The organism is Afifella aestuarii (assembly GCF_004023665.1).
GTDB lineage: Bacteria > Pseudomonadota > Alphaproteobacteria > Rhizobiales > Afifellaceae > Afifella > Afifella aestuarii.
This window is the reverse complement of sequence record NZ_SAUF01000005.1, coordinates 576071-806756: the sequence shown is the minus strand read 5'-3', so window position 1 is coordinate 806756 and position 230686 is coordinate 576071. Positions and strand designations below refer to the sequence as shown.

General features: G+C 62.0%; 207 protein-coding genes, 6 tRNA genes, 1 pseudogene and 1 riboswitch (1 of these 215 only partly in view). Of the genes and pseudogenes, 130 read left to right on the top strand and 84 right to left on the bottom strand.

What is annotated here, in order from left to right; genetic code table 11:
* The first annotated feature begins 60 nt into the window (after positions 1–60).
* Positions 61–366, top strand: a complete 306-nt coding sequence (locus EO094_RS17890; RefSeq protein ID WP_128294203.1) for an ETC complex I subunit — start codon at positions 61–63, stop codon at positions 364–366.
* Between the two features lie 19 nt (positions 367–385).
* A tRNA-Arg gene (locus tag EO094_RS17885) sits at positions 386–461 on the top strand.
* Between the two features lie 73 nt (positions 462–534).
* Here the strand turns inward: EO094_RS17885 and EO094_RS17880 are convergent.
* A complete protein-coding gene (locus tag EO094_RS17880; RefSeq protein ID WP_246008592.1) occupies positions 535–1764 on the bottom strand; it encodes a glycerate kinase type-2 family protein in 1230 nt (409 codons plus the stop codon).
* A 156-nt stretch (positions 1765–1920) separates the two neighbouring features.
* Between EO094_RS17880 and EO094_RS17875 the strand changes: the two genes are divergently transcribed.
* Genes EO094_RS17875 through EO094_RS17860 form a run of 4 tightly spaced genes read left to right on the top strand, consistent with a single transcriptional unit; the run spans position 1921 to position 5516 of the window.
* Positions 1921–3645, top strand: a complete 1725-nt coding sequence (locus EO094_RS17875) for an ArnT family glycosyltransferase (RefSeq protein ID WP_128294201.1) — start codon at positions 1921–1923, stop codon at positions 3643–3645.
* A complete protein-coding gene (locus tag EO094_RS17870; protein ID WP_128294200.1) occupies positions 3642–4463 on the top strand; it encodes a phosphatase PAP2 family protein in 822 nt (273 codons plus the stop codon). The genes EO094_RS17875 and EO094_RS17870 overlap by 4 nt, the downstream gene beginning before the upstream one ends.
* The gene (locus EO094_RS17865) at positions 4460–5203 is read left to right on the top strand and encodes a glycosyltransferase family 2 protein (protein WP_128294199.1); all 744 of its coding nucleotides are present in this window, start codon (positions 4460–4462) and stop codon (positions 5201–5203) included. Before EO094_RS17870 ends, EO094_RS17865 begins: the two co-directional genes overlap by 4 nt.
* Positions 5196–5516 carry a lipid-A-disaccharide synthase N-terminal domain-containing protein gene (locus tag EO094_RS17860; RefSeq protein ID WP_128294198.1) on the top strand — a complete coding sequence of 107 codons (321 nt, stop codon included), beginning with the start codon at positions 5196–5198 and terminating at the stop codon, positions 5514–5516. The genes EO094_RS17865 and EO094_RS17860 overlap by 8 nt, the downstream gene beginning before the upstream one ends.
* 45 nt (positions 5517–5561) lie before the next feature.
* On the opposite strand, the gene metC is transcribed toward EO094_RS17860, so the two are convergent.
* Positions 5562–6749 (bottom strand): cystathionine beta-lyase, encoded by a 1188-nt coding sequence (gene metC / locus EO094_RS17855; protein WP_128294197.1) that lies wholly within the window; start codon positions 6747–6749, stop codon positions 5562–5564.
* A 228-nt stretch (positions 6750–6977) separates the two neighbouring features.
* Here metC and EO094_RS17850 point away from each other — a divergent pair, with 228 nt between their 5' ends.
* The 5 genes from EO094_RS17850 to EO094_RS17830 all read left to right on the top strand — a co-directional run bounded on the left by EO094_RS17850 (position 6978) and on the right by EO094_RS17830 (position 12944).
* Positions 6978–7994, top strand: a complete 1017-nt coding sequence (locus EO094_RS17850; RefSeq protein WP_128294196.1) for an amino acid ABC transporter substrate-binding protein — start codon at positions 6978–6980, stop codon at positions 7992–7994.
* 99 nt (positions 7995–8093) lie between these two features.
* Positions 8094–9305, top strand: coding sequence for an amino acid ABC transporter permease (locus EO094_RS17845; RefSeq protein ID WP_128294195.1), 1212 nt, complete (start codon positions 8094–8096; stop codon positions 9303–9305).
* Positions 9306–9308: 3 nt separating this feature from the next.
* The gene (locus tag EO094_RS17840; RefSeq protein WP_128294194.1) at positions 9309–10694 is read left to right on the top strand and encodes an amino acid ABC transporter permease; all 1386 of its coding nucleotides are present in this window, start codon (positions 9309–9311) and stop codon (positions 10692–10694) included.
* Between the two features lie 69 nt (positions 10695–10763).
* Entirely contained in the window at positions 10764–11513 is a 750-nt protein-coding gene (locus EO094_RS17835; RefSeq protein WP_128294346.1) for an amino acid ABC transporter ATP-binding protein, read from the top strand.
* 243 nt (positions 11514–11756) lie between these two features.
* Positions 11757–12944: an AI-2E family transporter gene (locus tag EO094_RS17830; RefSeq protein WP_128294193.1), complete on the top strand. Its 1188-nt coding sequence runs from the start codon at positions 11757–11759 to the stop codon at positions 12942–12944.
* A gap of 3 nt (positions 12945–12947) precedes the next feature.
* Here the strand turns inward: EO094_RS17830 and EO094_RS17825 are convergent, their stop codons facing one another.
* On the bottom strand, positions 12948–13460 hold the full coding sequence (locus EO094_RS17825) for a MarR family winged helix-turn-helix transcriptional regulator (RefSeq protein WP_164879718.1): 513 nt from the start codon (positions 13458–13460) through the stop codon (positions 12948–12950).
* Between the two features lie 135 nt (positions 13461–13595).
* Here EO094_RS17825 and EO094_RS17820 point away from each other — a divergent pair, with 135 nt between their 5' ends.
* Positions 13596–14027: an MFS transporter gene (locus tag EO094_RS17820; protein WP_128294191.1), complete on the top strand. Its 432-nt coding sequence runs from the start codon at positions 13596–13598 to the stop codon at positions 14025–14027.
* Between the two features lie 169 nt (positions 14028–14196).
* Here the strand turns inward: EO094_RS17820 and EO094_RS17815 are convergent, their stop codons facing one another.
* The 4 genes from EO094_RS17815 to EO094_RS17800 are packed head-to-tail and all read right to left on the bottom strand — an operon-like array spanning position 14197 to position 17382.
* On the bottom strand, positions 14197–14757 hold the full coding sequence (locus EO094_RS17815; protein WP_128294190.1) for a GNAT family N-acetyltransferase: 561 nt from the start codon (positions 14755–14757) through the stop codon (positions 14197–14199).
* Positions 14754–15602: a 3-mercaptopyruvate sulfurtransferase gene (sseA, locus tag EO094_RS17810; protein ID WP_128294189.1), complete on the bottom strand. Its 849-nt coding sequence runs from the start codon at positions 15600–15602 to the stop codon at positions 14754–14756. Before sseA ends, EO094_RS17815 begins: the two co-directional genes overlap by 4 nt.
* Positions 15603–15604: 2 nt before the next feature.
* Complete coding sequence (locus EO094_RS17805) at positions 15605–16336, bottom strand: alanyl-tRNA editing protein (RefSeq protein ID WP_128294188.1); 732 nt, start codon at positions 16334–16336, stop codon at positions 15605–15607.
* Positions 16333–17382 (bottom strand): cysteine synthase A, encoded by a 1050-nt coding sequence (locus EO094_RS17800; RefSeq protein ID WP_128294187.1) that lies wholly within the window; start codon positions 17380–17382, stop codon positions 16333–16335. The genes EO094_RS17805 and EO094_RS17800 overlap by 4 nt, the downstream gene beginning before the upstream one ends.
* A 318-nt stretch (positions 17383–17700) precedes the next feature.
* On the opposite strand from EO094_RS17800, the gene EO094_RS17795 reads away from it, so the two are divergent.
* The 16 genes from EO094_RS17795 to EO094_RS17720 all read left to right on the top strand — a co-directional run bounded on the left by EO094_RS17795 (position 17701) and on the right by EO094_RS17720 (position 31916).
* Entirely contained in the window at positions 17701–18117 is a 417-nt protein-coding gene (locus EO094_RS17795; RefSeq protein WP_092816060.1) for a HutP family protein, read from the top strand.
* A gap of 1127 nt (positions 18118–19244) precedes the next feature.
* The gene (gene mdcB, locus EO094_RS17790; RefSeq protein ID WP_128294186.1) at positions 19245–20234 is read left to right on the top strand and encodes a triphosphoribosyl-dephospho-CoA synthase MdcB; all 990 of its coding nucleotides are present in this window, start codon (positions 19245–19247) and stop codon (positions 20232–20234) included.
* Positions 20235–20356: 122 nt separating this feature from the next.
* Positions 20357–21565 (top strand): Na+-transporting malonate decarboxylase, carboxybiotin decarboxylase subunit, encoded by a 1209-nt coding sequence (gene madB, locus EO094_RS17785; protein WP_128294185.1) that lies wholly within the window; start codon positions 20357–20359, stop codon positions 21563–21565.
* An 11-nt stretch (positions 21566–21576) separates the two neighbouring features.
* Positions 21577–22494, top strand: coding sequence for a biotin--[acetyl-CoA-carboxylase] ligase (locus tag EO094_RS17780; protein ID WP_205649960.1), 918 nt, complete (start codon positions 21577–21579; stop codon positions 22492–22494).
* A 23-nt stretch (positions 22495–22517) separates the two neighbouring features.
* Positions 22518–24191: a malonate decarboxylase subunit alpha gene (gene mdcA / locus EO094_RS17775; RefSeq protein ID WP_128294184.1), complete on the top strand. Its 1674-nt coding sequence runs from the start codon at positions 22518–22520 to the stop codon at positions 24189–24191.
* A 17-nt stretch (positions 24192–24208) separates the two neighbouring features.
* Positions 24209–24526: a malonate decarboxylase acyl carrier protein gene (gene mdcC / locus EO094_RS17770; RefSeq protein ID WP_128294183.1), complete on the top strand. Its 318-nt coding sequence runs from the start codon at positions 24209–24211 to the stop codon at positions 24524–24526.
* Between the two features lie 11 nt (positions 24527–24537).
* Positions 24538–25494: a biotin-independent malonate decarboxylase subunit beta gene (locus EO094_RS17765; protein ID WP_128294182.1), complete on the top strand. Its 957-nt coding sequence runs from the start codon at positions 24538–24540 to the stop codon at positions 25492–25494.
* A 34-nt stretch (positions 25495–25528) separates the two neighbouring features.
* The gene (gene mdcE / locus EO094_RS17760; protein ID WP_128294181.1) at positions 25529–26422 is read left to right on the top strand and encodes a biotin-independent malonate decarboxylase subunit gamma; all 894 of its coding nucleotides are present in this window, start codon (positions 25529–25531) and stop codon (positions 26420–26422) included.
* Positions 26423–26444: 22 nt separating this feature from the next.
* A complete protein-coding gene (locus tag EO094_RS17755; protein WP_128294180.1) occupies positions 26445–27545 on the top strand; it encodes an acyl carrier protein in 1101 nt (366 codons plus the stop codon).
* A 2-nt stretch (positions 27546–27547) separates the two neighbouring features.
* Positions 27548–28324, top strand: coding sequence for a malonate decarboxylase holo-[acyl-carrier-protein] synthase (gene mdcG / locus EO094_RS17750; RefSeq protein ID WP_128294179.1), 777 nt, complete (start codon positions 27548–27550; stop codon positions 28322–28324).
* Positions 28324–28533 carry a biotin/lipoyl-containing protein gene (locus EO094_RS17745; RefSeq protein ID WP_128294178.1) on the top strand — a complete coding sequence of 70 codons (210 nt, stop codon included), beginning with the start codon at positions 28324–28326 and terminating at the stop codon, positions 28531–28533. Before mdcG ends, EO094_RS17745 begins: the two co-directional genes overlap by 1 nt.
* 70 nt (positions 28534–28603) lie before the next feature.
* Positions 28604–29044 (top strand): malonate transporter subunit MadL, encoded by a 441-nt coding sequence (gene madL, locus EO094_RS17740; RefSeq protein WP_092816082.1) that lies wholly within the window; start codon positions 28604–28606, stop codon positions 29042–29044.
* Entirely contained in the window at positions 29044–29805 is a 762-nt protein-coding gene (gene madM, locus EO094_RS17735; protein ID WP_128294177.1) for a malonate transporter subunit MadM, read from the top strand. Before madL ends, madM begins: the two co-directional genes overlap by 1 nt.
* Positions 29806–30010: 205 nt before the next feature.
* On the top strand, positions 30011–30691 hold the full coding sequence (locus EO094_RS17730; RefSeq protein ID WP_128294176.1) for an energy-coupling factor ABC transporter ATP-binding protein: 681 nt from the start codon (positions 30011–30013) through the stop codon (positions 30689–30691).
* The gene (locus EO094_RS17725; RefSeq protein WP_128294175.1) at positions 30688–31386 is read left to right on the top strand and encodes an energy-coupling factor transporter transmembrane component T family protein; all 699 of its coding nucleotides are present in this window, start codon (positions 30688–30690) and stop codon (positions 31384–31386) included. Before EO094_RS17730 ends, EO094_RS17725 begins: the two co-directional genes overlap by 4 nt.
* Before the next feature lie 26 nt (positions 31387–31412).
* Positions 31413–31916: a biotin transporter BioY gene (locus EO094_RS17720; protein ID WP_246008590.1), complete on the top strand. Its 504-nt coding sequence runs from the start codon at positions 31413–31415 to the stop codon at positions 31914–31916.
* A gap of 26 nt (positions 31917–31942) precedes the next feature.
* Here the strand turns inward: EO094_RS17720 and EO094_RS17715 are convergent, their stop codons facing one another.
* From EO094_RS17715 to EO094_RS17705, 3 genes are all read right to left on the bottom strand, one after another.
* Positions 31943–32293, bottom strand: coding sequence for an AzlD domain-containing protein (locus EO094_RS17715; RefSeq protein ID WP_128294173.1), 351 nt, complete (start codon positions 32291–32293; stop codon positions 31943–31945).
* Entirely contained in the window at positions 32286–33029 is a 744-nt protein-coding gene (locus EO094_RS17710; protein WP_164879716.1) for an AzlC family ABC transporter permease, read from the bottom strand. The genes EO094_RS17715 and EO094_RS17710 overlap by 8 nt, the downstream gene beginning before the upstream one ends.
* A gap of 466 nt (positions 33030–33495) precedes the next feature.
* A tRNA-Asn gene (locus EO094_RS17705) sits at positions 33496–33571 on the bottom strand.
* Between the two features lie 90 nt (positions 33572–33661).
* Between EO094_RS17705 and EO094_RS18980 the strand changes: the two genes are divergently transcribed.
* The 6 genes from EO094_RS18980 to EO094_RS17675 all read left to right on the top strand — a co-directional run bounded on the left by EO094_RS18980 (position 33662) and on the right by EO094_RS17675 (position 42222).
* Positions 33662–34081 (top strand): hypothetical protein, encoded by a 420-nt coding sequence (locus EO094_RS18980; RefSeq protein WP_425455918.1) that lies wholly within the window; start codon positions 33662–33664, stop codon positions 34079–34081.
* A riboswitch (cobalamin riboswitch) is annotated at positions 34080–34292 on the top strand. It overlaps the preceding gene by 2 nt.
* Before the next feature lie 337 nt (positions 34293–34629).
* Positions 34630–35160, top strand: a complete 531-nt coding sequence (cobU, locus tag EO094_RS17695) for a bifunctional adenosylcobinamide kinase/adenosylcobinamide-phosphate guanylyltransferase (RefSeq protein ID WP_128294172.1) — start codon at positions 34630–34632, stop codon at positions 35158–35160.
* Entirely contained in the window at positions 35157–36191 is a 1035-nt protein-coding gene (cobW, locus tag EO094_RS17690; RefSeq protein ID WP_128294171.1) for a cobalamin biosynthesis protein CobW, read from the top strand. Before cobU ends, cobW begins: the two co-directional genes overlap by 4 nt.
* Position 36192: 1 nt before the next feature.
* Positions 36193–40077, top strand: a complete 3885-nt coding sequence (gene cobN / locus EO094_RS17685) for a cobaltochelatase subunit CobN (protein WP_164879715.1) — start codon at positions 36193–36195, stop codon at positions 40075–40077.
* On the top strand, positions 40074–40697 hold the full coding sequence (gene cobO, locus EO094_RS17680) for a cob(I)yrinic acid a,c-diamide adenosyltransferase (protein ID WP_128294169.1): 624 nt from the start codon (positions 40074–40076) through the stop codon (positions 40695–40697). Before cobN ends, cobO begins: the two co-directional genes overlap by 4 nt.
* A gap of 49 nt (positions 40698–40746) precedes the next feature.
* The gene (locus EO094_RS17675) at positions 40747–42222 is read left to right on the top strand and encodes a cobyric acid synthase (protein WP_128294343.1); all 1476 of its coding nucleotides are present in this window, start codon (positions 40747–40749) and stop codon (positions 42220–42222) included.
* A gap of 72 nt (positions 42223–42294) precedes the next feature.
* Here EO094_RS17675 and cbiB read toward each other — a convergent pair whose 3' ends face one another.
* Together cbiB and EO094_RS17665 are read right to left on the bottom strand one after the other, a co-directional pair.
* Positions 42295–43263, bottom strand: a complete 969-nt coding sequence (gene cbiB / locus EO094_RS17670; RefSeq protein WP_425455922.1) for an adenosylcobinamide-phosphate synthase CbiB — start codon at positions 43261–43263, stop codon at positions 42295–42297.
* Positions 43257–44246, bottom strand: a complete 990-nt coding sequence (locus EO094_RS17665) for a threonine-phosphate decarboxylase (protein WP_128294167.1) — start codon at positions 44244–44246, stop codon at positions 43257–43259. Before EO094_RS17665 ends, cbiB begins: the two co-directional genes overlap by 7 nt.
* Before the next feature lie 160 nt (positions 44247–44406).
* On the opposite strand from EO094_RS17665, the gene EO094_RS17660 reads away from it, so the two are divergent.
* From EO094_RS17660 to EO094_RS17615, 10 genes are all read left to right on the top strand, one after another.
* Positions 44407–44480 (top strand) — tRNA-Cys (locus EO094_RS17660).
* Positions 44481–44676: 196 nt separating this feature from the next.
* A complete protein-coding gene (locus tag EO094_RS17655) occupies positions 44677–45333 on the top strand; it encodes a protein-L-isoaspartate O-methyltransferase family protein (protein WP_128294166.1) in 657 nt (218 codons plus the stop codon).
* A 149-nt stretch (positions 45334–45482) separates the two neighbouring features.
* On the top strand, positions 45483–46865 hold the full coding sequence (locus EO094_RS17650) for a TolC family outer membrane protein (protein WP_128294165.1): 1383 nt from the start codon (positions 45483–45485) through the stop codon (positions 46863–46865).
* A 332-nt stretch (positions 46866–47197) separates the two neighbouring features.
* Positions 47198–47947, top strand: a complete 750-nt coding sequence (locus tag EO094_RS17645) for a PopZ family protein (RefSeq protein WP_128294164.1) — start codon at positions 47198–47200, stop codon at positions 47945–47947.
* Positions 47948–48098: 151 nt separating this feature from the next.
* The gene (locus EO094_RS17640) at positions 48099–50804 is read left to right on the top strand and encodes a valine--tRNA ligase (protein ID WP_128294163.1); all 2706 of its coding nucleotides are present in this window, start codon (positions 48099–48101) and stop codon (positions 50802–50804) included.
* Positions 50805–51098: 294 nt separating this feature from the next.
* Complete coding sequence (gene ilvD, locus EO094_RS17635; protein ID WP_128294162.1) at positions 51099–52823, top strand: dihydroxy-acid dehydratase; 1725 nt, start codon at positions 51099–51101, stop codon at positions 52821–52823.
* Positions 52810–53583, top strand: a complete 774-nt coding sequence (locus tag EO094_RS17630; protein WP_128294161.1) for a tetratricopeptide repeat protein — start codon at positions 52810–52812, stop codon at positions 53581–53583. Before ilvD ends, EO094_RS17630 begins: the two co-directional genes overlap by 14 nt.
* 239 nt (positions 53584–53822) lie before the next feature.
* On the top strand, positions 53823–54197 hold the full coding sequence (locus tag EO094_RS17625) for a hypothetical protein (RefSeq protein WP_128294160.1): 375 nt from the start codon (positions 53823–53825) through the stop codon (positions 54195–54197).
* Positions 54198–54255: 58 nt separating this feature from the next.
* Entirely contained in the window at positions 54256–54777 is a 522-nt protein-coding gene (locus tag EO094_RS17620; RefSeq protein WP_128294159.1) for a copper chaperone PCu(A)C, read from the top strand.
* Positions 54778–54782: 5 nt separating this feature from the next.
* Entirely contained in the window at positions 54783–55379 is a 597-nt protein-coding gene (locus tag EO094_RS17615) for an SCO family protein (protein ID WP_342772748.1), read from the top strand.
* 14 nt (positions 55380–55393) lie between these two features.
* Here EO094_RS17615 and xth read toward each other — a convergent pair whose 3' ends face one another.
* A complete protein-coding gene (gene xth, locus EO094_RS17610) occupies positions 55394–56176 on the bottom strand; it encodes an exodeoxyribonuclease III (protein ID WP_246008589.1) in 783 nt (260 codons plus the stop codon).
* A 49-nt stretch (positions 56177–56225) separates the two neighbouring features.
* The gene (gene erpA / locus EO094_RS17605) at positions 56226–56603 is read right to left on the bottom strand and encodes an iron-sulfur cluster insertion protein ErpA (protein ID WP_128294342.1); all 378 of its coding nucleotides are present in this window, start codon (positions 56601–56603) and stop codon (positions 56226–56228) included.
* Between the two features lie 72 nt (positions 56604–56675).
* Here erpA and EO094_RS17600 point away from each other — a divergent pair, with 72 nt between their 5' ends.
* From EO094_RS17600 to EO094_RS17540, 13 genes are all read left to right on the top strand, one after another.
* The gene (locus EO094_RS17600) at positions 56676–57875 is read left to right on the top strand and encodes a deoxyguanosinetriphosphate triphosphohydrolase (protein WP_128294156.1); all 1200 of its coding nucleotides are present in this window, start codon (positions 56676–56678) and stop codon (positions 57873–57875) included.
* Positions 57876–57926: 51 nt separating this feature from the next.
* Positions 57927–59693, top strand: a complete 1767-nt coding sequence (gene argS / locus EO094_RS17595; RefSeq protein WP_128294155.1) for an arginine--tRNA ligase — start codon at positions 57927–57929, stop codon at positions 59691–59693.
* Positions 59694–59914: 221 nt separating this feature from the next.
* Entirely contained in the window at positions 59915–61807 is a 1893-nt protein-coding gene (locus EO094_RS17590; RefSeq protein ID WP_164879714.1) for an SPOR domain-containing protein, read from the top strand.
* Positions 61808–61832: 25 nt separating this feature from the next.
* Positions 61833–62861 carry a beta-N-acetylhexosaminidase gene (nagZ, locus tag EO094_RS17585; RefSeq protein WP_128294153.1) on the top strand — a complete coding sequence of 343 codons (1029 nt, stop codon included), beginning with the start codon at positions 61833–61835 and terminating at the stop codon, positions 62859–62861.
* On the top strand, positions 62858–63655 hold the full coding sequence (locus EO094_RS17580) for a segregation and condensation protein A (RefSeq protein ID WP_128294152.1): 798 nt from the start codon (positions 62858–62860) through the stop codon (positions 63653–63655). Before nagZ ends, EO094_RS17580 begins: the two co-directional genes overlap by 4 nt.
* Positions 63648–64301, top strand: coding sequence for an SMC-Scp complex subunit ScpB (gene scpB / locus EO094_RS17575; protein WP_246008588.1), 654 nt, complete (start codon positions 63648–63650; stop codon positions 64299–64301). The genes EO094_RS17580 and scpB overlap by 8 nt, the downstream gene beginning before the upstream one ends.
* A gap of 367 nt (positions 64302–64668) precedes the next feature.
* Entirely contained in the window at positions 64669–64899 is a 231-nt protein-coding gene (locus tag EO094_RS17570; protein WP_128294151.1) for a twin-arginine translocase TatA/TatE family subunit, read from the top strand.
* 48 nt (positions 64900–64947) lie between these two features.
* Complete coding sequence (gene tatB / locus EO094_RS17565) at positions 64948–65469, top strand: Sec-independent protein translocase protein TatB (protein ID WP_128294150.1); 522 nt, start codon at positions 64948–64950, stop codon at positions 65467–65469.
* On the top strand, positions 65466–66251 hold the full coding sequence (tatC, locus tag EO094_RS17560) for a twin-arginine translocase subunit TatC (protein ID WP_092816139.1): 786 nt from the start codon (positions 65466–65468) through the stop codon (positions 66249–66251). The genes tatB and tatC overlap by 4 nt, the downstream gene beginning before the upstream one ends.
* Positions 66252–66404: 153 nt before the next feature.
* Entirely contained in the window at positions 66405–67706 is a 1302-nt protein-coding gene (gene serS / locus EO094_RS17555; protein WP_128294149.1) for a serine--tRNA ligase, read from the top strand.
* Complete coding sequence (gene surE, locus EO094_RS17550) at positions 67703–68491, top strand: 5'/3'-nucleotidase SurE (RefSeq protein ID WP_128294148.1); 789 nt, start codon at positions 67703–67705, stop codon at positions 68489–68491. The genes serS and surE overlap by 4 nt, the downstream gene beginning before the upstream one ends.
* A complete protein-coding gene (locus EO094_RS17545; protein ID WP_205649959.1) occupies positions 68488–69159 on the top strand; it encodes a protein-L-isoaspartate(D-aspartate) O-methyltransferase in 672 nt (223 codons plus the stop codon). The genes surE and EO094_RS17545 overlap by 4 nt, the downstream gene beginning before the upstream one ends.
* 95 nt (positions 69160–69254) lie before the next feature.
* Complete coding sequence (locus EO094_RS17540; RefSeq protein ID WP_128294147.1) at positions 69255–70457, top strand: M23 family metallopeptidase; 1203 nt, start codon at positions 69255–69257, stop codon at positions 70455–70457.
* A gap of 34 nt (positions 70458–70491) precedes the next feature.
* Here EO094_RS17540 and EO094_RS17535 read toward each other — a convergent pair whose 3' ends face one another.
* Positions 70492–71358, bottom strand: coding sequence for an ATP-binding protein (locus EO094_RS17535; protein WP_128294146.1), 867 nt, complete (start codon positions 71356–71358; stop codon positions 70492–70494).
* A 155-nt stretch (positions 71359–71513) separates the two neighbouring features.
* On the opposite strand from EO094_RS17535, the gene yajC reads away from it, so the two are divergent.
* Genes yajC through EO094_RS17510 form a run of 5 tightly spaced genes read left to right on the top strand, consistent with a single transcriptional unit; the run spans position 71514 to position 75694 of the window.
* On the top strand, positions 71514–71852 hold the full coding sequence (gene yajC, locus EO094_RS17530; RefSeq protein WP_128294145.1) for a preprotein translocase subunit YajC: 339 nt from the start codon (positions 71514–71516) through the stop codon (positions 71850–71852).
* A 19-nt stretch (positions 71853–71871) separates the two neighbouring features.
* Positions 71872–73476 (top strand): protein translocase subunit SecD, encoded by a 1605-nt coding sequence (secD, locus tag EO094_RS18825; RefSeq protein ID WP_128294144.1) that lies wholly within the window; start codon positions 71872–71874, stop codon positions 73474–73476.
* Positions 73477–73484: 8 nt separating this feature from the next.
* Complete coding sequence (gene secF, locus EO094_RS18820) at positions 73485–74423, top strand: protein translocase subunit SecF (protein WP_128294143.1); 939 nt, start codon at positions 73485–73487, stop codon at positions 74421–74423.
* Positions 74423–74836 (top strand): Mth938-like domain-containing protein, encoded by a 414-nt coding sequence (locus tag EO094_RS17515; protein ID WP_128294142.1) that lies wholly within the window; start codon positions 74423–74425, stop codon positions 74834–74836. Before secF ends, EO094_RS17515 begins: the two co-directional genes overlap by 1 nt.
* A gap of 18 nt (positions 74837–74854) precedes the next feature.
* On the top strand, positions 74855–75694 hold the full coding sequence (locus EO094_RS17510; RefSeq protein WP_128294141.1) for a phytoene/squalene synthase family protein: 840 nt from the start codon (positions 74855–74857) through the stop codon (positions 75692–75694).
* A 33-nt stretch (positions 75695–75727) separates the two neighbouring features.
* On the opposite strand, the gene trmFO is transcribed toward EO094_RS17510, so the two are convergent.
* Positions 75728–77128: a methylenetetrahydrofolate--tRNA-(uracil(54)-C(5))-methyltransferase (FADH(2)-oxidizing) TrmFO gene (trmFO, locus tag EO094_RS17505; protein ID WP_128294140.1), complete on the bottom strand. Its 1401-nt coding sequence runs from the start codon at positions 77126–77128 to the stop codon at positions 75728–75730.
* A 192-nt stretch (positions 77129–77320) separates the two neighbouring features.
* Here trmFO and EO094_RS17500 point away from each other — a divergent pair, with 192 nt between their 5' ends.
* Together EO094_RS17500 and EO094_RS17495 are read left to right on the top strand one after the other, a co-directional pair.
* Positions 77321–78280, top strand: a complete 960-nt coding sequence (locus tag EO094_RS17500) for a cation diffusion facilitator family transporter (RefSeq protein WP_128294139.1) — start codon at positions 77321–77323, stop codon at positions 78278–78280.
* A 224-nt stretch (positions 78281–78504) separates the two neighbouring features.
* Complete coding sequence (locus EO094_RS17495) at positions 78505–79569, top strand: cytochrome-c peroxidase (protein ID WP_128294138.1); 1065 nt, start codon at positions 78505–78507, stop codon at positions 79567–79569.
* 97 nt (positions 79570–79666) lie between these two features.
* Here EO094_RS17495 and EO094_RS17490 read toward each other — a convergent pair whose 3' ends face one another.
* Positions 79667–80152: a single-stranded DNA-binding protein gene (locus EO094_RS17490; RefSeq protein ID WP_128294137.1), complete on the bottom strand. Its 486-nt coding sequence runs from the start codon at positions 80150–80152 to the stop codon at positions 79667–79669.
* Positions 80153–80322: 170 nt separating this feature from the next.
* Here EO094_RS17490 and EO094_RS17485 point away from each other — a divergent pair, with 170 nt between their 5' ends.
* The 5 genes and pseudogenes from EO094_RS17485 to EO094_RS17465 all read left to right on the top strand — a co-directional run bounded on the left by EO094_RS17485 (position 80323) and on the right by EO094_RS17465 (position 85585).
* A complete protein-coding gene (locus tag EO094_RS17485; protein WP_128294136.1) occupies positions 80323–80748 on the top strand; it encodes a VOC family protein in 426 nt (141 codons plus the stop codon).
* A 117-nt stretch (positions 80749–80865) separates the two neighbouring features.
* On the top strand, positions 80866–83748 hold the full coding sequence (uvrA, locus tag EO094_RS17480; RefSeq protein ID WP_128294135.1) for an excinuclease ABC subunit UvrA: 2883 nt from the start codon (positions 80866–80868) through the stop codon (positions 83746–83748).
* 47 nt (positions 83749–83795) lie between these two features.
* Positions 83796–84223: pseudogene (locus EO094_RS17475) on the top strand (NUDIX hydrolase).
* Between the two features lie 273 nt (positions 84224–84496).
* Positions 84497–85249 (top strand): potassium channel family protein, encoded by a 753-nt coding sequence (locus tag EO094_RS17470; RefSeq protein WP_409976936.1) that lies wholly within the window; start codon positions 84497–84499, stop codon positions 85247–85249.
* A 177-nt stretch (positions 85250–85426) separates the two neighbouring features.
* Positions 85427–85585, top strand: coding sequence for a DUF1127 domain-containing protein (locus tag EO094_RS17465; protein ID WP_092816670.1), 159 nt, complete (start codon positions 85427–85429; stop codon positions 85583–85585).
* 103 nt (positions 85586–85688) lie between these two features.
* On the opposite strand, the gene EO094_RS17460 is transcribed toward EO094_RS17465, so the two are convergent.
* Positions 85689–86297 carry a hypothetical protein gene (locus EO094_RS17460; protein WP_205649957.1) on the bottom strand — a complete coding sequence of 203 codons (609 nt, stop codon included), beginning with the start codon at positions 86295–86297 and terminating at the stop codon, positions 85689–85691.
* A 115-nt stretch (positions 86298–86412) separates the two neighbouring features.
* On the opposite strand from EO094_RS17460, the gene EO094_RS17455 reads away from it, so the two are divergent.
* Positions 86413–86976 (top strand): type 1 glutamine amidotransferase domain-containing protein, encoded by a 564-nt coding sequence (locus EO094_RS17455; protein WP_128294134.1) that lies wholly within the window; start codon positions 86413–86415, stop codon positions 86974–86976.
* 74 nt (positions 86977–87050) lie between these two features.
* On the opposite strand, the gene EO094_RS17450 is transcribed toward EO094_RS17455, so the two are convergent.
* Positions 87051–87686, bottom strand: coding sequence for a MarC family protein (locus EO094_RS17450; protein ID WP_128294133.1), 636 nt, complete (start codon positions 87684–87686; stop codon positions 87051–87053).
* 265 nt (positions 87687–87951) lie between these two features.
* On the opposite strand from EO094_RS17450, the gene gyrA reads away from it, so the two are divergent.
* The 7 genes from gyrA (at position 87952) to tgt (ending at position 95294) form a co-directional block, all read left to right on the top strand.
* A complete protein-coding gene (gyrA, locus tag EO094_RS17445) occupies positions 87952–90756 on the top strand; it encodes a DNA gyrase subunit A (RefSeq protein ID WP_342772747.1) in 2805 nt (934 codons plus the stop codon).
* Positions 90757–90772: 16 nt separating this feature from the next.
* Entirely contained in the window at positions 90773–91384 is a 612-nt protein-coding gene (locus EO094_RS17440) for a LysE family translocator (protein ID WP_128294132.1), read from the top strand.
* A 61-nt stretch (positions 91385–91445) separates the two neighbouring features.
* Complete coding sequence (coaD, locus tag EO094_RS17435) at positions 91446–91946, top strand: pantetheine-phosphate adenylyltransferase (protein ID WP_128294131.1); 501 nt, start codon at positions 91446–91448, stop codon at positions 91944–91946.
* Between the two features lie 45 nt (positions 91947–91991).
* On the top strand, positions 91992–92540 hold the full coding sequence (locus EO094_RS17430; protein WP_092812158.1) for a peptidylprolyl isomerase: 549 nt from the start codon (positions 91992–91994) through the stop codon (positions 92538–92540).
* Positions 92541–92577: 37 nt separating this feature from the next.
* Positions 92578–93042 carry a peptidylprolyl isomerase gene (locus EO094_RS17425; RefSeq protein ID WP_092812160.1) on the top strand — a complete coding sequence of 155 codons (465 nt, stop codon included), beginning with the start codon at positions 92578–92580 and terminating at the stop codon, positions 93040–93042.
* A 36-nt stretch (positions 93043–93078) separates the two neighbouring features.
* Positions 93079–94179 carry a tRNA preQ1(34) S-adenosylmethionine ribosyltransferase-isomerase QueA gene (queA, locus tag EO094_RS17420; protein WP_128294130.1) on the top strand — a complete coding sequence of 367 codons (1101 nt, stop codon included), beginning with the start codon at positions 93079–93081 and terminating at the stop codon, positions 94177–94179.
* Positions 94176–95294, top strand: coding sequence for a tRNA guanosine(34) transglycosylase Tgt (gene tgt / locus EO094_RS17415; RefSeq protein ID WP_128294129.1), 1119 nt, complete (start codon positions 94176–94178; stop codon positions 95292–95294). Before queA ends, tgt begins: the two co-directional genes overlap by 4 nt.
* A 94-nt stretch (positions 95295–95388) precedes the next feature.
* Here the strand turns inward: tgt and EO094_RS18920 are convergent, their stop codons facing one another.
* Together EO094_RS18920 and EO094_RS17410 are read right to left on the bottom strand one after the other, a co-directional pair.
* Entirely contained in the window at positions 95389–95517 is a 129-nt protein-coding gene (locus EO094_RS18920; RefSeq protein ID WP_255701279.1) for a hypothetical protein, read from the bottom strand.
* Positions 95517–96059 carry a DUF4864 domain-containing protein gene (locus tag EO094_RS17410; RefSeq protein ID WP_128294128.1) on the bottom strand — a complete coding sequence of 181 codons (543 nt, stop codon included), beginning with the start codon at positions 96057–96059 and terminating at the stop codon, positions 95517–95519. The genes EO094_RS18920 and EO094_RS17410 overlap by 1 nt, the downstream gene beginning before the upstream one ends.
* 314 nt (positions 96060–96373) lie before the next feature.
* Between EO094_RS17410 and EO094_RS17405 the strand changes: the two genes are divergently transcribed.
* On the top strand, positions 96374–96595 hold the full coding sequence (locus EO094_RS17405) for a hypothetical protein (protein ID WP_128294127.1): 222 nt from the start codon (positions 96374–96376) through the stop codon (positions 96593–96595).
* 78 nt (positions 96596–96673) lie between these two features.
* Here the strand turns inward: EO094_RS17405 and EO094_RS17400 are convergent, their stop codons facing one another.
* From EO094_RS17400 to EO094_RS17385, 4 genes are all read right to left on the bottom strand, one after another.
* Entirely contained in the window at positions 96674–99829 is a 3156-nt protein-coding gene (locus EO094_RS17400) for an efflux RND transporter permease subunit (RefSeq protein ID WP_128294126.1), read from the bottom strand.
* A gap of 35 nt (positions 99830–99864) precedes the next feature.
* On the bottom strand, positions 99865–101043 hold the full coding sequence (locus tag EO094_RS17395; protein WP_128294125.1) for an efflux RND transporter periplasmic adaptor subunit: 1179 nt from the start codon (positions 101041–101043) through the stop codon (positions 99865–99867).
* A 299-nt stretch (positions 101044–101342) separates the two neighbouring features.
* A tRNA-Lys gene (locus tag EO094_RS17390) sits at positions 101343–101418 on the bottom strand.
* Positions 101419–101471: 53 nt separating this feature from the next.
* Positions 101472–102431, bottom strand: a complete 960-nt coding sequence (locus EO094_RS17385; protein ID WP_128294124.1) for a DMT family transporter — start codon at positions 102429–102431, stop codon at positions 101472–101474.
* Between the two features lie 103 nt (positions 102432–102534).
* Here EO094_RS17385 and glmU point away from each other — a divergent pair, with 103 nt between their 5' ends.
* From glmU to EO094_RS17370, 3 genes are all read left to right on the top strand, one after another.
* Positions 102535–103869 (top strand): bifunctional UDP-N-acetylglucosamine diphosphorylase/glucosamine-1-phosphate N-acetyltransferase GlmU, encoded by a 1335-nt coding sequence (gene glmU / locus EO094_RS17380; protein WP_128294123.1) that lies wholly within the window; start codon positions 102535–102537, stop codon positions 103867–103869.
* 113 nt (positions 103870–103982) lie between these two features.
* Positions 103983–105809, top strand: a complete 1827-nt coding sequence (gene glmS, locus EO094_RS17375) for a glutamine--fructose-6-phosphate transaminase (isomerizing) (protein WP_128294122.1) — start codon at positions 103983–103985, stop codon at positions 105807–105809.
* Between the two features lie 81 nt (positions 105810–105890).
* A complete protein-coding gene (locus tag EO094_RS17370; protein ID WP_128294121.1) occupies positions 105891–106628 on the top strand; it encodes a DUF502 domain-containing protein in 738 nt (245 codons plus the stop codon).
* 39 nt (positions 106629–106667) lie between these two features.
* Here EO094_RS17370 and recG read toward each other — a convergent pair whose 3' ends face one another.
* Positions 106668–108761, bottom strand: a complete 2094-nt coding sequence (gene recG, locus EO094_RS17365; protein ID WP_128294120.1) for an ATP-dependent DNA helicase RecG — start codon at positions 108759–108761, stop codon at positions 106668–106670.
* A 117-nt stretch (positions 108762–108878) separates the two neighbouring features.
* On the opposite strand from recG, the gene EO094_RS17360 reads away from it, so the two are divergent.
* Together EO094_RS17360 and mfd are read left to right on the top strand one after the other, a co-directional pair.
* A complete protein-coding gene (locus EO094_RS17360; RefSeq protein WP_128294119.1) occupies positions 108879–109175 on the top strand; it encodes an FAD assembly factor SdhE in 297 nt (98 codons plus the stop codon).
* Positions 109153–112662: a transcription-repair coupling factor gene (gene mfd / locus EO094_RS17355; protein ID WP_128294118.1), complete on the top strand. Its 3510-nt coding sequence runs from the start codon at positions 109153–109155 to the stop codon at positions 112660–112662. The genes EO094_RS17360 and mfd overlap by 23 nt, the downstream gene beginning before the upstream one ends.
* Here mfd and EO094_RS17350 read toward each other — a convergent pair.
* A complete protein-coding gene (locus tag EO094_RS17350; protein ID WP_128294336.1) occupies positions 112659–113060 on the bottom strand; it encodes a MerR family transcriptional regulator in 402 nt (133 codons plus the stop codon). The genes mfd and EO094_RS17350 overlap by 4 nt on opposite strands.
* 78 nt (positions 113061–113138) lie before the next feature.
* Between EO094_RS17350 and EO094_RS17345 the strand changes: the two genes are divergently transcribed.
* The gene (locus tag EO094_RS17345; protein WP_128294117.1) at positions 113139–113780 is read left to right on the top strand and encodes a cation efflux transmembrane domain-containing protein; all 642 of its coding nucleotides are present in this window, start codon (positions 113139–113141) and stop codon (positions 113778–113780) included.
* A 38-nt stretch (positions 113781–113818) separates the two neighbouring features.
* On the opposite strand, the gene EO094_RS17340 is transcribed toward EO094_RS17345, so the two are convergent.
* Positions 113819–114502, bottom strand: coding sequence for a DsbA family oxidoreductase (locus tag EO094_RS17340; RefSeq protein WP_128294116.1), 684 nt, complete (start codon positions 114500–114502; stop codon positions 113819–113821).
* A gap of 37 nt (positions 114503–114539) precedes the next feature.
* Positions 114540–116369 carry an extracellular solute-binding protein gene (locus EO094_RS17335; protein ID WP_128294115.1) on the bottom strand — a complete coding sequence of 610 codons (1830 nt, stop codon included), beginning with the start codon at positions 116367–116369 and terminating at the stop codon, positions 114540–114542.
* A gap of 194 nt (positions 116370–116563) precedes the next feature.
* On the opposite strand from EO094_RS17335, the gene EO094_RS17330 reads away from it, so the two are divergent.
* Both EO094_RS17330 and EO094_RS17325 read left to right on the top strand, forming a co-directional pair.
* On the top strand, positions 116564–117205 hold the full coding sequence (locus EO094_RS17330; RefSeq protein WP_092812194.1) for an invasion associated locus B family protein: 642 nt from the start codon (positions 116564–116566) through the stop codon (positions 117203–117205).
* A gap of 186 nt (positions 117206–117391) precedes the next feature.
* Positions 117392–118702 (top strand): Nramp family divalent metal transporter, encoded by a 1311-nt coding sequence (locus EO094_RS17325; protein ID WP_128294114.1) that lies wholly within the window; start codon positions 117392–117394, stop codon positions 118700–118702.
* A gap of 24 nt (positions 118703–118726) precedes the next feature.
* On the opposite strand, the gene hspQ is transcribed toward EO094_RS17325, so the two are convergent.
* Both hspQ and EO094_RS17315 read right to left on the bottom strand, forming a co-directional pair.
* Positions 118727–119047, bottom strand: a complete 321-nt coding sequence (hspQ, locus tag EO094_RS17320) for a heat shock protein HspQ (protein WP_128294113.1) — start codon at positions 119045–119047, stop codon at positions 118727–118729.
* Positions 119048–119122: 75 nt separating this feature from the next.
* The gene (locus EO094_RS17315) at positions 119123–120076 is read right to left on the bottom strand and encodes an LpxL/LpxP family acyltransferase (protein WP_128294112.1); all 954 of its coding nucleotides are present in this window, start codon (positions 120074–120076) and stop codon (positions 119123–119125) included.
* Positions 120077–120180: 104 nt separating this feature from the next.
* Here EO094_RS17315 and EO094_RS17310 point away from each other — a divergent pair, with 104 nt between their 5' ends.
* On the top strand, positions 120181–121146 hold the full coding sequence (locus tag EO094_RS17310; RefSeq protein WP_128294111.1) for an AEC family transporter: 966 nt from the start codon (positions 120181–120183) through the stop codon (positions 121144–121146).
* A gap of 3 nt (positions 121147–121149) precedes the next feature.
* Here EO094_RS17310 and EO094_RS17305 read toward each other — a convergent pair whose 3' ends face one another.
* The gene (locus tag EO094_RS17305) at positions 121150–122322 is read right to left on the bottom strand and encodes an FAD-dependent monooxygenase (protein WP_164879713.1); all 1173 of its coding nucleotides are present in this window, start codon (positions 122320–122322) and stop codon (positions 121150–121152) included.
* Between the two features lie 260 nt (positions 122323–122582).
* On the opposite strand from EO094_RS17305, the gene EO094_RS17300 reads away from it, so the two are divergent.
* Genes EO094_RS17300 through EO094_RS17290 form a run of 3 tightly spaced genes read left to right on the top strand, consistent with a single transcriptional unit; the run spans position 122583 to position 125041 of the window.
* Positions 122583–123320 carry a CDP-alcohol phosphatidyltransferase family protein gene (locus tag EO094_RS17300; protein WP_111328846.1) on the top strand — a complete coding sequence of 246 codons (738 nt, stop codon included), beginning with the start codon at positions 122583–122585 and terminating at the stop codon, positions 123318–123320.
* Positions 123321–123338: 18 nt separating this feature from the next.
* A complete protein-coding gene (locus EO094_RS17295; protein ID WP_128294109.1) occupies positions 123339–124067 on the top strand; it encodes a TerC family protein in 729 nt (242 codons plus the stop codon).
* Positions 124064–125041: a quinone oxidoreductase family protein gene (locus EO094_RS17290; protein ID WP_128294108.1), complete on the top strand. Its 978-nt coding sequence runs from the start codon at positions 124064–124066 to the stop codon at positions 125039–125041. Before EO094_RS17295 ends, EO094_RS17290 begins: the two co-directional genes overlap by 4 nt.
* Positions 125042–125248: 207 nt before the next feature.
* Here EO094_RS17290 and doeB read toward each other — a convergent pair whose 3' ends face one another.
* On the bottom strand, positions 125249–126259 hold the full coding sequence (doeB, locus tag EO094_RS17285; RefSeq protein ID WP_128294107.1) for a N(2)-acetyl-L-2,4-diaminobutanoate deacetylase DoeB: 1011 nt from the start codon (positions 126257–126259) through the stop codon (positions 125249–125251).
* Between the two features lie 374 nt (positions 126260–126633).
* On the opposite strand from doeB, the gene EO094_RS17280 reads away from it, so the two are divergent.
* The 6 genes from EO094_RS17280 (at position 126634) to EO094_RS17255 (ending at position 134133) form a co-directional block, all read left to right on the top strand.
* On the top strand, positions 126634–128019 hold the full coding sequence (locus EO094_RS17280; RefSeq protein WP_128294106.1) for an aminotransferase: 1386 nt from the start codon (positions 126634–126636) through the stop codon (positions 128017–128019).
* 133 nt (positions 128020–128152) lie between these two features.
* Entirely contained in the window at positions 128153–129349 is a 1197-nt protein-coding gene (locus EO094_RS17275; RefSeq protein ID WP_128294105.1) for a M24 family metallopeptidase, read from the top strand.
* Between the two features lie 258 nt (positions 129350–129607).
* Positions 129608–130723: an ABC transporter ATP-binding protein gene (locus tag EO094_RS17270; protein ID WP_128294104.1), complete on the top strand. Its 1116-nt coding sequence runs from the start codon at positions 129608–129610 to the stop codon at positions 130721–130723.
* A gap of 100 nt (positions 130724–130823) precedes the next feature.
* Entirely contained in the window at positions 130824–131918 is a 1095-nt protein-coding gene (locus EO094_RS17265) for an extracellular solute-binding protein (protein WP_092812216.1), read from the top strand.
* A 68-nt stretch (positions 131919–131986) separates the two neighbouring features.
* Entirely contained in the window at positions 131987–133273 is a 1287-nt protein-coding gene (locus tag EO094_RS17260; RefSeq protein ID WP_128294103.1) for an ABC transporter permease, read from the top strand.
* 8 nt (positions 133274–133281) lie between these two features.
* Positions 133282–134133, top strand: coding sequence for an ABC transporter permease (locus EO094_RS17255; protein ID WP_128294102.1), 852 nt, complete (start codon positions 133282–133284; stop codon positions 134131–134133).
* Between the two features lie 96 nt (positions 134134–134229).
* On the opposite strand, the gene EO094_RS17250 is transcribed toward EO094_RS17255, so the two are convergent.
* Positions 134230–134727, bottom strand: coding sequence for an Hsp20/alpha crystallin family protein (locus EO094_RS17250; RefSeq protein ID WP_128294101.1), 498 nt, complete (start codon positions 134725–134727; stop codon positions 134230–134232).
* Positions 134728–135150: 423 nt separating this feature from the next.
* Between EO094_RS17250 and EO094_RS17245 the strand changes: the two genes are divergently transcribed.
* The 7 genes from EO094_RS17245 to EO094_RS17210 all read left to right on the top strand — a co-directional run bounded on the left by EO094_RS17245 (position 135151) and on the right by EO094_RS17210 (position 145103).
* On the top strand, positions 135151–136230 hold the full coding sequence (locus EO094_RS17245; RefSeq protein ID WP_205649956.1) for an HlyD family secretion protein: 1080 nt from the start codon (positions 135151–135153) through the stop codon (positions 136228–136230).
* Positions 136227–137798: a DHA2 family efflux MFS transporter permease subunit gene (locus EO094_RS17240; protein WP_246008586.1), complete on the top strand. Its 1572-nt coding sequence runs from the start codon at positions 136227–136229 to the stop codon at positions 137796–137798. Before EO094_RS17245 ends, EO094_RS17240 begins: the two co-directional genes overlap by 4 nt.
* A gap of 9 nt (positions 137799–137807) precedes the next feature.
* Complete coding sequence (locus EO094_RS17235) at positions 137808–139334, top strand: efflux transporter outer membrane subunit (protein ID WP_128294098.1); 1527 nt, start codon at positions 137808–137810, stop codon at positions 139332–139334.
* Positions 139335–139354: 20 nt separating this feature from the next.
* Positions 139355–140086: a TetR/AcrR family transcriptional regulator gene (locus EO094_RS17230; protein WP_164879712.1), complete on the top strand. Its 732-nt coding sequence runs from the start codon at positions 139355–139357 to the stop codon at positions 140084–140086.
* A 126-nt stretch (positions 140087–140212) separates the two neighbouring features.
* On the top strand, positions 140213–141388 hold the full coding sequence (locus tag EO094_RS17225) for an alpha/beta hydrolase (RefSeq protein WP_128294096.1): 1176 nt from the start codon (positions 140213–140215) through the stop codon (positions 141386–141388).
* Between the two features lie 104 nt (positions 141389–141492).
* Entirely contained in the window at positions 141493–144102 is a 2610-nt protein-coding gene (locus EO094_RS18940; RefSeq protein WP_205649955.1) for a betaine/proline/choline family ABC transporter ATP-binding protein, read from the top strand.
* Positions 144103–144155: 53 nt separating this feature from the next.
* Positions 144156–145103 (top strand): ABC transporter substrate-binding protein, encoded by a 948-nt coding sequence (locus EO094_RS17210; protein ID WP_164879711.1) that lies wholly within the window; start codon positions 144156–144158, stop codon positions 145101–145103.
* A gap of 65 nt (positions 145104–145168) precedes the next feature.
* On the opposite strand, the gene EO094_RS17205 is transcribed toward EO094_RS17210, so the two are convergent.
* Positions 145169–146860 (bottom strand): HAD-IIB family hydrolase, encoded by a 1692-nt coding sequence (locus EO094_RS17205; RefSeq protein WP_128294094.1) that lies wholly within the window; start codon positions 146858–146860, stop codon positions 145169–145171.
* A 277-nt stretch (positions 146861–147137) separates the two neighbouring features.
* Here EO094_RS17205 and EO094_RS17200 point away from each other — a divergent pair, with 277 nt between their 5' ends.
* A complete protein-coding gene (locus EO094_RS17200; protein ID WP_128294093.1) occupies positions 147138–148109 on the top strand; it encodes an NAD-dependent epimerase/dehydratase family protein in 972 nt (323 codons plus the stop codon).
* Here EO094_RS17200 and EO094_RS17195 read toward each other — a convergent pair.
* Positions 148084–149304: a sensor histidine kinase gene (locus EO094_RS17195; RefSeq protein WP_128294092.1), complete on the bottom strand. Its 1221-nt coding sequence runs from the start codon at positions 149302–149304 to the stop codon at positions 148084–148086. The genes EO094_RS17200 and EO094_RS17195 overlap by 26 nt on opposite strands.
* 379 nt (positions 149305–149683) lie before the next feature.
* Between EO094_RS17195 and EO094_RS17190 the strand changes: the two genes are divergently transcribed.
* Both EO094_RS17190 and EO094_RS17185 read left to right on the top strand, forming a co-directional pair.
* Positions 149684–151000: an alanine/glycine:cation symporter family protein gene (locus EO094_RS17190; protein WP_246008585.1), complete on the top strand. Its 1317-nt coding sequence runs from the start codon at positions 149684–149686 to the stop codon at positions 150998–151000.
* A 148-nt stretch (positions 151001–151148) separates the two neighbouring features.
* The gene (locus EO094_RS17185) at positions 151149–151709 is read left to right on the top strand and encodes a DUF2269 family protein (RefSeq protein ID WP_128294090.1); all 561 of its coding nucleotides are present in this window, start codon (positions 151149–151151) and stop codon (positions 151707–151709) included.
* A 117-nt stretch (positions 151710–151826) separates the two neighbouring features.
* On the opposite strand, the gene EO094_RS17180 is transcribed toward EO094_RS17185, so the two are convergent.
* A tRNA-Ser gene (locus tag EO094_RS17180) sits at positions 151827–151916 on the bottom strand.
* A 381-nt stretch (positions 151917–152297) separates the two neighbouring features.
* Here EO094_RS17180 and EO094_RS18915 point away from each other — a divergent pair.
* From EO094_RS18915 to mazG, 10 genes are all read left to right on the top strand, one after another.
* Positions 152298–153302, top strand: a complete 1005-nt coding sequence (locus EO094_RS18915; protein ID WP_128294089.1) for a septal ring lytic transglycosylase RlpA family protein — start codon at positions 152298–152300, stop codon at positions 153300–153302.
* A 56-nt stretch (positions 153303–153358) separates the two neighbouring features.
* On the top strand, positions 153359–154534 hold the full coding sequence (locus EO094_RS17170; protein WP_128294088.1) for a D-alanyl-D-alanine carboxypeptidase family protein: 1176 nt from the start codon (positions 153359–153361) through the stop codon (positions 154532–154534).
* Positions 154525–155175: a dTMP kinase gene (gene tmk, locus EO094_RS17165; protein ID WP_128294087.1), complete on the top strand. Its 651-nt coding sequence runs from the start codon at positions 154525–154527 to the stop codon at positions 155173–155175. Before EO094_RS17170 ends, tmk begins: the two co-directional genes overlap by 10 nt.
* A 1-nt stretch (position 155176) precedes the next feature.
* Positions 155177–156268, top strand: coding sequence for a DNA polymerase III subunit delta' (locus EO094_RS17160; protein WP_164879710.1), 1092 nt, complete (start codon positions 155177–155179; stop codon positions 156266–156268).
* A 15-nt stretch (positions 156269–156283) separates the two neighbouring features.
* Entirely contained in the window at positions 156284–157846 is a 1563-nt protein-coding gene (metG, locus tag EO094_RS17155; RefSeq protein ID WP_128294085.1) for a methionine--tRNA ligase, read from the top strand.
* The gene (locus EO094_RS17150; RefSeq protein ID WP_128294084.1) at positions 157846–158625 is read left to right on the top strand and encodes a TatD family hydrolase; all 780 of its coding nucleotides are present in this window, start codon (positions 157846–157848) and stop codon (positions 158623–158625) included. Before metG ends, EO094_RS17150 begins: the two co-directional genes overlap by 1 nt.
* A gap of 2 nt (positions 158626–158627) precedes the next feature.
* The gene (locus EO094_RS17145; RefSeq protein WP_128294083.1) at positions 158628–159464 is read left to right on the top strand and encodes an MBL fold metallo-hydrolase; all 837 of its coding nucleotides are present in this window, start codon (positions 158628–158630) and stop codon (positions 159462–159464) included.
* 112 nt (positions 159465–159576) lie between these two features.
* Positions 159577–160251 carry a potassium channel family protein gene (locus EO094_RS17140; RefSeq protein WP_128294082.1) on the top strand — a complete coding sequence of 225 codons (675 nt, stop codon included), beginning with the start codon at positions 159577–159579 and terminating at the stop codon, positions 160249–160251.
* Positions 160251–161600 (top strand): TrkH family potassium uptake protein, encoded by a 1350-nt coding sequence (locus EO094_RS17135; protein WP_128294081.1) that lies wholly within the window; start codon positions 160251–160253, stop codon positions 161598–161600. Before EO094_RS17140 ends, EO094_RS17135 begins: the two co-directional genes overlap by 1 nt.
* A gap of 222 nt (positions 161601–161822) precedes the next feature.
* The gene (mazG, locus tag EO094_RS17130; protein WP_128294080.1) at positions 161823–162656 is read left to right on the top strand and encodes a nucleoside triphosphate pyrophosphohydrolase; all 834 of its coding nucleotides are present in this window, start codon (positions 161823–161825) and stop codon (positions 162654–162656) included.
* Here the strand turns inward: mazG and hflX are convergent.
* From hflX to dusB, 9 genes are all read right to left on the bottom strand, one after another.
* A complete protein-coding gene (gene hflX / locus EO094_RS17125; RefSeq protein ID WP_128294334.1) occupies positions 162653–163978 on the bottom strand; it encodes a GTPase HflX in 1326 nt (441 codons plus the stop codon). The genes mazG and hflX overlap by 4 nt on opposite strands.
* Positions 163979–164043: 65 nt before the next feature.
* Positions 164044–164286, bottom strand: coding sequence for an RNA chaperone Hfq (hfq, locus tag EO094_RS17120; protein WP_092812272.1), 243 nt, complete (start codon positions 164284–164286; stop codon positions 164044–164046).
* Between the two features lie 103 nt (positions 164287–164389).
* Positions 164390–165253 carry a D-amino-acid transaminase gene (locus EO094_RS17115; protein WP_128294079.1) on the bottom strand — a complete coding sequence of 288 codons (864 nt, stop codon included), beginning with the start codon at positions 165251–165253 and terminating at the stop codon, positions 164390–164392.
* 121 nt (positions 165254–165374) lie between these two features.
* Positions 165375–166751 carry a Trk system potassium transporter TrkA gene (gene trkA / locus EO094_RS17110; protein ID WP_092812276.1) on the bottom strand — a complete coding sequence of 459 codons (1377 nt, stop codon included), beginning with the start codon at positions 166749–166751 and terminating at the stop codon, positions 165375–165377.
* A 40-nt stretch (positions 166752–166791) separates the two neighbouring features.
* Positions 166792–168153: a nitrogen assimilation response regulator NtrX gene (gene ntrX / locus EO094_RS17105; RefSeq protein WP_128294078.1), complete on the bottom strand. Its 1362-nt coding sequence runs from the start codon at positions 168151–168153 to the stop codon at positions 166792–166794.
* A complete protein-coding gene (locus EO094_RS17100) occupies positions 168153–170432 on the bottom strand; it encodes a sensor histidine kinase NtrY-like (RefSeq protein WP_128294077.1) in 2280 nt (759 codons plus the stop codon). The genes ntrX and EO094_RS17100 overlap by 1 nt, the downstream gene beginning before the upstream one ends.
* A gap of 96 nt (positions 170433–170528) precedes the next feature.
* Positions 170529–171968, bottom strand: a complete 1440-nt coding sequence (gene ntrC / locus EO094_RS17095) for a nitrogen regulation protein NR(I) (protein WP_128294076.1) — start codon at positions 171966–171968, stop codon at positions 170529–170531.
* Positions 171965–173092 carry a two-component system sensor histidine kinase NtrB gene (locus tag EO094_RS17090; protein ID WP_128294075.1) on the bottom strand — a complete coding sequence of 376 codons (1128 nt, stop codon included), beginning with the start codon at positions 173090–173092 and terminating at the stop codon, positions 171965–171967. Before EO094_RS17090 ends, ntrC begins: the two co-directional genes overlap by 4 nt.
* Entirely contained in the window at positions 173092–174045 is a 954-nt protein-coding gene (gene dusB, locus EO094_RS17085; protein WP_128294333.1) for a tRNA dihydrouridine synthase DusB, read from the bottom strand. Before dusB ends, EO094_RS17090 begins: the two co-directional genes overlap by 1 nt.
* A 166-nt stretch (positions 174046–174211) precedes the next feature.
* Here dusB and EO094_RS17080 point away from each other — a divergent pair, with 166 nt between their 5' ends.
* Both EO094_RS17080 and EO094_RS17075 read left to right on the top strand, forming a co-directional pair.
* A complete protein-coding gene (locus EO094_RS17080) occupies positions 174212–175423 on the top strand; it encodes a bifunctional 2-C-methyl-D-erythritol 4-phosphate cytidylyltransferase/2-C-methyl-D-erythritol 2,4-cyclodiphosphate synthase (RefSeq protein WP_128294074.1) in 1212 nt (403 codons plus the stop codon).
* The gene (locus tag EO094_RS17075; RefSeq protein WP_128294073.1) at positions 175416–175928 is read left to right on the top strand and encodes a CinA family protein; all 513 of its coding nucleotides are present in this window, start codon (positions 175416–175418) and stop codon (positions 175926–175928) included. Before EO094_RS17080 ends, EO094_RS17075 begins: the two co-directional genes overlap by 8 nt.
* Before the next feature lie 8 nt (positions 175929–175936).
* Here EO094_RS17075 and EO094_RS17070 read toward each other — a convergent pair whose 3' ends face one another.
* The 12 genes from EO094_RS17070 to EO094_RS17020 all read right to left on the bottom strand — a co-directional run bounded on the left by EO094_RS17070 (position 175937) and on the right by EO094_RS17020 (position 188304).
* Positions 175937–176407 (bottom strand): type II toxin-antitoxin system RatA family toxin, encoded by a 471-nt coding sequence (locus EO094_RS17070; RefSeq protein WP_128294072.1) that lies wholly within the window; start codon positions 176405–176407, stop codon positions 175937–175939.
* 4 nt (positions 176408–176411) lie between these two features.
* Entirely contained in the window at positions 176412–177392 is a 981-nt protein-coding gene (gene lipA, locus EO094_RS17065; RefSeq protein WP_128294071.1) for a lipoyl synthase, read from the bottom strand.
* 9 nt (positions 177393–177401) lie between these two features.
* Positions 177402–177722, bottom strand: a complete 321-nt coding sequence (locus EO094_RS17060) for a GlsB/YeaQ/YmgE family stress response membrane protein (RefSeq protein ID WP_409976970.1) — start codon at positions 177720–177722, stop codon at positions 177402–177404.
* Positions 177700–179121, bottom strand: a complete 1422-nt coding sequence (gene lpdA / locus EO094_RS17055; RefSeq protein ID WP_128294070.1) for a dihydrolipoyl dehydrogenase — start codon at positions 179119–179121, stop codon at positions 177700–177702. The genes EO094_RS17060 and lpdA overlap by 23 nt, the downstream gene beginning before the upstream one ends.
* Positions 179122–179275: 154 nt before the next feature.
* Positions 179276–181636: a glucose/quinate/shikimate family membrane-bound PQQ-dependent dehydrogenase gene (locus tag EO094_RS17050; protein ID WP_128294069.1), complete on the bottom strand. Its 2361-nt coding sequence runs from the start codon at positions 181634–181636 to the stop codon at positions 179276–179278.
* Between the two features lie 128 nt (positions 181637–181764).
* Positions 181765–182190 carry a rhodanese-like domain-containing protein gene (locus EO094_RS17045; protein WP_128294068.1) on the bottom strand — a complete coding sequence of 142 codons (426 nt, stop codon included), beginning with the start codon at positions 182188–182190 and terminating at the stop codon, positions 181765–181767.
* A 152-nt stretch (positions 182191–182342) separates the two neighbouring features.
* Positions 182343–182468, bottom strand: coding sequence for a hypothetical protein (locus EO094_RS18910; RefSeq protein WP_261211581.1), 126 nt, complete (start codon positions 182466–182468; stop codon positions 182343–182345).
* 465 nt (positions 182469–182933) lie between these two features.
* Entirely contained in the window at positions 182934–184268 is a 1335-nt protein-coding gene (locus EO094_RS17040) for a mechanosensitive ion channel family protein (RefSeq protein WP_128294331.1), read from the bottom strand.
* A gap of 159 nt (positions 184269–184427) precedes the next feature.
* A complete protein-coding gene (locus EO094_RS17035; protein ID WP_128294067.1) occupies positions 184428–185225 on the bottom strand; it encodes a YdcF family protein in 798 nt (265 codons plus the stop codon).
* Positions 185226–185322: 97 nt separating this feature from the next.
* Entirely contained in the window at positions 185323–186156 is an 834-nt protein-coding gene (locus EO094_RS17030) for an aldo/keto reductase (protein WP_128294066.1), read from the bottom strand.
* Between the two features lie 76 nt (positions 186157–186232).
* Entirely contained in the window at positions 186233–187537 is a 1305-nt protein-coding gene (locus tag EO094_RS17025; protein WP_164879709.1) for a DUF2254 domain-containing protein, read from the bottom strand.
* A 107-nt stretch (positions 187538–187644) separates the two neighbouring features.
* Positions 187645–188304: a glutathione S-transferase family protein gene (locus EO094_RS17020; protein WP_246008582.1), complete on the bottom strand. Its 660-nt coding sequence runs from the start codon at positions 188302–188304 to the stop codon at positions 187645–187647.
* Between the two features lie 215 nt (positions 188305–188519).
* Between EO094_RS17020 and EO094_RS17015 the strand changes: the two genes are divergently transcribed.
* Positions 188520–188999 (top strand): methyltransferase family protein, encoded by a 480-nt coding sequence (locus EO094_RS17015; RefSeq protein ID WP_128294064.1) that lies wholly within the window; start codon positions 188520–188522, stop codon positions 188997–188999.
* Between the two features lie 31 nt (positions 189000–189030).
* Here the strand turns inward: EO094_RS17015 and EO094_RS17010 are convergent, their stop codons facing one another.
* From EO094_RS17010 to EO094_RS16990, 5 genes are all read right to left on the bottom strand, one after another.
* Positions 189031–189474 (bottom strand): VOC family protein, encoded by a 444-nt coding sequence (locus EO094_RS17010; RefSeq protein WP_128294063.1) that lies wholly within the window; start codon positions 189472–189474, stop codon positions 189031–189033.
* Positions 189455–189892 carry a GNAT family N-acetyltransferase gene (locus EO094_RS17005; protein WP_128294062.1) on the bottom strand — a complete coding sequence of 146 codons (438 nt, stop codon included), beginning with the start codon at positions 189890–189892 and terminating at the stop codon, positions 189455–189457. The genes EO094_RS17010 and EO094_RS17005 overlap by 20 nt, the downstream gene beginning before the upstream one ends.
* Before the next feature lie 4 nt (positions 189893–189896).
* Positions 189897–190670, bottom strand: a complete 774-nt coding sequence (locus EO094_RS17000; protein WP_246008581.1) for a glycoside hydrolase family 25 protein — start codon at positions 190668–190670, stop codon at positions 189897–189899.
* A gap of 115 nt (positions 190671–190785) precedes the next feature.
* Positions 190786–192195 (bottom strand): magnesium transporter, encoded by a 1410-nt coding sequence (gene mgtE / locus EO094_RS16995; RefSeq protein WP_128294060.1) that lies wholly within the window; start codon positions 192193–192195, stop codon positions 190786–190788.
* Between the two features lie 102 nt (positions 192196–192297).
* A tRNA-Leu gene (locus EO094_RS16990) sits at positions 192298–192382 on the bottom strand.
* Positions 192383–192614: 232 nt separating this feature from the next.
* Between EO094_RS16990 and lipB the strand changes: the two genes are divergently transcribed.
* Positions 192615–193376 carry a lipoyl(octanoyl) transferase LipB gene (gene lipB, locus EO094_RS16985; protein ID WP_128294059.1) on the top strand — a complete coding sequence of 254 codons (762 nt, stop codon included), beginning with the start codon at positions 192615–192617 and terminating at the stop codon, positions 193374–193376.
* 19 nt (positions 193377–193395) lie between these two features.
* Here lipB and EO094_RS16980 read toward each other — a convergent pair whose 3' ends face one another.
* From EO094_RS16980 to EO094_RS16965, 4 genes are all read right to left on the bottom strand, one after another.
* Positions 193396–193710, bottom strand: a complete 315-nt coding sequence (locus EO094_RS16980) for a hypothetical protein (protein WP_128294058.1) — start codon at positions 193708–193710, stop codon at positions 193396–193398.
* Between the two features lie 192 nt (positions 193711–193902).
* Entirely contained in the window at positions 193903–194187 is a 285-nt protein-coding gene (locus tag EO094_RS16975) for an acylphosphatase (protein WP_342772746.1), read from the bottom strand.
* A 19-nt stretch (positions 194188–194206) separates the two neighbouring features.
* Entirely contained in the window at positions 194207–195454 is a 1248-nt protein-coding gene (locus tag EO094_RS16970) for an SAM-dependent methyltransferase (protein WP_128294056.1), read from the bottom strand.
* Positions 195455–195545: 91 nt separating this feature from the next.
* Complete coding sequence (locus EO094_RS16965; protein WP_128294055.1) at positions 195546–197570, bottom strand: acetyl-CoA carboxylase biotin carboxylase subunit; 2025 nt, start codon at positions 197568–197570, stop codon at positions 195546–195548.
* Positions 197571–197767: 197 nt separating this feature from the next.
* Here EO094_RS16965 and EO094_RS16960 point away from each other — a divergent pair, with 197 nt between their 5' ends.
* The gene (locus EO094_RS16960; RefSeq protein ID WP_128294054.1) at positions 197768–198895 is read left to right on the top strand and encodes an S-(hydroxymethyl)glutathione dehydrogenase/class III alcohol dehydrogenase; all 1128 of its coding nucleotides are present in this window, start codon (positions 197768–197770) and stop codon (positions 198893–198895) included.
* A gap of 32 nt (positions 198896–198927) precedes the next feature.
* Positions 198928–199761, top strand: coding sequence for an S-formylglutathione hydrolase (fghA, locus tag EO094_RS16955; RefSeq protein WP_128294053.1), 834 nt, complete (start codon positions 198928–198930; stop codon positions 199759–199761).
* A 42-nt stretch (positions 199762–199803) separates the two neighbouring features.
* On the opposite strand, the gene EO094_RS16950 is transcribed toward fghA, so the two are convergent.
* From EO094_RS16950 to EO094_RS16925, 6 genes are all read right to left on the bottom strand, one after another.
* A complete protein-coding gene (locus EO094_RS16950) occupies positions 199804–200127 on the bottom strand; it encodes a YARHG domain-containing protein (RefSeq protein WP_164879708.1) in 324 nt (107 codons plus the stop codon).
* Positions 200128–200284: 157 nt separating this feature from the next.
* A complete protein-coding gene (recJ, locus tag EO094_RS16945) occupies positions 200285–202102 on the bottom strand; it encodes a single-stranded-DNA-specific exonuclease RecJ (protein ID WP_128294051.1) in 1818 nt (605 codons plus the stop codon).
* 126 nt (positions 202103–202228) lie between these two features.
* Complete coding sequence (gene glpX / locus EO094_RS16940) at positions 202229–203218, bottom strand: class II fructose-bisphosphatase (protein WP_128294050.1); 990 nt, start codon at positions 203216–203218, stop codon at positions 202229–202231.
* Positions 203219–203244: 26 nt separating this feature from the next.
* Positions 203245–204561 (bottom strand): homoserine dehydrogenase, encoded by a 1317-nt coding sequence (locus tag EO094_RS16935; RefSeq protein WP_128294049.1) that lies wholly within the window; start codon positions 204559–204561, stop codon positions 203245–203247.
* 30 nt (positions 204562–204591) lie between these two features.
* Positions 204592–205809, bottom strand: a complete 1218-nt coding sequence (locus EO094_RS16930; protein ID WP_092812338.1) for an LL-diaminopimelate aminotransferase — start codon at positions 205807–205809, stop codon at positions 204592–204594.
* Positions 205810–205870: 61 nt separating this feature from the next.
* Positions 205871–206347, bottom strand: coding sequence for a hypothetical protein (locus EO094_RS16925; RefSeq protein WP_128294048.1), 477 nt, complete (start codon positions 206345–206347; stop codon positions 205871–205873).
* Between the two features lie 96 nt (positions 206348–206443).
* Here EO094_RS16925 and EO094_RS16920 point away from each other — a divergent pair, with 96 nt between their 5' ends.
* The 3 genes from EO094_RS16920 to EO094_RS16910 all read left to right on the top strand — a co-directional run bounded on the left by EO094_RS16920 (position 206444) and on the right by EO094_RS16910 (position 211609).
* Positions 206444–208294, top strand: coding sequence for a PHA/PHB synthase family protein (locus tag EO094_RS16920; protein ID WP_128294047.1), 1851 nt, complete (start codon positions 206444–206446; stop codon positions 208292–208294).
* 103 nt (positions 208295–208397) lie between these two features.
* The gene (locus tag EO094_RS16915; RefSeq protein ID WP_128294046.1) at positions 208398–209531 is read left to right on the top strand and encodes a hypothetical protein; all 1134 of its coding nucleotides are present in this window, start codon (positions 208398–208400) and stop codon (positions 209529–209531) included.
* A 32-nt stretch (positions 209532–209563) separates the two neighbouring features.
* Positions 209564–211609, top strand: coding sequence for a hypothetical protein (locus EO094_RS16910; RefSeq protein WP_128294045.1), 2046 nt, complete (start codon positions 209564–209566; stop codon positions 211607–211609).
* 122 nt (positions 211610–211731) lie between these two features.
* On the opposite strand, the gene aspS is transcribed toward EO094_RS16910, so the two are convergent.
* Positions 211732–213516, bottom strand: a complete 1785-nt coding sequence (gene aspS, locus EO094_RS16905; protein ID WP_128294044.1) for an aspartate--tRNA ligase — start codon at positions 213514–213516, stop codon at positions 211732–211734.
* 236 nt (positions 213517–213752) lie between these two features.
* Here aspS and rnd point away from each other — a divergent pair, with 236 nt between their 5' ends.
* The gene (gene rnd / locus EO094_RS16900) at positions 213753–214943 is read left to right on the top strand and encodes a ribonuclease D (protein WP_128294043.1); all 1191 of its coding nucleotides are present in this window, start codon (positions 213753–213755) and stop codon (positions 214941–214943) included.
* Between the two features lie 5 nt (positions 214944–214948).
* Here the strand turns inward: rnd and EO094_RS16895 are convergent, their stop codons facing one another.
* The 5 genes from EO094_RS16895 to EO094_RS16875 form a co-directional block, all read right to left on the bottom strand.
* A complete protein-coding gene (locus tag EO094_RS16895; protein ID WP_281275270.1) occupies positions 214949–216460 on the bottom strand; it encodes a Ppx/GppA phosphatase family protein in 1512 nt (503 codons plus the stop codon).
* Positions 216456–218654: an RNA degradosome polyphosphate kinase gene (locus EO094_RS16890; RefSeq protein WP_128294041.1), complete on the bottom strand. Its 2199-nt coding sequence runs from the start codon at positions 218652–218654 to the stop codon at positions 216456–216458. The genes EO094_RS16895 and EO094_RS16890 overlap by 5 nt, the downstream gene beginning before the upstream one ends.
* 95 nt (positions 218655–218749) lie before the next feature.
* On the bottom strand, positions 218750–219421 hold the full coding sequence (locus EO094_RS16885) for an HdaA/DnaA family protein (RefSeq protein WP_128294329.1): 672 nt from the start codon (positions 219419–219421) through the stop codon (positions 218750–218752).
* 5 nt (positions 219422–219426) lie between these two features.
* Positions 219427–220512 (bottom strand): AI-2E family transporter, encoded by a 1086-nt coding sequence (locus tag EO094_RS16880; protein WP_128294040.1) that lies wholly within the window; start codon positions 220510–220512, stop codon positions 219427–219429.
* Positions 220512–221066 carry a CDP-alcohol phosphatidyltransferase family protein gene (locus EO094_RS16875; protein WP_128294039.1) on the bottom strand — a complete coding sequence of 185 codons (555 nt, stop codon included), beginning with the start codon at positions 221064–221066 and terminating at the stop codon, positions 220512–220514. The genes EO094_RS16880 and EO094_RS16875 overlap by 1 nt, the downstream gene beginning before the upstream one ends.
* A gap of 89 nt (positions 221067–221155) precedes the next feature.
* Here EO094_RS16875 and purM point away from each other — a divergent pair, with 89 nt between their 5' ends.
* Positions 221156–222232: a phosphoribosylformylglycinamidine cyclo-ligase gene (gene purM, locus EO094_RS16870; protein WP_128294328.1), complete on the top strand. Its 1077-nt coding sequence runs from the start codon at positions 221156–221158 to the stop codon at positions 222230–222232.
* Positions 222229–222888, top strand: coding sequence for a phosphoribosylglycinamide formyltransferase (gene purN / locus EO094_RS16865; protein ID WP_205649954.1), 660 nt, complete (start codon positions 222229–222231; stop codon positions 222886–222888). The genes purM and purN overlap by 4 nt, the downstream gene beginning before the upstream one ends.
* A 12-nt stretch (positions 222889–222900) precedes the next feature.
* Here the strand turns inward: purN and EO094_RS16860 are convergent, their stop codons facing one another.
* The 3 genes from EO094_RS16860 to EO094_RS16850 are packed head-to-tail and all read right to left on the bottom strand — an operon-like array spanning position 222901 to position 226523.
* Positions 222901–223224 carry a hypothetical protein gene (locus EO094_RS16860; RefSeq protein WP_128294038.1) on the bottom strand — a complete coding sequence of 108 codons (324 nt, stop codon included), beginning with the start codon at positions 223222–223224 and terminating at the stop codon, positions 222901–222903.
* Positions 223225–223269: 45 nt separating this feature from the next.
* Positions 223270–225390 carry a molybdopterin oxidoreductase family protein gene (locus tag EO094_RS16855; protein ID WP_128294037.1) on the bottom strand — a complete coding sequence of 707 codons (2121 nt, stop codon included), beginning with the start codon at positions 225388–225390 and terminating at the stop codon, positions 223270–223272.
* Positions 225391–225443: 53 nt separating this feature from the next.
* Positions 225444–226523, bottom strand: a complete 1080-nt coding sequence (locus EO094_RS16850; RefSeq protein ID WP_246008580.1) for a COX15/CtaA family protein — start codon at positions 226521–226523, stop codon at positions 225444–225446.
* Positions 226524–226628: 105 nt separating this feature from the next.
* Between EO094_RS16850 and EO094_RS16845 the strand changes: the two genes are divergently transcribed.
* A complete protein-coding gene (locus tag EO094_RS16845) occupies positions 226629–226838 on the top strand; it encodes a DUF2842 domain-containing protein (protein WP_128294036.1) in 210 nt (69 codons plus the stop codon).
* On the opposite strand, the gene EO094_RS16840 is transcribed toward EO094_RS16845, so the two are convergent.
* Both EO094_RS16840 and EO094_RS16835 read right to left on the bottom strand, forming a co-directional pair.
* Positions 226804–227883 (bottom strand): polysaccharide deacetylase family protein, encoded by a 1080-nt coding sequence (locus EO094_RS16840; protein WP_128294035.1) that lies wholly within the window; start codon positions 227881–227883, stop codon positions 226804–226806. The two genes, EO094_RS16845 and EO094_RS16840, sit on opposite strands and share 35 nt — an antisense overlap.
* Before the next feature lie 38 nt (positions 227884–227921).
* Positions 227922–230003: a GumC family protein gene (locus EO094_RS16835; protein ID WP_164879707.1), complete on the bottom strand. Its 2082-nt coding sequence runs from the start codon at positions 230001–230003 to the stop codon at positions 227922–227924.
* A 152-nt stretch (positions 230004–230155) separates the two neighbouring features.
* Between EO094_RS16835 and EO094_RS16830 the strand changes: the two genes are divergently transcribed.
* On the top strand, positions 230156–230686 hold the 5' portion of the coding sequence (locus EO094_RS16830) for a polysaccharide biosynthesis/export family protein (protein WP_128294033.1). Its footprint extends 30 nt past the window's final position; only the first 531 of its 561 coding nucleotides appear in the window; the start codon lies at positions 230156–230158; the stop codon falls past the right edge of the window.

The following is a 230686-nucleotide window of genomic DNA, read 5'->3' as shown; positions in this document are numbered from 1 at the left end:
TTGAAGCAAGGCTGGAATCGCTGCGAAAGGTTTCGGCAAGGCAAAGGACGGCAGAGACGTATGCAGGCGCGCATCTACAAACCGGCTCGCACGGCGATGAGCTCGGGCCAGGCCAAGACGCATGAATGGGTATTGGAATTCGAGCCGGAAACACCGCGCTCGATCGAGCCCTTGATGGGCTATACGGCTTCAAGCGATATGCGCTCGCAGGTGCGTCTGCGCTTCCCCTCGAAGGAGGAGGCCGTGGCCTACGCGCAGCGCAACAAGATCGCCTATCGCGTCTATGAGCCGAAGGAAAAGAAGCGGGCGACGATTTCTTACTCCGACAATTTCAAGTTCAATCGGCAGGTGCCGTGGACCCATTAGGCGCGCCTTTGCGCCTTCCGGCCCCGTAGCTCAGTGGATAGAGCACCGGCCTTCTAAGCCGATGGTCGCAGGTTCGAATCCTGCCGGGGTCGCCATTGATCTTTTGAATCGAGAAATGTCTCTAACTTCCTGATCCAGAATGTTGTTTGAGGCGCGTTAGTGCGCCCCTCAAAGAGCCAGGATCGCGCGAAAGTCATTGACGTTCGTCAGCGTCGGACCGCTGATGACGAGATCGCCGAGAGCTTCGAAGAAACTGTAGGCATCGTTGCGCGCCAGAGAGTCGTGCGCGTCGAGACCGAGGTCTTTGGCACGTGCGAGCGTGTCGGGTGCACAAAGCGCGCCGGCATTGTCTTCGGAGCCGTCGATCCCATCCGTGTCGCAGGAGAGCGCATAAATCCCCTCTGCGGAATCGAGCGCGATCGCGAGTGCCAGAAGATACTCCGCGTTGCGGCCGCCGCGCCCGTTACCGCGCAAGGTGACGGTGGTTTCTCCCCCGGACAGAAGCACGAAGGGCCGCGCCAGCTCGCCCCGGGCAAGCTTGGTGCGGGCCATACGGCCATGCTCTGCCCCCAGCTGCCGTGCTTCGCCTTCGAGGTCGTCACCGAGAATGAGCGGAGCAACGCCACAATCGCGGGCGATCTTGGCCGCATCTTCCAAAGAACGGTGCGGGGCCGCGATGAGGCGGAAGGTGCTGCGGGACAGGCGCAAGGCACCCGGCTTCGGCGTTTCGGCCTCAGGGCTCGCAAGCCATGCCTCGGCCGCGGCGGGGAGCTCAATGCGGAAACGCGCAAGGACATTGCGTGCGTCGGCGAGCGATGTCGGATCGGCGACCGTCGGTCCAGAAGCGATCGCCGCGGGGTCGTCGCCTGGAACATCGGAGATGGCGAGGGTCAAAACCGGAGCTGGCCAGGCCGCGGCGGCCAGGCGACCGCCTTTGACGGCGGAGAGATGCTTGCGCACGCAGTTCATGGCGCCGATCGGTGCACCGGAGGCGAGGAGTGCCCGATTGATCTCCTGCTTGTCGGCAAGGGTCAGGCCATCGGCCGGAGCACTCAAAAGGGCCGAACCGCCTCCCGAGATCAGCGCGATGACGAGATCGTCCTCGGTGAGATCGCGGAGAAGATCGAGCATGCGCCGCGCCGCCTTTTCACCTGCCACGTCCGGGACCGGATGGGCGGCTTCCACGATCTCGATCGATCGGCACGGCACCGCGTGGCCGTAACGTGTGACGATCAGGCCTTCGAGAGGTCCCTCCCACTTGTCTTCCAGGGTTTTGGCCATCGCCGCTGAAGCCTTGCCTGCCCCGATGACGATGGTGCGGCCGGCGGGCGGCGAGGGCAGGTGGGGCGGCAGGCAGGTCGCCGGGTCGGCAGCGCGAACTGCCGCGGCAAAAAGCATTCGCAGGAAAGCCTTTGGCTGGGAAAGGTTGGGAGCGCTCAACATCGAGATCGCATCGTCGCTGGCCCTTGTCGTTAGCACTGCCGCGCGCGGCGCTTGCGTGCCGGCCCTTGCCGGCTTAGCACCAGCCGCGAATGTTCAAAAGGCGAGACTTCGATGTCTGAGGCTCCGTTGGATGCGCGACGCTCGCGGCTTATCGGCTGGCCAAGCCGCTTTGCGCCCCTTGCGGGACTGATCACGATCCTCGTCGCGATCATCCTGTTTCTGCCCGGTCTGACGGCGCTGCCACCGATCGATCGCGACGAGGCGCGTTTCGTCCAGGCGACGAAGCAGATGCATGAGAGCGGCGATTTCATCGACATCCATTTCCAATCCGAAACGCGCTACAAGAAGCCCGTCGGCATCTACTGGCTGCAGGCGGCTGCGACCGCGCCTTTCGGTGGAGCAGAAGCTCCGATCTGGGCCTACAGGATCCCGTCGGCGGTTGGCGCCGTGCTCGCCGTCCTTGCCACCTATCTCGCCGGGCTGTCGCTTTTCGGCCGGCGCGCGGCCTTCATCGGCTCGCTGCTCATGTCCGCCACGATCCTTCTCGGGGTCGAAGCGCGGCTTGCCAAGACCGATGCGGTGCTGCTGGCGCTCACCGTTTTTGCGCAGGCGATCATGGCGCGCGCCTGGATGAGCGGGCGGGGCGAGGCAGAAGAGAGCGCCGGACTGACAGCGCCGCCTTCGCGCGAGCCACTTTCCTGGCCGCTCGCACTCGCGTTCTGGATTGCGCTTGGTGCCGGGATCCTGGTCAAGGGCCCGGTCATCGTCATGGTCTGCGGCCTGACGCTGATTTCTCTGATGATCGGCTCGCGCTCGTTTGTCCCGCTCTTGCGTCTCCGGCCATTGCCCGGGCTCGTCGCGATGCTCATCGTGACACTACCCTGGTTCGTGGCGATTACGCTTCTCTCCAACGGCGCCTTTTTCGGGGACTCGCTGGGTCATGATTTGATGGCCAAGGTGGCAAGCGGGCAGGAGAGCCACGGCGCGCCTCCGGGCACCTATCTTGGACTTTTCTTCGCGACGGCCTGGCCGCTCACGCCCTTCGCTCTCCTCGCTCTGCCGATGATGATCCGGCAGTGGCGTCATCCTGACATCTTCTTCTGTCTGGTCTGGATCGTGCCCGCCTGGCTCGTCTTCGAAGCCGTGCCGACCAAGCTTCCCCATTACGTCTTGCCGCTTTATCCCGCTTTCGCGCTCCTCGCCGGCGTGGCGATGGTCCGCGGGGCGGTGCTTACCCGGGCCTCGCTGCGGATCATCATCGGGCTCTTGGCCGCGGCCGTTCCAGTCTTCGTCGCCATCGGCATCGTGGTCCTGCCGCTCTATCTGGAGAAGCGTCTTCCCGCAGGCGCGGATGTGGCGGCAGTGGCCGCCGCAGTCATGGGACTTCTCGCCGCCCGAGCGTTGACGAGGGGACACGACGAGAGGGCCGTCGCCGCCTCGGTCCTTTCCGCGGCGCTCCTTTATGTCGGTGCCTTCCAGCTGGCCTTCCCGGGTCTCGATGCGATTCGCGTCTCGCAACGAGCGGTCGCTGAAGCCGAGAAGGTGTCGTCGTGCCCCAATCCGGAGTTGGCGGCGACCGGCTACACCGAGCCGAGCCTCGTCTTCTTCGGGGGCACGGATGTGGTTCTCGGATCCTCCGAGGACGTCGCGAAATTCCTGGAAGAGCCCGGATGCCGCGTCGGTCTGGTCGAGGCGCGGCGTGACGCTGAGTTCCACGCATCGGTCGCCGCCGACGGGCTGACGGTCGTGCGCCGGGGCGAGGTTTCTGGATACAATTATTCGCGCGGGCGGCCCGCAACGGTCGGCATCTACGAAACGGCTCCGGCTGCCCAATGAGTGATTTCAAGGACCGCTGGAGCCTGACCGCGCGGCAGCATCTCGTGCGGGGACGCGAGCGGGCGCTCGCTTTTTCGCGTCTTTTGAACGAGAGGCAGCGCGATCGTCGTCATCCGCCCTATCGTCCGACCCCGATCGGCTTTCTCAATGGCGTCGTGTTGATCGGGAGCGTGCTCGTCGTTCTTTTCATTCTGGCGGATCCCTATCTGACGCTGTTTCAGGCCACGATGCAGCCGGAGGTGCGCGACTTCCTCGAATTCGTCACTGATATCGGCAAGTCCGACTGGATGCTGATCGCCACCGGCGGTTTTCTGATCTACCAGATTTTTCGGGATATCTCGGTGCACGGCATCAGGCGGCGCGCCGCTGTCGTGCGGGCCTCAGCGACGGCGACCTACCTGTTCGTCTCCGTGCTGGCGGCCGGTCTCATCGTCGTCGTCCTGAAATACGTGATCGGGCGGGCGCGCCCGAAGCTCTTCGACACGGAAGGTCTGGCCGCCTTCCATCCGTTTTCGTTCGATCCGAGTTGGGCGAGTTTCCCTTCGGGCCATGCGACGAATGTCGCCGCACTCGGGGTGGCGCTGGCATTGCTGTTTCCGCGGGCGCGAATCGTCATCCTGACCGGGGCCTTCTGGATCGCCGTCAGCCGTCTTGCGACGCGCTCGCATTATCCGACCGACGTGGTTGCCGGTTTTCTTCTCGGTGGGGCCGTGGCCTGGCTCACCGCACGCATATTCGCAGAACGCCGTCTCGTCTTTCGCCTGGACGCGGCTGGCCGCATTGAAAGGCGCCATGTGCACCAGAAAGGCACGTCATGACTTCGCCCCTCTCGCCGGAAGTCTCCGTCATCGTCCCGTGCAAGGACGAGGCCGGCAATATCGGGTTCCTGATCGACGAAATCGCAACGGCGCTTTCCGGGCGGTCCTTCGAAATCCTCGTCGTCGATGATGGATCCCGTGATGGGACCGGTGAAACCGTCCGCGCAAGCGCGCGCCAGCACCCGCAGGTGCGACTGTTACGGCATGAGACGAGCGCCGGCCAAAGCGCTGCGATTCGCAGTGCTCTCGAAGCGGCCAAGGGCGATGCCATCGTCACCATCGACGGAGACGGGCAGAACGACCCAGCCTATATTCCAGCACTTCTCGATGCACTCTCCGCTGGTGGCGATCAGGTCGGCCTGGCAGCCGGGCAGCGGGTCGGGCGCAAGGCGAGCTTTGCCAAGCGCTACGGGTCGCGTATCGCCAACCGGGTGCGGCGGGCACTCCTCGATGACCAGGTGCGAGACACCGGTTGCGGCCTCAAGGCCGTCCGCCGCACGTTGTTCTTGCGCCTGCCTTATTTTGATGGTTGGCACCGCTTTCTGCCCGCGCTGGTGAGGCGGGAAGGCTACGAGATCGCACTCGTCGACGTGGCGGACCGGGAACGGCGGCACGGCACCTCGAAGTATGGCATCTTCGATCGCCTTTGGGTTGGCATTGCCGATCTTTTCGGGGTGTGGTGGTTGGCCAGCCGGCGCAAGGTGCGTCCGCAGCTGAGCGAGGAGAATCTGGATGAGTGACGTGTGGAACTGGATCCACGAGGTCTTTGTCGAGCAGTTCAGTCTGTGGATTGCGCTCGGCTTCGTCGCCCAGTTCATGTTCATGATGCGCTTCGTCATCCAATGGCTGGCGAGCGAAAGGGCAGGGAGGTCCGTCGTTCCTGTGGCCTTCTGGTTCTTCTCGGTCTTTGGCGGGTTCCTGCTCTTTATCTATGCGCTGCATCGGCAAGACCCCGTCTTCATCCTCGGCCAGGGTCTCGGCCTGTTCATTTATTTCCGCAACTTGTGGCTGATTTTTCGCGAAGAAAAATCACCGATGAAAAGCGCCGGCTGAGAGACTCTCAGCCGGCCTGCCATTCATTCGGCGGCCTGATGTCGATCAGACTGCGACCGCCGCAAGAGCCTGCTCAAGGTCTGCGATCTGGTCTTCGATAGCCTCCAGGCCGATCTGAAGACGGATCACCGGACCTGCCTGCCATGTCGTGACGCTTCGCGTTTCCCGCAGCTCTGCCAGCGTGGCCAGGCTTTCGAAACCGCCCCAGGAAAAGCCGAGGCCGAAGAGGCGCAGAGCGTTCAGGAAGGTCGCTGCGTCGTCTTCTGTGCCGGCGAGCTCAAAGGCGAAGAGCCCGCTCGAGCGACCGAAATAGCGCTTCCAATTGTCATGCCCTGGGCAGCTTTCCATCGCCGGGTGGAGAAGCCTTGCGACTTTCGGCTGGTTCGCCAGCCATTTCGCCACCTCAAGGGCCTGACCTTCGTGCTGATCCATGCGCAGCTTCATGGTGCGCAGGCCACGCATGGCGAGGTAGATCTCGTCGGGGCCCGCCTGGATGCCGAGATTGGCGTGCGTTGCGGAGAGTTTTGGCCACATTCTCTCATTGGCGCTGATCGAGCCGATGAGCACGTCGGCATGACCGCCGACATATTTGGTGCCCGCCTGAATGGAGAGGTCGAAACCTTCGGCGATCGGCTTGTAGAGAAGCGGCGTCGCCCATGTGTTGTCGATCATCGTGATCGCACCGGCGGCCTTGGCGAGTTCGAGTGTCGCTCCGATATCGGGAACTTCGAAGGTGAGAGAGCCGGGGGCTTCGACGAAGACCGCGCTTGCACCGCCATCGAGGGCTGATTTCAAAGCCTCGAGATCCATCGGATCGTAATAGCTCGTCCTCATTCCCCAGCGCTTCAATGTCTGATTGCAGAAGCGCCGCGTTGGCCCATAGACGTTGTCGGGCACGAGAATCTCTTCTCCGGCCGAGAGCGCCGACAAGATCGCGACCGTGACCGCGGCAAGGCCCGAAGGGACGAGAACCGTTCCGGAGGCTTCTTCAAGCTCGGTCCAGACCTCGTTGAAGGCCTCGATGGTCGGCGTGTTCATTAGACCATAGGCGTAGCGGCTCTCGCGTCGCCCTTTCATCTCGTCCACATCATTGAAGAGAACGGTTGATGCCCGGACCAGAGGCGGATTGATGAAACCGTGAAATTCCTTCGGGTGGCGCCCGCCGTGGGTGACGAGAGTGGCCGCTTTGCGGCGGGTGTTGGACATGCTTGTTCCGTCCTTGTTTTTACTCATGCGGGTCTCCGCGTCATTTGATCGCTTCTCGAGATTGCCTCTGTTTGCCTCAGACGACCTCAGGGCCGCAGGCTTGACCGGGGCCAGTAGATAGCTTTCGATGGCCGCATGGACGGGGTTGCGTCAAGCGGCGTCTGGCAGGGAAGAGCGAGGCGGGGCTGCTTCGCTTTGGGCGCATGACTGCAAATCATCGTTCTAAGAACCAAACCGGTGAACAGGAATCGTCATATGAAGAAATCCATCGTACCGCTCGTAGCCGGAGCGGCCCTCGCTGTGACGGCCGTCTCCGCGTCTGCGGCGACGCTTGACGACGTGAAGGCCAAGGGCTCCGTGCAATGCGGCGTGAGCCAGGGCTTGCCCGGATTCTCGAACCCTGATTCTCAGGGCAACTGGACCGGCCTCGACGTGGACACGTGCAAGGCGATCGCCGCCGCCATTTTCGGCAATGGTGATGCCGCGAAGTTCACACCTCTTTCGGCGAAGGAGCGCTTTACCGCGCTGCAGTCGGGCGAAGTCGACGTTCTCACGCGCAACACCACCTGGACGATGTCGCGCGACACCGATCTCGGGCTGAACTTCACGGGCGTGAACTATTACGACGGCCAGGGCTTCATGGTGCCGAAGGATCTCGGCGTCTCATCGGCTCTGGAGCTTTCGGGCGCCAGCGTTTGCACGAACACCGGCACCACGACCGAGCTCAATGTCGCGGATTATTTCCGCAGCCACGACATGGATTACGAAGTGGTCGCCTTTGAGAAGGCCGACGAGGTTGTGGCCGCCTATGATGCCGGCCGCTGCGATGTCTACACGACCGATCAGTCGGGCCTTTACGCCCAGAAGCTGAAGCTCACCAATCCCGACGACCATGTCATCCTGCCGGAGATCATCTCCAAGGAGCCGCTCGGCCCGGCCGTTCGCCAGGGTGACGATCAGTGGTTCAACGTCGTCAAGTGGACGCTGTTTGCGCTCATCAACGCCGAAGAGCTCGGCGTCACGCAGGACAATGTCGACGAGATGAAGAACTCCGACAACCCCTCGATCAAGCGCCTTCTCGGGACGGAAGGCTCGTTCGGCGAGTCGATTGGTCTCGACAAAGATTGGGCGGTGAACGCGATCAAGGCCGTCGGCAATTACGGCGAGATGTTCAACCGCAATGTCGGCCCGGATACGGAGCTTGGCATTGAGCGAGGGCTGAACAAGCTGTGGAGCGACGGCGGTCTGCAATACGCGCCGCCGGTCCGCTAAGAATAAACATGGGCCCGGCCGAGCGATCGGCCGGGCCCCTTGCCATCAAACCGGGCGCTCACGATCCGGGATGGCATGGAACCTGCTAGCCGAGGGGACATGGCTGTTCAGGACGTATTGCCGAGCCGAAAAGGCTCGAGTGGATTTTCTGCACTCAACGACCAGCGAGTACGTGGCGTGATCTTTCAGGTTCTCCTGATCGTCGCCATCGTCAGTTTCGCCTGGTGGATCATTCACAACACCGCCGCCAATTTGCGGGCACAAGGCATCGGTTTCGGCTTCGGCATTCTGCGGGATTCGGCCGGTTTCCAGATCAATCAGACATTGATCGACTACCAGGAAACCTCGTCCTACGTCCGCGTCTACTTCGTCGGGCTGCTCAACACGCTGCTTGTCTCTTTCATTGGCGTGATCCTCGCCACGATCATCGGTTTTATCGTCGGGATCTCCAGGCTTTCCAAGAACTGGGTCGTGGCGAAGGCTGCCTATGTCTACATCGAGGTTCTGCGGAACATCCCGCTGCTTTTGCAGATCTTCATCTGGTATTTTGCGGTTCTGCGGCTCCTCCCGGCCAAGCGCGATGCGATCGATCTCGGACCGTTCGGGCTTCTCAACATCGCCGGCTGGTACGCACCCAATCCGGTTCTCGGGCGAGGCTTTGCGCTCGTGGCGGCTGCCTTCATAATAGGCATCGTCGCAACTTTTGTTCTTCGCGCTTGGGCGAGACGGCGACAGATGGCCACTGGTCAGATCTTTCCGCTCTTCCGCGTGGCCCTCGCGCTCATCATCGGGCTGCCGCTCGTTGCCTATTTCGTCGCCGGCTTCGCGTTCGCCAATCCACCATTCTCTCTAGAATACCCGACCCCGGGCAATTTCGGTCCGCGCGGTGGTCTGCGTGTCTTCCCTGAATTCATCGGGCTTTTGATGGCGCTCAGCTTCTACACGGCCTCCTTTATTGCGGAGATCGTGCGGGCGGGGATTCTTGCGGTGCCGAATGGCCAGACGGAGGCATCTTACTCCCTCGGATTGCGGCCCGGTCACACTTTGCGGCTTGTGGTTATCCCGCAAGCCATGCGCGTGATCATACCCCCGCTCACAAGCCAGTATCTCAATCTGACGAAGAACTCCTCGCTTGCCGTCGCGATTGCCTATCCCGACCTCGTTTCGGTTTTCGCGGGGACCGCGCTCAACCAGACGGGACGCGCGGTGGAGTTCATCCTCATCACCATGGCCACCTATCTGACGATCTCGCTTGTCACCTCGCTCTTCATGAACTGGTACAACCGCAGCGTCGCGCTGGTGGAGCGCTGAGCCATGTCCGATATCCAATCCGAAACCGATCTCGTTTATGTCCGCGACGAGATGCTGTCTCAGTCTCCGCCGCCGCACCGCGAAAGCGGACCCCTGGGCTGGCTGCGCAAGAATCTCTTTTCGAGCTGGTCGAACGCGCTTCTGACGCTGATCGCGCTTTATGTGATCTGGATCGTCGTGCCGCCTCTCATCGATTTCGCTTTGGTGCAGGCCGTGTGGTCCGGCGATAGCCGCGACGTCTGCACTACGATCAACCAGGGCGGCATCCAGCCGAATGGATGGTTCGGGGCCTGCTGGCCTTACGTGAAAGACTATTTTGCCCAGTTCATCTATGGGCGCTATCCGGTCGAGGAGCGTTGGCGCGTCAACATCGTCTTCGCTCTCTTCGTTCTCGGCGTCGTGCCGCTCCTCATCCCGGCGGCGCCCTTCAAGAGCATGAACCTGATCTATATGGCGATCGTCTTTCCAGTCGCGGCACTCCTGCTTTTGACCGGCGGCCACATGGAATTCGAGAGCATGATCGGGATCGGGCGGGAGCTCGCACCGCTCGGCAGCGGCCTCGATTTCTGGATCGAATATGCGCTTTTGACCCTGGTCGTGCTCGGGATCGGCTATGCGTGGGCGAGGGGAACTGGAGCCCCGGCCGGCGGACTTCTGAAGCTCGTCCTGACGGTGATGCTCGCGCTGGCCGCGGTCATCTTCGTGCTCAGCCTCGATCTCGGACTTGAATTCGTTCCGACGTCGATCTGGGGTGGGCTGCTTGTCACCCTGGTCATTGCCATCACCGGCATTGCCGCGTCTTTGCCGCTTGGCGTCGTGCTCGCTCTCGGGCGTCGCTCAGACATGCCGATCGTGCGCTTCGTCTGCGTCGTCTTTATCGAATTCTGGCGCGGCGTGCCCTTGATCACCGTCCTTTTCATGTCCTCGGTGATGCTGCCGCTGTTTTTGCCGGAAGGTGTTTCCTTCGACAAACTCCTGCGTGCGCTGATCGGCGTTGCCTTGTTCTCCGCCGCCTATATGGCCGAGGTCATCCGCGGGGGGCTGCAGGCGATCCCGAAGGGGCAATACGAGGGAGCGGACGCGGTTGGCCTTGCTTATTGGCAAAAAATGCGGCTCATCATTCTGCCGCAGGCGCTGACCCTCGTGATCCCGGGCATCGTCAACACCTTCATCGGCCTGTTCAAGGACACGACGCTCGTTTTGATCATCGGCCTGTTCGATTTTCTCGGCCAGATCCAGTCGAGCTTTACCGACCCCAGCTGGTCGACGCCGGTTCAGGCGACGACCGCCTACTTCTTTGCGGCCTGCGTCTACTGGATTTTCTGTTTTTCCATGTCGCGGTATTCGATCTTCACCGAAAACCGTCTTCGCACCGGCCATGCGCGTTAGGAGCCCCCTTTGATGAGTGAAACCGAGACCAGTGCCCCCGTCTCCACGGAAGAGAACGGTGCGGCCGACATGATGGATACGAACGCCGGTCCTGCCGTGGAGATGCGCGGCGTCAACAAATGGTTCGGCGAGTTCCATGTGTTGCGCGACATCAATCTGAATGTGCGTCGCGGCGAGCGTATCGTGGTGTGCGGGCCGTCGGGCTCGGGCAAGTCGACGATGATCCGCTGCATCAATCGGCTCGAAGAGCATCAGAAGGGCGACATCATCGTCGATGGGATCGAGCTCACCAACGACCTGAAGAAGATTGACGAGATTCGTCGCGAGGTCGGCATGGTGTTCCAGCACTTCAATCTCTTCCCGCATCTCACGATCCTGGAGAATTGCACGCTGGCGCCGATCTGGGTGCGCAAGATGCCCAAGCGCGAGGCCGAAGAGGCGGCGATGCATTACCTGGAGCGGGTGAAAATCCCCGAGCAGGCCAACAAATATCCGGGACAGCTTTCGGGTGGCCAGCAGCAGCGTGTGGCGATCGCCCGCGCTTTGTGCATGAACCCGCGCATCATGCTCTTCGACGAGCCGACCTCCGCGCTCGATCCGGAGATGATCAAAGAGGTGCTCGACGTGATGGTCGATCTCGCCAAATCCGGCATGACCATGCTCGTCGTCACGCACGAGATGGGCTTTGCGCGGCAGGTGGCGAACCGGGTCATCTTTATGGATGCCGGTCAGATCGTGGAGCAGAACGAACCCGAGCAGTTCTTCACGAACCCGCAGCACGACCGCACCAAGCTCTTCCTCTCGCAGATTCTGCATTGATCGACGGGCAGGCTGGGTTTTCAGGCAGGCCGGCAGCGGCTCGATCACGTCGAAGCCTTCGGTGGCTGAGCCGCTGCCGGCTGTCTTCAGCCTGCCGCTTGTGCGGGTTGGAAGCGCAGAGGGCGGGGAGTTGCTTCGTCAGGCGCTGAGACCGGTAGGAAGCTATTCAAACTGCTTGCGATTATGGCGGAACTGCGGACTTCGCAGGGCGTTTGAAGCGGGTAGCAGACACCCGCCAGGCCCATGACTTCAACCGATTCCGAAGCTGACGACCGTCCCTCGGAGGCGACCTCTCAGCAAGCCGACACGCCGCTTGAGCCGCAGCGCCAACGCGCGTCCTGGCCCCTTACGGGTCTGTTTTTGATCGCTCTAATCGGCTCGCTCTATCTGGCGAAGGGGTTCTTCCTGCCGGTCGTGCTGGCGTTCCTGTTTGCGCTCGTCTTGAGCCCCGTGGTGCGTTTCTTTTCGCGGCGGGGAATCGCGGAATGGGTGACGGGGGCGCTTCTCGTCTCCTCAACCTTCATCATGCTCGTCGGCGGCTCCTACATCCTGAGCGATCCGATCGGCGAGTGGGTCGATCGCGCGCCCAGCATTGCGCGGGAGATGGAGCGAAAAGTCGGCTATCTGCGTGGTTCCGTCGAGCAGCTGCAGCGCGCATCCAAAGAGGTGGATAAGTTCACCACCGGCAAAGGGGGGCCAGCGCCCGGAGCGGCACAGGAGGTGGTGCTGCGGGAGCCGGGGCTCTTGTCGGATGTCGCGACCAGCACACCCGATATCCTGGCGCGCGTTCTCCTTTGCCTCGTACTGCTCTTTTTCCTGCTTGCGTATTCGGAGCTCTTCTACGTCAAGCTCGTGCGTTCGATGCCGTCGCTCAGTGACAAGAAGCGAGCCTTGCGGATTGCGCACGACATTGAGCGCGAGCTTTCTCGCTATCTTTTCACTGTCACCTTCATCAACACGATGCTGGGCATCGCGATCGGCTCGGGCATGTGGGTCATCGGCATGCCCAATCCCGTGCTTTGGGGCATCCTGGCGACGTTGCTGAATTTCATCCCCTATGTCGGGTCGATGATGGGCATCGCGCTTTCGGCCGTGGTCGGCATCGTCACGTTTCCGACCCTCGGCGAGGCTTTCTATCCGCCGCTCGTCTATCTCTTCTTCACCGCCATGGAAGGCAATTTCATCACGCCGATGGTGGTCGGACGGCGGCTTGAAATGAACCCTGTGGCGGTTTTCCTGTCGATCGCCTTCTGGGGCTGGCTGTGGGGTTTCGTCGGCATGTTCATGGCCGTGCCGCTTCTCGTGGCGATCAAGATCTTCGCGACGAATATCCCGAGTCTCGGGGCCGTGGCCGAGTTTCTCTCCGGCGATCCCCGGCGAACCGTCGAGGAGCCGGATGACGCCGATGAAGCGAGCTCTCCGAGTGGGTGATAGTCACTTTTTCTGAGGCTTCGACTTTGGTTGCCGCGCCGACTTGGGACGTGCCGGCCTGGGTTGCTGCGGGGACGGGGAGGGAAGTTCTTCCGTCAGCTCCTTGAGCGAGTCCGATAGGGCAAGATTCACCTGCGCGAGCATCTGCGCGAACTTGTCTCGATCGGCCTGCTTCCAGGCGCCAAACAGCGTCTCGATGCGTCCAAGCCTTGCCAGGCGCATCGTCTCGGCGCTCTCGGCGCCGAGACGCGTGCGCTCGATCAGGGTGCTGCGTCCGTCGGCCGGATTTTTGACGCGGCGGATCAGGCGCCGCCGCTGCATGGCGGCGATCTGCCTCGTGACGGTTGAATCGTCGAGGTCGAGGTGGTGGGCGAGGTCGGTGACGCTGGCGGGGCCTTCGCGCAATTGCAGCAGCAGAAGATAGTGGGCACGCTCAAGGGGATAGCCGCGTTTGCGGTGGACCGCCTCCAGCCTTCGCGCAAAGAACGCCAGTTCGCGTTCCAGCTTTTCGATCACCGCCGTCGTGTCCGTCATGCCGGCCTCCCGCTCGTGCGCGGCCTTATCAAAATACCTGTATTATACAGCTTATTCTTGGGTGCGGGCCGAGCATATGCCTGTATCATACACCTGTTTTTGACGTTCAGGATCCGCATGTCCGCCACTTCCGCATCTCCCCATTTTATGGATCAGCCAAAAGCCGTTTGGGCGACCGCTTTCGCCTGTGTCGTTGGCTTCATGTCGATCGGTCTGGTCGATCCGATCCTCACCTCGATCGCAGCGGGGCTCAACGCATCCCCCAGTCAGGTATCGCTACTGTTTACCAGCTACTTTTTCGTCACCTCGGTGATGATGCTGGTCACAGGTTTCGTTTCCAGCCGGTTGGACCGTCGCAAGACGTTGATGGTGGGGGCACTTCTCATCGTCGGGTTCTCCGCGCTTGCCGGAACCTCGCAGTCGGTCGGCGAACTGGTCGCGTTCCGAGCCGGGTGGGGTCTCGGCAACGCGACGATATCGGAAATCTCGTCCATGGAAGCGTTGCCGACGCGATGGAACGTCAGACCGGACGGGGGCCGCGCCTCGTGACCGTGTCTTCGTCGGAGACCGGGTCCGCTGCGAGCGCCTACGGAAGATGGGTCGCAAAGAAAATGGGCCCGCGATGGCGGACCCATTCGTTTCTGCCGTTCGGTCACAAAGAGTGGCGAGTTACCGGCTCGTGCTTCGCCTAAATCCGCCGACGGCGAATTGTTCCCTCTTACGGTGAATTCGCGGGCGGGACGTGACTCGGCAGGCTGAAGCCTTCCGGGACCGGAAGCTGATGCTCCCGCCGGCCCACGGCCTCAAATCCGAGGCGCTGGTAAAGCGGTAAGGCTGCCGGGTGATCCATCGTGCAGGTATTCACAGTCACCGCTTCCGCGCCGCGCGAAAAAGCTTCGTTGACGGCGGTGCCGAGGAGCCAGGGCCCGATGCGGCGCCCCTTCCAGTCGGGCATGAGACCGAAATAGACGAGGTCGACAGTCGTGGGGTCGGCGAAGTTGAGCTCGAAAAAGCCGGCCGGTGCACCATTCCCGTAAAGAACCCAGACTTCGATACCGTCGCCGTGGATGCGCTCGGCCAAGGTCGCATCGTCGAGCCCGTGCCGTTCGACCCAGAGATAGCTCCGACCAATCGTGGCGTAGAGATATCGGTAGAAATGCAGGGGGCAGTTTTCAGCACGCATCAGCGCAAGGCGAATGCCGGCCGGGGGCGGGGGAAGGTGTCGCGGAGGCGCACTCATCCGCAGATCCGTGATGGTCGTCGGCACCAGACGCGTCATTCGCTTCCCCGTTCGATGGGCGTATCGGTTCTCCCGCCCCATTCCGCCCATGAACCATCGTAAAGGGCCACATCCCGCTTGCCCGCAGTGGCCAGCGCGAAGCTCAAGACGGCGGCCGTGACGCCCGAGCCGCAGGATGTGATGATGGGTCTGTGCCAGTCGACGCCGGCTTGCTCGAAAAGTCGACGGATGGTGCCTGGTTCGGCCAGGCTTTTGCCGTCTTCCGCGAAAAGCGCGCCGAAAGGCAGATTGAAAGAGCCTGGCATGTGGCCGCTCTTGAGACCGGGGCGCGGTTCGGCCGCTTCGCCGCTGAAACGCGGCGCGGGGCGTGCATCGACCACCTGCGCATTCTTGTTGGCGATCGCATTTCGCACCCGCTCGAGATCGGCAACCGCGTCACGGTCGAACCGGACGTTAAAGGTTGTTTCGGGAGGCGAGGGTGTTTCCGTCTCCAGCGGCAGTCCCGCCGCGCGCCAGGCCGGCAGGCCGCCCTCGAGGAGCCGCACATCGGCGGCGCCGAAGATTTTGAGCGTCCACCACACGCGCGGCGCGGAGAAGCAGCCCATCCCGTCGTAGACGATGATCGTATCTTTATCCGACAGTCCGAGCTTTCCTGCCGCTTCTGCGAAAGCTTCGCGGCTCGGCAGCATGTGCGGCAGGTCGGTGTCGGGATCGGCGATCCGGTCGATATCGAAATAGACCGCACCGGGTATATGTCCGGCCCCGTACTCCGCCTTGGCATCGCGCGCATGGGCGGGGAGGTACCAGGAGGCGTCGATTACTTTCACCTTTTCGTCCGCAAGGTGCTCGTTGAGCCACTTGGGACTGACCAGCATGGTGCCCATCGTCAGCTCGCCAGCTGCAAACGGATTCGGCGGTTCTGGCGGCCCTTCTTCTCGATCTTGCCAATCTTGAGCGCGCCGATCTCTCCGGTGGAGCGCACATGGGTGCCGCCACAGGGCTGAAGATCGACCGAACCATCGGCGCCAATCGCTACGAGCCGGACCTTGCCGGAGCCGGTCGGCGGCTTCACGCTCATGGTCCGAACGAGGTCCGGGTTGTCGGCGAGTTCTTCGTCCGTAATCCAGCGTGTTGTCACGGTGTGGTCAGCTTTCACGAGTTCGTTGAGCGCATCGGTCAGCGCGTCTTTGTCGATGGCATCCGCCTCGGCGATATCGAAATCGAGCCGGCTTTCCGCCGCGCCGATCGATCCTCCGGTCACAGGGAAGGCGATCAGCGAGCAGAGGAGATGCAGGGCGGTGTGCATGCGCATATGCGCGTGACGTCGGTCCCAGTCGACGAGGAGTTTCACATGCTCGCCCACTGAAGGGAGCTTTGTCTCGCCAGCCGGCACATGCACGATCTCAGATTTGTCTTCGCCATAGACGGTGGCGCCGATCGCGACCTCTCCGTCGGCGAAGAGAAGGCGTCCGGTGTCGCCCGGTTGGCCACCACCGGTGGCGTAGAAAACGGTCTTATCCAGGATGACGCCGCCACGATCGTTGATGGCGACGACCTCCGCCTCGCATTCCTTCAGATAGGCATCGCTGCGAAAGAGAAGTTCAGTCGGCCCACTCACTCGGGCACCTCCTCGAATGGAATATCGATCGCCGGCGGCTGCGACAGCCAGGTCGGCACAGGCAGGTTCTTAGCGCGCAGGAAGTCGGGATTGAACAATTTCGTGGCGTAACGTGCGCCATGGTCGCACAGAATGGTCACGATACGGTGGCCCGGACCCAGCTCGCGGGCCATGCGGATGGCTCCCGCGACATTGATCCCCGACGAACCACCCAGGCACAACCCTTCCTTCTCGACGAGGTCGAAGAGGACGCTCATCGCTTCCGAATCGGGAATGTTGAACGGCATGTCGACGGCAGCACCTTCGAGGTTGGCCGTGATCCGCCCCTGGCCGATGCCCTCCGTGATGGATGAGCCGGAGGATTTGAGCTCGCCATGGGCATAGTAATTGAACAAGGCTGCGCCGTCGGGATCGGCGAGCCCGATCTTGATCGAACGGTCCCGTTCTTTCAGCGCCATGCCGCATCCGGCGAGTGTGCCACCCGTGCCGACGGCACAGATAAAGCCGTCGAGCTTGCCATCCGTCTGCCGCCAGATTTCCGGACCCGTCGTCTCGATATGGGCGTTGCGGTTTGCGGTGTTGTCGAACTGATTGGCCCAAATCGCTCCGTTGGGTTCCTCTGCGGCGAGCCTCTCGGCAAGTCGCCCCGACACTTTAATGTAGTTGTTGGGGTTGCGGTAAGGCACGGCAGGGACCTCGAGCAGGCGCGCGCCATGCAGACGAAGGGCCTGCTTTTTCTCCTCAGACTGCGTTTGCGGGATGACAATGACGGCCCGGTAGCCAAGCGCTTTCGCAACGAGAGCGAGCCCGATGCCCGTATTGCCGGCTGTCCCTTCGACAATGGTCCCGCCCGGCTGCAACAATCCACGCTTTTCCGCATCGCGGATGATGCCAAGGGCGGCGCGGTCTTTGACCGACTGGCCTGGGTTGAGAAACTCGGCTTTGGCAAGGATTTCGCAGCCGGTCATCTCCGATGCGTGTCGCAGCCGCAAAAGGGGTGTGTTGCCGATCGTTTCCAGCACGGACGGTGTGATGGCAGCGGGCATAGATTCTCCTCGCGTCTTGCACTCTCGGCGGAACAGGGGGCGGCGCCGCAGAGTTATGGGGGTAGCGCAGGCAAATGCGCCTTCCCCCCGGGGTGTCTGTGCTCACATTTATGCCCCGCGCACCCGTCGTAAAGGACAATCTCGCTTGCAAGCCTGGAGCGATCTTTAGGGTTTACTGGAACCAAGTGACGCCCTATCGAGATGCCTCCCGGCACCTGCCCGACTGCACGCCTTGGGGGGCAGCATAGCGGAAGGGTTTCACGGGATAACCTTGGGTTATCGCGGGCCGGACATGTTCTCGCACAAGGAACTCCCCCAATGGACATCAATCCTGACCGTCTGGGTAAGGTCGCGATCATTGCTGCGATCAGCTCGCGCGAGGAGGAAGAGGTCTTCAAGCAGTATATCGCTGCGAGCACGCGCTTGAAGCTCGGCATCACCTTTGTCAGCGGTATCCGCACGGATGTGACGAAGACATTCGTGAAGTCGCTTGTCGCCTGCGCGCTTCAGAGCCACATCATTCACCACCATCACAACGAAATCCACGCCGTCATCCACGCGGGTCTCGAATGCCTGAAGGGCGTCAGCTCGGACGTCGCGGCAGAATCAAGCCTGAAGCTCAAGGTGGCTATCGTTTCCGACGGAAGATGGCTTGCCATCGCCGCGCACGGCGAATCGGCGTTCCACCCCGAAACGAACCATGAGCGCATGGGCTTTGGGGTGATGCATCTCTAGAGGCGGAGCCTGACGGTTTCCGGATTCGCGTGGCGCGGGCGGGGGAGGCCGCGCTCTGCATAGTCCGCTTCACGGTCCCAGTTTGGAAATCCCTCCGTCTTCAGCGGCCTCGTTTCGCTGGAGATCCCGTACCGACGCGTGACTGACTTGATCGTCGGTTGAACTCGCCTCCGTCCATCTCGATGGGAAGAGGTATTCTCTCGGCCCACCTTTTGTGGGCGGACGTGCGCCGGCTCGGAGCGGATGCTGCTTCGATAAGGTGCGGGCCATTTGCTGCGCCACCCCGGTCCATTGCGTAGATTGAGCCGCTTCGTTCTGTCGAAGCGAGACGCCCGTCGGCATGCGGGCGCGAGGGAGCGCGGCGTTTTCTGTTCACGTAATTGTACGTGCAAAATTATAAACGACGATCTCAATCATGTTCAATTTGGGGCTGACGAGCCGCGAAAACGTCGCGTTTTCAAACTCTTAGTGTACGTCTTGGAAGTCGAATTTTGTTGCCTGCGCAACCTGGCCGAAGTGCGGAGAATCCGCCGAGAATTTTTGTCGAGGCAACTTAATTATCTGAAAAGACGAAACAATCCGACTTTGTACGTCTCGCTTATAATGATGCCATTTTGCCGCAACCGTTGGCCAGACAGAGGTCTGGACTCTTCGGCTCCATAGTGAGATATACGACTTAAGTCGGGGGTACCGATACGGGAACTCGACGGGCCCTCGGGCCATGTGATGCTCCGCTTGGCGGAGATGTACTGCTCTTTCGAGAGCTAGTGATACAGTGATCAGGGGTGACGCCAACCGCTTTGCGGAGGTGAGCACCTATCTTCAGAGCCCCTCTGGGGCGTGTGATCTCGTGACTGGAGCAGCTTGGGCGCCCCTTCGGGGAGTTCGTTCCATCCTTTGCTCAAACCCATTCCTCACCAGTGACTCAGTGTTCTCCGTGCCGGTGAACTCTTGAATCTCCTTGCGGCTTTCGGCGCTTACGGGCGCTTGGGGTCAACGGGGAATTGCGCCCTCGCGCCGCCCGCTACGAGCGACGTTCGGACGCGGCGAACTCGCCGATGCAGGCTTTGCGCACGCTACGACCGTCATCGAAGCGCAGCCTGGGGAGGCGAAATGAGTACGAGATTATGCAAGCCCCTCAGCAAGTTACAGCGAACAATCCGGAGCAGACGCCCGCTTTCGAAGCCGGAGTGAGCGCCGTTGCCTGGCGCATCGGTTCGGCATTCCTCGCCGGCGCATTGCTCGAAGTCGCGACGCATCCGAAGCCGGGCCTCGTAACGGCCCGCTCCAACGGCGCGCACCGGGACATGGACATCTCGACCTTCATGGTGTCCTCGGCCGCGATCGCTCCCTGCTTCTTCCAATGTGCCGATGCAGGCCAACGTCATGAAGGGCAGGTGGTCAGCCTTCTGCCGGTCGTGCGCGCCATCGGTTCACATTATGAAGGCCTGCTTCTTGCCGCGACAGGCGGCATCAACACACAACGCGGTTTTCTCTTCTCCGCTGGTATCTTGAGCGCTGCGGCTGGTCTGCTGGCGCGCGAGCCGGCGGCCATGAGCGCCGATGCTCTCTTCGCGACTGCCGCTTTGATGGTCGATGGGCTTTGCGCCCGCGAACTCTGCAGTCTTGCCGATCGCGAACCGGCGACTGCCGGCGAGTGGCTTTATCAGCGCTACGGCGTCCAAGGCATCCGCGGCGAAGTTGAAGCAGGCTTTCCGACTGTCGCCGAGGCTGGGCTGCCGGCTTTCCAGGCGGCGCGCGAAAAGGGAGCGTCGGTCCAAACGGCTCTCATTCACACCCTCATTTCTTTGATGGCTGTCGCCGAAGACACGACGCTTCTGTGGCGCGGCGGCTTTGCGGCGCTCGACTTCGTCCGTGCGGAAGCCCGCGAGGTGCTTCGTCTCGGTGGGGCGCTGAGCGAGGCCGGCATGGCCGCGATCCGCCGTCTCGATGCGGCATGCATCACCCGAAATATCAGCCCCGGAGGTTCGGCCGATCTTCTCGCCATCACCTTCGGCGTCGATGCGCTCTTGAGCGGCCATCCTGCCCCCGGAGCCGCTTTCACCGACCAGCCCCTCACGGCGGGTCATTCCCCCAAACCCCCGAGGATCTCATGAACATCATTGTCTATGCCGGGATGGCCTACCTCCTCACTGCCGTCATCGCTTTTGGCGTGATCGGCGTCATCGTCGGCATCTCCAAATTCCTCTCCCAGCCTTCCGAATGAACCGGCAAAACCATGTTACATCAACTTCTTAGCATTTTCCCGGGTATCGGGACGCTCTTTATCCAGGACCCGGTTATCGCGTTTTCGCGCATCGGCCTGATCATCCTCGGCTTCACGCTCGCCTATCTCGGTTTCAAGCGCACGCTCGAGCCGCTCATCATGGTTCCGATGGGCATCGGCATGATGGCGGTCAACGCCGGCGTGATGTTCCTCGAGGCCGGCAAGATCGGTACGCTCATCATCGCGCCGATGGTCTCCGATACGGGACCGCTGGTCGACATCATGCAGATCAACTTTCTGCAGCCGATCTACAACTTCACCTTCGTGAACTCGCTTGTCGCCTGCCTGCTCTTCATGGGCATCGGCACAATGGCCGACATCTCCTTCATCCTGGCGCGGCCCTGGGCTTCGATCACGGTTGCGATCTGCGCCGAGCTCGGCACGTTCGTCACGCTGGTGATCGGCTACTACTTCGGCTTGACCCCGGGGCAGGCGGCCGCGGTCGGCTCGATCGGTGGTGCTGATGGCCCGATGGTTCTTTTCGCCTCTCTGATCATGGCGAAGGACCTGTTCGTCCCGATCTCCATCATCGCCTATCTCTACCTGTCGCTGTGCTATGCTGGCTATCCGTACCTCGTGCGCTGGCTCGTGCCTGAGAAGTATCGCGGCCTCGAGGTCGAGATCGACTTCCCGGATGTGTCTCCGCAGGCGAAGTTCGTCTTCACCGTGGTTGCCGCGGGCCTTCTCTGCCTGCTTCTGCCGGTCGCCGCTCCGCTGATCCTGTCCTTCTTCATGGGCGTTGCGATCAAGGAAGCCGAGATCGAGCCGTATCAGAAGCTTCTTGAGAACACGATCACCTACGGGTCGACCTTGTTCCTCGGCCTTGTGCTCGGCGTGCTTTGCGAGGCTTCGACCCTGCTTGATCCGCGGGTGGCCATCCTGCTCGTCCTCGGCATCACGGCGCTCGCCGTCTCCGCCCTCGGCGGCATCGGTGGCGGCTGGCTGGTCTGGCTCGTGAGCAAGGGCAAGTACAACCCGGCCACAGGTATCGCAGGTGTCTCCTGCATGCCGTCCACAGCCAAAATCGCCCAACGCTGCGCCTTCGAAGCAAGCCCCTACGCCATGATTATGCCTCTGGCCATGGGCGCTTCGATCTGCGGCGTCATCGTCTCCGCCATCGCCGTCGGCGTCTTCGCTTCGACGATCGGCCTGGTCGGATGACGGAGCGTCCGGTGTCTGCGCGCCCCCCAACCCTGCAGACACCGGACGCCACCTTTCAAAGCATCGAAACCCTTACTCCGGACGAAACCATGTCCACCTTCTTCGCCCTCGCTGCCACGCCCGCCGACCTCGCAAGTCATTGCGGTGTCGAGCGTCGGAGCGGCGAGATCGACCCTGTCTACCGGATCTCTGCCGTCGATTCGACGAACCGGCTTATCCGGGATCTCGCTGCCGAAGGGGTGGCGCCAGGTCTCGCGGTGGTGGCGGCGCATCAGACGGCGGGCCGGGGGAAGGGCAAGCGTTTCTGGTTTTCAGAGCCGGGCAAGGGTTTCGCTCTGTCACTGCTGTTGCGGCCGACACGGCCGGTTGAAGAAGTCTCCCAGCTGACCCTCGTGCTGGGTGTGGCCGTCGCTGAGGCCATCGTGCAGGCGACCGGTGTCGCGGCCGAGCTCAAATGGCCCAACGATATCCTCGTCGACGGTCGCAAGCTTTGCGGCATCCTGTGCGAACTCGTCCTGACCCCGGAAGGGGACATGGCTCACGTGATTGCCGGTATCGGCCTCAACGTGAACATCGCGGCCTCCGACTTCCCGCCGGTCCTTGAAAATATCGCCACATCTCTCGCGATCGAAGCCGGTCGGACGATCGATTCCGAAGCGGTGCTCTCGGCGGTTCTCGCCTCGGTCGAGCGCTGGATGAAGCGCTGGGAAGACGAGGGCTTCGACCCCATTCGCCGCGCCTGGATCGCACGCTCCTGCACCATCGGGCGGGAGATCTCCTTCGACGCTGGCGATGCGCGCTGCCGAGGCGTCGCAACCGACCTCGGCGCTGACGGCAGCTTAAGTATTCGAGACGGAAGCGGCTCTCTACACCGCTTCTACTACGGAGAAGCGTGTCATTCGCCCGCTATTGCGAGCATTTCACGCTAATAAAAGGAAACAGAGGTTGTTCCATGTCCACTAACTCTACAGAAAAGAAGTGGGACCGCCGCTCTGCAGATACTGCAGAGAGGTTGGAGGCTGCCTCCCGGTACATTGGTCCGGGAAAGCAGTTCAAGCCGGAGGATACGGTCGCGCTGCTTGAAGCGGTGATCCGCGCCGGCGACCGCGTCAACATCGAAGGCAACAATCAGAAGCAGGCCGACTTCCTGGCCGAATGCCTCAACAAGGTGGACAAATCGAGGATCCACGATCTGCACATGGTGCAGTCGGCCGTGCCGCTCCCGGTCCATCTCGACCTGTTTGAGAACGGCATCGCCAAGAAGCTCGACTTCGCATTCGGTGGACCGCAGGCCGGCCGCGTCGCCAAGTTCATCAGCGAAGGCAAGCTCGAGCTTGGTGCCATCCATACGTATCTCGAGCTCTTCGGCCGCTACTTCCTCGACCTGACGCCGAAAGTGTCTCTGATCTGCGCCTACAAGGCGGACCGGCAGGGCAACCTCTACACCGGCTTCAACACCGAAGACACGCCGACCATCGTCGAGGCGACGAAGTTCCGTCAGGGCATCGTGATCGCCCAGGTGAACGAAATCGTCGATACGCTGCCGCGCGTCGACATCCCGGCCGACTGGATCGACGGCGTCGTGCAGTCGCCGAAGCCGTTCTTCATCGAACCGTTGTTCACCCGTGATCCGGCTCTCGTCACGGAAAGCCAGATCCTCCTCGCGATGCTGTGCCTCAAAGGCATCTACGCCGAATACGAGGTCAAGCGGATCAACCATGGCATCGGCTTCCTGACGTCGGCCATCGAACTGCTTCTGCCGACTTACGGCGAAGAGCTCGGCCTCAAGGGCAAAGCCTGCACGCATATGATCCTCAACCCGCATCCGACGATGATCCCGGCGATCGAATCGGGCTGGGTCGATACGATCCACTGCTTCGGCGGTGAGCTCGGCATGGAGAAATACGTTGCGGCGCGGCCGGATGTCTTCTTCACGGGTCCGGACGGCACGCTGCGCTCCAACCGCGCTTACGCACAGACCGCCGGCCACTACGCCCTCGATATGTTCATCGGCGGCACGCTGCAGATCGACAAATACGGCAATTCCTCCACGGCGACCGCGTCGCGTGTGGCGGGCTTCGGTGGCGCGCCGAACATGGGTTGCGATGCCAAGGGCCGTCGTCACGTGACCGACAGCTGGCTGAAGGTTGGCAAGGAAATGCCGACGCTCGATCGTCAGATCGGCAACATGCCGCGCGGCAAGCGCCTGGTGGTGCAGGGTGTCGAAACGTTCGGCGAGGGCAGGGCGCCTGTGTTCGTGGAAGAGCTCGACGCCTGGAAGCTGGCTGAGAACGCCAAGCTCGATCTGCCGCCGGTGATGATCTACGGCGACGACCTGACCCATGTCGTGACCGAGGAAGGCATCGCCTACCTCAACCGCTGCGCGGACATCGAAGCGCGCATGGCCGCCATCCGCGCGGTCGCCGGCTACACCGAGATCGGCCTCAAGGCCAATCCGGACGAAACCCGGCAGCTGCGTGAAGCCGGCATCGTCAAGACGCCGGAAGACCTGGGTGTCGATCGCTCCCGTGCCAACCGCTCGCTGCTCGCAGCCCGCAACATCCGCGACCTCGTGAGCTGGTCGGGCGGCCTCTACAACCCGCCGGCCCGGTTCCGCAACTGGTGACGAAGGACCTTTGAATCATGGCTTTGAATACCTTGGAATTCGACCTCAAGCTCGATGAGGTGACGCATTCGATCGACACGCCGATCCATCTCGGCGTCGTCGGTTCGGGCGACATGGAAGTCCTGATGGAGCCCAAGGATCTGAAGGGCGCCGTCTCGGTCCGCATCGTCACCCCCGTCGCTGGCTTCGACGACCTGTGGAAGCGCGTGGTGGAGAAGTTCGTCTCCGAAACGCTCCTCGGCGATGTCCACCTCGAGATCAACGACAACAACGCCACGCCTGCCGTGGTCCTGCTGCGCCTGCGCCAGGGCTTTGCGGAAGCGACCGGCGAGTAAGGAGAGATCTGATGCCGAAATGGAATGATCTTCAGGAGCAGAGCTTCCTGGAATCTGATGCGCGCGCCCGGGCCGTCGGCCTGGTCGACGAGGGCACCTACACAGAACTCGCGGGTCCGTTCGACAGGTTCTACAGCCCGCACCTGGAAGTCTTGGGCGAAGCCGTCGAATTCGACGACGGGATCGTCACCGCTGTTGGCAAGATCGGCAAGACCCCGGTTTTCGTCATCTCGCAGGAAGGCCGCTTCATCGGCGGTTCCGTCGGCGAGGTCGGTGGCGCGAAGATGGTCAACACCATCCGTCTCGCCATCGAATTCCACGACAAGCTGGTGGCGGACTATCCGAACATCTCCGACGAGGAGAAGCCGGTCGTCGTCATCTCTTTCGAAACTGGCGGCGTGCGCCTGCATGAATCGAATGCGGGCCTTCTCGCCCATGCCGAGGTGATGGACCAGTTGCAGAAGGCACGCCACAAGGTGCCGGTCATCACGCTCATCGGCTCGAAGGTCGGCTGCTTCGGTGGCATGGGCTTTGTCGCGGCTGCGACGGACGCCATCGTAATGAGCGAGTTCGGACGCCTTGGCCTGACCGGTCCTGAGGTCATCGAACAGGAGATGGGCAAGGAAGAATTCGATTCTTCCGATCGTGCGCTCGTCTTCCGCACCACGGGCGGTCGCCACAAATACATCATGGGCGATTGCAACGTCCTCGTGCAGAACATGATCGGCGCCTTCCGCGATGCGGTTGCCAAGCTCGCCGTTCTTCCGGTTTCGGAATTTGAGAAGATGCGCCGCATCGGCTCGCCCGAGGCCGTCGAACGCCAGCTGCGTGCCGTCGCGCTCGCTGCCGAGATGCAGCCGCAGGATGCCCGTGACGTCTGGGCGAAAGCCGGCAATCCCGATCCCGTCGCTCTCACCGACATTCCGCTCGACGAGTTTCTCGCCGACGTGAAGCGGCTGTCGGTCTGAGCCCGGTCACAAATCCCTTAATCAGGAGACAATCATGGAAGCCACTGAGACCATGATGGGAAGAGGTCGGGACGCGATCGACATGATCGTCGACGCCGACAGCTTCAACGAGGGCACCATCGGTGCCAAAACCTTCGACGATCCCGAATTCGGTCCGGGTGCCGTTGTCGGAACAGCAGCCCTCAACGGCGAGGCGGTGACGATCATCGCCTCAGACGCCAACGCCTTCAACGAGAAGTTCCCTGTCGTCTATGCCGGCATCATCGGCATGGAGGAGGGCTACAAGATGGCGCAGGCCGTCTATGCCTCCCTCGAAGCCGACAAGGCCAAGTCGGTCGCCGAGAAGCGTCCGCTCGTCCTCATCGTCGACACCCCAGGAAACGGTCCGGGCAAGGTCGAAGAGATCTTCGGCATGAACAAGGCGACCGGCGCCTATCAGCTGGCGCTCGCCGAGGCTCGGCTCGCGGGTCATCCGATCGTTGCCATGGTCATCGGCCGGGCGATCTCGGGCGCCTTCCTGTGCCACGGCCTGCAGGCGGACCACATCGTGTCGCTCGATGCCAATTTCGGCACGATGATCCACGTGATGCCGCTCACCTCGGTGTCGCGCATCATCCGCAAGGACCTCGAGACGCTGCAGGAATTGTCGAAGGGCAATCCCGTCTTCGCCGCCGGCCCGCGCTTCTTCTACGCCCTTGGTGGCGTCGAGGAACTGGTCGGAACAATCGACGGCATGCGTCCGACGATCATCGAGCACATCAAGGCAATCCGTGCCGCCAAGGCGGCCGGTGAAGCCGACAAGCTCGGCCCGTGGGGCCGGGGACAGCTCGGTGCAGAGCGTGAAGGCCGCAAAGTCCGGCCCGAAGTGATCAAGCTGATGAACCAAGAGTTCGCAGCAGTCGCCGAGAAATACGCTCCATCTCGCTGACGACCCAAAAGGGACGACGACCATGTCTGACGATTTGACGGTTCTCGAAGCAGCCCTGGACGCTTTCGGCACAGCTCCGACTTTGGAGGAGATGCCGCGGCGGACATTGGCGGACAAGGGTATCGACGGTCCTACCGCCGCCCATGTCATCGAGGAGGTGCATACGCCTTTCAATCTGGCGTATCTCACCTTCACGACAGGCTCTTCGGCGTTCCAGAATATCGTCGGCGTGGTCCATGGCGAGATTTCCGGCCGCTGCGCGGTGGCCCGGACCCTGTTCGAAAGACTTGGGTCCGGGCCTGGAGCGCGGATGCTCGTCAGCTATCCGCCCCTCGTCAATGTCTTCTCCGCAGAGGCGCTGCGCCAATGCGGGGTGGAATGGAGTTTCCTGAAGCGCTCGAGCCGCGACGCCTTTCTTGTTGCGGCCTGCCGGGAAAAGCCTTCGATTATCCTTGGAGAATCTTCTTTCCTGCGGGCAAGCCTGGAACAGGCCGGTCCGCTTGGACTGAAGGACGAATTGCCCGAGGGGGCTGTCCTCCTCACGGCCGGCACACCGCTCGACGAAGGCCTGCTGCCGGTTGCGGAACGTTTCGGTTACACCGTCCACGACCTTTATGGCTGCCAGGAATTCGGCTGGCTGACCCTCGACGGGGTGCCGCTGCGCGATGACATCAGTCTCGTCGCATCGCCCCGTGGGCCTTCGTACCGCGAACTCGTCGTCGGCGGTCTGCCGATGGGCGACAGCTTCATCGTCTCGCAGTCCGGGCATGTGTGCGATCGCGCGGGTGAAATCATCACCTATCGCCGCGAACGCACCTATCCGGAATATGAAGTCATCGTCACCCACACGACGGCGATGGCTGCCGAGACCGTCGAGAAGGCGGCGCGCACGATTTTGCGGATCAAAGGCCGCGTCGTGAAAGTGGCGCCGGACGTCGTGGTCGGCGCTCCTGCGACCCGCCTCAAGCTCATCCCCGGTCTTCCGCTCGGCGATGCTGCCACACAGGCCGGCGTCGAGATCGTCGGACCCGAGAAGACGCGCCTCTTCGACGTACTGGTTGAGGCCCAGGCCAATTTGCAGAAGACCGCGAAAGCGGATCCTGCCTGGATCAAGAGGCGCTGATCATGCTGAACCGGCGCCATTTCCTCGCTTATCTCCATCCTGATGCCCGTCAGGTGCTCGCGCCCGCCATTGTGGAAGGTCTGCCGCACACGATGCGCGATCACACCACCGAAGCGGCGGTCCTGCATGGGTTCCTGACGGATCGGGTTCCCGGCATCGTCTGCCGTCCGACCAGGGCTTGCACGGACGGGCAGGGTCAGCTCGGCTTCTCTTTCCCGCTGCGCATCGGCGAAGAACGGGTTAGGAGCTCGGTCCTGGTCGAGCCAGAACAGGTCGCGTCTTTCCTGTCACCCTACGAGGTGATGGAGCGAGCGGCTCTGCGTTTTCCTCCGCCGCACGCGGCTTTGCGCGTCGCGCTGTCGCTCGCCCGCCGCTTCGAGATCCGGCTCGGTCTCATCGGATCGGCAGCGCTCGCTGCGATGACGGGCCTTCCATATGTGCGGCCTCAATCGGATCTCGATCTCCTCATCGATGCCGATCACGGGGGGGATTTCCAAGCTTTTCACGCGTCTCTTGCGGCAATCTCGCGGGAGATCGGGGTCAAGGTCGATGTCGAATTGGAATTTAATCGTTCCATCGGCGTCAAGCTTTCCGAATATATTTCAGGAAGAGAAGTTCTTCTTGCGAAAACGATTAATGATGTGGAGCTCATAGATCGAATTGAATTGCAGAGTTGCTCGTCTGATGAGGTGAATATTAGCGCCTCTGTTGCCGGGCGTTCCGGGGAAAATTGCAAGGTCCCCGCAACCGAAACCATCGAAAACCAATGGAGTGAATGATGGATATCAAAGTGAAAATGCCGTCGACCGTCGTGTCGATCGAGGTCGCCGTCGGAGACACGGTGACGAAGGGTCAGAGCCTCGCAGTGGTTGAGGCGATGAAGATGAAAAACAACACGCCTTCGCCGGTCGACGGCACGGTCAAGTCGATTTCGGCTGCCGTCGGCGAGCGCCTGAAGCCGGGCGCCGTTCTGATGGTCGTCGAGTGATTGAGTGACGTGGGGCGGCGCGTCGCGCCGCCCTCTCAAACGAAGGCTCCGATACTCTGGAGTAAGTGAAATGGTGATTTACGGACTAGCCCTGATGGGCGGGTGCATGATCGTAGGTACCGGCCTCGGTTACCTGATCGGTCATCTTGTTGGCATTGACGCGAATGTGGGCGGCGTCGGCATTGCGATGCTGTTGCTCGTCATCATCTCGCGCCAGCTTATGGACAAAGAACAGCTCTCCAAGCTGGCCCAGGACGGCATCATGTTCTGGAGTGCAATGTACATCCCGATCGTGGTCGCGATGTGCGCCCGCCAGAACGTCGTCGCGGCTTTCGACGCCGGCGCTCTCGCCTTTGTCGCCGGACTTGGCGCGGTGTTCGCCGGCTTCCTGCTGATCCGGCCGATCGCGGCTCTCAGCCCGAAGAGTGATCCACTTCCGCCCCTCGACGCGGACAATGCTGCTCCCGCCGCCACCGTCGCGGTGCCTGAATCCGCGAAGGAGGTCAAATAATCATGGACATCCTGGTACAAGCAGTCTCCAAATATCCTCTGGTTACTGCCTTCGTCGTCGTCGGCCTCATCATGTGGGTGTCGACCTATATCGGCAAAATCTTCAACAACCGCATCCATGCTTCGGCGATCGCGATCGTCATCGGTCTGATCCTGGCGTTCGTCGGCGGCAAATACACCGGCGGCAAGCACGGCATCTCCGATGTCGGCCTGTTCGCAGGTATCGGCCTGATGGGCGGCAGCGTCTTCCGTGACTTCGCCATCGTTGCCACGGCCTTTGGCGTGAAGCTTGAAGAGCTGAAGAAGGCCGGCGTGCCTGGCGTCGTCGCTCTTGTCGTCTCGATGATCCTGTCGACGGCGATCGGTGCGGCTACGGCTTACGCGTTCGGCTACACGAACCCGGTCGACATGGCCACGATCGGCGGCGGCGCGGCGACCTTCATCGTCGGTCCGGTGACCGGTGCGGCTCTCGGCGCATCTTCGGAAGTGATCGCCCTGTCGGTTGCCGCCGGCGTGGTGAAGTCGATCTCCGTGATGATCCTGACCCCGTTCCTTGCCAAGATGGCAGGCCTCAACAACCCGGCCGCAGCGGCTGTGTATGGTGGTCTCATGGGAACGACCAGCGGAACAGCCGCCGGATTGGCTGCTACCGATCCGCGGCTGGTTCCTTATGGTGCGATGACGGCGACGTTCTACACGGGCTTTGGCTGCCTGGTCGTCCCCTCACTCGGTTACGCGGCGATCGTCGCCCTGGTTGGTTGAACCTTTTGCCGAAGGACCAGTCAGGGTTTCATCCTGCGCAACACACCTGAGAATGAAACACCTGAGACAGTGTTTCAAGCGATGGTGCTACGAATAGGGTTCCGGAGCACGAACATGTGAACGACGTTCGCGTTCCGAACCTGCAGCCGCCGGCTCGTCTCCTTCACAGAGATGCCGGCGGCGCCAACGCTCCAAGGGGCAGATTATGACGACGATCGAGATCCGCGCGGTTCATCAGCGCTTCGAGACCTTCGAGGCCTTGAAGGGCATCGACCTGACGCTGGACGAGAAGCGTATCGGTATCGTCGGCTCCAATGGTTCGGGCAAGAGCACGTTCGCCCGGCTCTTGAACGGACTTCTCATCCCCACCTCCGGACAGGTTCTCGTCGACGGCCTCGATACGGCCAAGTCGGGTAAGGCGGTTCGTCGCAAGGTGGGTTTTGTCTTCCAAAATCCAGACAATCAGATCGTCTTCCCGATCGTGGAAGAAGATGTCGCCTTCGGCCTTAAGGGGCTGAAGCTTCCCGCAGCCCAGCGTGGCGCCCTCGTCGAAGAGGTGCTCGACCGCTACGGGCTCGGACCTTTTCGTTCGCATCCCTCGCATACGCTGTCCGGCGGACAGAAGCAGCTTCTGGCCCTGGCGGGCGTCCTCATCACGCGGCCTGATTGCGTCGTTTTTGATGAGCCGACGACGCTCCTCGATTTGCGCAACGCCAGGCGGGTTGCGAAGGTCATCGACGAGATGGAAGAGACCGTCATCGTCGTCACGCACGACTTGCCGCTACTGGAATCATTCGACCGCGTCATCGTCTTCGACCAGGGCAGGGTGATTGCCGACGACGCGCCGAATTCCGCCCTCGCGCGCTATGTGGAGCGTATGCAATGAGGTCTCGCGGAGAGATATCCTCGTTCCTCCATGAGCTGCCGGCGGCTGCCAAGCTCCTGGTTCTGGCGGCGGCCGGCACAGGGCTCGTCCTCGTCGGCAGTCTTCCGGTTCTCGCCGGCGCATTTCTCGCGACGCTCCTGCTTTATTGGCTTGCAGGCATTTCGCAGCGGCAGGCGTTCCAGCAATTGCGCCCTCTGTTATGGCTGCTGGTAATCCTCTTCATCGTCCAGGGCGTCTGGCAGTCATGGGAGGTCGCCGCTCTCGTTGTCTTGCGGATCTCGACGCTCATCCTTCTGGCCGCGTTCGTGACCCTGACGACGCGCACCGATGCGCTGATCGCGGCTGTCGAAAAGGCGCTGACGCCGTTTCGGCGTTTCGGCGTCAATCCCGCCAAGGTCGGGCTCGCGTTTTCTCTGGCGCTCCGGTTCATCCCGGTCATCGCGCAGCAGGCGAACGATATTCGCGACGCGCAGCGGGCGAGGGGGCTTGGAGCCAATCCCCTCGCGCTCGCCTTGCCGCTTATTGTCCGAACCCTTCGAATGGCCAGCGATGTTGCCGATGCGATCGATGCGCGCTCGCCCTACAGTGATCACTCCGGCGACGAAGGCGAGCTGCCGCCGCGCTTCGTCCTTGAGCCGAATACGTCCAATGCGAGGATGTCATGCAACGACGCGGAACCACAACTAAAGACATAGTCTATATCGCTCTTTTCGCGGCCTTTATGGCTGCGCTCGGGATTTTCCCGCCGGTGATGCTGCCGCTGATCGGCGTGCCTCTCACGGCTCAGTCGATGGGGCCGATGTTGGCTGGTGCCATCCTCGGGGCGCGTCGGGGAGCGCTGTCGATCCTGCTCTTCCTCGCGCTTGTAGCCGTCGGATTGCCGCTCCTTGCCGCCGGTCGCGGCGGTCTCGGCGTCTTCTTCGGTCCGACCGCCGGTTACCTTTTCGGGTGGGTCGCGGCCGCCTTCGCCGTCGGCGTTTTGCACGAATGGGGCTGGAACCGACTCAATGTCGTCACGTCGTTCGTCTTTTGCGCGCTCGGCGGCATCGTGGTTCTTTATGCGATCGGTATCCCGTGGACCGCGGTCAATGTCGGCCTGCCGCTGACGAAGACTGCGATCGCCTCGGCGGCCTTCATTCCGGGTGACCTCGTCAAAGCTGGTCTCGCCGCCATTATCGCGGTGTCCGTGAAGCGGTCTTATCCGATCATTCAGCGGACGGCATAGACGGCGGGTTTGCGCGAACGGGGCGGTCAGCCGAGATAGAGGAGGCCGGCCGCCACGAAACCCGCAAGGCCGATGAGGGTCGGCACGATCGTGCCGCCCTTCCACACGGCGATCGTGAAGGCGATGACCACGCAGACGATTGCGACCACCGACCCGACGAGGGGTGCGCCGTGAAACAGGCCCTGGCCTGAGCGCAAAGCCGATGTCGCGACGATGCCGCCCAGAATGCCGTAGCCTGCCCGGTCGAAGAATTCGCGGATGCGTTCGCCACCGATCGCCTCTCGGGCAAACAGCGGCACGAGTCGCAACAGCAGCGTCCCAAGGCCGGCGCCGGCCGCCACCGCCCAAAGCTGCCATTGAGAGAGAACGTCAGGCATTTCCTTGTTTTCCTTGATCGACCAGCATGCTGAGGCCTGCCACGATGAGAGGCAGGACGAGGAGCGCGGATGCGCCCATGAAGGGCACGCCGAGCGGCACGAGAAGTGCGCCGAAGAGAGCGTTCACCATCAAAGGGCGCAGCTTCTTCTGGCGGGCGATCAGCGTGGCGAAATAGATCGGGATCATGGCGCCCAAAGTCGCGCCGACGATGACCGGCACGGAGGCTGCGAGCTGATGGCCGGCCACGGCGCCGATGACGGCGGAGAGCGAGCACATGCCTCCGACCATGCCGCAATAGAGAATCGGCCGTGGAGGCGGCTCTTCCATGAGGCGGGGGAGGATGACGGCGAAGGAGCTTGCCGAAATCAGCCCGACGCCGCCCAAAGCGCGCCAGAATGTCGTCTCCGGCAAGCGCGCCAGGACCGAGGCGACCATGACGATGAAGCGGAGATTGACGATGATGACGGCGACAACGGCCGCGGCCCAGGCCCCGGCGGTTGCGCCCTCGCTCGTCAGGATCTGCATGGCGGCAGCCTGAGCGGGCGCGGCGACCGTGAGGCTGGTCATCAATGCGGTCTGCACGGCGTTAAGGCCAGCTTCAGCGCTGAGCTGGCCGACGCCCATGAACATCACGAGGAAAGTGAGAATCACGACGAGAGCGTCACCGACGGCGATACGGAAAACGTGTCCTGCGGACGCCTCTTCGTCGCTGGAGAGGTCTGGGGAGTCTGTCATTGCATCGGGGGAGGGCGTATCTCAATGTAGAATATCAGCCACCCCTTTATTCCAGCTTATATATTGTGTCCAGAAAAACTAATCGAAATGAAGATACTTCATCTCGGCATGATATCGTGCGCCGATACATATGATAACAATCAAGTTGCTTTCGACTCAATATCGAGGGCGGGTGAGAGGTCGTCGCGAATATTTCTGCGTTCGATCATGTTCTGCACATCCGCTGCGGCGTGGAGACGCCTGATTCTGCGCGGAGCTGGGCGCGCTGCGAATCTCTTCGTGAACCCCGCCTTCGAGGTCGAACGGCGATCGTTTTCGATTCTGTTCGTGTCGATAGAAGCGGGAGCGGCGTGTGAATGGCCAGGCGACGTTGCCCTGGCCAGACCGTTCCGGGTGCTCACAGTTTTTGGCACCCACCGTGAAGACACGGTTTCGACGGGATCGTGGGATGAGAAGAGAAGGAAGGTGGCTCCCCGGGCCGGACTCGAACCAGCGACCCAGCGGTTAACAGCCGCTTGCTCTACCAACTGAGCTACCGGGGAATTGGGGCGCGATATACCAAACTCATCGGGCATTGCAAGCATCCTTTCGCAGCCCATTTTTGACGCATGCAAAACAGGCAGGAAGCTGAAGTGGTAAAGAACGACAGGAAGCGGCGCTCGCGCCTCCATCTTTTTGGCCGGCAGATGCCTCTGCCGCACAGCCCGCTTCTGCGTGTCGGTATAGGGATTCTGCTGGTTCTCGGCGGTCTCTTCGCCTTCCTGCCGGTGCTCGGCCTGTGGATGCTGCCGCTCGGGCTGATCGTGTTGTCGATCGATATTCCCGCGGTGCGGCGTTGGCGGCGGCGGTTCACCGTGTGGATCTACACGCGCTATCCGAGCGTGGCGCGGCGATTCGACGTGGCCGCGCCCGCAGGAAATGGCCGCGGGAAGGGACCCGTTGCCGGAAAAATCGATTCGCAAACACCGTTCGTTTCGCCGGGCGAGACCCGCTTGAGCGAAACGGAGCGATCGGCGGAATCGCGCTTGCGACAGTCTTCCGATTCCGTTTAGTCTTTGAAATGGTTCCGGTTCCCGAATGGTGCACAGCACCTGGGGATCAAAAGGGAATGCGGCAGGGATGACCCAGATCGGGATCCCTCATCCGCAGCTGCCCCCGCAACTGTACGCGGCGAGCCCCCCTGCATAAGCCACCGGCAACGGGAAGGCGCAGATGGGGCGGAGACCCGCAAGCCAGGAGACCTGCCGGACCAGGGCAACTCGAACGCCGTCGGAGGGACGGCAAAGGGGATAGCATGCAAAGTTCCGGAACATTTCCGTCGGCGATTCCATCCAGGGCTCGAGCCGGGTGCGCCGCATTGATCGCCAACGATCTGCGCACCGTGCAAAGCGGTTTCGCTTCCATACGCGGGCGGTGTCTGCCGCCTGATCTTTCAGAAAACGCATCTTTGCCGCGCTGCCATTGAGGCAGTCATGTTTCCTCACGTTCAAGGCATGGCCGTGGGTCATGCGGCCTTTGTTGCGACCGGCTGGACGGTAAGCATCCGACCGCTCGCGTCGTCTGCCTTGCCCCTGGCGCGGAAACGCTCCGCGAAATCCTCATGATAACCACGGCACTCGTTTTGGGCGGCGCCCGCTCGGGAAAAAGCGCCTATGCGGAACGCCTCGTGGAGGAAAGCGGGCTCAACCCCGTCTACGTCGCGACGTGTCCTCCCGCGGACAACGATGCGGAGATGGGTGAGCGTATCGCCGCACATCAGGCCCGGCGCGGACCGGCATGGCGCACCGTCGAGGAGCCGGTCGCGCTTGCGGACGTCCTCGCCCGGGAGGCCGCGCCGGAGCGCGCCCTGCTCGTCGACTGCCTCACACTCTGGCTTTCCAACATTTTGTTCGCCGAAGAGGACATTGCCGTGCGTACGCGCGACCTCTGCGCAGCCCTTGCCGCGGCGAAAGGCCCCGTCGTCCTCGTCTCCAACGAGCTCGGCCTCGGCATAGTCCCCGACAACGCCCTGGCTCGTCGCTTCCGCGATGCGCAGGGCCGTCTCAACCAGGAAATCGCCCGCTCGGCGGAGCTGGTCGTCTTCATGGCGGCCGGACTGCCTCTGGCACTGAAAGGACAGCTTCCTTTATGACAAACCCTTCGGAACGCATTCCCGCGACGATCATCACCGGCTTCCTTGGAGCCGGAAAGACGACGATCATCCGCCACATCCTCGAAAACGCGAACGGCAGAAAAATTGCCCTCATCGTCAACGAGTTCGGCGATACGGGCTTCGATGGCGGGCTTCTATCCGATTGCGGCAGCCCCGCCTGCGGTGAGGAGGATATCGTCGAGCTCTCCAACGGCTGCATCTGCTGCACGGTGGCGGACGACTTTTTGCCGGCGATGGAGGGGCTCCTCGCACGCGGCCAGGCGCTCGATCACATCGTCATCGAGACCTCGGGGCTCGCTCTTCCGCAGCCGCTCGTCAAAGCCTTCGCCTGGCCTGCGGTCCGCGACCGGGTGACCGTTGACGGGGTGGTGACCGTCGTCGATGCCGAGGCCGTCGCGGCCGGGCGTATGGCGAGCGACGAAGCGAAGCTCGTCGCGCAACGCGAAGCCGACCAGTCGCTCGACCATGACGATCCGATCGAGGAATTGTTCGAGGATCAGCTGCGCTGTGCCGATCTCATCATCCTGTCAAAGAGCGATCTCGTTGATGAAGCGGGCATGCTGCGCGTGGAAAAGCGCGTCGGAGAGGACAAGCGCGTCGCTGCGTCGCTCATCCGTGCCACACACGGCATCGTGCCGCCGGAGGTCCTCCTGGGTGTTGGGGCCGGGGCGGAGGACGACAGCGAGACCCGGCTTTCGCACCATGAGATGGAAGGCGAGGAGCACGAGCACGACGATTTCGATTCCTTCAGCATCGCCGTGACCGCGTCGGACAAGGCCGAGGCCGAAGCACGCATCACCAAGGCGCTCGCCATGCCTGGCGTTCTGCGCATCAAGGGTCGCCTTGCGATCGACGGCAAAAAGGTGCCGCTGGTCGTCCAGGCCGTGGGTCAGAGGCTGGAGAGCTGGTTCGACCGCGGCAACGGTGAATCGTCGGGCGAGCCGAAGCTCGTGGTGATCGGCCTGTCCGATGTCGATCGGGCAGCCGTCACGGAGGCCCTCGGAGGCTGAATTGCATATCTTCAAGGGCCAGATTCGGGGGCTCGACGCGGCCTCCGAAGCGGTTGATCTCGATCAGAGCCCGGGCGACATCGTCATCCTTTCCGCAGCCGACACCGAGATTGCCGGGTTGGCAGCGGCGGCGAGCCGACTGCCGGATGATTTTCCGGCCATTCGACTCGCCAATTGGATGTCGCTCGCGCATCCCTATTCGGTCGATCTCTATGTCGAGAAAGTGCTGGCCGAGGCGAAGCTGATCGTCGTTCGGCTTCTCGGCGGCGTCGGCTATTGGCGCTACGGCGTCGAGGAGACGCTGCGGATCGCGCGCGGCTCAGGCGCCAAAGTGGCGCTGATGCCGGGCGATACCAAATGGGACGGCGACCTTGCGGCCGAGGGCACGCTCGGCGCCGACGAAACGCGGCTTCTCTGGTCCTATCTGGTCGAGGGAGGGGCGGAGAATTTCGAAAACGCGTTGCGGTTCTCGGGCCATCTTCTCGGGTATGACGAGGCGCCTTCGCCACCGAAGAACGTGCCGGCTTTCGGCGTCTACGAGGGCGGACGGAAGCTTGAGGGCGAGGGGCCGACTGCGGCAATCGTCTTCTACCGCGCCCTCGTGCAATCGGGTCAGACGGCGCCGGTGGAAGCGCTTTCTGCGGCTCTTGCCGAACGGGGGCTGCGGCCGCTTCCGGTTTTCGTCTCAAGCCTCAAGGCGGCGGCGGACAAAGAGTTCGTAACGGGGCTGTTTCAGGAACACGATCCTGCGCTCATCCTGAACGCCACCGCCTTCGCACTCGGCAAGACCGGCGATCCGTCTGCCGAGACCGTTCTCGATGGCGGAAGGCGGCCGGTTCTTCAGGTGACGTTCGCAGGTGTGTCCGAGGCGATCTGGCGTGAACATCCGCGCGGTCTCTCACCCTCCGATCTTACCATGAACGTGGTGCTGCCGGAGGTCGACGGACGTCTCATCGCCCGTGCCATTTCGTTCAAGGAAGAAGGGGCTTTCGAGCCGCGCACGCAGTGCCGGCCGATGGCGCATCGCCCGCTTGCCGACCGCGTCGCCTTCGTTGCCGATCTCGCGGCGGCCTGGGCGCAGCTTTCGACGAAGCCGAACGCGTCGAAACATATCGGCATCGTTCTGTCGAACTATCCGAACAAGGATGGCCGGCTCGCAAACGGTGTCGGTCTCGATGCACCCGAATCGACGGTGCGGCTCCTGACGGCGATGGCCGAGGCTGGCTATGACACCGAGGGCGCGCCCGAGACGGGCGAGGCCTTGATGCAGACGATCCTCGCCGGGCCCACGAACGCGATCGACGGACGGGTCGAGCGCACGGGCGGCGAACGGCTTTCGCTCAAGGATTATCGAGAATTCTTCCGCGCGCTGCCGGAGAACGTGCAGAGCGAGGTCGAGGCGGCCTGGGGTCGGGCTGAAGACGATCCTTTCTTCGATCCTGGCGAAGGTGCCTTTGCGCTCGCGCTGCATCGCTTCGGTCATGTCGTCATCGGCGTGCAGCCGGCGCGCGGCTACAACGTCGATCCGAAGACGAGCTATCATGACCCGGCGCTCGTGCCGCCGCATGGCTATTTCGCCTTTTATGCCTTCCTGCGGCGCTCATTCGCGGCCGATGCGCTCGTTCATATGGGCAAGCACGGCAACCAGGAATGGCTGCCGGGCAAGGCGCTTGCGCTGTCACAGGATTGCTTTCCCGAGGCCACCCTCGGGCCCGTGCCGCTCGTCTATCCTTTCATCGTCAACGATCCAGGCGAAGGGGCGCAGGCGAAGCGGCGCGCGGCCGCGGTCGTCATCGACCATCTGATGCCGCCGATGACACGCGCCGAAAGCCACGGCGCGGCGGCCGAGCTTGAATATCTGATCGACGAATATGCGGCCGCCGACCTCGTCGATCCGCGGCGCTCGAAAAAGGTCGCCGAAGCGATCGTGGAGCGAGCGGAAAGCGAAGGTTTTCTGGCCGATCTCGGGATCGCGTCGGGCAAGGAATCGCGCGAGGAAATCATTCTCAAGCTCGACGAGCAGATCTGCGATCTGAAAGAGCTGCAGATTCGCGACGGGTTGCACATTCTGGGTCAGTCTCCGGCCAGGCGGCTGAGGACCGATACGCTCGCCGCACTCGCCCGTGTGCCCCGCGGCGGAGGCGAGGCCGGGGATGCCTCGCTTTTGCGCGCACTCGCCGATGATTTCGAATTGCGCTTCGACCCGCTCGATTGCGTGCTCCATGAGCGCTGGGAAGGAAAACGGCCAAAGCTCCTGGCGGATCTCACTGACGCAGCCTGGCGTACCAACGGCGACACGGTGGAGCGGCTGGAGATCTTTGCGGCGGCGCTCGTGGAGGCGGCCGTTCCCGAAGCTGAGGCGGGCGGGCCTTCAGCGGAACCTGAAAAGGTGCTGGAAGTGGTCGACGGAGGTCCTGCGGTAACACCCGTGGCCGGCGCGCTGACGTCCGATGACACGCTCCATGTTCCGCTTTCGGGCGACGGAGCCAACCTGTCTCTGCCTCGCGATGCACCGGGCCCAAAAACCGAGGCGGTGTTGGCCCGACTGCGCGAGGCGATCGCGCCGACGCTCGATGGGTCCGGCCGGGCCGAGATCGCCGCGACGCTTGCTGCGCTGTCGGGCCGTTTCGTGGCGCCCGGGCCTTCCGGCGCGCCGACGCGCGGACGCGCCGATTGCCTGCCGACGGGACGCAATTTCTATTCCGTCGATGTCCGGGGCGTGCCGTCGCGCGCCGCCTTCGATCTCGGCTGGCGTTCGGCGCAGCTGCTGGCAGAGCGCTATTTCTCCGACGAGGGCGAATGGCCGACCGCGATGGCGCTCACCGTTTGGGGCACGTCGAACATGCGCACGGGCGGCGACGACATTGCCCAGGCGCTCGCGCTTCTTGGCACGCGCCCGGTATGGGAGCAGGCCTCGGGGCGTGTGACGGGCATCGACGTCGTGCCGCTCTCGGAGCTCGGTCGCCCGCGCATCGATGTGACGTTGCGTATCTCCGGCCTCTTCCGTGACGCCTTTCCGCATCAGATCGATCTCTTCCATCAGGCGGTGCTTGCCGTTTCGGAGCGCGAGGAACCGGAAGACGCCAATCCGATCGCCGCGCGTATCCGCCAGGACAGCGCCCGTTTGGGTGAGGCGGGGATGGGGGAGGACGATGCGCGCCGGGCAGCCTCCTTCCGGGTCTTCGGTTCCAAGCCCGGGGCCTATGGTGCCGGCCTTCAGGCGCTGATCGACGAAGGCATCTGGCAGGAGCGGGGAGATCTCGCCACAGCGTTCCTTGAATGGTCGTCCTATGCTTATGGCGGCGGTTCGGAGGGTGAAGGTGGCGAGCGCACACGAAAGCTCTTTGAGCGGCGTCTTAAGACGACCGACGCCATCGTGCAGAACCAGGACAACCGCGAGCACGATCTTCTCGATTCCGACGATTATTATCAGTTCGAGGGTGGTCTCTCGTCTGCCGTCGAAACGCTGAAAGGGTCGGCCCCGAGAGCCTATCACAACGATCATTCGCGTCCGGAGCGGCCGGTGATCCGTGGTCTCGATGAAGAACTCGCGCGCGTCGTGCGTGGGCGTGCCGCCAATCCGAAATGGATCGAGGGCGTCATGCGCCACGGTTACAAGGGCGCCTTCGAAATCGCGGCGACGGTCGATTATCTCTTCGCCTTCGCGGCCACGACGCCAGCGGTCAAACACCACCATTTCGACCAGCTCTATGCCGCCTACCTCGAAGACGAGGATGTGCGCGCCTTTCTGGCCGACAACAATGCGCCGGCGTTGAAAGAGATCGCGGCGCGTTTCAACGAAGCGATCGAGCGCGGCCTGTGGGCGCCGCGGCGCAACTCGATCCACAACGAACTTCACGAGCTCGCGAACGGAGGAAGTTTATGAGCAAGGCAGAGCTGAGCGAGGACGAGCTCAACCAGAAGCACGCCGAAAAGATGCGCCGGAAGAAAGAGGCGCGCGACAAGATCATCGCCACCAAGACGATCGAGAAGGGGCTTCTCGTCGTTCACACGGGCAAGGGCAAGGGCAAGACGACGGCGGGCTTCGGTCTCGTTTTTCGTGCGCTCGGCAATGGGATGAAAGTCGGTATCGCGCAGTTCGTGAAGGGCAAGCGCGAAACGGGCGAACGCCACGCTCTGGAGAAGTTCTCCGATCAGATCACCGTGGTCTCGACGGGCGAGGGCTTCACGTGGGAGACGCAGGATCGCGAGCATGACATCGCCGCTGCGCGCGAGGTCTGGGAAAAGGCCAAGGCGATGATCGAAGATGGAGAACACGATCTCGTTCTCCTCGACGAGCTCAACATCGTCCTGCGTTACGATTATCTGCCGCTTGAGGAAGTGCTCGAGGTGATCGAGGCGCGTCCGACGATGAAGCATGTCGTCGTGACAGGCCGCAACGCCAAGGACGAGCTCATCGAGGCCGCCGACCTCGTCACCGAGATGACGCAGATAAAGCACCCGTTCCGGTCCGGCGTGAAGGCGCAGGTCGGGATCGAATTCTAGGCTCTTTCGCCAACCCTTCGGAGTTACCGTGTCTCGTACCCCCGCCATTATGATCCAGGGCACCGGCTCGCATGTCGGCAAGTCGCTTCTGGTTGCCGGCCTCTGCCGGGCTTTCAGCAATCGGGGTCTCAAGGTGAGACCCTTCAAGCCGCAGAACATGTCGAACAATGCCGGCGTGACGGCGGACGGTGGCGAGATCGGACGAGCCCAGATGACGCAGGCGCTGGCCGCCCGCGTCCCGCCGTCCGTGCATATGAACCCGGTTCTGCTGAAGCCTGAAAGCGATATCGGCGCACAGGTGATCGTGCAGGGACGGCGCGTAGCGACGCTGAAGGCGCGTGATTACACGGTGCGCAAGCCGGAGTTCCTGTCCGCCGTGATGGACAGCTTCAACCGGCAGCTCGAGGCTGCCGATATCGTTGTCGTCGAGGGGGCTGGCTCTCCGGCAGAGGTCAATCTGCGTGAGGGCGATATCGCCAATATGGGCTTTGCGTTGGCGGCAGATGTGCCGGTCATTCTCGCCGGAGATATCGAACGCGGCGGTGTGATCGCGAGCCTCGTCGGCTCCCATGCGATCCTTGATGAGGCTGATCGCTCTCTAATTAAAGCATTTATCGTCAATCTCTTCCGTGGCGATGTTACACTTTTTGACGAAGGTATGCGGATCATCGAAGAGCGCACCGGATGGGCCGGCCTCGGCGTCGTGCCGCATTTTCCGGGCGCCGCGAAGCTGCCGGCAGAGGATGTGCTCGGGCTCGAAGAACCCGCGGAGACACCGAAAAAAGGTGCTGCCATCGTGAAGGTGGTGGTGCCGCGTCTCGGCCGCATCGCCAATTTCGACGACCTCGACCCGTTGCGGCAGGAGCCGTCCGTCGAACTCGTCATCCTCGAGCCGGGCGAGGCGCTGCCGGGCGACACCGATCTCGTGCTTCTTCCGGGTTCGAAGTCGACGATCGCCGATCTGGCGGCGCTGCGCGAGGCCGGCTGGGATATCGATATCGCCGCGCATGTGCGCCGGGGGGGCCACGTTCTCGGGATCTGCGGAGGGTTTCAGATGCTCGGCCGCCTGATCGCGGACAAGGACGGCATCGAAGGCGCCCCTCAGAATGTGCGTGGTCTCGGGCTTCTCGACGTCACCACGAACCTCACCGCCGACAAGACGACGGTGCCAGTGCGGGGCGTGCATGTGGCCACGGGCGCGGAGTTCTCGGGCTACGAGATCCATGTCGGCGAGACCGTGGGGCCCGGCCGCTCCGAACCGTTCGCAATGCTCGAAGGGCACCCGGATGGGGCTGTCGCCTATGATGGGCGCGTCATGGGCACCTATGCGCACGGCCTCTTCGGCTCCGACGCTTTCAGAGGGGCTTTCCTCGCCAATCTCGGTGCGACAAGCAGCACGCGCTACGACGAGGGCGTCGAAGAGGTCCTCGATGCCCTGGCGCAGCATCTCGAAGAACATCTGTCGCTCGACCGGATTTTTGAGATCGCGGCCTCTCGCGGTTCGGACGAGCGCAAGAGCGCCTGAGCTCACGCCAGCCCCGAGCGGCGAAGACTTCACTCCTGTGACGCTTCGCCGAGGGTGCAGGAAGCGCTCCTGTTATCCCCAGATCAGGAGCGCGCTGATGGCCACCAGCGCCAGGCCAAGCAGCCATGTCGCGTCGGCGAGCCTCAATCCGCGGCGGAGATCCTTGAGCGTCGCCTCGTGGCGGCCTTCTGCGTTCAGCCAGGCGCCTTCGACGGCGTCGTTCCCGTATCTTCGTGGTCCTCCGAAAGCGAGGCCAAGCGCCCCCGCGAGTGCCGCCTCGGGCCAGCCGGCATTCGGCGAGCGATGCAGCGGCGCGTCGCGCCGCGCGGCCTTCAGGGCCTGTCTCGGGGAGGCTTCGGCGAACGCCGCGGCAGCCGCGATGAGGAGCGCGGAAAGCCGAGCGGGGACATAATTTGCAAGATCGTCGAGACGCGCCGCGGCGTAGCCGAAATCCTGATAGCGCTCGTTCTTATGTCCGATCATGGAATCGGCCGTGTTGAGCGCCTTGTAGGCGAGGAGACCGGGGATTCCGCCGACGAGATACCAGAAAGCCGGCGCCACCAGCCCATCAGAAAAGTTCTCCGCCAGCGATTCGAGGGCTGCGCGGTTGACGCCGGCTTCGTCGAGTTGGGTGACGTCGCGGCCGACGATCCAGGAGAGGGCTTTCCGCGCCGGGCCGATGCCGCCCTCTGCCATGGCGTCGCCGACGGCCTGGACATGCTCCAAAAGGCTCTTCTGAGCGAGGAAGACTGAGACGAGCAGCGCTTCAACGATCAGAGAGAGGGGCAGTGCTGCTGCGATCCGGTTCAGCACGACACCCGCGAAGACCGCGAGCCCGAGAAGGACGGCGACGGCGAGCATGCCACGCTTGCGGCGTTCGTCACCGGTTTTTCGTTCATCGTTGAGGCCTTGATCGAGACCCTCGATCAAGCGTCCGATCCAGGCGACCGGATGGCCGATCTTCTTCCACAATTCGTCCGGGTCTCCGACGAGGCGGTCGATCAGAAGGCCGAGGGCAAGAACGACAAGACGGCTCATGATGGCAAAATCTCGTTGAAAGCGACCTCGAGCCGACGAAGTTCGCTCTCGTCGCCCGGAAGCCCGAGGCGGAGCGAGTCGGGTCGGTCGGTGAAGATGCGGGTCCAAATGCCTTGCGCGGCAAGACCGCGGTGCATCTCGCCCACGCGGTCGTCGCGAATGAGGGTCAGAAGTGGAGACTGGCTTTCGAATTGCAGGCCATGGGAGGCCAGGAGCGCCCGGAGTTCTCGTGCCCGCGTGTCGAGGTTGAGGCGCGTGTTTTCCCGCCATTCTCTGTCGGCGAGCGCCTCACGGCCGATGGTGATCGCCAGCTGCGAGATGGGCCAGTCTCCGAGGCGCTCGCGCAGCGGCGCAAGGAGCTGCGGGTGCGCGATGATGAAGCCGAGGCGCAGTCCGGGCAGGCCGTAGAATTTTCCGAACGAACGTAGCACGACGAGATTCTGCATCCGGCTCATGAACGGGATCACCGACGTGCGTTCAGTCAGCGCGTCCTCATAAGCTTCGTCCACCACGACGAGATCAGCGTCCTGCCGGCTCTCTGCGAGCGACAGAATCGTCTCCGGCGACAGAACTCTCCCGTCGGGATTGTTGGGATTGACCAGAATGACGCTTGTGCGCGCCGGAATCTCGCTCGGCGCCCTGATGACAGGGATCAGGTTATCGAAAGCCGTGCGATAGGACGCATACGAGGTGTCGAGAAGAACCGCCTTCCTCATGAGAGAGGGGAGTTGGCGTATGACCGGCTCGATGCCGGCCACGGGCAGGATCTCGGCGTCTTCCGGAACCCGGTAAGCGTCTCTTGCTGCGGCCATCACTGAGTCGAGATCACCCCGGGACGGCAGTCGCTCCAGGGCGACCTCGTCGAGATTGATGCGTTCCCGCCATGGCCATGCATGGGGATTGATTCCCGTCGACAAATCGAGCCAGTCGTCGCGGAAAATGCCGTAGAGAGCCCCCGCCGCCGCCGGGTCGCCGCCGTGATACATTTCGTTTTCCTTTGCCCGCGGGCCTCATAGCGCAACTCAAGCCCCTGCGACGAGGCCTGGGCTTCCCAAAAAGCGGGATGCAGCCCCCCGCAGCATCTTTTTGCCGCGGGGGCTGCTTGTGCTTGTCGGACCGGCAAAGCTTTGCTACGGGAGCGCCTCTGGCCTCGTGGCGGAGTGGTGACGCAGCGGACTGCAAATCCGTATACCCCGGTTCGATTCCGGGCGAGGCCTCCAGAGCTCTCCCATCCTCGCAGAGACGACTCCCACCTCCGAAGATGAAGTTCGCGTCCTCCTGTTGAGATTGTCCTAGACGGTCTTGAGCTACGATCTGCAGCTCTTTCTGCGGGCTTTTCCATGTTTGCCGGCGGCCTTGCTTGTCGCACCGCTCGACCCCCGCTAGGAAAGACGACGCAACGGTCAGGAACGAGCCATGACAGACAATGAAACCCTGCGTCAGCGGATGGTCGACAACCAGATCCGCACCCGGGACGTCACCGATCGTGAACTCATTCAGGCATTTCTGAATGTGCCCCGCGAGCGCTTCGTGTCCGGAGTGCAGCAACCTTTCGCTTATTCCGACCTGGACTTGCCGCTCGAATCGCCGGGACGCGTGCTTCTCAGTCCCGCACTTCTCGGCCGGATCATCCAGGCGATGGAGATTACACCTAAGGAGGTGGTGCTCGATCTCGGTTGCGGGCGGGGCTACGCCTCGGCACTCATGGCGCGTCTTGCCGAAGCGGTCGTCGCTGTCGAGCCGGACGAGGAGCTGCGTCACGCCGCAGAGGCCAATATGGTCTCTTTGAAAATCGATAACGTTGCGATCGTCGAAGGGTCTCTGACCGAGGGGTATCCCTCAGAGGGGCCGTACGATGCGATTCTCATTGCAGGGGGAATCCAGGTGATTCCGCCGGCGATTTTCGAGCAGCTGAGCGAATACGGCCGGCTTGCCACGATCGAGATGAACGGTGAGGCGGGGCGTGTGATGCTCTATTCGCGCGTCGGTACCCATACCAGCGGCAGGCCGGTTCTCGATGCGACGGCACCAGTCATTCCGGGCTTCGAGCGCAAGCGCGAGTTCGTTTTTTGAGGCTTTTGACACCGGATTGCCGGGTGTTGCAGAAGGGCCGCAGCCGATAATAGAAATGCCGGAGGTCGTAGCAAAGGCGGCGAGTTTCGTGCATCTGATGTTAAAACCCATATGACCGCGAGCGGCGGTCGCAGCTTCCGGTAGACGTCGTGCTCCTGACCCCATGTAGATACTCCCTGGGCGTTGTTCTCGCCGCTACGCTTCTGGCTTCCCCCGCCGGAGCAGAGAGCATCACCGAGGCGCTCGCCTCAGCCTATTGGAACAACCCGACGATCAATTCTCAGCGTGCCGAAACGCGCGCTGTCGACGAGAACGTGCCGATCGCCAAGGCCGGAAACCGGCCTCAGGTATCCGCTTACGGTGAAATCGACGGTACGCATACTGGCGGCTATGCACGTTCTGGGCGCGTAGGAGCCGATTTCAGCCGTAACACCTCGGACCTCGCAGTCGGTGTTCAGGTTCAGCAGAACCTGTTCAACGGGTTTCAGACCCGCAACGCGGTGAGCGGCGCGACCTCCAACGTCTATGCCAGTCGCTTCGCGCTGGAAAGCACGGTTCAGGACGTCCTTCTCGATGCAGCCCAAGCCTATATGGATGTGCTGCGTGACGAGGCGCTGTTGCGGTTGCGACGCCAGAATATCGACTTTCTCGATGAGCAATTGCGAGCCGCGCAAGACCGCTTCGACGTTGGCGAGAATACCCGCACGGACGTTGCGCAGACGCGCGCCGAGTTGAGCCTTGCGCAGTCGAACCTCAGCCTGGCTGAAGCTAATCTCGTTGCCAGCAAGGCGATCTACCGCCAGGTCGTCGGTCACGAGGCCAACAATCTTCAGCTGACGTTCCCGTTCCGGAACAAATTGCCGAGCTCGCTTCAGCAGGCGCTTTCGCTCAGTCTCGACCGGCATCCGTCCATCATTGCGGCGCAATACGCCATGGATGCGGCTGCCTATGATGCGAAGCGGATCGAGGGCGAGCTTTTGCCGACCGTCAGCGTCACTGGCAATCTGCAGAAAGAGATCGGCGTCGGGCGGCCTGACAACACCGAGACGGCGCAGATCATCGGCCGCGTCTCGATCCCGATCTATCAGGGTGGCTCGGTTTCGGCCCGGGTGCGGCAGGCGAAGGAGCTTCTTGGCCAGCGGCGTATCGAGGTGGATGTGGCGCGCGAGCAGGTGCGTGCCTCGACCGTTGCGGCCTGGGGCACTCTCGAGGCGACCAACGCCTCGATTCTCGCTGCCACGGCGCAGGTCGCCGCTTCGGATATCGCCCTGCAGGGCGTGATCGAGGAGCAGCGGGTCGGTCAGCGCACACAGCTCGACGTCTTGGACGCCCGCAGCACGCTTCTCGACGCCAACGTCAATCGCGTGGTGAGCCAGCGTGACCGCATCGTGGCGGCTTTCTCGCTGCTCGCTGCGGTGGGCCGACTAAATGCAGATGCTCTGAACCTCCCGGTGGAGCGCTATCATGCTGAAGCCCATTACGAGGCCGTGAAGGACAAGTGGTTCGGTCTGAGAACGCCGGACGGTCGCTGAGGCGAACGAAACGGTTTCTTTTGTTTCGACCGTTCCCCTCGGCATCAGAAGCACTGGGGGAGCTCGCGGATAGCTCCATTTCCGCCAGTGCCGCGTGCTCTTGCGCTTTTTATCGATGCCGGTGCCGCCCAGCGCACAGGCGTCCCGTCCCACGCGCCGCAGCCATTCCGCAGACGGTTGCTTCCTCAGACGGTGCACGCATCTCGCGTGCCCGGCCTGGGGATTATGCGTTTAAGCCCCTGGTGATGGGCTTTCTTTAACCTTCAAATGCGCATGTACAACCAAAGCGATTCGATGTGTGGAGGCTGAGGCCTCTGCCCAGGGAGCATTTTATGGCTAATCCGAGCGCGGCACAGGAACCGACCATGGAGGAGATCCTGGCGTCGATCCGCCAGATCATTTCCGAGGACGGCGACAAGTCGGAGGCGCGTGCTTCGAGGTCTCTCCGCGTCGCCATCGAGGATGACGAAGCCGAACCGACGGTGTCTTCCGCCCGGCCTGATGCCGTTCAGTCTGATGCTCCTCAGTCTGTTGCCGCTCAACATGTGACCCCTCAGCCTGTCGATGAGCCTGCTGCTCCGGCTCAGGAAGCCGTCGCAGAGCCGTCTGTCGCCGAGGACATGGCCGACGACGAGGAGGATGATTTTCCGGATTTCTCCGCCCCGTTTGAGACTGCCGTCGGCGTTGAGGCTCCGTCGCCGGAGCCTGAGCCGGTTGAGGAAGCAAAGGCTGCCGAGACGGCGGTACCGGAGGCCGTGCAGCCTTCCTTTGGCCATCGCGCAGGGCCAGAGACGGTCGAGCCGGCGAGGTCGGCGGCGAAGGAGCCCAGCTCTATGACGACTTATGAAGCGCATGCGCGCTCCGAGGACCGGCTCTTGTCCGATGATGCGGATGAGGCGGTATCCGGCGCTTTCAATTCTTTGGCGCATACCATTCTGTCTCAGAATGCCCGCACCTTGGAGGATCTCGTCTCCGAGATGCTGCGGCCGATGCTGAAAGAATGGCTCGACGACAATCTGCCCCCGCTTGTGGAGCGGCTCGTCAGAGAAGAGATCGAGCGCGTTTCCCGCGGACGTCGCTGATCAAGCCCGTCGCGGCCCTCGGTCGCGGCGACCCCTTTCTTCGCAGCCGTTCAGGCTGCTGATCCAGACCGCTTGTTGACAGGCGGCGGGCGCACCAGTTTAACCGCGGCGGTTTCAGCGCCCGCTTCCGGGCCCATGGTGCGTTTCCCTCATGCTAGAAAAGACCTTCGACGCAAAGAACGTCGAACCCCGTATTTCCCAGAAATGGCTTGATGCCGATGCCTTCCGTGCCGGTGCCGGTGCGGAACCCGGCGCAGACACGTTCGCAGTGGTCATCCCGCCGCCGAACGTGACCGGCTCCTTGCATATGGGGCACGCACTCAACAACACGCTGCAAGATGTGCTCGTGCGCTACAACCGCATGCAGGGCAGGGACGTCCTGTGGCAGCCGGGCATGGACCATGCCGGCATCGCCACGCAGATGGTCGTCGAGCGGCAGATGATGCAGCGTCAGGAGCCGGGGCGCCGCGATATCGGCCGCGAGGCCTTCGTGGAGAAGGTCTGGACCTGGAAGGCCGAGTCGGGCGGCATGATCCTCAATCAGCTGAAACGCCTCGGGGCTTCCTGCGACTGGTCGCGTGAGCGCTTCACCATGGATGAGGGGCTGTCGGCGGCCGTCATCAAGGTGTTCGTGCAGCTCTACAAGGAAGGGCTGATCTACAAGGACAAGCGGCTCGTCAACTGGGATCCGAAGCTCCTGACGGCGATTTCCGACCTCGAAGTGCAACAGGTCGAGATGAAGGGGCATCTGTGGCACTTCAAATACCCGATCGAGGGAGAGGAAGGCCGCTACATCACCGTCGCTACCACCCGCCCCGAGACCATGCTGGGCGATACGGGCGTGGCCGTGCATCCGGAAGACGAGCGCTACCGCGATCTCATCGGCAAGAACGTGATCCTGCCGCTCGTCGGCCGCCGTATTCCGATCGTGGCCGATGAGTATGCCGATCCCGAAGCCGGCTCGGGCGCTGTGAAGATCACCCCGGCCCACGACTTCAACGATTTTGAAGTCGGGCGACGGAATGATCTCGCCATGGTCAACGTCATGGACGTGGAGGCCAATCTCGTCCTCGACGGCAACGAAGATTTTCTGCGCGATGTGCCGGAGAGTGCGGAACTTGCCGAAACCGTCTCGGCCCTTCATGGGCAAGACCGCTTCACGGCGCGCGACAAGGTCGTCGCGATGATGGATGAGCGAGGTCTTCTGGAGAAGATCGAAGAGCACGTCCATGTCGTGCCGCACGGCGATCGCGGCGGCGTGCCGATTGAGCCGTTCCTGACGGACCAGTGGTACGTGGACGCCGTCACCCTGGCAAAGCCTGCGATCGCTTCCGTTCGCGAGGGGCGCACGACTTTCGTCCCGAAGAATTGGGAAAAGACCTATTTCGAGTGGATGGAGAACATCCAGCCCTGGTGCATTTCACGCCAGCTGTGGTGGGGACATCGGATTCCGGCCTGGTACGGGCCGGATGGCGAGGTCTTTGTGGAGGCCTCCGAGGAAGAGGCGGAAGCCGCCGCTTACCGCCATTACGGCAGCCGGGTGAAACTCGACCGCGACGAGGATGTGCTCGACACTTGGTTCTCCTCGGCGCTCTGGCCGTTTTCCACGCTCGGCTGGCCCGACGAGACGGCGGAGCTCGCCCGTTATTATCCGACGAACGTGCTCGTGACGGGCTTCGACATCATCTTCTTCTGGGTCGCCCGGATGATGATGTTCGGACTGCATTTCATGAAGCAGGAGCCCTTTGCGGACGTCTACATCCACGCCCTCGTGCGCGACGAGCACGGCGCGAAGATGTCGAAGTCGAAGGGTAACGTCATCGATCCGCTGGAACTCATCGAGGAGTTCGGCGCGGACGCGCTGCGTTTCACGCTGGCTGCCATGGCGGCGCAGGGGCGCGACATTAAGCTGTCTCCGCAACGTGTTGCCGGATATCGCAATTTCGGAACCAAACTGTGGAATGCCGCGCGCTTCTGTCAGATGAAGGGCTGCCGGCTGGATACGACTTTCGATCCGGCCGAGGCGAAACTGCCGGTCAATCGCTGGATCCTGACGGAAGCTGCCCGCACGGTTGCCGCAGTCACCGAAGGCATCACGGCGTACCGTTTTAACGAAGCCGCCGATGCCATCTATCACTTCGTCTGGGACACGTTCTGCGATTGGTATTTGGAGCTCATCAAGCCGGTGCTCGACGGAGACGACGAAGCGGCTGCGGTCGAGACACGGGCGGTTGCCGGCCGGGCTCTCGTCGATATCCTGAAGCTTCTGCATCCCTTCAGCCCGTTCATCACCGAGGCGCTTTGGGATGAACTCGGCGGAAAGGAGGCCGGGCTTCTGGCACTCGCGTCCTGGCCGGAAAGTGCGTTTGGTGACGAAGCTTCAGCGGACGATATCAACTGGCTGGTTCTGCTCGTCTCGTCGATCCGATCGGTTCGTGCGGAGATGAACGTGCCGGCCGGTGCCCGTACGCCGCTCGTGGTTTGCGCAGCCTCCGAGCTGACGCAGGAGCGGCTTGCCCGCCATCAGGCGGCGATCGAACGGCTCGCGCGGGTGGACGCCATCTCGACCGCCCCGGATGTGCCGAAGAACGCGGCACAGTTTCTCGTGGGCGAGGCGACCTGTGCCTTGCCGCTTGAGGGCGTGATCGACTTCGATGCCGAACGCTCGCGCCTTGAGAAAGAGATCGGCAAGGTCGACGGCGAGATCTCACGCCTCGACAAAAAGCTCAGCAACGAGAAATTCGTGGCCCGGGCGCCTGAAGAGGTCGTTGCGGCAGAACGTGAGAAACGCGCGGAATACGTCGCCGATCGCGAACGTTTGGCCGCCGCGCTCGGACGGCTGAGCGATACGCACTGATCGGAGCATTTGACGGGGCCATAACTATGGCCCCGTTGCGCGCCTATTCCTACGCAGGGTGCTTCGGCCGAAGCATCGCCTTGCAGAAGCGTCGCCTCACATTTGTCGCGTTTTGTCGTGTGAAACGGCTCCGTGCGGAGAGTCGCTGTGGCCATTGCGCAACAGCCGCTTAGCGCGAGAAGCTCACCCCCTTAGACCCATTAACAAGCGCCACGTTTCAGTCATAAACGAAGCGCAGGCGGAGCTTTATGGCGAAGGCTCCACCTGGGGCAAGAGTTCATGGGGCTTAGGGGCATGGACGCGAAAAGTTTTGATAAGTCACGTCTGCCAAGCCGCCATGTGACAGAGGGGCCGTCGCGTGCACCGCATCGCTCCTATTACTATGCGATGGGTCTCGGGACTGAGGAAATCCATCAGCCGTTCGTGGGGGTGGCAACCTGCTGGAACGAGGCTGCGCCGTGCAACATTGCGCTGTCGCGACAGGCGCAGGTCGTCAAGAAGGGCGTTGCAGCGGCCAAAGGTACGCCGCGTGAATTCACCACCATTACCGTGACCGATGGGATCGCTATGGGTCACGCCGGGATGAAGGCCTCGCTCGCGTCGCGCGAGGTGATCGCCGATTCCGTCGAGCTGACCATGCGGGGCCATTGCTACGACGCTCTGATCGGTCTTGCCGGCTGCGACAAATCCCTGCCCGGAATGATGATGGCGATGGTGCGCCTCAACGTGCCGTCGATCTTCATCTATGGCGGGACGATCCTTCCCGGCAGTTTTCGCGGTAAGGAGGTCACCGTCCTCGACGTCTTCGAAGGCGTCGGGAAGCATCTGAGCGGCGAGTTCACCGACGAGGATCTTGCCGAGCTGGAAGCGGTTGCCTGTCCTTCAGCCGGCGCGTGCGGGGCGCAGTTCACGGCCAACACCATGGCGACGGTTTCTGAGGCGATCGGGCTCGCTCTGCCGTATTCGGCCGGCGCGCCGGCGCCCTATGAGTTCCGTGACCGTTTCTGCTATGCGGCCGGCGAGCAGATCATGGAGCTTCTCGCGCAGCAGATCCGTCCGCGAGATATCGTGACGCGCAAGGCGTTGGAGAACGCCGCAACGGTGGTTGCAGCCTCGGGTGGATCCACGAATGCCGGGCTGCATCTGCCGGCGATCGCGCATGAATGCGGCATCGACTTCGATCTCTTCGAAGTTGCGAAAATTTTTAAACGTACGCCCTACATTGCCGACCTCAAGCCAGGCGGAAAGTATATCGCCAAGGATATGTTCGAGGCAGGCGGCATCCCGTTGTTGATGAAAACGCTTCTCGATAACGGATTCTTGCACGGAGACTGCATGACAGTCACCGGCCGCACAATTGCCGAAAATCTGGAACATGTTCAGTGGAACGATGAGCAGGACGTGGTTCATCCCGCGAACAAACCGATTAGCCCGACAGGCGGCGTGGTCGGTCTTTCAGGAAATCTCGCCCCTGATGGCGCGATCGTGAAAGTCGCGGGCATGACCAATCTGCGTTTCAAAGGTCCGGCGCGCTGCTTCGATACGGAAGAGGAATGTTTTGAGGCCGTGCGGAGCCGCCAGTACCAGGAGGGAGACGTTCTGGTGATCCGCTATGAAGGCCCGAAAGGTGGGCCTGGCATGCGCGAAATGCTGTCCACGACCTCCTCTCTCTATGGGCAGGGCATGGGCAGCAAAGTGGCGTTGATCACGGATGGACGCTTCTCCGGCGCGACGCGCGGGTTCTGCATCGGCCATGTCGGGCCGGAAGCGGCCGTGGGCGGACCGATCGCTCTCCTTCAGGATGGCGACATCATCGAGATCGATGCTGAGGCCGGGACGATCTCGGTCGAGCTCGACGACACGGAATTGGATCGTCGGCGTCAAAGATGGACGTCGCGCGAGACGGATTATCGCTCCGGCGCTTTGTGGAAATACGCGCAGACCGTCGGAGCGGCGCGAAAAGGTGCCGTGACGCATCCGGGCGGCGCGGCGGAAACGGTGTGCTATGCGGATCAGTAGTGTTCTGCCGGTCGCGTGTCTGGCGGTGGCGATGGCGACGCCTGCCTTCGCCTTCGATCCCGATACGTCGGCCCGCGAGGCGTTTCGTGAAGGATATATCGCCTACAAACAGGGCCACACGGCCGAGGCTCTGGAAGCGCTTTCCTATGCCGCGGACAAGGGGCACACTGCCGCGTTGTGGAAGCTCGGGCGCATCTATGCCACCGGCGACGGTGTCAGCGAGGATGACGCGCACGCCTTTCGGATCTTCGCCAAGATCGCCAACGACTATGCCGACGGCAACCCGCGCGGCTCGGATGCACGCTTTGTCTCCGATGCCTTCGTCGCGCTTGCGGGCTATTTTCGTGACGGGATCGCGGGAACGGTCGTCGCCGATGAGGGGAAGGCCCGGCGGTTTTATTCCTATGCCGCGTCCTACTTCGCAGATCCGGAGGCCCAGTTTCAGCTCGGCATGATGTATCTGAACGGCCGCGGCGGCGAAAAGAACGATCGTCAGGCGGCGCGCTGGCTGAAACTCGCGGCCGACAAGGGCCATGCGCAGGCCCAGGCGGAATTTGGGCGGCTCCTGTTCGACGGCATCGGCATCCGGCGCAATGCGGTGAAAGGGCTGATGTGGCTCTCAATCGCGCGCAATTCCTACCGTGGCGACGACGCCATCCAATCGCTCCATGAGGAGGCCTTTGCGGCTGCGAGCGAGAACGATCGCCGCACGGCTATGGCTCTGGCGGAGGATTACCTCGCCAAGAGCAAGACGAAATAGCTTTCGTCTCTCCTCCGCCTGCGGGCTTCATCTCCTCGCAATCGCTTATCGACGAAGGCTGCCGTCATCCGGTGGATCGCTGTCGTCCAAGCCGTCTCGTGTAGCTAGCGTTCTTCAGACCGAGCCATCCGGGCCGGCATTGCTGCGCGACGCTAATTCCTTCCACTGAGTTTCCGCTTTTTGCCATTGGCTTCCGCCCGGCGATCGGGCATGACTTCGTCATGCGCTTTATGAGGCACGTGCTAGGTGACAGATTCGTCGGTGGCCTGATCGCCATCGTCGTCGCCTATATGCTTCTTTTGCAGGGCGTTTCAGGCGCTTATGCCATCGGCTTCATGGCCGGGGGCAACTCGACCGCCCTGTGCAATCCGCTCGCAACGCCTGACCACAAGGGGGAAGGCAAGAACCACGACAACGGGGTATGTCCCTGTTGTTCTGGGCTCTGTCATTCCTCGAGCCTCATGCTGCCTGCGGTGCCGCAAGATGGCGCTATTCTCCTTTCGGGTTACGGGCCATTTCTTGTGGTTGGCCGCGACGTTAGGGGCAGTGCCTCGCATCCGTCCGAGCTGCGTCTTGCAGCCGAAGCCCGAGCGCCACCCGTTCTCTCCAGCTGACGCCTTTTCCCGTCCGGCCTCTGCCGGTGGTTCTCTTTATGCGCAGATGGAGAAATCGATGCGCCTTGTTGCACACCTCATTGCGGCTGCTCTCGTTTTTGTCGCCATACCCGCTCTCGCTCACGGATACAAGCTCGGCAATCTCGAGATCGGGCATCCCTGGACACGAGCGACGCCGCCTTCGGCCACCGCCGGCGGCGGGTTTTTGAAGATCACGAATACCGGCGATGAGGACGACCGTCTCATCTCCGCGTCATCGTCGATTTCCAGCCGGGTGGAACTTCACACCATGGATATGTCGGGTGGCGTGATGAAGATGCGCCAGCTCGAAGATGGCATCCCGGTTCCGGCCGGAGCGACGGTCGAACTGAAGCCCGGCAGCCTGCATGTCATGTTCATCGATCTGACAGCTCCCATCGAAGAAGGGGCGATCGTCCCGGTCACGCTCACTTTCGAGAGGGCTGGCTCGGTCGACGTGGAAATGCCCGCTTCGGCTGTGGGGGCTCCTGGCCCGAACGGCGATGCGATGAAGATGGACGGGCACACGATGGATAGGCCGGAAAACGGCAAAGCTCAGTGATGTCGATGCGCAAAATTTGGCTGTTCGTTGCGGGAGCGGTAGCGATTCTCGCAGTTTCGGCGGTCTTCGCCGGTCTGCTGACGCCTCCTGAACGGTTGCAGCAAAGCGTTGGGGTGGCCGCCATTGGCGGCCCCTTCACGCTCGTCGATGAGGACGGCAGGACCGTCAGCGAGGAGGATTTCCGCGGCAAGCCGACGGTGATCTATTTCGGTTTCACCTTCTGCCCCGATGTCTGCCCGACGACGCTTTACGAGCTCTCGGGTCTGATCAAGCGGCTGGGGGACGATGCCGAGAAGCTCAATTTCCTCTTCGTCTCGGTCGACTGGGAGCGCGATGGGCCGGAGAAGATGAAGGATTACGTCTCCGCCTTCGATCCGCATATCCGCGGGCTCTCCGGCAACGAAGCGCAGATCGAGGAAATCGCGAAGGCCTATAAGATCTATTACAAGAAGGTCCCGACCGATGATGGCGACTACACGATCGATCACACGGCGTCCGTCTATCTGATGGATCAGGACGGAAAATTCGTCGGAACCCTAAATTACGGTGAGGACAGCGATTCGATGTTCGCAAAGCTGAAGCGGCTTGCCGAAAACGCCTGACCTTCACGTCGGCCTCAGCTGAGTGCGATCCACACCGGGACATGATCTGAGGGCTTTTCCCAGGCACGCACATGCTTGTCGATGCCCACGCCTGCGAGACGGTCGGCGGCTTCGGGCGACAGGAGAAGATGGTCGATGCGGATGCCGTTGTTCTTCTGCCAGGCGCCGGCCTGGTAGTCCCAGAACGTGTAGATGTCGCCCGCATCGGTCACCGCACGCAGGGCGTCTGTCAGGCCCCGTGCGGTAAGCTTCCTGTAGGCATTGCGCGTTTCGGGCTGGAAGAGGGCATCGTCCGTCCACCTTTCCGGGTGACGGGCATCGATCGGCTCCGGGATGATGTTGAAATCGCCGGCCAGAACGAAGGGCTCTTCGAGCGCCAGCCGCTCGTCCACCCAGGTCTCCAGGCGTCCCATCCAGGCGAGCTTGTAGGAGAATTTCTCCGTCCCGATCGGATTGCCATTCGGCATGTACGCGGAGACGACACGGACGATACCGCCGTTGTCGTCCGGCACGATCGCCTCCAGGAAGCGGGCCTGGACGTCGTCTTCGTCGCCGGAAAGACGCGGCGTCACGTCTTCCAGCGGTCGTTTCGACAGGATCGCGACGCCGTTGAAGCCTTTCTGGCCATGCGTGGCGACATTGTAGCCGAGCGCTTCGATCGGTTCGCGCGGGAATGCTTCGTCGACCGATTTGATTTCCTGCAGGCAGACGACGTCGGGGCTCGCTTCTCCGAGCCAGGTGACGAGGCCATCAAGGCGCGCTTTCACGCCGTTGATGTTCCAGGTGGCAATCTTCAACGGCCTGTCCGATCTCTGCGCGCCTTTGTCGGTCGGCGCGTTCTGTGTGTCAGATTGAGAAGCTGGTGCCGCAGCCGCACGAGGCGGTGGCATGCGGGTTTTTGATCTGGAAGGACTGACCCATCAAATCGTCGACGAAGTCGATCACAGCGCCCTCCATAAAGGGAAGCGACATGGAATCGATCAGCACCGTCGCCCCGTCGCGCGCGAGCACGAGATCGTCGTCGTCATGCGGGTCCTGGACGAGATCGTAACGGTACTGAAAGCCGGAACAGCCGCCGCCTTCGACGGAAATCCGCAGCGCCGTCTCCTCAGGCTCGCCGGAGAGAATTTTGGCGATGCGCTTTGCCGCACGATCCGTCAAAACAACCGCCGTCTCCGGGGCTTGTTCGGTCGTCGGGGCGCTGATCGTCGAGGCCTCGGTCATGGTGGCCACCTTGCTCATCTCAATGCATCGTAGCTAAGAAGCACCGCCCCGCAAGTCAATCGTAGCCAGATCATGAGTGCGAGCCTTCCTCGTCATCTCCTCAAGCACGGCGCCCGCTGGAAAGCGCCTTACGCCACAGGCCCGGAAGAGGGGGGTGCCCGTGTGCATGAGGAGACGGAGGATCCTCTGCGTTCGCCGTTCCAGCGTGACCGAGACCGGATCGTGCATTGCACTGCGTTCCGGAGACTGAAGCACAAGACGCAGGTCTTCATCCGGCCGGAAGGTGATCATTTCCGAACGCGGCTGACGCATTCCCTGGAGGTTGCGCAGGTTGCGCGCTCGATTGCGCGTCCCTTGGGTCTCGACGAAGATTTGACGGAGGCGATCGCGCTTGCACACGATCTCGGGCACACGCCGTTCGGCCATGCCGGCGAACGGGCTTTGAGTGCCGCTCTCGGCGAATATGGCGGCTTTGATCATAACGTTCAGAGCCTGCGCGTCGTTACGCGACTGGAGCGGCGCTATGCGCGCTATGACGGTCTCAATCTGTCGCGCGCCTCTTTGGAAGGCCTCGTCAAACACAACGGACCGCTAAAAGGAAAGGTGTCGGCTCTCTCTCCGGTGGTGATGGAGCTCAATGAGGCGCTCGACCTCGATTTGGAAAATTATGCAGGCGCGGAAGCCCAGATCGCTGCGATTTCCGACGACATCGCCTATGATGCGCACGACATCGACGACGGGTTGCGCTCCGGCCTCCTGCATCCCGAAGACCTTGTCGAGGTTCCGCTGACGGCGCGCATCATCGGCGCACTCGATCGAACCTTTCCCGCGCTGGAGCGCTCGCGTTTTGCGGCCGAGCTCACGCGGCGGTTGATTACCGTGATGATCATCGATGTGCTTGTCGAGACGGCCGGGCGGCTTGAGGGTGCGGCGTCGATGCGTGCGGTCACCCATGCCGGCGAGCCGACGGTCGGTTTCTCGCAGAACATGGCGCGCGAGGAGAAGGAGCTGAAAGGCTTCCTCTTTTCGCGGCTTTATCGCCATGAGAGCGTCATGCTAGCGGCCCATGCCGGTGAGGCGATCGTGACGGATCTCTTCGAGCGCCTGCATTCGGAGCCTGAGTTCCTGCCCGACGAGTGGCAGGCAGAGCTCGATATGAGCGATAAACGGAGGCGGGCCCGCCGTGCGGCCGATTATATCGCCGGGATGAGCGACGGCTTTGCAGTTGCCGAGCATCGGCGCCTGTTTGACCACACCCCCGATCTCGGCTAGGGGCCAAGCCTATCAACGGTATGCCGCGTAGATGGCAACGGATATTCCAGCATGAACCTTTTTGATGATTTTGCGGAGCGGGTCCGGGCCGCTATCGCCCGGGTCGTAACGGAAAGCGAGATCGCGCCGGAGCTTCTTGCGCGCGTGGTGGTCGAGCCGCCGCGCGATGCCGCGCACGGCGACCTTGCCACCAACGCTGCGCTGGTGCTCGCAAAACCCCTGGCGATGAAGCCGCGTGATCTCGCGACCAGGCTCGGTGCCGAGCTCTCGCGCCACGACGATGTGGACGCGGTGGAGATTGCCGGCCCTGGCTTCCTCAATTTGCGTCTGGCCCAATCCTTCTGGGCGCGGGAACTCGCGGCCATCCTGAAAGCCGGCGACCGCTATGGCTACGTGCCGGCGGGGCAGGGTGCGGCCGTCAACATCGAATACGTCTCGGCCAACCCCACCGGACCGTTGCATGTCGGCCATTGCCGCGGTGCCGTCGTCGGTGATGCGATCGCAAACCTTTTGGCGGCCTCCGGTCAGGCGGTGACGCGGGAATATTACATCAACGATGCCGGCTCGCAGGTCGATCAGCTCGCGCGCTCCGTCCATCTGCGCTACCGCGAAGCGCTTGGCGAGACGGTCGGCGAGATCCCGAAGGGGCTCTATCCGGGCGATTATCTCGTTCCCGTCGGCACGGCGCTGGCTGATAAATATGGTGATGCGCTCAAGGGCCAGGATGAAGCCGATTGGCTGCCTCTGGTGCGCGACTTCGCGATCGCTGCGATGATGGAGAATATCCGCAACGATCTCGCCAGCCTCAATATCCGTCACGACGTGTTCTTCTCCGAGCGTTCGCTGATGGGGAACGGCCGTGATCGGGTGGCGGAACTCATCGCGTGGCTTGAAGAGCGCGATCTCGTCTATTGGGGAACTCTGCCTCCGCCCAAGGGGCAGGAGAACGAGGACGAAGACTGGGACGAGCGCGAGCAGCTTCTCTTTCGGGCGACGTCGTTCGGTGACGATGTCGACCGGCCGCTGAAGAAAGCGGACGGCAGCTACACCTACTTCGCCTCCGACATCGCCTATCACTTCGACAAGTTCGAGCGCGGCTTCGCTCATATGATCGATGTCTGGGGCGCCGATCACGGCGGCTACGTCAAGCGTATGACGGCCGCGGTTAAAGCCATTTCTGAAGGCAAGGGCGAGCTCGAAGTGCAGCTGTCACAGCTCGTTCGGCTCTTCCGGGCAGGGGAGCCCGTCAGAATGTCGAAGCGGGCGGGCGATCTCGTGACGCTCGCCGACGTTGTCGACGAGGTGGGCCGCGACGCGGTTCGCTTCATGATGCTGACCCGCAAGGCGGATGCGCCGCTCGACTTCGATTTTCAGACCGTGACCGAGCAGTCGAAGGACAATCCGGTTTTCTACGTGCAGTATGCGCATGCGCGCACAGCCTCCGTGCGACGGCAATTTGCGCAGGAAATGCCGGAGGTTGACGAGACACCTGCAGAGCTCGCCTCAGCCGAGCGGCTTATCCGTCTCGAAGACGCTGGCGAGCTCCAGCTCATCAAGCAGCTCTGCGACTGGCCGCGTATCGTGCAGCTTGCCGCCCAGAGCAGAGAGCCGCATCGGATTGCGTATTATCTCTACGATCTAGCGAATTCCTTTCATGTTCACTGGAACAGAGGCAAGGAGTCGCCGCAATTACGCTTCATTAAGCCTGATGATATAGAGATATCAAAAGCGAGGCTTGGCTTGGTGGATGCTGTTGGCATGGTGATCCGAGCGGGCTTGTCGGTGCTCGGGGTCGAGGCGCCCAAGGAGATGCGCTGAGTCTCAGGAGCGCCCGGCGTTACCGGAACAACGCGTAAGGTTTCCCGATGGCGGATGAACGTCCGAAAACCTCCTACTTGCATCATGGCCCCGGCGGCGGACCTGCCGGCCCCGAGGAGGAGGATCCGCTCGTCGAGCTGGCGCGTATCGTCAGTGAAGACAGCTCATATTATCGTCCGTCGCCACGTAGCGAGGCTGCCCCAGCGAGGCGGGAGCCCGACGTGGACGCGTTCTCATCCGAACTCGAGGCCGAGCTGATGCGCGAGTTCGAGCAATCGAACCGTGCGCGCCAGCCCGAAACCTACGCGCCTGAGCCCTACACACCCAAGACCTACACGCGTGCGGAACCCCGGTTCGTGCCCGAGCCTCCGCAACGGCCGGAAGAGCCGGCACATTGGCAGAGCCACGAGCCGCGTGCCGAGCACCCTCTTGCATCTCTGGTGACACGGTTTCCGAGCGGTCCTGCCGCCGAGGAATTTGACGACGAGAGATCTGCCTCCGAGGACCGTTATCCGGCCTCTGAGCCATATGGCGCGTATGAGGATTCGCGTCAGTCTCCCGGTTATGAAGAGGCGGCGCAGGAGCCTTATGATGCTCCGGAAGGTCCGTACGCCCAATCCCATCATGATGCGGCTCGAGATTTTGCGCATTGGATGGAGCATGAACTCCCGGGCGAGCTCGCGGCCCAGTCGGAGAGGAAGGAGCCGTCATGGTCGGAGCCGCAGCATGGCGGCGCCGATTATGGACAATCGGATTATGGGGAATCGGACCGGTCCGATCTTACCGAGGATGAGCGTGTCTCGGAGGTGCGCGAGCCGCGCGCACCCTATGTCCCGCACGTCCAGGCCGGCGCCCCGCGCACGGAGCGCGACTGGCCCGCAAGCGATGATCTCGCCGACACCCCCGAGCCGAGCCACGAAGAATTTCCGTTCCTTGTCGACAGTGATCCACTCGTCAGTCGCGCCGACGGCGATCCCGATGGTCAGATCCGTATGGATGATGAGGGCGATGGACGCAAAGGACGCCGCAAAGGCCTGATGGCGCTTGCCGCCGTGTTGGGCGTCGTTGTTGTCGGTGGCGGCGTCATTGCCATGCTTGGCGGAGGTGAGGGCGATTCAGATGGGACCGTTCCCGTCATCACCGCCGATGGCAGCGACGTGAAAGTGGCCGTCGAAAGCCCGGGAGACAACAAAGACGACGAGGTCGGCCAAGCCGTGTTCGACCGCGTCTCTGGCCGCAACCCCGAGACCGACGAAAAGCTCGTCGACCGGAACGAAGAGCCGCGGGAAATCGCTCGCATCGTGTTGCCGAACGCACAAGAGGGTGAGGCCGCCGATGATGGAGCCGCCGCGGTAGACGATGACGGCAAGATCTCCGCGCGCATTTCGGACGATACGGCTCAGCCGCAGGTCGGGCCACAGGTCACACCGATTGGGCCCAAGAAGGTTCGCACTTTGACGGTCCGTCCGGATGGCACGATCGTGGAAAACGCTCCCGATAGTCAGGCAGCTACCCCTCAGGAGCCGAGGGAACTCGCCGGGCCCGCGCCAGCGACAGACCCGGAGCCCGTCCAGGTGCAGAGCGTGCGCGTGCAGCCAGAAGACGGCGGTATGCCTGCTGACGAAAGCGGAAGTAACGCGCAAGCGGGAGCGGAGCCGAATGGGCTCGGCGAAACGCCGACTGCCGCCGAAACGCCGAGCTTCGACATTGCGAACCTGCCGCAGGCGCGACCGACTGTGCCGGATCTCGTCGCACCGTCCCCCAGTTCGGCGCAAACCGCGCCGCAGCCGGCGGCGTCGGCCTCTTCCTTGACCGCCTCGGCGCCGACTTCGAATGCGTCAGAGCCGCAGGTCGCCTCCACGGCGCCGGCCGGATGGGCGGTTCAGGTCAGCTCCCAGCGTTCAGAAGAGCAGGCCCGGTCGTCCTACAGCAATCTGCAGCGTCGTTTTCCGCAGCTTCTCGGAGGCCAGGAGGCCATGATCCTTCAGGCCGATCTCGGCGACAAAGGCATCTATTACCGTGTCCGCGTCGGCCCGATGGCTTCGCGCGAGGCGGCGATCTCGTTGTGCGAGAATCTGCAGAGCGCCGGCGGCAGTTGCTTCGTAACGCAGTAGAACTCCACGCAGGATATCGATCTGAATGATGGCGAAGGCCTTCGCTTGCGGCCTCGCCGGGCTCACGCTCGGCGAGGAAGAACGCGCTTTCTTGCGCGATGAAAAACCCTGGGGCGTGATTCTCTTTGCCCGCAACATCCAAGATGCGGGCCAGATCCGGCGCCTGACCGACAGTGTCCGCGAGACGCTCGACCGTCCCGACGTTCCGATCTTGATCGACCAGGAAGGCGGCCGCGTCCAACGTATTCGTCCGCCGGTGGTGCGCTCCTATCCTCCGGCGAAGCGTTTCGGTGACATCTACAAGGCCGATCCGATTTCCGGCATCGAGGCGGCACAGCTTGCCGCCAAGCTGATGGCGCTCGACCTCGTCGAACTCGGCATCAACGTGGATTGCCTGCCGGTTCTCGATGTGCCGGGGCCGGGCAGCCACGATATCATCGGCGATCGCGCCTATGGGGACACGGTCGACATGGTGGTGACGCTCGGTGGTGCTGTCATGACCGGACTGAGGGCCGGTGGAGTGACGCCGGTGATCAAGCATCTGCCTGGGCATGGTCGCGCGGCTTCCGACAGCCATGAGGAGCTTCCCGTCGTCGATGCGGATCTGGCGGCACTCGAGGCCGTCGATTTCGCGCCGTTTCGGATGTTGGCCACGCGGGCATCCCTCGGCATCGTGGCGCATGTCGTCTATTCCGCGGTGGACGACGCCCAGCCGGCCACGCATTCCGCGGCAATCATCGCTAACATCATCCGTGAGCGAATCGGTTTTGATGGTCTGCTGATGACTGACGACATCTCCATGAAGGCGCTGAGCGGCAGTCCGGCCGAACGCTCCAGGCGTGCGATCGCCGCAGGCTGCGACATCGTCCTTCACTGCAATGGCGAGATGGAGGAGATGCGCGAGGTGGCGAATTCCGTTCCGGAGCTTTCCGGCAATGCGCTTGAGCGCGCCGAGACGTCCCTTGTTGCAAGGGTTGCCGACGAGGTCGGAGACCGGGCGTTCTTGCACGAGCGGTTGTCGCAGTTGCTGGGATCAGACAGGGTTCTTGGATGAGTGCTGCGGCGGATGCTTTCGAGGAAGATACGCCCGTCGACGACGCCGACGTGCTGCTTGTCGACGTCGACGGTTTCGAAGGCCCGCTCGACCTGCTTCTTGCTCTCGCCCGCAGTCAGAAGGTCGATCTGACAAAAATTTCCGTGTTGGCTTTGGCCGAGCAGTATCTCGTTTTCATCGATCATGCACGGAAGCTGCATCTGCAGATCGCTGCCGACTACCTCGTGATGGCGGCGTGGCTCGCCTATCTCAAGTCGCGGCTTCTTCTGCCCGATCCCGAACCGATGGAAGAACCGTCTGGCGAGGAAATGGCGGCGCGGCTCGCTTTCCGCCTGAAGCGCCTTCAGGCCATGCGCGACGCGGCCGAGAGGCTGTCAGACCGGGACAAGCTCGGGTCCGGCTTTTTTGAGCGCGGTATGCCGGAAGCCATCGCCAGCGACCGCACGATGCGATGGGGCGCGGAGCTTTACGATCTCTTGCAGTCTTATTCGGCATTGCGTGCGCGCCAGTTTGCGAGCTTCGTGAAGGTGAAGAAGCGCAAGGTCATCGGGCTGCAGGAAGCGCGCGATCGCCTCATGCGCCTGATCGGCGAAGATGCGACCTGGATGCCGATGGACACCTATCTGACCGAGTTTCTGGCCAAGCCGGAATTGCGGGCGACAGCCCGAGCGAGTGCGCTTTCGGCAAGCCTCGAACTGGTGCGGGAGGGCAAGCTGGAACTGACGCAGTCCTCCAATTTTGCGCCTCTCTACGTGCGGCGGAGGTCTGCTTCGCTGGAGGCGAAGCGTGCCTGATCTTTTCGCCAGCGGCAGCAACGTCACCAGCCTATCGCCGGAGGATCGCCGGCTGCATTTGCGGATGCTCGAAGCGATGTTGTTCGCCTCGGCGAAGCCCATGAGCGAGGCGGAGCTGGCCGCCAAGATGCCCGAGGGCGTGACGGTCGATGTGCTCTTGCACGAATTGCAGACCGCTTATGCGAGCCGGGGCGTCAATCTGAGGCGCATCGGCGATCGTTGGGCATTTCGCACTGCGAGCGATCTCGGCTTTCTGTTGCAGGAGCACAAGGTCGAGGAGCGCAAGCTCTCTCGGGCCGCGATGGAGACGCTCGCCATCATCGCCTACCACCAGCCGGTCACGCGTGCGGAGATCGAAGAGGTGAGGGGCGTTTCGACCTCCAAGGGTACGCTGGATGTTCTTCTGGAGACAGGTTGGGTGCGGCCGCGGGGGCGTCGGCGTTCGCCTGGGCGCCCGCTGACTTTCGGGACGACGAACGAATTTCTCGATCATTTCGGACTTGCAGCGATCGGCGATCTGCCGGGTCTCCTCGACCTGAAGGCAGCAGGCCTTCTGAACGCCAATATTCCGCCGGGCTTCGAAGCGCCTCCTGCCTTTGGGAGCGAGGCGCTGCGGGACGACGAAGAGCCTTTGGATGGCGACTGAGGAATTGATAGGGCGCCTCAACGATTGTCAGAAATCGGCACATTTTTACCCTTGCCGATCTGCGGCAAAACGCCGGCTATTTCAGCCTCAATCTCACCGCTCTTGTGGATGAGCGTCGCTTGCCGAGGCGGACCTTGCGGAAGGTTTCGTCTCTTTCGGACTGCGCAGAATTCGATGTGGCTTTGAAGGATCGGGCCACTTATATCACTCCGAGACTTTGTGGAGGAAACGCTGGTCCACCGGATCTCAATGTCGACCGTAACTCCGTGATGCGGCAGGGGATCGGAGAAGAGGACGAGTTGATGCGAATCCGGCGATTTGCAATAGTCCCGCGACCGGCCGTGGCGAGTTTTGAAAGGTTTATCCTATGTCGATAGGCTTCTGGCAGATCGTTATCATCGCGATCATCATCGTGCTCCTGTTCGGGCGCGGAAAGATCTCTGACCTGATGGGTGATGTCGCCAAAGGCATCAAGAGCTTCAAGACGGGCCTGCAGGACGACGACGACACCACCACGTCGACGAACCAGTCCCGGACCATCGAGCACAACGACCCCGCCAGCGTGGAGCCGGCGGAGAAGAAGAACAAGGTCGGCTAACGGCATCGGCCACGGCGAACCCAGCACAATCTATGTTTGAGCTCGGCCATGTTTGATATCGGCTGGACTGAACTGGTGGTGATCGCCGGTGTGGCGATTATCGTCGTCGGGCCGAAAGATCTGCCGGGGATGCTGCGCACGTTCGGCAAGACGATGGGCCAGATCCGTCGCACCGCGAACGATTTCAAACGTCAGCTCGACGATGCTCTGAAAGAGGCTGAGCGGCAGGCCGGGCTGGACGAAACCCGGCAGTCTCTGCAATCGATTTCCAAGATGGACCCGCTCGCTGGCGTCAAGAAGGACGTCGAGGCCGCCGCCAATCGGAGCGGCCAGAAGTCGGCGACAGAGACGGTGCCATCCGCTCTGGCGCCCACAGAGGAGACGCCTTCCGCATCGACCGAACCCGCGTCGGCCGAACCTGAAACGGCGGAGCCTGCGACGGGTGTGGACGAGGGCGCGGCACCGGCGGAAGAAAAGGTGCAGGACGTGGCGTCGAGCAAGGATGACGGGGTGGCCGAAGAAGCTCCCGACAGCAGAGGCGGAAGCCCGCGCACGAGCGACGCAGCATGAGCGACGACGATATCGAAGCCTCACGGGCGCCGTTGATCGAACATCTGATCGAACTGCGTCAGCGTCTTCTGCGCGCCTTGATCGCAATCGCGATCGCCTTCGTGGTCTGCTTCTATTTTGCGGACCAGATCTTCAATCTGCTGATCATTCCCTATGAGCGCGCAGCCGGTGCGGACCGCAGCATCCGTCTGATTTTTACCGCTCCGCAGGAGTATTTTTTCACGCAGATGAAGCTCGCCTTCTTTGGCGCGCTCTTCCTGGCCTTCCCGGTCATTGCCAATCAGATCTACAAATTCGTGGCGCCGGGGCTCTACAAGCATGAACGTCAGGCTTTCTATCCCTACCTGATCGCCACGCCGATCCTCTTCATCATCGGCGCGGCGCTCGTTTATTTCGCGGTGATGCCGCTTGCGCTCGCCTTCTTCCTGTCGATGGAACAGACAGGTGGGGCCGGGCGCGCATCGATCGAGCTTCTGCCGAAGGTGAACGAGTATCTCAGCCTCATCATGACGCTGATTTTTGCCTTTGGCCTCGTGTTCCAGCTTCCGGTCGTCCTGACGCTTCTCGGCCGCGTCGGGATCGTCGATGCGGCGATCCTCAAGGCCAAGCGCAAATACGCCATCATGATCGCCTTCATCCTGGCGGCGATCCTTACGCCGCCTGATCCGATCAGCCAGATCGGTCTCGCTTTGCCGACAATTCTTCTCTACGAAATCTCCATCTACGCCGTTCGGCGGGTGGAACTGAAGAATGCTGCAAGGGACGAGGAAGCTGCGACATAGTCGGGTGAACCTGGTCTTGGACGGCTGAAGTCATCCAGATCGACGGATCTTCCTCAACGCGAGACTTGACCGCTGCCGTCGTTGCGTTACGCCCTGCGGCCATAGACAAGCACGCGGAGTCGCCGCAAGGCGTCCAGCAGAGGTTCGCGAAAGATGCTCGACATCACATGGATTCGCCAAGATCCGCAGGCGCTCGACCGCGCTCTTGCTGATCGAGGGGCGGAGCCGGCCGCTCAACGCCTGATCGATATCGACGATGAGCGACGCGCTCATATCCGTCAATTGCAGGAAGCGCAGAACGCGCGCAATCAGGCTTCGAAACAGATCGGCAAGGCGAAGGCGTCCGGCGATGAAGCCGCGGCCCAAAACCTCATCGACGAGGTTGCCAAGCTGAAGAGTGCCATCCAGGAGGGCGAAGCTCAGGAGCGGGCGCTCGAGGAAGCGCTGCGAACGGCGCTCGCCGAAATCCCGAACGTTCCCTTGCCCGACGTGCCCGTGGGCCCCGACGAAACGGCCAATGTCGAGCTGCGCCTCTTCGGCGATCCAATGTTGAGCGATAGCGCGCCGGAGCATTACGAGATCGGTGAGGCTCTCGGCCTGATGGACTTTGAAAGCGCGGCAAAACTCTCCGGCTCGCGCTTCGTGGTGCTCAAGGGCCAGCTCGCGCGTCTGGAGCGGGCACTCGGCCAGTTCATGCTCGATCTTCATACGAGCGAGCATGGCTACACGGAGGTCGCGCCGCCGACCCTGGTGCGGGATGATGCGCTTTTTGGCACTGCGCAGCTGCCGAAGTTTGCCGAAGATCTCTATGCGACCGCAGCCGTCGATGACGATGAAGCCGCGGCCGCGCGTCTCTGGCTCATTCCGACGGCGGAAGTGCCGCTCACCAATCTCGTTCGTGAGACGATCCTCGAAGAAGCGGAGCTGCCGCTCCGCTTCACGGCGTTGACGCCTTGTTTCAGGTCGGAAGCGGGTTCGGCCGGGCGCGATACGCGCGGCATGCTGCGGCAGCATCAGTTCAACAAGGTCGAGCTCGTCTCCATCACCAGCCAGCAGGCGAGCCTCGAAGAGCATGAGCGCATGACGGCGTGTGCCGAAACGGTGCTCAAAAAGCTCGGATTGCCATACCGCGTCATGGTTCTCTCGACGGGTGACATGGGATTTTCCGCGCGGCGCACTTACGACATCGAAGTCTGGCTGCCAGGGCAGGGCGCCTACCGGGAAATCTCGTCGTGTTCCGTGTGCGGCGACTTCCAGGCGCGTCGGATGAACGCCCGCTACCGGGCCGAAGGCGAAAAGCAGCCGAAGTTCGTGCATACGTTGAACGGTTCCGGCGTGGCGGTCGGGCGTGCCCTGATCGCCGTCATGGAGAATTACCGCAATGACGATGGCTCGATCACGGTGCCGGAGGTGCTGCGGCGTTATATGGGTGGCATGGAGCGGATCGGCGCATGAAGATTCTCGTCACCAACGATGATGGAATCCATGCTCCGGGCCTGAAGGTCGCGGAGGAGATCGCGCGCGCGCTTTCCGACGATGTGTGGGTGGTCGCGCCTGAGACGGATCAATCCGGTGTGGCGCATGCCTTGACCCTGAGTGATCCTCTGCGCTTGCGAGAGGTGGACGAACGCCATTTCGCCGTGCGCGGAACGCCGACGGATTGCGTGATCATGGCCTCGAAGGTCGTCATCGGCGAAAAGCCGGATCTGGTGATCTCTGGCGTCAATCGGGGACAGAACATCGCCGACGATGTGAGCTATTCCGGTACGGTTGCGGGTGCGATCGAAGGGACGATCCTCGGGATTCGCTCCTTCGCTCTGTCGCAGGCGTTCGGGGCGGACACGATCGACGATCCGAGATGGGATTGCGCGAGAGCGCATGCCCCTGGGATCATCGAGCGCGTGCTCGGTTTGCAGCTGGCGCCAGGCGTTCTCATCAACGTCAACTTTCCCAATCGAACAGCTGACGATGTTTCGGGCGTTCTTCTCACGCGCCAGGGAAAGCGCGCCGCCGACTGGATGCATATCGACGAACGTCGCGACGGGCGCGGGCGGCCGTATTTCTGGATCGCCTTCAAGCACTCGAAGATGGAGCCGCCCCCGGAGACCGATCTGGCGGCGCTCGCGCAGGGCTATATTTCCGTCACGCCCTTGTCTCTGGACATGACCGATGAGCCTGCCCGCCAGGAGCTCACACGCCATTTCACGGCTCCAAGCGGGGCAAAACGGGCATCTTCGTGAACGACGATCCTGCAATCGAGCCAGATCCGGAGGCGCGAGTTCGGCTGGCCAGCCTCATTTTGAGGCTGCGTGAACTCGGTATTTCCGACCGAAAGGTGCTCGGGGCGATCGAGACGGTGCCGCGCGAGGCTTTCGTCCCAGATCTCTATCGAGACGATGCCTATCTCGATCGCGCCTTGCCGATCGAATGCGGGCAGACCATCAGTGCGCCTTCCGTGGTTGCAATGATGACGGCGGCGCTTGAGCTCGAACCGCGTCACCATGTTCTGGAGATCGGTACCGGGTCCGGCTATCAGGCCGCCATTCTCGCCAGGCTTTCGCGCCGGGTCACGACGCTCGAGCGCTATCGGACGCTGTTGGAGCTGGCGCAGACGCGCTGGGATCTTCTCGGCATCACAAATATCGCCGGCATTGTCGCCGACGGGTCGAAGGGATGGCCGACACAGGCGCCCTTCGATCGGATCCTGGTCACGGCTGCGGCGGCCGTTGCGCCCGCCAAACTCGTCGCACAGCTGGTCGATGGCGGCATTCTCGTTGCGCCGGTCGGACCTGTCGATGCCGTGCAGCGGCTGACGCTTTTCCGTAAAGAGGGGACACGGGTGGACACCCGCGATCTCGGCGCCGTCCGTTTCGTGCCGCTGATCGAAGGAATTGCCCGCAATCTTTGATTTTCGGTTCGTTTTGCCGGCGTCCCTTAACGCCTTTTCAATGTTAATGCTTTTACATCACGTCAGCATCCCCAATGCCTGCGTGAGTTTGTTCGATGAGGTCATACCGTCAGTCTGCCAGCTTCTGGTTCACCCGCATTAGCGCGCTCGCCCTGATTACCGGGCTCGGTGCCGGGTGCAGCGCCGATGCCATACGTCTGACTGAGCCCATCTACACCGGCTCAACGGCGAATCAGCAGCAGACAATTACAGCCCAGGCGACTGCCTATCAGGCACCGCAACAGTTCGCGGCGCCATCGCCCGCGGTCCAGTCGCGGCAATTGCCGCCGCCATCCGGCGGTTATCAGACCGCCTACAATTATCCGGGTTCCGCTGGGGCGCAGCAGAGTTACTCGCGCGCGCCGACGAGCTCCCCGCAACAGCAGGCAGCCGCTCCGAAGCCCTATACGCCGCCGGAGCCTTATGCACCGAGCGGTATGCCGAAGCCTCTCGGCAAGCTGAACGTCGATTCGCAGGGCACGCCTCAGCCCCGCCGGGCGGAGCCTGCGGTTGCGCGGACCGAGGCCCCGCAGCCGCGCCAGCAAAACAACGTGGCCTCAAGCGGGGGCTATACAGTTCGCTCCGGTGATTCGCTTTGGAGTATCGCCCATGCGCATGGCGTCACGACGAGCGAGCTCGCCTCGGCCAACAACATTGAAGGCGGCAATATTCGCCCCGGTCAGACGCTGACGATTCCGTCCGGCGGCGGAACGCAGGTTGCGCGTGTCGATCCAAAAGACGGAACGATGTCGGATGCACAGCCGGAAGCCACGCCTGAGGTGCGGCCCGAAAAGACGCCTGTGAGCTACACGCCGCCGTCCGCTGAGCCCAAGGCTGAAAGCGCGGCGCCTGCAGCCGACACCACGGCCAAGTCTGGAGGCGCAGGCTTCCGCTGGCCGGTGCACGGGCGCATCATCGCGGAGTTTGGCAGCAAGCCGAACGGTGAACGCAATGACGGCATCAATCTCGCCGTGCCGGAGGGTACAGCCGTCAAGGCTGCCGAAGACGGCACCGTCATCTATGCGGGCAATGAGCTGAAGAGCTACGGCAATCTGATCCTCGTGCGGCACGAGGGCGGCTGGGTTTCGGCCTATGCCCACAACAGCGAGCTGCTGGTGAAGCGTGGTGAGAAGATCCGGCGCGGTCAGATCATCGCGAAGTCCGGAATGAGCGGCAACGTCACCTCGCCGCAGGTGCATTTCGAGCTCCGCAAGGGAGCGACCCCGGTCAATCCGGTCGGACATATGGCGTCCGCTTAAGCGGGCGCCTTCCGGATTTTCGGGCAGGGGTCAGTCAGCCGAGCGACTGACCCGTCCGCCCTGCGAGATCCTGAATGAACTGCCAGGCGACGCGGCCGGAGCGACTTCCCCGCGTCGTTGCCCATTCCAGGGCCTGAGGACGCCATTCCTCTTCCGGCATCGCGATGCCGAAGTGCTCCACGTAGGCGCGCACCATCGCGAGATACTGTGTCTGATCACAGTGATGAAAGCCGAGCCACAGGCCGAAGCGGTCTGACAGCGACACCTTTTCCTGCACCGCCTCCGACGGATTGATCGCTGTCGAATGCTCGTTCTCGATCATGTCGCGGGGGAGCAGGTGGCGGCGGTTGGAGGTCGCGTAGAAGATCACGTTGCGCGGCCGCCCTTCGACACCGCCTTCGAGTGCGGCTTTCAGCGATTTGTAGGACGTGTCATCCGCGTCGAAGGACAAGTCGTCGCAGAAAAAGATGAATCGCTCCGGCCGATCGCGGATGGTGTTCATCAAATCGGGCAGTGTGTTGATATCCTCGCGATGGATTTCGACGAGCTTGAGAGGCGTCTCAGGGGCTTCGGCTGAGACCTGTGCGTGAACCGATTTCACCAGCGAGGATTTTCCCATCCCGCGGGCGCCCCAAAGCAAAGCGTTGTTGGCCGCATAGCCTTTGGCGAAGTGCCGCGTGTTCTCAAGCAGCGTGTCGCGGGACCGGTCTATGCCCTGCAAAAGCTCGATTTCGAGCCGGTTCACGTTCTTCACCGGGATGAGACGAGGCGGCTGCGGATCCCACACATAGGCATCTGCCGAGAGATCGAGCGGCGGTGCCACGGGCGGAGCAAGCCGCTCCAAAGCACCGGCAATCCGTTCCAGGAGCGGAATGAGGTTTTGCGTTTGGTCTTGAGTCACTTGGGTTCACGTCCTACAGGCGGGGCGTCTCGGTAACATAAGGATTGAGGGGTCGACAGACCGCTCGTGCCGGGACCGGTTGCAAAGGGGCGCGCCACAGCTATAGTCCGCGCCGGTTTGGACCGACGGGTCCGCAAGCAAATTCCGAGGCCTTTATGTTCGTGACTCCGGCCTATGCGCAAGGCGCAGGCGCAGGTGGCGGCGGTGAGATGTTGATTTCGCTTCTGCCTTTCATCCTGATCTTCGTGATCATGTATTTTCTCATCATCCGTCCGCAGCGCCAGCAGGCGAAGAAGCGGGAAGAGATGCTGAAGGCGATCCGTCGTGGCGACACGGTGGTGACCGGTGGCGGGCTCATCGGCAAGGTCACCAAGGTGATCGACGACAACGAGCTCGAAGTGCAAATTGCCGAAGGCGTGAAGGTGCGGGCGCAAAGAGGCCTCATTTATGAGGTTCGAGCAAAGGCCGAGCCGGTGAGCGGCTCCGTCGCCTGAGTCCAGGACCCGCCTTTTCATGCTCTATTTCGCTCGTTGGAAGATCGTCCTCATCATCCTCGTCCTCGTGGCGGGGGTGATCGTGACACTTCCCAATCTTTTTTCCGCCGCGACGGTTCAGGCCTGGCCGTCTTTCATGCCCAAGCGCCAGATCGTCCTCGGCCTCGATCTGAGAGGCGGCGCCCATCTGCTTTTGCAGGTGGAGCGCGATTCGCTGGTCAAAGACCGGCTTCAGACACTGGTCGGCGATGTTCGGCAGACTTTGCGTGACGAACGCATCGGCTACCGCAATCTGCGCAGCCGCGGAGAAAGCGTGACGTTTACGTTGCGCGAGCCGAGCGAAGCAGATCGTGTGATGCAGCTGCTGCGTCCGCTGACCAATCCCGTGCAATCGGGGCTCTTCGGACAGGGGTCTGTGAGCGAGGTAGAAGTCGCTCGCGACGGGGCGCAGGTGACGCTGAACCTGACCGAGGCGGGACTTGAAGAGCGCACCCGCTCTGCGGTCGAGCAGAGCCTGTCCGTTCTCGGACGTCGTATCAATGCGCTCGGGACGACCGAGCCGACGATCCAGCGCGAGGGCGACGATCGCATTCTCGTCCAGGTTCCGGGCCTTGAGGATACGAGCCGACTGAAGGAAATCCTCGGCCAGACGGCGAAGATGACGTTCCATCTGGAATGCCCGGAGGGCGATGTCGTCTCCGCACAGCAGGGGCGTCCCCCCGCCGGATGTGAGATCGTCGAGCCGGCCGATCCCGATGATGGCCCGGTTCTGGTCGAATCGCGGGCCCGGCTTTCGGGCGATGATCTCGTCGACGCTCAGCCGGCATTTGATCAGCAGACGAATACGCCGATCGTCACCTTCCGCTTCAATTCCCGCGGCGGGTCGATTTTCGGGCAGCTGACGCAGCAGAATGTCGGGCGTCGCTTCGCGGTCGTCCTCGACAACAAATACATCACGGCCCCGGTCATCCGCTCCCCCATCCTCGGTGGTTCGGGACAGATTGAAGGCAATTTCACGGTCGAAAGCGCGCAGAACCTCGCCGTTCTGCTGCGGGCCGGCGCCCTTCCTGCCGACCTTACGATCGTCGAGGAACGGACTGTCGGACCCAGCCTCGGAAGGGATTCGATCGCAGCCGGTGAGATCGCCGCGTTGATCGGCACCGCCGGTGTCGTCGTGTTTATGGTGCTCGTCTACGGCCTCTTGGGCGTCTTCGCGAATGTCGCCTTGATCTGCAACATCGTGCTCCTGCTTGCGCTCTTGACGCTGTTGCAGGCCACGCTGACGCTTCCAGGCATTGCCGGCATCGTGCTGACGGTCGGTATGGCGGTCGACGCGAACGTGCTGATCTTTGAGCGAATACGCGAGGAATCGAAGCTGGGGCGGTCCGCGATCAATGCGATCGAGGCTGGTTTCAGCCGTGCGCTTGGTACGATCCTTGATGCCAACATTACGACCCTGATCGCGGCCTTTGCGCTTTTCGCCCTGGGTTCCGGTCCGATCCGTGGTTTTGCGGTCACTCTTGCTCTCGGCATTCTGACGACCGTCTTCACCGCCTTTGTTCTGACCCGCTTCATCGTCGCCGTTTGGGTTCGCTCGCAGCGTCCCAAGACAGTGCCGATCTGAGTATCGCTATGCCATTTCGCATCGTTCCCGACGAAACCACGATCCCGTTCATGCGCTTTGCGCGCTGGGGCTTCCCTGCCTCAGTGGTCGCTATGGTGGTGTCGCTCGTCTTGTTTTTTGTCGTCGGTCTTAATCTCGGCATCGACTTCAAGGGCGGCACGCTGATTGAGGTGCAAAGCCAGAGCGGAGCCGTCGATATCGGCGCTGTTCGGCAAACTCTGCAGCCGCTCGAACTCGGTGATTTCGAGGTCCAGGGCTTCGGCTCCGGCAACGAAGCCATCATCCGGATCGCAACGCAGCCAGGCGGCGACGAGGCGCAGCAGGCGGCCGTCCAGAAAGTGCAGAATGCGCTTGGCTTCGACGCTTACAATTATCGCCGCGTCGAAGTCGTCGGGCCGCGTGTCTCCGGAGAGCTTGCGGAGACCGGGACGATCGCCGTCCTCGTGACGCTCGTCGGCGTGCTGCTTTATATCTGGTTCCGGTTCGAATGGCAGTTCGCCATCGGTGCCATCGCATCGCTTCTTCACGACGTCGTCTTGACCATCGGGTTTTTCACGATCACGCAGATCGAGTTCAATCTGTCTTCGATCGCTGCGATTTTGACGATCGTCGGCTATTCGCTGAACGACACCGTGGTGATCTTCGACCGCGTGCGTGAAATGCTGCGGAAGTTCAAGCAGACGCCGATCCGGGGCATCATCGATCTATCGGTCAATCAGACCCTGTCTCGGACGCTGTTGACGTCTTTGACTACGCTAATCGCGCTTGCCGCTTTGTTCTTCTTTGGCGGAGCGGTCATCCGTTCATTCACGGCGGCGATGATCTGGGGCGTTTTCATCGGCACGTACTCCACGGTCTTCATTGCCGCGCCGATGCTGATCTTCTTCAATCTGCGGCCTGAGAAGGTGGCCCCGCCGGAAACCGCAAAGAAGCCCGCGACAAGCTGATGCCAGCGGGCGAAGACAGACAATCTGGGCCGCCCGAGGGCGGCCGTTTCCCGGGACGTGCACCTGTCGACGCGTATGGGAACGGCGGTTTCCGTTTTGCCGGCATGTCGCACCGCGGGTCGATCCTGATGCTGCCTTCGGCGATCCTCGGCTGGCATGTCACCAGGCCGGAGGAAATCAGCCTCGAGGCGCTTCAACCGGCACTTGCCGAAGTCTCTTCGATCGAAGTCCTTCTGATCGGGACGGGGCGCAATCTTGTTCCCCTAGATCCGAAGGTGAAATCGGATCTCGAAGCTGCCGGTCTGTGGCCGGAAGTGATGGCGACGGGCGCGGCCTCGCGAACCTACAACATCCTGCTTGCGGAAGAGCGGGCGGTCGCTGCGGCGCTGATTGCTGTCGACGATCCGGAATGAAGCCCTAGCTCCGGCTCCATGGCCGAGCCCGACCCCACCCTTGTTGAGCCTGTGCGCGAGCGCGATCTTCCGCGCTACTACTCGGTGTTGTTCGCGCCGCAGAATGTGCGTGAGGAGCTTTTTTCGCTCTACGCCTTCGCAGTCGAGGCGGAAAAGGTCGCCGATATCGTGCAAGAGGCGACGCTCGGTGAGCTCCGTCTGACGTGGTGGCGCGATTCTCTCGATCTCGCGGTGGCCGGGCAGGCGAGCGGCTCGCCGATCGTCGACCGTCTGGCGTTGGCGCTGCGCGAGAAGGGGCTCTCCGCCGACGGCCTTGCGGCACTTACGGAAGCGCGGCACGGCGACCTTTATGCCGATCCTCCCGCGACACTTGCCGATCTCGAGGGACGAATGGGCGAGACGCAGTCGAGCCTGTTTCAGCTTGGTGGATTGTTTCTTGGTGGAGAGGCCAGTGAGCTTGCCGAGGCGGCGGGGCATGCGGGAATTGCTTATGGCGTCGCCATGAGCCTGTGGGACAGCGCACGCGCGCGGGCGAGGGGGCGTCTCGTCATTCCCGCCGAGCTTCTCCAGAGGGTGGGGCTCTCTCCGGAGGAGGTCTATTCCGCCGAAGTGAAACAGCTTGTCGCTCCAATCGACGAACTCGTCGCCTTCGGGCGTATGCACCGAAGCCTTGCAGGCGCAGCGCTCAAGCAGGTTCGCGGAGAGGCCAGATCGGCTTTCCTGCCATTGAAAGCCGCGGATGTCCTGCTTGCCCGAATCGGGCGGGATCCGGCGAGATTCGTCACGTCTCCTCAGCGGATGCCGGCACTCAGCGTCCTGAGCCGGATGGTGTTTGCCGGTTTCGGCAAGGGCCGCTGATCTACCTGAGTTTCACAGAAGACGCTTCGCCTCTCAGGCGGCCTTCCGCAACTCGTTGGCCGCAAGCCATCTCGTAAAATCGGCGAGCGCGCGGGCAGCGAGCGTGCGCTTGCGGGCCACGCCGCGTTCCTTGCCCTTCATCCTGCGTCCGTCCGCGTCTTGTGTAGGCGCCTCGATGTCCGGGAAAAGGCCGAAATTGACGTTCATCGGCTGAAAGTCGCCGTTCTCCTTATCCACGAGATTGCGACCGGTAATGTGGGCGAGGAGCGCTCCGTGGGCCGTCGTATCCGGCGGCAGAGCCGGCTGATCGCCAAGTGCCTCCGCGGCCGCGAATCGTCCGGCGAGAAGCCCGATGGAGGCCGATTCGACATAGCCTTCGCAGCCGGTGATCTGGCCGGCAAAACGGATATGGGGTTGCACCTTCAAGCGCATCGTCTCGTCGAGGATTTTCGGTGAACGCAGAAACGTGTTGCGGTGAATGCCGCCGAGACGCGCGAATTCGGCATTCTCTAAAGCCGGAATCATTCGGAAAGTACGGGTCTGCTCGCCGTATTTCATTTTGGTCTGGAAGCCGACCATGTTGAACAACGTGCCCTGCTTGTTGTCCTGGCGGAGCTGCACGACAGCCCAGGGCTTCTCCTCCGGCTTGTGCCGATTGGTGAGGCCGACCGGCTTCATCGGGCCCCATCGCAGGGTTTCAGCTCCGCGCGCCGCCATCACCTCGATCGGAAGACAGCCTTCGAAATAGGCCGTATCCTTTTCCCATTCGCGGAAATCGGCGGTCTCCGCTTGAAGCAGCGCTTCGATGAAAGCCTCGTACTGCGCGCGGTCCATCGGGCAATTCAGGTAGGCGGCCGTGTCACCGCCAGGTCCGGGTTTGTCGTAGCGGGACTGCATCCAGGCAATATCCATGTTGATGCTGTCTCGATGGATGATCGGCGCGATGGCGTCGAAAAAGGCAAGCTGGTCTTCGCCCGTCGCTTCGCGGATTGCGGTCGCGAGCGCGCCGCTTGTCAAAGGGCCGGTGGCGATGATGGTCGGCTGGTCGGGATTGGGCAGGCTGGAGATCTCGCCGCGTTCAATCCGGATCAAGGGATGATCGGCAATGGCCTGCGTCACAGCTTCGGAGAAACCGTCGCGATCGACAGCAAGCGCCGAGCCGGCAGGCAATTGATGGCGGTCGGCCGCGCGCATGATGAGCGAACCCGCGGCTCGCATCTCCGCATGCAGGACACCGACGGCGTTGCTCGTGGAATCGTCGGAGCGGAACGAATTCGAACAGACGAGCTCGGCGAGACCGTCGCTCTTGTGGGCCGGCGTCTCGACCTCGGGCCGCATTTCGTGCAGCACGACGGCGATGCCGGCTTCGGCGATCTGCCAGGCGGCTTCGCAGCCGGCGAGGCCGCCGCCGATAACATGGATGGGTCTCGTCATTTCGTGTCTCTCAGCTTCTGCTGCTTCGTTCGTCGCTGGGGGAAATATGTCGAATGCAACGCTTCACGCCTGTGCATGTTGACGCTTGCCAACGAGATCGCAAGGGGAGAGGCAGGGTGCCTGCGCGAATCCATATGATGCTTGTCAGGCAGTGCAACAATAGCCGTCCAAGGCGACAAAACGGGGATTGAGATGGCGGGAAGCTCGAAAAAGGCGATTTATGCGGCGCTTGTCGGAAACCTGGCGATTGCGATAACGAAGTTCGGCGCCGCCGCCTATACAGGGTCCTCGGCGATGTTGTCGGAAGGCATCCATTCGGTTGTCGATACCGGCAATCAAGGGCTTCTGTTGTACGGGATGAAACGGGCATCTCGTCCAGCGGACCGCGCGCATCCCTTCGGCTACAGCGCGGAGATCTATTTCTGGGCCTTTGTGGTGGCGATCCTGATCTTTGCGGTCGGCGCTGGCGTTTCCGTCTATGAGGGCGTGCACAAGATAACCGACGCCAACGAGATTACGTCTCCATTCGTCAATTACATCGTTCTGACGCTGGCGATCGTGTTCGAAGGCGCGTCATGGACCGTTGCCTACCGCGAGTTTCGTCGCCAGAGGAACGAAGGGCACAATTTCTTCGAGGCCGTTCGCCATTCCAAGGACCCCACCGTCTTCACGGTGCTTTACGAAGATACTGCGGCGCTCCTTGGTCTCGTCGTTGCGTTGATCGGCGTGTTTCTCGCCAGTTATCTCGGCCTTCCGTGGCTTGATGGTGCCGCCTCGATCGGGATCGGTATTATTCTTGGGACGACGGCCGTGCTTCTCGCGATCGAAACCAAAGGCCTGTTGATCGGCGAGTCGGCGGCACCGGAAACGGTCGCTGCGGTGCGTGAGATCGTTGAGCGGGAGGAAGGTGTTCGTGAAATGAACGAACTCAGGACATTGCACCGCGGACCCAACGACATCCTGCTGGCGCTCTCGGTCGACTTTGAGGACGATATGCCGGCCGGGCGCGTCGAAGCCACCATCACGCGTCTGGAAAAGGCCATCAAGGCACGCATCCCGACAATCCGGCGTCTCTTCATCGAGGTGCAATCTGCGGGTGATCACAAAATTGCCGTCGAGGAAGAACGGCGGAGCAGTGCTGCGTCCCACTGAGGCGAGGAGCGGCCAGATGCGGCAGAATGGCGAGCTTACCTTAGAATTGATCTAAGTCAAAAGTAGCCGATCCCCTGCTGCTAGAGTTGGCCCGCGACCTGAGGCAGCGATCTGGGTCGCGGGCCTTGAACGCCAAAAGCCACGAGCCGACCCGACGGTCGCCGGTCGTGCTCGCCTTGACGTCTCATATCCCGTGGCTCTCTCGCAAATGAATGGAGAGCGCGATGACACGTTTGCTGGTCTCGCTCCTACTTTCGGCCGGGCTAGGCACTGCGGCCTATGCTGCGGACGACCAGAAATTGATGGAAGACGCCAACGGCTTCTTCGATCCGATTCCGACGATGGTGCAGGCCCCCGAAAACAACGCCATCACCCGCGAGAAGGTCGAACTCGGCAAGATGCTGTATTTCGATCCGCGGCTGTCTTCTTCTCACCTTCTGAGCTGCAACACCTGCCACAATCTTGGCCTGGCCGGAACGGATCTGCAGCCGACTTCTGTCGGACATGGCTGGCAGCGCGGGCCCCGCAATGCGCCGACGGTTCTCAATTCCGTCTTCAACATCGCCCAGTTCTGGGACGGACGGGCGGAAGATCTGAAAGCGCAAGCCGTCGGGCCGATGCAGGCGGCGGTGGAGATGAACTCCACCCCTGATGAGGTGGTCGCGGTTCTGAACAGCATGCCTGAGTACAAGGATCGCTTCGACGTCGTGTTTTCGGGCGACGAGGATCCGATCACACTCGACAATGTCGCAAAGGCGATCGAGGCCTTTGAGGTGACGCTGGTGACGCCGGCTTCCCGCTTCGACCAATTCCTCGACGGCAACGCGAATGCCCTGAACGACAAGGAGAAGCACGGTCTCTCCTTGTTCATGGATAAGGGCTGCGTCTCCTGCCATTCCGGCGTGAATGTCGGCGGTCAGGATTATTTCCCGTTCGGCGTCGTGGAAAAGCCGGGTGCGGACATCCTTCCGCCGGACGATAAGGGCCGCTTCGCGGTGACGCATACGGCAACGGATGAATATGTCTTCCGTGCCGGCACATTGCGGAATATCGCGCTGACCGCGCCTTATTTCCACAGTGGGCAGGTCTGGAGCCTGCGTCAGGCGGTGCAGGTGATGGCGACGGCCCAGCTTGGCACGGAGCTCACCGAGGATGAAGTCGATTCCATGGTGGCGTTCCTGCACACGCTGACGGGCGAGCAGCCGCAGGTCGATTATCCGATCTTGCCGGCGAGCACGGACGAGACCCCGCGTCCGGTGCTGACCGTTCCGGGACAGGAGAACAACTGAGCCAAAGGTTTTCCGAAAGGCCCAACCCCGGGCATATGAGCGAAGGGCCGCGTGAGCGGCCCTTCATTTTGTCTGCAGTTTCTGTGCCGACCCGAGCTCAGAACGGGATTTCGTCGTCGAGGTCGTCCTTGAAGGAGCCGCGGCCACCTTCCATCGGACCCGAAGAGCCGAAATCCGAACGTCCGCCCCGGTCGGAGGAGGGGGCGTCATAGCTGCCACCGCCGCCGCCGCCGCGCGTGTCGAGCATGGTGAGGGCCGAATTGAAGCCCTGCAACACGACCTCGGTCGAGAAGCGTTTCTGACCCGACTGGTCTTCCCATTCGCGCGTCTGCAGCTGACCTTCGAGATAGACCTTCGAGCCCTTCCGCAGATATTGCTCGGCGATCTTTGCCAGCCCTTCGTTGAAGATGACGACGCGGTGCCATTCGGTGCGCTCGCGCCGTTCTCCGGAATTGCGGTCGCGCCAGCTCTCAGACGTCGCGATCCGCAGATTGACCACCGGACGGCCATCGTTCAGGCGCCGGATTTCGGGATCGGCCCCGAGATTGCCGATCAAGATGACTTTGTTGACGCTGCCGGCCATGAAATTCTCCCTGGTTTCTGGAGCCGCCGAGAGCGGCCAAAGGTTGCCCCTTTTCACTCAAGCGAAGCCGAACTGTAAACGGGCCCCTGCAAAGACGCTTGTCGCTGGATGCCGTTCACTGTATGTTCCCTAGCGACATCACGCAAGATCATCGGACGAGGGGCGGGCCTATGGAACAGAGATTGAGTGTCATGACGCTGGGCGTTGGCGACCTGTCACGCGCGCGGCAGTTTTATGAAGATGGCCTCGGCTGGCAACGTGCGAACGCCCACGAAGAAGTGGTGTTCTATGATTTGAACGGTTTCGTTCTGGCGCTCTATCCGCGGACGTCGCTGGCGGCCGATGCCAAAGTCGACCCGGACGGATCCGGATTTTCGGGCATCACGCTGGCCTTCAATGCGAGAAGTCGCGAAGAGGTCGACGTCGTCTTGAAGGAGGCGGAGGCGGCGGGAGCCGAGGTCGTCAAAACGGCCGAGGAAGTCTTCTGGGGCGGATATTCGGGCTATTTTGCCGATCCCGACGGACATTTGTGGGAGGTTGCGCACAACCCGTTTTGGGCAATCGACGCAGATGGGCGTGTCCTTCTTGGCGAATGATCGGCGTCCGAGAGCGCACATATCGCGAAGCGGGAAGGACGGGGTTTTTCCATCACTCCGGCTGCACTAAATAAGCATCGGGCGAGCCAGCCCGCATCACCATCCTCCGGAACGGCCATGACGGATCCGCAAAAGACGCTCTCCGTGCGGGGCGCGCGCGAACACAATCTCAAAAACGTCGATCTCGATCTGCCACGAGACAGTCTGATCGTGATGACGGGCCTTTCTGGCTCGGGCAAATCCTCGCTCGCCTTCGATACCATCTATGCCGAAGGACAGCGGCGTTACGTCGAATCGCTGTCGGCTTATGCGCGCCAGTTTCTGGAGATGATGCAAAAGCCGGACGTCGACCAGATCGACGGCCTGTCACCGGCAATTTCGATCGAGCAGAAGACGACGTCGCGCAATCCCCGTTCCACCGTCGGCACGGTGACGGAAATCTACGATTATATGCGGCTCTTGTTTGCGCGCGTCGGTGTTCCTTATTCGCCGGCGACGGGTTTGCCGATCGAAAGCCAGACGGTCAGCCAGATGGTCGATCGCATTCTGGCTCTCCCTGAGGGAACGCGGCTTTATCTGCTCGCGCCGGTGGTGCGTGGCCGTAAGGGCGAGTTCCGAAAGGATCTCGCCGAATATATGAAGCGTGGTTTTCAGCGCGCGCGGATCGACGGAACGTTCTATGAGATCGCCGAGGCGCCGGCGCTCGACAAGAAGCTGAAGCACGACGTCGATATCGTCGTCGATCGTGTCGTCGTGCGAGCGGATGCCGGGAGCCGGCTTGCCGATTCTCTGGAGACGGCCCTTCGGCTTGCCGATGGCATTGCCGTCGCCGAGTTCGCGGATCTGGGCGAAGGCGGCAAGCCGCCGGCACCGATCGTGTTTTCGGAAAAGTTCGCCTGTCCCGTCTCCGGCTTCACGATCCCCGAGATCGAACCGCGGCTGTTTTCGTTCAACAATCCTTTCGGCGCCTGTCCGACCTGCGACGGGCTCGGATCCGAACTGCGCATCGATCCCGATCTCGTGGTTCCCGATCCGCGCTTGAGCCTGCGCAAGGGGGCGATCCACCCTTGGGCGAAATCGAGCTCGCCTTATTATCTGCAGACGCTCGAGGGGCTCGCCCAGCATTACGGCTTCAGCCTGACGGTTCCGTTCGAGGAGCTGCCGGAAAATGCCCGCCAGGCCATCCTGTATGGCACCGGCAAGGAGAAGGTCGCTCTCGTCTACGACGACGGGCTCAGAAAATATCAGGCGAAGAAGACCTTCGAGGGCATTATCCCGAACCTGGAGCGGCGCTGGAAGGAAACCGACTCCGCCTGGATGCGCGAGGAGATCGGCAAGTACATGTCTTCGACGCCATGCGCGTCCTGCAACGGCCTGCGGCTGAAGCCGGAAGCGCTCGCGGTGAAGATCGCAAGCCTCAACATCGGCGAGGTGTCACATTTTTCCATCCGCGAGGCGAACCGCTGGTTCACGGAATTGCCGGAAAAGCTGAGCGGAAAGCAGAATGAGATCGCGCTGCGCATTCTCAAGGAAATTCGCGAGCGGCTTCGCTTTCTCGACGATGTCGGGCTCGATTATCTGACCTTGTCGCGTAATTCCGGGTCGTTGTCGGGCGGCGAGAGCCAGCGCATCCGGCTCGCCTCCCAGATCGGCTCGGGCCTGACCGGCGTTCTCTATGTGCTGGACGAGCCCTCGATCGGCCTGCATCAGCGCGACAATGCCCGGCTCCTGGAGACCCTCAAGCATCTGCGTGACCTCGGCAATACCGTCATCGTCGTCGAGCACGACGAGGATGCGATCATGGCGGCCGATCATGTCGTCGATGTGGGGCCCGGCGCGGGCATCCATGGCGGCGAGGTGGTGGCGGAGGGCACGCCCGGCGATATCATGGCAAGTCCGGCCTCGCTTACGGGCCAGTACCTATCCGGCGCGCGGGCGATCGAGGTTCCGGAGACGCGCCGCAAGGCTGTCAAGAAGCGCTGGCTGAAGCTCGTCGGCGCGACGGGCAACAATCTCAAGGATGTTACGGCGAAAATTCCGCTCGGCACCTTCACCTGCGTGACCGGTGTCTCGGGCGGTGGCAAGTCGACGCTCCTCATCGATACGCTCTACAAGGCGGTCGCGCGACGCCTCAACGGTGCGCGCGAACAGGCCGCGCCGCATGCGGAGCTTGCCGGGCTCGAGCATCTCGACAAGGTGATCGACATCGATCAATCGCCGATCGGGCGCACGCCGCGTTCCAATCCCGCGACTTATACGGGGGCGTTCACCCCGATCCGCGAATGGTTTGCGGGGCTGCCGGAGGCGAAGGCGCGCGGCTATCAGCCGGGCCGTTTTTCGTTCAACGTCAAAGGTGGACGCTGCGAGGCCTGCCAGGGCGACGGTGTCGTCAAGATCGAGATGCACTTCCTGCCGGACGTCTATGTCACCTGCGACGTCTGCCACGGCAAACGCTACAATCGCGAGACTTTGGAGGTCACATTCAAGGAGAAGTCTATCGCGGACGTCCTCGACATGACGGTCGAGGAAGGCGTCGGCTTCTTCCAGGCGATCCCCGCCGTGCGCGACAAACTGAAGACGCTGGCGCGTGTGGGGCTTGGCTATGTGCGCATTGGCCAGCAGGCGACGACGCTTTCCGGCGGCGAAGCGCAGCGCGTGAAGCTTGCCAAGGAATTGTCGAAGCGTGCGACCGGGCGCACCCTCTACATCCTGGATGAGCCGACCACGGGTCTGCATTTCCACGATGTGGCGAAGCTTCTGGAAGTGTTGCACGAGCTGGTCGAGCAGGGCAATACGGTGGCGGTGATCGAGCACAATCTCGATGTCATCAAGACGGCCGACTACATCATCGATCTCGGGCCCGAGGGGGGCGATGGCGGCGGTGAGATCGTGGTGGCAGGCACGCCGGAAGAGGTCGTGGCAGAGCCGCGGAGCTACACAGGTCAGTTTCTGAAGCCGATTCTGGAACGTGGCATGCGGCGCTCGGAAGCCGCGGAATAGCGCGTCCGGCGACGAGGCGCACGATTCTCCGCTCCGCAGGCATTCTGATGTTCCGCCGGGGACCTTCCGGCCCCGAAGTGCTGCTCGTTCATCCAGGTGGCCCGTTCTGGGCGAAGAAGAATGACGGCGCGTGGTCGGTCCCCAAGGGGCTACGAGAAGACGGGGAGGCTGCGGAGGTGGCCGCCCGACGCGAGTTCGCCGAAGAAACAGGATGCGTGCCGACGGGCGTGCTCCTTTGGCTCGGCGAGTTCAGGCAGGCGGGCGGCAAGCGCGTTGAGGTTTTTGCGCTTGAGGGGATTTCGACCTCGGCGCGTTCAAGAGCAACGTTTTTGAAATGGAATGGCCGCCGCACTCCGGCGAGCGGCGGGCCTTTCCCGAAGCCGATCGCGCCGGGTGGTTTTCCATGGAGGAGGCGCGAAGCAAGATCCTCAAAAGCCAGCAGCCAATCCTCATTGCCTTGGAAGACGTGATGTGAGCGGCTTGCACGCGTGGCTGGCCGGTGTGTGTAGCTCTCTTTACGTTTCAACCATCGCGGTGCTCTTGTTGTGCACCCACGGCCTTTTTTGCTGCAAAGGCCTCGCGAACGCCTTGGCGTGTTGCGTGGCCATGGCGGCGAACCCATGATGATAAGCGCGTTGGCCGCAGGGCGTTGAGGGAAATCGCTTTGGAAGAAAGACGAGATCGGCGATTGCCCGACAAGCGACCGCGAGGCGCATCCTCAGGGCGTAACCCGCCGGGGCTGCACAGTTTGCTGACACGGCTTTACGAGGGTGATAGCCGGCGCGCCCATTATTTTCGCTTAGGGCTCCTGATCTTCGACTGCGCGACGCTCGCGTTCGTCGTCGTCACGTCTTTCGTGCCGTATTCGCGCCCGCTCATGTGGTTCGATTTCGGACTGGGCCTCGTCATCCTGGCGGACTTTCTGGCCAGGCTTTTCATCAGCCGGCGTCGCCTTTCCTATCTAGCGCATCCCACGACCTGGGCAGATGTCGCCGCGATCGTCTCGTTTTTGCTACCGCTTGCCGATGAAGGTGCAGGTTTCCTGAGGGTCCTCAGAACCCTGCGGCTTTTGCGCACGTATCACGTGCTCGTCCGCTTCCGAAAACGCAGCCGCTTCTTCCGGCAAAATGAGGAAGCGATCATCGCGCTCGCCAATCTGGCCGTGTTTCTCTTCATCATGACGGGCATCGTCTACGAGACGCAGTACCGGCAGAATCCGGAAATCGGCAACTATGTCGATGCCCTCTATTTCACCGTCACCGCATTGACGACCACGGGTTTTGGCGACATCACGCTGGGCGGCACGAGCGGGCGGCTGGTTGCTGTCGTGATCATGATTTTTGGTGTCACGCTGTTCCTGCGCCTCGTGCAGGTCCTCCTGCGCCCCCGCAAGATCCGCTTCACGTGCCCTAGCTGCGGTCTGCAACGCCACGAGGTCGATGCGGTTCACTGCAAGGCCTGCGGCGAGCTCCTCAACATCCCGGATGAGGGCCGTTTCTGAGCCCAAAAATACCCGCGAACGGAAACTGCCTCTTACGCAGGCGGATAAGGTTACAAAATTGCGGCAACTGCCTCCCTTTTCGGCATCCCAGCCATGCGATTTGTGCACTGCAAAAGCGGAGCGGGTATCGCTATATCCGCCTCGTCAAACACTAGATAAAACATTCCGAGGTTCATTATGGGCACGTCCTCCAAGGGCCTGCTTGGTCGCTTCCGCCGCTGGCGCCGCTATCAGCGCACTCTGAAGGAGTTGCAGGGGCTCTCCGTTCGTGAGCTGCACGATATCGGCATCACGCCGGGCGAAATCCGCCGCGTGGCGCGCGAAGCCACGTTCTGATTTCCGGCCTCTGAGGCCAGGTTTTGGGTTGAAGACCGCCGGCGAGAATTCGCCGGCGGTTTTCGTTTGTGCGCTTCGTTTGTGGAGAGGTGTTCGACCTGCCTTACCGCTCGGCGAACCAATCCTTGAGCGGCATGATCACGGGTGGCTCGGCATTGGCATTGGGCCAGGAATCGATCGACCAGCGTTGCTTCGACCGGATGTCGGTCACGACGGCGGTTGCGTGGGGATAGCGGCCGTCGAGGAAGAAGCCCCTCGCAACCGGCTCGGCGACCGTGTGATATTTGAGCACCCCATGCTCCTGCAGGAAGACGAGCAGGCTCGTCGTGTTTGTCGCCTCGTCGATGCAGTCCATTTGGGTCGGATCTCCGCCGCCGACTTTCTCAAAGCCGCCCAGATCGGATGAGGTGCCGATTTTCCGTCCGACGTTGTCCTCGAAAATCTGCACGGCTTTGGAGATGGCGCGGCGTTCTTCCTGCGCATTGGCGACGCCGCGGAAAGGCCGGGAGAGCACGTTGATCTCTTTCGGCGAAAACCGCACCGGTGTCGTCAAGAGACAGCTGAAGGCGTGGCAGACATAGACCTTGTCGCCCTTTGGCGGCTGGGCCTTGCGGGCCTCGTACCATCGCATCCGCATGGTCTCGGAATCGCTCGTGCAGCCGGCAAGGGTGAGGCCGGCGAGCGCAAGAAACAGGATTGTCCATCGCCACATCGCCGGCAGCCTACGTGAGCCGCTGCGGTCGGAAAAGGTCGGAACTCGCATCCGGGTATGTCGTTGAATCATCGAAGAGACGGGCAAGCCGTCGAGATATTCAAGGAGTTGAGACATGCACGATATTACCGGAAAAAAAGTAGCTATTCTCGCAACGAACGGCTTTGAACAGTCTGAGCTTGAGGTGCCGCTGAAGCAGCTGCGCGAGGCGGGTGCCGAAGTCCATGTGGTTTCTCCGCAGCAAGGCGCGATCAAGGGTTGGGATAAGGACAATTGGGGCAGAGAAGTCCCGGTCGACCGGAAGCTCGACGAGGTCAACGCCAACGATTACGACGCGCTGGTTCTTCCGGGCGGTCAGATCAATCCCGACCTCCTGCGCGTGGAAGAGAAGGCCCTGTCCCTCATCCGCGCGTTCTATGAGCAGAAGAAGCCAATCGGTGCCATCTGCCATGCGCCGTGGCTTCTTGTTGAGACAGGTGTCGCCAAGGGTCGCGACATGACGAGTTACAAGTCGATCAAGACCGATGTGATGAATGCCGGCGCCAACTGGCACGACAAGGAAGTCGTCGTCGATCAGGGCATCGTCACCAGCCGCAACCCGGGCGACCTCGATGCCTTCTGTGCGAAAGTGGCGGAGGAAATCGCCGAGGGCCGGCATACGCAGCGTCAGGCCGCGTAAGAGCAGTTCTCGACGAGATGCTCGCGTCAGGAGTTCGGGGAAGGCCGGCATTACGCCGGCCTTTTCTTTTGGGGTCAAAGCGGGCTCTGGTGAGCATCCAGGAATGCGAGCACGCCGTCGGCCACATATTGGACGGCGAGCGCCGCCAGTATGACGCCGAGAAGCCGCGTGATCACGATGCGCCCGGTCTCGCCGATCAGTTTCTCGATGCGTTCTGCGAGCGCTAGGACGAAGAAGGTGAGCCCCAGAATGGCGAAGATCACCAGGATGAGCTCGGCCATGCCGACAAATCCCGGATTCTTGCTGGCAACGAGGATCGTCGCGGAGATGGCGCCGGGGCCGGCTATGAGCGGAATCGCCAGGGGGAAGACGGCGATGTGGCCGATATCTTCCGAGGTGAGGACGCGCGTCGCGCTGCGCTCGTGGCGTTCCTGGCGTTTTTCGAAGATCATCTCGAAGGCGATGACGAAGAGAAGAATGCCGCCTGCGATGCGGAAGGCTGGCAGCGTGATGCCGAAGACCGTCAGGATTGCCGATCCGGCGAGCGCAAAGATCACCAGAATCGGAAGTGCGATCAACGTCGCCCGCAGCGCCACTTGCTGACGCTGGTCACGGTTCATGCCCGCCGTCAGCGCCAGGAAGAGAGGCGCCAATCCGGCGGGATCAATGGTGACGAAGAGCGTGACGAAAGCGGTAACGAGCTGTTCCATGCGCGAGCTCCTATCACTCCCGCGATAAGGGAGAAATGCCTGCGGCGGAGATCCCCCGAAAAGCCGCGGCTTCGCGCCCGTCCTCGCCGTTTCAGGCGGCTTTTGCGGACGGAATCGCGCCTTCGTCGGGCTCTGACGCAACGAAACTGTCAGACACCTTTATAAGCCGTTGATTTATCTAATGTATTACACTTGCTCTCGACTTGGCTTATCGGCCGATTCCGGCTAGAAAGAGGGCCACACATCACAGCACTCGATTCTTTCCTTGACTGACGCCAAGACTCCTTCCGACGGACGCCGCGGCGGCGACATCCGTTCCATCTCCATCACAGATGAGATGCGCACCTCGTATCTCGATTACGCCATGAGCGTGATCGTGAGCCGTGCGCTGCCTGACGTTCGCGACGGCCTGAAGCCCGTTCACCGCCGCATTCTCCATTCGATGAACGAAATGGGGATCGCCTCGAACCGAGCGTACCGCAAATGCGCGGGTGTCGTCGGTGAGGTGATGGGTAACTATCACCCGCATGGCGACCAGGCGATCTACGATGCGCTCGTGCGCATGGCGCAGGATTTTTCGATGCGCCTGCCGCTCGTCGACGGGCAGGGCAATTTCGGTTCGCTCGATGGCGATCCTGCCGCGGCGATGCGGTACACGGAATGCCGCCTGGCGAAGCCGGCGGAATCGATGCTGCAGGACATCGACAAGAACACCGTCGATTTCCAGGAAAACTACGATGGGCGCAAGCAGGAGCCCGTCGTTCTCCCTGCGCGCTTCCCCAACATCCTCGTCAATGGCGCTGGCGGCATCGCCGTCGGTATGGCGACGAATATTCCGCCGCACAATCTCGGCGAAGTGATCGACGGCTGCGTCGCTCTTATCGATGACCCCACGGTCTCTGATCTCGATCTCATGGATCTCATCCCTGGTCCGGACTTTCCGACAGGTGGTGTCATCCTGGGGCGGGCGGGCATTCGCTCTGCCTACGAAACCGGCCGTGGCTCGATCGTCATGCGCGGCAAGGTGGCGATCGAAACGGGGGCTCGCGATCGCGAAGCGATCATCATCTCCGAAGTGCCTTATCAGGTGAATAAGGCGGCGATGATCGAGAAGATCGCCGAGCTCGTGCGAGAGAAACGGCTCGAGGGCATCTCGGACATTCGCGACGAATCCGATCGGCAGGGTGTGCGCGTCGTCATCGAGGTGAAGCGCGACGCCGTCGCCGATGTTGTGCTCAATCAGCTTTATCGCTTCACGCCCCTTCAGACGACGTTTGGGGCGAATTTCGTGGCGCTCAACGGCGGACGTCCCGAGCAGCTCGGCCTGAGAGACATCCTGACGAGCTTCATCTCGTTCCGCGAGGAAGTGGTCGGTCGCCGTACGAAATTCCTGCTCGGCAAGGCCCGTGATCGCGCGCATGTCCTCGTCGGTCTGGCCATCGCGGTGGCGAATATCGATGAGGTGATTGCTCTGATCCGGGCGGCGCCGGATCCTCAGACGGCGCGTGAGCAATTGATGGCAAAGGCCTGGCCTGCCAAGGATGTTGCGCCTCTCGTGCGGTTGATCGCCGATCCGCGGCATATGGTTCTGGAAGACGGGACCGTGCGCCTTTCGGAAGAGCAGGCGCGCGCCATCCTGGATCTGCGTCTGCAGCGCCTGACGGCTCTCGGCCGAGACGAGATCGCCGACGAATTGAACAAGCTCGCGGTCGAGATCAAAGAGTACCTCGAAATCCTGGCTTCGCGGGCGCGGATCCTCGGCATCGTCAAAGACGAGCTGTCGGCGGTGAAGGCGGAATTCGCAACGCCCCGTCGCACGGTGATCGAAGAGGGCGGCGGCGACCTCGAGGACGAGGATCTGATCCAGCGCGAAGACATGGTCGTCACCGTGTCCCACGCCGGCTACATCAAGCGCGTCCCGCTTGCGACCTATCGGGCTCAGCGTCGCGGCGGCAAGGGACGGTCGGGCATGTCCTTCCGCGAGGAGGATTTCGTCAACCGCCTCTTCGTCGCCAACACGCATACGGCCGTGCTGTTCTTCTCCTCGCGCGGCATCGTCTACAAGCTCAAGGTCTGGCGTCTGCCGCTGGCTGCGCCGCAGGCGCGCGGCAAGGCGCTCGTCAATATCCTGCCGCTGGAGGAAGGCGAGACGATCACGACGATCCTGCCGCTTCCCGATGACGACAAAGAGTTCGAGCGGCTCGATTTGATGTTCGCCACGACGGGCGGAACGGTGCGGCGAAATTCGCTTGCCGACTTCGTCAACATCAATCGCAATGGCAAGATTGCGATGAAGCTCGACGATGGCGATGCGATCGCGGGCGTCTGGACGTGCTCCGCAGACGACGACGTCATGCTGACCACCGCTTTCGGGCAATCGGTCCGCTTCCCGGTTACGGATGTGCGTGTCTTTGCCGGACGCTCGTCCGTCGGCGTGCGCGGAATTCGTCTCGGAAAGGGTGACCGCGTCATCTCCATGTCGATCCTCCGGCATTTCGAGGCAACTCCGGAGGAGCGCAGCGCCTATCTGAAGATGCGGCGTGCTGTCGCCGGTGAGGCCGATAACGGCGATGCCGGAGACGTCATCGAGGAGAGCGACGAGGTCGAGGCGGAAGCCGGCGCATTGTCGTCGGAGCGCTACGCCGAGATGAGCGCTGCGGAAGAGTTCATCCTCACCGTTTCCGAACACGGTTACGGCAAGCAGACGTCGTCGCACGAATACCGGATCTCCGGACGCGGTGGCAAAGGCATCATCGGCATGGTGGTGAACGAGCGGAACGGGCCGCTGGTGGCGTCCTTCCCGGTGGAGGAAGGCGACCAGATCATGCTCGTCACCGATCGTGGTCAGCTCATCCGCGTGCCGGTCGCCGGCATTCGCATCACTGGGCGCGCGGCGCAGGGCGTTATTGTCTTTTCCACCGCGAAAGACGAAAAAGTAGTGTCCGTCGAGCGGATCACGGAGGCGAGCGCGCAGGACGAGCTCAACGGAAACGGAGAGGGGGACGAAGAGAATGCCCCCGAATCCGATCCGCAGAACGGCGGAGACGCGGGAGAACCGCCAACGGAGTAAAGCTCGAGGGGGGGCTATGATCGATCTTGCAAGCTGGCTGACATATCTTGCGGCGTGCATCGCCGTCGTGATCGTCCCTGGACCGACGGTGACGGTCATCATCGCCAACTCCATGCGCCACGGTGCACGGGCCGGTTTGATGAACGTCGCCGGCACGCAGGCAGGCATCGCGATAATGGTCGCGATCCTCGCCTTCGGGTTTTCGGCGGTCGTCGCGCTCCTGGGTGAGGCGTTCTTCTGGCTGAAGCTTGTCGGCGCCGCCTACCTCATCTGGCTTGGGATCAAGCTCTGGCGTGCCGACGGTACGCTCGGGAATGCCGATGCCGCCAAGGCCACGCGCAACTGGTTCTGGCAGGGCTTCATCGTCATCTGGTCGAATCCGAAGGCTTTGTTCTTTTTCGGCGCTCTCATTCCGCAGTTCATCGATCCGACGGGCTCGGCGGTGATGCAGACGCTTCTGCTCGGCGGCACCTTCATGGTGGTGGCGACATGCCTCGATAGCATGTACGCGCTTGCTGCAGGACGGACGGGTCTGCTTCTGTCGAGGCGCAACGTGCGGCTCGTGGAGATCTTCGGCGGGACATGTCTCGTCGGAGGCGGCCTTTGGATGGCGCTGAGCCGCCGGTGACGTGTTTCGAACCGACATCCCACACATTGCGGTTCGCCGCAGGTGACGCTAAGCGGACCCCATGATTCGCACCGCACTCTACCCGGGCTCATTCGACCCGCTGACGAACGGGCATATCGATATCCTCCAGGCGGCCTTTGGGCTGGTCGATCGGGTTATCGTGGCCGTCGGGCGCCATCCGACGAAGTCGGGTCTGCTCGACATCGACAAGCGTATCGCCCTCATCGAGGAAGTCGCGGGTCCACTGGCGGAAAGCAGTGAAGTGACGCTCGAGGTTCTGAGCTTCGACAATCTCGTCGTCGACCTCGCGCAGGAGGTTGGCGCGACCATTCTGATCCGCGGGCTGCGCGATGGGACGGATCTCGATTACGAGATGCAGATGGTCGGCATGAACCGCACTATGGCCCATTGGCTGCAGACGGTTTTCGTGCCGGCGAGCCCGCATCATCGTCACATCACGGCCACGCTCGTGCGTCAGATCGCAGCCATGGGCGGTGACATCGGGCCCTTCGTGCCGGCTTCAGCGGCGGACGCCGTACGTGTGGCGCTCGCCAGCCGCTGAACGATTGCTCCGCCCGCGGGTTCAGATCTCAAGGAAGGATATTTCATGCTGAAATGGCTGGCCACGGTCGCCTTTGCCGTCACCTGCACGCTGTCACAGCCCGTGCTGGCGCAATCTGCGGACGCCGAAAACACGCTTCTGATGCAGCTGAAGGACGGCACTGTCAGCATTCACCTGCGCCCGGATCTTGCGCCGAACCATGCGGAACGCCTGAAGACGTTGACACGCCAGGGTTTCTACGACGGTGTGCCGTTTCATCGCGTGATCGACGGCTTCATGGCGCAGACCGGCGATCCGACCGGCACCGGCATGGGGGGATCGGATCTGCCGGACCTCAAGGCGGAGTTTTCCGATGAGCCTTTCGTGCGCGGCGTCGTCGGCATGGCGCGCTCGAGCAATCCTGACAGCGCCAACTCGCAATTCTTCATCATGTTCGCCCCGGCTCCGAGCCTTGACGGCAAGTACACCGTCGTGGGCGAAGTCACCGACGGCATGGACCTCGTCGACAATATCAAAAAGGGAAGTTCCAGTGCCAATGGCAAAGTGGACAACCCCGATAAGATCATCAGCATGAAGGTTGCCGCAGACCAATAGGCACCTTACCCGAGACCTCCAACTCAGGGAGATTCGAATGGCCGCCCAGCCCGAAGACACACTCATCATGGAAACCAGCAAGGGGCAGGTGACCATCGCCATGCGCCCGGACCTCGCGCCCAACCATGTGGCGCGGATCAAGGAGCTCGTGCGCGACGGCTTCTATGACGGTGTGAAGTTCCACCGCGTGATCGACGGTTTCATGGCCCAGACCGGCTGCCCCCAGGGCAACGGCACGGGCGGATCCGGCAAGAAGCTCAAAGCGGAATTCTCGTCGGAGAAGCACACGCGTGGTACCGTTTCGATGGCGCGCGCCATGGATCCCAATTCCGGCGACAGCCAGTTCTTCATCTGCTTTGCCGAGGCCCCGTGGCTCGATCGCCAGTACACCGTCTGGGGCGAAGTGGTTGACGGCATGGATGTCGTCGATCAGATCAACAAGGGCGAGCCGCCGCGGCAGCCTGACACCGTCCAGTCGATCAAGGTCGCCGCAGACGCCTGATAATTTGGCGGCGGCCTCTCGCCGCTGCCTTTTCCCATGCGTATCGATGCTTTCGATTTCGAGTTGCCGGAAGAGCGGATCGCGCTTCGTCCGGAGCGGCCGCGCGATTCCGCGCGGCTCCTCGTCGTGCCCTCTGAAGGGCCTTTCCGCGATCTCCGGGTCTTCGATCTTCCCGCACTTTTGGAGCCCGGTGATCTCCTCGTCTTGAACGACACGGCCGTCATTCCGGCGCGGCTCGCCGGACGCCGTCTCCCGCGCACGCCGGACGGTCAGGCGATCCGCGTGGAAGCGACCCTCATCGAGCGGCTGGATCAATCCCATTGGATGGCACTCGCCAAGCCGGGCCGCAAACTGAAGCCCGGCGATATGCTTCGTTTCGGTGGGGAGGACGAGACCTGTCTTGCCGGAACGCTCGACGCGCGCGTTGTCGAGAAAGGCGAGGCCGGTACCATCACACTCGGCTTTTCCCTTGCTGGGCCCGTGCTCGACGAAGCCATCCACGGCCAGGGGGCTATGCCGCTTCCGCCTTATATCGCCTCGCGCCGACAGGCCGATGCGGCCGATCTGGAAGATTATCAGACGGTCTATGCGGCGAAGGAGGGCGCTGTCGCTGCGCCGACGGCAGGGCTGCATTTCACGGACAATCTTTTGGCCGCTCTCGCTGACAAGGGCATCGAGCGCCGTCTGGTGACGCTGCATGTGGGGGCCGGTACGTTTCTGCCGGTGAAAAGCGAAGAGACGGACGACCACGTCATGCACGAAGAGTGGGGCGAGGTGAGCGAGGAGACGGCGGAAGCCGTCAACCAGACACGCCGGCGTGGCGGGCGCGTTGTCGCGATCGGGACAACGGCCTTGCGTATCCTGGAAAGCGCCGGCGACGAAAATGGTCTCCTGCACCCATTCTCCGGCAAGACCGGGATCTTTATCACGCCCGGCTATCGCTTCCGCATCATCGACCGGCTTTTCACGAATTTTCACCTGCCTCGCTCGACGCTGTTCATGCTCGTGTCGGCGTTTTCGGGCCTCGACCGTATGAAGGCCGCTTATGCCCATGCGATCGAGGAAAAATATCGCTTCTATTCCTACGGCGATGCCTCGCTTCTCGAACCGGCGACGCCCTCCATCAGGCCCAAATGACCGAATTCTCGTTCACTCTTCAGGCGCGCGACGGGAATGCCCGTCGCGGTACGATCTCCATGCCGCGCGGCCTCATCCGCACACCCGCCTTCATGCCGGTCGGGACGCAGGCCACCGTGAAAGCCATGTATCCCGAGCAGGTGAGGGAGCTTGGCGCCGATATCGTCCTCGGCAACACCTATCACCTGATGCTGCGGCCGGGCGCGGAGCGCGTGGCACGATTGGGCGGGCTGCATTCCTTCATGCGGTGGCCGCATCCGATCCTGACGGATTCCGGCGGCTTTCAGGTCATGTCGCTCGCCCAGCTGACGAAGCTCGACGAGGATGGCGTCACGTTCAAATCGCATGTCGACGGATCGACACACCGTCTGACGCCCGAGCGCTCCGTGGAGATTCAGGGGCTCCTCGGCGCCGATATCACCATGCAGCTCGACGAATGCCTGAAATTGCCGGCGGACTATTCCGAGGTCGAGCGGGCGATGGAATTGTCGCTGCGTTGGGGTGAGCGCTCGAAGGCGGCGTTTGGTGGCGAACCCGGCAGGGCGCTTTTTGGGATCGTGCAGGGCGGAGACCAGGCCGATTTGCGATTGCGATCAGCCGAGGGGCTGCGCCAGATCGGTTTTCATGGCTATGCAGTCGGGGGCCTCGCCGTCGGCGAACCGCAGGCGGTCATGCTGGAAATTCTCCAGGAGACGGTGCCCGCACTGCCAGACGAGGCGCCTCGCTACCTGATGGGCGTCGGGACACCTGAGGATATTCTGCTGTCGATCGCGCGCGGCATCGATATGTTCGATTGCGTGATGCCGACCCGCGCCGGACGGCACGGCCAGGCGTTTACGCGCTACGGACGCCTCAATATGCGCAATGCCAAGCACGCGGAGGATTTAAGTCCGCTCGACCCTTCGAGCGATTGCCCCGCGGCGCGCGATTATTCCCGCGCCTATCTTCATCATCTCTTCCGTACGCAGGAGACGCTCGGGGCGATGCTGCTGACCTGGTCGAACCTCGCCTATTACCAAACACTCATGAAAGAAGCCCGGCAGGCGATCAGCGAAGGACGCTATACGGATTATGTGGCGGAGGTGCGGGAGAATTGGGAGAGGGGAGCGCCGTAACGGCCAGCTCCATTCACTCGCGTGCGCGGCAGAGCCGATTGCACGGCCGATATGAAAAAGCCCCGGCGATACCGGGGCTTCGACGTTCCAGAACTTAGCGGCTGATGGCGGCGGCGAGAGCGATTGCCGCTACAGCGCCCAAAGAGCTCCACCAGAAGAGCTGCGCGCTTCGGGCCTCCTTGTCGGCCTGAACGGCGATGGCTTTTGCACGTGCTTTCGGCATCAGATCAATTCTCCCGGAGCCGGCCTCAGTTGGCAGTCAACGATTTTCCAGTCGCCTGCGTCATCTTGCAGGAGAGCAAAATCGGCGGACCATTGCAAGCCAATGCGGTCTCGCACATAGGTCTTCACCATGGTTGCCTCGCCATCCTGGGTGACACTGTCCACTGTCAGCCGCTTCGCATAGACAAGCGGCGGGTGGATCTTCGAAAAGAACGTATAAGCCGCTTCCTCGGTTCCAAAGCGATCCTGCTCGTACTCCGTCGCAAAGCGCCAGACGGCTTTGGGCTGCTTGTTTGAAAGACCCCAGACAAAGGTTTCGACTGCGCCGCGCACGGCATCTTCCTGGCCCTTGGTGAGCGAACGCGGCTCGGGGTGGTAGGCGACCAGATCCAATCGATCGGCTTTCGGCGCTGCCTGAGGAAGGGCTTTTGGAAGAGGTGCGTTCAACGAGTTCACTTGGACCGTGCCGATCAGCACCGTCGCCATAATACCTGTTGCAACAACTGCCAGGTTTCGCCCCCAGCCTGCTTTCAGACTGACCATGGGATTGCACCTCTTCAAGAACTTCGACAGGACAATTCGTTAACCCGCCGTTCAGTTCCGTGAAGAAGTGGTTGTCGTTAAGAAGTCGAATTCTCGCCGCTCTCCGAAAGCCTGCGACGCCCCGGGCTTGGCTGCGTTGCGACGACCTTCAGCTTGCGTCTGAGCGCCTCTTCACTTCCGCGTGAATCGGAAGGATGGCTGTAGCCGCAGGTAGCCGCTCGGGGCGGATACGATCTTGACGCCGACTCAGCTATCTTGGGGTCAGTCAGTTGCGTTGTTCTGCGTTCCCACGACATAGCGGAGGCCTTGGCGCAATGACCGAAACGTCCCTCTACCAGACAATCCTGCTCGAACTCTACGCGCACACGCCTCGGAGCGCGCTCCCCAACTGGGTGATGGACGGACTGGTCGAGGAAGGTCTCGCGCATCGCGACGACGCGAAGGGTCTGGTGCTCAACGGCCCGTTTCAGACCTTCCAGATCCGCAAGAGAGAGGTTCGGCCGGCCGAATTGCAGGCCGCCGACGCCGCCGGTTAGCGTGAGGCCTCAGCCTCGTCTTGATAAGCGACGTGTTTCGAAAATTGAGATCGCGGGCTGAAGGAGCCCGCGATCTTCTTATTCGGCAGGCGCCGTGCTTTCTTCGCCCCGTTCGGACGCCGGGGGATGATGCGGCTTCCATCCGGTCTTTTCGCGCATCCACTGGAAGACGCCGAAGAGGAGCGGGATGAGGAAGATGCCGATCGTCGCGGCGCCGATCATGCCGGCGAAGACCGGAATACCCACTGCATGCATGGATCCCGCACCTGGACCGGTGGCCCGGACCAGCGGGACGAGGCCAGCGATAAAGGCGAAACTCGTCATCATCACCGGGCGGAAACGCAACCGGGCGCCTTCGACGGCGGCGTCGTGCAGATCCATGCCGAACTCGCGTTGTTCGAGCGCAAATGCGTTGATCAGGATGGCGTTCTTCGCTGACAGCGCAATCAGAACGACGACACCGATCTGCGCATAGAGGCTGAAGTTCGCGCCAACCCACCAGATCGCAAATATGGCACCGAACATGGCGCTGACGGTTGATAGCAACACCGGGATCGGCACGTTCCAGCTCTCGTAAAGAGCGACCAGAAACAAGAAGGCAAAGACGACCGCCGCGCCAAGAACGATCGGTGTCTGTCCTGCCGATTGCTTCTGTTCGAGCGCCTGGCCCGTCCATTCATAGCCGTAGCCACTCGGAAGGGATTTCGCCACCTGTTCCATGGCGTCGGTCGCGTCACCGTCGCCAAAGCCTGGGGCGGGGGAGCCCTGGATGGAGACCGAGCGATAGTTGTTGTAGCGCGTCAGGCTGCGTGGGCCGACGGTCAGCTCGGCGCGTGCGAAGGTGGAAAGCGGCACCATCTCGCCGGAATTGTTGCGCACTTCGATGTCGTAGATGTCATCGATCGACGTGCGGTATTCCTTCTCCGCCTGCATGCGGACCGTCCAGGTGCGGCCGAACAGGTTGAAATCGTTGATATAGTACCCGCCGAAGGTGGATTGCAGGGCGGCGAAGATCTCGTTGATCGGCACGCCGAGCGTCTGCGCCTTCGTGCGATCGATATCCAACCGAATCTGTGGCGTTTCGGCTTCAAAGTTCGCGTAGACCCGGGTCAGTTGCGGCTGCTGGTTGGCCTGGACCAGGAGGCCGCGCATCACGGCTGCAAGCTCGGAGGGTTCCTGCCCCTGCAGAGCTTCGAGCACAAACTCGAACCCGCCGAACGAGCCGACGCCCGAAATTGCCGGCGGTTGCAGGGGAATGAACTGGGCGTCCGGAATGGTCGACAGACCACCATAGAGCCGGCCAATGACGGAGCCGATTGCAAGGTCGGGGGTCGTACGTTCGTCGTATGGCTTCAACCGCAGGAACATGAGGCCGGCATTCGAGGCCGCGCCGCCGCCCAAAAGGTCGAAGCCCAGGACGGTGCCGATGCTCTCCACGCCCGGATCCTGACGGATGATGGCTTCTGCCTTTTTCGCTGCGATATCCGTGCGGTTCAGCGATGCTCCCGGCGGCAGGTTCATGATGACAATGACGAAGCCCTTGTCTTCATTCGGGAGAAAGCCAGCCGGCGTGCGCAGGAACATGTAGCCCGTGGCCGCGCCGAGAACGGCGAGGATAACGAGCGACACCACGGAAACCCGCATCAGCTTGCTGATGATCCAGGCATAGCCATGTCCGACCTTGTCGACGGCATGGGTGATGCCGCGCATGATCCGGATTGGTTCGCCCGTCCGAAGGAAGAGTGCGCACAGCGCAGGCGACAAGGTCAGCGCGTTGATGGCCGAAATCACCATGGCCGCGGAGATCGCGACGGCAAACTGGCGAAAGAGAGCGCCTGAGGAGCCCGGCAGGAAGGCGACCGGAACGAACACCGACAACAACACCAGAGTGATGGCGACGATCGGCCCGACGATTTCGCTCATCGCCTTATGAGTGGCCTCATTCGGCGAGAGATGCGGGTCCTCCTCCATCACGCGTTCGACGTTCTCAACGACGATGATGGCGTCGTCGACGACGATGCCGATGGCGAGCACGAGAGCGAGAAGTGAGATCGTGTTCGCGCTGTAGCCGAAGGCATACATGATCGCCAGCGCGCCGATGATGGCAACCGGCACGGCGATCATCGGAATGAGGGTCGCCCGGAAACGTCCGATGAAGATAAACACGACGATCGCAACGAGAACGAAGGCCTCGATCAGGGTCGAGACAACCTTCTCGATCATCGCTCCGACGAAGTCGGACGCATTGTAGATGTATTGGTACTCGAGCCCCTCGGGGAAGCGCTCTGACAGCTCTTCGAGCCGCTTCGTGACGTTTGTCGCGACCGTCACCGCATTGGCGCCAGGGGAGAGATAGGTGGCGACGGCGGCCATCGGCTTGCCGTTGTAACGGGCAATGACACCATAACTCTCAGACGCAAGCTCGACCCGGGCAACATCACCCAGACGTACGACGGAGCCGTCTGGATTGGAGCGGAGGATGATGTTGCGAAATTCTTCTGCGTCGCTCAGGCGCCCCTTGGTATTGATCGTCAGCTCGAGCCGCTGCGCGTCCACGAGCGGGGCGGCACCGATCTTGCCAGCGGCCGCCTGGACGTTCTGCGATTCCACCGCAGCCGCAATATCGGCCGGCGTCAGTTCCAGATTGCTGAGCTTCTGCGGATCAAGCCAGATCCGCATGGCGTAATCGCGTTCGCCAAAGACCTGCACGTTGCCGACGCCGTTGACGCGTTTCAGCTCGTCGATGACGTTGAGGCCGACGAAGTTCGCGATGAACAATTCGTCGAAGCGATCATCCGGCGAATAGAACAGAAAGACTTGGAGTTGGTCGCGCGAGGCACGCGCCACGTTGATGCCGACCGAACGCACTTCCGCCGGCAGCTGGCTTTCGACCTGAGCCACGCGGTTTTGCACGTTGATGGCGGCAACGTCAGGGTCGGTGCCAAGTTCGAAAGTGACGTTCAGCTCGTAGGAACCGTCCGAGCTCGACGTCGATTTCATGTAGCGCATGTCCTCGACGCCGTTGATGGCACTTTCGAGTGGCTGCGCGATGGCCTGTTCGACGGTTTCGGCACTTGCGCCGATATACTGCGTAGACACGCTGATCGTCGGAGGCGCGATGTCGGGATATTGGGCGACCGGAATCACCGCGATCGAGATGAGCCCGACCAGCGTGATCAGAATCGAGATGACGAAGGCCAGTCGCGGCCGGCGGATGAAGACGTCAAAAATCATGCCGTGTGGGCCTTCAAAGTGTCACGCGCTGCGGCTTACTGGTTCGTCGAGGGAGCTGAGGTCGACGCCTGCTCCTTCGGGGTAACGTCCTGCGGTTCGACCTGCATGCCCGGTTGAGCTTTTTGCTGACCTGCGACGATCACCCTGTCCCCGGCCTCCAGGCCTTCGGTGACGACCACCGCCGGACCGCGCTGCTCGCCCGTTTCGATACGACGCTGCTCGACCTTGTTCTCATCGTTGACGACGAGGGTGTAGGTGCCCTGCTGATCGATGAGCATAGCCGATTGCGGCATCAGGAGCTTTTCTTCGGGCTTGCGTGCGGCGACGATCACATCGACGAGCTGCTTGTCGTACAAAACTCGGTCCGGATTGGGGACGCGAGCCCGCACCATCACTGAATCCGTACCCTCGTTCGCTTCGATGTTGGTGAAGAGAATCTCGCCCTCTTGGTCGTAGATGCTGCCGTCGGCAAGACGCAGCTTGATGACGACCTCATCCCTTTGTTTCTCGGTCTGACCGATATTGATCAAACGTCGCTGCGGCACCGGGAAGGCCACGCGCATCGGATCTTGCTGCACGATGCGTGCAAGGGCGCCGCTGTCGGGACCGATGAACGCGCCTTCGGAAAAAGCCGCGACGCCGATGCGCCCGCTGATCGGGGCCGTGATTTTCGTGTACCCAAGATCGAGCTGCGCCAGTTTGAGGGCTGCTTCGTTCTGACGAAGGGTTGCCTCCGCCTGATCTCGGTTGGCGCGAGCTTCGTCGAGTGCGGCCTGCGAGCCGGTATTGCGCTCGCGCAGTGTCTGCTGCCGTTCGTAGCTCAGATTGTTGAGCTCGAGGGCGGCATGCGCATTCTGGACGGCCGCCTCGGCCTGAGAAACCGCTGCTTCATAAGGTGCTGCATCGATAGTGAAGAGCACCTGGCCTTTTTCGACCTCGGCGCCTTCTTCAAATTGACGCTCTCCGAGATATCCTTGCACGCGCGCCCGGATTTCGACGCTTTCCGCAGCTTCGATCCGGCCGGTGAAGACCTGCTGCTCGGTCACGTCACCGAGGCGAACCTGCTCGATGTTAACGGCCGGCGGGCCGCCAGCTCCCGGCGCTCCCTGAGCCAAGACCGTGGCAGGTGCGAGCGCCAGCGCCAATGCGAGTGCGGCGCGCATAGGAAAGGTACGACGCCCCGTTGCCGGGGAGGGAAGGCGAAGATCGATCATCTAGGAGCTACCAGTTCGAATGCAGGCGCCAAGTCGGTGCGCTCACTTCCGGCGATGACATAATTCCTGCCATCAGAAAAGCAAACAGTCGAGTACCGATTCCAGTGTAGGGGTTACCAAATAGGCCTACGGTGACCTTGGAGGCCGTGGCCTGACGCATCTACACAAGTATGTGATCCGACGGCGGCGACGCTCTCGTGGCTCTCAGCTCGCAGGAGACGAGAAGGTCGAGATTCCTCACCCATGCATGTCTCGGGTGCGATCTCTTACCCATGCCGCCGCATCGGACAGATAGGTAATGGTGAGCCCTGTGGGACTCGAACCCACGACCTACTGATTAAAAGTCAGTTGCTCTACCGGCTGAGCTAAGGGCTCTCAGCGCGGGCGGACCCTATGGAAGCCGTTGGTGCGGGTCAAGCCGTTTTGGTTCAGGATAGCCCCGTATGCCGGGCTTTTGCCCATCGCCGGATGCCGTGCCACGGCCGGGGCCATGTGGACGGCAGGGTCGCGAGCATCAAGCCCGGCAGAACCAGGGCCAGCCCGAGCGCGTGATAGGTGTGAAATTCCTCTCCAAGGAAGATCATCGCGAGCAGGACGCCATAGGGTGGCAGCAGGTAGAGGAACATGCCGGTGACACCCGGTCCAAACACTGTGACGCCGTGCTGGTAGGCGAGAAAGGCGAGGACCGAGGAGATGAAGGCGAGGCCCGCAATCGAGAGCCATGCGGCCAAGGTTGAAGGAAAGGCCTCGCGCACGACCGCTTCCACCGCAAAGAACGGCAGCAAAACGACCGCGCCGGCGGCGACGATGGCTGTGAACAGCGGCAGGGTCGGGACGGTGTGAAGGGAGCCGCGACGCAACAGGACCGAATAGACGGCCCAGGAGAAGGCGCACAGCGCAATCAACAGATCACCGGCATTCAATTCGAGTGCGATGAGCCGGCCGAGATCTCCCCGCAGCACGATGACGGCAACGCCGATGAATGCGAGGGCCACGCCGAGCGCCTGGCGCAGCGCAATACGCTTGCCGCGAAACAGCCATTCCAGCACCAGGATCATCACGCCGGACGAGGTATAGATCAATGTGGCGTTGGTGGCGTTGGTCTGGCGGAGAGCGAGATAGACGATCGCCCCGCACACACCCATGCCGAGAAAGCCAAGAACAAGAAGCAGACGCCAGTTTTCCAGGAGGGTCTTGCGGTGTTGTCTCAATCCCGCGGCGGCGAGCGGGAGGAGCAGAAGAAGGGCCACCGTCCAGCGCAAGAAGGCGAGGGTGAACGGCTCGACCGTGCTCACCGCTGCGCGTCCGATCACGAGATTTGACGAGAAGAACAACGGCATGAGCGCCAGAAGAGTGATGTCCCGCAGGCGGTTTGAGGAAGCTTGCATTGGTTCGGAGGGGCTTTCGGCTTCGACACACCTGCGCTAACGGGCTGGCAGAATTTGCGCAAGCTGCGGCTCCGCAAGCGGTGCTGCATCAGGAAAGGGACATATGTCTCAGCTTACGACCATCATTCTGGCTGCGGGTGAGGGCACCCGCATGCGCTCGGCCTATCCAAAAGTTCTACACCCGATCGGCGGGCTTCCCATGCTGGCTTTTGCGATGCGCGCGGCCCAGGCGGCCGGGGCGGCGCATCTCGGCGTCGTCGTCGGTCCGGGACACGATTCTGTGCGGGCCCTGGTCACCCAAGAAATGCCGCAGGCTGAAGTTTTCGTGCAGGAGGAGAGACGCGGCACGGGGCATGCCGTCATGCAGGCGCGTCCGCTTCTGGAGCGCGCCGAAGGCGTGGTGCTGGTTCTTTTCGGAGACACGCCTTTCGTAACGGCTGAGACGATTTCGTGCCTCGCCGGTCTCATTGACGAGGGTGCCGCGCTCGCCGTTGCAGGCATGCGTCCGCCGTCCCCTGTAGGTTACGGCAGGCTCATCACCGAAGAGGGCCGCCTTCTCGCGATCCGCGAAGACAAGGATGCCTCACCAGAAGAGAAGAAGATCGAGCTCTGCAATGCGGGCCTGATGGCGTTCCGTGCGGGCGACATGCTCTCCCTGCTCGAGGCGATCGATAGCAACAACGCACAGGGCGAGTTCTATCTGACGGATGCGGTTGCGATCGCCAATCAGAGAGGTCTCTCGGTCAAAGCCGCTGAGATCGCCTTCGACGAGGTCTTCGGCGTCAATGATAGGGCGCAGCTTGCGGAGGCTGAAGCGCGCTTTCAAAACGCCCGCCGCCGACAGGCGATGGTGGAGGGCGTCAGCCTCGTTGCGCCGGAGACCGTCTTCTTTTCGCACGATACCGTGCTCGGTCGCGACGTGACCGTCGAGCCGAACGTCTTCTTCGGTCCCGGGGTTCGCGTTGAAGACGGGGTCAGGATCCATGGCTTTTCGCATCTTGAAGGCTGTGTCGTGAAAGCCGGGGCAGAGATCGGGCCGTTTGCCCGCCTGCGGCCGGGAGCCGATGTCGGCGCGAGAGCGAAGGTCGGGAATTTCTGCGAGGTGAAGGCAACCACGCTGGGCGATGGCGCGAAGGTCAACCATCTGACCTATCTCGGGGATGCTTCCGTCGGCGCCGGAACCAATATCGGCGCCGGCACCATCACCTGCAATTACGACGGCTTCAGCAAATCTCGCACGCAGATCGGAGAGGGGGCCTTTATCGGTTCCAACTCATCTCTGGTCGCGCCGGTCTCTATCGGAGACGGCGCTTATGTCGGTTCCGGCAGCGTCATTACCGATGACGTCGCGCCGGACGCGCTCGCAATTGGGCGCGGCCGACAGGTGCAGAAGCCGGATTGGGCTAAATCTTTTCGAGCGCGCCACGTGAAAAAGTGAACCCGAGCACCGAAGTGCAGGGCGTTTTCGTCACACTGTGTCACGGCAATTGATTTTCTCGGTGCGGTCTGTTTCGGCATGATCGCGCCGCTGGAAGGGGAGTATTTCTGAATATGTGTGGCATTGTCGGAATCGTCGGAACGACCCCGGTCGCCCCGCGGCTGTTGGATGCGCTCAAGCGGCTTGAATACCGAGGATACGATTCGGCAGGTGTCGCGACGCTGGAGAACAAGGAGCTCACGCGCGAGCGCGCCAAGGGAAAGCTCGTCAATCTCGAGAACCGCCTGCACGAGCATCCGCTTTCCGGTTTGATCGGCATCGGCCATACGCGCTGGGCGACGCATGGGGCGCCGACGGAAGTCAACGCGCATCCGCATGCAACGGAAAGCGTTGCCGTCGTCCACAACGGCATCATCGAGAATTTTCAGGAATTGCGGGCCGAGATCCGGGCCGCCGGACGGGCGCTTCAGACCGACACCGACACGGAAGTCGTCGCGCATCTCATCACTCTGGCGCTCGCCCGCGGGCTCGATCCCGTGGCGGCCGCTGCGGAGACGCTGGCAAAACTCGAAGGTGCCTTCGCTCTCGCCATCCTTTTTGCGCATGAGGACGACCTTCTCATTGCGGCACGCCGGGGCAGTCCGCTCGCCATCGGCTATGGCGACGGCGAGATGTATCTCGGCTCCGACGCCATCGCGCTTGCTCCGTTCACCAACCAGATCACCTATCTGGAAGACGGCGATTGGGCGGTCGTACGGCGTAAGAGCGTCGCCATCTATGATGAGAACGGCGCCGAGGTGCGGCGACCGGTCCAGCATTTCGTCGCCTCGAACTTGATGGTCGACAAGGGCAATCATCGGCACTTCATGCTCAAGGAGATTTACGAGCAGCCCGAGGTCGTGGCGCATACTCTCGGCCATTACGTGGATTTCGCTGAACGCCGCGTGGCGCTGCCGGAGGGGGCCGAGATCGATTTTGCGGGGCTCGACCGTCTCGCCATGTCGGCCTGCGGAACGGCGTTTTACGCGGCACTTGTGGGCCAATATTGGTTTGAGCAGTTGGCTCGCCTGCCAGTCGATCTCGATATCGCTTCGGAGTTTCGCTATCGGGAGGTTCCCCTCGGCGATAAGGGGCTGTCGCTCTTCATCTCGCAATCGGGTGAGACGGCCGACACGCTCGCCTCGCTCCGCTACTGCCGGGAGCATGGGCAGAAGATCGGTGCGATCGTCAACGTGCCGACATCCTCGATCGCGCGTGAGGCCGATTACATTCTGCCGACACTCGCCGGACCCGAGATCGGCGTCGCCTCGACGAAAGCGTTCACCTGCCAGCTCACGACACTCCTCGCGCTTGCAATCGGCGCCGGACGTCAACGCGGACATCTCTCGCGCGACGACGAGGAACAGCTCGTTCAGGCTGCAATCGAGATGCCGCGGCATCTTTCGCAAGCTCTCAAGCTCGAGGACGAGATCGAGGGGCTGGCGAAAGAGCTGTCGCGCGTCAAACACGTGCTCTATCTCGGTCGTGGCAAGAGCTTTCCTCTGGCGCTCGAAGGCGCTCTGAAGCTCAAGGAAATCTCCTATATTCATGCCGAGGGCTATGCGGCGGGCGAACTGAAGCATGGGCCGATCGCGCTCATCGATGAGACGATGCCGGTCATCGTGGTGGCGCCTTACGACAAGGTCTTCGACAAGACCGTCTCCAATATGCAGGAAGTCGCGGCGCGCGGCGGGCGAATCATTCTGCTGACGGACGAAGAGGGCGCGCGGAGCGCTGCTGTCGACACGATGAAGACTCTGATCCTGCCGAGCATGCCGGCCGCGATCGCGCCCATCGTATATGCCGTGCCGGTGCAGCTTTTGGCCTACCATACCGCGGTTTTTATGGGCACAGACGTCGACCAGCCCCGCAATCTCGCCAAGTCCGTGACGGTCGAATAGAGCCCAAAATTTTCGCGCGCGGTCCGGCGCGACGGGCGTTATGATGGGTGACCTGGCACCTTCGCCAGTGGGGTTTTGTGGATGGAAACCGAGGACGCAGAGCGGGGGGCAAAGCCGCAGCGGCGGCACTCGAAAGCGGGGCTCAGGCTTCGCAACTATTTCCTGACCGGTATCGTCGTTGCCGCGCCGATCGGCATCACGTTTTATCTCACCTGGGCTTTCGTGGCCTGGGTGGACGGATGGGTGAAGCCGCTCATCCCCCACGCTTACAATCCCGACAATTATCTGCCCTTCTCGGTTCCGGGTTTCGGGCTCATCGTCGCCATCTTCCTTCTGACGATGCTGGGCTTCCTGACGGCCAACCTGGTCGGGCGCACGATTGTCGCGTACGGGGAGCTCCTCCTCGATCGTATGCCGCTCGTGCGGAACCTTTACCGGGCGCTGAAGCAGATCTTCGAGACCGCCCTTTCACAATCGAGCCGCTCGTTTCAGCAGGTCGGGCTGATCGAATATCCGCGGCGCGGGCTGTGGGCGCTGGTCTTCATCGCGACCGACACGAAGGGGGAGATCGCCGAGCGTCTCCAGGAAAGCGATACGGATACGATGGCCGTCTTTCTGCCGACGACGCCAAATCCGACCTCAGGCTTTCTGCTCATTGTGCCGCGCCAGGATGTCATTCTGCTCGATATGACCGTCGAGGAGGGGGCCAAGCTCGTCATTTCTGCAGGCCTTGTCGCCCCGGAATATCATCGCAAGACCAAGGCTCTCGCCCGCGAGGCCAAGGAAGCGGCAGATGATGAGAGAGAGGCGGCGGAATAGACGAGAGGGCATTCCCGCACGTTTCCTGCGCTTATGCGCTCACCCCGAACGCATAAGCCGGATCGCTTCGTCTCTCCCGAAAAGATAGAGAAGACATCGAACGGCCTCGCGCCCCACATATCCGCCCTTTTCTTCACGGGCGAGGATGAGCTTTGCCTCGTCTCTCGCGAGCGCCAGGAGATCACCATGGAATTCCGGCCGGGCGAGCCGGAAACCGGGCATGCCGGACTGCCGCGTGCCGAGAAGATCGCCTTCGCCGCGAAGCTTCAGATCCGCTTCGGCGATGACGAAGCCGTCATTCGTTTCCCGCATCACCTTGAGCCGTTCGCGGGCCGTCTCGCTCAAGGGCGGCTTGTAGAGCAGCAGGCAACTCGAGGGCTTGTCGCCGCGTCCAACCCGGCCGCGCAGCTGATGTAGCTGGGCGAGGCCGAAACGTTCGGCATGTTCGATGACGATGATGGAGGCATCCGGGACATCGACGCCGACCTCGATCACGGTGGTCGCCACGAGAACGGCGCCGCCCGGCTCCCGGAAATGTTGCATCGCTGCGGCCTTTTCGGCACCCTTCATCCGTCCGTGGAGGAGCAGGGCCCGCGATCCGAACATCTTTTCGAGGTCGCGAAAGCGCTCTTCCGCCGCCGCCACATCGAGCGATTCCGATTCTTCGACGAGCGGGCAGACCCAATAGACCTTTTCCCCTTTGTCGACGGCGGAACGGATTCGCTCTTTCACTTCTAAGAGCCGTTCGGAGGAGGCGACACGCGTGTCTATGGGACGCCGTCCTGCCGGCTTTTCACGCAGCTCGGAAATCTCCATGTCGCCGAAATAGGTGAGGACGAGCGTGCGCGGGATCGGGGTTGCCGTCATGACGAGCAGGTCCGGCGCGCTCCCTTTGGCCGATAAGAGCATGCGCTGGTGGACGCCGAAGCGATGCTGCTCGTCGACGATGACGAGACCGAGATCTTTGAAAGCCACGCTCTCCTGAAAGAGGGCGTGTGTGCCGATTGCGATATCGATGTCACCGGCTGCGAGCGCTGCAAGCTTCTCGCCGCGGCCGGCGATGTCCTTGCCGGTGAAAAGGGCCGTCGTCAGCCCGATCGATTCGGCAAGCGGTGCGATCGTCGCAAAATGCTGCCGTGCCAGGATCTCGGTCGGTGCCATCAAGGCGGCTTGTCCGCCATCTTCGCTGACATCGAGCATCGCGGTGAGTGCGACCAGCGTCTTGCCGGAACCGACGTCGCCTTGGAGGAGACGCAGCATCCGCTCTGGTGAACGCAGATCCTTGCGGATGTGGGCGACGGCATCCTGCTGGGCTTGCGTGAGCGCAAAAGGCAAGAGCTCGTGCAGCTTTGCGGTGCGTTCGCCAGAGAATTGGCGCGCTTTGCCGGCAGTCTTGCGAGCGTTTCGGCGCACCAGCCCGAGAGCGAGCTGGCTTGCCAGCAATTCGTCGAAGGCGAGGCGCCGCCAGGCAGGCGCTTCGGGCAGGAGGGCTGCGGCCTCCTGCGGCCGGTGCATCGTCGCGAGAGCCTCGGTGAGCGAGGGCCATTTCTCTCGCGCCATCAGGTCTGACGTAATCCATTCCGGCAATGTCGGCGCCCTTTCGAGCGCCGCCCGTATGATTTTGCCGAGGACCCGGGAGGACAGACCCTCCGTCAGCGGGTAGATCGGCTCGACCATCTGGATCTTGTCGGCCGCGCCTGGCTCCATCACCTCCGGATGCACGATCTGGGCGCGATAATCGAACCAGTCGAGGCGTCCCGAAACCGTGCGGGTCGCGCCGAGAGGCAGGATTTTTTCGATCCACTGGCTGCGAATGTTGAAAAAGATGAGCTCCACGGTGCCGCGGCCGTCATCGAGAATGACGCGATAAGGCGCGCGCGAATGCCGGCGTGGCGCTTCATGATGCTCCACTTTGCCGGTTACGACGACATGGCCTTGCTGTGGAAGCTCGTCCAGGCTAGCGATCTGCTGTCGCGCTATCGCTGAAACCGGCAGATGGAAGAGCAGGTCGCGCACAAGAGGTGGCCCCTCGGCCACACCGGTCACCCGTGCGAGGAGCTTCTCCACTTTCGGTCCCACCCCAGGCAGCGAGGCGGCCTCTGCAAAAAGCGGATCGAGAAGGGCGGGGCGCATACCTCTTCCTGCCTTGCGCTGCGCGCGGCGGCAAGATGCATCTCTTGCCCGCTTGGTCTGAGTGGATAAATCTTGGTGGGGCATGAGCTCCCGCCCATAAGGAATGTGACACCCGATATGGCAGACGAAAAATTTGAAGAGCGGCGCCGACGCGCCCATTTTCGTGCCTGGCGCCGCGGTACGCGCGAGCTGGACCTTCTCGTCGGGCGCTTCGGCGACAGTGTTTTGCCATCTGCCGACGAGCAGCAACTTGCGGAATTCGAGCGGCTTCTCGAACTGCCGGATCTCGCTCTCTACAGCTGGATCGTCGGGCGCGAAGAGGTGCCGGCCGAGCATCAGAGCGCGATGATTTCAGGATTGATTGCCTTCCACAAAAGAGAACGAAATTCGGATGTCGAAATCCTCCAGCGCTGATCGGCTGAGCGATCTTCTGGCGGAAAACCGCCATCTCACCCTGTCCGGTGTCCCGGACGGGTTGGAGGGGCGCGTCCTTGCCGATCTCGTGCGTTTGCGCCGCCTGCCGGTCACGTTCGTTGCGCGGGACGCGCGTCATCTGGAGATGGCGAAAGAGAGCCTGCGTTTCTTTGCGCCAGATATCCGGCGACTGACATTTCCGGCCTGGGACTGCCTGCCGTACGATCGTGTCTCGCCCAACGCCGACGTCGTGGCGCGCCGGATGGCGACACTGAAGGCGCTCGTCGATGCAGGTCCGCAGGCGCCGCTTATCCTTCTGACGACGGCCAATGCGATCATTCAACGGGTGCCGCCGCATGAGTGGGTGGCGCGGCATGTGTGGAGTGCCGGCGCTGGTGACGTGACGCCCATGGAAGGGTTGGTCGCGCGTCTGGCGGCCGATGGTTTTGAACGTGTACCGACGGTTCGGGCCGTTGGCGAATATGCCGTGCGTGGCGGTATCGTCGACCTTTTCGCTCCAGGGGATACGGGGGCAATCCGCTGCGACTTCTTCGGCGACACGCTGGAGACGATCCGTCCCTTCGATCCGGAGAACCAACGCACGACCGGACAGGTCTCGCGGCTCGACCTCCTGCCTGCGAGCGAAATCATCCTCGATGACGAGGTCGTCGCGCGTTTTCGCCAGAACTATCGCGAAGCCTTCGGCGCCGTGACGAGCGACGATCCGCTTTACGAGGCGGTGAGCGCCGGGCGACGCTTTGCGGGCATGGAGCACTGGCTCGCCTTCTTCCATGAACGGCTGGAGACGGTTCTCGATTACGCCGGCGACACGCTGGTGGCGGTCGATCATCTGGCAGCAGATACGCTCAAGGATCGCTGGGAGCAGATCGGCGACCATTACGAAGCGCGCAAGGAAAACGCCGATCAGAAGCTCGCCGGCGCGGCGCCCTATAAGCCAGCGGCTCCCGATAGCCTCTATCTGACGCCCGAGGAATGGCAGGCCAAAGTGGACGATCATGCGTCCGCCCGGCTGACGCCTTTCGCATCACCGGGCGATGCGGGCTCCGTCTACGATGTCGAGGGCAGGGCGGGCCGCACCTTTGCCGCCGAACGGGCAGCCGGTGACGTCAATGTCTTCGATGCGCTCGTCGCGCATGTCGCCGATCGCCGCAAGGCCGGCAAACGTATCGTGCTTGCGACCTGGAGCGTGGGCGCGCGAGACCGTCTCATTCAGGTCCTGAGCGACCACGGCATGGAGCGTCTGCAGCCGGTCGAAACCTGGGCTGAGACGGAGGCGCTTGCCAAAGGCATCACCGGCATGGCCGTGATGCCGCTCGAAACCGGTTTCGAGACGCCCGACAGCGTCTTCATTGGCGATCAGGATGTGCTCGGCGACCGCCTCGTGCGCCCGGCACGCAAGCGCAAACGCGCAGCCGATGCTCTGACCGAGGCTGCGAGCCTCTCGGAAGGTGATCTCGTCGTCCATGTCGATCACGGCATCGGGCGTTTCGACGGTCTCGTCACGATCGAGGCCGCGGGTGCGCCGCACGACTGCCTCCAGCTCGTCTATGCGGGTGGCGACAAACTTTTCCTGCCGGTCGAAAATATCGATCTTCTGACGCGTTATGGCGCGGAAGGTTCAGAGACCGCGCTCGACAAGCTCGGCGGCGTCGCCTGGCAGAACCGCAAGGCGCGTCTCAAGAAGCGCATCCGTGAAATCGCCGATGCTCTCATTAAGACGGCAGCGGCGCGGCTTCTCCGTCACGGCGAGAAGCTCGTCGCACCGGAGGGCCTCTACGGTGAATTCGCGGCCCGTTTTCCCTATGAGGAAACGGATGACCAGGATGCCGCGATCGAGGCCGCGATTGGCGATCTCGGCTCGGGCATGCCGATGGACCGGCTGGTCTGCGGCGATGTCGGTTTCGGCAAGACCGAAGTGGCGCTCAGGGCGGCGTTCGTCGCGGCGATCAGCGGCAAGCAGGTGGCCGTGGTCGTGCCGACGACCTTGCTCGCCCGCCAGCACTACAAAACCTTCGTCGAGCGTTTTCGCGGATTGCCGCTGCAGATTGGCGGGCTTTCCAGACTTGTCGGCACGGCGGAGAAAGCGCGGGTCAAGGCGGGACTCGCAGACGGCACCATCGATATCGTCGTCGGCACGCACGCGCTTCTCGCGAAATCTGTCAATTTCCGCGATCTCGGCCTCGTCATCGTCGACGAGGAGCAGCATTTCGGCGTCAAGCACAAGGAACGCCTGAAGGAGTTGCGCTCGGCGGTGCACGTCCTGACGCTGACGGCGACGCCGATCCCGCGCACCCTGCAGCTCGCGCTCACCGGCGTGCGCGATCTCTCCATCATCGCGACGCCGCCTGTCGACCGTTTGGCGGTGCGCACCTTCATCTCGCCCTTCGATCCGCTGATCGTTCGCGAGGCGCTCTTGCGGGAGAGACTTCGCGGCGGGCAATCCTTCTATGTCGTGCCGCGGATTTCCGATCTCGCCGAAGTGAAGGAGTTTTTGGAGCAAAATCTGCCGGAGGCGCGGGTTGCCGTCGCGCATGGCCAAATGGCGGCAAGCGAGCTCGATCAGGTGATGAACGCCTTCTACGACGGCCAGTACGACGTTCTGCTGTCGACGACGATCGTGGAATCGGGCCTCGACATTCCGACCGCGAACACGCTCATCATCCATCGCGCCGACATGTTCGGTCTCGCTCAGCTCTATCAGCTGCGCGGACGCATCGGCCGGTCCAAGAACCGCGCCTACGCCTACTTCACCGTGCCGGCGAAGAAGACGATGACGACGACAGCCGAGCGGCGCCTCAAGGTCCTGCAGTCCCTCGATTCGCTCGGCGCTGGCTTCCAGCTCGCCAGCCACGATCTCGATATCCGCGGTGCCGGTAATCTTCTCGGCGAAGAGCAGTCCGGCCATATCAAGGAGGTCGGTTTCGAGCTTTACCAGCAAATGCTCGAAGAGGCGGTGGCAAGTCTCAAGGCCGGCGACGAGGAGCTTGCCGAGGGCAAGTGGTCTCCGCAAATCACGATCGGCATGGCCGTCATGATTCCAGAGGCTTACGTCCCAGACCTGACGCTTCGCATGAGCCTTTATCGACGTCTTGCAGACCTCGAAGACGCTGGCGACATCGACGCTTTTGGGGCGGAGATGATCGATCGTTTCGGACCGTTGCCGGACGAGGTCGACCATCTCTTGAAGGTCGTCTACGTGAAGTCGCTCTGCCGCAGAGCCAATGTGGAAAAGGTCGATGCCGGGCCGAAGGGCGTGGTGATCGCCTTCCGCAACAACGAGTTCGCAAATCCCGGTGGCCTCGTGCGCTATATCGGCGAGCAGGGCTCGATGGCGAAAATCCGCCCCGACCAGCGTATCGTTCTGTCCCGCGATTGGCCGCGGCCTGAAGACCGCCTGAAAGGCACGGCGTCCCTACTGACGCGTCTTGCCAAGATTGCCGAGGAAGGGGCGCAGAAAGCCGCTTAAGGCATGGCTGATTGCGAAGAGAGCGCTTCGATGATGCGGCAGTCGTCGATCGTGCCGCCCCGGCAGCTCTCCTTCATCCTTCGGAGCTCGCTCGCGAGGCGCTGAAGGTCTGCGATTTTGTCCTCCACCTCGACAAGGTGCGAGGTGACCAGCCGGTCGACGGCGGCGCAGTCGCGCTCGGTATCTGCTGATAGCTCGAGGAGTTCCCGGATCTCGTCGAGGGTGAAGCCGAGAGCGCGGGAGCGCCTGATAAAGCTCAGCCGCTCCTGATGCATATTTGAATAGGCGCGATAATTCCCGCCCGTGCGTGGCGGAGCGGGCAGAAGCCCGATTTTCTCGTAATAGCGGATGGTGACGATCTTCGTGCCTGTTGCGGCAGCAAGATCGCCAATTCGCAGAAGCGACGGCTCGGTCACACTCTTGACCCTATAGTGGGGTGCAACCTAGCAGCTCGTTGGATCGGATGTGAGGCCGAGATGAGCGGTTGCTGCGAGGACGAATGCTGTGGGAGTGCGATCCGTGGTGATGACGGACGTTTTGCCCGACTTCTCTGGATCGCGCTTGTTGTGAACGCCGGGATGTTCGTCGTGGAGGCAGGAGCGGGATTTGCCGCCGGGTCGCTGTCGCTGCAGGCCGATTCGCTCGATTTCCTTGGTGACGCGGGAAATTATGCCGTCAGTCTGATGGTTGTCGCTTCGGCACCGGCCGTGCGAGCCAAGGCCGCGCTTTTGAAAGGCGCCACAATGGGCCTTTTTGGTCTCTGGATCGTGGCTGCAACCATCTGGCGCGCCTTCAATGCGGTGCCGCCGGATCCCCTGACGATGTCCTGGGTCGGGCTCCTCGCGCTCATCGCCAATCTCGGTGTAGCCGCGCTTCTGTGGGCCTATCGCGGGGGCGATGCCAATATGCGCTCCGTCTGGCTTTGTTCGCGCAATGACGCGATCGGCAATCTCGTCGTGCTCGTTGCTGCTGCCGGTGTCTTCGGAACGCAGACGGCCTGGCCGGATCTCATCGTCGCAGCCATCATGGCTTCGCTCGCGCTCCAGGCTGCGACGATGATCGTGCGCCACGCGCTTCTCGAACTTCAGGACGAAGCCCGCGAGCAGAAGCCCGCCTAGAAGATAGCTGGAGCTGAGTGAGCCGTAAGCTGGCCCTCTTAGGCCGGTCCGTTGTCGTTGGCGTTGTGTGACGCCGCCAAAGCCGCGTTGAAAGCCTCGACGAGGACCTCAGGCGCCTGTGCGCCAACGACGACATAGCGGTTGCCGACGACAAAGGTCGGCACGCCGCTCACGCCCATCTGACGGGCGAGGGCGATTTCCTCCTCGACCAGATCGCGGTCGGCACCACTGGCCAGGAGCTCAGCAATGACGTCGGGATCCATCCCAGCTTTGGCGGCGATCTCCGTCAGCGTCTCCGGCTCGTTGAGACGCCGGCCCTCGATGAAATAGGCATTGAACAGCGCCTCGACGATCACGTCCTGCACGCCGGCGCTTGCCGACCAGCGGATGAGGCGGTGAGCGTCGAGCGTGTTGGGTGAGACCTCGATTGCATCAAAATCGAAGGGAATCGCTTCCTGCGCTCCGGCGGCGCGCACGTCGACGTAGAGAGAGCGCGCTCTTTCAGCCGAGCCGAATTTTTCCGCAAGATAGAGGCTGCGGTCCTTGCCTTCCGGCGGCAAGGTCGGGTCGAGCTGATAGGGACGCCAGCGGATGTCGAGGGGAATCTGGCTCTGGCTCGCGGCCTTTTCCAGGCGCCTTTTCCCGATGAAGCACCACGGGCACATGACGTCTGAGATGACATCTACGGAAAGGCGGTCGGTCGCTGGGAGTTCATCGCTCATACGGGGAACTTAGCGCGGGGCCGGCGCCTGGCCAGCGTCAATGCTGCGAGGCCTCGGCCGACCACCAGGTGGTCGGCTCCGGTCCATAAAGCGACCCGTGCGAGGGATGGGAAAGCCTGTTCCAATAGGCGACCCACTCGGCGGGGGCATGAAAGAGTGGCACGACGTAAAAGCCGGAAATGAGGACCCGATCGAGCGCGCGGACCGCGGCGACGAAGGTCTCCCGGTCTCTGACGGACAAAAGGCTTTGGATCATCGCGTCGATGGCGGGATCGGAGGCGCCGGAGAAATTGAAGCTTCCCGGGCTTTCTGCGGCCGCGGACGACCAGCGGAAGGATTGCTCACTCCCGGGAGAGAGAGAAGCGAAGGCCAGATTGTACCTGATCATATCGAAGTCGAACGATTTCAGCCGCTCCCAATACTGGCTCGCATCGACCTGCCGGACATTTGCGCTGATGCCGACGAGCGCCAGCGCGTTCTGGTACGCGAGAGCCAGCCGCTCGTCCTCGCGCGTCATCACCAGAATTTCGAAGGCGAAGGGCTCACCCGTCTTCTCGTTGACGATCTTGCCGCCCTGGCGGACCCAGCCGGCCTCTTTCAGCAAGGCGAGGCCCTTGCGGAAATTGTCGCGGTCGCGGCCGCTGCCGTCGCCTTCGGGCGGACGATAGCTGCCGTCCATCACAGATGGGAGAACCGCATCGGGGTAGGGCGCGAGGAGCTTCTTTTCTTCTTCGGAGGCGGGGCGACCGATTGCCGAGAGTTCAGAGCCCTCGAAATAGCTGGCGGTGCGGTCGTAGGCGCCGAGGAAGAGGTTTTCGTTGAGCCATTTGAAGTCGAGAAAATAGCCGAGCGCCTGACGCACGCGCTTGTCGGCGAAAACCAGCTTCCGGGTGTTCATGAAGAAGCCGTTCATCCCCTTGGGGATGCCCGTATCGAACTTTTCGAGTTTGACCAGGCCCTGTTCCACAGCCGGGAAGCGATAGCCGGTCTGCCAGCGGCTCGGATCTTTTTCCCGATGATAGTCGAAGAGGCCCTTCTTGAAGGCTTCAAAATAGGTGTTGGTGTCGCGGAAATACTCCAACCGAATCTCGTCGAAATTGTCGAAGCCGCGCTTCACCGGCAGATCCTTGCCCCAATAATCATTCCGCTTTTTCAGGATGATAGAGGTGCCAGGGCGGGTTTCGGCGACCTCGTAGGGGCCGGAGCCCATAAGCGGCGTGAGACTGCTTCTCGAAAACTCGTCTTCCGACACGGCGTGTTTGGGAAAGATCGGCTGCAGCGCGACGAGAAGCGGCAATTCGCGGCTGGCGCCGTCATCGAAGGTGAAGCGCACCGTGCGTTCGCCCTCGGCCGTAACGTCGGCCACCCTGGCATACCAGCCTTTCGGGCGCCCATGGTCTTTCAGGAGGTTGAAAGAATAGACGACGTCCTCCGCCGTGACCGGCTCACCGTCGGCCCATTTCGCTTCCGGACGTATGGAAAACGAGATCCATGAGCGGTCGTCGGGGACGGTGACGCTCTCAGCGAGCAGCCCATAGAGCGAAAACGGCTCGTCACGGTTTCGTACCATCAGGCTTTCCCAGAGATTGTTGCCCCATTCGTCGTCCCACAGAGCCCGCGGCGCCGTTCCCTTGAGGATGAAGGGATTGAGGCTGTCGAAACTGCCCACCATCGCGTAGGCGATGCGCCCTCCCTGCGGAGCCTCCGGATTGGCATAGGGGAGGTGATCGAAGTCCGCCGGCAGCTCCGGATCGCCATGCATGGCAATCGCGTGCTGGGGTTCTTGAGCGCTGGCTGGGAGGATCGACGCGACAAACCCCAAGAGCAGCGCCGCGAGCGCGCTCGTGAGGCGAGGGCAAGGCACCATTTGGGATGGCTCTCCAGTTATCGTCTATCGTTTAAGGGCGAGAATCGGACCTTGCGCCAATCTGGCATAGCGTGCAATTGCGGACTATGGAGTTGGCCGCGGGGCTCCGACATGGTGTCGCCGCATTCTGAGGTCTTCCAACCCGGACAGAATGAAAGGGCGCCACGCGCGCCGAGTCAGTGCGAGGATCATCCATGCAATTTCTTCAGGCCGCGATGCGGCGGTCGCGTTCCATTGCGCAGGTCGCGGCGCCCTTGCTCCTGGTTCTTGCAGTCTCGCCCGCCTGGGCGCAGGACCAGCAGCCGAACCAGGATCAGCAGCAGCAGCCGGAATGGGTCAAGCTGTGCAGCGAAAACCCGCAGAACAAAAAGCAGGTCTGCGTGGTCACACGCGAACGTCGCGCCGCCACGGGGCAGCTGCTTGCAGCGGTCTCGTTGCGCGAGACCGAAGGCAAGAAGTTCCTGGTTTCGGCCGTGCCGCCGGGAATGCTTTTGCGGCCGGGGCTGCAGGTTCAGATCGACGGCGGCAAGCCCACCAAGGTGCAGTACTCGATCTGCTTCCCGAATCTCTGCTTCGCCGAAGCGGAAGTGAATGATGATTTCCTCGCTTCCATGAAGCGCGGCAGCAAGCTCGTCATCACCACGCTCAACCAGCAGGCCAAGCCGATCAATTTCGACGTGAGCCTGTCTGGCTTCACGGCCTCGTATGAGGGCGAAGCGATCGACCCGAAAGAGCTGCAAGCCGAGCAGCAGAAGCTGCAGGACGAGTTGAAGCGCAAGGCCGAGCAGGCCCGCAAGCAGCTCATCGAGAAGCAGCAGCAGAGCTCCGGCCAGTAAGGCCGGCTCTCCATAAAACGTTTCATGGCCCCGGCATTGCCGGGGCCTTTTTTGTTTCGGCGGGGTCTTCTGTCTTTCTGGAGGACGTCGCTTGCTTCAAAAGATCGAAATGCGTTTGGTGGCCAGCAGTTGACAACGATTTAGCCGGGGCTACATTTCTCGCCATACAGCAAAAGAAGCCCCCGCGTGACCGCGTCCCCTCGCTCTTCTTCTTTATCCGACCGCACCACCACGGCCATCCGCGAGACCCTCGCGGGCAGGCGCCGCGGGCCTTTCTCCGGAATGGTCTTTGCCGGGCCGGCAGTGATCGCCTCGATCGCCTATATGGACCCGGGCAATTTCGCCACGAACATCCAGGCGGGCGCGAAGTACGGCTATACGCTCCTGTGGGTCGTCTTGATGGCGAACCTGATCGCCATGTTGTTTCAGGCCCTGTCTGCGCGGCTCGGCATCGTCACCGGGCGCAATCTCGCGGAGCTCTGCCGAGACAGGTTCCCGCTGCCAGTCGTTCTCGTGATGTGGGTGGTGAGCGAGATTGCCGCGATGGCGACCGACCTTGCCGAGTTCCTCGGCGGAGCGATCGGGCTCGCGCTCCTCTTCGACATGCCGCTCCTTGTCGGCATGGGGATTACCGCCGTCGTAACGCTCGCGATCCTGCTGTTCGAGCGGGGCGGTTTCCGGCCGATGGAGCTCATCATCGGCGCACTCGTCGGCCTTATCGGGCTTTGTTACCTGATCGAGATGTTTATCGCACCCGTGGATTGGGCGGCGGCCGGTCTGCATGTCTTTGTGCCGGAGATGCCGGACGGCGAGGCGCTGCTGATTTCCGTCGGCATCATCGGCGCGACCGTCATGCCGCATGCCGTCTATCTGCATTCGGGGCTGACACAGAACCGCGCACCGGCAAGCAACGATCAAGATCGACGCAAGCTCGTTCGATTCTCCAACCGCGAAGTGGTTCTGGCCCTGGCGGTGGCGGGGCTCGTGAACATGGCCATGGTGATCATGGCCTCGAGCGCTTTTCACGCGGGTCACAGCGAGGTCGCGGAGATCGAGACGGCCTATCACACGCTGACGCCGCTTCTCGGCGTGGCGGCGGCCGAAGTGTTCCTGATTTCCCTGATCGCGTCCGGCGTATCGAGCTCCGTCGTCGGAACGATGGCCGGACAGATGATCATGCAGGGATTCGTCGGCTTCAGTATTCCGATATGGGTCCGGCGGCTCGTCACCATGCTGCCGGCCTTCGTAGTCGTCGCGCTCGGCATCAACGCCACAAAGGCGCTCGTCATCAGCCAGGTGATTCTGTCGATCGCACTGCCTGTGCCGATGATCGCACTCGTCTACTTCAGCGCCAGCCGCGAGATCATGGGGCAGTTCGTTGCGCGGCGCTTGATCAGCGTCATCGCCGTGACGGGAACGGTCGTCGTTCTGGCGCTCAATATGGTGCTTTTGCTCGACATATTCGGCATCGACATACCCGGTCTGCCGCCTCTCTAACTGGGAGACCGAGACCGCGAAGTCCTAGTTGATGGCCTCGCGCATTTGGTATTGGCCGTTCTCAAACGAGGCGAACAGCTCGGTCACCTGCGGATGACGGACGGGTTCGCCCGAATCATCCGGGACGAGGTTCTGTTCGGAGACGTAGGCCACGTATTCGGTCTCCGCGTTCTCCGCCAGCAAATGATAGAATGGTTGGTCCTTCGACGGCCGGATCTCGGCCGGGATGGCATCGTACCATTCGTCCGTGTTGTCGAAGACAGGATCGACGTCGAAAATCACGCCGCGGAATGGCAGGACGCGATGTTTGACGACGTCACCGATATTGAATTTGGCTGATCGCATGTTGTCCATAAGTTCAACCTAACAGCTCGAAGATCGGGCATCGTGAGGGAAAGTCAAGGCGCGGCTGCGGGCTCCTCAACTGCGCGCTCGGGCTGATTTCCAGCGGTCGTGAACCCACATCCACTCTCCCGGCCTCTCTCGGATCCAGGCTTCGAATTGTGTCTGGATCGTCTGAGTAAATACGGCCACGTCCTCCATCTGGTTTCCAGTTTGGGGGCATTCGAGCACCTTCGCCTGAACGATGAAGCGTGCACCTTTGCCTCGAAGGACGCGGCCAGCAACCACAGGATTATGCAAACGACGTGCCACCATCGCAGGAAAGGGATTGGCGGTCGTCTCCTTGCCGAAGACCACGACCTTGATGCCTTTCGCTTCACGCTGATCGCCGAGCAGCGCGACGGCACCGCCGGCACGGACATGGGCCATCACGCGCTTCGGTGTGGACTTGGCTTTCGCGATGAGACCACCCGGAAACACGTTTGACCGCAAGCTCGTGACGTAGGCGTCCGAGTAGGGGTTTTTGAGCCTTTGATAGAGGCCGATCCCGTTGAGCTCTTTCGGGATGGCGATCGACGCGATCTCCCAATTGGCCGAATGGAGGCCGACGACCAGCAGGCCTGCACCGCGGTCAACGAAACTTTGACGCAGCTTCGGGTCGATGTCGATCGTCACGCGGTCGCTCGCCAAGATGAGGTCGATGAGAAAGCTCTCGGCGAAGGTCCGCCCCAAATTGTCCCATTGCTGGCGGGCGATCTCCTGGCGCTCCGATTCGCTCTTTTCGGGAAAGGCGATGGCGAGATTTTGCATCACCCTTGGATGCCGATGCGTTCGAGGTCCGACCAAACTCCAGGCGCGGCCCATTATGTTCGACGCAACATCGATTGGTAATGATCGCAGGAGTACCGCGACGAGACGCATGAGAGCGTACTCGGCGAAGTAGCGTGCACGGCGTGTCGTTGACAATGATCGGCCGGAGGTCATGGCTTGCCCGCGGAAGCCTGCGTCAATTGACGAGATGGGTCCAACCATCTAGCCCGCAGGGTCGGCGGACCGCTTAGCGAAGCTCGCTCGTGGATGCAACACGAGCCGACCCGTCGCCCGGAAGCCATGAAGAAGGAAAGCGCCGGTTCAGGATGAGTGATATCGTGGGCCTTGCCCTGCCATTCTTTGGTCTGATCCTTCTCGGTTTCGTCGCCGGCCGCATCTGGCACGAGGATGAGAAGGCGCTCGCTTGGCTGAACCTCTACGTGATCTATTTCGCGCTTCCGGCGCTCTTCTTCGAGGTGCTCTCGAAGACGCCGATCGAAGAGCTGACGAACGGCAGCTTCATTTTCGCGACCACTTTTGCGACCTATACCGCGTTTGCTTTCGCCTTCGCGTTTGCGGTGCTCAAGAACGACGGTCGCATTCCGGAGGCGACCGTTCAGGGGCTCGTCGGGGGCTACGGCAATGTCGGCTATATGGGTGCGCCGCTGGCGATCGTCGCGCTTGGGCCGCAGGCGGCCGCACCGGCGGCGCTGATCTTCAGCTTCGACGTGACCCTCGTCTTCACGCTGGCGCCCCTCATGATGGCGATGAGCGGGGCAAGTCATCAGCCGATCGGCTCAATCTTGAAGTCGATTCCCCGCAAAGTGCTCCTGCATCCTTTTATCCTAGCGACGCTCGCGGGTGTTCTCGCCGCTTTCATCGGTGTTGGCCTTCCTGCGCCGCTCGAGCGGTTCCTGTCGCTTCTTGGGGGGTCTGCCGCGCCCTGCGCGCTTTTTGCTCTCGGCGTCACGGTTGGCCTGCGACCGCTGCGGCGGGTGCCGGGCGAACTGCCGTTTCTGATCGCGATCAAGCTCCTCGTGCACCCGCTGATCGCTTATCTTCTTCTCACCTGGATCGGAGGGTTCGACCCGGTCTGGATCCAGACCGGGGTCTTGATGGCGGCACTGCCGCCTGCCGCCACGATCTATGTGATCGCGACGCAGTATCGCACCTATGTGCTGGAAGGCTCGTCGGGGATCCTACTCGGAACCGCGGCGTCCGTGGTCACTGTCAGCCTCGTTCTTTATCTCGTCACCACGGGCCTTTTGCCGCTCGATCCGTTTGGATCCTAACTCTCAGAGGCCCCGGAACGTCTTCGCCAGACCCTGCTGCATCAGAAACCGTCGAAAGGGCGCAAAGCCGCCGGCTGCCGAGAGCGCGACCGCGCGCAACGCCTGGACCGGCAGAAGCCCGGTCAGCAGCGATCGGTTCAGGAGATCGACTGCAAGCGTACGGCTGCGAACATCGGCCTGGCGAAGGCGATGAAATTCTGTGGCCGTGCCTTCGTCGAGCCGGTTGCGATTGAGTGACAGGACCGTTTTGAGGGCTTCGACGTCGCGCAGGCCGAGATTGAGGCCCTGAGCTCCGATCGGGGGAAAAATATGCGCGGCCTCGCCGATCAGAAGCGCGCGCCCCGAGGCGAAACGGTCGGCGAGACCTGCCGAAAGAGGATAGCTTGCGCGCGGCGAGGTGACCTGCATGGCCCCCAGGAGCGAATGCGCGGAGCGTTCTGCGCGCCGCGCGAATTCTTCTTCGGGGATCTCGCAGAGGAGCGCAGCTTCGCGCGGGCGTTCGACCCAGACCAGGCTGACATTGTTGCCCTGCATCGGTACGAGGGTGAACGGGCCACGATCTGTGTGGAACTCCGTCGACACAGAATGGTGGGGATGAGTGACGGACAAGGTCGTCACCAACGCCGATTGGGCATAGCGCCAACGTCTGACCGCTATGCCGGTTTTGGCTCGAACGAGAGAGCGCGCGCCGTCGGCGCCCACCACGAGGTCACTCTTCAGGTAGGCACCGTGGCCGGTGGTGATGTGGACGCAGTCGCTGTGGAAGCTCAGTTCGCTGGCGGTATCCTCGAAAATTGTGATGTAGCGGCTGTTGCGCGCGCGTTCGGACAGCGCTTCGACGAGGCGGCGATTGGGGATGTTGTAGCCAAAAGCGTTCAAGCCGACCTCGCCGGCGTAGAACGTCACCTCGGGTGCGCGAATTAGCCGTCCGGTGTCGTCGATGAGCCGCATCGCTTGCAAAGGTGCGGCGGCCGAGACGAGATCGGGCATGGCACCGAACTGTTCCAGAAGCTCGATCGAGCCAGCAAAAAGCGCAGCGGTGCGTCCGATGGGGAAGTTCGCAGGTGGAGCGATGATGGCAGTGGTGCGCCCGGCTTCTGCCGCCGCGAGCGCTGCGGCCCAGCCGGTGGCACCGCCTCCGACGATGCAGATTTCGAAATCGTCGCGTGGCTTCATTCTTAATCCTGCCATATCTTCACTCGAACCAGATTGTCTGCCGAGCATTTATTGCCCTATGGGTTGCGTTTCCAGGCATATGGCCTCTTGCCAGAGCGCAAGCAAAGACCACAACGAGGAAAAGAATCTCTCCGTGACGCAAAAAGCTTGCATCGTTTGCCGCAACCGGGCCAATGCCTCGCCGGCAGACAGCCGGTGGATCTTTTTGCCCTTGCCGGAGGGCTGGCGTTTTGACGCCAAAAGCGGCATGAGGAGCCACTATGTTGACGGGGTCTAGGGATTTGCAGCTCGGGCAGCAACTGGAGCATTTACGCGCCGCCGCGTCGCTCTTCGCCATCCATCTATTGACGGCGAGCGGGGCAGCGCTGGCGCTGCTCGCGACGCTTGCGGCCGCGCGCGGCGAATGGCGCGCCGCATTCGTGTGGCTTGGGATCGCGCTCATCGTCGATGCGCTCGACGGGCCGATCGCGCGCCGCTACCAGGTGGGCTCCCGCCTGCCGCGTTGGGATGGCAGCGCGCTCGATTTCGTCATCGATTACACGACCTATGTCTTCGTGCCGGCCATTATCCTGGCGAGCGGCTGCGGGCTGGGAACCTTTTTCGGCATTCTCGCCGCGATGATCGTGGCGATCACCGGCGCGCTCTATTTCGCCGACACGCGGATGAAGGAGCCGGACAATTCGTTCAGAGGGTTCCCGGCCGCCTGGAATCTCGCCGTCTTCGTCCTCTTCGCTTTGCAGCCGCATCCTTTCGTGACCTTCATGGTGACGGTGCTCCTCGCTGTCGGCACGTTTCTTCCGGTCAATTTCGTGCATCCCGTGCGCGTTACCAAATGGCGCTGGCTCACGCTGTTGATGATGGTGCTTTGGATGATCTGTGCCGGCATTTTGATCGCGACCGGTTTCGATCAAAATTCGACGGTCGAGATGCTGCTGCTCGTTACGAGCTTCTATCTTCTCGGTGTTGCTGGCGTGCAGCAGCTTCTGGCACGCTTTTAGCCTTGGCCAGCTGAGGCCATGGAGTTTCTGTCGGATCCACAGGTCTGGGCGAGTTTCCTGACGCTCTGCGTCATGGAGATCGTGCTTGGCATCGACAACATCGTCTTCATTTCGGTCGTCGTCAGCCGGCTTCCCGAGGAGCAGGCAAAAAAAGCACGCCAGATCGGGCTTCTTCTGGCGCTCGTCTTCCGCATCCTGCTTCTGCTTGTCCTGTCGTGGCTGATTGGGCTCACGGCGCCGGTCTTCACCACGTTCGGGCAGGACGTCTCGTGGCGCGATCTCATCTTGATCGGTGGCGGGCTTTTCCTGATCTACAAGGCGACGCATGAGATCCATGCCGAGATCGAGCATGAGACGGCGACGCTTGCGGAGGCCAAGACCGCGTCCTTCGGCGGGATCATCGCCCAAGTGCTGATCATCGATATGGTTTTTTCCGTCGATTCCATCATCACGGCGATCGGGATGGCCGAACATGTCGAGGTGATGATCGCCGCCGTCATTGTGGCGATTGCGGTCATGTATGCCGCGTCGGGACCGATCGCCGAGTTCATCAAGCACAATCCGACCACCAAAATGTTGGCGCTCGCCTTTCTGCTTCTGATCGGCGTGGCGCTCATCGCCGATGGTTTGGGTTTCCATATCCCGCGCGGCTATATCTACTTTTCAATGGCATTTGCGGCGGTGGTCGAGGTGTTCAACGTCCTTGCGCGGCGCCGCCGACAGAAGATTGCAGGAGGCGGAGAGTGACGAGTGTCGTTCGAGTTCACGCGCATGGCGGGCCAGAGGTGCTGCAGGTCGAAGACGAAGAGGTCGGCGCGCCGGGGGAGGGCGAAGTCAAGATCCGGCATGAGGCGATCGGGCTCAACTACCTCGATACCTACTACCGCACGGGCCTCTACAACGCGCCGAACGGCTTGCCGCTCACGCCCGGCAACGAAGGGGCAGGAACCGTCGTCTCCGTCGGGGCTGGGGTTTCGCGTTTTCGGCCGGGTGATCGGGTCGCCTATGTCGGCGGACTTGGCGCCTATGCAGCCGAGCGACTGATTTCTGCCGATAGTCTGGTGCGGCTTCCCGACGAGATCGACTTCAAGACCGGCGCGGCGATGATGCTGAAGGGGCTGACGGCCCAGTATCTCCTGCGCCAGACGTTTCGGGTCGAACGCGGGCAGACGGTCCTCTTTCATGCGGCTGCCGGCGGGGTCGGGTTGATCGCCTGCCAATGGGCGAAACATCTCGGAGCGACCGTCATCGGGACCGTCGGATCGCCCGATAAGGCGGAACTCGCGAAAGCGCACGGCTGCACGCACACCGTCAATTATCGCGAAGAGGACTTCGTCGCTCGCGTCAGGGACATCACAGATGGTCGGCTGTGCGACGTCGTCTATGATTCGGTCGGCCAGAGCACCTATCCCGGGTCGCTCGATTGCCTGAAGCCACGGGGTATGTGGGTGTCCTTCGGCCAATCTTCTGGGCCGATCAAGGACTTCAACCTCGCATTGCTGGCCCAGAAGGGGTCGCTTTACGCCTGCCGGCCCACCCTTTTCAGCTACATCGCCAAGCGCGAAAGCCTGCAGGCGATGGCAGACGATCTCTTTCACGTCGTGGCGAGTGGTTTCGTGAAGATCGAAGTCAACCAGGAATTCGCGTTGAAGGATGTGGCAGACGCCCATCGTGCGCTTGAAAGCCGGGCGACGACGGGAGCGACCGTCCTTGTTCCGTGAGGTCGTGACTGCGCCGTGATCTAAGTTCGTCTGTCACGATCGCACGGTGAGCCGCACCATTCCGGTGGCTATGTCCCCCTCAACAAAGAAGCCGGGCTCATGGCCCGGCAGGATTTGGAGTGAGAAGGCCTTGGCCTTAACAGGCGAAGGCTTGCGGGCTCCTATGGCGATCCGCCGCATCATAGGCAGGAGCTGGGCCCGCTCAAGCTACCCTTCGGCCGGCTTATCAGGCTCCGTGGTTGCGACGACCGCGAGACAGTCACCAAGACCGACGAGCCCGGGAAAATGACGCGCGGCGAGGATACCGTCGAGACCTGCTCGATACTCTTGAGGCCTTCCGCCCAAACGCTCGATCGGGTGCACTGAGAGGAGGAGATCCCCCTTTCTGACCTGCGCCCCAAGATCGACCGCGGGCTCGATGAAGCCTTCGGACTGGCTGAAGGAAAAACATTCCGGTCCGGGCATATCCAGAAATATGGATGGCTGGTGCTCGAGCGGGCCTGCCAGAATGCCCGCATGTTTGAGGACGTTTGCGAGGCCGCGTCGGGCGATCGCCAATGTCCGCGCAGTGGAGGTTCCACCCCCGCCGATTTCCGTCGTGACGAAGGCTTTGCCGAGGGATTCTGCGGCCGTGTCGAGCATGCCGACGGCGTCGATTTCCAGCATGGTCATCGAATAGGGCGCGCAGAACGCATCTCGGGCTTCCCGGCAACGCGCCTCCTGCGCCTTGTTTTCGAGCACGTGACAGGCCGCAAAAGGCAGGAAATCGAGTGTCTTTCCGCCGGAATGGAAGTCGAGCACCAGATCCGCCATGGGCAGCAGAACGCGCTGAATGTAGTCGGCGATCTTCTCCGTCACACTGCCGTCCGCGCGTCCTGGGAAGGTGCGGTTGAGATTGAACGTGTCGATGGGCGAAAGGCGGGTTCCTGCACGAAACGCCGGGTAGTTCATGAAGGGAACGAGGATGATGCGCCCTGTGATGTCATCGAGCGTGACCTTCCGGGCAAAATCGGCGAGTGCGACGGGTCCCTCATATTCGTCGCCGTGGCTGCCGCCGGTGACGAGGGCGGTCGGGCCGGGGCCGTTGCTCACGACCGTGATCGGGATCATGAGATTGCCCCATGCGCTGTCGTCGCGGCTCCATGGCAGTCTCAGATAACCGTGCTGGATGCCTTCGTGCTCAAAATCGACGGTCGGAACGATGGGGCTGTCAATCATCGCGGGCTCGTTCGGGCTTCCATGCTTTCTGGTCGAAAGCATAGGATCGGAGATCCTCGCAAGCTTCAACGCATCTATTGGGCGAATTGCTTTCCGGAACTCCACGCTGACTGAGTCATGTCGGCGCGCGCTTGCCCCTTATGGTTTCAACGCCTAGGCTTCCTTTGTCCGTCTTCAATTGGTCCATGCTAGGCGTCGCGCCGCCTGCCGGACCGCCCGTTGCGGAAAAGGAATGGCTCGCGCGCGTCTGGGACATGACGATGGTCGACCGTCGGCAGACATTCTCTCTGCCGGGGGGGCGCTAATCCCGCCGGCCCAGCCTTGCCCAGTCAGCCCCTGCATCGTCTCTTCCCGCCAATCAAAAGGACCCCGTCATGGACGAACACGTCACCGCCAATGACCTGGAAACACTCGACCGGGCGCATGTCTTCCACCCGTCGACGCATCTTGCGCAATTTGCGCGTGGCGAGGCGCCGTCGCGGATCGTGACCGGGGGCAAAGGCTGCACCATCGTCGATCGGGACGGGCGCAAAAGCCTCGATGCCTTTGCGGGCCTTTATTGTGTGAACGTCGGATACGGGCGGCAGGAGATCGCAGACGCGATCTACGCCCAGGCGAAGGAGCTTGCCTATTTCCACGCCTATGCGGGCCATTCCAACGAGCAGGTGATCCGGCTGTCGAGCCGGATCGTCGACAAGGTCGGCCTCGGGATGCAGCGCATCTATTGGGGGCTCTCCGGATCGGATGCCAACGAGACCAACATCAAGCTCGTCTGGTACTACAACAACGTGATGGGGCGGCCGGAAAAGAAAAAGATCATCTCCAGGCAGCGCGGCTATCACGGCTCGGGCATCATGACGGGAAGCCTGACGGGTCTTGCGCTTTTCCACAATGCATTCGATCTCCCACGCTCGCCGATCCTGCACACGTCGTGCCCGCATTACTGGCGCTACGGCCGGGAAGGGGAAAGCGAGGCGGATTTTTCCAAACGCATGGCTGCAGAGCTCGAGGAACTGATCCTTGCCGAGGGACCGGAGACGGTCGCGGCCTTCATCGGTGAGCCCGTTATGGGAACCGGCGGGATCATTCCGCCGCCTGAGGGATACTGGCAGGAAATTCAGGCGATCCTGAAAAAGTACGACATTCTCCTGATTGCCGATGAGGTCGTCACGGGATTTGGGCGCACCGGCGAATATTTCGGTTCGCACACCTACGGCATCGAGCCGGATCTCATCACCATCGCCAAAGGCGTGACGTCAGCCTATCTGCCTTTGTCGGGCGTTATCGTCGGCGAAAAAGTCTGGCAGGGGCTCGAAAAGGGGACCGACGATCTCGGCGTCATCGGTCATGGCTGGACCTATTCCGCGCATCCGACCTGTGCGGCCGCGGCGAACGCCAACCTCGATATCATCGACCGCGAAGATCTCACGGCAAATGCTCGTGACACCGGCGGCTATCTTCTCAAATCCCTGCAGGAGGCGGTCGGCGATCACCGGCTTGTCGGCGAGGTCCGTGGTGTTGGCCTGATGGCGGCGGTCGAATTCGTCGGAGACAAGGATACGAAGGCGGCGCCGGACCCGTCCTTGAAAGTCGGCATGAAAATGTCGGCCGCGCTCCTGGAAGAGGGCGTGATCGCCCGGGCGATGCCGCACAGCGAATGTCTTGGCTTCTCGCCTCCGCTCGTGATCACCCGTGACGAGGTCGACCAGGTTGTCTCGGCAACGAAACGGGTCATCGAACGCATCTCCGAAAGCCTTTGAGGCCGCGTTTTTGAGGCCGCGTTGATGCATTCGCCCAGCCTGGACGGATAAAGCCAGAGGCTTGGCCCGGAAACTGCACGGCGGTCGAAGACCGCCATCGGCGGAGATTTCGGGCCGCGGAGGGAGAGCCGGTATGGAGTTTGGCAAGAACAACACTCCGTTCAGCGAGGACGAGTTTGCCCAGAGGCTTGTCAACACGAAACGTGCGATGGACGCGGCCGGCCTGGATGTTCTCATCGTCTGTGATCCGGCGAACATGAACTATCTGACCGGCTATGATGGCTGGTCGTTTTATGTGCATCAGGCTGTCATTGTCGCGCAGGCCCTCGAACAGCCTTTGTGGGTGGGTCGCAACCAGGACGTGAACGGCGCGCATCTGACGACGATTCTCCCGGAAGAAAACGTCATCGGCTATGCCGACGAATATGTGCAGTCGCTGACGCGGCATCCGATGCAGGTGGTGGCCAGCACCATCGCCGAAAGGGGCCTCGGCTCGGGCAGGATCGGGGTCGAGGCCGATTCCTATTATTTCACGGCACGGGCTCAGGCGGTACTCGCAGATGAGCTGCCCGATGCGGTCTTCTCCGATGCCGGTGTTTTGGTGAACTGGTTGCGTTGCGTGAAGTCGGACGCCGAAACTACGCTGATTCGGCAGGCGGCTCGCATCACCGAGCGCATCATGCAGCGGGCCGTCGACCTGATCGACGTTGGTGTTCCGCAAAGCGAGGTGGCGGCCGCCATTCTCGAGACGGGGGTCCGTGGCATACCGGGCGAGGGGGGATATGGCGGCGATTATCCCGCCATCATGCCGTTGATGCCGAGCGGGGTTGGCACATCCTGCCCCCACATCACCTGGCGGGACGAGCCGTTTCTCGCCCAGACCGGGACGACGGTCGAAATCGCTGGCGTCCGGCATCGCTACCATGCCCCGATGAGCCGAACCGTCTATCTCGGAACGCCGCCGCAGAAGATGCTCGATGCGGCAAAAATCGTCGACGAAGGCATCGAGGCGGCGCTTGAGGCCGCGCGGCCGGGTGCAACGGCGCATGATGTTTATGCCGCGTGGAGCGGCGTCATTGCGCGCCACGGTATCTTCAAGGAATCCCGGTGTGGCTACTCGTTTGGTCTGAACTATCCGCCGGACTGGGGCGAGCGGACGTTGTCGTTGCGGGCGGGGGACGAAACAGTGCTTCAACCCAATATGACGATTCACTTCATGCCGGGGCTCTGGCTCGACGATTGGGGTATCGAGATTTCCGAACCCATCCGGATCACCCAATCGGGTGTGGAGCAGTTCTGCAGTTTTTCGCGCGAGCTAGTCGTCAAGTAGTTCAAGGGTTTGGCGCCCTTTATGGCGCTCGTCGAGCATGGCAATTATCCCAAAGTCGCGGCGGTTCTGTGCGCTGCGGCTTGCTTTTGGCGCCATTTCTTGGAAAAGTGACGAAATAGAGACGAATTCCTTCGCCAGCGGCGACGCTCGGTGGTGGATCAAAGACGGCTTAAGCCGTCCAAAAAAGACAATGGGTTGAACAGCAGCAGCGTCGGGGCTTCGCTCGGGAGCCATCGACAGTGTGGCAGAAAGGCATTCATGCAGGACGAGAACGGCGTCGCGGAAGGCGCCGAAGATCGCGCCTATGTGCGCTTCGAGGACGTTCAGAAGAGCTATGATGGCGAAACGCTGGTCATCAAAAATCTGAACCTCGAAATTGAGCGCGGCGAATTCCTGACCATGCTTGGGCCGTCCGGCTCCGGGAAAACCACCTGCCTCATGATGCTGGCAGGTTTCGAATCCACCACCCACGGCGCGATCTATCTGCACGATCAGCGCATCGACAACGTGCCGCCGCACAAACGCGGCATTGGGATGGTGTTCCAGAATTACGCGCTCTTTCCACACATGACCGTGTCGGAGAATCTGGCATTTCCGTTGAAGGTCCGCGGCTTGTCGAAGAGCGACACGGAAGAACGTGTGAAGCGGGCGCTGGAAATGGTCGAGCTGCCGCAATTCGGCGACAGACGGCCAGCGCAGCTTTCGGGTGGACAGCAGCAGCGTGTGGCCGTGGCGCGTGCGCTCGTGTTCGAGCCAGATCTCGTCCTGATGGACGAGCCGCTCGGCGCTCTCGACAAGCAGCTGCGCGAGCAGATGCAGTTCGAGATCAAGCACATCCACGACAATCTCGGGGTGACCGTCGTCTATGTGACGCATGATCAGACGGAAGCGCTGACCATGTCTGACCGCGTTGCCGTCTTCAACGACGGCATCATCCAGCAATTGTCGACGCCTGAAGTTCTCTACGAGGCGCCCGACAACGCCTTCGTCGCTCAGTTCATCGGCGAGAACAATCGCTTTTCAGGGCGTATCGTCGAACGCGTGAGCGATCAGGAAGTGCGGGTGAAGCTCGATACGGGCGAAGACGTGCGCGCACTTCCGGTCAATCTCAATGGCGGGGACCGCACGACCCTGTCTTTGCGGCCCGAGCGCGTGCTCATCAATCCGGACGAGGGGGCCACTCCCAATGTCCTGGAAGGCACTGTGCAGGAAGTGATCTATCTCGGTGATCACATCCGCACCCGGCTTGCCGTGGCAGGCCATGATGATTTCATCGTCAAGATCCCGAATGCGGCCGGGCATCCGAGCCTTCAGCGCGGCCAGGCCGCGCGTCTCGGCTGGACGATTGAAGATTGTCGGGCACTCGACGCCTGACAACGCGCCCATACTGGCGCCCATTTCCCGACCGGCAGGACATGAATAATGCCGGCAAAAGCTCCCAAACGGGGACCAACAGCAACGGAGGTCAGTCCGAATGAAGCGAACCCTATCCCTTATGGCCGCAGTGGCGATTGTGCCGAGCATGGCCTTGGCCGCAGAAGGTGACAGCCTGACGATCGTATCCTGGGGCGGCGCCTATACGATGTCGCAGGAAAAGGCCTATCACGAACCCTACAGCGAGAAGACCGGCACGCAGATCCTGCGTGAGGATAAATCGGCAAATGCGCTTGCGGGCATCCGCTCGCAGGTCGAGGCCGGGAACGTCACTTGGGACGTCGTGGATATGCTGCAGGCGGATGCGCAGCGCGCCTGCGACGAGGGTCTCATCATGGAGATCCCGCACGACGAGTGGCTCGCTCCGGGCCCGGATGGAGCTAAACCCACAGAGGATTTCATCGACGGCACGCTCGGCGATTGCTTCATTCCGCAGATCCTTTACGCGACCATGTTTGCGTATAACGAGGAAGCGTTTCCAGATGGCGGTCCCAAGACGGTAGCAGATGTCTGGGATCTCGAAAAATTCCCGGGAACTAGGTCCTTACAGAAAATTCCTCAGAAAAACCTTGAATGGGCTCTCATCGCCGACGGTGTGCCTGCGGACGAGGTTTACGAGGTGCTCGCGACGCGCGAAGGGCAGGATCGCGCCTTCGCCAAGCTCGACGAGATCAAGGATAACGTGATCTGGTGGTCGGAAGGCGCGCAGCCGCCGCAGATGCTCGCCGACCAGGAAGCTGTCATCGCCACTGCCTATAACGGCCGTATTTTCAATGCGCAGGTGAACGAGGACCAGCCCTTCAAGATCATGTGGGACCACCAGATGTTCGAGGTCGACGGCTGGGTCGTTCCCGTGGATCAGAGCGAAGACGATCTGAAGCTGATCAAGGACTATCTCTATTTCGCCACCGATACGCAGCGGCTTGCCGACCAGGCGAAATACATCGCCTACGCGCCGGCGCGGAAGTCGTCTGTGCCTCTCGTCGGGAAGATGGAGGGCACCGACATCGACATGAAGCCGCATATGCCGACGACGCCCGAGAACTTCGAGACGGCGGTGCAGTTCGACACCTCCTTCTGGGCCGATTACGGCGACCAGCTCGAAGAGCGCTTCAACGCCTGGCTCGCTCAGTAAGCGGACCTGGTCGGAAAAGACGCCCGGCGCGGTTCTCCCGCGCCGGGCATGAACGTGGAGCGGAGGATATGGCGGATATAGCGGCAGACGGCTACGTGCCGGAGCGAGACGAAAGCGGAGCGTTGACGACCGTCGACGGGACGCCGCTCAAAGTTTCGTTGCGAAAGTCGCAAAGACGGGCCAAGCGGCGAGCCTTCTATCTGGTCGTTCCGCTCCTTGCCTTCCTCTTCATCACCTTCACGATCCCGATCGTCGGGATGATCGTGCGCTCAGTCTACAACCCCGAAGTGGCCAATTATCTGCCCGAAACCTCCGCGGCAATCGGTGACTGGGACGGGGAAGAGCTGCCGCCCGAAAAGGTTTTCGCGGCCATGGCCGCCGATATGGAAGTTGGTCTGGAAAACCGCACGATCGGACGCGCCGCAGGGCGAATCAATCGCGAAATTCCGGGTGCTCGCAGCCTGGTAATGGGGACGGCGCGTCACGTCGACGAGATGCAGCCACCCTACCGCGAGGCTTTCCTGGAGGAAGATGAGGACTGGTCCGATCTCGAACTCTGGCGCCTCCTCAAGCGTGAGACGCGCCTCATCACGCCGGCCTATTATCTTCTGGCGCTCGATTTCGAATACACGCCGCGCGGCGACATCGTGGAGCGGCCTGAGATCTATCAGGTTTACCGTCTGCTCTTCATCCGCACTGCCTGGATGAGCATCGTCATCACCGGCGCCTGCCTGCTTCTCGGCTATCCCGTCGCGCATCTTCTGGCGACACTGCCGCTCAGAACGTCGAACCTGTTGATGATCCTGGTGCTGTTGCCGTTCTGGACATCGCTTCTCGTGCGGACTTCGGCTTGGATGGTTCTCCTGCAGCAGGAGGGGGTGGTCAACGACCTGCTCGTATGGGCCGGAATCATCAATGACAACGGTCGTATCCGCATGATCTACAACCAGCTGGGTACGATCATCGCGATGACGCACATCCTGCTGCCGTTCATGATCTTACCGCTCTATTCGGTGATGAAGACGATCCCGCCGTCCTACATGCGGGCGGCGCGCTCGCTTGGCGCCAATCAGTTTACAGCCTTCGTGAAGGTCTACATGCCGCTCACCATTCCCGGGCTTGCGGCGGGTGTTCTCCTCGTCTTCATCCTGGCGATCGGCTACTACATCACCCCGGCGCTCGTCGGCGGCGAAAGCGGTATCTTCATCTCGAATTTGATCGCCTCCAACATGCAGGGAACGAGCGCGCAGCTGAAACTTGCTTCGGCGCTCGCGACGATCCTCCTCGTGCTGGTTCTCTTCTTCTACTGGCTCTTCAACAAGCTTGTCGGTGTCGACCGGCTGAAGTTCGGGTGAGGTAAGCCATGCCCCTTCCTACCTATGCCGGACCGCTTGAGCGCACCTGGTACTACAGCTACCGCTTCATCTGTGCGGCGATCTTCATCTTTCTGATCGTGCCGATCCTGGTGATCGTGCCACTGTCGTTCAACGCTCAGCCTTATTTCACTTTCACCAAGGAGATGCTCTCCTTCGATCCGGACGGCTATTCGCTGCGCTGGTACGAAGAGCTTCTCTCCAGCCGTGAGTGGATGCGCGCCATCGGCAATTCCTTCTTCATCGCAATATCGGCGACTATCATCTCGACAACGCTCGGCACGCTTGCCGCGCTCGGCCTTTCGCGCCCCAATATGCCGGCCAAGGGCTTCATCACGGCCGTTTTGATTTCTCCGATGATCGTGCCGCTGATCATCACGGCAGCGGCGCTGTTTTCCTTCTATGCCCGGCTCGATCTCGCCAATTCGTATTTCTCGATCATCATGGCGCATGTGGTCCTGGGCACCCCCTTCGTCGTGATCACGGTGACCGCGTCTCTCTCGGGCTTCGATCAGCAGCTCATCCGAGCGGCACAGAGCCTTGGCGCCAACCAGGTCACCACCTTCTTCAAGGTCATTCTGCCGCTGCTTCTCCCGGGCGTCGTCGCCGGCGCGCTCTTCGCCTTCATCACCTCACTGGACGAGGTCGTCGTGGTCCTGTTCCTCGCCGGGCCGGAGCAGGTGACGATGACGGTGCGAATGTTTTCGGGGCTCAGAGAAGAGATTTCGCCAACGATCCTGGCGCTGGCGACGATCCTGGTCGCGATCTCGATCCTGCTTCTCTCGTCGATGGAATTGCTGCGCCGGCGCTCCGAACGTCAGCGTGGCATGAGCCCGGGCTAGCCGGCCGTCCGAACCGGTCGCAAAAAAGGAGGCGCCGAAGCGCCTCCGCAGATGTGTGCCGTAAGCAATCGTTCTTCTGCTGCCGGGCAAACTCGCTCAGTGTCCGTTGACCGTGATCTTGCGTCCCTTGGCCTCCAGCTCCCTGGCGCGGGGGACCGTCACCTTGAGAACGCCTTTGTCGAAGCTCGCCGTCACTTCGTCGGCTTTCGGCTCAAACGGAAGAGCGAAACGGCGCATGAACGTACCGTAGGAGCGCTCGACGAGATGATACTGTTTCTTTTCGTCATTTTCCTCTCGCTCGACCTTGTTTTCCGCCTTCAGCGTCAGCACGCCCTCGGTGAGGTCGAGTTCGATATCCTTCTCGTCGATACCCGGTAGTTCGGCGGTAAGCTCAAGGCCCGTCTCGGTTTCGGCTACATCCACCTTTGGCGACAGAAAGCGGCCCGAAGCCGAATTGGCCGGAGCGCTCCAGTCGCGCGTGAAGTCGTCGAAGAGGCGGTCCATTTCGCGCCGCATTGCGAGGAAAGGGTCGGTCTCAGGCCCGCGTGTCAGCGCGGTCTGGCGACCAAATGGAATCATCGATCTGAAATCCATGACGTCACCTCCTGATAAAAAAGGCCGACGCCGGACAACTGGGTGACCAGTGTCGGCCACGTCATCACACCCTTTATGTGGAGTTGCGAATCCTGCCGTTCAAGGCTCCGCGCGAGCTTCGTTGACACCTGTGCATCGGGCGGTTGCCGGGTTTCCGCACACGCGAACTTGGTCTCGTTGCTCTCATCGACTTGATCTTTCGGGTAAGGGGCGGAGAGCGGGCTTGTCTCCCACTACACGCACAGATAAATGCACCGGAAGGTACCTTTCTTTTTCGGTGTGTTGATGAGCGAACAAGCGTCTGACGCTGACGACGGCGAACGGTCTGGAGCGGATCCTGAAGACAGCGGAGAGAAGGGGCGAGCGGAAACTTCGCAATCACCGAGTGAAGACACCAAGCGATCTCCGCTGAAGAAGCCTTGGGTGCGGGTTTTCCTGGTGGTTGCCGGCGTTGCGCTGGTTGTCGGCGGCGGCTGGTGGCTGTGGCATTACTGGACGGTCGGCCGCTTCATCGAGAGCACGAACGACGCTTATTTGCAGGCCGATCAGGTCACGATCGCGCCGAAGGTCGGTGGCTATGTCGAGGACGTCATGGTCCAGGCCAATGCCAGCGTCGAGGCTGGCGATGTGCTCGTGAAGATCAATGACGAGGATTATCGTGCCGGCGTGGCACGTGCCAGTGCCGGCCTGCAGGCCGCTCGCGCGGATCTTGCGAAGGCGAAAGCCGAGGCTGGACGATCCAGGGTCGCTGTCCAGCAGGCGGAAGCCCAGCTCGCTCAGGCGAAGGTGAACGAGGCTTTTGCGCAAAGCCAGGTGGAGCGCTATGCACCTCTGGTGAAGACTGGGGCGCAGCCGGAAGAACGGTTGTCGCAGCTCATCAACCAGCGCGACCAGGCCGAAGCGCAGGTGAAGGTCGCTTCCGCATCTCTTGCCTCTGCGCATGAGGCGACGAATACGGCCGACGCTCAGATTCTCCAGGCGCGGGCCGCCGTGCACCAGGCTCAGGCTCAGCTGACGGATGCCAACAATCAGCTTGCGAATACGCTGATCAAGAGCCCGATCTCGGGACGGGTCGGCGACAAGACTGTGAATGTCGGGCAGCTCGTCCAGCCCGGAACGCGGCTTATGACGATCGTGCCGGTCGATCAGCTTTATTTGGAAGCGAATTTCAAAGAGACTCAGATTGAGCTGATGCGGGTCGGCCAGCCCGCGACGGTGAAGGTCGATGCACTGACCGCCGAAGAGTTGCGCGGCCATGTGGAGAGTTTTTCGCCGGCAACCGGCGCACAATTCGCGCTGATCCCACCTGAGAACGCCACCGGCAATTTCACCAAGATCGTGCAGCGTGTGCCGGTTCGCATCGCGGTCGATCCAGGACCTGCCGCGAGTAAGGTTCTCGTTCCCGGCCTCTCGGTCACGGTCGAAGTCGATACGCGCGGTGCTCGCGACGAATACGAAGAGATGCAGGAAGAGGGGCGGCGCTCGGAAGAGGCGGCACAGTGAGCTCGGCCGAGGCCACAGCGGACGCTGGCGCACCCGCCTCAAGCGAGCCGCGAGCCGATGCTGCGGCCTGGCTGGCCGTTGCTGCCGGCACGATCGGTGCGTTGATGGCGACGCTCGATATTTCCATCGTCAACGCGGCATTGCCGGTGATCCAGGGTGAGATCGGTGCGAGCGGCACCGAAGGCACCTGGATCTCCACTGCCTATCTCGTCGCCGAGATCGTCATGATCCCGCTGACGGGCTGGTTCGTGCGTGTCCTGACGCTGCGCACGTTTCTCCTGCTCATGACGATCTTTTTCGTCGTTTTCTCGGTCCTTTGTGGTCTCTCTTCCTCGCTGACGATGATGATCATCGGCCGCGTGGGGCAGGGATTTACCGGCGGCGCGATGATACCGACGGCGCTCACCATCGTTTCGACGCGGCTGCCATCGGACAAGCAACCGATCGGGATTGCGCTCTTTGGTCTGACGATTGTGCTCGGGCCGATCCTCGGGCCGCTCATTGGCGGCTATCTGACGGAGCATGTCAGTTGGCACTATGCCTTTTTCCTCAACCTGCCGGTGGGGCTCGGGCTCGTCCTTCTGCTTGTCGTCGGCATGCCGCCGGCGAAGGCGCGTCTTCGAGCGTTCTTCAAGGCCGACTGGTTCGGTATTCTAGGGCTGGCGCTCTTTCTTGGGTGTCTGACCACGGTTTTGGAGGAGGGGCAGCGCGAGCTTTGGTTCCAGTCGGAGCTGATCGTGGGCCTCAGCTTCGCTTCGTTCGTCGGGCTCGTCCTTCTTATCCTCGGGCAGAGGAGAGCGGCCGAACCCGTGATCGATCTGTCGATCCTGTTTGAGCGGAGCTTCGGCAGCGTCTTTCTGATGAGCCTCGTCACGGGTGCCGCGCTTTACGGTATCCTCTATCTCATCCCACAGTTTTTGGCCCAGATCCCGGACTATAACGCCTATCAGTCCGGTCTCATCGTGCTCATCAGCGGCATTCCAACCCTGATGATCATGCCGTTCTTTCCTTTTCTTGTGCGTACGCTCGACCTCCGTCTGGCGATCGCGATCGGGCTTTTCATCTTTGCGCTAAGCTGTTTCGCCGACACAGCGATGACGGCCCAGTCCGACGGCGGCGATTTCTACTTCTCCCAGCTGCTTCGCGGCGTCGGTCAGGGATTTGCGCTGCTCTTTCTAAATCAGGCGGCGACGAGTTCGGTGGTGCGCGAAAAGGCAGACGACGCGTCAGGGCTCTTCAATGCGGCACGAAACCTGGGCGGCTCTTTCGGGCTTGCTCTGATTTCCACGCTTCAGGACCGACGCGTCACGTTCCACGTCGAGCGGATCAGCGAGACCGTCAATGCCAATTCGGTTCAGGTCCAAGAGCGTCTGCAGGAACTCGGCGGCAATGACGCCTATCAGCGGCTGCAGGCCTTGAAGATGCTCTTCGGGACGATCCGCCAGCAGGCCGTCGTGATGATCTATAACGACCTGTTTTTTGTCTTCGGTATCATCCTTCTCGTTTCCATCCCGCTCGTTCTGCTCCTGCGGCCTTTGCCGCGCGGGCAGGGCGTGGCGATGCACTAAGAGCTCGTCATGTCGCACCTGCGCCTGTTCGCACCTTTGGCCTGCACGCTGGCTTTCTCCGGCTGCATGGTCGGCTCGGATTATCAGGGACCGCCGGATGCGGCCCCGCTTGCGCGTCTGGCTGGCTCATTCCGCCATGCGGACCGGACGACGCCGGCCTATTATCCCGCGGCCGCCTGGTGGGAGAGTTTGTCGGACAAACAGCTCGACGCGTTGATCGTGCTCGCTTTGTCGAAGAGCCCGAACGTGGACCTTGCGATCGCGCGGCTGAAGCAGGAGCGGGCGGGCGTGGCCGGTGCCCGCGCTGATCTGATGCCCACAGCCGCTGGTCTTGGAGCAGCAAGCGGGGCTCGATTGGGGCTCGGCGACACCGACGGTCTCAACAACAAGCTCGCCGCAGCAGCCGCGGCTCTTGGCCCGGAGGCCGCGGCCGCAGCGCCAGCTATTCCCGAACATGTGAGCACGGGGCTCTACAACGCGGCTTTCGATGCGTCCTGGGAGATCGATATTTTCGGTGGCCGGAGGCGCGCCGTAGAGCGCTCGACGGCCAGAGCCCAGGCGGCGGAAGCTGCGCTTGCAGACGCTTATGTTCAGCTGTCGGCGGAGGTGGCGCGCGCCTATGTCGGTCTTCGAGCCGCGCAGAGACAGCTCGGCATCGTGCGCCATTCGGTCTCGTTGCAGCAAAAGACGTTCGACCTGACCAAGCAGCAGGTGGAACAGGGAACGTCTGCCAAGCTCGATCTGGCACGTCTCGAAACGCAGCTCACCAGCACGCAGGCCGATATTCCCCTGCTTGAAGCGCAGGTAGAGGTGGCGCTCGGCCAGCTTGCGGTCCTGTGCGGACTGGAGCCGGGTGCGCTCGATGCAAGGCTGTCGAAGCCCAGGCCGATTCCATCTCCGCCGAAGTCTGTGCCCGTCGGCAATCCGGAATCCATGCTCCGAAGAAGGCCCGATGTTCGGCAGGCGGAGCGACAGCTCGCCTCGGCCAATGCTGCGATCGGCGAGGCCGTGGCGCAGTATTTCCCGCGAATCAAACTCATCGGACTTGCCGTCGCAGGGGGAACTCAGCCTGGTGATCTCGCTGATACCGCCTCCCTCAGTCTCCTTGGCGGGCCCACGCTTCAGTGGAATCTCCTGAGTTTCGGACGGATCGACGCCAAGGTCCAACAATCCGAAGCTGCGACAGAGGCCGCGCTCGCGCAATACCGGCAAAGCGTGCTTGCAGCTCTCCAGGATGCGGAATCCTCGCTCACACAATTCCGCAAGCGGAAGGAGAACGTTGCCTATCTGGCGCGGGCGAGCGCGTCGGCGGCGCGGGCGGCGGCTCTCACCCGCGATATGAACGAGGCAGGCGCGCTCAGCCTGATCGATACGCTCGATATCGAGCGCCAGCGCTTGCAGACCGAACAGAGCCTCGCTCAGGCCGAGGCGGAACTAACGAATGCGTTCATTGCGTTAGAGAAGAGCTTGGGGCTTGGATGGAAACCGGCGGAATCGCGGCAACCGGCAGCAACCACTGTCGCCAAGGCCAATTGAAACAACATGCAGAACCGATCATGACGCCGAAGCAAGATCAGTCCGAGGATGGCAGGCGCAGTTGCTGCGTCGTCGATGGCTGTGGCGAGAGCGCACTTGCGGAGGCTGGCGCTGTTGCCCGCCGAGGTCGGCCGCGCAAGGGCACGAGCGGCCTCGTCACCGAGCGGATTGTGGCGGTCGCAACCGAGCTATTCCTCGAACGTGGCTTCGCCGAAACAAATATGGATGCTGTCGCCGCGCGCGCGGGCAGTTCCAAAAGGACGCTGTATGCACGCTTCGCCTCCAAGGACGCTTTGTTTGAGGCCGTCATCCTGAAGTTCTTGCGCGAGCGGCTGACGGAAATGCAGTTGACGATCCGGCGCGATGACGGGCTCGAAGAAACGCTGATCAGCGCTGGCGAACGGCTCCTGGAAGGTGCGATGACGCCGGAGGTCATCCGTCTTCATCGCCTGATGGCCTGCGAAGGCGAGAACTTCCCGGAACTGGCACGAACGGTCAACGAGCAGGCCTGGACGCAGTTTCGCCTTTTCGTGGCCGATGTGCTGCAGCAGGCGAGCGTTCGCTACAATGAGCCGTTTGAAGATTGCGAGTGGCTGGCGACCCGGTTTTTCGGGATGATGGTGGAGCCGTATTTCCGCCGCGCGACGCTCGGCCTTCAGCCCGCCGAGGTGACAGACGAGATGCGCACGGACGTGCACCGGTCGGTGCAGCTCTTCCTGAAAGGAAGCAGGGGTCTTTCCGTATCTGTGTAAAATCGCGCTTTTCTGTATAATATTGGCGCAAGGTCGCATCGCCAGAGTGTTGCCTTCACGTCATAGCGGAAGCTGGGATCAGACGCTAAAAGCACCCGGCCCGTTTCATTTATTTCGGAAAAGAGCATGCGGCATCGGGGCAGCGGGGACGAGGGGGGGCGTAGCGTCCTGCTCACACCCGTAGGATTATCGGCGTTTCTGGTCTTCTGCGTGGTCTCCCTATTGGGCGGGTGCGCCGGGCTACCCGACGAAGCGGCTCTGACACCCGTTCAGGCGACGGTGCCGGGCGCACAGCTCGTGACCATTTATGCGGCCACGACGCGGGAGCGTAAGGGACCGCAGAGCGTCCTCTACACCTCCGAGCCGGCTGCTGAACTCAATTTCGCCCGTTACACGGTCTCGGTTCCCCCGGGCCATAAGCCGACGGAAATCGAGTGGCCGGACGGCAAGGCGGATCCGAAGCGGAGCTTTGCAACCGTCAAGGAAGAGCGGCTGACCGAAGCCGAGTTCTATCATCAAATCGCTGCGCGGAACGGAAAGGGCGAACTGTCGCCCGGGCGAGACGATGTCGGCGTTTTCGTCCACGGCTACAACACGAGCTTTGCCGAATCGCTGTTTCGTCTGGCTCAGATCACGGTCGATTCCGATCCCAATGACGTCCCGGTCCTGTTTGCCTGGCCCTCGGAAGCTGCTGTGACCGGGTATGTCGCAGACAAGGACGCTGTGACCTATTCGCGCGATTATCTGGCCGGTGTTTTGACGCATCTCGCTAGAGATCGGAAGGTCGGAGATATCACCCTCTTCGGTCACAGTATGGGCGGCTGGCTCGTGATGGAGGTGCTGAGGCAATTGCGCCTTTCTGGGCATGGTGACGTGATCTCCGGGATCGAGGAGGTGATCCTTGCGTCTCCGGATATCGATATCGACGTTTTCAGAACCCAGATCGCGGTCATCGGCCGCAAGCATCCCCCGATGACGATCCTCGTCTCGAAGCAGGACCGGGCACTCGCGATTTCCAGGCGGGTTGGCGGCGGACGGCCGCGGCTCGGCGGCGTGGACGTCGATGACCCCGAGATCCAGCAGCTGGCGGTGCAGTACGATCTGCGGATCATCGATATCTCGCAGCTCCCGAAGACGGACTTTCTCGGACACGATCAATTCGTGACGCTTGCTGCCCGGCTGGGTTCGACCGGGCGGCGAGGTTTCGGTCAGCTGGGCGAAGCCGGCGCCTTCGTCTTCGACGCCGTCGGCAACACCGTGGCGAGCCCATTCAGGATTGCGAGCGACGTGCTTTCCCAATAAGGGCAGCGACCATCTTGTGGCTGCCTTCGTGTTCCGGCACGCGCTTACGTTGACATCCGGGCTTCGATCATGAGGATGGCGCCACACCAAACAAAGGAGCGCCCATGTCAATGCCGGGGGGCACGACCGACCCTGCGATCGTCTTGTCGAATGTCTGGAAGATTTTTGGCGAACGCTCGGAAGAGGCTCTTGAGGCAATTGAAAAGGAGCAGCTCGACAAAGCCGAGGTCCAATCTCGCTTCAACTGCATCGTCGGCGTCGCCGATGCGAGCATAGAGGTCGCGCGCGGCGAGATCTTCTGCGTGATGGGATTGTCTGGCTCAGGCAAGTCCACTCTCGTGCGCCACATCAACCGCCTCCTCGAACCGACGTCGGGTCGAATCGAGGTCGAGGGCGAGGATGTGATGGCCATGGGCGACGACGCACTGCGCCGTCTGCGAGCCCAGACGATCGGCATGGTATTCCAGAATTTCGGTCTCCTGCCGCACCGCACCGTGCGCGACAATGTCGGGCTGCCGCTCGAGGTTCAGAGTGTTCCCAAGCTCGACCGTTTCGATCAGGCCGAACGTTGCCTCGACCTCGTGGATCTCGGCGATTGGGGCGACAGTTTCGCCCATGAGCTTTCTGGCGGCATGCAGCAGCGTGTCGGTCTGGCGCGCGCTCTTGCTGCCGATCCCGACATCCTTCTCATGGACGAGCCGTTTTCGGCGCTCGACCCTTTGATCCGCCGGCAGCTGCAGGCAGAGTTCATGGCTCTATCGAAAGAGCTGAACAAGACGACGGTCTTCATCACGCACGATCTCGACGAGGCGATCCGCATCGGCGATCGCATCGCCATCATGAAAGATGGCCGTATCGTGCAAACCGGGACGCCCGAGGAGATCGTGACCGATCCGGCCGATGATTATGTGGCCGATTTCGTCTCCGGCATTTCACGGCTCAAGCTGGTCCATGCGGCGAAGATCATGCGGCCGTTGCCGGCGCCGGACGAGACGGGCATGGACTTGACGTCTGCGCCGCGCGCTCCCGTCGGTGCCGATCTCGACAGCCTTGTCGATCTCGTGCTGTCACAAAAAGAAGACATCGTCATCGTCGACGAAAACGGCGCGGAGGTCGGCCTCGTCACGCAGACGGATCTCCTGCGCGGCGTCCAGGGCGGTAAAGAGCAACCGGTCGAGATCGAAACCCAATCGGCCGCTGCCTTCGAGGTCGGGGCAGGAACCTCCCGCAAGGAACAGAACGCGCTCATCGCTGAGTTCGTCGGTCGCGGGGCCGGCCATTACATCCCCGCATTCCGCCGGATCGGGGAGGGACGTTGGAACGTCTTCAATTTAGGTGCTGTCGTGTTCGGTCCGATATGGGCTGGCGCTCGATCGCTCTGGTCCGTCTTTTGGGCGTTTGTCATCCTTGAACTGATCGGCCTTGTCCAAATTGGCCGAGGCTTTCTCGGAGATTTGGGCAGTGAGGCAGCGGCGCGCGCGGCCTCGCTTCTTGCGCGTGCCGATGCACGGGCGGAACGCGCTGCGGAGGCGGCCGCTTCCGGCGCGGACAATGCCGCCCGCCTTGCCGCCAGTGCGGACCGGCTGCGTGATATTGCAGCCTCGGCGCAGACGGAAGCGGATGCGCTCTCGGCGCAGTCCACCCAGGTCGCGTTGATCGGGCTCGGCATCTTTGTCGTCGTCAAACTCATTGAGGGTCTGACGGCAGATCGCGCGCTCGAATGGCGCTTCACCCATTGGCGTTCGGACCGGTCAATCCGCTCCGGCCTCTCCTGGGTGGGCGCAGCGATCGCGACCTTGCTCGTCGCCTTTATCTATCCCGTCACGATCTATCGTTTCTCGGCCGCCGAACCGCCGACATGGCTGACGACCTTTCCCGCCGACAATGCGATCCGCGCGAGCGCGGCACGTTGGATCGATCACGCTTTCGACTGGCTCGCGATCGCCGGGGAAGGGTTTTTTGATTCCGTCACGGCGGTCGTGCGTGCGCTCCTCGACACTCTCGAGCTGATGCTGGTGGCGACGCCTTGGCCCGTGGTCATGGTGGCGATTTGCGCCATCGCCTGGCTTCTCGCCGGCGCGCGGGTGGCGATTTTTACCGCGGCTGCTCTGGCCTATCTCGCACTCTTCGGTTTCTGGGAAAAATCCATGGCGACCGTGGCGCTGCTCGGGGCTGCCGCGGTCATCTGCGTCGTCATTGGTGTGCCGCTCGGCATTTGGTTTGCAAAGTCGGACCGCGCCTACACGGCCGCCAGACCGGTGCTCGATTTCATGCAGACCATGCCGGCCTTCGTCTATCTGATCCCGGTCATCGCCTTCTTCGGAACCGGTAAGCCTCCCGGCATTCTGGCGACACTCGTCTTCGGCATGCCACCTGTCATCCGGCTGACCGCGCTCGGCATGAAAGGTGTGCCCTATGATGTGACCGAGGCGGCGTCCGCTTTCGGCGCGACGCGGACCTTCAGGCTTTGGAAGGTCGAGCTGCCGCTCGCCATGCCATCCATCAAGACGGGCATCAACCAGACCATTCTGATGTGTCTGTCGATGGTGGTCATCGCCTCGCTCATTGGCGCGAAGGGTCTCGGGGAGGACGTTCTCGAAGCCCTGCAATATGCGGCTGAAGGACAGGGGATGCTCGCGGGTCTCGCCATCCTTTTCTGTGCGATGGCGCTTGACCGGATCGTCGCCGGACGCGCGCCCGCAAAATCGGCCTGAGGGCCGGCTGCGCTACGGCGCAGCCCAAAAACGAACCTATGAGAGGACACAGTATGAGACCGCTTATCTATTCCGCTGCTGCCGCAGCCTTGCTGATCGGCAGCAGCGCGCAGGCCGCTGATATCACCATCGGTGTGCCGAGCTGGCCGTCGGCCAAGGCCGGCGCCGCAATCCTGAAAAACCTCGCGGAGCGGGAATTCGGTGCCAGTGTCACGCTGACACCCGGCACGAACCCCGTCATCTTCGCAGCCATGGCGTCTGGCAAGGGCGATATGGACGTGCATCCGGAAGTCTGGCTGCCGAACATTCAGGGCATCGTCGATGAGTACCAGGACAACGTCGTCCTCGGCAAAACGATGTTCCAAGGCGAGCAGGGCGATTGCGTGACGAAGGCGACCGCCGACAAGCTCGGCATTTCGTCCATCACCGACCTTGCGGACCCGGAGATCGCAAAACAGTTCGATTCCGATGGGGACGGGAAGGGTGAATTCTGGGTGGGTGCGACCGGTTGGGCCTCCGCAAACACCGAAAAGGTCAAGATGCGCGGCTATGGGCTGGCCGAGCTCTACGAGCCTGAGACCATTGATGAAGCACTCGCCTATGCGCGGATCGGGGAGAAGGAGAAGAAGGGCGAGCCTTACGTCTTCTACTGCTACACGCCGCACCACATTTTCGCGCAGTACGACCTCGTGATGCTCGACGAGCCGGCGCACGACGACGCGAAATGGAACATGATCCAGCCGGACGAAGATCCGCAGTGGTACGAGAAATCGAGCGTGTCGACGGCCTGGAAGCCTGCCGAGATCCATCTCGCCTACTCGAAGTCGCTCGAAGAACGCGCCCCCGAGCTGATCACGCTCTTCGACAATTACAGCCCCACGAGTGACATGGTCGCCGACTGGACATACCAGATCGCGGTGAAGGGCCGGGATGAGAACGAACTCGCCCAGGAATGGATCGCCGACCATCCGGATGTCGTGGACAAGTGGCTGGGCCTGTAGAGGGCTCGATCTGAATGAAGGACTGCCGCGCTTTCGAGCGCGGCAGTCTTTGCTGCGCGCTCGACCTAGATGGTGGCGACGTAGCGCTGTCTGACCACTTCACGAATGCGCTGGCGGCTCTCGCGGGGCGTGAGCGCGCGCTCGAATGAAATGGCCTCGCATTCTCTCGCCAAGGCCTCGTCTTTGATGACATGGCGAAACCAGGCCGAATAATCGCCTGCCCGCAAATGATATTCCCAGGTCTCGTCGTCGACCTGGCCTGCAAGCTCCAAGAAGCTCGATAGGTTGTGGGCGCGCAGGAAGACGCTGCCCTTCGGTCCACGAAAATAGAAACTGTGTTCCGGGCCGACATCGCCGACCGCGTATTTTCCGGAATGGCGGTGATGGAGTTGTCGCGGCAGATCGATTTTTACCCGCCGTGGCGTTGGCTCTCCGACGAACCAACAAAGCGCTTCGTTTTCGCTGCAGGCGCCGGGAGGGGAGACGTCGTGGCCCTGGATGGAGGCGGTGACCTCGATCACTTCGGGAGCGGTCTTGCCGAAAGCGAGGATCGTTTCCGCCGTCGCCACCGCCTGACGCGCGAGCGAACGCGGACTGACCGTGATCATCACGACGGCCGGGGTATTCCCTGGAAGCTCGTGCACATTCTCATGGCCCGCCGGCAGAATGTGATGAGCCTCGTCGATGATCAACCAATGCGGACGTCCTGTCCGACGGCGCAGCTCCGTGATCGACGGCAGCAAATCGGCAAAAAGCTGCCTGCGTTCGGCAAGAGACAGAGCGACGGCGTTGACGACGACGTTGAGGTCGGCAGCGTGCAAGAGGCGCAGTGCTTCTCCAGGCACAGGCGGTTCTGTGAGGCTGCCGATCTGGACGGCATGGGCCAGATCCTCATAATCCCCCTCAGGATCGATGACGCAAAACTCCAGGCCTCTGTCGACCATCCTTTCGGTCAGGAGTTTCGCAAAGCGTGACTTCCCGATACCGGAATCGCCGCCGATCAAAACCCGCGTGTCGGGTTCAAGGTAGATGTCGTTGCCATCCTCGTCATTGCCAATTTTGAGGCCGCGCCGGGCGGGTGGCAGGATCCGTGCATCCTCGCGAAGGATTGCGTCGATGAGTTCAACCACTCCTGCGCCGTGATCTCGCCTCAGGCAAATATCGGCCGCGTTCCGAAGCGCAGGCAAAGCGTTCGCAACGGCGGCCGAACAGCCGCAGGCACCAAGAAAGGCATGATCGTTTTCCGCATCGCCCACCGCGACCACGTTTGGTGCTGAGATGTCGAGATGTCGGAGGGCGGCCCTGAGCCCCGAAGCCTTGTTCACGCCGGGCGGCAAAACCATCACCGCACCCTTGTTGAACGTGATCTGGAGCTCCAGCCCCAGCTCGTGGATGGCTGCAAGAACCTCTCGTTCGTGTGGCTCCCAGGTCGCAAGGACCGCACGGCCGATGGAAAGCGGTCCGACCTGGCGGTCGAGCAGCCTTTCAACGAGAGCGTGCGGGGGCGGCGCTGCCAGCGTCGTCTCCGTTCCATCGCCGGGATCGTAGAGAACGGCGCCGTTTTCGGCGACGATCAGGTCGAAGAGTGCGAATTCGGCAAACGCGGCTTTGAGCGGCACCAGCTCGCGCCCCGTCACGAGGATGAGGCGGCGGCCGCTCTCCTTCAGCCGCCGAAGCGCCTCGCACGTCTCGGGAGCGACGAAGCCGTCATGGGCAAGCGTGCCGTCATAGTCGGTCGCAAGGGCCAGGAAGTGCATGCACCGTCTCCCTGCCTGTCGGCGCTTGGCCCAACGAACCAACGCCCATTGTGTATCATAAGGCCGGGAGCGGATTTCGCCATACCGCGAATTGTCTCGGAGAAGTCCACCACGGACCATTTCTGTTCGGCGCGGCTTTGATCCGGGATGGGCTTTCTTCTGCCCGCCTCCTTCGTGCTATGGCCGTTTCAGTCGAACCCTTCGCCCGCTGGGTTGTCCGCGATCTCAAGATAAGGGCGCTACAGGGGTGTCACGAGGGCGTTGAGGAGGGACAGAGATGGAAGCTCCGCTTATAGCTTTGACGGGAGCCTCCGGCTTTGTCGGCCGTCACCTTCTCGAGGATCTTCGTGCGCATGGCTTTCGTGTGCGCGTGCTCCTGCGTCGTCCCATCGATCAGATGCTGACGGCCGATTCCGCCTTGATCGGCGACCTTGCGCAGCCCTCAAACCTGTCGCGCGCACTCGAAGGCGTCGATGCGATCGTTCACTCGGCCGGTATCGCGCATGCCGCGTCCGGATTGCCGGAGGTGGATTATCGCACCATCAACACGGACGCGACCTTGAGGTTGGCGGAAGCCGGAGCGCGGGCAGGGGCGAAACGGTTCGTGTTTCTGTCATCGGTGCGAGCTCAGAGCGGTCCATCGGCGGAAGGCGTTCTCGATGAAAGCCGGCCGCCCGAACCGACGGATGCTTATGGCCGCTCCAAGCTTGCGGCCGAAGAAGGACTTGCGGGGCTCGGTATCGACTGCGTCAGCCTCCGCCCGGTCCTGGTCTATGGCCCCGGGGTGAAGGGAAATATGGCCGCTCTCTTGCGTCTGGCGAGTAGCCCTTATCCTTTGCCGTTTGCGGGCCTCAAGGCGCGACGCTCGTTGCTGGCGGTCGAGAATTTGGCAGAGGCCGTGCGCTGGAGCCTCTCCCATCCGATGCGTCTCTCGGGCGCCTATCTCGTCGCCGACGACACGCCGTTGACGCTTCCCGAGATGCTCCGGGCGATGCGCTTCGGTCTCGGCCGGCCGCCAAGGCTTTGGCGGGTTCCTGAATTCCTTTTCGGGGCCGGGGCGCGGCTTGCCGGACGGACAGAGATCCTAGAGCGGCTTGCCGGGAATCTGGTGGTCGATTGCCGTGCGCTCAAGCGTCTCGGTTGGCGTCCCCGGGTTGCTAGCGTCGAGGGGCTCGCCAGCCTTGCGCGTTCAAGCGGTGAGACCGATCGCACCGATAACGACGCTATTGCGCCGGAAACGTCAGCGTGAAGCGCTTCGGCTCCGTCTCGACGCTCATGCTTCCTCCGATCTGATTGGCAAGCTGATCCAGTAAGTTCAAACCGGCACCGCCATCCTTCTGGTCCGGGTCTCGGTCGAGCGGCGCGCCATCGTCCGAAACGGAAAGCCGCAGGCAGTTGTCGCCTGCCTCTTTCAGTCGAACCGCGATCGTGCCTGTCTTACGCCGGGCGAGGCCGTGCTTCAGTGCGTTGATCACCAACTCGCTGACGACGAGGGCAGCGGTTGCGGCCCGCTGCGGCCTTATGACGGTGGGATCGAGATCCAGATCCAGCTGAAACCGCGGGTCCGGATCGACGAGAGTGCGGCAGACGGAGGCAACGACGGTATCGAGCCTGTCGGAAGTGCCGTCCTTCTCCAGTCCATGCAGATTGCCCAGGGCGGCCACGCGTGCGCTTGCTGTCTCGATGGCTTCTTGCGCTGCCGGTTCGTTCATTTCCCTCATCTGATGGCGCAGGAGACCAACCGTGATCGCGAGGATGTTCTTGGTGCGATGCTCGAGCTCACGGTAGTTCAATTCGAGTTCCTGACGCTCAGCGTCTGCCTGACGCGTGCCCTTTTGAAGATGCAGCGTTGTGGCGGTAAAGATCGCGACGCGCTCGAGGATTTTCGCATGTTCTGCGGTGAAGCGCGTTTCTCCGTCATGAGCTATCGCCCAGATTGCGCCCTCAAGCGCCTTTCTGCCATATCCGAAGGGGACGATCAGCGTTTCACAGAAGGGCACTGTGGTTGTGAGGTCCGGAAAGACCCGGTGAGGCTGGCGCAACAGAACGGGCTGGCGATCTTCCACGCAGCTCTTGCACGGGGAGACTGCACGCGGCAGGTCGGGGGGAGGGGATTCGGCGAGTTTTCCGGCAAGCCCCACCCAGGAGCATGTCGGTGCTTCGTCGTCGGCTTTGCAGAGAGTGATGCCGCTGCTGCCGGCGTCGCAGAGATCTCGCACCACCTCAGCACAAACTCGAAACACCTCTTCGGGAGCCGCTCCCACGATATCGGCAATCCGGCGCATCGCCGTGGTCTCGTCGAGGTTACTCGCCCCGGGCTCGCTGCGCCGCCATAGTTCAGACGTGATCGTGATATCCGAAAGCGTCGGCTGCTGCGCCGATGGGCCGCCGTCTGCCCGCATCTTCTGCGCCTCCCACAGGACGAAATACCTAAAGGTTACCATAAGCGGCGTTCATTCCCTGAGGTCAACCCACGGGCCCGCAACGCGTTTGACTATTTGATAAGGGAGCAAATAATGTGAAGAGGGCTCATCCAAACCGGTTCTTCCATGAGCGGAGCACTCCATGACTGAGCGGCGACAGAAAGAGCATGTCCTCGTCTGCCTGTAACCTTGCCTGCGACAATTTCGCCGGAAGGCTTGCCCCCACCCTGCAGCCCTGACCTATACCGACGCTGGGAGATCATCCTTTGCGAGCTCAAAGAGCAACTGTCCGAACGAAAGCTGTCTGACGTTTCGGGCCTCGCAGGATGGTTGAGGAGACATCTGCAAGTCAGCGGGATAAACAGAAACGATGGAAGATTTGTCGTCTTTTTTGGCGAGTGTGAGCTCTTTTGTCTGGGGCCCGGTCATGCTCGTCCTGCTTTTGGGAACGGGCCTTTACCTCACGCTTGGCCTCGGCTTTCTGCCGCAAAGAAAGCTCGGTTACGGCTTCCGGCTCGCGCTTGGCGGGCGCAAGGCTCAACATGGTGACGAAGGCGAGATCACGCCGTTTCAGGCGCTGACAACGGCTCTCTCCGCCACAATCGGTACAGGGAATATCGCAGGTGTTGCGACCGCCATCTTCCTCGGCGGTCCGGGCGCTGTCTTCTGGATGTGGCTGACGGCCCTCGTCGGCATGGCGACCAAATATGCCGAGGCGGTGCTGGCCGTCCGCTATCGCGAGAGCGACGAGAATGGCCGCTATGTCGGCGGACCGATGTACTACATCCGCAACGGGCTCGGGCCGCGCTTCGCCTGGCTCGGCTGGCTCTTCGCGCTTTTTGCGACGATTGCCGCCTTTGGTATCGGCAATACGGTGCAGTCGAATTCCGTCGCGCGCGCGCTGGAGAGCACGATCGGCGTGCCATACCTCGCGACAGGTCTCGTCCTTGCCGTTCTGACGTTCCTCGTCATCATCGGCGGCGTGAAGCGTATCGGCAGCGTGGCGGAGCATCTCGTGCCACTGATGGCGGTCCTTTATGTCGGCGGCGCGCTCGTCATTCTGGCACTCAACATCGCCGATGTGCCGGCGGCTCTTGCAACGATCTTCTCTGATGCGTTCAGCGGTACGGCGGCCGCAGGCGGTTTTGCCGGGGCAGGGGTGCTCGCCGCGATCCGTTTCGGCGTTGCGCGTGGCGTCTTCTCCAACGAGGCGGGTCTTGGTAGCGCGCCGATCGCGCACGCAGCGGCGAAGACGAGCGATCCGGTGCGTCAGGGCAGCATCGCGATGCTCGGCACGTTCATCGACACGATTGTGGTCTGCACCATGACGGCTCTCGTCATCATCACGACGGGTGCATGGACGAGCGGCGAGACGGGCGCCGAACTCTCTGCGCTTGCCTTCGACACGGGAATGCCCGGCGGCAGCTGGATCGTCACCTTCGGGCTCGTGGTCTTCGCCTTCACCACCATTCTCGGCTGGAGCTACTATGGCGAAAGGGCCGCAGAGTTCATCTTCGGATCGAAGATCATTCTGCCGTTCCGTCTTCTCTGGGTGGCTGCGCTCATCGTCGGAGCGGTCGCCGACCTCGGTCTCATCTGGACGGTGGCCGATATCATGAATGCGTTGATGGCAATCCCGAACCTCGTCGCGCTGATCGCGCTCAGCGGCACGGTCTTCGCCATCAGCAGGGCCTACTTCAAGAACGGGCAAAGCTGAGCGCCAGCGGCGCTCTGGGGTTTTCCAAGCGGAAGGCCGGCTGCAGGTTCTGCGGCCGGCCTTTTCGTTTGGAGACCTTCGCGTCCTCGCGTGTCGGGGCGACGACCTGTGGTTGCCATCCCGGACGCGGGCCATATAGAATTCGCCCATGCGCAAATTCCTCAAAGTCCTGCACACCCTGGCTTCTTGCGGTCTGATCGGCGGGATCGCCTGCTACATGATCCTTCTCATCTTTGCGCCCCAGGAAACGCCGGCCAATTACGCCGACATGCGCCAGGCAATCGCAGCCATCGCCGATTATGTCCTCATTCCCTCGATGGGTGTCGCCATCGTGTCCGGCCTTCTCTCAATGGCGGTCCATCGGCCTTACCAGGACAAAGGCTGGGCCTTGCTCAAGCTCGCCATGGGCATCCTGATGTTCAAAGGCGTTCTGACCGTGGTGGGGGGCAAGGCGGATTATGTGGCTGCGGTCTCACGCCGGGTGGCGAACGGTGAACCTGCGGCCGATGTCCTGCAGCAGGCGATCGGGCATGAATGGGGCGCACTCATCGTGATCATGGCGTTGTCGGTCGCGAACGTCATTCTCGGTATCTGGCGTCCAAAACATCTCCGCCCGAAATGGGCCAGGCCGGGAGAGAGGCCGCAGGTGACGAGACCTGTTGGCAAAGATGCTGTGGCCGAGAGCGAGCATAGCCTGCCGGCGGCATAGTCTTGCTGAGGACCGCCCTGCGTTTGATGGCGAAAACCGGGTGCGGGGACTAACCTCGTACGCGCCAGCCGCGAGGGGAGCGGGCGCACGCCTTGTTGCCGGACATTTTCGAGTTGATGGCGGATGGGGTGGGATTCGAACCCACGGTACGCTCTCGCGCACGCCGGTTTTCAAGACCGGTGCCTTCAACCGCTCGGCCACCCATCCATGATGCGAGACATGGCAGAACCTTACGAAAAATGCCAGCCCCAGAAGGGCGGTCATAGGCTGCGGCAAAGATGGCGAAAGCGTGTGGCGCCGAAGCCGCAATCGCTGGAAATCGCCCGAAATGCACAATTGCGGTGATACGTCCCGGATCAGCAGATTTTGGGGAGTTTTCGCAAGAACATCCGCCAAGGTGTCGCACGCCTCAGATTCGGTGTCGAAGATCTGCCCCAGCTTCGTCACAATTGCTCGCCAGGAGGTCCCCGAGGTAAGGGGTTAAGTGCTTCGCCGAGACGGTCGCGTATAAGGCCGCAGGCGGAGGAACGAGGCGTTCGAACGTGCCGGTGAGTTGCGCCGGGCTTCGGAATATCGGGGAAGAACAGGGTGCAGGCAAAAACCCGCCGGCCGCATTTCGTCATCCATTTTGCCTTCGCAGCATCCTGCGCCGTCCTTGCAGGATGTGTGTCCTCCACTCAGGATGGGGCAGGTCTCGCCGACAGCGCCACCAAGACGGCGCAGGTTCAAGGCAGCGAGACCGATGGCGAATCAACCGACAATTCGCTGCGGGCCAATGCCCGACGTCATCTCGGAAAAGTCTACGAAGTCGCTGGCCGTCTCTATAAGCCCAAGCACGACGAAGAGTATGAGCGTGTCGGCAAGGCATCCTGGTACGGTGACGCCTTCAACGGCCGGATGACGGCCAATGGTGAAGTCTTCGATATGAACGCGCTCTCCGCGGCGCATCCGACCTTGCCGCTGCCGAGCTATGTCCGCGTCACCAATCTCGACAACGATCGTTCGCTGCTCGTGCGGGTCAATGATCGCGGACCATTCTCGTCCGACCGCGTGATCGACGTCTCGAAGCACGCAGCTGAAATGCTCGGCTTCAAACATATCGGCACCGCGAATGTGAAAGTGGAATATGTCGATGCGGCGCCTCTGAAAGAGGACGATTCGAAGTTCCTGCTGGCCTCTTACGTGGGGCCGGACGTTCCGTCCGGGCCTGATCCGGCCGACGCGGCCGCGAATATCATGGTGGCCTATGCGGCCGAAGCGCCGACAACGAGCCCGGCCGAAGACGAGACCGCGGATGTGGGCGTTGCCGTGGATATGAAAGACGTCGCCGCCGGCACGCCATTCGATCCCTATTCGGCTCTCACCGCAGCCACCAAGATGGCGGAAGCCGATACGTCCTTGCCTCAGGAGGCGAGTTTCGAGCTGCCGCAGGCGCGTCCGGCCGAGGCTGAAATGCGCAATTCGTTCTGGCCGACCGAGGCGGCTGATCAGCGCGTGGATGAGGCCTTTTCGGCTTTCGACGAGGTTCTCTCAGGCGCCGAGACCACGCGTTTTACCAGGACAGCTGACGCTTCCGGGCTTGCGACCCGTTGATTCCCCGCTTTAAGCGCGCTTTATGGCGTGGAGGGGCTAAAACGACGTAAGCGAGTATGAAGAGCATCACCTTTCAGGTTCGCCGCATCCGTCTGCTCGCCTTATTCCTGGGCAGTCTGTTGGCGCTGACGCCGCAGCTTGGCTCGGCGCAGACCTTCGATACCCAGGCGCCGTTCGCCATCTTGATGGATTACGACAGCGGCACGGTTCTTCTCGACAAGAACGCGGATGAGCCGATGGCACCGGCTTCCATGGCGAAGCTGATGACGGTCGAGTACATCTTCCACGAGATCAAGGAAGGCCGTCTTTCTCTCGACGACGAATTCGTCATCTCCGAGCATGCCTGGCGCAAAGGCGGTGCATCCTCTGGCGGGTCGACGATGTTCGCCAAGCTCGGTTCGAGGGTGCGGCTGGAAGATCTTCTGCGTGGCATCATCATCCAGTCGGGCAACGACGCGGCCATGGCGGTCGCGGAAGGCATCGCCGGCTCGGAGATCGCTTTCTCGGACCTTCTGAACAAGCGGGCGCTCGAGATCGGCATGAAGAACTCGACGTTCCGTGATGCGACCGGACTGCCCGACCCCGACATGCGGGTGACGGCACGCGATCTCGCGATTCTCGCCCGCCAGATCATCTCGGAATATCCCGAGCTCTACAAAATTTTCGCCGAGCCGGAATTCACCTGGAACAACATCACCCAGCGCAACCGCAACCCGCTTCTGCGCGAAGGGATTGGGGCCGATGGGCTCAAGACCGGCCACACACAGGAATCGGGCTACGGCCTCGTCGGGTCGGCTGTCGCCAATACCCAGCGTCTCATCGTCGTCGTCAACGGGCTGAAGACCTCGCGTGAGCGCGCGAGCGAGGCGCGCAAGCTGCTGGAATGGGGCTTCCGCTCATTCCGCCAGGTGACCGCGTTTCAGACCGGCGAGACGGTTGCCGAGGCGAGCGTCTTCGGTGGCGTAAAAGGCCATGTCGAGCTCAAGGCCAAAGGCCCTGTGCGGATCCTGGTCGCACGTGCTTCGGATGAACCGTTGAAGGCGCGCGTCGTCTATCAAGGTCCGCTCGAAGCGCCTGTTCAGGCGGATATGCGCGTCGGCAGCCTGAAGGTCTGGCAGGGTGATCGCCTGATCCAGGAGACCCCGCTTTATACGGCGGAGGCGGTCGGCCGCGGTACGCTGCATCAGCGTGCCTTCGATGCTCTTGGCGAGCTTCTTCTCGGATGGCTGTAGATCCGCAGCAAGGCTTCTTCATCACGCTGGAAGGCGGTGAAGGCTCAGGCAAGTCCACCCAGGCACGTCATCTCAACGCCTTCCTGCGTCGCAAGGGCTGGGATGTCGTTCTGACCCGGGAACCGGGAGGGACAGCGCATGGCGAGGCAATTCGCGAGATGCTGCTTTCCGGCCTTATCCGGCCTTTCGGCAGCGAAGCGGAGGCGCTGTTTTTCGCCGTCGCGCGGCGTGAACATGTCTTGCATCTCATTCGTCCGTCGCTCGAGCACGGCCAAGTCGTCATCTGCGACCGGTTCGCCGATTCCACCCGCGCCTATCAGGGCGTTGCTGGTGTCGCGCAGGACACGATCCTGCGGCTGGAAGAGGCGGCGCTCTGCGGCACCCATCCCGATCTGACGCTCATTCTCGATATTGATCCGTCGGTGGGCCTGGCGCGTGCCGCCGGTCGCAGTGCGGCCGACCGGTTTGAGGGTGATGAACTCGAACTTCACGAAGCGCGACGGCGGGCATTTCTCGATATCGCCAAGGCCGAACCTCAACGTTGTGTCGTCATCGACGCCGGGCTGAGCATGGATGCGATCGCAGCTCAGATTGAGGCGACGGTCGCCGCGCGTCTGCCCCGTCCCGCCGGAGCCAGCTGACATGGCGCGCAAGCCAGCCGAGGAGGTGCCGAGCCTCAGCGCGCTCGAAGGCGTGCCGCTGCCGCAGGAGAATCCGCATCTCTTCGGACAGGAGCACGCAGAGGAACAGATTCTGACGGCCTATCGGGGCAACCGCCTGCCGCACGGGCTGCTTCTGTCCGGACCGGTCGGCGTTGGCAAGGCAACGCTCGCGTTCCGACTTGCGAAGTTTCTCTTGGCTGAGCCCGATCCTTCCGCGAACAGCGTCCAGAAGGCCGCCTCGCTCGGGATTGCTCCAGACCATCCGATCCAGAGGCGGGTCGGGGAGGGGGCGCATCCCAACGTCCTCCATCTGCAGCGCCCCTGGGATGAGAAGCGCAAGACCTTTCGCACCGTCATTTCGGTCGAAACGATAAGGCGGATCGTACCTTTCGTCGGCACCACGGCGGGTGAAGGCCTGTGGCGCATCGTCATCGTGGACGGTGCCGAGGAAATGAACCGAAGCGCCGCGAATGCTCTCCTCAAGGCGCTCGAAGAACCGCCTGCGCGAACGATCTTCGTGCTGGTGACGGCGCGGCCAGGCCAGCTTTTGCCGACGATTCGCTCCCGCTGCCGCAGCTTCCATTTCGGTCTTCTGAGCCCCGAGGCGATCGCTCATGTGTTTGAAGCGCTCGAAGTGCCACAGCCGCCGGAGAAGGATCTTCAAACAATCTTGTCGCTCTCGTCGGGAAGTGCGCGGCGGGCGATCGAACTGGCACGCGGCGATGGATTGAGCCTCTACCGGGCCATCAACCGTGCGTTCGCGAGTGACGATCATGCGGTTCTGACCGCCGTCGCCAATCAGGCAGCTGCGGCCCGCGGCGCAGCATGGGCGGAATTCTTCGATCTCGTCGGTGGCTATCTCGACCGACGCATCCGCGCATTGCCGGAGCCCGAAAAGGGCGTTTCGCCGCCTGAACTCCCGCTTGCCAGGTGGGCGGAGCTATGGGAAAAGATCCACCGACGCTCGGCGGAGGTGGAAACCTTCAATCTCGACCGCAGGCAGTACGTGCTCAACGTCTTCGAGGCGGTCGCGGACGCCGTGCGCCATCCCCACCGCCCTATTTTCATGTGACCGCGGGCACCACCCATGACCGGTAAGCCGACCTTTTACATCACCACGCCTATCTTCTACCCGAACGGTGTGCCGCATATCGGCCACGCCTATACGGCGCTCGCGACCGACACGCTGGCGCGCTTTCAGCGCCTCGACGGCAAGGATGTCTTCTTCCTGACCGGCACCGACGAGCACGGGCTGAAGATGCAGCAGACGGCAGCGAAGGAGGGGATTACCCCCGCCGAGCTCGCCGACCGCAATTCGCAGCGCTTCCGCGACATGATGGAAGTTCTCAACACGTCGCACGACGATTTCATCCGCACCACCGAGGAGCGGCATCACCGCTCCTGCGAGGCGATCTGGGAGCGGATGAAGGCGGCGGGAGACATTTATCTCGACAAATATTCGGGCTGGTACTCCGTCCGGCAGGAAGCCTTCTTCGACGAAAAGGAAACCACCGTCGGTGAGGACGGGGTTCGGCGCGAGCCGCTCGGCTCACCCGTCGAGTGGGTGGAGGAGGAAAGCTACTTCTTCCGTCTCTCCGCCTATCAGGAGAAGCTTCTCGCTCATTACGAAGCGCATCCGGATTTCATCGGTCCGCAGGAGCGGCGCAACGAAGTCATCAGCTTCGTGAAGTCGGGCTTGAAGGATCTTTCCATTTCCCGCACGACCTTCGATTGGGGCGTGAAGGTGCCGGGCGATCCGCGCCATGTGATGTATGTCTGGGTGGACGCCTTGACGAATTACATCACCGCCGCCGGTTTCCCGGACGAAGAGGCTCCGCGCTGGCGCTACTGGCCGGCCAATATCCATCTGATCGGCAAGGATATCGTGCGTTTTCACGCCGTCTACTGGCCGGCCTTTCTGATGTCGGCCGGCGTGCCGCTTCCCAAGCGCGTCTTTGCGCATGGCTTCCTGTTCAACAAGGGAGAGAAGATGTCGAAGTCGGTCGGCAACGTCGTCGATCCCTTCGCCATCGTCGAGCATTACGGCCTCGATGCCGTCCGCTATTTCTTCCTGCGCGAAGTCTCCTTCGGTCAGGACGGCTCCTACAGCCATGACGCGATCGCGGGTCGCATCAACGCCGATCTCGCCAACGATCTTGGCAATCTCGCCCAGCGCTCGCTTTCGATGGTCGGCAAGCATTGCGGCGCCAGCGTGCCTGAGCCCGGCACTTTTTCGGACGCCGACAACGAGATGCTGCAGGCCGCCGACGCGCTCCTGGAGCGCTGTCGCGAGGCCATGAACGAGCAGGCGATCCATCAGGCTCTCACCGCCATCTGGCAGGTGGTCGGCGATGCAAACCGTTATTTTGCCGGCCAGGAGCCGTGGGCGCTGCGCAAGAGCGATCCCGCACGCATGGCAACCGTTCTCTACGTGACCGCGGAAGTGGTCCGTCAGGTCGGAATCCTGATCCAGCCGGTCATGCCGGGTTCGGCCGGCAAGCTGCTCGACCTTCTGGGCGTGGCGGAAGAAAACCGCACATTCGAATTCCTCGGCAAATCGGGGCGTCTCGTTCCGGGAACGGCGCTGCCTCCGCCCTCGGGGGTCTTCCCGCGCTATGTCGAGAGCGAGGCTCCGGCGGGGGCTGCCTGATGCTTGTCGACAGCCACTGCCATTTGGATTTTCCCGATTTTGAACCGGAACGCGACGCTGTCGTGGAACGGGCGCGGGCGGCCGGCATCGTCCGTATGGTGACGATCTCGACGCGGGTCTCTGAGTTCGACAAGATCCGCGGGATCGCCGAAACCTACGACGACATCTATTGCTCGGTCGGCACGCATCCGCACAACGCCGACGAAGAGCCGGACGTGACGACCGAGGATCTCGTCGCCCTGGCGGAGCATCCCAAAGTCGTCGGCATCGGCGAAGCCGGGCTCGACTATTTCTACGACAACGCCTCGCGCGAGGGCCAGGCCGCGGGCCTTCGCCGACACATCGGTGCTGCGCGTGAAACCGGTCTGCCGCTCATCATCCATTCGCGGGATGCCGACGACGATATGGCGGCGATTTTGAAGGACGAGATGGGGAAGGGGGCTTTCCCGGCCCTCCTCCATTGCTTTTCATCGGGGCGGGCTTTGGCGGAAACGGGCATCGAGCTCGGCCTTTATGTCTCTTTCTCGGGTATTCTGACTTTCAAGAAGTCGACGGAACTTCGCGAAATCGCGCGCGATTTGCCTGCCGACCGTCTGCTTGTCGAAACCGATTCTCCGTATCTCGCGCCGATGCCTTATCGCGGCAAACGCAACGAGCCGTCCTTCGTCGCCCACACAGCCTCGGTACTGGCGGAATGTCGTGGGGTGTCGGTCGAGGAAATCGGTGGGCTCACGAGCGACAACTTCTTTCGTCTTTTCGGCAAAGTGCCGCGGCCCTGACAGTGCCGGACGTTCTGCGTATCACCATTCTGGGCTGTGGCTCGTCGCCCGGCGTTCCGCGCATTGGCGGCGATTGGGGCGCGTGCGATCCGAGCGAGCCGAAGAATCGCAGGCGTCGTTGTTCGGTTCTCGTGGAGCGCATCACCGCGTCGGGCAAGAAAACGCAGGTCTTGATCGACACGTCGCCGGATCTCCGCGAACAGGCGCTCTCGGCTGATCTCAAGCGGATCGACGGCGTGCTCTACACGCATCCTCACGCCGACCACATCCACGGGATCGATGATCTCCGCGGCTTCGTGATGATGATGAAGGCGCGCGTCGACATCTACGCCGATCGGCCGACTATGGACCGTCTGGAGGAAGGCTTCGGCTATTGCCTGAAGACACCCGAGGGGAGCGACTATCCGCCGATCGTCAATCCGCATCTGATCGAGCCCGGAACGCCTGTCACGATCGACGGTGCGGGCGGACCGATCCATGCGCTGCCTTTCCGTCAGCAGCACGGTTCAATTCCCTCGCTCGGCTATCGCATCGGGAACTTCGCGTACTCACCTGATGTGAATCGGCTGACGCCCGAAGCTATGGCCGCCATCGATGGCACCGAGCTGTGGATCGTGGATGCGTTGCGCTACAAGCCGCATCCGTCGCATTTCTCCGTCGAAGAGGCGCTCCATTGCATTGAGACGCTGCGACCACGACGCGCGCTGCTGACACACATGCATGTCGACCTCGACTACAACGCCTTGCGCGAAAGGCTGCCCGAAGGCGTCGAGCCTGCCTTTGACGGATTGGTCGTAGAATTGCCCTGGGTCGAACTCTCGTCGCGCCCTTCGAGCTGAAACTCACGCCGTGTTTCGTGCGGGCGAGCGGACCTCGGCGGCGCCCGGCAAAGGCTGGATTGAACTCGCCGCTGGGGTAAGTTCCGGCAAACAACACACATAGAAGGCTGTTATGAGCAGGCGTAAAGACAGGAGTTTTGCCGTCATCGGCCTCGGCACATTCGGCAGCACCGTCGCATCAGAACTCGCCCGCTTCGGCAACCACGTTCTCGGTATCGATATCGATGAGCGCAACGTCGCGCGTCTTGCAGACGATATTGCCGAAGCGATCATCGCCGACGGCAGCGACGAGGATGCTCTGCGCGAGGCCGGCGTGGGAGCCTGTGACGTCGCCGTCGTGGCGATCGGAGAGGACCTCGAGGCGAACGTCCTGTGCACGATGAATGTGAAATTGCTTGGCGTGCCAACCGTCTGGGTCAAGGCAACGAGCCGGACGCATCATCGCATCCTGGCGAAACTTGGCGTCGACCGGGTCATTCAGGCCGAACGCGAGGTCGGTCAGCATATCGCCCAGATGCTCTACAATCCGCTGGTGCGTGATTATGTGAGCCTCGGGAACGGCTTCCACATCATCGATCTGCGCGTGCCGGAGGAGCTCGATCAGACGTCCATCGGCGAGCTGAAGCTTGGTGAGAAGTTCGAGGTTCGGTGCCTCGGTTTGATGCGCGAGAGCGATTACATTTCCTGCCACGGCGCCGACACGCTCCTTGAGACCGATGACAAGCTGCTTCTTCTCGGACGGCGAGAAAACCTCAGGTCACTCGGCGACAGCCTTCGATCAGCGTGATGGCCTTTCCGCTTTCGCCACGCTTCTGGCGTCGCACGATCGATCTTCCGCCGCCAGCGGTCCTTTCCTTTCTCTATGCGGGGCTCGTTATCGTCGGCGCGCTCGCTCTGAAGCTTCCATGGGCGGCGAGGGGTGTGCCTGCAACCTGGTCTGAGGCACTCTTCACCGCGACCTCGGCTGTCACCGTGACAGGTCTTTCCGTGGTCGACACAGGCAGCCATTTTACCTTTTTCGGTCAGCTCGTCGTTCTCGTCCTGATCCAGCTCGGCGGACTTGGTCTCATGACCTTCGCCGTCCTCGTCCTGACCATGCTCGGGCTGCCCGTCGGTGTCTCGCAGCGCGTCTTCCTGCGCGAAGAGCTCAACCAGACGTCTTTTGCGGATCTTTTGCGCCTGGTGCGCCAAATCCTGCGCGTGGTGGTCGTCTGCGAGGTCGTCGGCATCGTCCTTCTGGCATTCGTCTTCGTGCCCGATTTCGGGGCGTGGGAGGGCTTGTGGCAGGCGATCTTCCATTCGATCTCCGCCTTCAACAATGCTGGGTTCTCCCTCTTTGCCGACAACCTGAGCGGCTACGTCTTCGATCCGATCATCAACCTCGTCATACCGGCGCTCTTCGTCATCGGGGGCATCGGTTTCATCGTCACCTCCGACATCATGCAGAAGCGCCAGTGGCGGCGCTTCACGCTGCATACGAAACTGATGCTTGTCGTCACACTCGCGCTGATCGTCTGGTCGGTTGTGGGCTTTGCCGCGCTCGAATGGAACAATCCTGCGACGCTCGGCCAGTATCATTCGATCATCGAGAAGCTGACAGCGAGTTGGTTTCAGGGGCTGACGACGCGCACCGCCGGCTTCAACACGATCGACATGTCGGGTATCCACGACGCGACGGCGCTGATGTTCATGTCCTTGATGTTCATCGGCGGCGGCAGCACGTCGACGGCGGGTGGAATCAAAGTCACGACCTTCGTCGTGCTGCTGCTCGCCACGATCGCATTCTTCCGGCAGCGGCCGAATCTGCATGCCTTCGGACGCAGTCTCGGGCGCGAGGAGGTCATGAAGGTGCTGGCGCTCAGCATCGTGAGCGTCATGGTGGTGATGGGCGCGATCTTCACGATCTCGCTGTCGCACGACGGCGACTTCCTCGATCTCGCATTCGAGGTGACGTCTGCCTTCGGGACGGTCGGCTTGTCGCGGGGCGCCACGGCCGAGCTCGACACACTTGGGCGGTTCGTCATCATCCTCGTCATGTTTATCGGACGGGTCGGGCCGCTCACCCTGGGCTTCTTTCTCGCGACGAAGGTGCCGCCACGCATCCGTTATCCGTCGAGCCGGATCTATCTTGGCTGAGGGAGAACGCTCGGATTGTTTCTTCGGCTGTTCTGGAAGCGCTTGCAGGCTGATGACGCATCGGCCGTCAATGCCGGGTTGGCGCCAGGGGCGGATTTGCGGATGTTCAGTCCATCACATAGGTTCCATAATGCATCTTATGCGAATCGCGGTATTGCGCTGAGGCGCGTTCAGTCTGCTCTTCCCCTTGGCGCACAGCCTGGCGAGCGCTAAGGCGTTCTCATGTCAGAACAGCGCCCCATCGATCGTCTCATCTCCGTTATGGCCGACCTGCGTGATCCGGAACGCGGCTGCCCGTGGGATGTGAAGCAGGATTTCTCCTCCATCGCGCCCTATACGATTGAGGAAGCCTATGAAGTTGCCGATGCGATCGAGCGTGCCGATCTCGAAGATCTGCGCGAGGAGCTCGGCGATCTCCTCCTGCAGGTCGTTTTTCACGCTCGCATGGCCGAGGAAGCCGGTGTCTTCGCCTTCGACGACGTTGCCGATGCGATCGTGGAAAAGATGGTGCGACGCCACCCGCATGTCTTCGGCGATGGCACGGCGGCCGATCCGGCTGCGGTGAAAGTCCGCTGGGACGAGATCAAGGCTGAGGAAAAAGCCAAACGACGGGAAAAGCGGCTGCGCCAGGGTCTTCCTGCCGATCCCGGCCTCTTGGCGGATGTGCCGCGCAGCTTTCCCGGTCTTCTCCAGGCGCTCAAGATGCAGGAGAAAGCCGCGAAAGTCGGTTTTGACTGGCCCGACGTCTCGGGCGCTTTCGACAAGCTCAATGAAGAAATCGCCGAGGTCGAGGCGGAAATCGCCGCTGATGATCGCGAGCGGCTGACCGGCGAAATCGGCGATGCCTTGTTCGCTATGGTTAACGTCGCTCGCAAGAGCGGAATCGACCCGGACGCCGCGTTGCGGCGCACGAACGAAAAATTCCGCCGCCGTTTCGAAGCTGTCGAACACGGGCTGTCGAAGGACGGCAGATCCATGAAAGACGCCGCGCTCGATGAGATGGAAGCGCTGTGGCAGGCCGCGAAGTCGCGCGAAGGTTCGCCCGGATCAGATTAAGCGGTTTGCGCTTCCTTCGGCACGTTGAGCGTTACGCCGTCGCCTCGCGCGCGTTCCTGCAGCTTCTGAAGACGCCCGCTCGGCAGACGCACAACGAGGCGCGTTTCGCCTGTCTTGGGGTCGTCGGAACGTGAAAGAACCTCGCCGTTGTCATAGAGCCAGGCGGCTTCGCCCGACCGGGCGGCCTGGAAAACCACCTCAACGACGGCGCGTTCCTTGAACAGGCGCTCTTCCAGCACATGGAGGAGATCGGACAACCCCTCGCCCGTCAGCGCTGAAACAACGACCTTGTCCGTCGCTCCGGCCGCCTTGCGCCTGAGCGCCTCGGCGACATCGGCGTCGAGAAGATCGATCTTGTTCCAGACCTCCACGAGACGCGGGTCGGAGCCCGCTTCGATCCCAAGCTCGGACAGCACCTCGTTGACGTCTTCCGCCTCCGCCTGAGCATCCGGTGATGCGATATCGCGCACATGAACGATGAGGTCGGCGTCGAGAACTTCTTCGAGCGTTGCGCGGAACGCCTCCACGAGCGAGGTCGGCAGATGCGAGATGAAGCCGACCGTGTCGGAGATGATCAGCGTTTCGCCATGTGGCAGGCCGACCCGTCGCATCGTCGGATCGAGCGTGGCGAAAAGCTGATCCTCGGCGTGGACCTCAGCCCCGGTCAGATGATTGAAGAGCGTCGACTTGCCGGCATTGGTGTAGCCGACAAGCGCTGCGACCGGATAAGGCACGCGCTGGCGCTTGGCACGGTGAACGCTGCGCGTATTGCGGACGCTCTCCAGCTGTTTCTCGATACGTCGAATGCGGTCCTGGATCTGGCGTCGGTCGGCCTCGATCTGCGTCTCTCCGGGTCCGCCGAGGAAGCCAAAACCGCCGCGCTGACGCTCAAGGTGCGTCCATGAACGAACGAGCCGGCTCTTCTGGTAATTGAGGTGGGCCAATTCCACCTGCAGCGTGCCTTCCTTGGTGTGGGCACGCTCACCGAAGATTTCGAGAATGAGGCCGGTTCTGTCGAGGATCTTGACGTTCCACGCCCGCTCCAGATTGCGCTGCTGGATGGGTGTGATCGGATGATCGATGATGACGAGGCCCGTCGCCAGCGTCCGCACGAGAACGGACAATTCCTCGACCTTGCCCGGGCCGAACAGTGTCGCCGGCGTCGCCTTTCGCAGAGGGACGGCAAGGGCCTCGGCAACGTCGAGCTTGATTGCTTCGGCAAGGCCGATCGCTTCTGCACGTCGCGCTTCCGGTGGCCGTTGCTGGGTCGCCTCGTCTTCACGCCCGCGCATCTCCGGCAAAAGTATGAGCGCCCGAGACATGTCGAGCGCAGCTTCTGGTCCGGTTTCCAGGTCGAGCGTGTTGCGGTCTTTGGGTTGCAAACAGCCTATCCGTTGTCGTCTTCAGGTTCGAATAGCTGCACGGGTTGATTGGGCATGACCGTGGAAATCGCATGCTTGTAGACAAGCTGCGAATGCCCATCACGCCTTAGAAGCAAGCAAAAATTGTCGAACCACGTGACAATTCCCTGCAGCTTGACGCCGTTGATGAGAAAAACTGTGAGCGGAGTTTTTGCCTTACGGACGTGGTTCAGAAATGTATCTTGCAAGTTTTGGTTTTTGTCGCCCATTGTCTCCGTCGACCTTTATTGTTGTTGCGCCGCGCGAAACAGATTGCCTGTTTCGCTTCGGCCTGTCACCCCTCAACAAGACCTACCCAGATATAGGTAGCGTCTAGTGCGCTTCCAGTTGCGCCACCTCATGAAAACGCTGTCGGAGAGCCGTCGCAATGGAGCCGGGGCGACCATTGGCCACGCTCTGCCCGTCGATCGCCACGATGGGCATGACGAGGGTCGTCGCTGCCGTCATGAACGCTTCGCGGGCACCCTTGGCTTCTTCTGGGGTGAATTTTCTTTCTTCAAGCTTCAGCCCGTCGCGTCGGGCAACCTCTTCCACCGTCTGCCGCGTCACGCCAGGCAAGATTCCCGTGCCGTTCGGACGGGTGACGAGCGCGCCATCCTGCGTGACGATCCAGGCCGTCGTCGATGAGCCTTCGGTGACGTAGCCTTCCGCGTCCACGAACCAGGCTTCTTTGGCGCCGGCCTCTTTGGCTTTCTGCTTCGCCATCGCATTCGGCAGGAGACCGACAGTCTTGATGTCGACACGTTCCCAGCGATTGTCCGGCGTCGTGATGACGGTAACCCCCTCCTCTGCCTGCTTGTCGGCCTTGATGCGGTCAAATGTCTTGGCCGTGATCACAACGGCCGGACGCGTGCTCGCCGGCGGGAAAATATGCTCGCGCGGAGCCACGCCGCGCGTGATCTGCAGGTAGACCATGCCTTCGGTCACGCGGTTGCGGCGCACGGTTTCGCGCATGACCGCCGTCAGGGCCGCGCGGGTCATGGGCATGGCGATCGAAAGCTCACGCAGCGAGCGCTCCAGACGGTCGAGATGGCCCTTCATATCGACAAGACGGCCGTGCCAGATCTCGCAGACTTCGTAGACGCCATCGGCGAATTGGTATCCGCGATCCTCGACATGGACCATCGCATGGGCGTGCGGAACATACCGGCCGTTGACATAGGCCACTCTCGACATCGGAAAACTCCTCCACAACGCAGGATTCGTGCGTGCGCGATTTACGCAACGGCACTAAGCAAGATTAAGGCCGCACGACAAGGCGTGTGCCCTTCGACGCGCAGGCGCCGGCTACGCGCAATCAGAAGTACTCGAGGCTCACCCGCGCCATCTGCTCGACGCGGTGCACCTGATTGGCAATGGCGAAGATGACGAGGCGGTCGCCCTTTCGGATCTGGCTTGCGCCCGTCGGGACGATAACCTCGCCGCCATGCAAGATCGCACCAATCCGGATGCCGCCCGGCAGATCGAGCTCGCGCAATGGGCGGCCAACAAGCGGCGACGTCTCCAGAGCTTCCGCCTCGATCACCTCGGCTGCGCCGTTCTGGATCGTGTGGACGTTGCGGATACGGCCGCGGCGGACGTGTTGCAGGATGCGCGAGATGGTGACGGCGCGCGGATCGACGAAAGCGTCGATGCCGATCGTGCGCACCAACGGCGGGAAGGCGGAATCGTTCAAAAGGCTCATAGCGCGTCGGCAGCCGAGCTTCTTCGCCATCACGCAAGAGAGAATGTTGACCTTGTCGTCGTTCGTGAGGGCGAGCATCGTGTCGGCCTCAGCGATATCGGCCTCTTTCAGGATGACGTCGTCCATCGCCGAACCATGCAGCACGACGGTGCGGTCGAGCGCCTCGGCGATCTCGACGGCGCGATCGCGGTCCATCTCGATCACCTTGATCTTGGCGCGCGGATTGCGCTTCTCCAGATGGTGGGCAACGTAGTGGCCGATATTGCCGCCGCCGCCGATGACGACGCGCGAGCCGAGCGTCTCCTGCTTGCCGAAAATCGTGAGGGTGCGCTTCACCCTCCCCGTGTCGGTCATCACGTAGACGAGGTCTCCCGCCATCATCTGATCGGCCGAGCGCGGCACGAACAGGTTTCCATTGCGGAAAACGCCCACGACAATGGCATTGAGGTCGGGAAAGAGCTCGGTGAGCTGACGAAGAGGCGTGTCGATGACCGGGCAGTTTTCGTCGCAGACGATGCCGAGGACCGTCACCTTGTCGTCGGCAAAAGGGATGGTCTCGACGGCACCCGGCTGCGCAAGGCGGCGGAGCACCATCTCGCCCACTTCGACCTCGGGTGAAATGATCACATCGATCGGCAGATGATCGCGTGAGAACAGGTTGCTCCAGTGCTTGGCGAGATAGGTCTGGGAGCGGATGCGGGCGATCTTGGTCGGCAGATTGAATAAAGAATGGGCAACCTGACAGGCGACCATGTTCACCTCGTCGTACAAGGTGACGGCGATCAGCATATCCGCCTCGTCGGCGCCAGCGCGCGCCAGAACGTCCGGATGAGATCCATGGCCGACGAAGCCGCGCACGTCCAGCGTGTCACGAATGGCATTCACCAGATGCGGCGAACGATCGATCACCGTGACGTCGTTGTTCTCCGTCGCCAGTTTCTCCGCGATGCCGTATCCGACCTGGCCAGCGCCGCAAATGATGACGCGCATGAAATGTCCTTTGTTGCGAGAATCCCGCCGCCGTGAGGCTCTATACCCCGAGGCTCTTCAGCTTGCGATGCAGGGCCGAGCGTTCCATGCCGACAAACTCGGCCGTTCGTGAGATATTGCCGCCGAAACGGTTGATCTGCGCGGACAGATATTCTCGCTCGAACACCTCGCGGGCTTCCCGCAAAGGCAGTGACATGATGTGGGCCGATCCATCGGCGGGGCTCGCAGGCAGGATCTCGCCGATCTCCGGCGGCAACATGGCGGCCGTCACCATCGCTTCCGCATCTCCTTGGGTCAGGATCATCAGCCGTTCGACGTTGTTGCGCAGCTGACGGATGTTGCCCGGCCAGTCGTGCGCCTGAAGCACGGCCATTGCATCATCGGCGATGCGCCGCGTCGGCAGGCCGGCTGTCTGGGCGATCTGTGCCATGAAATAATCGACGAGTTCGGGGACGTCCTCGCGGCGCTCTGCCAATGACGGAACGCGGATCGGGACGACGCTCAGGCGATGGAACAGGTCTTCACGAAACCGACCTTCCTTGATCTCCGCTTCGAGGTCGCGGGCCGTGGAAGAAAGAATGCGGACGTCGACCTTGACCTTCTTGCTGCCCCCTACCCGCTCGAACGTCTGCTCGACGAGAACCCGCAGGATCTTGTTCTGCGTCTCCCGCGGCATGTCCGCGACCTCCTCCAGATAGAGGATGCCGCCATGCGCCTCTTCGAGCGCGCCGATGCGGCGATGTTCGCCGTCGACGGCCTCCGTCCCGAAGAGCGCGATCTCCATGTTTTCGGGCGTGATAGCCGCTGAGCTCAGCACGACGAACGGGCCGTTGACGCGGCGGGAGGCGGCGTGGATGGCGCGCGCCACGCGCTCCTTGCCTGCTCCTGAAGCTCCGAAAATCATCACGCGGCTGTTTGTCGGAGCGACACGTTCGATCGTCTGACGCAGATGGTGCATGACGGACGAGGAGCCGACGAGATCGTTGGTGACGCCCGAGCGCTGCTTGAGCTCGGCCACCTCTTTCTTCAACCGAGACGCCTCCAGGGCGCGCTGCGCCACGAGCACGAGACGGTCCGCCTTGAACGGCTTTTCGATATAGTCGTAGGCGCCACGCTTGATGGCGGAGACGGCCGTCTCGATGTTGCCGTGACCGGAAATGATCACCACCGGCAATGCCGGATGCTCGGTGTGGATGGCATCGAGAAGCGCCAGTCCATCGAGCCGGCTTCCCTGCAGCCAGATATCGAGAAAGATGAGGCCGGGCCTGCGTTCGGCGATCGCTTCCAGCGCGGCGTCGCTGTTGGCGGCGGTGCGTGTTCCGTGGCCTTCGTCTTCAAGGATGCCGGCGACGAGTTCGCGGATATCGGCTTCATCGTCGACGACAAGGATGTCGGTAGCCATCACTTGCTCTCCTGTTCGGCGCGTTCCGCAGGCTTTGTCTCTGCCTCGGTCGCGGCCGGATGGTTGGTATGTGGGAAGTTCATTCGAACGCAGGCGCCGCGGGCATCCACGCCGGCCGCTCGTGCGTCGAGAAGTTCAATGGAGCCTCCGTGTTCCTCCATCACCTTGCGCACGATCGCAAGGCCGAGGCCGGTGCCTTTCTGGCGGGTTGTCATGTAGGGCTCGAGAAGCTTCTCGCGACCCTCCTGGGGCAGACCCTTGCCATTGTCGATCACATCGACGATCGCGTGATCGATATCGTCGCGCACGCGCACGCGGATTTCGCCGCTCACGTTTTCATCTTCCGGAACCGCCTCGATCGCCTCGGTGGCGTTCTTGACGATATTGGTGAGCGCCTGCGTGACCAGGCGATGATCGACCGGCGCCTCGACGGGCGTTTCCGGCAGATCGAGTGCGAAGCTGATGTTCGGGTTGCCGACTTCCTGGAGGAAGACGGCTTCGCGGATGAGTTCGCGCAGATCGCGCGCTTCCATGACCGGCTTCGGCATCCGCGCAAAGGCGGAAAACTCGTCCACCATGCGGCGGATATCGCCGACCTGGCGGATGATCGTCTCCGTGCACTGATCGAAGACGACACGATCTCTCTCTTCGTCGATGCGTGGTCCGAAGCGACGGCGGATGCGTTCGGCCGAAAGCTGGATCGGTGTGAGCGGGTTTTTGATCTCGTGGGCGATGCGGCGGGCCACATCGGCCCAGGCCGACCGGCGCTGCGCGGCGACGAGGTCGGTGATGTCATCGAGCGTGACGACGAACCCGTCATGCGAGCTGTCGTCGGACTGCTCGATCGTCACCTGCACATTGAGCGTGCGAGGCTCGCCTTCGCGCGCAATGATGATCTGATCGCGTGCCGAACCGCGACCGCGGTTGGCGACCTCGTCGAGAACGTTCTGCAGTTCGGGCAGGAGCTCGTTGACGTGACGACCGACGATGCCGGTCTCTTCTTCGCCGATCGCTTCGAGTGCGGGGTGATTGGCGAGTGTGACGATACGGTCCGCATTGAGGCCGATAACGCCGGCCGAGACGCCCGACAGCACGGCCTCGGTGAAGCGGCGCCGCTCGTCGAGCTGGCTGTTGGCGGAAAGAAGCGCGTTGCGCTGTGATCGCAGCTGGCCCGCCATTCGGTTGAAGGTTGCGGACAGAATGCCGAGGTCGCCGGCTTTCTCCTGCACCGGCACGCTGACGTCGAGATTGCCGCCTGAAATCTTACTGGCGGCGCCGATCAGGTGTCGGATCGGTGCGACGAGCCCGTTGGCGAAACCGAGACCGATCCAGATGGCGGACAAAAGCACCACCAGCGCCATGCCGACGAAGAGGATGGCAAAGGCGATTTGCACGCCGAAGCGGTTCTCCTGCAACTGGCCGTATTCGGCGGCGCTCTCCTCGGTGAGGCGGACTTGTCGCGTCACCTTGGGGTCCAGTGGACGGGCAAGGTAGAGATAGACGTCGTCGAGGCTGGTGATCTTCAGCACACCGCCGACGAGATTGGTCGTGCCTGGTGCGATCAGCGCCGGACGGCCTTCATCGGCATCTTCAAACACCTGCTGCGGTGGTGGCGGCACCTTGAGGTTGGTCGAGGTTTTGCCTTCGACGATCACGGATCTGTCGCGCCGGATGAGTGCGATTGCTGACAGGCCGCGCAGCTGCGCCTGATTGGACAGGTAGGCGGCAATCGCCTTTTTGTTGAGCTCCAGATCCGGAGCGACGCGGTTGAACTCACTTGCGATCGCCAGAAGATCGATCGCCAGGATGCGGCTGTGCTCCTGCACATAGGCCTGCGCGACCTCCCGCGAATTCTCGATGATCGCTTCGGTGCGCTCGGCGAACCAGCGGTCGAGCCCCTTGTTGAGCGTGATCGAGGCGATTCCGGCCGTCAGGATCGCCGGCAGAGCTGCGATGATCGAAAACAGCGCCACGATGCGCACATGCAGCCGGGCGGCGGCGCGTCCGTGCCTGCGCGCAATCCAAAGCCCAGTTGCCTCGAACGCGACCGTCCCAATGAGGAAAAGAACGACGATGCCGTTCAAGAGGCCGGCTGTGCGCACAACCGCAGGCGTCGGCTCGATGGTGGTCTGTCCGGTGAGGATCAGAAACGTACCGATGGCGCTTGAAAGCGCCAGCAGGACCGCGAGCAGGCCGACCATGCGCGCGATGCGGTTGCGTTCGCCAAAGCCCGGACGGATGCGTTCGGGTGGCAGATCAGGGCTAGTGGCGACGGACATGGATCCTACGGTCGATCGGGTTGATCGCTCATGCGTGGGCACAGAACGTGGCTAATATGTCACAAAAACGGCGCCCGCACAGTGCGCGCGGCCCTTTTATCTCGGACCGCGCACAACCAGGATCTGCAGATCGCGAATTTTCTTGCGCAACGTGTTGCGGTTGAGGCCGAGGAGCTCCGCCGCGCGGATCTGGTTGCCGTTTGTGGCGCCCAGAGCTGCGCCGATCAGGGGAACTTCGATCTCACGCAACACCCGATGATAGAGCCCGGGCGGCGGCAAAGCGTCGCCGAACTCGTTGAAGAGATTGGTCATGTGCCGCGCGACGGAATTCGAGAGGCTCTCTTCCTCCGCTGGGCGCGCGGATTCTTCCACGTCGCCGATCGGATCGAGCTCGTGACGAATCAGGTCCGCGGTGATCGTCTCCTGCGGATAGAGCGCGGTCAGGCGTCTGATGAGGTTTTCGAGTTCCCGCACATTCCCCGGCCAGCGATGGCGTTTGAGCACATCGAGCGCGTCATTTTCCATCGTCTTGACGGGCAAGCCTTCGCGCTCGGCCTGGACGAGGAAGTGGCGGACGAGATCGGGAATATCATCTGTGCGCTCGCGCAATGGCGGCAGGCGGATCGGAACGACGTTCAGGCGGAAAAAGAGATCCTCACGGAAGAGGCCCTGGCGGATCAGGTTCTTCAGATCCTTGTTGGTAGCCGCAACGATCCGGACGTCAGTGCGGATCGGCGTGCGGCCGCCGACGGTCGTGTATTCGCCCTGCTGCAGCACCCGCAGCAGGCGCGTCTGCGCATCCATCGGCATGTCGCCGATTTCATCGAGGAAGAGCGTGCCGCCCTCCGCCTGTTCGAAGCGGCCGGCGGATCGGTGCTGGGCGCCGGTGAAGGCGCCGCGTTCGTGGCCGAAGAGCTCCGATTCGATGAGCTCCCGCGGGATGGCTGCCATGTTGACGGCGACGAAGGGGCCCTTGCGGCGCTTGCCGTAATCGTGGAGCGCGCGCGCCACCAGCTCCTTGCCGGTGCCGGATTCGCCAAAAATGGTGACCGTCAGATCCGTCTGCATCAACCGGGCAAGAACGCGGTAGATGTCCTGCATCGCCGGCGAGCGACCGACGAGCGGGATGGCTTCGTCCTGCTGGTCGTGTTCGGCGATCACTTTCGAACGCGGTTCGGACAGTGCCCGACCGATCGTCGCGATAAGCTCCTTCAGATCGAAGGGCTTCGGAAGATAATCGTAAGCGCCGCGCTCAGATGCCTTGATCGCCGTCATGAAGGTGTTTTGTGCGCTCATGACGATGATCGGCAGCTCCGGCCGGACGCGCTTGATGCGCGGCAAGAGCTCGAACGCGTTTTCATCTGGCATGACGATGTCGGTGACGACGAGATCGCCCTCGCCCTCCGCCACCCAGCGCCACAGCGTGGCCGCGTTGGAGGTCAGACGGACATTGTAGCCGGCGCGCGACAGCGCCTGGTTCAAGACTGTTCGGATCGCCGTGTCGTCGTCGGCGACGAGAATCGTGCTCTGACTCACGAGGCTCCATCCTCCTTCAGGTCGAGCTCGTCCGACGTCTGTTCGAGCGTCGGCATAAGAATGCGGAAAAGCGTGCGGCGGGGCTGGGATTCGCACTCGATGATGCCTCCGTGATCGCCGATGATCTTGGCTACGAGCGCCAATCCAAGACCCGTGCCATTCGCCTTCGAGGTGACGAACGGATCAAAGAGATGAGGCAGTACGTCGTCGGGCACGCCCGGTCCGTTGTCCATGACGGTGAATTCCAGCGGGAGGCTGACACGGCTTTGCGTCCCGGGAACCGACAAGCGAATCCCAGGCCGGTAGGCTGTGCGAAATGTTATTTCTGAATCGTTTTGATCTGCAAGGGCTTCCGCTGCATTCTTTACGAGATTTATGAAGACCTGCAGAAGCTGGTCGCGGTTTGCCAGGACCGGCGGCAGCGACGGATCGTATTCTTCGGTGATGCGGATGCCGCGCGCGAAGCCGGATGTGGCGAGTGTCTTTACGCGCTCCAGAACGCGGTGAATGTTGACCGGCTCGCGCTCGATCGGGCGGGCGTCGGTGAAGGTTTCCATGCGGTCGACCAGCCCTGCGATGCGGTCGGTCTCATCACAGATGAGGCGGGTCAGCGGGCGATCTTCCTGACTCGCGGACGCTTCCAGGAGCTGGGCAGCGCCGCGAATGCCGGACAGCGGATTCTTGATCTCGTGCGCCAGCATGGCGGCAAGGCCGGTCACGGTGCGCGCGGCCCCGCGATATGTCAGCTGCCGGTCGATCTTCTCCGTCACGGAACGTGGGAGGAGGAGAACCGAGACGCAGGCATCCGTCATGGAGACCGGCGTTGCGTAGATATCGACGAGCTTGTCGGAGCCGATGCGTGGCGAACTCATGTCGACGCGGTATTCGGCGATTGCCGCGCCGCGCGAACGGACCTGGTCGAGCAAGGGAAACAAGGGGCTGCCGAAAGGCACGAGGCGTTCGAGGCCGTCGCGATGCATGACCGCGGAGCTTGCGCCGAAAAAACTCTCTGCCGCCTGGTTGGCGTTCAAAATGGTGTTGTCGGCGTCGACCACGAAAATCGGATGCGGCAGGGCGTTGAGGATCGCGAGCGCCGGCACCCCCTCTTCTGCGTAAGGCTTCATCAGGCGGCCTCGCGCAAGGAAGCGGCGTCCGCCCGAAGATCGGGCAAGAGGGCTGCGAGTTCGGCCTTTACGCGCCGTGCCTCCGTTTCGCGCAGAAGCCTGCCGCGAGCAGCCTGCGCCGGTGCGTCCATCGCAAAATCGTCGAGGTACCAGGCAAGGTGTTTTCGGGCGATGCGAACGCCTGGAACCGGCCCATAGTGAGCCAGGATCATATCGTAATGCTCCATAATGAGGTCGGCACGCTCTCTCCCTGTCGGATCGGGTCGCGGGGTTTTGCCTTTAAGGACGTCGCCCGCCTGACCGACGATCCACGGGCGCCCGTAAGCGCCGCGGCCGATCATCACCCCCGCCGCTCCCGAACGTAGCAGCATGTCTGGCGCATCTTCGGGTGTCGTGAGGTCGCCATTGGCGATAACCGGAATTCCGACCGCTTGAGCCACGGGTCGGATAGCATCCCAATCGGCCTTGCCCTTGTAGAACTGGCTGCGTGTGCGTCCATGGACGGTCACCATGGCCACGCCCACGTTCTCCGCACGCTGCGCCAGCTCTGTCGCATTGAGCGAGGTATGGTCCCAGCCGAGGCGCATTTTCAGCGTGACCGGCACTTTGGCGGCGCGCACGGCAGAGGCGATCAGACGCTCGGCCATATCGAGATCGCGCATGAGATGGGAACCGGCGAAGCCGCCGGTCACGCGTTTGGCGGGACATCCCATGTTGATGTCGATGATTGCGGCTCCCGCCGCTTCGGCGATCCGCACGCCCTCGGACATGGCCTCCTCGTCGCGTGCGGCGAGCTGCACGACATGGAGGGAAAGACCCTCGCCTTCCGCACGCAGCCGCGCCTCTTCCGATTGCCGCTGCACGGCGTCGCAGGCGACCATCTCGGAAATCACGAGCCCCGCGCCGTAACGCGCGGCGAGCCGCCGAAACGGGAGGTCGGACACCCCCGACATGGGCGCCAGCAGGGCGCGATTGGGAATCGACAGCCCGGCAATCTTCAAGCTATCGATGGTGAGATCTGCGTCGGGCAATGATGAAAAATCCGGCAAAAACTATGTTTGCCGATAATCTAGTCATGTCTACGGCTTCGGCAAGTCCGTGAGCGAGGTTTCGGTACACATGAACGGTGAAGAAGGCAATGTTGCGCCACGCTCTTCCGCACGACCCAGATATGCAGCCCTGATCGTGGCTGCCGGGCGGGGTCACAGATCCGGGCTCGGCCTGCCGAAGCAATATGCGAAAATCGGCGGGATGGCTGTCTTGCGTCGCACCTTGCTCGCTTTTCAGGAGGCAGCCGAGATCGACGTCATCCGCTGTGTCATCCATCCAGATGACCGTGCTCTTTATGACGAGGCGGTGGCGGGTTTGTCCGGGATCGGAGAGCCGATTGCCGGCGGAGCGACGCGACAGATCTCGGTGCGTCTCGGGCTCGAAGCACTTTCGGACGAGCGGCCGGAGATCGTTCTCATCCACGATGCGGCGCGCGCTTTCGTCTCGCGCGAGCTCATCGCCCGTATGACGACCTCAACCGACGACAAGACCGGAGCGGTTCCGACGCTCGCGCTCTCTGACTCGTTGAAGCACGTCGAGGACGGCGTCGTCTTGGGGACGATCGAGCGATCGAGCTGCCGCGCCGTCCAGACGCCTCAAGCATTTCCATTCCAACCTATTTTGGACGCGCACCGGGCCGCTGCGGAACGCGACGACCTGACCGATGATGCGGCGGTCGCAGAGGCGGCCGGCCTCCATGTGCGCTCCGTCGAAGGCGATGAAAGGAACATCAAGCTGACTACTTCCGAAGATTTTGCGCGAGCTGCTGCCCATCTGGCTCCGGTGCGCGAATATCGCGCAGGTCAGGGCTTCGACGTGCATGCCTTTTGTCCAGGCGACCACGTTTTCCTGTGCGGCGTGAAGATCGATCACGACATGGCCTTGGAGGGTCATTCGGATGCCGATGTCGGGCTGCATGCCCTCACCGACGCCATCTATGGCGCGATCGGCGAAGGCGATATCGGACAGCACTTCCCGCCGAGCGACCCGCAATGGAAGGGTGCGGATTCAGAGATCTTTTTGAAGGCTGCGGTCGAACGCGTGACCGCTCGCGGCGGAGCGATCGTCAATGTCGACGTGACGCTGATCTGCGAAGCACCGAAGGTCGGGCCGCATCGCGAAGCCATGTCGGAACGACTGTCCGAGATGCTCGGGATCGCCCGCCACCGTATCAACGTCAAGGCGACGACGAGCGAGAAGCTCGGCTTTACCGGTCGGCGCGAAGGGATCGCTGCACTTGCCGCCGTCAGCGTCGCGCTGCCGGGAGACGGCGATGCGTGATCTCGAAACCAAGGCGATCGAACTTCTTAATCTCTGCAAGGACAAGGGCGTCCGGCTGGCGACGGCCGAATCCTGCACCGGAGGCGGCATCGCGGCTGCGCTCACCGATATCCCCGGCTCATCCGCCGCCTTCGAGCGTGGCTTCGTCACCTATTCCAACGAGGCCAAGATAGAGCTTCTCGGCGTGCCGAAGACGCTCATCGACACACATGGGGCGGTCAGTGAAGCCGTGGCGCGGGCGATGGCGGAAGGTGCCCTCGCCCATTCGCATGCCGATATGGCGGTCTCAGTCACAGGCGTTGCGGGGCCCGACGGCGGAACCGAGGAAAAGCCTGTCGGGCTTGTCCATTTCGCGGTGGCACAGCGCCATGGCGCAACCGCTCACCGTGAGAGCCGGTTCGATCCTCTCCTCGGTCGCGAAGGGGTCCGGCGCGAAAGTGCGATCCTCGCACTCAATTTTCTGATTGGAATGGTGCAGGCGGCGCCTGGTCAGAAAGCGAAGTAAGCCTCCGCTCAGGCGCGGGAAGGCGCGGCGTCTGTCCCGTAGAGGGCGTCTGCGCGCCGCTCGAAGGATGAGGCAAACGTCCGGAAGACGCGGTCGAACATCGCGCCCATCAGGGTGGCGAGCGTCCGGCTCTTGAACTCGTAATCGATGCAGAAATGGATCTTCGCCTGGTTTTCCCCGAGGCGCTCGAAGGTCCAGATATTCTCCATCGTCCGAAACGGCCCATCGAGGTAATCGGCCCGGATGGAGAGAGCCTCACGGTCCAGGGTCACCTTGCTGGTAAACGTCTCGCGCAGCATCTTGTAGCCGACGGTCATGTCGGCGACGAGGATCGTACGACCCTCGATCTGCTTTCTTCCCCGCACGTTCAGCCTCTCGCAGAACGGCACGAATTGCGGGTATTTCTCCACGTCCGCGACGAGATCGAACATCTCCTCCGCGGAGTGGCTGACGGTGCGGGAAGTCTCGTGATGATGCATGGGATCAGCTGGCGAGTGCAGCGCGGGCCTTGCGCAGGCGGGCGAAATCGTCTCCGGCGTGGTGGGAAGACCGCGTCAACGGGCTCGCCGACACCATGAGAAAGCCTTTGGCATAGGCGATTGCCTCGTAACTCTTGAAGCCCTCAGGAGGGACGAACTCTTTCACCGGATAATGCTTGCGCGAGGGCTGTAGGTACTGGCCCATCGTCAGGAAGTCGACCTCAGCCGTCCTAAGATCGTCCATGAGCTGCAGCACTTCATTGCGCGTCTCCCCAAGCCCGACCATGACGCCGGACTTGGTGAACATCTCCGGATCGAGTTCCTTCACGCGCTGCAAAAGCCGGATCGAATGGAAATACCGGGCACCCGGCCGCACCTTGAGGTAAAGCGACGGCACCGTTTCCAGATTGTGGTTGAAGACGTCGGGACGCGCTTCGACGACGGTCTCGAGCGCACCCGTCTTGCGTAAGAAGTCGGGCGTCAGAACTTCGATCGTCGTCTCCGGCGTCGCCTCGCGAATGGCGCGAATGACAGCTGCGAAATGTGCCGCGCCGCCATCCTCGAGGTCGTCTCGGTCGACAGAGGTCACCACCACATGCTGCAGGCCCATCTGGGCGACGGCGTGCGCGAGATTCTCCGGCTCGTCCGGATCCACAGGCCCCGGCATGCCGGTGCGCACGTTGCAGAACGCACAGGCGCGCGTGCAGGTCTCGCCCAGAATCATGAACGACGCGTGCTTCTTTTCCCAGCACTCGCCGATATTGGGACAGCCCGCTTCCTCGCACACCGTGACGAGTTTGTTCGACCGAACGATACCTGCCGTATCGCGGTAGCCTTGGGAGACGGGAGCCTTGACGCGGATCCAGGCGGGTTTGCGCTGGATCGGCGAATCCGGCCTGCGGGCCTTCTCTGGATGACGCGGCCGAGCAGTTGCCTCGGGCGCGCCATCTTCAGAAGGTTCGACTGTGTTGATGAGAGTGACCAAAACTCTTGACTATCTGCGGCCGCGAACTGCGCGGTAACCAAAAATGAGAAGGCAGGCGCCGATCGCGGCCACGACGAGCTGACCGATGAAGCCGCCGAGGGTGGAACCGAACAAACCCACCAGTATGGCATTCAGGATAATGGCACCCAGAATGCCCAAGACGATATTTGTGAGCAGGCCGTGGTCGGCGCTCATCACTTTTTCGGCGATCCAACCGGCGAGACCGCCGATGATGATCGTCATAATCCAACCGAAACCTTCCATCCCCGTCTCCTCTAGATTGCTTTCAGCCCTGTCGGGCACGAGTTCATACGTGGATAACGCGGTCATACGCGTCAAGAACGCTCTCGTGCATCATTTCCGAGAGGGTCGGATGCGGGAACACCGTGTGCATCAACTCTTCTTCCGTCGTTTCGAGGTTCATCGCGACAACGAATCCCTGGATCAGTTCCGTCACTTCGGCACCGATCATATGAGCACCCAGAAGCTCCCCTGTCTCTGCGTCAAAAATCGTTTTGACGAGCCCGTCCGGCTCCCCGAGCGCGATGGCCTTGCCGTTGCCGATGAAGGGGAAACGCCCGACACGGATCTTGCGTCCGGTTTCCTTGGCTTTGGCTTCGGTCAGCCCGACGGAGGCGATCTGCGGATGACAATAGGTGCAACCCGGGATCTTGAGCTTGTCCATCGGGTGCGGCTCCATGCCCTTGATCGCCTCGATGCAGATGACCCCTTCGTGCTCGGCCTTGTGCGCGAGCATCGGCGGACCCGCGACATCGCCGATCGCATAGACCCCCTCGACGCTCGTCCGGCCATAGGGATCGGCCGCAATCAGCCCCCTCTCCGTCTTCACGCCGAGTTCTTCCAGGCCGAGACCGTCGATATTGCCGACCACGCCGACTGCGGAGATGACCCGCTCGAAGGTCTTCTTTTCGCTCTTGCCGTCTTTCGTCTCGATCGTTGCCGTGACGTCGTCTGCGCCTTTTTCAAGCTTGGAGACCTTCGCTTCGGTCAGGATCTTGATGCCCTGCTTTTCAAGGCGCTTTCGCGCGAGCGATGAGATCTCCGCATCCTCGACGGGGAGGATCTGTGGCAGCACCTCGACCACCGTCACGTCGCAGCCGAGCGTGTGGTAGAAGGAAGCGAATTCGATCCCGATCGCGCCGGAACCGACGACGAGAAGCGATTTCGGCAAGCTCTTGGGAGCCATCGCCTCAAAATAGGTCCAGACGAGCTTCTGGTCGGGCTCCAGGCCAGGAAGAACACGCGGGCGTGCGCCCGTTGCCACGATGATGTGCTTGGCGGAGTACTGGCCGGGCTCGAGCGCCCCCTTCGGAGCCGGCTCGTCGCTCGGCGACACCTCGATCTTGCCCTTGCCCGCAAGCTTCGCTCTGCCCCAGATGACGTCGATCTTGTTCTTCTTCATGAGGAAGCCGACGCCCTGGTTGAGCTGACCGGCGACATTGCGCGAACGCTTGACGACGGCGCCCATGTCGAAGCCGACTTTTTCCGCCGTCAATCCGTAATCGCCGGCCTTCTGCATGTAATGGAAGATCTCGGCGGAGCGCAGCAAGGCCTTCGTCGGGATGCAGCCCCAATTGAGGCAAATTCCCCCGAGGTGGCGCGCTTCGACGATGGCGGTCTTGAAGCCAAGCTGCGCGGAACGGATAGCCGTCACGTAGCCGCCGGGTCCTGCGCCAATGACGACTACGTCATAAGATTTATCCGCCATTTCGCCTCGCCTGATCCTCTTTTCATGGTCCTGTCGGATTGCTCCGGAGGCTGCAAGGTAATGGCCGCAGCGTTTCGATCAAGAAGGAAGGGGGCGGAAGCTGCCATGCACCGCCCTCTCCTTTTCTCAAGCTCGTCCCGCGCCGGGGACGAGATCAGGTCGACGGCAACGCATAGGCGATGATCGAGTCACCCGTTTTCGTGCCGAGGGATCCGTGACCGCCGGCGACGACCAGGAGATATTGTTTGCCGTCAACGGCATAGGTCATCGGGGTCGCCTGGCCGCCGGCGGGCAGCCGATCTCGCCAGAGTTGCTCGCCGGTCGTCGCATCAAAGGCGCGAACGTAATAATCGAGCGAGCCGCTCATGAAGGCGAGATTGCCGGCCGTCAGGATCGGGCCGCCGAGGTCCGGCACACCCATCTTGAACGGCAGCGGGATGGGCGAGCGATCACGCACGGTCCCGTTTCGGTGCATGTAGGCCACCTTGCCCGTGGTGAGGTCCGCACCCGCGACGTAGCCCCAGGGCGGAGCCTGACAAGGAAGCCCGATCGGCGAGGTGAAAGGCTTCAGGCTCACTGCGAACGGGGCCCCGTAATTCTCGTTGAGGCCGGGTTTGCCCTCCGAAACGTAATTCTTCTCCGGATTTTCCCGAGGGATGAGCTTGGAGACGAAAGCGAGATAGGACGGCGTACCGAAGACGATCTGGCGGACCGGGTCGACGGCGACGCCGCCCCAGTTGAAGACGCCGAAATTGCCCGGATGGACGAGACTGCCTTCTGTCGAGGGCGGTGTGAAGCGGCCTTCCCAGCGATACTGGTGGAATTCGACTCGGCAAACGAGCTGGTCGAACATGGTCGCACCCCACATGTCGTGCTCGGTGAGCCGCGGCGGCTTCAGCGAAAGTGCCGATGTGGGCTGCGTCTTGGCCGCGTGATCTCCCTTGGCCGCACCTTGCGGTGCGGGCTCTTCGGTGACCGGGAGAATGGGATCGCCCGTCCGCCTGTCGAGCACATAGATGTCACCCTGTTTCGTCGCCTGAACGACGGCTGGAACCGTGTTCCCATCGATCTGAAGGTCGATCAGGCTCGGTTGTGACGGAACATCCATGTCCCACAGATCGTGGTGCACGGTTTGAAACACCCAGCGAAGTTCGCCGGTGACGAGATCGAGCGCCACGATCGAGGAAGAGAAGCGCTCGGTTTCCGGGGTGCGGTTGCCGCCCCATTGGTCGGGCGGCGCATTGCCGAGCGGCACGTAGAGGAGGCCGAGTTCCGGATCGGCACTCATGGTCGTCCACGAATTGGGCGAGTTGGCCGTATAGGTCTCGCCGTCAGAGATCGGCGTCGTTTCGTCCGGCCGGCCGGAATCCCAGTTCCAAAGAAGATCACCCGTGTCGATATCGTAGGCGCGGATGACGCCCGAAGGTTCTGTCGTCGAGACGTTGTCGTTGACCGAGCCGCCCACGACGACGAGACCGCGCGCAATCACCGGCGCGGAAGTCGAATAATAGAACCCCTCCTGGAGGTTCGGCATGTTCGCCCAGAGATTGACATGGCCGTTCTCGCCAAAACTGCGACACACCTCGCCCGTTTCCGCATTGAGAGCGATCAGGCGGGCATCGGATGTCGGCAGATAGATCCGCGTCGGACACTCGGTTGCGGTGGCGCTGTCAGATCCTTCGAGCGATTGGTAATAGGATACGCCGCGGCAGGTCTGATGCTGCCGGCTAGCTTCGGTCCCGACCTCCGGATCAAAGCGCCATTTTTCCTCGCCGGTCGCGGCGTCGAGAGCGATCGCCAGATTGTGCGGCGTGCAGAGGTAGAGCGTGTTGCCAATCTTGAGCGGCGTGACCTCGTAGGTGGTTTCCTTCGGATCGCCCGGCCGCCTCGTGTCGCCGGTATGATACTGCCAGGCGACCTTGAGATGGTCGACATTGCCGGCATGAATCTGGTCGAGCGGGGAATATTTCTGGCCGAACTCGGTGCGCCCATAGGCAGGCCAATCCGCCGCCGGCACATCTGCGGCCTCGCCCGACGGCCCGGTCTCCGCGTCGGCCATTCGCGCCGCCGGAAGCTGTCCCTGGAGATCGGCGGACGGCGTTGCGAGCGCATAGATGGCGACGCCCACGGCAAGAACCAGCGAGACGCCGAGCGGGATCCCCGCCCCGCGCCAGGCTGCAGGCCGCGGGTCAAAAAAATCGCGCTTCAATGAGCGCGTTACGAAAGGCAGAAGCAGCCAGATACCGATGAGGACGACGATGTCGCCGCGCGGAGCCAGTTGCCACCAATCGAAGCCCGCCTCCCAGATCGCCCAAACGAGCGTGCCGAGGACGACGGCAGCGTAGACGTAAAGCGCGGCCGCGCGATGCATGAACAAAAGGATGCCGGTGGCCAGAAAGCCGACAGCGGCAAGAATGTAATACCAGGAGCCACCGAGGGCTGCGAGCCAGATGCCCCCGACGGCAAGGGCAGCGCCCAGCAATGCGATGGCGATGCCAGTGATTGTGGCGACCAAATTCTCTCCTCCGGGATGGTTGATGTCTTACCAACACGGAAGGAGGCTCTCGGTTTCCCGTCGACGCCAGAATCCTTTGCCGGCGGAGATTGCGGGTGGGACGTTACGCCGGACGAGGCTGTTTCAGTTCACTTCTTCGGGCTTGGGCTTGCGTCTTCAGCTGGCGATTCAACACGCAGTCCGGCCTTCTTCCACGCCCCGAAGCCACCCTCGATATGTGCGACGGGCTTCAAGCCCATCTCGGCGGCGCGGCCAGCAGCCAGCGCCGAGCGCCAGCCTGCCGCGCAGAAGAAAATGAATGGGCGGTCTTCGGCAAAGACCGGCTTATGGTAGGGGCTCGCCGGATCAATCCAGAATTCAAGCATGCCTCGCGGGCAATGGATGGCGCCTGGGATCCTTCCCTCGCGCTGCAGTTCTCGGATATCGCGCAGATCAACGAGGACGGCTTCGGCCTGGTCGTGCCGCCGGAACGCCTCATCGGCGCTCACGGTTTCGATTGTCGCCTCGGCCTCGTCGATGAGCTGACGGTAGCCTTTGACGATTTGCTGCGGCATGGGTTTCTCCTGTTTCTCCGCCCCTTTAGCTAGGCAGTCTTCAGGAAGAAATGCAAACGCTTCGGCGTGGGAGAGCCGGCGCGGCTAAGGGCAATAAAAAACGCGGGACCTTTCGGCCCCGCGTACTGCGCGATTTCCTAGGATGAATGCGGTCAGCTGACCGCCACCGTAGTCGCTCCGCCACTGACCACCAGCGAGATCACCAGCAGCAGTCCTGCACATACTGCAAAGGTAATCGCCGCCGCCCGCCAGCAGGACGGCTCGTTCAAATCGGGCATCAAATTCCCCTTTGTCCCCTGGTGAGGAGGGAGTCCTTGGACCCTCCCGACACCGAAAACCGTTACAATTTGCCAAAGCTGACTTCAAGCTGAAGATGGCTCAAATTTGCCACCTTTTTGCCTCAATCGCGTTCGGCATCCACCTTGCCCGCCGTCGCCAAATATCAACGCATCCACGGCTTACGCGAGGCCTGCGCCGATGAAAAAGCATTCGCGGCTAGAAAAGTTGGGCGGTCCACTTCATCCTTCGTTCCCGCCGGTCCGCCCCTGCGCAGGCTACGCTGCAGGGGCGCTCGAGGGTGACCGAGAGGCTGATCGCCTTGGGCCGATCAGCGGCGGGAATGTGGCGATGAGCGGGAGAGAAAGCAAGTCTTAATAGAGGTTAACGGCTGCGTCATCCACATAGCAGCCATACATAAGACGCTGGGCTTCTTTCTCCCTATAAGCCCCTGAAAGTTAACATGTTTAGAGTGGCGCCTTCGGGTCGGCATGGAGCCGCGAGCCACCCTTCGCCCGGTTCGATCGCGCTTTGTCTTTCGACGAGGCCTCTGCGCTCGGGGGCCGCGAAACGCGCACTTCGACGGGCTCGCTCAAGATGACTTGTCGATGCGGGAATGGGATGGAGACATCCGCCTCCTTGAAGGCGTCCCAGCAGGCGAGAAGCACCTTGCCGCGCACATTGGTGAGACCGTTCTGGGGATCGCGGATCCAGAAGCGAAGAATGAAATCGATCGAGGATTCGCCAAAGCCCGTCATCCAGCAGACCGGCGGAGGTGCCTGATGAACCCGCTCGACGGATTTCGCCGCGTCGATTGCAAGCCGGCTCACCTGGTGCGGATCGGACGTGTATGCGACGCCGAAATGTACGTCGAGGCGAATCAAGGTGTCGGTGAAGGACCAGTTCACCACCTGCTGGGTGATGAAATCCTCGTTCGGAATGAGGAATTCCTTGCCATCACGGGTGACGACGGAGACGAAACGGGCACGCAGCTCGCGGATCCAGCCAAACGTCTCGCCGAGTGAAATCGTGTCTCCCGGTTTGATCGACTTGTCGAGAAGGATGATCATGCCGCTGATAAAGTTCGACACGACCTTCTGGAGGCCGAAGCCGATGCCGACGCCGACCGCGCCGGAGAAGACGGTGAGCGCGGTGAGGTCCACACCGACGGCCGAGAGAGCAGTTGCTGCCGCCGCGACGATGAGCGCGAATTTGACGACTTTTCCGAGAAGCACGCGGATCGTGGGCGTCAGATCGCTGGCGCGTTCGAGCCGCTGCTCTACGAAATTGCCGAAGGTGACGGCGAGCCATAAGAGCCCGCTCAAAAGGAGGATCGCCTGGAGCAGAAAGAGCAGTGACAGGCGGAAGGACCCGATTTGGAGCGCAGCGGCATCGAGCAATGCGGTCGCCTCGTCGAGGAGGCCTGTGATGCGCAGCGCCACGAAAGCCCAGGCCAGCACAGCGATCATGCGGCTGACCGCTCGATTGCGAATGAGTTTCGAGACGACGGAGATCAGCACCCAGGCGGCGACGAGAGACGTCGCAATTGCCAACAGGTAGGTGCGGCTCGGCCAGGTCACCGTTCGCATGACCGTGAGGACGGCCAGCAAGACGAGGGAAAGAACGATCCAGTTGGTTCGTCGCAGCAGGAGTGCGAGGAATCTGAGAAGACGAGGCTGTCCCCGGATCGCCCTCACCCGCGGTTCGAGGCGTGCTTCAGCAAAGCGCCCGATAACAACACTCAGAAGGACTGCGGCGATGATGATGGCGACCTGGATCAACATCCAAGGACGCATGAGCATTTCGACGAAAGCCAGCAGGCCCGTCTCCGCATCGCCGAGCAAGGCGGCGACATTTCCGTCCATCAGTTCGTCCAAGGGCAAGACCTTCCCGCTTTTAACGAGGTTCTTAACGCAGCCAGCCTCGCAGACGATCCTTTAGGACGCGTGCAACGTCGATCGCTACGGGCCGGGAAAGAGCGTGTCGATGCGTCCGGTCCAGTAATAAGCAAGCAGCCCGACCCATTCGCGGAACGCGACATCGGTGCGCCGAAGTCCGTCGCTGACGGTGGCGAACGGGCGCATCCAGTCATCAGGCGCAGCCCGGAAATCCACCGGATAGGCCGTGACCGGGAAGCCTGCGGCGCGAAACACGCCGACAGCCCGCGGCATATGAAAGGCCGACGTCACCAGCCACCAGGTTTCATCCGCTCGCGGTTTGGCAATTTCCTTCGAGAAGCTGGCGTTTTCCGCCGTATTGCGGGAGTTGGATTCGATCGTCACGCGCTCCGGCGAGAGCCCGAAACGCTCAATGGCCTCTCCGACGAGTTCGCCCTCCGTCTTCCTGCCCCCGCCGGTCAGTGCACTGCTGCCTCCTGTGAAGACGATGCGGGCCTGCGGATAAGTCCGCGCAAGGCGCAAGAGTGCGAGAATGCGGTCGCCCGCTTCGGTCAGCTCAAGCCCGGCGTCGCGCTCGCCACTTACCCGATCAGAGAGAGCGCCGCCCAAGACTATGATGCCGTCGGGGGCGGCGTTGTCCGATGCGGGCTGCTCGAAGCGGTTCTCCAGAGGAAGGATCAACCAGTTGGCCACGGGGCCGAGTCCGCAGGCCAGGATGCCGACGAGCCCGGCCGCCGCCACGACAGCGCCGACGCGAAACGACCACAGCATCTGAACCACGACGCCGAAGATCGTCAGAATGACAAGCGCATTCGAGGGAGCGAGAAAGAAGCCCGCAACCTTTGAGATTATGAAAAACATCGGCTCCTGCCCGATCGACGAATCATCTCCGGACTGGCCGAAGATGATGGCTCATATCACGGGAAGGCGCAGACGAAGGGTGCCGTCATGCAAAGCCTCAGGCCGCCTCGTCCCAGTCAGGTGCCCAATCCGGATCGATGCTGCGGCCATCCGGACGCGCCAGCGCCGAGATCCGCCCCATTTCATCTGGGGTTAGAGCAAAATCAAATATATCGCTGTTTTCATTTACTCTTTCTGCCTTCGAGGAGCGCGGGATCGCAACCACCCCCTCCTGCTGGATATGCCAACGCAGGATGACCTGGGCGGGTGTCCGCTCTTTCTCTTCGGCGATCTCCCGCACGACCTCTTCATCCAAGACCGCGCCGCGGGCGATTGGCGCGTAAGACGTCAGAGCGAGGCCGTGTTTGCGGCAGGCCGCATGAACGATGCTCTGATCGAGATAGGGGTGATACTCGACCTGGTTTGCGACGATCGGCTCATCGGCGTGGCGCATCGCGGCTTCGATGAGGGCGGCCGGGAAATTCGACACGCCGATGTGTTTGGTCAGCCCCTGCTTCTTCGCCTTGCACAGGCTTTGGATCTGTTCGTCGAACGGGATCGACGGGCTCGGCCAATGGATCAGCACGAGGTCGGCCTGGTCGATCTGAAGACGCTTCAGGCTTCCCTCGACAGATTTCTGGAAATCGCCGTCGCGAAGGTTCTCGTGCCAAACTTTGGTGGTCACGAAGATGTCGTCGCGTGGGGTGACATGGTTTGCGAGAGCGTCGCCGACCGCTTCCTCATTGTCGTAGGCTTCCGCAGTGTCGATGTGACGATAGCCGGCGTCGAGCGCCACCTCCACCATGTGGCGGCAGACATCGTCCCGCAGTCGCCAGGTTCCAAAACCGAGCGCCGGAATCTCGGCGCCGTTCGCCGTGACGGTGAGTGTCATGTCGTGCTCCTTTGTCTCTCGAAGCTCAACCTGGCGCGTCCAGGTCGGGCTTCAAGCCAGCAAAGGGTGCCGGTGGTCAGCTCTGCCGCGCGGCACGCCGGCTCTTCAATTCACGTTCAATCTTCTTGCCTTCGGCGCCCCGCTCCTCGACGCGCCGAAGCAGCCCATGAATGATGGAGCGTTCTTCGTCCTGCAGATCGGTCATAAGGGCGCTCTCGGCGACGAGGTGCGCATGGTGTTCATAGACTTCGCGCAATCCGGGTTTGATGGAAGCCGCCGCGAGATCGCCCAAGGTGAGCAAAAGCGCTTCGTTCATCACGAAGACTTCCTTCCCCGCCTGACGGAGCGGGTTGAGAACGGAGGCCACGACCACCTCAAAATGCATGGGCTGCGGCACCAGCATCACGTCGCGCTTCTCATTCCAATGGATTGCGGGGGTCAGATCGCGCCCGTCGAGCAACGCAAGCGAGGCCGCGAGATGGTTGGCGCAGGCGACCGCGGTAAAGACATCGTTGACGCCGGGTGACAGCGCCCGCAACCCGATCTCGACCAGAAGCCTGAAACGGGCGGGCAGATCCTGGAAGTAGGTGCGCGACGAACCGAGAATGACCGCGCCACGCACAAGGCCCGCAAACCCGTCCGGCATCTCCTCGCAATCGATGCGTGCCAGAGGCTTGCGTTTGATGACGAAATCGCCCGGCTGCACCAGCATTTCGATCACGCGGATGCTGTCATCAGCGGCGTCGACGATGGCGTCGTAGCTGATGGAGGACACATACCCCTCTGCGTCTGCAAAAATTATGGCGCCATTGGCCGGCTTCGGCGCCGGCAGGGCGAGGGCTTCGGTCGATTTCGCATCCTTCAGGTGGGACTGGAGAGCGTCCTGCAGATTGCCGGCGACGCGCGCCACAATATGATCGACGCTAACCTGATCGGTGATGTGATTGACGAAGACGACGAGAAACGAAAGCGCCACGATGACGAGCAGGATGGCGACGCCGATCGAGATGGTGCGGGTCTCGATGAAGGTGCCAACGTAGTAGAGGATCGTCAGACTGTATGTGAAAACGGCGAGCTGCATCCCCAGCGTCAGCCGCGTCAGCCGATCCTGCCGCAAGTCCTGAACGAGGCGCGGTCCCAGCGATGTCGCCGCGAGATTTCGGATCAGGAGGGACAGCGAATAGACGATCGAGGTCGCAGAGATCGTCGCTGCGGCGATCGTGCTCAAAATCGAACGTGCCGTATCCGGCTGGATCTCGCGGAAAAAGTGGTGCCCGAGCAATTTCTGCAGCGCGGTCCACTGGTCGAGCTCGAGCGAGATCAAAGCCGCAACACATCCCGCAGCACCGATGACGAGGGGGATGAACCAGAAGCTCGTCAAAATATTCTGCAGGCGGAGGCGCCATCGCTCCAAACGCAGGAGGCCGCGAATATCTAAAAACAAGGTCGGCCTACACTTTCCGTCCCATGACCGGATGCTTCACGGGTTCAGCTCAAGGGCAGAACAAGCGCCTTCCGTGCTGCGGGACGCTCCATGATCCGCGCGCAATAGGCCTCAACGTTCGGCGCCGGCGTGCGTTCGAGCGGCAGGTTAAGCCAGCGCAGGACGATCGCACCTATAGCGATGTCGCCCATGGTGAACGTTTCCCCGCTGACGAACGGCCGGTCCCCCAGCCATTTCTCGAGAATCGCGGCGCAGGCTTCGCCCTTCTTCTGGCTGGCCGAGACCGCCGCATGATCACGTGCATCCTCGGGCTGACGAACGAGATTGTAGAATGCGGGGCCGATCGCCGGACCGAACGTCGTCGTCTGCCAGTCCATCCAACGGTCCGCATCGGCGCGAACTCTGAGGTCGCTCGGCCACAAGGCGCCTGCGCTGTGCTGCGCGCAAAGATAGCGAACGATCGCATTCGATTCCCACAGGACGAAATCATCATCGACCAGCACCGGCACAAGGCCGTTGGGATTCATTTTGCGGAATTCAGGGGTGTCGACATGTCCATGCTGACGTCCCGCCAAAACGAGATCGTAGCTGAGACCGATCTCGTCCACGCAGAAAACCACTTTCTGGACATTGATCGAATTGGGGCGGCCGTAGATTTTGAGCATGCAGGAAGATGCGTCGCCGTGCAGCGTTCCGTCAATCATGGCGTGGTGCGATCTTCGAAATGTCTGGGGGATTGAAAAGGCTCGGCCTCTTCTGGGGGGCGTCCGGGCGCCCTGTGGTGGCCTCACCAAGGGATGCGCCGATTTTTCGCGCGCCTTGAGCGCCGGGAAAGAACGCAAGTCTAATTGTCGGCGAGACTGTGTTGAGGCACCACCAGATCTGATTGGCGACCACAACAGCTTCGACGGGAGGCACCGTGGAAAACGACTCAAATCCGCAGACCGCGCCAAGCTCGGTCCCCTGGCCACCGATCATCGTGGCCGGCTCAGTGTTCGTCGGGCTGCTTCTCGCCTATGTCGCGCCCCTGCCCTGGCCCGATTCAGACGGCGCCCTGCGTGGTCTCGGAGGCTTGATCGTTCTTGCCGCTCTCGGGATCGACCTTTGGGGCTATCGAACGTTCAGGCCGCACCAGACGACACTGCGGCCCGATCGGGCGGCCTCCGCCCTCGTGACCGAAGGCCCGTTTCGATATTCCCGCAATCCGTTTTATGTCGGCAACGTCATGCTCGTTGTCGGGCTCGGACTCGCCTTCGCCAATTGGTGGCTGGTTTTGCTCGCGCCGGTCGCGTTGGTGCTGATGGATCGCCTCGCTGCAAGGCCTGAAGAGAAGCACCTCGAAGAGGCTTTCGGTGCCGAATATCTCGCCTATAAGGCGCGCGTCGGCCGGTGGCTCTAAGCGCTACGGCGAGTCCGACTGGCCGCCAACTTCAGAAGTTCGGCCAAAGTCCGCGAGTGGCGAGCTCAACGACGTTGCCGTCGGGATCGCGAAAATAGAGGCTGCGCCCGCCGCGCGGCCAGCTGACTTCGCTAAGGATGGCGATGTCGGTCGCCTGCAGGTGCCGCTTCCACTGACCGTAGCTGTCGGTGGCAATGCGGAAGGCGAAATGCGCCGGGCCCTCAGAATGATGGCCCGGAATCACTCCGCCCGCTGTCTTGGTGTCTTCCAGCGTATCGCCACGATGAAAGACGAGGAGAACCTCTGATGGTCCCACCGCGTAAGTCATCATCCGCGACGTGCCGGTCATTCGCTCCAAACCGAGCGCTTCGCCGTAGAAGGCATGGGCTGCCGCCAAATCCGCGACATAGACGGCAGTTTCCAGGATCCCCTCGATCTTCGGGGTCGCAGCTTTCTCAACGTTCGTATCTGACATAGGCGGTCAATTTTCCAACTTGGTCATAAAGGGCACGTGCGCGTCGATTCGAAGCCTCTGTCTGCCAGTAAACCTTGTCGGCATTCTGTGCTTCCGCTGCCGCGAAAACGGCGTCCATCAAAGCCCGGCCGGCACCGAGCCCGCGAGCATCCGCTGCCACGAAGAGGTCTTCGAGATAGAGCCGATCGGCGATCGCCCAAGTTGCCGGATGAAAGAGACAATGGGCAAAACCGACAAGCCGGTCGGCATCGTAGGCGCCAAGTGCGAACATCGCGCCCTTTTCCAGAACCAGCCGACACCACGTCACATCGCACACTTCCGGCGCGAGATCGACACCATAGAAGGTGAGATAGGCTTGCCACAGAGGCTCCCAGGCGGAACGATCGGAGGCTTTCAATCTGCGGATTTTGAGCGTCATCGGATCAAAGCCCGGTCTGACTTCTCAACCAGCGTCTCCAGGTCTTTTCGTCACCGTTGAAGGCGTTGCGGTCAACAGCGCCCTTGATTCCGTCGACGCGACCGGTGGCCGTAAACTGCCAGAACAGGAACGGCCGATTCTTGAAGCGCTCCTTCGGCTCGGCCGCGACGCTGCGCAGCCAGAACGGATAATCCTTATAGCGTCCTTCCAGAATGTCCTTATGGAAGTTGATGTCGGTGTAGATGATCGGCTTCTTGCCGGTGTGCTCTTCCATCGCCTTCAGGATTACATCGATCTTGGCGAGCGCCTCCTCCTTGGAGATTTTGTGAGGGCAGCTCTGCGATTGATGGTTCCATTCCAGGTCGAGAACCGGGGGAAGCTGGGTCTTATCCTGCGGCACGGCGAGCTGGTACCACAACGCCTGTTCGGCCGCCGTTCTGCACCAATACATGAAATGGTAGGCGCCGCGCGGGACGCCCGCACGGGCTGCGGCTTCCCAATTGTCGTAGAAATTCTCGTCGACATGATCACCGCCCTCCGACACCTTGATGTAGGCGAAGCGAATGCCGTCGGCGCGGACCCGGTTCCAGTCGATATCACCCTGATATTTGGAGATGTCGATGCCCTGGACAGGCAGGGCATGGGCGCGTGCCACGCCCGGATGCGGGTCTGAATCCGGCAGATATTTGATAGCAGCTCCGCCGCAGCCGGTGAGCAAGAGGCCTGCGAGAAAAACAGGCGCCAGCCTGCGGTACGAAACGGGAAATGCGCGCATCATGTAAGCCGTCCCCAAGGATCGGCCCTTCATGGACGGTTAGCCTTTATCGGTCGTTAATGACGCACCCTGGGAGCCCGGCCGCTGAGAAATCTTTTTCTGCGTGACGTCGGCGCCGTCACGAAATGGCGAACCACCAAGCGGCAAGGCCCAAGAATGCGAAGAAGCCCACCACATCGGTGACGGTCGTAACGAAGACGGAAGAGGCAATCGCGGGGTCGGCACCGGCTTTTTCCAAAGCGAGCGGGATGAGAATGCCGGCGAGCCCAGCGGCCACCATGTTGATGATCATGGCAACGGCGATAATCCCGCCCAGCTGGGTGCTGGAGAACCATAAGCTCGCCACGACGCCTATGATGATCGCGAAGAGCACACCATTGGCGAGGCCTACCAGGGCTTCTCTTGAGATGAAGCGTATCGGGTTGATGGTTTCGATGTCACGTGTCGCGAGAGCCCGAACGGCCACCGTCATGGTCTGGGTGCCGGCATTTCCGCCCATCGAGGCAACGATCGGCATAAGCACGGCAAGGGCCACCATCTGTGAGATGGTGCCATCGAACAGGCCGATGACCGCCGATGCGAGCAGTGCCGTGCCGAGGTTGAGCAGTAGCCAAATGAAGCGAGAGCGAACCGCACTCACGAAGGTGTCCGTCAGCTCTTCGTCGCCGACACCAGCGAGGCGCTTGATATCTTCGTCGGCCTCTTCCTCGATGACGTCGACGATATCGTCAATGGTGATCACACCAACGAGCCGATCGCTTTCGTCGACGACACCGACGGAGAGAAGGTTGTAGCGCTCGAACAGACGAGCGACCTCTTCCTGGTCGTCGGTCGCGGAGACCGAATGGGTGACTTCGCCCATGATTTCTTCGATGCGCACGGGCCGCTTCGTACGCAGCAGGCGGTCCAGCGACACCGTGCCAAGGAAACAGAAACGCGGATCGACCACGAAGACTTCGGTGAAATCGTCGGGCAACCGATCATCTTCCCGAAGAAAATCGATCGTCTGCCCCACGGTCCAGAAGGGAGGAACCGCGATGAACCGCGTCGTCATGCGACGACCGGCCGATTCCTCCGGATAGTCGAAGCTGCGCTCCAGCTTGATTCGTTCCGCAAGCGGCAGCGCGGCCAGAATCTCCTCGCGATCCTCGTCCGCCAGATCCTCGAGGATGCCGATCGCATCGTCCGAATCGAGTTCGCGGACGGCCTCGGCGATGGCCGTATTGGGGATCGTTTCGAGAATCTCGTCGCGGACGGTTTCGTCGACCTCAGTCAGCGCCGTCCAGTCGAAATCGCCGCCCATGAGGGCGATCAGCGCCTCACGTTCTTCGCGGCTGATCGCCTGCAGAACATCGCCGAGATCTGATTCGTGGAGATCGCCGATCAGAACGCGCAGTCGATCGGCGTCGCTCGTCTCGATCGCCTCCGAGACCGCCGCCAGGTAGGCACCGTTGAGCGAGCCTTCCTCGTCGCGAACTTGCGGAAGCGTCGTCTCTTCGTCTTCGCGTGGGAGCGTATCTGTCTGCATCGCACGTCTTTAGGGCTGCGGCTCGACCGGGTCCAGCGAAGCCGGCCAGAAACGCCGATGTTGCAGACAATAAAAAAGGTGGCCGAAGCCACCTTTTTAAATTGGTGCGGTCGAGAGGACTCGAACCTCCACGGGTTGCCCCACAGCGACCTCAACGCTGCGCGTCTACCAGTTCCGCCACGACCGCGAAATCCTGCGCCGGTCAAGCCAGCGCGCGGTCATGTAGCAAATGGTCGGACCCGAAACAAGGCCAGTCTCGCGAGAAGATGCGCTTTCCCAAAATGACGCGGTCGGACGGGCTTAAAGGTGTCGTGCGCACGAGGCGCAGCCGCTCCCTCATCTTTGCCTCCTCGGGCCCTTACCACCCCTCGCCTTTGCCCCCTCTCGCCTTTGTTTGCGCCGAGGATTATGTGATCCCTATGACCTCATTGCCTGAAGCCCCCGCACGGGGCGTCCAATCTCTTGCCGGAGGTGAGAGACAAACCGAACGTCTATGGCCCGATCATCCAGGTGCGCCGGTCGAGCTGCGGGTTTCCAACAGACCGATTCCCTACGAAGCCGCGCTGACCTTCATGGAAGAGCGCGCTGCCGCGATTCGTGCCGGCGAGGCTCCAGAATGCCTGTGGCTTCTCGAACACCCCCCGCTTTACACCGCCGGAACGAGTGCTCGTGCTCAGGACCTCCTGACGCCCGAGCGTTTTCCGGTCTTCAAGACCGGCAGAGGCGGGCAATACACGTATCATGGGCCGGGCCAGCGGGTCGCCTATGTGATGCTCGACCTGGAAAGGCGGCAGAAGGATATCCGCGTCTATGTGCGCTGCCTGGAGGCGTGGCTGATCTCGGCTCTGGCGCGTTTTGGCGTGACCGGAGAGCGCCGCGACGGGCGGGTCGGAATCTGGGTGCAAAGGCCGGATAAGCCGCCGCTCTTTGACGGTTCACCGACCGAAGACAAAATAGCGGCTCTGGGCGTGCGGGTCCGCCGCTGGGTCACGTTTCACGGCATATCGCTCAATGTGGCGCCTGATCTTGAGCATTTCTCCGGGATCGTCCCTTGCGGAATCACGGCCTACGGCGTCACCAGCCTCAAAGATCTCGGCATCTCCGCGAATATGGCGGATGCGGATCGGGCTCTCATTGCAGCCTTCGAAGACGTCTTCGGCCCCCTCGCCCGCGAACCGTGAGAGCGCGCACGAGCACGAGCTACGGCGCGGCCATCACCGTCCAGGTCTTGGCCGTCTTGCGAATGTAGAGGTAGGTGCGGCTTTGTTCCGGCTCGGTGCCGGCAGGGGCGAGTTGCACCGTTACGGAAACCCGGGTCAGGTTGTCGGGCAAGCCCGGCTCCTTCAGCGTCTCCAGAAAGGCCTGCTGAACCGCCTGACGAGCCTCGAAAAAGCTCAGAGGCCGGCTTTCGGGTGTCAGGAGGACTTTCACATGCCCCTCGCGAGGATCGTCCTCAGGCATGAAATGCAGACGCACATTGGCCACTCTGTCGCTGGAATGGTCCGCAGCAAGCATCGTATTCCGGCCGTCCAAAGGTCTGCCGGACGCCACGCCGGATGCCGCGGCCGCACCGATTGCGAACCCGCAGAAAAGCGCCAAACGCAGCCTTGAGCCTCTCGAAGACGGCATCACCCCAACCCGTTCGCCTTGCAGGCGCAAGCCTATCCAAACGACGAGTTGAAATGTTAATTTAAAATTAACTCAATGTTAACGGGTGAGATACTCTACGCGGAAGGGCCCGCTTTGAGGCCCCCCTCCGCCCACCACCTCGACGGACTCGACCGAGGCCAGAGCCGGTCCGGAGCGCAACGCGACGAGCATCTTGTCCACATTGTCGACTGCCCCGGTGAAAACAGCCTCCACCGCCCCGTCGCTCCGGTTTGCCACCCAGCCCGAAAGGTCGAGCTCCCGCGCCTTGCCTTTGGTCCAAGCCCGGTAAGATACGCCCTGGACACGTCCTTTTATGACAACTCGAACGGTCTTATCTGCCACGATCACTGTGCCTTTGACGTCATTGCGCTGCGTCGACCAAAAGGGAACCGTGGCGCAGGTGTTCCTCTGTCTCCTGGATCCAGTCCCGCACAATCGGCACGGCGTCTCTCTGGCGGGACAGGATAAGCTGGAAGACCATGTTGGAGCCGTGTACGAAGCCGAGCTCCACCGCCGCCAGATAGAATTCCCACATCCGGACGAAGCGCTCGTCCATCAATTCGATCGCCTTGTCGCGGTTGGTCTGGAAGCGATTGTACCATTCTCTGATTGTATAGGCGTAGTGGAGGCGGAGTACCTCCGCATCGCAGACCCATAGGCGGTTGCGCTGCGTCGCCGTGACAACCTCCGATATGGCCGGCACATAGCCGCCGGGGAAAATGTACTTGTTGAGGAATGGTCCTGTGATTCCCGGCGGTGACATGCGGCCGATCGAGTGCAGCACCATGAAGCCGTCGGGCTTCAACAGGCTGAAAACCTTTCGGAAGAAGGCATCGTAGAAGCGATAGCCGACATGCTCGAACATTCCGACCGAGACGATGCGGTCATATTCGCCTTCGATTTCACGGTAATCCTTCTCGACGAATTTGACCCGGTCGGACAGACCTTTTTCTTCGACCCATCGGCGGGCTGACGCCAGCTGTTCCGTCGCCGGATTGACACCGACGACCTCGACATCGAAGGTTTCGGCCAGAAAGATCGCAAGACCTCCCCATCCGGACCCGATCTCCAGGACTTTCATTCCGGGTCGGAGCCGAAGTTTCGCGCCGATATGGCGCAGCTTTGCGAGTTGCGCCTCCTCCAGAGTTTCATGATCCGGGTCACGCCAGTAGGCGCAGGAATACTGCATCCTGTCGTCAAGAAAGAGGCGGTAGACATCCTCTTTGACGTTGTAATGATGTTTGGCGTTCTGCTTCGACCTGCCCGGCATGTTGTTCTGATGCCAGCGTCTCAGAGCGCGATAACCGGTGTTGACGACGGTCTGCGCCGGATGGGCGGAGAGGTAATCCTGATTGATCGAAAAGAGCCTCAAGAAGTCATGGACCGTGGCGCCGTTTTCAAATGTCAGCGTCCCGTCCATATAGGCTTCCGGAGCAACGAGCTCCGGATTGATCGCCATTTGCCAATGAAGCTTCGGATCATGCAGGCGCATGGTCACAACCGGGCCGGGCTTCTTGCCGCCAAAAAGATGCTCGCGACCTTCAGCGTCGATCAGAGTGAGCCGACCATTGCGCACGAATTGTCGAAGGATGCTCTTCAGGAGCCACATCGGAGAAAGATCCCCCTTTTTGTCACACCCAATTTTATCGCGCGCAATCTGACGCGTGAAACCCCCTCCCGGTTGTGATCATTCAGGCGGCTTATTCGAACTCGATGAGCACCTGATCGAAGGCCACGACGTCGCCCGGAGCCGCGCAGATCTTCTTGATGACGACATCGCGCTCGGCCCGGAGGACGTTCTCCATCTTCATCGCTTCAACGGTGGCGAGAGTCTCGCCGGCCTCGACCTTTTGTCCTTCCTCAACCGGAAGTGACACGACGATCCCCGGCATGGGACACGCCAAGCGGTTGTCGAGCTCGCTCACCGCCTTTTCCGGCATATGGCGATAGATCTCGCCGACCGAGGGACGGATGAGCTGCGTCATCCGGGCGACGCCACGACGCTCGACACGCAAGGCAGCACCGCGACGTTCGATCTGGGCGAACACTTCCTTGTCGTCGACGATGCCGTGCCATAGAAGATCGCCCGGCTTCCAGGCCGTCACCACCCGATGCTCGATGCCGTCGACGATCATTTCGACGTCGAACGGGATCGAAGGCATTCCCGATGTGATGGTGATGTCGACGGCCTCACCGTCGATCAGGACCACCCAATCGGGGCGAATGGTGCCGGGATGAGGACGCAAGCGCCCCGAAAGATCGTCCAGCCGAACGCGCTCGATCAATTGAACGCAGGTGGCGATGGCCGCGAGAATCCTCAGATCCTCGTCGGTCGCATCGGCACCTTCGAAGCTCTTGCCGTATTCTTCGGCGATAAAGGCGGTGGAGAGATCGCCGCGGCGGAAGCGCGGATGCGCCATCAGACCGCTTAAAAAGGCAATGTTGTTGCGAATGCCGGTGATCGTGAACGCGTCGAGCGCATCCGACATGACGTCGATCGCCTTTTCGCGTGCCGCCATGCCCTCGCCCTCTGCATAGGTGCAGAGCTTTGCGATCATTGGATCGTAAAAGAGGGTGATCTCGGAACCTTCGACGACCCCCGTATCATTGCGGATGATGGTGCCTTCGCGGGCGGCGTCTTCGGGCGGGCGATAGCGACGCAAGCGACCTGTCGACGGGAGAAATCCGCGGAAGGGGTCCTCGGCGTAGAGGCGTGCTTCGATCGCCCAACCCTTCAGGACGACGTCTTCCTGCGCAATCGGGAGCTTTTCGCCGTCAGCGATGCGAATCATCAATTCGACCAGGTCGAGACCGGTGACGAGCTCTGTCACCGGATGTTCCACCTGCAGCCGGGTGTTCATTTCCAGGAAGTAGAAATTGCGATCGCGGTCGACGATGAACTCGACGGTGCCGGCGGTCTCATAACCGACTGCGGCAGCGAGAGCGCAAGCCTGAGCCCCCATCGCGGCGCGCGTCTCCGGATCGAGGAACGAAGACGGCGCCTCCTCGATCACCTTCTGGTTGCGCCTTTGGATGGAGCATTCGCGCTCGCCCAGATGGATCACGTTGCCGTGCTTGTCGGCCAGAACCTGGATCTCGATGTGACGCGGCTGCTCGACGAACTTCTCGATGAAAATTCGTTCATCGCCGAAGGAGGACTTGGCTTCACGGCGGGCGAGATCGAAACCCTCGCGCACTTCCTGCTCGTTCCAGGCCACGCGCATGCCCTTGCCGCCACCGCCAGCGGATGCCTTCAACATGACCGGCAGGCCGATTTCGGCAGAGATGCGCACGGCCTCATCGCCGCTTTCGATCAGGCCCATATGACCGGGCACCACACTTACGCCCGCGTCCTTGGCGACCTTTTTGGAGGTGATCTTGTCGCCCATGGCTTCGATGGCGCCGACCGGCGGGCCGATAAAGACGATTCCGGCCTCTGCCAGAGCCTTCGCGAAGTTCGCGTTTTCTGAGAGGAAGCCGTAGCCCGGATGAACGGCTTCGGCGCCGGTCTGGCGGCAAGCCTCGATGATCTTGTCGGGCTTCAGGTAGCTTTCAGAAGCGGGAGCCGGGCCGATCGCGACTTTCTCGTCCGCCATCTCCACATGCAACGCGTTTCGGTCCGCTTCCGAATAGACCGCAACAGTGGCGATTCCCATCTTTTGGGCTGAACGAATGATGCGGCAGGCGATCTCGCCGCGATTGGCGATCAATATCTTACGGAACATTCGAAAAAACTTCCCCCCTCTTGCGGTGGTGCCCGTTTATGTGAGCAAGGCGCGCCTCGACAAGCGAAAAGAGCGCAAGCGCGTCTTCGGGTCAAAGTGGCTTTGCCGACGAAAATGCATGTCATCCATGCGATGCGGCCTTGTCGAGACGCGATTGCCTTGCAAATGGACCTGCAGAGTTTGGAGGAGATCCCAATATGGATGTTCGCGCAGCGGTGGCCTTTGAGGCCGGAAAACCCCTCGAAATCACCAATGTTCAGCTCGAGGGCCCGAGAGAGGGCGAAGTGCTCGTCGAGGTGAAGGCGACCGGAATCTGCCACACTGACGAATTCACTTTGTCGGGCGCCGACCCCGAAGGGCTCTTCCCGTCGATTCTGGGGCACGAGGGTGCCGGCGTCGTCGTCGATGTCGGGCCGGGCGTCACGAGCGTCAAAAAGGGCGACCACGTCATTCCGCTCTATACGCCCGAATGCCGCGAATGCCCCTCCTGCCTGTCTCGCAAGACCAACCTGTGCACGGCGATCCGTTCCACGCAGGGTCAGGGGTTGATGCCCGACGGGACCTCGCGGTTCTCCATCGATGGCAAGCCGCTGCACCATTACATGGGCACATCGACCTTCGCGAATTTCACCGTGCTGCCGGAGATTGCGGTCGCGAAAGTCCGCGAGGACGCTCCGTTCGACAAGATCTGCTACATCGGCTGCGGGGTGACGACAGGCGTTGGAGCCGTCGTCAACACTGCACAAGTCGAGCCCGGGGCCACGGCCATCGTCTTCGGCCTCGGCGGGATCGGCCTGAACGTCATCCAGGGGCTGCGGCTCGTCGGGGCGGACATGATCATCGGCGTCGACCTCAACAATTCCAAAAAGGAATGGGGTGAGCGCTTCGGCATGACGCATTTTGTCAATCCGAAGGAGATTGGCGAGGATCTCGTCCCTTATCTCGTGAACCTGACGAAGCGCGGCGCAGACCAGATCGGCGGGGCCGACTACACCTTCGACTGCACCGGCAATGTCACGGTCATGCGCCAGGCCCTCGAATCGGCGCACCGTGGCTGGGGTCAGTCGATCGTCATCGGCGTGGCACCTGCGGGTGCGGAGATTTCCACGCGGCCTTTTCAGCTGGTGACGGGCCGTACCTGGAAGGGCACGGCATTCGGCGGCGCAAGGGGGCGGACCGATGTTCCCAAAATCGTCGACTGGTACATGGAGGGAAAGATCGACATCGATCCGATGATCACCCACCTCTTGTCTCTCGAAGAGATTAATCGCGGCTTCGATCTGATGCATGCGGGCGAATCGATCCGCAGCGTCGTCGTCTATTGAGGCGTCCGTCGCCGCAGCCAAGGGAGATCCCCGTGAAGACCATTTCGACCTGGGCCGCTCATGGCGGCACGCAGGGCGTCTACAGCCATGCCTCTGAAGCGACCGGAACCGAGATGACATTCGCCGTCTTCGTTCCGCCGCAGGCGAAGGTCGCGCCCTGCCCTGTTGTCACCTATCTGTCAGGGCTCACCTGCACCCATGCCAACGTCATGGAAAAGGGCGAATACCGCCGAGCGGCCGCGGAACACGGCCTGATCGTCGTCTGTCCCGACACCTCTCCCCGCGGAGAGGGCGTTGCCGATGAGGACGCCTATGATCTGGGTCAGGGCGCGGGCTTTTATCTCGACGCGACGGAAGACCCGTGGGCCCGGCATTTCCGCATGGAAAGCTATATCCGGGACGAGCTTCCGGCTGTGATTGCAGCGAACTTCCCCGTCGATCCCGAGCGGCAATCGATCTTCGGCCATTCGATGGGCGGGCATGGAGCTTTGACGCTGGCGCTCAAAAATCCCGACCGCTACTTGGCGTGTTCGGCCTTCGCTCCAATCGTTGCACCGATCGACGTGCCTTGGGGCCAGAAAGCGTTGCCCGCCTATCTCGGACGGGACGAACAGAGCTGGAGGCAGTATGACGCCTGCGCTCTCATCGCCGACGGCGCGCGCTTTCCGGAATTCTTGGTCGATCAGGGGACGGGCGACAATTTTCTGGCCGAGCAGCTGAGGCCCGAGCTCTTCGAGAAAGCCTGCGCGGGGGGCGGCATCCCGCTAATCCTTCGAATGCAGCCGGGCTACGATCATTCCTATTATTTCATCTCCACCTTCATGGAGGACCATCTCGCGTGGCATGCCAAACGCCTGAAAGCGTGAGCCGACGAGTACCCTCGTCGACGGGTGACTGCTTGGCAGTTGTTACCGGCAGCCAAGCGCTCGCTCGGCGCGAACGATCGCATCGACGTTAGCGCGCTCGATCGCGCTCATTCTGACGCGGCTTTGATCCGGCTCCCAGCAATCGGAATTGTCGAAGTTGGCCCGACCACGCGCGGTGCTGAAGCAATAGCCGTTTTCGTCGAAAACCCGGTTCCGGATATACCAGAGGTCGCTGCAACGCATCGTGCGCAACGCGCCCTGCTCGAAACGATGCATGTCGGTGCACCCGAGACCGTCGAAGCAGTCGGCCTGCGCGACACTCCCGAAAGTGATGAGACAAGCGCTTGAGAACAAGGTTTTCAGCATGTGACGCCCCCCGAAAATTAGCCGGTAGGGTAGCATCATAGATAGAATTAGAGAATTGTTCTCGCGCAGGCATACGGACGGCCGGCATTTTCGAACCGTCGTAGTATCGGACAAGGAAAATCGGCTGGCTGAGGCGAGGTCATTTCGCCATCGGCCTCTAGGCCGGCGCTGCGTCGAGAAGCTTCATTTCCACCTTCTCCTGTCCGCCCCAGCGGTTCAGAGAAAGCGTGCCCGCGATATGCATCGCCTCCCCGCGTGACGACAGAAGCGCGCGGCCGAGCGGGGTTTCAGCTTCGCGAAATGCCATCGCCTTGATCCGCCCTCCGCTTTTGGAGCGGAGATCGAGACGGATATGTCCGTTGCCGACGGTATCCACATAGGCAATGCGATGGGCGGGCAATACGAACACCGGCGACGGGTGCCCGGCGCCATAGGGGCCGCATTTCTCTATCTCGGCAAAGAACTCCCGGCTCGCCCCATCGGCGGTGATGAGGCCGTCGATCTTCATGCAATCATCGATGAGCGCCGTCTCGACGGGAGCTTCGAGCTCCGCAATCAGAAACCGCTGCAGCTCCTCGAGCTTCTCTCTGCGAACGGTCACTCCCGCCGCCATTTTGTGTCCGCCGCCTTTTTCCAGCAATCCAGCGGCGAGTGCGGCGCGAACGGCTGCTCCGAGATCGACGCCCGCGATCGAGCGGGCAGACCCCGTGCCGTTTCCGCTCGGCCCATCAAAGGTGATGGCGAGCGCCGGACGTTGGAAGCGTTCTTTGAGGCGCGAGGCAACGAGACCGACGACGCCCGGATGCCAGGTCTCACCGACGACGACGAGAATGGACGGCGTTTCGCCCGCCCGTGTGATGGCGGCATCCGCCTGCGCACAGGCCTCAGCGACAGCTTCTGCCTCGATCGCCTGGCGTTCTGCGTTCAGGCGTTCGAGCGTGGCGGCAATGCTTTCGGCCTCGGCGGCGTCCCGCGTCGTCAGGAGCCGCGCGCCGAGACCGGCGTCACCGATGCGTCCCCCGGCATTGATGCGCGGTCCGAGGAGAAAGCCGCAATGGCTGGTTTCGACAGGTCCTTTGAGGCGCGCCGCGGCGGCGAGCGCCTGCAATCCCGGGCGGCCGCCGTGGCGTAACGCAACGAGCCCCTTGGTCACGAAAGCCCGGTTGAGGCCCGTCAACGGAACGACGTCACAGATCGTGCCAAGCGCGACGAGATCGAGGCCCGAGAGGAGATCCGGCAGAGCCCCAGTGTAGCGTCGACGGCGCAATTCCCGCAGGAGCGCGACAGCCGTCATGAAGACGAGACCGACCGCTGCAAGATGGCCGAGGCCCGAGAGGCAGTCCTGCCGGTTGGGATTGACGAGGGCGACGGTCTTCGGGCGATCGAGCCCCATCTGATGGTGGTCGATGACAACGACATCGACGCCACGCGCATGTGCCCGCTCCAAAGCTTCGAAGCTCGTCGCGCCGCAATCGACGGTGACGATCAGCTCTGCACCCGCATCGATGAGGCGGTCGATCGCCTCAGGGTTCGGTCCATAGCCTTCGATCAGGCGGTCGGGAATGTAGATCTCGGTCGTGACCCCCAGCCCGGAGAGCGTGTCCGAAAGAAGGGCTGCAGAGGTCGCACCATCCACGTCGTAATCGCCGAAGATTGCCACCTTTTCGCGGCGCTCGATGGCATCGGCGAGACGCCCGGCAGCCAGATCCATATCCATGAGGCAGGAGGGGTCCGGCATGTCCGTCTTCAGCGACGGGCCCAGAAACGCCTCCGCACCATCGTCCGAGATGCCGCGTCCAGCAAGAACGCGACAGATGCTCTCGGACAAGCCGGTGCGTTGCGCCAGAGCCGTGGCCGCGGCCTCCCCGCGCGCATCCAAACGCATGCGCCAGACGCGGCCCTTGAGAGACGCATCGACGCCGAGACAAATGCCCGGCGCCACAAGACTACGAGATGATTCGGGTCGACCCCACATTCGAGCATTATGCGGCAGCAGCTGTCCCGCTGCTACCGCCGCGCCACAAGCGAGCGATGACGGTCCCCGTCTTTCTGGCAACGGTGCGGCGGCCCGTAGGCCGCCGCTTCGCCCGGAAGCTGAGGATCAGTCGATGAATTCGAACTTGTCCTCAACGATGTGCTTGGCGCGAACCCAGCGCTGCGTGCCCGTATGCGAACGGGTGACGATCGTATGGGTCATGGCCACGCCGCGGCGGAAGCTCACACCCTGCAGAAGATTGCCATCTGTCACGCCCGTGGCCGCAAAGAGCACGTCGCCTGACGCCATGTCTTCCGTCGAGTAGATCTTGCGCGGCTCGCTGATCCCCATGCGTTCGGCGCGCGCGCGCTTTTCGTCCGTATCGAGCGTGAGACGTCCCCAGATCTGTCCGCCCATGCAGCGCAACGCGGCGGCTGCGAGAACACCTTCGGGCGCGCCGCCCGAGCCGATGTAGAAGTCGATCCCGGTCGTCTCTGGATCCGTCGTATGAATGATGCCGGCAACATCGCCGTCACCGATCAGGCGGATGGCCACACCCGTGTCTCGCACCGCCTCGATCAGCTTCTGATGACGCGGCCGGTCGAGAATGCATGCCGTAAGCTCGTGCGGACGGACGTCCTTTTCCTTGGCGATGCGGCGCACGATTTCCTCGGGCGGCATATCGAGCTCGATGAAATCTTCCGGAAAGCCCGGGCCGATGGCGAGCTTGTCCATGTAGACATCAGGCGCATTCAACAGGCCGTTGCGATGGGTGATCGCAATGACGGCGAGCGAGTTGGGAAGGTTTTTTGCGCAGATGGTGGTGCCTTCCAGCGGGTCGAGCGCGATATCGACCTCGGGGCCATCGCCGTTGCCGACCTCCTCACCGATGAAGAGCATCGGCGCCTCGTCGCGCTCACCCTCACCGATCACGACACGGCCGCGAATCGACAGGCGGTTCAGTTCGTTGCGCATCGCGTCGACAGCTGCCTGATCGGCAGCCTTTTCATCACCACGGCCACGCATCATGGCGGCCGCCACGGCGGCGCGTTCGGTCACACGCACCAGCTCCAGAGTCAGAACGCGGTCCATTGCGGACAAATCGATATCGGCCATTTAGCCCTCCCTCAAAATTCTGGCGCTTACAGCGCCTCAATCCGGATCATTTGGGGCCGGCCGACAATGTCACCCTCCCCCTCGATACGGCCCAATGCGTCACGCACGGCCTGCTCGGTCGTATCGTGGGTGATGATGGTGATAGAACGGAGATCATCGCGATTGCCGCGCGGTGCGGCGCCCGCGGGACGATTTCTCTGCACGATCGAATCGAGCGAGATGCCGCCGTCGGCCATGGCACGCGCGATCGCCGCGAAGGCGCCGACGCGGTCGGGCACCGACAAGCGCAGATAATAGCCGCCGGCATGAGCCCGCATCCGGGCTCGCTCATACGGTTTGAGGCTTGCGACAGGACGCCCGAAAGGCGGCGCACGAAAGCCGCGAGCGCAATCGACGATATCGCCAACGACGGCGGAGGCCGTCGCGTCGCCACCGGCTCCGGGGCCTGACAGGACCACCTGCCCGATGAAGTCGCCTTCGACCGCGACCGCATTGGTGACGTCGGAGATCCGCGCAAGCTGCGAGTTCTTCGGCAGCATTGTCGGATGCACGCGCTGTTCGATGCCGCTGTCCGTTTCCTGGGCGACGGCGAGAAGCTTGATGCGGTAGCCGAGCTCTTCTGCGGCGGCGATATCCTCGGCCGTAATCGACGCGATGCCTTCCACGAAGATGGCGTCTTTGTTGAGCTCTACCCCGAACGCCAGAGAGGTGAGAATGGCGAGCTTATGGGCCGCATCGAGCCCGTCGATATCGAAGCTCGGGTCTGCTTCCGCGTAGCCCAGCTCCTGCGCGTCGGCGAGACACTGCTCGAAGCTCAGCCCTTCGGCTTCCATCCGCGTCAGGATGTAATTGCAGGTGCCGTTCAAGATGCCGAACAGACGCGTGATGCGATTGCCGGCCAGTGCCTCTCGCAGCGCCTTGACGATCGGGATGCCCCCGCCGACCGCGGCTTCAAAGGCGAGAACGCCGCCACCCTTTTCTGCGGCGGCCGCGAGTTCAAGCCCGTGCTTTGCCAGAAGCGCTTTGTTTGCCGTCACCACCGATTTTCCGGAATCGAGGGCCGCACGCGTCGCCTCGCGGCAGACGCCGTTTTCGCCACCGATCAGCTCGATGAAGCAGTCGATGTCCGGCGACGAGGCAAGAGCAACGGGATCGCTGTGCCAGCTGAGCCCATCGAGCGAGATGCCCCGGTCTTTGTTCGGGTTGCGCGCGGAGACGGCGACAAGCCGCAACGGCCGTCCAGCCCGATCCCTCAGTGCCTCTTCATGATCGCGAAGAAGCCGAATGACGGATGTGCCGACCGTGCCCAACCCGGCCAGTCCGAGCCTGAGCGGCTGATCCATGGATGCCTTCCCGGAGAGAATTGGTAATTGTCAGGCGTTCGCCTTGAGCGGGACGACGTTGTGCAACGTTTCATCGGCCGTGGCAAGAAAACGCCGAAGGTTCCGAGCCGCCTGACGGATGCGTTGCTCGTTTTCCACGAGCGCGATCCGGACGTGGCCGTCGCCATGTTCGCCGAAGCCGATGCCTGGAGCAACGGCAATATCCGCCTTCTCGATCAAGAGCTTAGAGAATTCCAGCGAGCTCACCCCCTGGAACCGCTCCGGCAACGGCGCCCATACGAACATCGATGCCGCAGGCGCCGGAATGTCCCACCCTGCACGCGAGAACGATTCAACGAGACAATCGCGCCGGCTCTTGTAGATCTCCCGCGCTTCATCGGCCGGGCTGGCTTCCTCATTGAGCGCTGCCGCCGCGGCCACCTGAATCGGTGTGAACGCACCGTAGTCGAGATAGGATTTGACCCGCGCAAGCGCCGCGATAAGCCGTTCGTTGCCGACGGCAAAACCCATCCGCCAGCCGGGCATCGAGAAGGTTTTGGACAGGGACGTGAACTCGACGGTGACATCCATCGCACCCGGCACCTGCAGGACCGACGGCGGAGGATTGTCGTCGAAATAAATCTCCGCATAGGCAAGATCGGACAGAACGAAGATGTCGTTGCGGCGGGCGAAGGCGACGACGTCGCGGTAGAATTCGAGATCCGCGACATGCGCCGTCGGATTGGACGGATAGCAGAGTATGACGGCAATCGGCTTTGGGATGGAATGGTGTACGGCCCGTTCCAGCGCCTGGAAAAACTCCGGTCCGGGCTCGGCCGGTACGTGCCGGATCGCGCCGCCCGCCATCAGGAAGCCGAAAGCGTGAATCGGATAGCTCGGGTTGGGAACGAGAACGACATCGCCCGGCGCGGTGATGGCCTGGGCCATATTGGCGAAGCCTTCCTTCGAGCCGAGCGTCGCAACGACGTGGCGTTCCGGATCGAGCTTCACGCCGAAGCGGCGTTCGTAATAGGCAGCTTGCGCGCGGCGAAGTCCCGGAATGCCTTTCGAGGCCGAATAGCGATTGGTCCGCGGCTTCTGAACGGTCTCAATCAGCTTCTCGATGATGAAGGCCGGCGTCGGAAGATCTGGATTGCCCATGCCAAGATCGATGATATCGGCGCCACCGGCTCGAGCGGCGGCCTTGAGCCTGTTGACCTGCTCGAAAACATAGGGTGGCAGCCGTTTGATCTTGTGAAATTCGTCCATTGTCCTTCATCCATTTGCAGGCGAAGACTGATTTGATTATGCCAGCTTCGCTGCCGTAACGTTATTGCACGTTTGTAGAGTTTTCGCGAATTTTCTCAGCCGTCTCTTTTTGATTTTGCTGAACGAGGCGCCGCAATTCCGCCTCTCGTGCAGCGAGTTCTTGCTGCCTGCGGCCATTGGCACCGCGGCGAGCGGCGGCAATCTGTTCGAGCTCGGCCTTTAATGCGGCGACGTTCCGGGTCGGCCTGACGAGCATACTCGGCGGCACGGCGGTGTCGAACACGCCTGGAAACTCTTGAGGATTCGCGTCTTCGGCGGCGGCGCGTGCCCGGATTTCTGCGACCGTGCGGTCGTAGGCCGCCGCCTTTTGAGGGTCGCTCGGCCTTTGCGGCGGCGTGCTGCTCTCCTTAAGTCCTGTGAGAGCGGGGCTTTCGCAGGCCGTCAGCGCGAAGAGTGCGAGGGCAGCAACGGTCAGCCCTCTTAATCCGCCAACGGGATGTGAGCGATTCTGATGACAGTGTTGAGCTAGGAAACGCAATTGACGCTCTCGGCCTTGCTGAGTTCGAAGGAGCTGGCTGCTGTGCTATATCGCATAAGGCGCTCGGATCACCCCTAATAAGGTAATTGTGTCAGGATGGCGGAGAAAAAATCACGCAAAGAGCGGGAGGATGTCACAGAGGAACGGTCGGACAAGCCGCTGCCCACCTCTTACATCGCGGCCGATCCGGAAGTCTTTGCTCGCAATATGGCGCGTGCCTTCGAGGAAGGCGGAAAGGCGCTCGCGGCCTATCTGCGACCTCGCGAAACGGGACAGACGGGGGCCGACCAGCTCGCCGAACACACGGCCGAAGTGATGAAGACGATGAGCCATGTCGGGCAATATTGGATGTCCGATCCGGCGCGAACCATCGAAGCGCAGACCAAGCTCTGGGCACAATATCTGTCGATCTGGAACAGCGGCCTGCGCAAAGCCATGGGCGATGGTGCGGACAGTCAGCAGGAATCCGTGGCCGACAAGCGGTTTGCCGATCCGGATTGGTCGCAAAACCCGATGTTCGACGTCTTGAAACAACTCTATCTCGCAACCTCGCGCTGGGCCGAGGACCTGGTTGAGGATGCAGAGGACGTCGATCCGCACACACGTCAGAAAGCACGCTTTTACGTGCAGCAGATCGCCAACGCGCTGTCGCCCTCGAATTTCGCCATGACCAACCCCGAAGTGCTCCGCGCCACCGCAGAGAGCAACGGGGAGAATCTGGTTAGAGGCATGCACATGCTGGCAGAAGACATCGCTGCCGGCAAAGGCGATCTGCGCGTGCGCCAGACCGACGCCACCGCGTTCAAGATCGGCCAGAACATCGCCACGACGCCTGGAAAGGTCGTTGCCCAGAACGAACTCTGCCAGGTGATTCAGTACGAGGCGACGACGAAGAGCGTTCTGAAACGCCCGCTCCTGATCGTGCCGCCATGGATCAACAAATTCTACATTCTCGACCTCAACAGCGAGAAGAGTTTCGTCCGCTGGGCGGTGGAACAGGGTCACACGGTTTTCGTCGTTTCGTGGGTGAATCCCGACCGGCGGCACGCGGACAAGACTTTCGAACATTATATGAAGGAGGGCATTTTCTATGCCCTCGATGTCGTCGAGCGCGCCACCGGCGAGCGCAAAGTCAACGCGATCGGCTATTGTGTCGGCGGCACGCTTCTCGCCGTCGCCCTCGCCTACCTCGCAAAGGGACGCAGCAAGCAGCGGATCGCGAGCGCAACGATGTTCGCCGCTCAGGTCGACTTCACCTATTCGGGCGATCTGAAACTGTTTGCCGACGAGGAGCAGATCGAAACGCTCGAGGAAGACATGGCCGAGCGGGGCTATCTCGACGGCTCGAAGATGGCGACGGCCTTCAATCTTTTGCGATCGAACGACCTCATCTGGCGGTATTTCGTAAGCGACTACATGCTCGGCAAGGAGCCGCTGCCCTTCGACCTTCTCTACTGGAATTCCGATTCCACCCGCCTGCCGGCGGCGAACCATTCCTTCTATCTGCGCAACTGCTACCTCGAGAACAATCTCTCTCAGGGGCGCATGAAGATCGGCGACAAGACGCTCGATCTCAGCCGCGTGACGATCCCCATCTACAATCTCGCCACCAAAGAGGACCATATCGCACCGGCAAAATCTGTGTTCTTTGGTAGCCAGTTTTTCGGCGGACCCGTGCGCTTCGTTCTCACAGGCTCGGGTCATATCGCGGGCGTCATCAACCCGCCGGCGAAGAACAAGTACCAATACTGGATCGACGGAAACGCCGAGGGCGACCTCGAAGCGTGGATGGAGAAGGCCGAAGAGAAGCCCGGCTCCTGGTGGCCCGATTGGCAGCGCTGGATCGAGACACTGGACGACAAACGGGTGGATGCCCGTGAGATCGGCGGGGGCAAGCTCCAGCCACTCGAGGACGCTCCGGGTTCCTACGTCAAAATGAAGTGCTGACCTTGCCGTATTGTTGTCTCGACCCGATGTGAGAGCGTGCACTTGCCCTCGGCAAACGGCGCAGCATGATGCGCCGCATGATTCCATACCGCAAAGGACAACTATGCGCGTTCATACCCCCCTGGTCATTCCGGCTCTCGCTGCCGGTTTCCTAAGCCTCACCGGCACGGCTTTCGCTCAGGATGCGGAAGCCGTCGCCAAATCGTTTGAAGCGACCCTGGCGCAAGGCGGCAAGATGACGGTCTCCCATGAGGGGGACGTATCGGGCAGTGGCGATGAGGTCGCTATCAACGGCCTCACGCTGACGCCGAAGGACGGCGGCACCGTGATCGCATTCGACGAGGTGACCCTGACCGGCGTGGCCGAGGAAGACGACGGCTACACGGCCGACGAAATCGTCTTCGACGGAGGCACTTTCTCCGGCGATGCGACCGGCACGATCGGCAATGTCAGGCTTGAAGAAGCGACTTTTGGCGAGACGCCGGAAGCTGAGCAGGAAACCCCGGGCCTGCTCTTCCATCGCCTTGTCGGCAGCGACGTCAGCGTCACACCGAAAGACCGCAACGAGCCCGTGACGGTGTCCGGGTTCACGATGACGAGCGAGGATATCGTCGACGGCGTGCCGCAGACGAGCCAGGGCAGCGTCGAGGATCTCGTGGTCCCCGGGAGCTACGTTCCGGCCGACCAGAAGATGAAGCCTTCCGATCTCGGCTACGACGAGCTCGCTTTCAACATCGAATGGGCCGGTTCGCGCGATCCCGAAAGCCAGGATCTGAAGCTCGACAAGGTGGCGCTCACCCTGAAAGACGGCGGCACTTTGATGATCGATGGCAATCTCGGCAACGTCGCGATGCCGGGCGCCGAAACTGCTGCCCAGCCGATGGCGGGCATTGCCACGATGAATGTGTCTGACTTCACGCTGCGTTACGAAGACGATTCGCTGACCGGGCGCGTTCTCGACTTTTACGGCAAGCAGCAGGGTATGGATGGCGACAAATACGCCGAACAGCTGGCGGCCGCGGTCCCTTTCATGCTGAGCGCCATGCAGAACGCCGATTTCCAGAAAAAGGTCTCTGACGCTGTCAGCACGTTCCTTCGGGACCCGCAGTCGCTGACGGTCACGATCGCTCCGGATAAGCCCATGTCTGGCGCCGAGATCCTTCAAATTGCAGGCTCCGCGCCGCAGACGCTTCCGGATGTCTTGAACATCTCGGTCACCGCAAACCAAAGCCGCTAACTGCAGACCCGTCAGAGCCGAGAGATAGTTTTATGCGTTGTTTCTTTTCTGTTCGCACACCGCTCCTTTTGGCTCTGACCGTGCTGCCGCCGACCGGAGCCTTGGCGGATCCGGTCGGCGAGCAGGTGTTCCGCGACCTAGTCAGCGAGCTCGATGGCGTTCCCGGCTGGAGTGCAAGTGTCAGCAGCATCGCCAGCGAGGACGACGTCGTCGTGGGAACCGGTGTGCATTTTGTTCGCACCGAGCCGCCGCTCGACATCACTTTCGATGAGCTGCGGCTGGACCAGCCCCGCGAGGCTGCAGGAGGGCTCTCGGCCGATAGCATCCAGGGGGCAGGGATAAGCGTCGTTGGTGAAGATGTGGCCTTCGAGGCCCCGGTCCTTTCCATGACCGGGATCGCCGTGCCGACCCTCGCGGATCTGAGCTTTGATCAGGATCGCCCCTTCTCTTCGCTGCGGAAGCTGTATCAGCGTCTTTCCGAAGTGTCGGTTGAACACGCCGAGATTCCGGAGCTGAAACAGGTGGTCCTGCCGCGCCTGACGACAGTGCGGAAGCAGAGCGTCACCTATGAAGGGTTTGAGCTCCAAGATTGGAAGGACGGTGTTATCGCCCGTTCGTCGGTCGGTCCGATCACGATGCGCACGGAGGGCGACGATCCCGCCACGGCGCGCATCGCTTCGGTGAACGTCGAGAAGACAAATTTCAACAGCGTGCTGCTTCTCCTTTCCGACGATGTCACCGGATCTGACGGCAACGCGCGCAAGGAATGGCAGAATGCCTTCGCTGAGATCTCCTATGCGGGCCTCAGCATCACGACCGAGGAGGGCGTGCGGGTCTCCATCGATGATATGGCCTTGTCCGACATCGAAACGCGGCGCCCGGACGAACCCTACATCGCGACCCTCGAGCAGGCCATGCGAGAGGCGGATCGCGAAACCGAGGGAGACATCGACGACCAGCAGGCGGTGGAAGCCCTCACGACTTTCTTTGACGCAATGCGGCTCGGCGAATTCAAATTGCACCGGCTGGTCGTGGAAAAGACTGGCGAAGAGGCGGGCCGCACAGAGATTGCCGAGATCGGCGTCTCAAACCTCACCCGAGATGGTTTCGAGCGGGCCTGGGGAACCGCGTTGCAGTCGGATTTTCCCGACGCTTATATGAAGCTCGACCGCTTTGCGCTCAACGATCTCGTCTTTCCGCTGCCGAACCCGGAGACCTTTGCCGCTCTGGAAGAGGCCGAAACCGGTTCACTGACGGAGGAAGAGAGACGGGCTTTTGCCACCCTTCCCTTCCAGATGGCGCCGCAGATCGGCAGTCTCGACATGGAGGGGCTGGCCGTTGGCAAGAGCCGGATTATGGCGGTCTCGGTCGATCGCATACAGACGAAGAGCGTTCCTTCGGACCGACTTTTGCCTGAGCGGGGGCAGCTCAAAATCTCCGATCTCTTCCTGCCGGGCGCTCTTTGGCGCCGAGATCCAAAGTCGGCCCTTATCTTCGACGGCCTTGGCTATGACGGGCTCCACATCGACCTCGATGGGGCGAGCGAGCTCAGCGAAGATGGAAGACTGGAGACGACCACGGCTTTAGAGGTCGCGGACGCGGCGGGATTGCGATTCGGCGCGAAGCTTACGGGTCTCACCGAGGAGTGGGTTCTCGATCTGATGATGCAGCAGATAGAGAACAGCGATGACCCTACAGCGATCTTCACACTCCTGTCGAAGCTGCGTTTGGAGCAGATGACCGTCGCGCTCACCGACCACTCGCTGATCGATCGGTCGTTCGCCTTGGCCGCGGAGAAGCAGGGTCAGCCGACCGAGCAGTACAAAGAGCAAGTCGTCGGTGCGCTGCCGTTCCTGATTGGCACCGCGGTTCCGCCGAAGATCGCCCAGTTTTTGGCGGACCCTCTCAAGAACTTCCTGGAAAGCGGGAACACACTGGTTCTGACGTTGGCGCCGCGGGCGCCCCTGCCTCTCTCGGCTCTGGTGGGTGCGGAAGACGATCCGGAAGCCTTGCTCAAGCTCGTCGGCGCATCGCTGGAGACACGTGAGACGGCGCCGGAACTGCCCGTCCTCAAGTAAGACGGACGATATCCTGTCCCGCCGGCGTCTCAGTCAGCGGGACAGGCTCATCGTAATCTCGGAAAAATATCGAGGATATGGGAGAGCCGCCATTGGCGGCTCCCAACCTCAAGCTTGCGACCTCAGTCCTGAGGTGCCGTCACGCGAATGGAGAGCTCGCGGAGCTGCTTCGGCGTTACGGACGACGGCGCGCCCATCAAGAGATCCAGCGCCTGCTGGTTCATCGGGAACATCGTCACTTCGCGCAGGTTCTTCGCCCCGACGAGAAGCATGACGATACGGTCGATGCCCGCCGCCATGCCGCCATGCGGAGGTGCGCCGTACTGGAGCGCCCGCAGCATGCCGCCGAACTTCTCCTCCAGCACCTCTTCCGGATAGCCGGCGATCGCGAAGGCCTTCTTCATGATCTCCGCCTTGTGGTTGCGGATCGCGCCGGAGGCGATCTCGTAGCCATTGCAGACGCAGTCATACTGATAGGCGGGAATGGTCAGAGGGTCTTTGGTCTCGAGCGCTTCAAGGCCACCCTGCGGCATGGAGAACGGGTTGTGCGAGAAGTCGACCTTCTTCTCCTCCTCGTCCCATTCGTACATCGGGAAATCGACGATCCAGGCGAGCGCGAAACGGTTCTCGTCGATGAGATTGAGCTCACGGCCCGCACGGTCACGCGCCTTGCCAGCGAAATCCGCAAAGACCTTGGGGTTGCCGGCAACGAAGAAGACGGCATCGCCCTCTGTGAGGCCGAGCTGACTGCGGATTGCTTCCGTACGCTCTTCACCGATGTTCTTCGCGACCGGGCCTGCACCCGTCAGCTTGTCCGCCTCGTTGCGGAAGAAGATGTAGCCGAGGCCAGGCTGGCCCTCGCCCTGCGCCCAGGAATTCATGCGGTCGCAGAAGGCGCGCGAGCCGCCGCCCGGAGCCGGGATAGCCCAGACTTCGACCTTCGGATCCCGCTCGATCATGCCGGCAAAAACCTTGAAGCCGGAGCCGGCGAAATGCTCCGTCACCGCCTGCATCTCGATCGGATTTCTGAGGTCCGGCTTGTCGGTCCCGTATTTGCGGATGGCATCGGCATAGGCGATCCGCGGGAAGACCTGGGTCACTTCGCGGCCGTCCGCGAAGCTCTCGAAAATGCCCCGCATCACCGGCTCCATCGCCGCGAAGACATCGTCCTGCGTCACGAAGCTCATCTCGATGTCGAGCTGGTAGAACTCGCCCGGCAGACGGTCGGCGCGCGGATCCTCGTCGCGGAAGCAAGGAGCGATCTGGAAGTAGCGGTCGAAGCCCGCCACCATGATCAGCTGCTTGAACTGCTGCGGCGCCTGCGGCAACGCATAGAACTTACCCGGATGGATGCGCGACGGCACCAGGAAGTCCCGCGCACCCTCAGGTGACGAGGCCGTGAGGATCGGCGTCTGGAACTCGTTGAAGCCCACCCCGCCCATAAGCTCGCGCAGACGCGAAATGACGGCCGAGCGCTTCATGATGTTCTTGTGCAAGGTGTCGCGACGCAGATCGAGGAAGCGATAGCGCAGGCGCGTATCTTCCGGATATTCCGGCTCGCCGAAGACCGGCATCGGCAGTTCCGGCGCTTCGGAGAGGATCTCGATCTCGTTGGCAAAGACCTCGATCTCGCCCGTCGGCAGGTTCGGATTGACGACTTCCGGCGCGCGTGCCCTCACCTCGCCGTCGATGCGCACGCACCATTCGGCACGCAGCTTTTCAGCAATCGTGAAGGCAGGCGAATCGGGATCGGCGACGATCTGCGTCAGACCATAGTGATCGCGCAGATCGATGAAGAGCAGGCCGCCGTGGTCGCGCACGCGGTGCACCCAGCCGGAGAGACGAACATTTTCACCGACATCGCTGGCGCGAAGCGCGCCGCAATGGTGGGAACGATAGCGATGCATGATACCGCTTCTTTCGGGTTTTGAGACAGTGGTCCGAAACGGACAAATTCGGCCGGAGAAGCACAGAAGCACGGGCTTGTGTCAAGGGAGCCGCCGCCTCAGGAGGGGTGCTTGTCCAACAAGCGGCACCCGGCGGGATGGCCCACGCAAAACCTCCTGCGAACCGTGAAAAACTCCTAAGGTGCGCCACGAAAGCGTGGCGACAGCTGCTTTCAGATTCGCTATAGAGCAGCGCAATGAGTGCCAAAAACGATTATCAAGTCATCACCGACAGCGCGCAGCTTGCGGAGATCTGCCGCCGCTTTTCCGCCTCGCCTTTTGTCTCGATCGACACGGAATTCATCCGTGAGACCACCTTCTGGGCTCGCCTCTGCCTGATCCAGATGGCGGATCCGGAGGTCGCGGTCATCGTCGATCCCCTGGCTGAGGGGCTGGATCTTGCACCCTTCTTCGAGCTGATGCGCAACGAGAAGGTCACCAAGGTCTTCCATGCCGCACGGCAGGATGTGGAGATCTTCGTCAAGCTCGACGGTGCTGTCCCACAACCTCTCTTCGACACACAGCTTGCGGCCATGGTGTGCGGCTACGGCGATCAGATCAGCTACGATCAACTCGTCTATCGCGTCACGGGCGTGCGGATCGACAAATCCTCCCGTTTCACGGACTGGCAACGGCGACCGCTCAGCCAGAAGCAGCTCGATTACGCCGTTTCGGACGTGACGCATCTCTGCGACGTCTACCGCTTCCTCAAAGCCAATCTGGAGGAGCAGAAGCGCAGCGACTGGGTCGCCGAGGAGCTTGCCGTCCTCAACGACGTCGAGACCTACCGGACACACCCCGAAAATGCCTGGAAGCGGCTCAAGATGCGGGTGAGGAAACCGCGTCAGCTCGCGGTCATGCAGAAGGTTGCCGCCTGGCGGGAGAAGGAAGCGCAGAGCCGCGACGTCCCGCGCCAGCGCGTCCTGAAGGACGAGGCGATCTACGAGATCGCGCTGCAGCAGCCGCGCAATGCCGAACAGATGGCAAGGTTGCGCGCCCTGCCCCGCGGCTTCGAGCGCTCGCACGCCGCTCAGGCGTTGATTGCAGCAGTCGAAGAGGCGCTCGCCGTCCCGGACGCAGACCTTCCGTCGATCCCGAAACCGCGGCCTGCTCCTGAGCATGCAAGCGCTTCGGCCGAGCTTCTCAAAGTGCTTTTGAAGATGGTCTCAGAAGAGCACGGCGTCGCCTCGCGGCTCGTTGCGACGGTCGACGAGCTGGAGAAGATCGCAGCCGACGATCATGCCGATGTGCCCGCCATGAAAGGATGGCGACGGCAGCTCTTCGGGGACCAGGCCCTCGCCTTGAAGCGCGGAGAGATGGCACTCCTGCTCGGCAATGGCCGGGTGCGGGCGGTGCAGGTCGAAGATATGCAGGCCGCGGCCGAATAAAAGCCTCAGCCCTCTATGACGATGCGGCTCTCCAATCCGACGAGAGCCGCGAGCTGCTTCAACCGCGTCTCCAGACGCCCTCCGGCAAGTTCGCTGAGATCGGGCGGCAGGACGAGTTGGAGCTCGTTGTCAGTTCGACGCAAGGCGGTGCGTGGCACCACCCCCGGCATCGATGCCGAAACGAGATAGGCGACGCGAAAGATTGCGGCGAGCGCCCTCGCCCGCTCCTTGTAGCGCGTCGGAACGATCTCCCGCAGACCTGGTCCGAGTTCATCGTCCGATAGGCCAGAATGGCGGTAGTAGACCGAGAGGCCGAGATAGGCGCGTCCGGGATGGTCGACACCCACGAACCCAGCATGGGCAATGATATTCAGGCTCTGCTCGCCCCGGTAATCGGGATGCGCACGCCAGCCGATATCCGCGAGCAGACAGGATGCAGCCCGCAACCTTTCCTCTTCCTTCGTCTCGTCGATGCCGAGCGCTTTCATCGCATCGCCCGTCCAGGCGATCAGCTCTTCTGAATGCGCCGGCGAGCGGGAGCGTAGAAAACAGAGTTCGCGCGCGGCGGCGATGAGCGCATTCTTTTCCTGCTCTTCGGCCGGCAGGCGGGAATAGAGAAAGCCTTCGCGCAGGCCGAGAGCGGAAATCACGATGCGGGCGGGTTTGCCGGCGCGCACCAGCTCCGACAAGACGAGGCCGCCATATGCCAGGAGCGGCTGTCGCTGCTTGGAGACGGCGTCGATGGAATCGATCGATGCGACCGGCTGCCGGTAAAGGCTCTTCAGGAAATCTCGACTGCGTTCGGTCTCCAGCGTGTAGCCATGCATCACGTGAAGCGGATAGCCGGTCTGGCGCATGTGCAGTTTGGCAATCGACCGCCAGGTCCCGCCGATCGCATAAAAGGTGCGGCCTTCCATATGCTGAAGGGCCTTGGAGTTTTCCAAGGCCGCACGAGCGATTTTTTTGGCAGCTTTGAGATCGCCGCCGGAATCGTTCTTGAGACGCAGGCCGCCGAGCGGAAATGTTTCGCCATCGCCGACTCGTGTGCCGCGGACATTCGTGAGTTCCAGGCTGCCGCCGCCTAGATCACCCGCGACGCCTTCCGGGACCTCAAAGCCGTCGACCACGCCGAGGGCCGCATAATGCGCTTCCGCGGGACCTGTGAGCACAGTGACGTCACAACCGCAGATCTCCCGCACCTTGGCGATGAATTTCGAGCCGTTCTCCGCTTCGCGCGTCGCGGCCGTGGCGAGAACGCTCAGTTCCACCACACCGATCTGACGACAGAGAGCCGCAAAGCGTCTCAGCGCCGAAAGAGCCTTGTCGACAGACGCATCCGAGAGGCGGCGCGAGGTCGCGACGCCCTCGCCCAATCCTGCGAGAACCTTCTCGTTGAAGAGCGGCGTCGGTGAACGCGCCATTCGCTCGTAGACAACGAGACGAACCGAGTTCGAGCCGATGTCGATGACGGCGATAGGCCCATAGCCGGCAATGCGGCCGGGCGCGTCAGGCTCAATTATCAAGCCGGTCGGCGAAGGTGCGGGGTGTGTCGGATTTGAGCGATTTTCCACGGCCGGAGAGACTTGCATTGGTCATAAAATAGCGATGGGCGTTAAAGAGTTCCTCTCCCTCTTCCGGTTCGATGCGCCGGGAGGTGCCGTCAGAGAGGATTTCCCAGCTTTGCTGGTTGTCTTTCAGGTTGGCGACCATGATCTGGTCCAGGATCTGCATATGCACCGTCGGATTGGTGATCGGCACCATCGTTTCCACGCGCCGATCGAGGTTGCGGGGCATCAGGTCGGCGGAGCCGATATAAAGCAGCGCCTCGTCCGAGGGCAGGCCGTGGCCGTTGCCGAAACAGAGAATGCGCGAATGCTCCAGGAAACGGCCGACGATCGATTTCACACGGATGTTTTCCGACAGGCCGGGAAGCCCGGGTCTAAGGCAGCAAATGCCCCGGATGACGAGCTCGACTTTCACCCCGGCGCCGCTCGCCCGATAAAGCGCATCGATGATCTGCGGATCGACAAGCGAATTCATCTTCATCCAGATGCGGGCGGGACGCCCTGCCGCCGCGTGACCGATCTCGGCGTCGATATGTTCCAGGATGCGGGAGCGCAGCGTGTAGGGCGATACGGCGAGCCGCACGACGTCCTGCGGCGGAGCATAGCCAGTGATGAAATTGAAGACGCGGGCGACGTCGCGAGCGATCGCGGGATCCGCGGTGAAATAGGAAAGATCGGTGTAAATCTTGGCCGTGATCGGGTGATAATTGCCTGTGCCGATATGCACATAGCTGACGAGGCCGTTCGGCTCGCGACGCACCACCTGGCTTAGCTTGGCGTGCGTCTTGAGTTCCATGAACCCGTAAACGACCTGTGCACCGGCGCGCTCCAGATCGCGCGCCCAGCGGATGTTGGCTTCCTCGTCGAAGCGTGCCTTGAGCTCAACCAGCGCCGTTACGGATTTCCCCGCCTCGGCGGCTTCCGTCAGCGCCTTGATGATCGGGCTGTCGTTTGATGTGCGATAGAGCGTTTGCTTGATCGCCATCACGTCCGGGTCGCTCGCCGCCTGGCGCAGGAACTGCACCACGACGTCGAAGGATTCGTACGGGTGATGGACGACGATGTCCTTCTGCTGGATCGCGGCGAAGCAATCACCCGCGTGCTCGCGGATCCGCTCAGGAAAGCGCGGCGTGTAGGGCTTGAATTTGAGATCTCGGCGATCGATTCCGACGAGCTGTTCGAGATCCTTGATCCCGAGCAGGCCATGAATCACGTAGACCTCGTCATTATCGACGGAAAGCGATTGCTGGACGACCGCGCGCAGATCTTCCGGCATCGAGGATTCGACCTCCAGCCGGATAACCGAACCGCGGCGGCGCTGCTTGAGCGCGCGCTCGAAGAGGCGGGCGAGATCCTCCGCCTCTTCCTCGATCTCGATATCGGAATCGCGAATGACCCTGTAGACGCCCTTCCCGACGACCTCATAGCCTGGAAACAACCGGTCTATGAAAAGGCCGACAGTCTCTTCCACGCTGATGAAGCGTGTCGGATGTTTCTCGTCCTGGCGCGGCAGGCGGATGAAGCGAGACAGCGTATGCGGCATGCGCACCAGCGCGCGCATGAAGCGATGATGGACCGGGTCGGTTAGGGAAAGCGCGAGCGTAAATCCCAGATTGGGAATGAACGGAAACGGATGCGCCGGATCAATGGCGAGCGGTGTCAGGACCGGAAAGACCGTCTCCATGAAATATTCCGCAAGCCATTCGGCGTCGTCTGAGGTGACCTCTTCGCCGCGAACGATCGAAATCCCCTCCCTGTCGAGGAGCTCGCGCAGAACAATCCATTGCGCCTGCTGATCGTTGACCAGCGCCTCGACCTTGCGATCGATTTCCATGAGCTGCTGCGACGGCGTCAGCCCATCGGCGCTGACGGTTGCAATCTTCTCGCGCTCTTGCCCCTTCAGACCGGCGACGCGGACCATGAAAAATTCGTCGAGATTGTTCGCTGAGATCGACAGAAAGCGCAGCCGTTCCAGGAGCGGATGATTTGGGTTCTCGGATTCCTCGAGCACACGGCGGTTGAATTCGAGCCACGAGATCTCGCGATTGATGAAGCGCTTGGGATCACTGAGAAGCTCGCTGGTCGATACGGCGATCGTACCATTTTCGGAATCAACCGTATCAGTGGCTATCGGGCTCTCTTCCATCGATCCTCTCTCAGTCTGCGAACCGCGTGATCGCAGCGGAGCGTAACACTTGGATGACACCCGCGGAAACCGAGCTCTTGCACCTCAGGAGCCGATCACCTGGTTTCACGGCTCGCGAGCACCTGCGCAACGAGGGGCCGCGTGATACGCCGCCCTTCGCTCAGCGCCTCTTCGTCGATGGCTGCGACGAGCGCCTGGGCCTCGCGCAGCGAGCGTTCCATCCGGATGACCATATAGTCGATGACGTTGCGCTCCACCGAAAGCTGACGGTCGCTGAAAAGCTTGACCAGAACCTGTCGCAACAAGGGCTCGTCGGGCCGGTCGATGGAAATTGGGATCGCAAGCCGCAGGCGGGAGATCAGGTCTTTTAGCGACAGCTGCCAACGCGCGAGAGGTTCGCGTGCCGTGATGAGGATCGTAAAACCTTCTTCACGCGCCCGGTTGATCAGATGGAAAAGTGCGCGCTCGGGAACTTCCTCGGCGGCGACATCTTCCACGAGAACGGGCCGGCCGGGGCCGCCCACCTCCCTCTCTTCAAGCTTCGCGCCCGCGACGATCACGGCTTCTGCTCTTTCCGCCCAAAGGCTGGCGAGATGGGTTTTGCCGGAGCCTTCCGGTCCGCACAACAGCACGACTGGCGCGGACCAGTTCGGCCAGCTCATGATGACCTCGTAGGCCGCGCGGTTCGCTTCCGTCACCAGATAGCTGTCGCTGTCGTAGGCGGCTTCATGTGCGAGCGGGATCGGGATCTGACGTTGCGAGATCATGGCGTTCACTGCAGCTCGCTTGGAGGTGGTGGCGGCGGATCGCCAGCGCCGAGATAGATCCGGCTCTCCCGGTATTGCTCGAGGCCGAAGCGGACAAGCACGCCGATGGCGGCCGTGACGGGGACCGCAACCAGCAGGCCGACGAAGCCGAACAGCGCACCGAAGGCGAACATCGCAAACATCAACCAGACGGGATGCACACCGACGGAATGGCCGACGATACGCGGCTGCAGAAGGTTGCCTTCGACGACCTGCCCTGTGACGAACACGCCCGCGACCACGACGATCCAGGGCCATTCCGGCCAGAACTGCACGAGCGCCACGCCGACAGCCAGAATGAAGCCGACGGTGGAGCCGATATAGGGAATGAAGTTGATGACACCCGCGACGACGCCGATCAGAAGCCCGAAATTGAGCCCGACCGCGGTCAGGCTGACGACGTAGAAGCCGCCCAGGAGCGTGCAAACGAGCCCCTGCCCTCGCAGAAAACCTGAGAGCGCCTGATCGACGTCCGCCGCCAGTTCTCGGATGACATCGGCGTGGTCGCGCGGAAGATAGCTGTCGACCATCTTCACCATCCGGTCCCAATCGTAGAGAAGGTAGAAGGCAACGACGGGCGTCACGATAAACAGGCTGACGACACTGATCAGTGCCTGACCGCCGGCGAGAAGCGAAGAGACAAGGCCCGCCATCCAGGTGGCGGCACTCTTCAGAAGCGGTTCGACATCGAATTCTCCGCCTGACGGAAGATACTTGGCGAGTGGGGACGCGAATACCTCGCTTGCGAGATGCCGCAGACGCTCGATGAGACTGGGCAACCTGTCGGCGAAATCGCTCGCCTGCCCGATCAGTGGTGGGATGATCGCGACCAGGACGACGACGAAAAGCAAAAGCGCGAAGATCAGGATCGCGAGCGTTGCCAGAAGGCGGTTCATGCCGAGCCGCTCGAGCCAGTCCGCCACCGGATCGAGAAAATAGGCAAGTGCCATGCCAAGCAGGAACGGCAATAGGATGCCGCTGAAAAGCCAAAGGAAAACAATTAGAGCGGCGAGCGCTCCCAGCCAGAAGATCGCCTGACGCTGGGCCGTCATCAGCCTTCCTCCCGCTGTGGCTCCTCGCCGGCCATGTGGCGCAGCCACTCCGCGAGATAGGCACCGGCGGAGCCGACGGTCAAGCCGGCCGTTGTGATGATCATCGGCCAGATTGCGATCGAAAGCGATTTGATGCCGGCGTGTTCGGCCAGAACCAGCGCGAGGAGAACGATCTGGGCGGTCGTATTGAATTTCGACACCCAGAGAGGCCGCATCGCGATCGGATTGACGAGCATCCAGGCGAGGATCACGCCGCCGACGATGAGAATATCCCGGCTGACGACGAGGATAATCAGCCATGGCGGCAGAACGGCCTGGAACCCGAGCACGAGAAACAGCGAGACGAGGAGCGCCTTGTCGGCAATCGGATCGAGATAGGCGCCGAGATCGGACGACGCACCGAAGCGTTTGGCGATCAGGCCGTCGATGCCGTCGCTGATCCCTGCGAGAACGAAGACGACGGTTGCGCCCGTCCAATTCTGGATCACGATCAACCAGACGATCAACGGAACGGAGACGAGCCGCGCGAGTGTGATGAAGTTGGGAAGGGTCAAGGAGAACGGTGCCTGGGGCCAAAACGCAGTGCCTAATGGCACAACGCCGCTTGCAAAATCAGGCTATCGCCTCTACCCGCTTTCGAGCCATGGGGGAAGACCGCACCACACTCAGCTATCGCCAGGCCGGCGTCGATATCGACGCGGGCGCAGCGCTCGTCGACCGCATCAAGCCGCTTGCCGCCAGCACCAAGCGTGCCGGCGTCATGGGCGGACTTGGCGGGTTCGGCGCGCTTTTCGATCTCAAGGAAACCGGTTACCGCGATCCGGTGCTGGTGGCGGCGACGGATGGCGTCGGCACAAAGCTCAAAATCGCCATTGAGAGTGGACATCACGACACGGTTGGGATCGATCTCGTTGCGATGTGCGTCAACGATCTGATCGTGCAGGGCGCAGAGCCACTCTTCTTCCTCGACTATTTCGCATCCGGAGCTCTCTCGGTCGACGAGGCGGCATCCGTGGTCGCGGGCATCGCCGAAGGGTGCCGACAGGCGGGTGCCGCCCTTGTCGGCGGCGAGACGGCGGAACTGCCGGGGCTATATGCCGCCGGAGATTATGATCTCGCCGGGTTCTCGGTGGGAGCCGTTGAACGGGAAGAGATTCTGCCACGCGCGGTGAAGGCCGGAGACGTGGTGATCGGCGTCGGTTCGAGCGGCGTTCATTCGAACGGCTTTTCTCTGGTCCGTCGCGTGGTCGAGAAAAGCGGCCTCGTCTGGCACGCTCCGGCACCGTTTGAGCCTGGAAGGAGCCTTGCGGAGGCGCTTTTGGAGCCGACCCGCATCTATGTCCGCCCTCTCCTTTCGGCGATCCGCGAGACGGGCGCGGTCAAGGCGCTGGCGCATATCACCGGCGGCGGATTGCCGGAGAACCTGCCAAGAGTGTTGCCCGATGGGCAGGCAGTCCGCATCCATCTCGACGAGATCCCGCTGCCTCCGGTTTTCCCCTGGCTCGCCAAGAGCGGGCCGATCGAAGAGGCCGAGCTCCTGCGCACGTTCAATTGCGGTGTGGGTATGGTTGTCATCGCAGAAGCCGATGCGGCTGAGGGGATCACGGCGCACCTGACGGCAGCGGGTGAAACAACCTTCCGTCTCGGCGAGATCGAGCCACGAAAAGACGCCGCCGTCGTGTTCGAAGGCAAGCTCGCGCTGGACGAGAAGCAACAGTGAAAACAGCGATTTTGATTTCCGGGCGCGGCAGCAATATGCGCGCCCTCGTCGATGCGGCGCAAAAGCCCGACTTTCCCGCCTCGATAGAACTGGTCCTTTCCAATCGCGCGGACGCTGCCGGTCTCGCTTATGCCGCCGATGCGGGCATTGCGACCGCGGTCCTCCCGCATGGGGATTATGAAAGCCGGGAAGCGTTTGAAGCCGCACTCGACGCGATGCTGCGCGAGGCCGGAATTGAACTCATCTGTCTGGCGGGCTTCATGCGCCTTCTGTCCGATGAATTCGTCGAGGGGTGGCGCAATCGGGTGATCAACATCCATCCGTCGCTCCTGCCGTCCTTTCGGGGTCTGCGAACGCATGAACGTGCGCTGGCGACAGGCGTGCGCGTGCACGGGGCAACGGTCCACTACGTCCGTGCAGAAATGGACGATGGACCGATCATCGTTCAAGGTGCCGTGCCGGTGCTTGCCGACGACACCGCAGAAACCCTGGCCGCACGCGTCCTCGCAGCCGAGCATCGGATCTATCCGCTTGCGCTCTCCTGGGTTGCCGGGCGCAAAGCCCGGGTCGTGGCCGAGAAGGTCATTCTCGAGGGGCTGCCGACGCCGGAGGACAGCGTCTTGATCGTGCCCTCCAATGCCACTCCACAGGATTGAGGACCAGACGCCTCAGCGGGTGCAGGTCTCGAAAGCCTGAACGTATTTGGGTTGGGTCGTCTTCGGGATCTGACCTGTTGCGACGAAGGCGGCAGCTTCGGGTTCGCTCATCTGCGGCTCCAGCCGCTTGGCGAGGCACGAACAATCCCGCGTGACGGTCTTCAGCGCATCTCCTTCCCGCTTGCGCCATTCGGCGTAAACGCACGCGTCGGCGAGACGATTGCGCACCGTCTCATGCGTCATGCCGGCTGGCAGGGTCGTGGGCGCGGAACCTCCCTGGCAGGCCGCCAGCGTAAGCGTGGCAAAAACGAAAGCAGGAACCGCTGAGACGCGCATCTTTGATCTCCGAAAAAGAGGCGCGATATTCTCCGCACTCACCATTCAGTCAAGCGGCGCCACCGCAACACAGGGCGCAATTCGCACCGCATTGTCGTGAAAGGCCGCGCCACCATAAGGCGCAACCGCATCGGCCCCTGTCAGGGCATTGATGCCGCGCCCTCCTTGATGCGCGGAATTCGGCCAGATGCCCTCCGCAATGAGAGTGCCGCGCTGCTGGCCGTCGCTCAGCCGCATATGCAGCCGGCAGGCGCCGCGCCGACTGGTGAGCTCCACGAGATCTCCGTCATTCAGGTGGGCAGCCTCCGCGTCGAGCGGATGCATCATCACCTCGGGCCGCTTCTCGCGCGTCTGGCCCGACGGCGTTTCGGAGAAGGTGGAATTCAAGAATGAGCGGGCCGGCGCGGTGACGAGGCGGAACGGAAACTCCTCATCGGCCGTCTCGATTGCCTCCCACTGATCGGGAAACTCCGGCAGAGATTCCCATGGGCCGAGCGCTTTGCCGTCCTGGGGACGGTTCGGCGCAGCGAAACGACCCCAATCCGGCGCAAACCGGAACTTGCCGTCGGGAAAGCCGAAGCCCTTGAGATAATGCGCCTCCTCAAAGCCCGGCTGACAATCGATCCATTTGTTCTTTTCAAGCGTCGCGAGGTCACCCCAGCCTGAGGCCTTGAGCAGCCAGTCGATGTGCTCGCGTGCGCTCATGGCGAAGCCGGGATGTTCGGCGCCAAGACGCTTTGCGAGGCCCGTCACGACCTGATGGTTCGTGACGCAGCCCTGCGGCGGTTCGACGAGCTTCGGTCCGAATAGTATGTTCTGGTGACCTCCGCCCTTGTAGATGTCGTCGTGCTCCAGAAACATCGTCGCCGGCAGGACGATGTCGGCCATCTCTGCGGTGTCCGTCATGAACTGCTCATGCACGGCAACGAAGAGATCGTCGCGCAGGAAGCCTCGCCGCACCTGTTCCTGGTCAGGCGCCACGTTCATCGGGTTGGTGTTTTGAATGAGCATGGCGCCGACGGGAGGACCGCCCTTCAGATCGGCGTCGTTGCCGCAGAGGATCGGACCGATGCGCGACTGGTCGAGCATGCGCACGGAGGGATCCAGGCGATCGAGACCTGCGATCATCGTCTCGTCGAGATGATAAATCCCGCCGTTGTTGTGAAAGGCCCCGCCCCCCTCATGGCGCCAAGCGCCTGTGACGGTGGCGATGCAGGAGGCGGCGTGCATGGCGACGGCGCCATTGCGGCTGCGCGTAAAGCCGTAACCGAGGCGCATGAAGGTTTTGGGCGTCTTGCCGATCCAGGCGGCGAACGTCTCGATGTCCTCGACGGTGACACCGGTGATGGCAGATGCCCATTCCGGCGTCTTGTCCTCAAGGTGGCGGGCAAAATCCTTCGGACGATCGCTGAAGCGATTGAGATAGTCCCAGTCGGCATGACCGTCACGGAAGAGAATATGCATGACGGCGCAGGCAAGCGCTGCGTCGGTGCCGGGTCTGACACACAGAGCAAGGTCGGCCTGCCGCATCGTCGCGTTTTCATAGACATCGACGACGACGAGCTTCGCTTCCCGGGTCTTCCGCGCTGTCGTCGCATGGGTCATCACATTGACCTGCGTCGCGACCGCGTTGGTGCCCCAGATGACGACGAGATCGGCTTTTGCGATCTCGCGCGGGTCGGGGCCGGTCAGGCTGCCGGTTCCCGCCATATAGCCCGTCCAAGCCATGTTGGTGCAGATCGAGCCGAACTCTCCGGAATAGCGCTTGACGTGGCGAAGGCGGTCGAGCCCGTCGCGCTGCACCAGCCCCATCGTCCCAGCATAATAATAGGGCCAGACGGCTTCGGACCCGTGTCTCGCCTCGGCCTTGACGAAAGCCTCGGCAATCTCGTCGAGCGCTTCCTCGACTGAGACTTCCTGCCACGTGCCATCCCCTTTGGCGCCCTTGCGCTTCAGGGCCTTGGTGAGTCTGTCCGGGTGGTGCAGCCGCTCCGCGTAGCGCGCAACCTTGGCACAGATCACGCCAGCCGTATAATCGTTATCAGAATTGCCCCTGAGCCTGCCGACGCGCCCGTCAGGCAAAATTTCCACGTCAAGTGCACAGGTCGAAGGGCAGTCGTGCGGGCAGGCGGAATGGCCGATTGTCACCGGCGTCATGTCATTCATTCGAAATCTCCAAGCGACGACAGTCGCTTACCAACTCCGGCAGGTCAAGATGCTCAACTGGAAGCGGGCCGTGCCGCATGCCGCACGAGCAGACCGAACAGAATCAGCGCCATCGCCTGATGGGCGAGTGCGATCGGCCAGGGAACGACGAGAATGAGCGCCAGAATTCCGAGAGCCACCTGACCGATGACGACGGCCATGATCAGCGCGAGATCCGAGGACCATCGGCGGAGTGCGAGGCGCAAGAGACCGTATCCGATCACGAGTGTGGCCAGCACGTAGCCACCGATGCGGTGATCAAATTGAACGGTCGTGATGTTGTCGGTGAAATTGTGCCAAAGCGGCTGCATCGCAAGAAGGCCGGCGGGTACGAAGCGTCCGTCCATCAGCGGCCAGGTGTTGTAGGTCAGCCCGGCATCGTGGCCTGCGACGAGACCTCCCAGGGCGATCTGAACGAGCGCCGCGACAGCGATCAGCCAGGCCGCAACGGTGCCGGCGGTTGCGCGCCGCACAGCGTCGGACCCACCGAGGCGTGCATGCGTGGCGATCAAGAAGGCAAAGAACAGGCTCGCGAGCGTCAGATGCAACGACAGTTTGACGGGGGCGACCGCGATCATTCCCGGTTTCAGACCCGACGCGACCATGATCCAGCCGACCAGGCCTTGAAGCCCGAGAAGGAGCCCGCCGGCGAAAAGCCACAGGCCGAGCCGGAGCGTCAGTTTCCCGGCGATGGCGAAGCCGACAAGGCCGACGAGATAGACCGCACCGATGAACCGACCCAGCTGGCGATGCGTCCACTCCCACCAGTAAATCCGTTTGAACTCGCTAAGGCTCATGCCCCGGTTCATCAGCTCGTATTGGGAGGTCGCCCGGTATCGATTGAACTCCTCGCTCCAGGCCTGCTCCGACATCGGCGGCACGGCGCCCACGACCGGCTTCCATTCCGTGATCGAAAGACCGGAATCGGTCAGCCGCGTCATGCCCCCCACGAGCACCATGACGAAGACCAGAAAGGTCAGGATCGCCAGCCAAAGCCTGACGCTGCGCAGCCGCATCCACGACGAGCCGAGTTTTTCGGAACGCGGCCCAAAGGAACTTTGCGCAAAGGGCAAAATGCTGTCGTCAAAGGACATCGGCGTCGTCCCGTCTGATATGCCTGTGGGCCAGTTCTCGCCTACGCGACACCACGGCCCGGCACAAGAGATTGAAAACCACGTCCATTGCGGCTAGCTGCCTCTATGCGCCAGAAATACCGCAAACCGATCGGCACCGTTTTTCTTGTCGTGTGGGTGATCTTCTACAGCCTCACCGCGATGACGATCGGAGCCGCGAAGCTTCCCGGCACCAGCGGGCTCGTGCAGCTTGCCTATTATGCGGTCGCCGGTATTGCCTGGGTGATCCCGGCCGGGGCCATCATCTGGTGGATGGCACGTCCCGACCGCGCCTGAGCGTATTTTTCGCCTCCAAGAGCGGCTCCGCGATCCGCCACAGCCCCGGGGCGAGCAAAACCTCCTGCAGATCGACATCCTGGTAATAGCCGTTCACCGACACCCGCGGCAGGAAACGCGGATCGGAACACGGTCGAAGCATGCCCGGCGTCGTCAGGAACGCTGCCGTCATCCCCGCCTGTGCGGCAAGCTCGGCCTCGCGCCCTCCGACAGCACCGGCAAATCCGTAGGGATAGGCAAGAAGGTCGGGCCTTCTTCCCGTCTCCTCTTTAATGCGGTCGGCGCTTTCCTGGATTTCCGAAAGCGCGCCGTCCGCAGGTAACTTGGCGAGGGCCGGATGGGTCATGGTGTGGGCGCCGATCGTCGCAAGCGGATCTTCTGCAAGCCGGCCCACCCCGTCCCAATCCAGAACCAATTCCTCCGTCAGCGCTCGTTCATCGAACTCATAAGCTTCGTAAAGGCGCGCCATCACCTCGCGATGTTGCAGGCCGTCCATGTCGAACAGGAGCGTATGCCGCCATGCGGAAAACGCAGCGTTCTTCTCTTCTGTCGTTGAGGTCGGCATTGGCCCCGGCCCCTCGCCTTTCAAACCGAATTTTGAATGCGCTGCGATCATGCGTTCAAGAGCGACCCACCAGGGTGCAGCGCTACGATCGCAAAAGCCTGCGCAGATGAAGGCGGTGAACGGCGCCTGATGCCGCTGGAAGACAGGAAGCGCCACTTCGAGATTGTTACGGAAGCCGTCATCGAGCGTGATCGCCACATCATTCGGCGACGCGCGTCCCGCAATCTGATTGGTCACCATTTCCCCGAGAGGCACGATGCGCCGATTCTCCTGCTTCAGGAGCCTCAGGAGCGCATCCAGAAAATCGGGCGCGATAACGAGCCCGGCATTGGGCGAAAATGCAGCGGGAAGTCCCGGCTTCACTTCGTGGAGAGTAAGAACAACCCCGCTGCCCTTGGGATCCGCGGGCAACCATCGCGCGGCCTTGGTGAGGACGAGCGTGTTCAGCGTCGCGTGTATCACCTGGTGACGTAGATTCACCTCATGCCCCCGCTTTCGTGACCCGCTGCGTCGGCCTGTCAGGCCGCCTCTTCCGCCGCCTGCGGCTCTGCGCCCGCTTCATTCGAGCGCTGGAGAAGAATGGCGTTGCGCGCACCCGCCTCCATCGCCTGGCGATGAAGTCTGCGGCGTGCCTCCGCGCCCATGTCTTCGTCGCAGACGAGGACAGCGAGATCCGGACGAACGTAGTCGCTCGGCCAATCCTCGAAACGGTCGGCCAGGAGAACGACGCGGTCATACGTGTTGCTCAAGGCTCCGATGACGAGGCTGAGGCGCTGCAAGGGCGGGTCTTCGGCCATCGATCCGAGAGGAATGAAATGGACGCGGCTGTCGCCGTCGAGGCGGATGGCGTCTCCGAAAGGCGCGTCGCCGCTCAACAGGTCGCCCAGCCCCGGGCCGCCGTCGCGGTCGAGCGCCGAGGCGGGTTCGACCCCGATATCGAGCAGAATGATACGCAACGAGGCCGTACGGACCGCAAGCCGACATGCACCCAAGGCCGCATCGCCAGCGGTCGGTCCACCGTCTCCGGCAAACAGGACCGTTTTCAGGCCTTCCGTCGCAATGAGATCAGCGAGCTCGGCCAGGCCGGGGATTTCCTTCGCCGCGTCAAGGCTCGGCGTTCCGCCCGGGGGAATCGCGCCCAGGACAAGGAGAGGCTCTGCCGGAACCTCTCCGGCCGGCGGCACCTCGATGTCATTCAGGGGGCGAAACGCACGACCAGAAGCGAATTCGCGCAAGATGACAATGGCCATGGCGAGGAACAGGGAACCGAGGACGGCTGCGGCCGTCAGCAGCCCTTTCTTCGGCCAGGAGGGACGCCGCGGCGGGATCGCCCGCGAAATGATCCGCGCGTCGGCCGGCAGATAATTTGAATCGGTGCGCGCGGCCGCTTCCCGGTAGCGCGCGAGGAAGGTCTCCAGGAGATCGCGCTGTGCGGCGGCTTCGCGCTCAAGCGCCCGAAGCTCGATGCTCTCCTCGTTGGAGCGAGAAACGGCGGCCTTTGTCTCGTTCAGCCTTGCTTCGAGGGTATCGACCCGGGCACTCGCGACGCGCGAGGCGGTTTCCAGCGATTGCAGGATCTTGCGAACTTCGGCGCGAACCTGCCCATCCAGATCCGCAAGCTGGCTCCGCAGGGCCTGCAGACGCGGATGCTGCGGCATGAGGCTGGTCGAGAGCTCGGCAATCTCGGCGCGCAAGGCGACCTGCCGCTCGCGGAGCCGCTGGATCAGCTGTGAATTCAAAACCTCTTCGGCGGAATCGAAGGAGCCCCCTTCGCGCAACAGCGACCGGAGCAATTCGGCTCGCGACTGGGCTTCCGATTGTGCGGCTCTGGCCCGTCCGAGCTCCGCATTGAGCTCGCTCAGATCCTGTTTCTGTAGTGTCGTTTCGGGCTGGCTCGACGTATTGACGTCGAAGAGGTTGTTCTCGGAGCGGTAGGCCGCGACCGCGCCTTCGGCCTCTTTTACGCGCTCGCGCAACCGGTCGATCTCCGTCTGCAGCCAAGCCGTTGCAGCCGAGGTCGACTGTCTCTTGGCTTCGCTTTGCAGGTTCACGAACGCTTCCGCCACGGCATTTGCGATCTGCGCCGCAAGCTCGGGGTCATGCGCGCTGAACTCGACCGCAATCACTCGGGATTTGACGACGGAATAGACGGAGAGGTGCTTGTAGTAAGTCTCGAGAACACGCTGCCGAATCGTGTTCTCCGCCGGGCCCTTTTTGAGGCCGGAGGCGATCAAAACTGTATCAATCAGAGACGGTGAGAGAGCCGGATCAAAGTCCGGCCGATGCGTCAGGTCGAACTTGTCGATGATGGTATTGGCGATGTCGCGCGAACGCAGAACTTCGACCTGGCTCGCAATCGCCGATTCGTCCAACTGCACCGTCAGGTTTTCTGCGCCCGAGTCGCGAGGCCGTGTCAGCGGCGATTCCCGCGCCTCGATCAAAATGCGTGCGTCGCCAGTATAAAGCGGGTCGACGAGCGAGAGACCGAAATAGGTTCCTGCCCCCACCAGGATCGCCACCAGGCCAAAAAGCCAGGCGCGACGCCACAGCGCGGCAGCAATTGCAGAAATGTCCATTTCCATCGGACGCGGCTCGGCCATAGCGTGGCGACTCCTTGCTGGCTGACGGCAAGATGCGTCGATTACGGTTAGGAGGCGGTTAACGACCGCCATACCTTCAGCTTCAGGCAATTTTAGCGCGGCATTAACTATGGCGCGGCATATTTCAGCCCGTCACAGGTTGGGTGCTCGCAATGAACGCGGTTCGTGTCGCCATTATAATCACGCTTGTTTGTCTTCTCGCGTCTTGCATGGGCGAGCGGGCACCGTTGGCGACTGGTTCACCGACAGTCAAAGGACCCTATCGACTGGATACCGGCGATGAACTCCGCATTGTCGTCTTCGATCAGAGCGAGCTCACCAACGTCTACAAGGTCGATCAGGCCGGCTACGTCACGATGCCTCTCGTCGGCGAGATCGCGGCGCGCGGTGCCAGCACGGACGAACTCGAGGGACGCATCCAAAGCGCCCTTTCGAGCCGCTTCGTGCGTAATCCCGACGTGACGGTCGAGGTCGCCTCGTATCGTCCCTTCTTCATTCTGGGTGAAGTGAGCAGTCCTGGCCAATATCCCTATGTGCCGGGCATGACGGTGGAGAATGCCGTCGCGGTCGCTGGAGGCTTTACGCCCCGTGCGAACGAACGGGTGGTGCGGTTGAGCCGGCAGCTGAACGGCGTCCTTTACGAAGGCCGCCTTGCCGTGACGCAGCCGATTCGTGCCGGCGAT

What these genes read in the sequence shown, in the direction of transcription:
- EO094_RS17890 (WP_128294203.1), top strand. Translation starts at nt 61, where the DNA reads ATGCAGGCGCGCATCTACAAACCGGCTCGCACGGCGATGAGCTCGGGC.
- EO094_RS17880 (WP_246008592.1), bottom strand. Translation starts at nt 1,764, where the DNA reads ATGCTTTTTGCCGCGGCAGTTCGCGCTGCCGACCCGGCGACCTGCCTG.
- EO094_RS17875 (WP_128294201.1), top strand. Translation starts at nt 1,921, where the DNA reads ATGTCTGAGGCTCCGTTGGATGCGCGACGCTCGCGGCTTATCGGCTGG.
- EO094_RS17870 (WP_128294200.1), top strand. Translation starts at nt 3,642, where the DNA reads ATGAGTGATTTCAAGGACCGCTGGAGCCTGACCGCGCGGCAGCATCTC.
- EO094_RS17865 (WP_128294199.1), top strand. Translation starts at nt 4,460, where the DNA reads ATGACTTCGCCCCTCTCGCCGGAAGTCTCCGTCATCGTCCCGTGCAAG.
- EO094_RS17860 (WP_128294198.1), top strand. Translation starts at nt 5,196, where the DNA reads ATGAGTGACGTGTGGAACTGGATCCACGAGGTCTTTGTCGAGCAGTTC.
- metC (WP_128294197.1), bottom strand. Translation starts at nt 6,749, where the DNA reads ATGAGTAAAAACAAGGACGGAACAAGCATGTCCAACACCCGCCGCAAA.
- EO094_RS17850 (WP_128294196.1), top strand. Translation starts at nt 6,978, where the DNA reads ATGAAGAAATCCATCGTACCGCTCGTAGCCGGAGCGGCCCTCGCTGTG.
- EO094_RS17845 (WP_128294195.1), top strand. Translation starts at nt 8,094, where the DNA reads ATGGCTGTTCAGGACGTATTGCCGAGCCGAAAAGGCTCGAGTGGATTT.
- EO094_RS17840 (WP_128294194.1), top strand. Translation starts at nt 9,309, where the DNA reads ATGTCCGATATCCAATCCGAAACCGATCTCGTTTATGTCCGCGACGAG.
- EO094_RS17835 (WP_128294346.1), top strand. Translation starts at nt 10,764, where the DNA reads ATGATGGATACGAACGCCGGTCCTGCCGTGGAGATGCGCGGCGTCAAC.
- EO094_RS17830 (WP_128294193.1), top strand. Translation starts at nt 11,757, where the DNA reads ATGACTTCAACCGATTCCGAAGCTGACGACCGTCCCTCGGAGGCGACC.
- EO094_RS17820 (WP_128294191.1), top strand. Translation starts at nt 13,596, where the DNA reads ATGTCCGCCACTTCCGCATCTCCCCATTTTATGGATCAGCCAAAAGCC.
- EO094_RS17815 (WP_128294190.1), bottom strand. Translation starts at nt 14,757, where the DNA reads ATGACGCGTCTGGTGCCGACGACCATCACGGATCTGCGGATGAGTGCG.
- sseA (WP_128294189.1), bottom strand. Translation starts at nt 15,602, where the DNA reads ATGGGCACCATGCTGGTCAGTCCCAAGTGGCTCAACGAGCACCTTGCG.
- EO094_RS17800 (WP_128294187.1), bottom strand. Translation starts at nt 17,382, where the DNA reads ATGCCCGCTGCCATCACACCGTCCGTGCTGGAAACGATCGGCAACACA.
- EO094_RS17795 (WP_092816060.1), top strand. Translation starts at nt 17,701, where the DNA reads ATGGACATCAATCCTGACCGTCTGGGTAAGGTCGCGATCATTGCTGCG.
- mdcB (WP_128294186.1), top strand. Translation starts at nt 19,245, where the DNA reads ATGCAAGCCCCTCAGCAAGTTACAGCGAACAATCCGGAGCAGACGCCC.
- madB (WP_128294185.1), top strand. Translation starts at nt 20,357, where the DNA reads ATGTTACATCAACTTCTTAGCATTTTCCCGGGTATCGGGACGCTCTTT.
- mdcA (WP_128294184.1), top strand. Translation starts at nt 22,518, where the DNA reads ATGTCCACTAACTCTACAGAAAAGAAGTGGGACCGCCGCTCTGCAGAT.
- mdcC (WP_128294183.1), top strand. Translation starts at nt 24,209, where the DNA reads ATGGCTTTGAATACCTTGGAATTCGACCTCAAGCTCGATGAGGTGACG.
- EO094_RS17765 (WP_128294182.1), top strand. Translation starts at nt 24,538, where the DNA reads ATGCCGAAATGGAATGATCTTCAGGAGCAGAGCTTCCTGGAATCTGAT.
- mdcE (WP_128294181.1), top strand. Translation starts at nt 25,529, where the DNA reads ATGGAAGCCACTGAGACCATGATGGGAAGAGGTCGGGACGCGATCGAC.
- EO094_RS17755 (WP_128294180.1), top strand. Translation starts at nt 26,445, where the DNA reads ATGTCTGACGATTTGACGGTTCTCGAAGCAGCCCTGGACGCTTTCGGC.
- mdcG (WP_128294179.1), top strand. Translation starts at nt 27,548, where the DNA reads ATGCTGAACCGGCGCCATTTCCTCGCTTATCTCCATCCTGATGCCCGT.
- EO094_RS17745 (WP_128294178.1), top strand. Translation starts at nt 28,324, where the DNA reads ATGGATATCAAAGTGAAAATGCCGTCGACCGTCGTGTCGATCGAGGTC.
- madL (WP_092816082.1), top strand. Translation starts at nt 28,604, where the DNA reads ATGGTGATTTACGGACTAGCCCTGATGGGCGGGTGCATGATCGTAGGT.
- EO094_RS17730 (WP_128294176.1), top strand. Translation starts at nt 30,011, where the DNA reads ATGACGACGATCGAGATCCGCGCGGTTCATCAGCGCTTCGAGACCTTC.
- EO094_RS17725 (WP_128294175.1), top strand. Translation starts at nt 30,688, where the DNA reads ATGAGGTCTCGCGGAGAGATATCCTCGTTCCTCCATGAGCTGCCGGCG.
- EO094_RS17720 (WP_246008590.1), top strand. Translation starts at nt 31,413, where the DNA reads ATGGCTGCGCTCGGGATTTTCCCGCCGGTGATGCTGCCGCTGATCGGC.
- EO094_RS17715 (WP_128294173.1), bottom strand. Translation starts at nt 32,293, where the DNA reads ATGCCTGACGTTCTCTCTCAATGGCAGCTTTGGGCGGTGGCGGCCGGC.
- EO094_RS17710 (WP_164879716.1), bottom strand. Translation starts at nt 33,029, where the DNA reads ATGACAGACTCCCCAGACCTCTCCAGCGACGAAGAGGCGTCCGCAGGA.
- cobU (WP_128294172.1), top strand. Translation starts at nt 34,630, where the DNA reads ATGATAACCACGGCACTCGTTTTGGGCGGCGCCCGCTCGGGAAAAAGC.
- cobW (WP_128294171.1), top strand. Translation starts at nt 35,157, where the DNA reads ATGACAAACCCTTCGGAACGCATTCCCGCGACGATCATCACCGGCTTC.
- cobO (WP_128294169.1), top strand. Translation starts at nt 40,074, where the DNA reads ATGAGCAAGGCAGAGCTGAGCGAGGACGAGCTCAACCAGAAGCACGCC.
- EO094_RS17675 (WP_128294343.1), top strand. Translation starts at nt 40,747, where the DNA reads ATGATCCAGGGCACCGGCTCGCATGTCGGCAAGTCGCTTCTGGTTGCC.
- EO094_RS17665 (WP_128294167.1), bottom strand. Translation starts at nt 44,246, where the DNA reads ATGTATCACGGCGGCGACCCGGCGGCGGCGGGGGCTCTCTACGGCATT.
- EO094_RS17655 (WP_128294166.1), top strand. Translation starts at nt 44,677, where the DNA reads ATGACAGACAATGAAACCCTGCGTCAGCGGATGGTCGACAACCAGATC.
- EO094_RS17645 (WP_128294164.1), top strand. Translation starts at nt 47,198, where the DNA reads ATGGCTAATCCGAGCGCGGCACAGGAACCGACCATGGAGGAGATCCTG.
- EO094_RS17640 (WP_128294163.1), top strand. Translation starts at nt 48,099, where the DNA reads ATGCTAGAAAAGACCTTCGACGCAAAGAACGTCGAACCCCGTATTTCC.
- ilvD (WP_128294162.1), top strand. Translation starts at nt 51,099, where the DNA reads ATGGACGCGAAAAGTTTTGATAAGTCACGTCTGCCAAGCCGCCATGTG.
- EO094_RS17630 (WP_128294161.1), top strand. Translation starts at nt 52,810, where the DNA reads ATGCGGATCAGTAGTGTTCTGCCGGTCGCGTGTCTGGCGGTGGCGATG.
- EO094_RS17620 (WP_128294159.1), top strand. Translation starts at nt 54,256, where the DNA reads ATGCGCCTTGTTGCACACCTCATTGCGGCTGCTCTCGTTTTTGTCGCC.
- EO094_RS17615 (WP_342772748.1), top strand. Translation starts at nt 54,783, where the DNA reads ATGCGCAAAATTTGGCTGTTCGTTGCGGGAGCGGTAGCGATTCTCGCA.
- erpA (WP_128294342.1), bottom strand. Translation starts at nt 56,603, where the DNA reads ATGACCGAGGCCTCGACGATCAGCGCCCCGACGACCGAACAAGCCCCG.
- EO094_RS17600 (WP_128294156.1), top strand. Translation starts at nt 56,676, where the DNA reads ATGAGTGCGAGCCTTCCTCGTCATCTCCTCAAGCACGGCGCCCGCTGG.
- argS (WP_128294155.1), top strand. Translation starts at nt 57,927, where the DNA reads ATGAACCTTTTTGATGATTTTGCGGAGCGGGTCCGGGCCGCTATCGCC.
- nagZ (WP_128294153.1), top strand. Translation starts at nt 61,833, where the DNA reads ATGATGGCGAAGGCCTTCGCTTGCGGCCTCGCCGGGCTCACGCTCGGC.
- EO094_RS17580 (WP_128294152.1), top strand. Translation starts at nt 62,858, where the DNA reads ATGAGTGCTGCGGCGGATGCTTTCGAGGAAGATACGCCCGTCGACGAC.
- EO094_RS17570 (WP_128294151.1), top strand. Translation starts at nt 64,669, where the DNA reads ATGTCGATAGGCTTCTGGCAGATCGTTATCATCGCGATCATCATCGTG.
- tatB (WP_128294150.1), top strand. Translation starts at nt 64,948, where the DNA reads ATGTTTGATATCGGCTGGACTGAACTGGTGGTGATCGCCGGTGTGGCG.
- tatC (WP_092816139.1), top strand. Translation starts at nt 65,466, where the DNA reads ATGAGCGACGACGATATCGAAGCCTCACGGGCGCCGTTGATCGAACAT.
- serS (WP_128294149.1), top strand. Translation starts at nt 66,405, where the DNA reads ATGCTCGACATCACATGGATTCGCCAAGATCCGCAGGCGCTCGACCGC.
- surE (WP_128294148.1), top strand. Translation starts at nt 67,703, where the DNA reads ATGAAGATTCTCGTCACCAACGATGATGGAATCCATGCTCCGGGCCTG.
- EO094_RS17540 (WP_128294147.1), top strand. Translation starts at nt 69,255, where the DNA reads ATGAGGTCATACCGTCAGTCTGCCAGCTTCTGGTTCACCCGCATTAGC.
- yajC (WP_128294145.1), top strand. Translation starts at nt 71,514, where the DNA reads ATGTTCGTGACTCCGGCCTATGCGCAAGGCGCAGGCGCAGGTGGCGGC.
- secD (WP_128294144.1), top strand. Translation starts at nt 71,872, where the DNA reads ATGCTCTATTTCGCTCGTTGGAAGATCGTCCTCATCATCCTCGTCCTC.
- secF (WP_128294143.1), top strand. Translation starts at nt 73,485, where the DNA reads ATGCCATTTCGCATCGTTCCCGACGAAACCACGATCCCGTTCATGCGC.
- EO094_RS17515 (WP_128294142.1), top strand. Translation starts at nt 74,423, where the DNA reads ATGCCAGCGGGCGAAGACAGACAATCTGGGCCGCCCGAGGGCGGCCGT.
- EO094_RS17510 (WP_128294141.1), top strand. Translation starts at nt 74,855, where the DNA reads ATGGCCGAGCCCGACCCCACCCTTGTTGAGCCTGTGCGCGAGCGCGAT.
- trmFO (WP_128294140.1), bottom strand. Translation starts at nt 77,128, where the DNA reads ATGACGAGACCCATCCATGTTATCGGCGGCGGCCTCGCCGGCTGCGAA.
- EO094_RS17500 (WP_128294139.1), top strand. Translation starts at nt 77,321, where the DNA reads ATGGCGGGAAGCTCGAAAAAGGCGATTTATGCGGCGCTTGTCGGAAAC.
- EO094_RS17495 (WP_128294138.1), top strand. Translation starts at nt 78,505, where the DNA reads ATGACACGTTTGCTGGTCTCGCTCCTACTTTCGGCCGGGCTAGGCACT.
- EO094_RS17490 (WP_128294137.1), bottom strand. Translation starts at nt 80,152, where the DNA reads ATGGCCGGCAGCGTCAACAAAGTCATCTTGATCGGCAATCTCGGGGCC.
- EO094_RS17485 (WP_128294136.1), top strand. Translation starts at nt 80,323, where the DNA reads ATGGAACAGAGATTGAGTGTCATGACGCTGGGCGTTGGCGACCTGTCA.
- uvrA (WP_128294135.1), top strand. Translation starts at nt 80,866, where the DNA reads ATGACGGATCCGCAAAAGACGCTCTCCGTGCGGGGCGCGCGCGAACAC.
- EO094_RS17465 (WP_092816670.1), top strand. Translation starts at nt 85,427, where the DNA reads ATGGGCACGTCCTCCAAGGGCCTGCTTGGTCGCTTCCGCCGCTGGCGC.
- EO094_RS17460 (WP_205649957.1), bottom strand. Translation starts at nt 86,297, where the DNA reads ATGTGGCGATGGACAATCCTGTTTCTTGCGCTCGCCGGCCTCACCCTT.
- EO094_RS17455 (WP_128294134.1), top strand. Translation starts at nt 86,413, where the DNA reads ATGCACGATATTACCGGAAAAAAAGTAGCTATTCTCGCAACGAACGGC.
- EO094_RS17450 (WP_128294133.1), bottom strand. Translation starts at nt 87,686, where the DNA reads ATGGAACAGCTCGTTACCGCTTTCGTCACGCTCTTCGTCACCATTGAT.
- EO094_RS17440 (WP_128294132.1), top strand. Translation starts at nt 90,773, where the DNA reads ATGATCGATCTTGCAAGCTGGCTGACATATCTTGCGGCGTGCATCGCC.
- coaD (WP_128294131.1), top strand. Translation starts at nt 91,446, where the DNA reads ATGATTCGCACCGCACTCTACCCGGGCTCATTCGACCCGCTGACGAAC.
- EO094_RS17430 (WP_092812158.1), top strand. Translation starts at nt 91,992, where the DNA reads ATGCTGAAATGGCTGGCCACGGTCGCCTTTGCCGTCACCTGCACGCTG.
- EO094_RS17425 (WP_092812160.1), top strand. Translation starts at nt 92,578, where the DNA reads ATGGCCGCCCAGCCCGAAGACACACTCATCATGGAAACCAGCAAGGGG.
- queA (WP_128294130.1), top strand. Translation starts at nt 93,079, where the DNA reads ATGCGTATCGATGCTTTCGATTTCGAGTTGCCGGAAGAGCGGATCGCG.
- tgt (WP_128294129.1), top strand. Translation starts at nt 94,176, where the DNA reads ATGACCGAATTCTCGTTCACTCTTCAGGCGCGCGACGGGAATGCCCGT.
- EO094_RS18920 (WP_255701279.1), bottom strand. Translation starts at nt 95,517, where the DNA reads ATGCCGAAAGCACGTGCAAAAGCCATCGCCGTTCAGGCCGACAAGGAG.
- EO094_RS17410 (WP_128294128.1), bottom strand. Translation starts at nt 96,059, where the DNA reads ATGGTCAGTCTGAAAGCAGGCTGGGGGCGAAACCTGGCAGTTGTTGCA.
- EO094_RS17405 (WP_128294127.1), top strand. Translation starts at nt 96,374, where the DNA reads ATGACCGAAACGTCCCTCTACCAGACAATCCTGCTCGAACTCTACGCG.
- EO094_RS17400 (WP_128294126.1), bottom strand. Translation starts at nt 99,829, where the DNA reads ATGATTTTTGACGTCTTCATCCGCCGGCCGCGACTGGCCTTCGTCATC.
- EO094_RS17395 (WP_128294125.1), bottom strand. Translation starts at nt 101,043, where the DNA reads ATGATCGATCTTCGCCTTCCCTCCCCGGCAACGGGGCGTCGTACCTTT.
- EO094_RS17385 (WP_128294124.1), bottom strand. Translation starts at nt 102,431, where the DNA reads ATGCAAGCTTCCTCAAACCGCCTGCGGGACATCACTCTTCTGGCGCTC.
- glmU (WP_128294123.1), top strand. Translation starts at nt 102,535, where the DNA reads ATGTCTCAGCTTACGACCATCATTCTGGCTGCGGGTGAGGGCACCCGC.
- glmS (WP_128294122.1), top strand. Translation starts at nt 103,983, where the DNA reads ATGTGTGGCATTGTCGGAATCGTCGGAACGACCCCGGTCGCCCCGCGG.
- EO094_RS17370 (WP_128294121.1), top strand. Translation starts at nt 105,891, where the DNA reads ATGGAAACCGAGGACGCAGAGCGGGGGGCAAAGCCGCAGCGGCGGCAC.
- recG (WP_128294120.1), bottom strand. Translation starts at nt 108,761, where the DNA reads ATGCGCCCCGCCCTTCTCGATCCGCTTTTTGCAGAGGCCGCCTCGCTG.
- EO094_RS17360 (WP_128294119.1), top strand. Translation starts at nt 108,879, where the DNA reads ATGGCAGACGAAAAATTTGAAGAGCGGCGCCGACGCGCCCATTTTCGT.
- mfd (WP_128294118.1), top strand. Translation starts at nt 109,153, where the DNA reads ATGTCGAAATCCTCCAGCGCTGATCGGCTGAGCGATCTTCTGGCGGAA.
- EO094_RS17345 (WP_128294117.1), top strand. Translation starts at nt 113,139, where the DNA reads ATGAGCGGTTGCTGCGAGGACGAATGCTGTGGGAGTGCGATCCGTGGT.
- EO094_RS17340 (WP_128294116.1), bottom strand. Translation starts at nt 114,502, where the DNA reads ATGAGCGATGAACTCCCAGCGACCGACCGCCTTTCCGTAGATGTCATC.
- EO094_RS17335 (WP_128294115.1), bottom strand. Translation starts at nt 116,369, where the DNA reads ATGGTGCCTTGCCCTCGCCTCACGAGCGCGCTCGCGGCGCTGCTCTTG.
- EO094_RS17330 (WP_092812194.1), top strand. Translation starts at nt 116,564, where the DNA reads ATGCAATTTCTTCAGGCCGCGATGCGGCGGTCGCGTTCCATTGCGCAG.
- hspQ (WP_128294113.1), bottom strand. Translation starts at nt 119,047, where the DNA reads ATGCGATCAGCCAAATTCAATATCGGTGACGTCGTCAAACATCGCGTC.
- EO094_RS17315 (WP_128294112.1), bottom strand. Translation starts at nt 120,076, where the DNA reads ATGGTTGGACCCATCTCGTCAATTGACGCAGGCTTCCGCGGGCAAGCC.
- EO094_RS17310 (WP_128294111.1), top strand. Translation starts at nt 120,181, where the DNA reads ATGAGTGATATCGTGGGCCTTGCCCTGCCATTCTTTGGTCTGATCCTT.
- EO094_RS17305 (WP_164879713.1), bottom strand. Translation starts at nt 122,322, where the DNA reads ATGAAGCCACGCGACGATTTCGAAATCTGCATCGTCGGAGGCGGTGCC.
- EO094_RS17300 (WP_111328846.1), top strand. Translation starts at nt 122,583, where the DNA reads ATGTTGACGGGGTCTAGGGATTTGCAGCTCGGGCAGCAACTGGAGCAT.
- EO094_RS17295 (WP_128294109.1), top strand. Translation starts at nt 123,339, where the DNA reads ATGGAGTTTCTGTCGGATCCACAGGTCTGGGCGAGTTTCCTGACGCTC.
- doeB (WP_128294107.1), bottom strand. Translation starts at nt 126,259, where the DNA reads ATGATTGACAGCCCCATCGTTCCGACCGTCGATTTTGAGCACGAAGGC.
- EO094_RS17280 (WP_128294106.1), top strand. Translation starts at nt 126,634, where the DNA reads ATGGACGAACACGTCACCGCCAATGACCTGGAAACACTCGACCGGGCG.
- EO094_RS17275 (WP_128294105.1), top strand. Translation starts at nt 128,153, where the DNA reads ATGGAGTTTGGCAAGAACAACACTCCGTTCAGCGAGGACGAGTTTGCC.
- EO094_RS17270 (WP_128294104.1), top strand. Translation starts at nt 129,608, where the DNA reads ATGCAGGACGAGAACGGCGTCGCGGAAGGCGCCGAAGATCGCGCCTAT.
- EO094_RS17265 (WP_092812216.1), top strand. Translation starts at nt 130,824, where the DNA reads ATGAAGCGAACCCTATCCCTTATGGCCGCAGTGGCGATTGTGCCGAGC.
- EO094_RS17260 (WP_128294103.1), top strand. Translation starts at nt 131,987, where the DNA reads ATGGCGGATATAGCGGCAGACGGCTACGTGCCGGAGCGAGACGAAAGC.
- EO094_RS17255 (WP_128294102.1), top strand. Translation starts at nt 133,282, where the DNA reads ATGCCCCTTCCTACCTATGCCGGACCGCTTGAGCGCACCTGGTACTAC.
- EO094_RS17250 (WP_128294101.1), bottom strand. Translation starts at nt 134,727, where the DNA reads ATGGATTTCAGATCGATGATTCCATTTGGTCGCCAGACCGCGCTGACA.
- EO094_RS17235 (WP_128294098.1), top strand. Translation starts at nt 137,808, where the DNA reads ATGTCGCACCTGCGCCTGTTCGCACCTTTGGCCTGCACGCTGGCTTTC.
- EO094_RS17230 (WP_164879712.1), top strand. Translation starts at nt 139,355, where the DNA reads ATGACGCCGAAGCAAGATCAGTCCGAGGATGGCAGGCGCAGTTGCTGC.
- EO094_RS17225 (WP_128294096.1), top strand. Translation starts at nt 140,213, where the DNA reads ATGCGGCATCGGGGCAGCGGGGACGAGGGGGGGCGTAGCGTCCTGCTC.
- EO094_RS18940 (WP_205649955.1), top strand. Translation starts at nt 141,493, where the DNA reads ATGTCAATGCCGGGGGGCACGACCGACCCTGCGATCGTCTTGTCGAAT.
- EO094_RS17210 (WP_164879711.1), top strand. Translation starts at nt 144,156, where the DNA reads ATGAGACCGCTTATCTATTCCGCTGCTGCCGCAGCCTTGCTGATCGGC.
- EO094_RS17205 (WP_128294094.1), bottom strand. Translation starts at nt 146,860, where the DNA reads ATGCACTTCCTGGCCCTTGCGACCGACTATGACGGCACGCTTGCCCAT.
- EO094_RS17200 (WP_128294093.1), top strand. Translation starts at nt 147,138, where the DNA reads ATGGAAGCTCCGCTTATAGCTTTGACGGGAGCCTCCGGCTTTGTCGGC.
- EO094_RS17195 (WP_128294092.1), bottom strand. Translation starts at nt 149,304, where the DNA reads ATGGTAACCTTTAGGTATTTCGTCCTGTGGGAGGCGCAGAAGATGCGG.
- EO094_RS17185 (WP_128294090.1), top strand. Translation starts at nt 151,149, where the DNA reads ATGCGCAAATTCCTCAAAGTCCTGCACACCCTGGCTTCTTGCGGTCTG.
- EO094_RS17170 (WP_128294088.1), top strand. Translation starts at nt 153,359, where the DNA reads ATGAAGAGCATCACCTTTCAGGTTCGCCGCATCCGTCTGCTCGCCTTA.
- tmk (WP_128294087.1), top strand. Translation starts at nt 154,525, where the DNA reads ATGGCTGTAGATCCGCAGCAAGGCTTCTTCATCACGCTGGAAGGCGGT.
- EO094_RS17160 (WP_164879710.1), top strand. Translation starts at nt 155,177, where the DNA reads ATGGCGCGCAAGCCAGCCGAGGAGGTGCCGAGCCTCAGCGCGCTCGAA.
- metG (WP_128294085.1), top strand. Translation starts at nt 156,284, where the DNA reads ATGACCGGTAAGCCGACCTTTTACATCACCACGCCTATCTTCTACCCG.
- EO094_RS17150 (WP_128294084.1), top strand. Translation starts at nt 157,846, where the DNA reads ATGCTTGTCGACAGCCACTGCCATTTGGATTTTCCCGATTTTGAACCG.
- EO094_RS17140 (WP_128294082.1), top strand. Translation starts at nt 159,577, where the DNA reads ATGAGCAGGCGTAAAGACAGGAGTTTTGCCGTCATCGGCCTCGGCACA.
- EO094_RS17135 (WP_128294081.1), top strand. Translation starts at nt 160,251, where the DNA reads ATGGCCTTTCCGCTTTCGCCACGCTTCTGGCGTCGCACGATCGATCTT.
- mazG (WP_128294080.1), top strand. Translation starts at nt 161,823, where the DNA reads ATGTCAGAACAGCGCCCCATCGATCGTCTCATCTCCGTTATGGCCGAC.
- hflX (WP_128294334.1), bottom strand. Translation starts at nt 163,978, where the DNA reads ATGTCTCGGGCGCTCATACTTTTGCCGGAGATGCGCGGGCGTGAAGAC.
- hfq (WP_092812272.1), bottom strand. Translation starts at nt 164,286, where the DNA reads ATGGGCGACAAAAACCAAAACTTGCAAGATACATTTCTGAACCACGTC.
- EO094_RS17115 (WP_128294079.1), bottom strand. Translation starts at nt 165,253, where the DNA reads ATGTCGAGAGTGGCCTATGTCAACGGCCGGTATGTTCCGCACGCCCAT.
- trkA (WP_092812276.1), bottom strand. Translation starts at nt 166,751, where the DNA reads ATGCGCGTCATCATTTGCGGCGCTGGCCAGGTCGGATACGGCATCGCG.
- ntrX (WP_128294078.1), bottom strand. Translation starts at nt 168,153, where the DNA reads ATGGCTACCGACATCCTTGTCGTCGACGATGAAGCCGATATCCGCGAA.
- EO094_RS17100 (WP_128294077.1), bottom strand. Translation starts at nt 170,432, where the DNA reads ATGTCCGTCGCCACTAGCCCTGATCTGCCACCCGAACGCATCCGTCCG.
- EO094_RS17090 (WP_128294075.1), bottom strand. Translation starts at nt 173,092, where the DNA reads ATGAAGCCTTACGCAGAAGAGGGGGTGCCGGCGCTCGCGATCCTCAAC.
- dusB (WP_128294333.1), bottom strand. Translation starts at nt 174,045, where the DNA reads ATGTCGGGGGTGTCCGACCTCCCGTTTCGGCGGCTCGCCGCGCGTTAC.
- EO094_RS17080 (WP_128294074.1), top strand. Translation starts at nt 174,212, where the DNA reads ATGAACGGTGAAGAAGGCAATGTTGCGCCACGCTCTTCCGCACGACCC.
- EO094_RS17075 (WP_128294073.1), top strand. Translation starts at nt 175,416, where the DNA reads ATGCGTGATCTCGAAACCAAGGCGATCGAACTTCTTAATCTCTGCAAG.
- EO094_RS17070 (WP_128294072.1), bottom strand. Translation starts at nt 176,407, where the DNA reads ATGCATCATCACGAGACTTCCCGCACCGTCAGCCACTCCGCGGAGGAG.
- EO094_RS17060 (WP_409976970.1), bottom strand. Translation starts at nt 177,722, where the DNA reads ATGACCGCGTTATCCACGTATGAACTCGTGCCCGACAGGGCTGAAAGC.
- lpdA (WP_128294070.1), bottom strand. Translation starts at nt 179,121, where the DNA reads ATGGCGGATAAATCTTATGACGTAGTCGTCATTGGCGCAGGACCCGGC.
- EO094_RS17045 (WP_128294068.1), bottom strand. Translation starts at nt 182,190, where the DNA reads ATGCCGCAGCAAATCGTCAAAGGCTACCGTCAGCTCATCGACGAGGCC.
- EO094_RS18910 (WP_261211581.1), bottom strand. Translation starts at nt 182,468, where the DNA reads ATGCCCGATTTGAACGAGCCGTCCTGCTGGCGGGCGGCGGCGATTACC.
- EO094_RS17040 (WP_128294331.1), bottom strand. Translation starts at nt 184,268, where the DNA reads ATGCTCATGCGTCCTTGGATGTTGATCCAGGTCGCCATCATCATCGCC.
- EO094_RS17035 (WP_128294067.1), bottom strand. Translation starts at nt 185,225, where the DNA reads ATGTTTTTCATAATCTCAAAGGTTGCGGGCTTCTTTCTCGCTCCCTCG.
- EO094_RS17030 (WP_128294066.1), bottom strand. Translation starts at nt 186,156, where the DNA reads ATGACACTCACCGTCACGGCGAACGGCGCCGAGATTCCGGCGCTCGGT.
- EO094_RS17020 (WP_246008582.1), bottom strand. Translation starts at nt 188,304, where the DNA reads ATGATTGACGGAACGCTGCACGGCGACGCATCTTCCTGCATGCTCAAA.
- EO094_RS17010 (WP_128294063.1), bottom strand. Translation starts at nt 189,474, where the DNA reads ATGTCAGATACGAACGTTGAGAAAGCTGCGACCCCGAAGATCGAGGGG.
- EO094_RS17005 (WP_128294062.1), bottom strand. Translation starts at nt 189,892, where the DNA reads ATGACGCTCAAAATCCGCAGATTGAAAGCCTCCGATCGTTCCGCCTGG.
- EO094_RS17000 (WP_246008581.1), bottom strand. Translation starts at nt 190,670, where the DNA reads ATGATGCGCGCATTTCCCGTTTCGTACCGCAGGCTGGCGCCTGTTTTT.
- mgtE (WP_128294060.1), bottom strand. Translation starts at nt 192,195, where the DNA reads ATGCAGACAGATACGCTCCCACGCGAAGACGAAGAGACGACGCTTCCG.
- lipB (WP_128294059.1), top strand. Translation starts at nt 192,615, where the DNA reads ATGACCTCATTGCCTGAAGCCCCCGCACGGGGCGTCCAATCTCTTGCC.
- EO094_RS16980 (WP_128294058.1), bottom strand. Translation starts at nt 193,710, where the DNA reads ATGCTTGCTGCGGACCATTCCAGCGACAGAGTGGCCAATGTGCGTCTG.
- EO094_RS16970 (WP_128294056.1), bottom strand. Translation starts at nt 195,454, where the DNA reads ATGTGGCTCCTGAAGAGCATCCTTCGACAATTCGTGCGCAATGGTCGG.
- EO094_RS16965 (WP_128294055.1), bottom strand. Translation starts at nt 197,570, where the DNA reads ATGTTCCGTAAGATATTGATCGCCAATCGCGGCGAGATCGCCTGCCGC.
- EO094_RS16960 (WP_128294054.1), top strand. Translation starts at nt 197,768, where the DNA reads ATGGATGTTCGCGCAGCGGTGGCCTTTGAGGCCGGAAAACCCCTCGAA.
- EO094_RS16950 (WP_164879708.1), bottom strand. Translation starts at nt 200,127, where the DNA reads ATGCTGAAAACCTTGTTCTCAAGCGCTTGTCTCATCACTTTCGGGAGT.
- recJ (WP_128294051.1), bottom strand. Translation starts at nt 202,102, where the DNA reads ATGTGGGGTCGACCCGAATCATCTCGTAGTCTTGTGGCGCCGGGCATT.
- glpX (WP_128294050.1), bottom strand. Translation starts at nt 203,218, where the DNA reads ATGGCCGATATCGATTTGTCCGCAATGGACCGCGTTCTGACTCTGGAG.
- EO094_RS16935 (WP_128294049.1), bottom strand. Translation starts at nt 204,561, where the DNA reads ATGGATCAGCCGCTCAGGCTCGGACTGGCCGGGTTGGGCACGGTCGGC.
- EO094_RS16930 (WP_092812338.1), bottom strand. Translation starts at nt 205,809, where the DNA reads ATGGACGAATTTCACAAGATCAAACGGCTGCCACCCTATGTTTTCGAG.
- EO094_RS16920 (WP_128294047.1), top strand. Translation starts at nt 206,444, where the DNA reads ATGGCGGAGAAAAAATCACGCAAAGAGCGGGAGGATGTCACAGAGGAA.
- EO094_RS16915 (WP_128294046.1), top strand. Translation starts at nt 208,398, where the DNA reads ATGCGCGTTCATACCCCCCTGGTCATTCCGGCTCTCGCTGCCGGTTTC.
- EO094_RS16910 (WP_128294045.1), top strand. Translation starts at nt 209,564, where the DNA reads ATGCGTTGTTTCTTTTCTGTTCGCACACCGCTCCTTTTGGCTCTGACC.
- aspS (WP_128294044.1), bottom strand. Translation starts at nt 213,516, where the DNA reads ATGCATCGCTATCGTTCCCACCATTGCGGCGCGCTTCGCGCCAGCGAT.
- rnd (WP_128294043.1), top strand. Translation starts at nt 213,753, where the DNA reads ATGAGTGCCAAAAACGATTATCAAGTCATCACCGACAGCGCGCAGCTT.
- EO094_RS16890 (WP_128294041.1), bottom strand. Translation starts at nt 218,654, where the DNA reads ATGGAAGAGAGCCCGATAGCCACTGATACGGTTGATTCCGAAAATGGT.
- EO094_RS16885 (WP_128294329.1), bottom strand. Translation starts at nt 219,421, where the DNA reads ATGATCTCGCAACGTCAGATCCCGATCCCGCTCGCACATGAAGCCGCC.
- EO094_RS16880 (WP_128294040.1), bottom strand. Translation starts at nt 220,512, where the DNA reads ATGACGGCCCAGCGTCAGGCGATCTTCTGGCTGGGAGCGCTCGCCGCT.
- purM (WP_128294328.1), top strand. Translation starts at nt 221,156, where the DNA reads ATGGGGGAAGACCGCACCACACTCAGCTATCGCCAGGCCGGCGTCGAT.
- EO094_RS16860 (WP_128294038.1), bottom strand. Translation starts at nt 223,224, where the DNA reads ATGCGCGTCTCAGCGGTTCCTGCTTTCGTTTTTGCCACGCTTACGCTG.
- EO094_RS16855 (WP_128294037.1), bottom strand. Translation starts at nt 225,390, where the DNA reads ATGAATGACATGACGCCGGTGACAATCGGCCATTCCGCCTGCCCGCAC.
- EO094_RS16850 (WP_246008580.1), bottom strand. Translation starts at nt 226,523, where the DNA reads ATGTCCTTTGACGACAGCATTTTGCCCTTTGCGCAAAGTTCCTTTGGG.
- EO094_RS16845 (WP_128294036.1), top strand. Translation starts at nt 226,629, where the DNA reads ATGCGCCAGAAATACCGCAAACCGATCGGCACCGTTTTTCTTGTCGTG.
- EO094_RS16835 (WP_164879707.1), bottom strand. Translation starts at nt 230,003, where the DNA reads ATGGCCGAGCCGCGTCCGATGGAAATGGACATTTCTGCAATTGCTGCC.